Origin of the sequence: Pandoraea sp. ISTKB (assembly GCF_001721285.1) — a bacterium.
In the GTDB taxonomy this organism is placed as follows: Bacteria; Pseudomonadota; Gammaproteobacteria; order Burkholderiales; family Burkholderiaceae; genus Pandoraea; species Pandoraea capi.
This window is the reverse complement of record NZ_MAOS01000039.1, coordinates 1-230,686: the sequence shown is the minus strand read 5'-3', so window position 1 is coordinate 230,686 and position 230,686 is coordinate 1. Positions and strand designations below refer to the sequence as shown.

The following is a 230,686-nucleotide window of genomic DNA, read 5'->3' as shown; positions in this document are numbered from 1 at the left end:
TGGATGCAGATCGAGATGACGAAGATGGCGCGTGTCGCTCAGCAGGCCGGCCGGGATACCTTGCCGGCGCGCTACTGGCAATTCGCGAAGCGATGGGAGCGACTGGGATATCCGGCGTTCGTGGCCATGGTGGTGATTTACTTCCTGATGGTGTTCAAGCCGACGTGATGGTGTGATGGCTTTCGTCGTCAATGCGACGACACGTAAATTGCATCGGCAAACGCGGCAGGAATGGCGAAGCTCTCGCGCATGCGTCGGGTTTCGGCGGCGGGCGTCGCGCCGAAGAGGCGCTTGAACTCCCGGCTGAATTGCGACGCGCTGGTATAGCCCACGGCATGGCTGGCGGCTTCTGCCGTCAGGTCCTGACGCACCATCAGCAAGCGCGCCTGATGCAGCCGCGTCGACTTCACGTACTGCATGGGCGAGACCTGCGTGATGGCCTTGAAATGACTGTGAAAGCTCGGAACGCTCATGCCAGCTTCTTCGGCAAGTTGCGTGACGTCGAGCGGGTCGGCATATCCGGCATGGATCAGACGCAGCGACCGGCCGATGCGGCCGAATTGCCCCCGCATCGCCAGCGCTTCACGCATGGCGCCGCCTTGCGCGCCGGTCAGTACACGGAAGTAGATTTCGCGCAGCAGGCCTTGTCCGAGCACGGCGGCTTCGAGCGGCGAACTCATGGCCTCGAGAAAGCGCAGCACGGAACCCCGCATCGGGGCATCCATCGGTGTGGACATCATGCTCTGCGGCGGCGCTTCATGCCGGGCCGTGCCTTCGCGGTCGATCTGTGCGGCCAATTCGGCGGCCATCGTAAAGTCGAGATGCAGATAGAGCGCCAGCAGTGGCCGGTCGCGTGTCGCGTCCGTCTCCATACTGAAGGGGACCGGGACCGACACGGCCAGATAATGATCCTCGTCGTATTGATAAAGCCGGTCGCCGAAGTAACCGCGCTTTCTGCCCTGACAGACGATCACGATGCCCGGATCGTACAGCACGGGCGTGCGTGAGAGCTTCCGATCGGAACGAAGAATACGAACGCTCGGCAGTGCCGTGAGGTTGTATCCCTCGTCGGGGGCAAGCGCGCGGAGCAGGGCAAGGGTTCGGGCCCGGTCACCTTGGGAGTTCGCCGGGCTGATCTTCTGCTTCATAGTTTTAGGCAAGATAATTAGTGAATTTCGGCTTAATAACCGCTTTTCGTAATACTAGTATGCACTCTCTGATGAATATTTTGGAGAGGCAACAATGGCAACGGGAAAGATTCTGCTCATTACGGGCGTCAGCAGTGGTTTTGGTCGGGCACTGGCGCAAGAGGCGCTGAGGGCCGGGCATACGGTCGTCGGAACGGTGCGAAGCGAGGCGGCGATGCGGGATTTCACGTCGCTATCCGAGACGCATGCGTTTGCTCGCGTGCTCGACGTGACCGATTTCGACGCGATCGACGGCGTGGTGGCCGAGATCGAAGCGAACATCGGTCCCATCGATGTGCTGGTCAACAATGCGGGTTATGGACACGAGGGGATTCTGGAGGAATCGCCGCTATCGGAGATGCGTCGGCAGTTCGATGTGAACGTGTTTGGTGCGGTGGCGATGATCAAGGCGGTGTTGCCGTTCATGCGTGCGCGTCGGCGCGGTCACATTCTGAACATCACCTCGATGGGCGGGCACATCACGATGCCGGGCATTACTTACTACTGCGGCAGCAAGTTCGCGCTGGAAGGGATTTCGGAGAGTCTGGGCAAGGAGGTCGCGCCGCTGGGTATCTCGGTGACGGCGGTAGCGCCCGGGTCGTTCCGCACCGATTGGGCGGGCCGCTCGATGGCCCGGACGCCTCGCTCGATTGCGGATTACGACGCGAGCTTCGATCCGGTGCGTCGTGCGCGGGAGGAGAAGAACGGGAAGCAACTCGGCGATCCCGTCAAAGCCGCGCGCGCGATGCTCACCGCAATCGACTCTGCGCATCCGCCTGCGCACCTGTTGCTCGGCAGCGATGCGCTGAAGCTCGTGAGGGAGCATCTGACGGCGCTGGAATACGAGTTCAGCCAGTGGGAGCCGGTCACGGTGTCGACGGACGGTTGAGTCTGAAAATGCAGCGACCCGCGACTTGCCTTTCAGCGCAAGCGCGGGCCGTATTACCCAATCAGAGCAGACCGGCGACTTGCGGAAGGAACTTGACGGGATTGAAGGTGATGACGCGGTAACTGGCGAGTCCGTGAATGTGGAACGGGTCTTGCGCGATGATCGCGTCGAGTTCCTCGCGCGATACCTTGCCGGAGACGACGATGATGCCGCCCTCGCGCGGATCCTTGGGGCCGGAGGCAATGAAGACCTCGCGTTCGTATTGCGTGGAAAGAAACGCACGATGCGCTTCGAGCTGGACGTCAACGGCGCTTACAGGTTGCAGATATGTCAGTTCGACGATGTACATCAGGCTGCCTTTATCGGGAAAAACGCGGCAAATGCCGCTCGGGAGCCAGTGTAGCAATTCGCCGGGGCTGACGCTGGACAGACGTTGTCCAGCGTTTCATCACGTGTGACAGCCATACCGACGCATACCGCAAGCGCTCGTCAGCCTCAGCGCTCCAGCCCCGCCCGATGCTTCTGATACTGGATCGCGGAGACGATTGCCACCCGCCGGATCGGTTCCGGAGGCAGCCACGTGGGGCGCTCGAAGCCCAGCGCGTCGGCCAGCTCGGGCGAATGGTGGCCACAGGCCATCTCGCCGAGCAGCTTGCCGAACATGCTGCCCTTGAGCACGCCCGCGCCATTGCACCCGAGCGACGTGAACAGCCCTTTGCGCACCTCGCCGAAGTAAAGTGCCCCGTTGCGGGTGAGCGCCGTCACACCGCCCCAGACATGCTCGAACTTGTGCGATGCCATCTGCGGATAGCGCCGCTGATAAGCGTCGGTGAGCATCGCGTCGACGTTGGCCATCGGGCGCTCCTTCTCGTACGAATAAGCGCTGCGCACGATGAAGCGGCCGCCGAGCGTCTTGCGTAGCGTGGTGCCCAGCCGGTTCGCCGGAATCACGCCCCATTCACGCGCCGGACCGAGCTTGGCCAGTTCGTCGGCAGATAGGGCCGGTGTCATCGCGGCGTACGTGTAGATGGTGAAGACGCGATCGCGCGCCAGCCCCAGCTTGCGGGCGAACCCGTTGTTCGCCACGATGACCTGACCGGCACGCAACTGCGCCGATGCCGTCGTCACCGTGAATGGCCCGGTGCCATCGAGCGTCACGACCGGCTCGTTTTCCCACAACCGGACATTCGCCGGCAGACTGTCCGCCAGTCCGCGCACGAGGGCCGCGGGTTGCACGAAGACATTGTTGTCTGAGTGATAGCCGTAGCCGTAATAGTCGGTGCCGATTTCGCTGCGCAAGGCGTCGCGCGTCAGCTCGCGGTAGGTCACCCCCCAGTCACGATATTGCGCCAGCGTGTCGCGCAGCCGTTGTTCGCCATCGGGCGTTGCGGCCGCGTGGTACTTACCGACGGGATTCCATCCGCAATCGATGCGGTGTGTCGTCACCAGCTCGTGAAGCCACTTCAGCCCGATGTCGTACAGACGGATCTGCTTGCGCGCGACTTCGACCGGGCTGCCGTGTCCGCCCATGCCGGTGTTGTGCGGCAGGTTGATGAGGAAGCCCGAATTGCGGCCGGCTGAGCCATTGCCGACAGTGGTGGCGTCGACGACCAGCACCGAAGCGTCCGGCCGAAGCTCCGCGACGCGACGCGCCGCCGCCAGCCCGGTGAAGCCCGCACCAATGACGATGACGTCGAAGCTGTGCCCTGCCGGCGCCTGCGTATGCGGCGCGCGTGCCGGCAGCAGGGCGTTCCAGCCGGCGCCCGCCTGATAAGCGGGGAACGTATCCCGCACGTGGCGGGAGGAAGTGACTTGATTGGACATGACAATAGAAATGCGGGGGCTTGCCGAAGGTGGCTAGGGGAGCGACGTCGCGAGTGGCGCCGGCGTCCGGCGTCTCGCGTTGTTATGCCGCCTGACTCTCGAGACTGCGCATCACTTCGGTTTGCACGGTGTTCCAGATTTGCGATTTGAGTTCGTTGTAGCGCGGCGAAAGCTGCACCTGTGCGTCGCGCGGCATCGGGAGATCGTTGGGCAGATCGCAGGCCACGCGACCCGGCCGTGCGCTCATGATCACCATGCGCGTCGACAGCATCAGTGCCTCGTCGATCGAGTGGGTGATGAACACGATCGTCTTGCCGCTCTTCTGATAGATCTGGAGCAGTTCTTCCTGCAACACCTGACGCGTCATGGCGTCGAGCGCCGCAAACGGTTCGTCGAGCAGAATGACGTCCGGATCGTTGGCGAGCACGCGCGCAATCGACACGCGCTGCCGCATACCGCCGGACAGCGCCTTCGGATAGCGATCTTCGAAGCCCTTCAGGCCGACCATCTCGATATAGCGGCGTGCCGTGGCGTAGCGCGTGGCCTTGTCGATCCCTTTCATCTTCAGACCGAAGGCGACGTTATCGAGCACGCTCAGCCACGGGAACAGCGCGTACTGCTGGAAGACCATGCCGCAGTGCGGGTCGATGCCTTTGACCTCGCGGCCGTTCACACGGATCTGGCCGGTGGTCGGTGCGTCGAAACCGGTGATTAGATTGAGCAGCGTCGACTTGCCGCATCCGGACGCGCCGAGCAGTACCACGAATTCGCCGCGTGCGATGTTCATGTCCACACGCTCAAGGGCCTGGAAGTCGCCGTAACGCTTCGACACGCCATCGATGGCGATCATCGTGTCCGACTCGCCTCTGGACGTAGCGCCCGATGCCGCCTGAGCGGTCTGTGCACCGGCCTGGGAATCGATACGATCGTTCATGCTTGCCACCTCAACACCTTGCGCTCGATGGCGCGAAATACGATATCCGTCACCAGCACCGTGACGCTGATCATCACCATGCCGAGCACGACGACTTCCGTCTGGAAGAACTCCTTGCCGTTCATGATGAGAAAGCCGAGTCCTTCGCGGGCGGCGACCAGTTCGGCCGAGATTACGCACGTCCACGACAGCCCCAGAATGATCTTCAGGCCGGAGAGGATCTGCGGCAGGCTCGCGGGCAGAATCACCTCACGCATCACCTGCCAGTTGCTCGCGCCCAGATTCTTCGCAGCGCGGATCAACAGCGGGTCGACGTTACGCGTGGCTTCGATCACATAGACCAGCGCGGGGGCGAACGTGCCCATGAACACGATGCTGTACTTCTGCGTCTCCGAGATGCCGAACCACAGCAGCGAGAGCGGAATCCAGCTCATCGACGGCAGCGGGCGCAGGAACGACAGGATCGGGTCGAACGCGGCGCGCGCGTAGCTCGACGTACCCAGCACGATGCCAAGCGGAATGGCAACGACAGTGGCCGCGATGAAGCCCGTCATCACCCGCCGGGTGGAGGCGAGCACGTTCGAGAGCAGCGAGCCGTCGGCCATCATGGCGACGATACGTTCCGCGACGGCCGAGGGCGGCGGCAGGAACAGGGGATCGACGATCCCGGTGCGGCAGGCCGCTTCCCATGCCAGCAGGAACACGACCACGGACGCAAACCCCACACCCAGCAACGTGGCGCGGGACGGTTGACGATGATTCACAATCAGACTCCTCAGGCGTGTGCCGGTACGCCATGCCAGCGCACCGGCGCGCGAATGCTTACAGATACGACGTGTTGATCCACTGACGCACCGCAGGCGCCTTGTCGATCTGCTTGTAGGTCACGAGCATTTCGGCCAGTCGTTGCAGGCCGTCAACGTAACTGCCCGGCGACTTGAGCAGTTGCGTCTGCTGCGCGAGGCTGTACCATTCGGCGCCCTTGATCGTCTCGATCTGGTCAAGCGCCGACATGCCGGTCAGGCCGATCAGCGTGCGGGCGGCGTCGTCGGGCTTGTCGCGCAGTGTCTGGCAGGCATCGAAATACACCTTCAGGTACTTGCGCACGGCGTCGCCGTTCTTCTCGGCCCAGGCGTTGCGCACGATCAGCACGTCCGGACCCGGGGTCACGTTGTACTTCTTATAAAGCGAGAACTGCGTGTCGTCGGCCAGCAGCTTCATGCCCGTCATGGCGCGAATGCGGTTGAACTGCGGCGTCCAGGCTGCGGCGGCGTCGATCTGACCCGACTGGATCGCCCCCGGAAGTTCGGGGGCGGGGACGTTGAGCACCGTCACATCGTTCGAGAGCCCGGCGCTACCCAGCAGATCCAGCACCAGCAAATGCGCGCTCGACGCGAACGTCAAACCGAGCTTCTTGCCCTTGAGGTCTTGCAGCGAGTTCACGCCGTCGCGCACGAACAGGCCTTCCACCTTCCCGAAACTCTCGGGCACGGCCACGATGGAGAAGTGCTTCGAGCCGCGAGCCATCAGCGCGAGGGCCGACACGATGCCGGTGCAGGCGATGTCGATGCCACCCGAGAGCACGGCGCTCATGCGGGCCGACGACGTGCCGAACGCCTGCCATTGCTGGTCGATGCCGGCGGCGGCAAGCGCGCCCGACTTCATGGCGAGATAGGCCGGATAGTGGCCGAGCCATGCCGAGCCGCCGTACTGGACGGTGGTGGCGTCTGCCGCGCGGGCCATGCCCGGCAGCGTCATTCCTCCTGCGGCGGCGGCCGCCGACAGGGCGGCGCTAGTATGGAGGAATTTGCGTCGTGAGAGGTTCATGCGTGTCTCCTTTGTAGGCTGTGTTATTCGCGGTGAATACTCGATTTGCACGATGGGTGCGCTTCAGGTGAAGGTCATCTAGCCCGGCGCCCCGGGCGGTGGATCAGCACAACGCCAGGCGCTCGCCCAGCCAGGGCATGACGCGGCGTAGTTCCGGGAAGGCCTCCTGCGCGAGTGCGAGGCGACCGGCCAGAAAGCACTGCGACGCCATCTCGGAGACCTCGCCTTCACGCGAGACCTGGTAGATCGTGCGCGAGAGCGCGGGGCCGGGCAGGGGCAGCGCGGCGACCTGGGGCAGCGATGCGCGGCCCTGCAAGAGGCAGAGCGGCGTAGCGATCGTGAATCCGACTTCGGCGGCGACCATCGACATCACGACGTCCGACGTGTCGATTTCGAGGTGCATGCGTGGCGAATGCCCGGTGCGGCGCAAATGGCGCTCGATCACGGCCCCGAAGTGAGAGCGTCCCGAGAAGCGAATCAGTGGCATCGAGCGGATCAGTTCGCTCAGGTCGGCCTGTGCGAGATCGGCCTCACGCGACTTCGGCACCACGACGATGAACGGCTCCGTGAAAATCGGACGGCGCACCAGACGCTCCATGTCGTGCATGGGATCGCTCGTGACGATCAGGTCCAACTGACGGGCGAGCAGAGCCTGCGCATGGCCGTTGGCGAGGCCTGACCAGAGCAGCAGTTCGCTGGTGCTCCCGGACATCTGCCGGACGATCGAGGGTCCAACCGTCGCCGCGAACGAGTCGATCATGCCGACACGCACGGCGGCGCGGCTGGCGACGTCGGCGTCTTGCACCTGAGCGATGAGCCGGTCCATATCGTCCACGATCTGGCGGGCGTGACGCGAGAGCGCCAGTCCGGCCGGGGTGAGCTTGAGCGGACGGCGCGAGCGGTCGAGCACACGTGTGCCGACCGTTTGTTCGATTTGGGCGATGGCTTGCGAGATGGCGGATTGCGTGACGCCGAGCGTCTCGGCGGCGCCCGAGAGGCTGCCAGCCGAGGCTACAGCTTCGAAGATCCGCAACGATCTGACGTCGAGGTCTGCGCGCTTTTTCATCGCCATGTCTCCAGTTCGGCGCACGCGTATCAGGGGATGAGAACGGCTTTCCTGAGGCGCGGCGGTGAATCGGTATAAGAATTTCTGGCGATTGTAGGGATGGAAGGCGCTAAAACAAAACGAAGTTAAGTAAAACTAATACTTTGTATTAGGCCATGGGAATTACGGAGGCAAAACGCGCACGAGCGAACGAAGCTCGTCTCGACAGATGAAATCGACGCAAAGGAAAGGACGGTGGGGAAAGAGAAACTGAGGGGATCGAGAGGGACGGACCGAGGCCCCGTTCCGAATCGAGTTGGGTCTATGTCTGAGAGGCGGAATGGGGCCTCGGTCCGTCTGACTGTGGGCGTGGGAGGCGGGTCAGGCGAGGGCGGCAGGACAAGGCCGGGAGAAGCCCCGGAAGGCATGACCTCCCTTCCGGGCCAGACGATGTCGTCGGTGTTACAACAACCGATAAGCGAGACGCGCTGCCACACGCGCCCCGGTCCCTTGGGCGTCGAAACGCGGGTTGTACTCGGCGAGATCGGCAACGCGCAGTTTGCCTGAGCGGCGCACGTGCGTGACGATGGCTTCGACGACCGGCATCGGCACGCCGTAAGCCGCCGGTGCCGAGACACCCGGCATGACGGGCGCGGGCAGCACGTCGAGATCGATCGTCAGGTAGACGTGAGAGACGTCAGCCATCAGCGCATCGATCTGTGCAAGGCGCGCCTCGAGATGCCGGTCCTGCATCTCCGTGTCTTCGACGTACGTGACTTTCAACGCATCCGCACGCTCGAACAACGATGCCGTATTGCTCAGACGGCTCACGCCGAGGCAGGCGTAATCGAACGGTAACCCCGCCGCTTCGCACGCGTGGGCGATCTGGTCGAACGGCGTGCCCGAGGTGCCCGGGCGCGCCGTACGCAGATCGAAATGCGCGTCGAGATTCAGGATCAGCACGCGCGAGCGGTCGCCCTGTGCGTCGAGATGCGCCCGCAGTCCTTGCCACGTGCCCCACGCGATCTCATGGCCGCCACCGAGCACTACCGGCGTCGCGCCAGCGTCGAGTTGACGGCGTACGGCATCGGCGAGCGCCTGTTGCGCGGCTTCGAGCGCATCGCCTTCGCACGTGACGTCGCCCGCGTCGTACAAGCACGCGATGTCGTGGGCCGGAAGATTCGCCAGCGCGCGACGAATGGCTTGCGGGCCATCCGACGCGCCGATGCGTCCCTGATTGCGCTTCACGCCTGCATCGCAGGCAAAGCCCAGAAGCACGGGCGCGCCGCTCTCCGGGCGTTCGGCGCGCGCATCGATCTCGCGCACCACGTTGAACAGACGGCGTGTGTCGCCGCGCTCGCCGGTGTCCGTGCGGCCTTGCCAGACCGGCCCGTCCGACGTGCTGCCGACCACCGGTTTCAATGATGTGACCATGAAAAAATCTCCTGTTGACCGGATCAGACGGACGCGAGATCGCGCAACTCGCCGTGGCGCACCGTGCGCGAAGGCAACTCACCACCCAGCCAGTAAGCCAGCTCCGCCGGTCGCTCGATCTCCCAGGCAACAAAATCCGCCGTCTTCCCGGCTTCGATCGTGCCGTGGGTGTCGAGCATGCCGAGCGCCTTGGCGGCGTTGCGTGTGACTCCTGCCAGCGCCTCTTCCGGCGTCAGCCCGAACAGCGTGCAGGCCATGTTGAGCATCAGACGCAGCGACAACGCAGGCGATGTCCCCGGATTCAGATCCGACGCCACGGCGATATCTACGCCATGACGACGCAGCAGATCCACTGGCGGACGCCGTGTCTCCTGCAACATGTGGAACGCCCCGGGCAGCAGCACCGCGACCGTGCCGGCGCGGCCCATCGCGGCGGCATCCTCGGCCGTCATGTACTCGAGATGGTCTGCCGATAACGCCCCCAACTCAGCCGCCATGCTCGACCCGCCCAGCGGCGAGAGTTGCTCGGCGTGCAGCTTCACGGGCAACTTCAGCTTCTGTGCGCGCAGCAGCACGCGCATGACCTGCGCCGGCGAGAACGCGATCGTCTCGCAGAAGGCATCCACGGCGTCGACCAGACGTTCCTCGGCCAGCGTCGGCAGAATCTCCGAGCAGACGTAGTTCACATACTCGTCGGCCTTGCCCGCGAATTCGGACGGCACGGTGTGAGCCGCCAGACACGTCGTCTTCACGGTCACCGGCAGGGCTTCCCCGAGCCGGCGCGCCACGCGCAGCATCTTGCGTTCGCTGTTCAGATCGAGCCCGTAGCCGGACTTGATCTCGACGGTGGTCACCCCGTCGCGCATCAAGGCGAGCAGACGCTTGCGGGCCGAGGCGAAGAGGGCGTCTTCGGTCGCATCGCGGGTGTGCCGCACCGTGTGCTTGATGCCGCCCCCCGCAGCCGAGATTTCGGCATAACTCACGCCCTGCAGACGTTGCTCGAACTCCAGACTACGGTTGCCGCCGAACACCAGGTGCGTATGGCAATCGATCAGGCCGGGTGTGACCCAGGCCCCGTTAAGATCGATGCATTCATCCGCGCCGGAAGCCGGGCGCTCGCCGCGCGGGCCAACCCATTCGATCTGCTTGCCGTGCGTGACGATCACGGCGTCTTCGATGGTGTTGTAGCGGCCGTCGCGCAGGGTCGCAACGTGGCAGTGCTTCCAGTAGGTACGTTTCATGTGGGTCTTATTCCAGACGCATTTGGTTGCGCAGTTGCGCTTCCTTGGGTTTGACGCCGAATTGATACGCCGCCGACATCAGTGCAATCCAGCCGGCGCCGACATAGAGCGCGACGCGCGTGTCTTCCGTATAGCCGAGCACCCCGATCACGAACAGCATGAAGGCGATGGCCAGTGCCGGTGCGACGGGCCACAGCGGCACCTTGAACTTCAGCGCAGCGACTTCCTCGGCCGACAGACGGCGACGCATCGCGACCTGCGAGAGCAGGATCATCAGCCACACCCAGACCGTGGCGAACGTCGCAATCGACGCGATGATGAGGAACACGCCTTCCGGGATCAGGTAGTTGAGCACCACGCCGCCGAGCAGCGCGGCCGTCATCACCAGCACCGTGACCCACGGCACTCCGTGACGCGACGTCGCCGAGAAGATCGCCGGGGCCTGACCATGTTCGGCCATGCCGAACATCATGCGACCCGCGCCGAAGATGTTGCTGTTGATGGCCGAGATGGCCGCCGAAATCACGATCACGTTGAGAATCGCCGCCGCCGACTTGATGCCCAGCCCCGAGAAGATCTGCACGAACGGGCTGCCCTGACTGCCGATCCCGGTCCACGGGAAGATCGCCATGAGCACGCACATCGTCAGCACGTAGAACAGCAGAATGCGTGCCGGCACGGCGTTGATCGCCCGCGGAATCACCGTCTCGGGATTCTTCGCTTCGCCGCCCGTGATGCCGATGATCTCGATGCCGCCATACGCGAACATCACAACCGCGAGCGAGGCCACCAGTCCGCCCCAGCCATTCGGCATGAAGCCGCCATGCGCCCACAGATTGCTCACTGCCGGGGCATGTTCGCTGTGCATCTGCACGCCGGTCAGCAGAATCACGCCGCCACCCACGATCATGGCGACGATGGCGAGAATCTTGACCAGTGCCAGCCAGAACTCCATCTCGCCGTAGACCTTCACGTTGCACAGATTCAGGCCGCAGATCAGCATCACGATGCCGAGCACCCAGATCCATTGGGGAACGTCCGGGAACCAGAACCCCATATAGATGCCGAACGCCGTCACGTCCGCCAGACAGACGATGACCATCTCGAGAATGTAGGTCCAGCCCGTGAGGAATCCCGCCAGCGGCCCGAGGTTGTCGCGGGCGTAGCGCCCGAACGATCCCGTTACCGGCTGACGCACGGCCATCTCTCCGAGGGCGCGCATCACCATGTAGACGGCTGCGCCGCCGAGGATGTACGCCAGAATGACCGCCGGACCGGCGAGCTGGATGGCCGAAGCCGACCCATAGAACAGACCGGTGCCGATGGCAGAGCCCAGCGCCAGAAAGCGGATGTGCCGCGCGCTCAGATTGCGTTGCAGGTTTTTCAAGCTGTCTCCTGAAGACCTAGTAGGCCGGCCCGCAGACACGGGCGGCGAGGGAAATCGGGTGGTACGTCGACCGGCCCCGTCAGCGAACTGAAAGGGCCGGCATACGAGGGGGCAACCCGGTACGCCACAAAGCCGGAGCGCGAATCACTGTTCGTTTCGCCCCGGCAGGGCGGGAATCAAACGACTGGCTCGGTGACTCAGAGGCTCGGCAACGTACCGGCGGGCACGAGTGCGCTCAGTTGTCGCTGTGCGATGAGTTCGCTCGCCCCCTCGATGTCCGGGGCGAAATAGCGATCCTTATCGTAGAACGGAACCGATTGGCGCAGCAGGGCGCGTGCGCGTTCGAGGGCCGGGGTGGACTTCACACCTTCGCGGAAATCCAGGCCCTGAGCGGCGCTCAGCCATTCGATCGCGATGATGCCCTTGACGTTATCGGCCATCTCCCAAAGCCGCTTACCGGCGTTCGGGGCCATCGAGACGTGGTCTTCCTGGTTGGCCGAGGTCGGGAGACTATCAACGCTGGCCGGATGTGCCAAGGCTTTATTGTCGGACGCGAGGGCGGCGGCCGTCACTTGCGCGATCATGAAACCGGAGTTCACGCCGCCATTGGCCACCAGAAACGCGGGCAATTGCGACATGTGCTTGTCCATCATCAGCGAGATGCGACGCTCGCTCAGCGCGCCGATTTCCGCCAGCGCCAGCGCGAGATTGTCGGCCGCCATCGCGACCGGTTCAGCGTGGAAGTTACCGCCGGAGATCACGTCGCCCTGTTCCCAGAAGACGAGCGGATTGTCCGACACGGCATTGGCTTCGACGGCGAGCACTTCGGCAGCCTGACGGATCTGCGTGAGGCACGCGCCCATGACCTGCGGCTGGCAACGCAGCGAATACGGGTCCTGCACCTTCTCGCAGTTCGCATGCGACTGGCCCACTTCACTCGTCTCGCCCAGCAGATGACGGAAGACGGCCGCAGCGTCGATCTGACCGCGCTGACCCCGCGCCGCATGGATGCGCGGGTCGAAAGGCGCGCGCGAACCGAGCATCGCCTCGACCGTCATCGCGCCGCACACGCTGGCGGCGGCATACATGTCTTCCGCTTCGAACAGACCGCGCAGTGCGTAAGCCGTCGAGACTTGCGTGCCGTTCAGCAGTGCCAGCCCTTCCTTGGCGGCGAGGGTCAGCGGTTCGAGACCGGCGACCGCCAGCGCTTCGCGGGCGTTCATCCATTGACCGCGATAGCGCGCCTGACCTTCGCCCAGCAACAGCAGCGACATGTGGGCGAGCGGGGCGAGGTCGCCCGATGCGCCGACCGAGCCCTTCAGGGGAATACGCGGGTAGACCTCGGCGTTGACCAGCGTGACGAGGGCATCGATGACCTTGCGGCGAATGCCCGAGAACCCGCGCGCCAGACTGTTGATCTTGAGCACCATGATCAGACGCACGAGGGCGTCGTCGAGCGGCGCGCCCACGCCGGCGGCGTGCGACAGCACCAGCGAGCGTTGCAGGTTTTCGAGGTCTTCGTGGGCGATGCGCGTCGAGGCGAGCAGACCGAAGCCGGTGTTGATGCCATAGGCGGTGCGGCCTTCGGCCACGATCCCTTCGACGCAGGCCACGCTCTTGTCGATGGCCGCATAGGCCTTCTCGTCGAGCGTGAGGGTGGTCGGGTGCTGATAGACGTCGCGAAGTTGGGCCAGGGTGAGGGCGCCGGGCGTCACGAACAGTTGTGCCATGGACGGAATTCCTTGATTCGACATAGTCGGGGGTGTCTTGTCTTTGTCTTGCTTTTGAATTGGGTGGCGATGCCTGACGGGATCACTTCGCCGTGTTCAGCATCGGCAGGTTCAGGCCGTGCTCACGGGCGCAGTCGACCGCGATGTCGTAACCGGCGTCGGCGTGACGCATCACACCCGTGGCCGGATCGTTGTTCAGCACGCGCGCGATACGCGCCGCAGCGGCATCGGTGCCGTCGCACACGATCACCACGCCGGAGTGCTGCGAGAAGCCCATGCCGACGCCGCCGCCGTGGTGCAGCGACACCCACGTCGCGCCGCTGGCGGTATTGAGCAGCGCATTGAGCAGCGGCCAGTCGGAGACCGCGTCCGAGCCGTCGCGCATGGCTTCCGTTTCGCGATTGGGGCTGGCGACCGAGCCGGAATCCAGATGGTCGCGGCCGATCACGACCGGCGCCGAAAGTTCTCCCGAGCGTACCATTTCGTTGAACGCCAGTCCGAGCTTTGCACGCAGGCCGAGGCCGACCCAGCAAATGCGCGCCGGCAGCCCCTGGAAGCTGATGCGCTCACGTGCCATGTCGAGCCAGCGATGCAGATGCGCGTCGTCCGGGATCAGTTCCTTGACCTTGGCGTCGGTCTTGTAGATGTCTTGCGGATCGCCCGAGAGCGCGGCCCAGCGGAACGGACCCACGCCACGGCAGAACAGCGGGCGAATATACGCGGGCACGAAGCCGGGGAAGTCGAACGCGTTCTGCACGCCTTCTTCCTTGGCCATCTGGCGGATGTTGTTGCCGTAATCGAACGTCGGCACGCCCATCGCCTTGAAGTCCAGCATGGCTTTCACGTGCACGGCCATCGATTGCTTGGCGGCCTTCACGACCTCGGCGGGCTTCGAGCGGGCGCGCTCGCGGTATTCGTCCCACGTCCAGCCGATCGGCAGATAGCCGTTGAGCGGATCGTGCGCGCTGGTTTGGTCCGTGACCATGTCCGGACGCACGCCACGACGCACCAGCTCCGGCAGAATCTCGGCGGCGTTGCCGCACAGCGCGATGGAGACGGCCTGACCGTCGGCGGTGTATTTGGCGATGCGGGCCAGCGCGTCGTCGAGATCCTTGGCCTGCTCGTCGACGTAGCGCGTGCGCAGACGGAAGTCGATGCTCGTCTGCTGGCATTCGATGTTCAGCGAGCAAGCGCCGGCCAGCGTGGCGGCCAACGGCTGCGCGCCGCCCATGCCGCCCAGGCCGGCGGTGAGCACCCAGCGGCCCTTCAGGTTGCCGCCGTAGTGTTGACGGCCGGCTTCCACGAACGTCTCGTAGGTGCCTTGCACGATGCCCTGACTGCCGATGTAGATCCACGAACCGGCGGTCATCTGGCCGTACATGGCCAGACCCTTGGCGTCGAGTTCGTTGAAGTGTTCCCACGTGGCCCAGTGCGGCACGAGGTTCGAATTGGCGATGAGCACGCGCGGGGCGTCGGCGTGGGTCTTGAACACGCCGACCGGCTTGCCCGACTGGACGAGCAGCGTTTCGTCGTCGCCCAGCGTCTTGAGGGTTTCGACGATCTTGTCGAAGCATTCCCAGTTGCGCGCGGCGCGTCCGATGCCGCCGTAGACCACGAGCGCGTTCGGATTCTCGGCGACGTCCGGGTCGAGGTTGTTCATCAGCATGCGCAGCGGCGCTTCGGTCAGCCAGCTTTTGGCGTTGAGCTGCGTGCCGCGCGGGGCGCGGATGGTGACGTCGCGATATCGGGTGAATTGGCTCACAGTGATCCCCTTGGTTCTGAGCGGATGATGGCTTGTACAGTATTGTATATACAACCAACCGTGAACTAGGGTTTTCACGAACCCGATGGCGGACAGCGATGACGGGGAAGGTTTGTGGCGCTAACGGAAGAATGCGCGGCTGGCTCAGCAGTGAGAGCCGCGCGGACAGGCGATCACTCGGCGTCGCCGAAGCGGCCTTCGAGGCGGTGGCGCGAACCGGGATGCAGCAGACGGGCGACCGAGACGACCCGTTTGCCCGACCATGTGCGCCGACGAATCAGCAGGCACGGCTCGGTGCGCTGAATTTGCAGCATCTGCGCTTCGTCCGGTGTGGCCGTCACGGCCTCCACGACGTGTTCGCCCGACGTGAGTGGCGAGGTGCGCTGAAGATAGGCATTGGGCGTGCGCTTGGTGAAGTCCTGTTCGAGGTAGTTCGGCGCGAGTGCCGGATTGACGAAGCGGTCTTCGATCTGCACCGGGATGTTGTCCTGATAATGGACGATCACCGAATGGAACAGCTTCTCGCGCTCCTGCAACCCCATCGAGAGCGCCCGCTCGGGGCCGGCCAGTTCTTCGCGCAGCAGCTTCACTTCGGCGCGATGGCGGTGCCCGTGCTCGGAGATCTCGTCGGCGATATTGTTCACGGCGAGCAGCGGCGAGTGCGACTTCGGCTCGGCCACGAACGTGCCGACGCCCTGCATACGCACGAGCCGGCCTTCGGCCGTGAGTTCGCGCAGCGCACGGTTGACCGTCATGCGACTCACGCCGGACTGCTCGACGAGTTCGTTTTCCGACGGCACGCGGTGGTGCGGCGGCCAGGCGCCGGTGTCGATCTGACGGCAGATGAACTGCTTGAGCTGCAAGTAGCGGGGCGCGGGCCCCTGTTCGGCGAGCGTTTCGACAGTCGGCTGGGCGGTTTGACGTGGCACCTTGCTGGCCTCTCCGGTCACGAGTGTGCGGGTGGAAAGCCTGAAGGATAAGCCAATCGTCTGCCGGAGACGAGAAAAAAAGCGGCACGCCGGCGCACGGCACGGCTTGAGGCAAGGCCGTGCGAGGGGTGTGCGAAAGCGTGCCCAAGGGTGAGCCGGTCCGTCATGCAACGCCACACCATGTCCACAACGATGCGTGCCGATCCGGTTCTCGCGAAGTCCCCGAGGTGAGACTCAAGTCCCCCGCCGTGGGGCGGCGGGGGACAGTCCAACGTGACCCTACCTGTACAACGGTGCTACGACTGCAATCCGTTCAGACGCTTAGAACGTCTGACGGACACCCACGCGCACGAACGTCTGCGTCGCCGTGGCGGAGGAGATGCCGTTGCCCACGTCGCCGACCGAAGCCGTCGCCGAGACAACATTGCCGAACGTGTCGAGCGTGCTGCCCGACGCCTTCTGATAACCGACCAGACCGTACAGCGACGTGCGCTTCGACAGGGCGTAGTACGACGCGAAGTTCACCGTGTGGTACTTCGGACCGCCCGAACCCTTCACGTCGCTGCCTTGCGTGTAGTTGTACGCGCCGGCCAGACGCAGGGCCGGGGTGACCTGATACGCCACGGTCGCGCCGATCGTGTTGAACGTGAAGCTGCTCGCGAACGTCGACAGCGCGCCCGGCGTGTACTGCACGTTGCCGTACTGGATACCGACCTGCGTGGCGCCGAAGGTGTAGCTACCGGCGGCCGAAATGATGCGCTGGCTGGCGGCCGAGGCGAAGCCTTCGTTGATCGACGACGCGAACGTGCCGTCGTACGAACCGGTCCACGTGCCCGAAGCGCTGTACGAGTTCTGGGCTTGCAGGTAACCGACGCCGAAAGCGACCGGGCCGCTGGCGTACGAACCGCCGAAGCCCCAGGTGTTCTGGTTCTTCACGCTACCCGGCTGACCACCGAAGCCGTAGATCGCGCCGAACTGGAAGCCGCCGTACACCGGGCTGGTCCACTTCACCGAGTTGTTCACGCGCGACTGGTTATCCTGCTGGTCGATGTCGCCCGGGTGCGCGCCCATGCCGGTCACGAACGTGCCGGCGCTGATCGGGCCCACGAAGTCGACGATCGGATCGTACTGACGACCCAGCGTGAGCTTGCCGAGCGTAGCGCTTTGCAGACCCACCCACGATTGGCGACCGAACAGACGGCTGCCCTGGCCCATCGTGCCGTTACCGATGTTGAAGCCGTTTTCCACCTGGAAGATGGCCGAGTTGCCGCCGCCCAGATCTTCCGAACCCTTCAGACCCCAGCGATCGCCCGACCAGGTGCCGCTGGCGAAGCCCCAGACCGAACCGTTGGTGTAGTTGATCGGTGCACCCACGCCACCCTTGGAGTTGGCCGTGCGCTGACCGCTGGCATAACCCACGCCGGCATCGACGATACCGTACAGGGTCACGCTGCTTTGGGCGTAGACGGGAGCCATGATGCCGGCCATACCGCCAAGGCCGAGTGCAGCGAGAAGAATACGTTTCATAATATTAGTGGTCCTAAATTTATATTGCAGGAACATCACGAAAACGCACCGGCAGTTCCCCGGTGTGGGTCGGTTGTCTTGAACTGCCGGCGTTACTTACCCGGGGGTGTCACCTCCGGGCAGTCCGGTGACGCTCAACCACGTGGCGACTGCCACGATCAGGGCGTCGATATCGTCGAAGCTCTCGGTGCCCGGCACGGCCGGTGCATCGAGGACGGTGAAAACCGGTTTGCGCCACTGAAGCCCCAGCGCGATCTCCGAGAGCGTGCCGAGCCCGCCGCCCACGGCGACGAGGCAGATCGACGCACGGGCGATCAGGGCGTTGCGCGTGATGCCGAGCCCGGTCGGCAGGGCCACGCTCAGATGCGGGTTGGCGTCGCCGGCGTGATCCTCGGGCAGCAGGCCGATTACGATGCCACCGGCTGCGGATGCGCCGGCGGAGGCGGCTTCCATGACACCCCCCTTGCCGCCGCACACCAATGCGACACCGGCGGCTGCCAGCGCTTCGCCGATGCACTGCGCGGCATAGAGTTGCGCGGGCGTGGCTTCGCGCGGACCGATGAGGCCCACGGGTGTCACGTGACGCGACGGGCCCGCCTGCCGGGCGGCCAGTTGATCGAGGGCGTGGCGGGCCGCAGCCGACCACTCATTGAGGATGACGCCGTACAAGACACTCTCCGAGAGCGAGCACACCGCTGCACACGGCCATCAAGACGAGGGACAGCGCGGCAGCTTGAGGGAAATCCGTTTGCCCGTCCGACATCTTCAGGAACATGAGCAACGGCAGGATGTTGATTTGCGTACCGGCCAGCGCGAGCGCCGTGCCGTAAGTGCCGAGGGCAATCGCGGTGACGAGGCACCACGCGGCGGCGAGCGTCGGCCACAGTTCGCGCAGCGCCACATCGATGATCGCGCGCAGCGGTGTCGCCCCCAGCGTGAGGGCGGCTTCGATGGGGCGACGATCCAGATTGGCGACGGCGGGATAGACCATCAGCGCCACACGCGGGATCAGGTAGTACGCGTACGCGGCGACGAGCCCCGGCGCGGTGTAGATCAGCGCGCCGAAACGCACCGGGTCTGCGCCGAGCGACGCGAGCGTCATCGTGACGAACCCCGAGCGGCCGAACGCCAGAATGAAGCCGTAGGCGATGACCAGACCCGAGAAGGCGAGCGGCACGCCCATCGCCGCGAGCCAGAGGCGTCGACGGCGCGGCGTTTGACGCGCCAGGGTTACCGCGAGCAACGCGCCGACGATCAGCGAGACGGTACCCGCACCGATGGCGAGCCCCATCGAGTTGACGAGGGCGTCGCGCACCAGCGGATCGAGCGCGATGGCCGAGAACGCCGCGCCATGTCCCTCGAAGGCCGCCACGACCAGCGCCGCGAGCGGCAAGCCGAAGCCGAGCACGAGCAGCACGGCGGCGGGCAGGCCGCCGAAGCGGCGCACCCAGCCGCGCGGCGTGTCCTTGCCACGCGGCAGGCCGGTTTGCGGCTGGGGCCGATGAGGCTCGCCGGACGCGAGGGTCCTGGCGATCTCTGCGGTCCCGACGGTGCGCGCTGACGTCATGTTGCGGGAACTCACTTGGCGAGCGCGGCGGCCGACCACAGACGGTCGACTTCCGCCTTCTGCGCGGCAGCGCGGGCGACGTCGAGCGGGTGGACTTGCGGGGCATCCGGCATGCGGGCGCGCATTTCCGCCGTGAACGGCGTGCCCGGCACCGCGGGGCGCACATAGCCTTGCGCGAACAGCGACTGACCGACCGGGCTCATGATGAGGTTGAGCCACAGCTTGGCGGCTTCCGGATTCGGGCCGTTCTTGACCAGACTGATCGCGTACGGCGCCGACACGGTGGCTTCCTTCGGAATCACGACCTGCGCGGCGTCGCCCATGCCGTCGGTGTACTTGGCTTTCAGACCGTCGTTCTCGTAGCCGATGAGAATCGGAATCTCACCCTTGACGAACTTGGCGTACGGCGTCGTGCCTTCGACACGCATCACGTTGCCGGCGTCGCGCAACTTGCCGAAGAAGTCCGCACCCGGCTTCGGGTTGTCGACGTTGCCGCCGAAGGCGTATGCGGCGGCGAACACGGCGACCTGTCCCTGACCGGTCGAGCGCGGGTCCAGATACACCACGGCGTTCTTGTACTCGGGCTTGAGCAGATCGGCCCACGACTGCGGCACGTGCTTGACGAGCTTCGTGTTCACGAGGAACGCGATGTTGAGCGAGTGGATCGTGAACCAGCGGCCGTCGTTGTCGCGGAAGACCTTCGGCAGCGTGTCGAAGTTGATCGGCTTGAACGGGGCGACGACATCCTTTTGCACGGCGTCGAGTGCCGAGCCGGCGAAGTAATAAGCCGTGTCGGCCTGCGGGCGGCGACGCGACTTGTCGAGCGCAGTGACGGTCGCAGCCGAGCCGATGTCGTTATACGTGATTTCGACCTTCGGATAGCGCTTGCGGAACTCGGCGAACAGCGCTTTCCAGTTTGCCCACTCCGGCCCGGTGTCGAACGAGACGACGAGACCTTCTTCGGCAGCCTTGGCGTACAGCTCGGCTTCTCCCGGGTAGAGCGGGGCAGCAGCCGTCGCCTGTGCGCCGCTTTGCGCAAAGGCCGAGGGGGCCGCAGCCGTCAACAGAGCGAACGATGCCGCGAGCGTGGCCAGTGCGGGCAGGGCGCGCGTGCGCAGGGAAGGAACGGGGTGAATCATCGACATGGCTCCGTGTGGGGCATCAGGTAAGGAATTCGTGTTGTGGGGCATTTCTGCGGGTGTCGTGAGCGTCATGTGTGTCGCCTCAGTTGACGACAGGCGGCAGGACACGCAGATGCGCCGGGTCCAGTGCGATGGCGAACGAGGCCGGCGTTCGGCTCTCGCCGAGCAACGGCGTCGTGGCGCCTTCGGGCAGGAAATCGAAGCGGCACGTCGCGCCGAAGAAGCGCACCGCGCCCGGATGTCCGTTCAGGCGGTTCAGGGTGCTCACGGGCGGATCGCACTCGATATGCTCGGGACGAACCAGCAGCGAGACGGCCGCACCCGGACGCCATGCGCCGGTGTCCACGTGCAGTTCGGCAAAGCCGGTGTCGACCATGCCCGGACGCGCCACGCGCCCCGGCAGGACCGTCGACAGGCCGGTAAAGCTTGCGACCGTGGCGCAGGCCGGGGCGTCGTACAGACGCTGCGGCGTATCGATCTGCAACAGGCGGCCGTTATCGATGACGGCGACACGGTCGGCGAGACTCAGGGCTTCGTCGCGATCGTGCGTGACGATGAGCGTCGTTGCGCCGCTGGCTTGCTGCAACGCGCGGATTTCGTCGCGCAATTGCTGACGAATACCGGCGTCGAGCGCGGCGAGCGGTTCGTCAAGCAGCAGCACGCGCGGCGAGACGGCCAGTGCGCGGGCCAGCGCCACCCGTTGCTGCTGCCCGCCGGAAAGCGACGTCGGGCGACGCGCAGCGAACTCGGCCAGCCCGACGCGGCTCAGCATGTCGAGCGCCGCACGCTGGCGTTCGGCCGTCTTCACTCCTTGCATGCGCAGCCCGTAGGCGACGTTATCGATCACGCTCAGGTGCGGGAACAGTGCGTATTGCTGGAACACCATGCCGACGTGACGACGCCAGACCGGCACGCCGCCGACATCGTCTCCACCGATGGCGATGCGACCGCGATAGCCGTCGAGCAAGCCGGCGACGAGGCGCAGCACCGTCGATTTGCCTGAGCCGCTGCGACCCATCACGGCAAGCAATTCGCCCTGACGGGCTTTCAGGCTGACGTCGTCCAGACCGTGGCTTGCGCCGGCGTACCGGAAGCTGACGTTTTCGAGAGTGAGGCTCATGAACTGACCTTCTGACGGGATGCCGCAACGATCGACAGGCCGGTCGCGGCGAGCGCAAGCACGAGCAGCACGACGGTGGCGGCGCAGGCAAAACCGGTCGCGCCGTAGAACGCCTGGAGCAGCACCACCGGATAGTTGCGATAGCGGAAACCCGCGATGAGATTGGAAATCTGGAATTCGCCGATGGACAGCGCCGCGACCATCACGAGCCCCGCCACGAGGCTGTGCGTGAGGTTCGGTACGGCGATGGTCAGGAACTGGCGCAGCGGCGAGGCGCCCAGCGTGGCGGCGCAGTCTTCGAGTTTGGCGATGTCGAGATGACGCAGGTCGGCGAGCAGTGTCTGCGTGAGGTACGGCAGCGTGAGCACGGCGTGGGCCAGCACGAGCAGCCAGAGCGAGCCGAGCCAGGGCAGCGTGTCGCCGCTGAACACGGCGATGTAGCCGAAGCCGAGTGTGAGCGCGGGTACGGCGACCGGCAGCAGCGTGACCAGACGCGCAATGGCGCCGCGCCCGCTGCGCGACCGGTGATGAAGCGTGTAGGCGAGCGGCAGGCCGACGAGTGCGGTCAATACGCAGCAGGCGAGCGCCACGATGAGGCTCGTGGAGAACGCGCGTCGGAACGACGGATCACCGGCCAGATCGACGAACCAGTGTCCGGTGATGCCGGTCGGCAACACGGTGTTCGTCCACGTCTGCCCGAAAGCGCCGACGAGCAGCAGGAGCACGGGCAAGCCCAGATAGATCAGAAACAGGGCGGCAACGGCTCGCACGATCCATACGAGGATGCTCGTCTTCGGCTGCGACTGCGAATGCCCGTCGGCCCCGGTCTCGGCAGGGGCTGGACTGTGCCGGGGTGGCACAGTTTGGGCAAGGCGGTCGGCGTGGACGTCGGACATCGGGGAAACCTGAACGGCATACGGTTACGAATTCGCTTCGGTCGACCGGAACGCTGGCTATCCCTCGCCGTAGAACGGACACCGTGGGATGGCGCAGCAGACAGCCGGATCGACGTTGGGCGAGAGTTTCGTGCGCTGAAATGTCATCGTCATGAAGAAAACACACGAATCGGGCATCGTGCTGTGCGAAAACGGAACAGTTGGCGGATCGCAAAACGCGTCTGCCATCGGACGAAAACTCACGCACACCCACGCCAGCCACGGCTTTCGAGCCTTTACTCATGCGCCATTGCTATCCGAACGTCGCCGAATTGCTTGCCTTCACCAGTGCGGCAAGACACTTGAATTTTTCTCGTGCCGCCCGTGAGTTGGGTCTGACGCCGAGCGCGGTGAGCCGCCAGATCGCGTCTCTGGAGGAATTGGTGGGTACCGCGTTGTTTGTGCGCGAGGGGCGTCATCTGGTGTTGACCGAGGCCGGACGCCGCTATCATGATCGGGTGGCCGAGCCGCTGCGCGAGATCGGGAATGCTTCGCTTGAGCTCATGACATCGCGAGGCGAGAGCGACTTGCTGACGATTGCCAGCGTGCCGACGTTCACGACCAAGTGGCTGATTCCCCGGTTACCGGATTTTCTGGCGAGCACGCCGGGTGTGACGTTGAGTTTCAGCCGTCACCTGGCGCATGGCGACGCGTTCCCGTTCACGCTGGACGCCGCCGTACGCTATGGCGATGGCGCGTGGGAAGGTGTCGTGAGCGAGTATCTGGACGGTCGTCGCTTCGTGCCGGTGTGTGCGCCGTCGTTTCTCGCGCGGCATCCGTTGACGAGCGTGGAGGACATTGCACGTGCGCCTAGGCTGGTGCACAACCAGGCGGAGGAAGTCTGGGGCACATGGGCGGCGTGTTATGACGTGGCGCCGCATGCACAGCGCCCCGGGCCGCGCTTCGAGCAGTATTCGGTATTGCTACAGGCGGCCGAGGCGGGCATGGGCGTGGGGCTGGTCCCGGCGTTTCTCACGCGCGACGCGATGGAGGCCGGGCGTCTCGTGGTCCCCGTGGAGGCCGGCGTCGATGTGCCGCGCCACGGCCATTACCTGTGTTACCCGCGAGAGCGGCTGCAACAGCGGTCTGCCTTGCGACAATTTCGCGAATGGATGCTGAGTCAGGCATCCCAAGGATAAATGAGCGACATGCCAACCCTGCGTCATCGATTTCAGTTCCCTTTCCTCACGGGTTTCGTCGCCCGGACGTTTCTCACCGTCACGTTGCTCACCATGATCCACCCCGATGCCGTCGCGGCGCAGAGCGAATGTCCGGCACCGCCGCCGGGCAGCCCGGACATTCGCGCGATGGGGTATTACTCGGACGCCGCCAGTTCAGTCATCGACCCGAAGCTCAAGGCGCAGAACGCTGCGGCGGTGAAACCGCTCAACGACTTTTCGGCGCATGTTGCCCGGATGGCCGATGTCTACGCGAAAGAGGGCGATGAGACCGCCGCCCGCTGCGCGCTGACGTGGCTCGACGCATGGGCCGCCAGCGGGGCGATGCTCGGACGCATGGAGCACGTGAACAACGACCAGTCGGACTATATGCGCCAGTGGACACACGGCGCGGTGGCGCTCGCGTACCTGCGCACGCAGGCGGTGGCAACGCCGCAGCAGCGCGCCGCCATCGAAGCGTGGTTGCGCCGACTGTCTGCGGCCAATCTCGCGTATTGGGACAACCCGAAGCACAAACGCAACAATCACTACTACTGGACGGGGATCGGCATCATGGCGACGGCCGTCGCCACACGTGACGACGCGTTGCTGAAAACGGCGCAAGGCATCTATCGCACCGGCATCGACGCCATCGAACCCGACGGCAGTCTGCCCATGGAGATGGCGCGCAAGCGTCGGGCGCTGCATTACCACGACTACGCCACGGCGCCACTGGTGCTGATGGCCGAGTTGGCGCGTCTTCGCGGAGAGGACTGGTATGCCTATCGCCCGGGCGCGCTGGAACGTCTCGCGGCACGCGTGGCAGACGGCTACCGCGATCCGGCGTGGTTCAACGCGCAAGCGGGCGTCGTGCAGGAGACGGCAACGCCCAAGGCGTCAAGCGGCTGGGTCGAGTTCTACCGCCGGCGCTCCCCCGATCCGGGGCGTTTCGATGCGATGCACGCCGACGGACCCTACAAGGATCCGCGCATGGGCGGCAATCTGACATGGATGGCGACGAACGGCATCGTGCCGTCGCCGCAGTAAGCACGTCGCGCCTATCTCCCCGTCAGGCGACGCTCGTCGCCCGCGACGCGATCAGATCGTAGAGCGCTTGCGCGGCGGGCGAGAGTTGCGCGCCGCGCCGTGTGACGAGCACCAGCGTGCGCGCCACGACCGGCTCCACCAGATCGACGACACGGATCTCCGGATACGCGCCGCGCTGTAGCGCGAGGCGCGGTACCACGGCCGCCGCGACGCCTTCGGCCACCATTCCCACGGCCGTCGAACTGCGCTGCACTTCGAAGTGCGGTTGCAGATCGACATCGCCCAAGGCGCCATCCAGTAACGCGCGGTTGGCATTGACCTGTCCGGCGAAGATCAGCGGATAAGGCGAGAGGCTGCGCCACGGCACGCGCCGACGTCGGGCGAGCGGATGCGATGCGTGACAGATCAGCACGAACTGATCCTGTGCGACAGGCAACCCGATGAGATCCGCGTGACGCGAACCGGCGATGTGAATGCCGAACTCGGCTTCGCGGTGCAGCACGGCGTGCGTCACGGCTGACGACGAGTGATCGAGCACGCGCACGCGGTTATGCGGGAATTGCTGGGCATACGTCTGCAAGATGCTGGGCAGAAACTGCACGCCTGCCGTGGGCACGCAGGCGATCGACACGTCGCCGCGCGCGGCCTGACCGCTCTCACGAATCTCGGTGAGCGCGTCGGACAACTCGTCGAGCAAGCGCCGCGCCTGCGGCAGGAAGTCACGTCCAATCTGCGTGAGCGAGACCGATCGTGTCGTGCGCTCGAACAGCACGACCCCCAGATAATCTTCGAGCTTGCGCAGGCGCTGTGTGATTGCCGTCTGCGTCACGGCGAGCGCGTCTGCGGCGCTCTGGAAGCCGCCGCGATCCGCGATGGCGACGAAAGCCTGCACGCCAAGGATGTCGATTTTCATAAGAAAAATTGAGTAATCGGACAGATAAATTCATTTTACCGGGAATGAGACCGACGCCAGAATGCGTCCTGCGATCGCACCCATCCACCCCACAAATGCCTTAAATAAGGAGTGATCGATGTCTCAATTCCTCTCCCCCGAGGCGCTCGCGCGCCGTTATGCGACCATGGCCGACACGCTCGCCATCGTGCGTCGCCGTCTTGGGCATCCGCTGACCCTTTCCGAGTCGGTACTGCTCGGGCACCTGCGCGATCCGCACACGCAATCGCTGGTGCCGGGCACGAGCTATCTCGCGCTCGATGTCGACCGTGTCATGTTTCAGGATGTCCTCGGTCAGACCGGCATGCTCCAGTTCATGCAGACCGGACGTGATCGGGTCGCGGTTCCTGCGAGCATTCATTGCGACCATCTGATTCAGGCGCGCGTCGAAGGGCGTACGGATCTTCAGGCCTCTGTCGACGAGAACCGCGAAGTCTACGCCTTCCTGCGCAGTGCGGCGGCGAAGTACGGCCTCGGTTTCTGGGAGCCGGGCGCCGGCATCATCCATCAGGTCGTGCTGGAGAACTACGCGTATCCCGGCGCGCTGCTCATCGGGACGGACTCGCATACGCCCAACGCTGGTGGTCTCGGGGCCTGTGCGGTCGGTGTTGGCGGTGCCGATGCCGTCGAGGCATTGGCGGGGCTGCCGTGGGAAGTGCTCTATCCGAAGCGCATCGCCGTCTACCTGACGGGCTCGCTCAGTGGCTGGACGGCGCCCAAGGACGTGATTCTGCGCGTCGCCGGTGAGTTGACGGTGTCCGGCGGCACCAACGCCATCGTCGAATACATTGGCCCGGGCGCCCGGACGATCAGCGCGACGGGCAAGGCGACCATTACCAATATGGGCGCCGAACTGGGGGCGACGACGTCGATGTTTCCGGCCGACGCACGCATGCTCGACTACCTGCGTGCGACTGGTCGTGGCGATCTCGTGCCTGTGATCGAGGCGAACCTGAGTCTGCTGGCGCCGGACCCCGAAGTGGAGGCCGACCCGGAAGCGTATTACGACCGGGTGATTCGCATCGATCTGTCTACGTTGACGCCGCATGTCGTTGGCCCGCATTCGCCGGATCGGGCGCGCACGGTGGTGCAGTTGGCCGCGCAACTCAAGGCGATGGACGAATCGCGCGCAGACGATGCCGGTGACGTTCAGTCGGACACGATTTCGGCCGCGCTCATCGGCAGTTGCACCAATTCGTCGTACGAGGACATGAGCCGGGCGGCTGACATCGCCCGACAGGCGCAGGCCTACGGACTGAAGGCGTCGGTGCCGTTCATGGTCACGCCGGGCTCGGAGCAGGTCCGCGCCACGATCGAGCGCGACGGTCAGCTTGCGGCCTTGTCGTCCATCGGCGGCACTGTGCTCGCCAATGCCTGTGGGCCGTGCATCGGGCAATGGCGTCGCGACGCGACGGCCACCGGCGTGCCCAACACCATCGTGACGTCTTACAACCGGAACTTCCCCCGTCGCAACGATGGCTCGCCCAACACGATGAACCTGATCGCCAGCCCGGAGATCGTGACGGCGTGGGCGCTTGCCGGACGTCTCTCTTTCGATCCGCAGCACGACGTGCTCACTGCACCTGACGGGAGAACGTTCCGGCTCGCGCCGCCTGCGGTCGCGCCCGAAGTCCCGCCAGAGGGCTTCACGCGTGGCGCGACACACTACATCGCACCGCCTGACGATGGTCGTGCGGTGAGCGTCAGCGTAGATCCGAAGAGTGAACGAATTCAGGTGTTGCGACCGTGGCCGGCATGGAATGGCAACGACCCGAAGGGCATGCCGCTGTTGATCAAGACGCGGGGCAAAACGACGACGGATCACATCTCACCGGCCGGGCCGTGGCTTAAGCTGCGCGGGCATCTGGAGCGCTTCAGCGACAACCTGCTCTCGGGCGGCACTAACGCATTCACCGGCGCGACGGGACGCACCACGGACTGGCTTCATGGCGAGGACGACGTGACACCGGCGCAAGCGGCTCGCGCGTATCGTGCAGCGGGCGTGCCGTGGGTCATCGTCGGCGACTTCAACTACGGCGAGGGCAGCAGTCGGGAGCACGCGGCGCTGTCACCGCGTTTGCTCGGGGGCATGGCGGTCATCGCCCGGAGCTTCGCACGCATCCATGAGACCAACCTGAAAAAGCAGGGGTTGTTGGCGCTGACCTTCGCGAATCCCGACGACTATGAACGCGTGCGGGCTGACGACCGGATCGATCTCATCGACCTGGCGGCGTTGGCGCCCGGGAAGGAAGTGCCGTGCGTGCTGCATCACGCCGACGGGACTCAGGAGACGATATCGCTGCGGCACAGCTACAGCGATGTGCAACTGGCTTGGTTCAGGGCCGGCTCGGCGTTGAACGTGGTGCCAAAACCGGCAAGCTGATGCGACGACCGGACGGAAGACGCCAGAGCGACTCACGAATGATTCGAATCTGGTTTTTCCGTCCGGTTGCCAGGACATTGCGGATCAACGTGATGCGCTTTGCCGCGTCGGCTGTCCCTTGGCTTCCAGCACTTGCGTGAACGACGTGTCGACGATCTTGCTGACGTCGAACCGGTTCGGAAGCGCGCCGGTCTGCGTCAGGAAGTCGCTCGTGCCCTGATAGTCGGCCACGGCCTGCTTGTCGACGGCGTCGATGGTCATGCCTGCCTGACCGATCCAGTGACGCGCGACGTCACGGTCCAGACCGGCCTTCTTCGCCCACTGATCGGCGTAGACGTCTTTGTGGCTCTCCACCCAGGCGCGTGCCTTTTGCAGACGCACGAGGAAGTCGGCGATGGCCTCACGTTTCGCACTCACCGACGGCGCATACGCGGCAACGCTGCTCAGCCCCGGCATCAGATTGCGCGCCGTGATGATCGGACGCGCGCCGTTGTGCACGACCTGCTGCGAGATGTACGGCTCCCACACCGGGAACGCGTCGATGGCGCCGTTGGGCAACGCCACGGCAGCATCGATCGGCATGAGCTTGACGAACTGCACATAATCCGTGGGCAGGCCTGCCTTTTCCAGCGCGCGCAGCGTCAGTTGCTGACTCCAGGCGCCGGGCCAGTAGGCGACCTTCTTGCCCTTGAGGTCCTGAATCGACTTCACCGGCGAATCCTTCGGCACGAGCAGCGCAATCGTGTCCGGGTTCTGACGCGAGACGGCGATCAGCTTGACCGGTGCTCCTTTCGCCGCGAGGAACAGGAAGCCCGAATCGCCGAGGAAGCCGAGGTCGAGCGCGCCGGCGTTGAGGCCTTCGGCAACCGGGGCGGCCGACTGGAAGTGCTTCCATTCGACCTGATAGTTCGCACCTTCAAGGGCGCCCGAGGCCTCCATCGAGGCACGGACGTTGTAGTAATTCTGATCCCCGACACGCAGCGTGACGCCTTGCGCGCTGGCGACCCCGGCGTGCATGACGCCGAGTGCCGTGAAGGCGCTAAGGGAGAGGGCAGGAACGGCAAAACGGGCGCGACGAATCCAGCGCAGCAACATCATGACACCTATCTGAGAAGCGATTGAAGAAACGGTAGTAAGCAACGAACAGCGGCGAAGGACGTAACTCACACGTCACGCACACGTCACGCACACGTAACTCACACGTAACTCACGCCGCTTGCGGCGTGCGTTGACGATCCAGCTCGGCGGCGTGACGACGGATGGCCGGAATCAGCGATTCGCCGTATCGGATCGTGTCGCCCAGCGGATCGAAGCCGCGAATGAGGAACGTGTCGACGCCAAGCTGGTAATAGCGCCCCAGCGCGTGCGCGACCTGCTCGGCGGTACCGACGAGCGCCGTCGAATTCCAGCGCGCACCGGTGGCCTTGGCCACGCCCATCCACAAACGTTCGTCCACGACATCGCCGCGTTGCGCCGCTGCGAGCAACCGTTGAGAGCCGACGTTCTCCGGTGCTTCGGTGCGCAGACCGAGCCGTTCGCGCGTGGCTTTGACCTGACGCAGCACCTCGTCGGCGCGCTCCCATGCCTGGGCTTCGGTGTCCGCCACGACGGGACGGAACGAGATCGAGAAGCGCGGCTTGCGGCCATGCCGTTGTGCGGCCGCCCGTACGCGGGTGACGAGCGCCTCGACGGCGTCGAGCGGTTCGCCCCACAGCATGTAGGTGTCGGCGTGGCGCGCGGCGACGTCGATGGCGGCGTCGGAGGCGCCGCTGAAATAGATCGGGATATGCGGCTTCTGCCACGTCGGTACGGCGGGCGACGCCTGCTCGAAGCGGTAGTGATCGCCCGCGAAATCGACGGGAGCGTCGGCGGTCCAGATGCGCTTGAGCGCTTCGAGATATTCGTCCGTGCGCGTGTAGCGGGCGTCGTGATCGAGGAAATCGCCGTCGCGACGCAGGTCGGCGTCGTTACCGCCAGAGACGACGTTCAACGCGACGCGTCCGCGTGAGAACTGGTCCAGCGTGGCGAGTTGACGGGCGGCGAGCGGCGCTGCAATCACGCCGGGACGATAGGCGAGCAGGATACCCAGCCGTTGCGTTGCCGCAGCGACGTGACTGCTGACGAGGCTGCCTTCGGGGCCGTTGGAGAAGTAGCCGATCAGCGCGCGGTCGAAACCGGCTGTCTCGTGGGCTTGCGCCATGCGCGTGATGAACGCGGGATCGACGGCCGCGCCCGTGGGTTGATCGACTTCGGACCCCGGCGCCGCCGTGATCATCCCGATGATTTCTACGCTCATGAATGCACTCCAGTACAGGCAAAGCGCGAGCGTAGCGGGCGCATGGCCCGCCGTGAACGAAGGAAATCGGGATACGTTATGCCGCTTGAAGGCATAAGCATCCGTGGTGCGGATTGGCATCTGTTGCGATGCCGATCCGCGTCACGGGCTTAAACCGATTTGTCGGCTCGCCGATGCCGCCCCTTGGGGCTTACCAGCCGTGCAGTCGTGGCCATGTCGCGAGATCGTGCACCGGATCGATAGCGTGGTACTCAGGGAATTGCGCGCCCGTCGCGCAGGCGTGATTCGGCAGGATGCGCAACAGCGTGCCGATGGGAAAGCGCGCGACGATATCAGGATCAGGTTCGCCTTCGCGCGAGAGGATGCCATGTTCCTGATTGGCGCCGCTCAGCACATAGCCCGGCACGACACTGCCGTCGATGCGGCATACCTGACCGTAGCCGAAATCGCGTTTCTGCTTTTGCGTGCCACGGTCGCGACTCATGGCCATCCAGCCGGCGTCGACGATGGCCCAGCCCTTGTCGGCCTGATGTCCGATGACGGTGGTCAGCACGCTCAGTGCCAGTTCGTCCGTCGTGCAAACGCCCACGTTGTGCATGACGAGATCGAAGAACACGTACACCCCGGCACGGACCTCGGTCACGCCTTCGAGATGGCGGGCCGCGAGTGCCGTCGGCGTCGAGCCGACGCTCACGACCGGACAGGGCAGACCAGCCTCGCGCAAACGCGTCGCTGCCAGCACGCAACCGGCACGCTCCTGTTCCGCGATGGCGGCGAGCGCCTCCGGCGTGTCGAAGTCGTAGCTGGAACCCGCGTGGGTCATGACGCCGCCGAGCGTGGCACCGCCCTCTTGCAGGACACGGGCAACGTTGAGCAGCGCGTCTTCGTCGGGACGGATCCCCGAGCGGTGCCCGTCGGTATCGATCTCGATCCACACCTCGAACGTCTCACCGAACTCCGCGCCGAACGCGACGATGGCCTGGGCCGACGCCACACTGTCGGTGATGATCTTCAGGTCGCAGCCGCGCCGCCGCAATGCCAGCGCAGCGGGCAGTTTGCTGGCGACCATACCGACCGCGTAGAGGATGTCCGTCACGCCGTCGTCGAAGAAGCGCGCGGCTTCCTTGAGCGTGGATACGGTGATGCCCGCCGCGCCTGCGGCGATTTGCGCGTGGGCCACTTCCACGCACTTGCTCGTCTTGACGTGAGGCCGGAAGCGCACGCCCAGCGTGTCCATGCGCGACTGCATGCGCTGGATGTTGTGCTGCATGCGCGGCACGTCGATGATGGCGGCGGGGGTGTCGAGCGCCTGCAATGCGGCGAGCGGAACAGGCGTGGCGGGCGTGAAGTCAGGCGTCGAAGTCATGGTGCTGGATCTCGTGAGTAAGTCTGACGTGGGCATCACGCGTGGGAGTGAAAATGACGCAGCCAGTCGAGCGCCGGTGCAAGTGTGGGCGCTTCGCTGTCCGGTGCGGGCGCGCCATCGGGACGAGACAGGCCGACACGGTTGTGCCAGAACGTGCGCAGACCGACTGCCGACGTACCGAACAGGTCATAACCGGAGCCTGCGACGAACGCAGCGTCGCTGGGATCGACACCCAGCTTGTCGAGCGCCATGCGGTAGGGACGCGGGTCCGGCTTGTAGAACCCGGCTTCTTCAGACGTCACCACGACATCCCACTCGAAACCGTCGGTCGCGAGCAGCGACGCCGCCTGATGGCCGAGCGTCTTCGAACAGTTCGTGACGACGGCCAGCTTGCAGTGCGGACGCAGCGCCTGAAGCAACTCGCGTGCGCCGTCCCAGGCGGGCAGCGTGAGCCACTCGGTTTCCAGCGCTTCTGGAGCCGACGGCGGCAGGCCGACGTGCTCGGCCGCTTCGCGCACGAGCTGCTCATAACTGACGTAGGCACCACAGCCGTAAGTGCGGCGCAGGTACTCGGCGCGCCAGGTGCGGCCAGCGGTCTCGCTACCGGCGGCGCGATTCCACACCGTCCACGAGTCGAGTAGCGCGGTCAGCAGATCGAAGAGCACGGCGCGTGGCCAGTTGGCGTCGTTCTTGGGGGAGGTGTCGGACATGTCGGTCTCTGTCTTGATGGGCGGGATGGTGGATATGGTGCAGTGACATGACGCAGTGTAGGAAGGATAGGGTGTGCCGTGGTTAAATGACGGCACATCCAACATTAATCTCAGGTTAATGATCCAGCTCGAAGACCTGCGCCTGATCGAGGCGCTGTCGCAGTCGGCGTCGCTCAGTGCGGCGGCGCGCATGCTCAATGTGACACCGCCGGCGCTTTCGACGCGTTTGCGCAAGCTCGAAGCGATGCTGGGGCTTGCGCTCGCCACGCGCACGTCACGTCAACTGAGCCTGACGGCCGAAGGGGAGCGGCTCGCCCGTGAAGGCTCGGCGCTGCTCGCGCAACTGGAAGCGCTTCCCGAATCGTTTCGACGTGAAGACAAGCGATTGACCGGGACGTTGCGCGTTTCAGCGCCGTTCGGCTACGGGCGTCATCATGTGGCGCCGGTGCTGGCGCGCTTCGGCCTGCTGCATCCGGAGCTGACCCTGCAACTCGACCTGCGCGAGACGCCGTGGCCTGACAAGCACGATTCGGATGCCGTCATCCATGTGGGAACCGTCAGAGACTCGTCGTGGATCGCACGGCCGCTGGCGCCTAATGACCGCTGGCTGTGCGCCAGTCCGGCGTATCTGCAACGCCATGGGGTGCCGTCGGACCCGCAAGCGCTATTGCAGCATCGGTGCATATGCATTCGGGAGAACGATGAAGATGTGACGTTATGGCGATTCCGGCGACGAGCGCAGGTGTCGACGAAGTCGTCAGCGAAGTCGACGGCAACGCCCAGACGTCAAACCACTCGCGACAGCGTGCGCGTGGTGCCTGCCTGCACGACCAACGACGGCAGCGTCGCGCGCGAATGGGCCGAGCAGGGACTGGGGCTGGTGTTGCGCTCGGAGTGGGACACCCGGGAAGCCGTCGCGGCCGGACGCCTCGTGCGCGTGCTCGCCGATTGGGACTTCGAGAGTGCCCCCGTCACGTTGCTGGTGCCCACGCGTCGTGGGCGGACCGCACGACTGCAAGCGCTGATGGCCTTTCTCGAGGACGCATTGGCCGCCACGGCCCCCGCGCGTCGCGCCGCCGGTTCGCACGCGCCTAACCCAAGCCGCCCGAGCCGATGAGTGTCGTCAGGCCGGTTGCTGCGCCAGACGCGCGCTGACCGAGCGCGCCCGGTTCGCGAGCACGCTGCAAAGCAGCAACAGGATGGCCGTCATGAAGAACACCGCAGGCAGTCCGAAGAGCACCGCGATCTGGCCACCGAGGATGGGGCCGATCACCTGACCGCTGAACTGCGCCGACTGAAGGTAGCCGAGCAACTTGCCGGTGCTGCGTTCGTCGACCGCATGACGCGCCAGCTTGCCGATGGCGGGCAGCAGGCCTGCCAGCGTCATCCCCATCAATACCCGCAGTGCCGCCAGTTGCCACCATTCGGTCACGAACGCCTGCGGCACCATCACCAGCGCCGTCGCGATCAGACAGCCAACGATCACACGCCAACTGCCGATCCGGTCGGCCAACGCACCGAGCTTTGCCGCCGTGAGCATGCTGCCGAGTGCCGAGCTGGCCATCACCACACCGGCCACGCGCGTGAGATGCGCCCCGTCGACGCCCAGTTGACCGATGTAGACGGTGATGATCGGCTCGATGGACATATTCGCGAGCAACACCATCATCCCGGTGAACAGAATGGCGGCGATGATGCCCACACGCGCGCGCGGCATACGCGTTTGCGTCGTCGCTTCGGTGCGACGCTTGCTGTCGCGCGTGCGGTCGAAGTCTTCGCGTACGCCGAAGATCGTGAGCAGCGCGGTGATCGAGATCATGCCCGCGCAAGCGAAGAACGTGCCGCGAATGCCCAGCAATGGCGGCAGCAGGCCGCCGATCAGCGGGCCGGTCAGATTCCCGGCGAGCGCACCGGTGGACAGCACGCCCAGCGCCCAGCCGGCGCGATCGCGGGGCGCCTGCGTGCCGATCATGACTGTCGATGCGGAAGCGTAGCCGCCGATCAGACCCGTCAGCAATCGCAGGGCGACGAGTTGGTAGACGTTGTGCGCAATGCCGATCAGCGACGTCACGATCACCATGCCGACAGCCGCACGAATGAGCATCGGTCGACGGCCGAAGCGGTCGGCGAGATGCCCCCAGATCGGCGCGGTGACAGCGGTGCCGAGAAACGTCGCACTGAACGCGACGCCGGACCACTGGATCACGGCCGATTCCGGCGCGACGCCGAGTTGTTTGACGTACAGCGGCAGGAACGGCAGCAGCATGCTCAGACCGGCGAGCGTCGTGAACGAGCCAAAGACGCAGATCGCCAGATTGCGCTGCCAGTAGCGATGATTCCGCTCGGTGTAACCGGCGCTGGGGGAAACGGATGAAGACGGGGGAGTCACAAAAGCCTCTGTATTTCGCGGATCACGAACGCGGCAGCCAGTCGCGATGCGTGGCGCTGGTCATCGGGCACATTGCGCATGTCGATGATTGCCAGCGGGTACTGCGAGTCTAGTCGTGTCGTGGCGCGGCGGGTATGGCTGCGGCGCGTACGTCACTCTTACGCGACGCGGATGAATGTGCAAGCGCCGTCATCAGAAAATCGATGAAAACGCGCGCACGCGAGGGCAATGTCTTGCCGTGCGGGAACATCAGACTCACCGGACGGGAACGTCCCGAGTAGGCAGACAGTACCTCTACGAGCCTTCCCGCCGCCAGGTCTTCCTCGACGACGAAACGGTACGTCTGGAAGATGCCGCCACCGGCCTTGGCGAGCGCCACACCGCCGAGCACGTCGTCGGCACACCGGAAGTTGCCGTGCGCGTGATATTCGACGTCGGCGCCCGCGTCGCGGAACAGCCACGGGATCGGTCGACCGGTACTCGGGAGGTCGAACTCGATGCATTCGTGGTCCTTGAGATCGTCCAGCGTTCGGGGCGTGCCCGCCTGCTTCAGATAGTCGGGATGGGCGATGACGACCAGCGCGGCGTCTTCGAGATGACGGGCCACCATGCGCGATTCGGGTTGCGCACGAAAGCGCACGGCGAAGTCGAAGCGGGCTTCATGCAGATCGACGTTCTGATTGCTGATCTGAATCTCCAGCTTGATGAGCGGATATTGCGCCCGAAAAGCAGGCAGGAGCGGCAGCAGACGGTAATGGCCATAGGTCGTCGGCACGCTGATGCGCAAGGTGCCCGAAGGCTGCGATTGCGCACCGGAGACGCGGCGCTCCGCCTCGGCCAGCAGGCTCAGCGCCGTGCGGCATTCGTCGAAATAGGCGCTGCCGCCTTCCGTCAGGCGAATGCTACGCGTGGAGCGCACGAACAGCCGCACGCCCAGGCGCTGCTCCAGTCGCGCGACCGATCGGCTCACGGCCGCCGGGGTGACCCCGGCCTGATTGGCCGCCGCCGTAAAACTGCCGGCTTCGGCCGCCAGACAGAAGAGTTCGATGCTGCCAAGCAGCACGTCGTCGAATTGGCGTTGCATGCGCAGGTCTACCCCGATTGATTACACGATGTAAAAAGACAAGTGTAATCGCATGTATTTTTCGCGTCTCGAATCATCAATAGAGTGGTGTCCAAGCAGCGGGGCTTCCGGATACGCCGATGCCCCGGCGGGCGAAATCACCTGAATCTCTCAGGTCACCTCGGTGGTTCGTGCACTCGTGCATCGATACATCGATCAAATCAAGGACACACATCATGAGCAAGTCGAATCGTACGGTCATCATCACGGGCGCCACGAGCGGTATCGGACTGGGTCTGGCGCAAGCGTTCCTGCGCGACGGGTACAACGTCGTGGGGACGGGGCGCAGCGGCGCACGTCTCGAGCAAACGGCCGCGTTGCTGGCCGCTGGCGAACGGTTCCTGCCGGTCGCAGGGGATGTCGCCGATCCGGCCGCCGCTGAAGCCGCCTTCAAGAAGGCGATCGAAGTCTATGGGCACGTCGATGTGCTGATCAACAATGCGGGCATCTTCGCGGCCAAACCGTTCGTGGACTTCACGCCCGAGGAAATCGAGACGCAGATCGCAACCAACCTGAAGGGCACGCTGTACTTCTCGCAGGCGGCCGCGCGTCATATGACCGCGCGCCGCAGCGGCCGGATCGTGAACGTGACGGCATCGATCGCGATCCAGGCCAGTTCGGGCGTGCCGGCGCTGCTGGCCGCTGTCCTCAAGGGCGGAATGAATCAGGCGACAAAGGCGCTGGCGCTGGAGCTGGCGCCGTTCGGCGTGACGGTGAACGCCGTCGCGCCGGGCGTCGTCAATACGCCGATGCATGCCCCGGAGACGCACGACGCACTCGGCCAGATGCACCCGCTGGGCCGCATCGCCGAGGTGGAAGACGTGGCACAGGCCGTGCGCTATCTCGTGGACAACGACTACGTGACCGGCACGATTCTGCCGGTGGACGGTGGCTACGCCGCCGGTCGTTGATGGACGCGGCGCGGCCGGTGCCCGCAATCGCCGGACTGGCCGCGTCGACAAGAATGTCCCCCTCACAGGAGTCAGTCATGCCATTCGTCAGTATCCGAATCACGCGGGAAGGCAACACCGTCGAGCAAAAGGCGCAGGTCATTCGGGAAGTGACCGAGACGCTGGAGCGCGTGCTGAACAAGCCGCCGCATCTCACGCATATCGTGATCGAGGAAGTCGATACCGATAACTGGGGTTACGCGGGCCAAACGACCACGGCGTTCCGCCGTCTGGCTGCCGAAGGCAAAACCTGACGGCGTCGGACGATGTCGACGTGATGTCGATGTGCACCGCCGCCTGTACCTCGGGCGGCGGTGCGTGCTTCGTCAGAACGGTTTGGACATCGCGAGATAGAACGTGCGTCGCGGACCGAACTGCGGCGCACCGACGCCGATGCCGGTGCCGTCACGCAATTCGTAGACGCGGTCGAACAGGTTGATGACGGACAGCTTCGCATCGAAGCGCCCCAGCCCTGGCACGTTGATTTGCTGGCCAATGCCGAGGTTGACCTGGAAGTACGCCGGCAAATGCTCGCTGTTGACGAAGCCGCTGCGCAAGCCCGAGCCGAAGAGGGCATCGGTCGAGAAGAGCGTCTTGCCCCATTGGTACGAGACACCTGCGGACGCCGTGACTTGCTGGTCGTGATCCAGATGCACCCAGTGATTGGCGATGTAGGCGAGTTCGTCGTCCCCGAAGTTGAACTGGCCGGTCTCGATGCCCTGACCCATCGCGCGCGATACTGCGACGTTCAGATACGCGCCGACGTTACCTTGACGATAGTTGACGGTGCCTTCGACGCCGTAAATCCGGCCCTTCTCATAGTTGAACGTCGAGTAGATCAGCGCATTGCCGAACTGACCTTCGTCCTGAAGGTGATTCACGCGACGATAGTAGGCGTTCAGTCCCACCGTAATGGCAGACGTCAACTGATGCGAGACACCCAGATCGAAGTAGTCCGAGCGCTCGGCGCGCACGGCGGTGTTGGCGTCGGACGGCAACGCATTGGTCGTGCCCAGGAATTTCGTGACCGAGGTCGTATCGATCTTCTCTGTCGCGGGCGGTGTGAAGTAGCGCGAGTACCCGGCGTGCAGACGGGTGCGGCTCGTCAGGTCATACGTCAGGCCCAGTCGCGGGGAGAGTTGTCCCTCGTCCGTGACGGTGTTCACGTGGTCGTAGCGTGCGCCGTAGTTGATCGTCAGGCGATCGGTCGCTTTCCACTCGTCCTGTAAATACAGCCCGTAGGTCGTGCCACGGTCCTTGGCGTTGTCGACGATGGTGAGCGGCGTTCCGCTCAGTTGATTGCCGTCGGCGTCGGCAGGGAAAACGTTGGAGGTGTTGTCGACGCTGAAATTCTCCTGCTGCACGAACAGACCGAAACGCAATGTGTGGCGGTCCGTGAGCTTGTAGCTGCTGTCCGACTGAACGCCGTAGGCTTCGTTGCGTCGCGTGATGTTGGCCGCCACCCCGTTGTACGCGAGATCGCCCAGCGGGTCGGGCGTGTAGTCGACACGGCTCGTGCGGTGGAACAGCGAAATTTGCGTGTCCAGCTTCGATGACACATGGCTCTGCCAGGACAGCACCTGAAAGTCGGTGAGCTCGCGCTGGTTGGCGTTCAGGCTCGACGAATCGGGAACGACGCCACTGTCCAGCGTGAATTGCGGGGCGACGCCCGGCGAGTTCGGAATCTGGAAGCGGTTGTTGGCCGTGCCGAACATGAACGACACGCGGTTGTCCGGGTTCAGCAGGTACGAGAACATGCCGAACGCGTTTGTCTGATTCGTGTGATCGTGAATGGCGTTGCGGTCGCCCGTCGGATTCTCGATACCCATGTTGTTCGCAGACACGCGGGCGCTGAAGTAGTAGCTGAGCGCGCCCTTGGTGCCGTAAAGCTGCGTGTTGACCTCACGGTCCGCATGGCTGCCGAAGACGACACCGACTTCCCCGCCAAAGGCTTTCGGCGGTTCGCCGGTATCGTCGGCGAGGCCGGGCGAGCCCTTGGTGTGGATGTCGACGATGCCGGCGGTGCGATAACCGAACTGAGCCGGCAGCGCGCCGGTGATCAGATTGATCTGCGATGCGATGCGCGCGTCAATGGCCTGACCGAAGCCGCTGATCGACTCGGGAATGATCACGCCGTCGATCCGGTATTGCAGATTGGCGTGGTCGCCGCGCACGTGCAGTTGGCCATAAGAGTCCTGCACGACGCCGGGGGCTTGCAGCAGCACCTGATTGAGCGGTGTGTTGCTCCCGAGCGGCAGTGTCTGGATGTCGGTCTGGTCGAAGTTGTAGACCGAGCTGCCGGTGTCGGGCGACAACGCGTTGCGGGCGGCGTCGAGACGCTTGGCGGACACGGTTGTGCCGGAGAGCGAGGCGTTGACGTCGCTACCGGGCGCTGTGTTCGCGCTTTGCGCATGCGCATTGACGACGAAGACGGATGCGGCCGCCGCAGCCAGGGCGTGACGGGAGAACTGAGCGCGGGTGCCTGCGCGGGAAGTCCGCGACGGGCGTGACGAGGAGAAAATGCCGAAAGCGCCGAAAGATCGGAGCGAGCGGAATCGTGTGGAGCGGGCAATCATGCCGGACCTCAATGTGCTTGACGTGTGGACGCCGCGCGGCCGGGGGCGCACTCGCCAACGCTGGCGAGCCGCACCGGGCGGCGGCGAATGTTCTGGTTCGGGGGTGCCTGGGCGAGCTAATGCGAGCTCAGACAAGCTCAGGCAAGCGACATCGAGGTGCGGGGTGGATCGCGGTTGCGCGTCGGTCCCCGTGAGACCGAACGGACATGCAGTGGCGCGGCAGGCGGGTAGTGCCAGTCGCGCGAGGAGGGCGGTGCGGCGAAGACCGGTAGCGCCGGGAGTGCAACGTCGACCGCGATGAAGGCGAGGCATTGCTCGCAGATACCGTCCTCGTCCGACGCATGTTGATCGGAAGCATCCGTCAGACCATGCTGACGTTCCGACTGTGCTGATTGCGCCGATGCAGCCGCCAGCGCAGCCGCCGTGTGAAACACGACGTGCCGTGCAAGTGCCATCTGCGACACCAGCACGCAGACGACCAGCCATAAAGGAAACCAGCGGCGACGCATGGGCCGAAGGAAAACGGAATACAAGACGAGAACGCGCGAACGCGACGGAACGCTGCATGACAGCGTCGGCGATTAAATGCAACCAAGTTGCAATGCAACTGAGTTGCGAATTCTGTCACATTCGGGGTGACTTTGCCAAGTCGGAAAGCGTAAGGCGGGCGTTCGGGGAGGTACCGGGAGGAAGGCGGACGGAAAGCGGGGCGCGCAAGGGCGAAGGCGCAACGCGCGCAGGCATGGCGCTATCGTCAGCGCCATGCCTGGAGAATTTACGCACCGCAGGCGCGTACCCGGCAGAGCGCCGGGCACGTGGGCTCAGGCAATCGGTTGCCGCAATGTGGCGTCGGCCACGCGAATGGGCTTCGGAATCAGCCGGAGCTGGAGGAACGTATCGGCAATGCGCTGTTGGGCGGCCAGTACGGGCTCCGATACCGGCTTGTAGACGTGCGCGTAATGCCGCAGTCCCTTCTCGATGATCTTCGCGTCGAGCCCCTGGATCGGCGCGAGCTGCGTCGCGGCTGCCGCGTAATCGGCGCGGATTTGCTGCCCCGTCTGACCGAGCGATTCGAGCGTCGCCTTGATCACGTCGCCACGTTTTTCCGCAAACGCACGCTGACTCAGGAAGAACTGATGATGATCGGCGGCGCCTTCGGCATTGGCGAGCAGACGCACGGGGCTCTGATCGAGGACCGCGGTGAGGAACGGATCCCAGATGGCCCAGGCATCGACCGATCCGCGTTCGAGGGCGGCACGGGCGTCGGCGGGCGCGAGGAACACCGGGCTGACGTCGCCATAGTCCAGACCATGTTTGCGCAGCAGCGCGACGAGGAACCAGTGGACGTCCGATCCCTTGTTGAACGCGACACGCTTGCCACGCAGGTCGGCAACGGTCTTGATCGGCGAGTTGTTGCCGACGACAACGCCCTCGGCAAGCGGTGTCGGCACCTCATAAGCGCTGTAGACGAAGTCGGCACCCGCCGCTTGCGCGAAGACCGGCGGCGCTTCGCCGACGTACCCGAAGTCGATGGCGCCGACGTTCAGCGCTTCGAGCAGTTGCGGGCCGGCGGCGAATTCCGCCCACGTGAGTTCGACACCGAGCGGACGCAGACGCGCCTCCAGCGATCCGTTCGCCTTGGCGAGCACGAGCGTGCTGGCAGCCTTCTGGTAACCGATGCGGAACTTGCCCGGCTCGTAAGCCGCATGAGCGGACAACGACGGCAGCGCCACGGCGGCGGCTCCGGCCCCGAGCGCACCGAGGAATTGGCGGCGTGAGAGTGCCGTGCGTGGTTTCAGCGGTTTCATGAGCGTTGCCCCGTTTGAATGTTGGAATAGGCCGGATGGGACCGATTGACGAGAAATTGAAGGGAAATTATCCGGACCGGTTCCGCGTGGGGGCAACGAAGCGATTCTGCTTTCGATATTCAGGGATGCGGTGCGATGTAAGCGACGCAAAGTGGAATAGGTGACGCGCCGCCGTGATAGGCGAACGGCAGGGTCTCCCGAAACTCGATGCTCAGCGAGGGCCATAGCGACAGCGTTCGCGCGAAACTCGCCCGTCGACATGACCGTCCGGGATGCCCGAGCAGAATCGCCCCGCGTGCGCGGACCTCGGCCTCATCCAGATCCCGCGTGTAGATGTTCGGACGCGAGGTCGACGACCATGCCGTCATCAGACGCGGCTGGCTCGGCGCATAGAACGTCAACCACGTGGCGAGATGGTCGTTGCCGACGAACGACAGTGGCGCGTCGTAGCGCTGGTTCCAGCGCTGCTCGACGGCGAGGCTCACCGTCTTGACCCCGGCGAACTTTTGCCCCGCGTTGCGAAGATTCAGTCCGAGCACGGTGACGTATCCGATCAGCACCGTGAGGCCGACGACAGGCAGCCATCGCGAGATTCGCCATGCGCGCTTGCCGGTGGCGGGGGCCACGCATCCGACGAGCAGCGCAGGCAACGGCACGGTAAACGGTTGCAGCCATTCCGAAATGCGTCCGCCGTCATGCAGTGTGAAGTACACGAGGATCGGCACCAGCGGCGGCAACACGGCACAGGCGGCTAACTGCACGGATCGGTTCGCTCGCGTGAAGCGCATACCCGCCAGATGCATGACGACGGCGAGCGTGACGACGGGATAGAAAGCCGTGAGCGCACCGCGCAACCCACGCAGGTTCAGACGTTGCCGGATCTGGTCGTCGACCCATCGAAACGCCGCGAAGTCGTGGTTCGCGAGCCAGAGGATATTCGGCGCAATCAGTGCGGTGAAGAGTAGCAGCCCGAGCGCGAAGGCCGGGTGCCGGTAGTGCCGACGGTTCGCCGGCGTCCAGAGGGTGATGACGAACATGGCGCCCAGTAGCGCAAACGTCGAATACTTGGTCATGGCCGCGAGACCGGCGACGACACCGAACCCGATCCAGTACCGGGGCGAGTCGCACATCGCGCGCACGAACAGCCAGAGCATCCACGGCCAGAACATGACCAGCAGGTAGTTGTCGTTGTACGGGAGGATGTCGATGTTGGTCGCGCCGGTCAGGTGCAGGCTGAGCATGGCCAGCCACGCGAGGCGTGTGTCTGCGGTCAGTCGTCTGGCGAGATGCCATACGCCCAGCATGCCGATGGCAATCGCTGCGAAGTGCGAGGCATACCAGTAGAACGCCAGTGCCTCGCCCGTCAGCCCAAGCGCCGGCCACATCGAAAAGCCGACCAGCCAGGGGTTCTTCGGCGTTCCCCATTCGGCGTTACGTGCCCAGTTGAGGGCTTCGACGGCGTCGAACGGGACGGTCGGATCCAGATTCGCACTCACGAGCGTCCAGACGATGGCGTAGATCGCGACGTAAAGCGAAGGGGAGTATTGCATCGCCGTCGCGACACGCCGCGCGAGCGCGCGCACGGACGTTGCGCGCCGAATGGGCGCGAAGACAGGCGTCGTTGAGGAGGCGTCGTGTTTTTGCATGCGCGCTTCGACCGGGCGAGTGCGCGCGTGTTCTTGGAGTTATTTTGCAATCCAAAGCAAATGTGGTGCATTTGGATTGCGATGTAATGCCTTGTTTTGGTTGGGGATTTGCTGCGCCATCGCGTGGCGGCGAGGCGCGTATCGACAACATTCGTTCACAGACGTCAACAAATGAAAACGAATGAAAAAGGAAGGCAACAATCTTTCTGACGGCCGGCACGGCACCGGCCGTGCTTGCCGTTACGCGCGCTCGGCAGGCGCGTCGACGATCCGCGCCGGATCGACGTGCCGGATGCGCTGGTCGACAAAGTAGCCACCACCTTCCTGATAACGAAGATAGAGACGGCCGCATTCGCGGCAGCGGCACACGTTGGCACGGTTGTAGGGGAAGTAACGCGGTGCGATGGGGGCATCAGGCGCCCAGTACGACGTGCCGTCCGGGTGGTATTCGGCGAAGGTCGGTTCCTGCGTGGCCTGTTGATTCCACAACGTACCCACGACTTCCAACTGCGTATCGGGTAACGAGTTAGGCAGACTGGCCCAGCCGTCGAGCGGCGTTTTCGTGCACTGGCAATCGATGGCGACGTTGCTGGCGGATTCGGCGAGGGTAAGGAATGCGGCGTGATCGAGGAAGGAAAGATCGCTCATGGGGGCTGTCGAGTGGGCTTCGCACCGTCGTCGCGGCGAGTGATTCGCGCTGACGCGGCATCAAGGGAATAGCGTCCGACATGGTAGCGCGATGGCGCGCGCAGAGCACATGAAGCGTTGCAAACCATCGAATCTTGTAGGGTTGTCACAAACGCGCGCTGCGCCTGATATATGATATTCGCTATATATCCATCTATATAACGGAGTTCAGGCTGTGAAGACTTTGCAGTTCGGTTCGCGCGTTGCCGCGACGATGAAAGTGGTGGCGTTCGTGACTGCGGCGATGGTGGGGACGATGCAGGCGCATGCCGATGACACGTTCCGCGTGGCATACGCCGGTTCGATGGGCGTGGTGATGGACAAGGCGCTGGGGCCGGCCTTCGCGCAGCGCGAGCATGTGACCTATCAGGGTCAGGGCGAAGGGGCCTACGGGCTGGCTCGTCTGCTGGCTTCGGGACGGTCGACGGCCGACGTATTCGTCTCGATCACCCCGGGGCCGATGGCCATTCTCAAGGACGCGGGACTGATCGACGACGCTATTCCGGTGGCCAGCACGCGCATGGTCATCGCCTATAACCCGAAGGGCCGCTTCGGCGAAGCGTTCCGTCTCGCAGGCACCGATGCGACGCATCCGGCCTGGTGGAAGGTGCTGCAAACGCCGGGCCTGCGCTTCGGCCGCACCGACCCGGCGACGGATCCGCAGGGCCAGAACATTGTCTTCACGCTGATGCTCGCGCAGAAGTACTACGATCAGGCGGGCCTTGCGCAATCCGTGCTGGGCGACATTCGCAATCCGCAGCAAGTGTTCGGCGAGGGCGGCTTGCTGACGCGTCTCGAAGCCGGACAGGTCGACGCCGCCTCGGGCTACGAAAGCGCCACCCGTTCGGCCAAACTGCCGTATGTGGCATTGCCCGATGAAATCAATCTGAGCAATCCCGCGTTTTCCAAAAACTGGTACGACACCGTGTCGTTCGCGCTGCCTGCGGCGGATGGCAAGGAAAAGACCGTTCGTCCGCAGCCGCTGGTGTTCTACGCTGCGAAGCTGAAGAACGCCGCGCATCCGAAGGCGGCAGACGACTTCCTCTCCTTCATGACCTCGACGCAGGGGCAGCAGTTGTTCGACGAGAACGGCTACGGCAAACCCAAGGGCGACGCGCTCTATCACTGATCCGGCGATCGATGAAAGCTCAGGAACACTGAAGGAAGCGTTCGTGCAGAAATGGAGCGACGGCCCGCCGTTCACGGCAGGCCAGAGATGGGGCGGCGTGGGTCATGGCCTTGGCCGGTTGGGTGAAATCGTCACCTGGACGCTGTTGGCCGTACCGTTTGCCGCATTGGCGCTTGAGACGCCATGGCGGCATTTCCGGCTCGCTTACGGCGACTGGGATGCCGTGGCCGTATCGCTCGGACTGTCCTGTGTCTCGATGACGATCATCGTCGTGCTGGGCACCCGGGTCGCACACTGGCTGGCGTCGACACGGTCTCGGGTCGCACGCATCGGCGAGGCGCTCGTGCTGGTGGCGCTCATGACACCGCCGCTGGCGATGGGGATCTTGCTGGCGACGGCGTACGGACCTGTCGGGACGTTGGGCGCATTGCTCGCGCGCGGCGGCGTGATGCTCGGCAACAATCCGCCAGCGTTCGTGCTCTCACAGGTCTATGGCGGGCTGCCTTATTTCATCCTTGCAGCGCGTGCCGCCTTCGAAGCGGTACCGCCTGTCTTGCCGATGGCGGCCCGCAGTCTTGGCGCCACGCCGTGGCAGGTGTTCCGCCGCGTGACGTTACCGCTGGCGCGCGGGGGTCTTGCCGCAGGGCTCGTGGTGGCATGGGTGCGCGTGATCGGCGAGTTCGGCATCGTCATGATCTTCGCTTACTTCCCGCAAGGCATCCCGGTAAAGCTCTACGTCAACTTGCAGAACGATGGTCTCGGTGCTGTCTATGCACTACTGTGGCTGCTGCTTGTCGTGGCATTGCCGTTGCCGATCCTCGTGTTGATGGCGACGCGACGCCGCCATCGTGAAGTGCAGGGCAACGACACCGTGTTTTGACGTGATGCGCTAACGGGTGAATCGTGCGTGCAGCGGCCCCGCAACTGCCTGTCCGGGTGGTCGCGGGGCCACTTGTTTTTACAGCGAACGTTCGATGGCCTGACCGAGCAGCGACAGACCCAGATCGATTTCCGCCTCGCTCACGGTCAGTGGCGGGGCGATGCGAAACACGCCACCCATGCCCGGCAGTTGCACGATGTTCATGCTCAGGCCGAGGTTCATGCACTCGCGGGTGATCTTTGCGCCGAGGCCGTCTGCCGGGGCCTTGGTGCGGCGATCCTTGACGATCTCCATGCCGAGCAACAGGCCTCGGCCACGCACATCGCCCACGCACTCGAAGCGCTCCATCAATCCCAGCAGGCCGTTGCGCAGCCGCTCACCCATGACGTTGGCGCGCTCGACAAGTCCGTCGCGGGCCACCACGTCGAGCACGCGCAGGCCGACCGCAGCGGGCAGCGGGTCGGAGACATGCGTGGTGTAGAACAGATAGCCGCGCTCGTGCGCCCGTTCTTCGATCTCGGCGGACGTCACGATGGCAGCGAGCGGCAAGCCCGCACCGAGCGTCTTCGACAGCGTGAGGATGTCCGGTGTCACGCCATCGCGCTCGAACGCGAACATCGTGCCGGTGCGTCCGATGCCGGTCTGGGCTTCGTCGAGGATCAGCAGCATGCCGCGCTCCTCGCACTTGCGCTTGAGCGCGGCGAGATAGCCGGGTGGCAACTCGATGATGCCGCCTGAGCTCAGAATCGGCTCGGCGATGAAGGCGGCCAGATTACCGCTCGACTGCCGGTCGATCAGATCGAAGGCGTAGTCCAGCTCTGCGAGATAGTCGTACTGACCCGCCGGGCCGAAGCGCGGGCGGTAAGTAAACGGCGCAGGAATCGCGAAGGACCCCACGGCGGCGGGGCCGACGCCTTTGCGTCCCGCGCTGTAGGTCGCCGAGGCCGCCGCGCCCGTCATGCCGTGCCACGACTGTGCGAATCCGACGATCTCGTACTTGCCGGTCACCAGTTTCGCCATGCGAATGGCGGCTTCGTTTGATTCCGCACCGGTGCTCAGCAACATCACCCGGTCGAGCCCTTGCGGCGTGATGTCGGCCAGACGCGTCGCCAGATCCACTACGGGGCGCGAGAGCATGCCGCTGAACAGATGGTCGAGCTTGCCGATGGACTCGGAGACGACCGCCACGATGTCCGGATGGCTGTGGCCGAGCACCGCACTCATCTGCCCTGACGTGAAATCGAGAATCGCGCGCCCGTCGGCGTCATAGACGAAGCTGCCCTCGGCACGCTCGATGATCGCCGGTTCAAACGTGCCGCCATAGCGGATGAGGTGCTGGCGGGCGTTGCGCCAGAAATCGGCATCTTGGTTCTTGGACACGAGGAAATCTCCGAGGGGCGGCTTGAAGTTCGCGACGTTGAGGGAATCGGCAGTGAATCGTTACCGCTTGCAGTCTAAGCAGCGCTCTGCTTTCATAGAAGCGAATAGTGCTAATGAAAGATAGAAGCGAGGCTAATACCTTGAGTGCGATGCTGGAAATCGATTTGCTGCGTTCGTTCGTCGCCATCGCGCAGGCCGGTTCGCTCAGTCGGGCCGCACAGCGCATTGCCCGCACACAGTCCGCGCTGAGTCAGCAAATGAAGCGGCTGGAAGCGATCGTGGACCAGCCGTTGCTACAGCGTACGGGGCGGGGTGTGGTGCTCACGGGTTCAGGCGAACGCTTGCTGGCCCACGCGCAGCGCATCTTGCGGGCTCACGACGAAGCGATGGCCGACATGTCGGGGCGCGGCCTGACCGGCACGATCCGGTTCGGTTGCCCGGACGACTACGCGGCGGCGTTCCTGCCCCATCTTCTGCGCGAATTCGCGGTGGCCCATCCCCACGCGCAGGTGGAGGTCATCTGCGAGCCGACGCCACGCCTGCTGGAGCAACTGTCCCGTCACGCGCTCGATCTGGCGTTGATTTCGTTGCCCGACGGTGTCGACGAGCGCAACGTGATTCGCCGCGAGCCATTGGTGTGGATCGGTAACCCGGGACTCGACGCGGTGTTGTCCGACGTGAATGAACCGCTGCCGCTAGCGCTTTCCGATCCCGACACGCTGGACCACATCGCGGCGTGTGAAGCGCTGATGCGCGCGGGACGTGCGTATCGGATTGCGTACGCGAGCAGCAATCTGGCAGGGCTCACGGCATTGGCACGCTCGGGACAGGCGTTCGCTGTCATGACACAGACGGCCGTGCCTGCGGATTTACGCATTGTTACAGCTGATACCTTGCCGGCGTTGCCGTCCGTGGGGATTACGGTAAAGTTCGATCGCGCGCGTCCCACGCATCTAAGCGTGGCGTTCGCCGAGCACATTCGGCAGACGCTGGCGGTGCTGTAACGCGGGCACGATGTGGGCGACGCTGGCGTTCGTTCCCGTCCGGGCGAATTTCAAGCACAATTGCGCGTTGCTTCACGGCGTACGGCACGGCTCGGCGCGTCGTGAGGTGTCAATCAAAAGCATTCGGGACCCGGCACTGGGGGCATCAACGGCCGGAAGCCCGAGGATCATCACTTTTTGCAGCATTTTTGTATCGAGGTCGATATGTTGGCGCGTTTCGTGGCGTTTTTCCTGGTGGTCGGTTCGTTGTTTGCCCTCGCGGGCTGCAATACTGTCGACGGCGTCGGGCAGGACATTTCGGGGGCCGCACGCACCGTCAAGCGAGCCCTGTAAGGCGCGGTAAGTCAGCGCTCGTGCCATACGCCAATAGGTCCATCACGCACCAACTTGGCGTATGTCCCTCATATATCTCCCGTATATCTCGTGAACTGGCGCGCAATGCGCTGAGTAAGCGCCAGTCTCCGGATCGTCGCTCAAGTTTTTCGCATTCGCGCCGTTGGAGCCGCTAACGCTGTCACGGGCACAGGGGTATCGTGCCGGGTGGCGTACGGTGGCCGTCGCTCTCGGCGGCCACGAACAGAAAGAAAGGCGGAAGCGCAAATGTTGAAAAATTGGACGATTCGTTGGCGGTTGCGGACGGCCGTGGCCGGTCTGGCCACACTGGTGTTGATCATCGGAGCGTTGGCGCTCCTCGGGTTGCGCGACACCGTCGGCAGTTTGCGCGAGGTGTACGACAAGGAGCTTGCCAGTACGCGATTGCTCGGCGAGTCGGAAATCCAGATCGGCCGTGCACGTGCCGTCGTGCTGCGCGCACCGCAGGCGCCGAGCGAGGAAGTCAAGGCGGCGGACGTCAAGAAGGGAACTGAGTACTGGGGCGAATCGGAAAAGGCGTGGCAAGCCTATCTGGCGCTGCCGTCCGACACTGAAGAGCAACGCCTTGCCAAAGACGTGACGAGTGCCCGTCAGGCGCTCAAGGATGCCTTCACCCTGGTGCAGAACAGCATCGCCGCCGGCCAGACCGACGTCTACTACGCGCAGGCGGCCGTGCTGGGCAAGCGCTACACGTCTTACGTAAACGCCAACGAGGCGCTCAAGACACTCTACGACACCCGCGCCAAATCGAGCTTCGATTCGGCGGTGACGACCTACGACCGGCTGTTCGTCCTCACGCTTTGTGCCATCGCATTCGCCATCATCGCCGCGCTGCTCACGGCGCGGTCGCTGAACCGGGCGATTACGCGTCCGCTGGATGACGTGCTCGAGCATTTCCAGGAAATCGCAGCAGGCGATTTGCAACGCCCGGTGCATGTGACGTCGAGCGATGAAATGGGGCGTCTGCTGACGGCGCTCGGCAACATGAAGACGCAACTCAACGACACGGTGGCCAAGGTGCGCAAGAGCGGTGAAGCGATTGCCGCGAGCGCGCGTGAAATTGCTGCGGGCAATCTGGATCTGTCGGCCCGTACCGAGCAGCAAGCCGCGTCGCTGGAGGAAACGGCGGCGAGTATGGAGCAGTTGACGAGCACGGTGCGGCAGAACATGGAGCACGCCCGTCAGGCCAATCAACTGGCGCGTCAGGCGAGCGAACAGACCGGGGCGGGTGACACGGCGATGGTCGAAGTTACGCAGACGATGCAGGCCATCGATGCCGGTTCGGCCAAGATTCGCGACATCATCGCGCTGATCGACGGCATTGCATTCCAGACGAACATTCTGGCGCTGAACGCGGCGGTTGAAGCGGCCCGGGCGGGAGAGCAGGGGCGCGGTTTCGCCGTCGTTGCCGGTGAGGTGCGCACGCTGGCGCAACGCTCCGCGAGCGCAGCACGCGACATCAAGACACTGATCGAGACGTCGGCCGAGCGTTCGGCGGCGGGCAGCCGGATCGTCGGTGAGGCAGGCACGGCGATGCACAGCATCGCCAGCAGCGTGCAACGCGTCACGGACATCATGGCCGAAATTTCGGCGGCATCGGAAGAGCAGACAGCAGGGATCGATCAGGTCGCGCGTGCCGTCACGCAGATGGACGAAGTCACGCAGCAGAACGCCGCGCTGGTGGAGCAAGCCTCGGCGGCCGCGCAATCGCTGGCCGAGCAGGCGGAAGCGTTGAAAGCCGCCGTGGCCGTGTTTCGTCTGACCCAGCAGAGCGACGATTTGGCGTTGATGTCTGGCACGGCTGGCATGGCGCGCACCCGGCTGCATGCGGTGACGTCTTAAGTCAGCAAGCCTGACGACGTTCGTCGGCGGATCGTGCGATCCGCCGAATTCTAATCGACGAACGTCCCCCAATTTGGGGACGCAGTGACTACGCGCCGGACGCCGCCTCGAAGATCGGGCGCGGCTCCACGCCTCAATGAGCACACGGCTGCGCACGAAAGCTTGTAACCTACGCTTTCACTTCCACGACCGCCTGTCCGGCGCCGCCACCCATGAGCCAGCAAAAGCCTGTCGAGTACGCCACCGCCTCGCCCGAAGTCAAAGCCGTTTTCGACGACATCAAGGACACGCGTGGCGTGCCTGACGTCAACAACTTCTGGAAGTACATCGCTCAACATCCGCCGACACTGGAGCGCACGTGGGGCAGCCTCAAGGACATCATGTCGGCAGGCGCCCTCGATCCGCTCGTCAAGGAACTGATCTACGTGGCCGTAAGCGTGACCAACAATTGCGGCTACTGCGTCGCCAGTCACACCGCAGGCGCCCGTCGTGCGGGAATGACGGACGAGATGTTCGGCGAGTTGCTGGCCGTCGTCGGCATGGCCAACGAAACCAATCGACTGGCCGTGGGGTACCGCGTGCCGATTGATCCCGCCTTCGAGTAAGTCATCCGGCGGCGACGGTGTGCTTATGCCCCACCGTCGCCATTGCCCCGTTGTCCTGTCCCGTTACTGCGGTATCGCCGCGCCGCGCGTCATCCATTGACGGTATCGACGTGTCTGACAGGCCGTGCCGATCTGCTGCGCGATGAGGGCGCGCAGGGGCGAGACGGCCGGGTTCGGCGTACGCCCGGCGCTCAGGCGTTTGAGCTGAAACTTCACGACCGCCATGTTCGCCAGCGAGCCGAGGGCCTTGTTCTTCCACTGGATGGGCTTGAGTTGCGGCGCAGAGGCATCGCCTTGCTGCCATCGGTTCGGTAGTTCCGGATCGATGGACAGCGCCGTGGCAATGCCGACCATCGCCGTGCCGCTTTCGAGCACCTGCTCGGCCACCGCGAGGCGGCGGATTCCCCCCGTCACCATCAGCGGCATCGTGGCGACAGCCACCATGTCACGCGCGAATTCGAGGAAGTAGGCCTCGCGCGCGAGCGTACGCCCATCGCGCGCCTCGCCTTGCATCGCGGGCGCTTCATAGCTGCCGCCGGAGAGTTCGATCAGATCGACGCCGTGCGAGCCGAGCATGTCGATGACGCGACGCGCGTCGGCAGGGCCGAACCCGCCGCGCTGAAAGTCGGCCGAGTTGAGCTTGACCGCAACGGCGAACCCGGGCGAGACGGCGTTGCGCACCGATGTCACGACATCGAGCAATAACCTCGCGCGATTCTCGAGACTGCCGCCCCATCGATCTTCCCGCCGGTTCGTCAGCGGCGACAGGAACTGGCTCAACAGATAGCCGTGCGCCGCATGAATCTCCACGCCGGTGAAGCCGCTTTGCTCGGCGAGTACGGCGCTGCGGGTGAAGCGCGCGATGACCTCGGCAATGTCGGTCTCGGTGAGCGCCCGGGGCATGGCAAAGCGTTTCGAGAAGGTGCCCAGTTCGAGTGCAATCGCAGAGGGTGCGACCGTCGGCTGGCCCAGCGCCGAGAGCATCTGCCTGCCCGGGTGGTTCAGTTGCATCCAGACTTGTGCGCCTCGTTGCCGCGCGGTGTCGGCCCAGTGTCGAAAGCGTGCGAGATGCTGGTCATCCTCTAACACCACGCCGCCGGGCCCTGTCATGGCACGCGCGTCGATCATGACGTTGCCGGTGATGATCAGCCCCGCGCCGCCACGTGCCCAGGCGTCGTACAGGCGGATGATGTCGTCGGACGGTGCGTGATTGGCGTCGGCCATGTTTTCCTCCATGGCAGCCTTGGCAATGCGGTTAGGGATCGATGTGCCGTTCGGCAGCATGAGGGAAGTGAAGAGAGTCATGGTCGCGCCTCGAATCTTCAGTTGACGATGGCACGACCATAACCTTAAAGTTCACTTTAATGTCAAGCGGTGGGAGCGAGACCATGAAGATCGGTGAACTGGCGCAGGCGAGCGGTGTGGCGGCGTCGCGTATTCGCTTTTACGAGGCGGAGGGCTTGCTGCCGAATGCCCAGCGTCAGGCGAACGGCTATCGGGAATACGACGACGATGCGCTCACACGTCTGAGCCTGATTCGGCGCGCGCAGAACGCGGGATTCACGCTGGACGAGATCCGCGCGATCCTGCCGCCGGATCTCAAGGCGTGGCCGCATGACACGCTGCTGGAAATGCTCCGTCGCAAGGTCGCGGAGATCGATGCACTGGCGCAGAAGCTGGCGGTATCCAAGCGCAATCTGACGTCGCTGATCGACGCCATCGAGCATCGGGAAGCTGGAGAGGATTGCGTGGCGGCATCGCAACGCGTGCTTGCTTCCGTTCGAGAAGGGGATATCGGCGGTGACAACGGCACGGAGATCGTGCCCCGGCGCGCGCCTGTCGGCAAGCGCGCCTGAGGCGTCATCGACCGCCGTCGATCAGCGGCTGGCGAGAATCTCGTTGGCCTTGGCGATGACCGGCGCGTCGATCATCTTGCCGTCCAGCGCCACGGCGGCGCCGCCGCTGGCATTGGCTGCGGCGACCACACGTTCGGCCCACGCGATCTCGTCATCACGCCATGCGAAGGCGGCATGCACGGGCGCCACCTGACGCGGATGGATGCACAGCTTGCCGCGAAATCCGAGCGCACGTGCGCGACGCGCCGAGGCTTCGATGAGCGCGGCATCGTCCAGCGCGGTCGTCACGCCGTCGACCGGCGCGGCAATGCCCGCTATGCGGGAGGCGAGCGTCAGTTGCGAGCGGAAGTACAACAGCTCGTCGCCATCGCCTTCGATCCCGATGTCCAGCTGGAAATCGATGGTGCCGAACATCAAGCGCTCGACGCGCGGCGCTTTGGCGATGTCTCCGAGCGCGGCAAATGCCTGAGCGGTTTCGATCAACGGGACCAGGCGCAACGACGACGTAGCACCTTGCGCTGCGCGGGCGAGCGTGGCGACGTCTTCCGTCTTCGGAACGACGAGACCGCTGAGTTGCGACACCCCGGCGAGCGCGGCGACATCGGCCTCGAACCACGGCGTCGATGCCGCGTTGATGCGCACGTAGATGGGCACATGAGCGGGCACGGCGGCGTCGGTCTGTCGTGCCATCAACCAGCGGAAGACCTGTTCGCGGGCCGCGAGCTTGTCGGCGGGCGGCACGGCATCTTCGAGGTCGAGGATGACGGCGTCGGCCCCGGACGCACATGCCTTGTCGAAGCGTTCCGGGCGGTTGCCGGGCACGAACAGCCAGCTACGAATGACGGGAGCGCTCGACATGGCTTACACCGCCTGCGCTGCGTGCAGCGCTTCGATCTGGTCGGCACTGCGACCGAGTTCCGCGAGGATGGCGTCGGTATGCTGCCCCAGCGCGGGAATCGGGTCCATGCGCGGCGTGAACTCGGAACCGGCACTTGGCATGCCTGGCGGGATTGGCGCACGAATCGGGCCATTGGGCGTGGCGACTTCGGCCCAGCGCTGACGCGCAGCGAGTTGCGCGTGCTCCCAGACGTCATGCATGTCGTTGAGGTTCGCGTTGGCGATGCCGACGGCGTCGAGCCGGCTCACCAGTTGGGGCGCGTCGAGCTGCATGAAGACCGCGTGGATGATCGCGCGCAGCGCGTCGCGATTCTCCAGGCGCTTCGGGTTCGACGCGAAGCGCGCGTCCTCGGCCAGTCGTGGCTGTTCAAGCACTTTTTCGCAGAACGTCTTCCACTCGCGTTCGTTTTGCAGCCCGAGCATGACCGTCTTGCCGTCACCGGTTTCGAACGGACCGTACGGGAAGATCGTGGCGTGCGCAGCACCGGCGCGCGGCGGCGGTGTCTGATCGTCCACCGAGTAATACAGCGGGAACCCCATCCACTCGACCATGCATTCGAGCATGGAGATGTCGATGCGCGAGCCCTTGCCGGTCTTGCCACGCTGAATCAGCGCCGAAAGAATGTTCGTGTAGGCGTACATGCCGGCGGCGATGTCGGCGATGGAGCAGCCCGCCTTGGCTGAGGCTTCGGGGGAGCCCGTCACCGAGAGAAAGCCCGACTCGCTCTGGATGAGGAGGTCGTAGGCCTTCTTATCACGGTAAGGGCCGTCGGGCCCGTAGCCCGAAATGCCGCAGACGATGATGCGCGGATAGCGTGCGGACAGTGCCTCGTAGCTCAGGCCGAGGCGATCGGCCGCGCCGGGGGCGAGGTTCTGGACGAGCACGTCGGCGTCGCGGAGCAGATCGTGGAGTACGGCTTGGGCGGCGTCCTGCTTGAGATCGAGCGTGAGGCTTTCCTTGGAGCGGTTCGTCCACACGAAATGCGACGACATGCCGTTCGCGCGCGCGTCGTAGGCGCGGGCGAAGTCACCGGCGCCGGGACGCTCGATCTTGATGACGCGTGCGCCCAGATCGGCCAGTTGACGGGTGCAGAACGGGGCCGCAATGGCGTGTTCGAGCGCGATGACCTTGATGCCGTCCAAGGGCCTCATGACAGAAATCTCCGAAGAATCAAAACAGGTTGAGCAGGGGCGGGGGGCTCGATCAGACGATCCTGGCGAGCACGATGAGGCTCAGCGTGATCGTGATGGCGCCGCCGATGCGGGTGGCGATCTGCGCGAACGGCATGAGACGCATGCGGTTCGCGGCGGTGAGGATGGCGACATCGCCCGTGCCGCCCATGCCGCTGTGCGTGCCGACGACGATGGCCGCGTCGATGGGGTGCATGTTCATGCGGCGGGCCACGATGAAGGCCGTTGCCATCAGCGTCAGGACAGTGGCAATGATCGTCACCAGCGTCGGCACGTTGAACGACGCGACGACCTTCTGCCACGGCGTGATCACGACACCGATGGCGAACAGCAGCGGATAGGTCACGGCGGTCGCGAAGAACTTGTAGACGACCCCGGCACCGGCTTCGAGCTTCGGCGAGAAGATGAAGCCGATCTTCGCAGCGACGGCGAGCACCAGCATCATCACGGGGCCGGGCAGGCCGAGCGTGCTCTGGGCGAGCATGCCGACGAAATACAGGCAGACGGCAATCATGCCGGCGGCGGCGATGTCGGTGGCGTCGACGCCTTTCGTGGGTTGCCCGTGAGTGTCGTGGGCATCGTGCGCGCCGAGGTCGTCGCTGCCGGTGCGCATGAGCTGGCCGTTACCGGTCAGCGCCGGATAGCGCTTGCCGATGGCATTGAGCACCCCCGAGAAGACGATGGCGCAGACGTTGCCGAGCATGACCGCGGGCAGCGCCTGAGCGAGCAGATCGCCGGCCGCCTGATGCATCACTTCGGAGTAGCCGATGGTGAGCGGAATCACGCCTTCCCCGAGGCCGCCGGACATCACCGGGATCACGACAAAGAACACCGTATGGAACAGGCCCATACCGAGCATCGTGCCAACGGCAGTGCCGACAAGGCCCGCGAGGACGGAGCCGATGGCGAGCGGCACGAAAATTCGCACGAAGCCGCCGATCAGGACCTTGCGATCCATGCTCAGAATGCTGCCGACGATAATGCCGGGGATGAACAGATACAGGAAATTGCTCTGCTTCCAGAAGGCGACGATGGGCGTGACGACCGACGGCGGCAGCACGTTGGAGAACACGAGCCACGACGGCAGGAACGTCACCAGAATGACCGGCCCGCCGATGCTGCGGAAGATCGGGATGCGCTGACCGATTTCCATGCAGGTGAAGCTGCACACGGCGAGCAGGGCGATGATCGGGGACAGCTCGGCGGAGAGTTTGCCGGTCGTGAGTACCGTCGTCACGATGGCGGCGATCAGCACCAGATGCACGGGTAGCGGCACGATACCGACACGAAAATCCATGATGCGCCACCACAGGTCGCGCAGCGGGTGATGTTGCACCGGGGAAGTCGCGCCTTGACCACCTTGACCGCCTTGCGCGGCAGTGGCAGAGAGTCCGTCTCGCATCCTGCTGTCTCCGTATTGGAATTGGTTTGTTGACGGGACTATAGGCGCGCGTGCCTTTCGGGAGGAAATACCGATTTTGGATGTGGGTATAGGGTCAGGCTATGGCTTGGTGTTCTCGAAAGACGAGAATCGGGTATTAACCCGGTCGATTGGCCGAAAAGCTGAGTTTCATCCGTTCTCGTATAGCAGTACGCTATGGCTTTTCGAGACTACCCACTGATGCGATGGTGTCGGTGGCCCGAGGTCATGGACGTCAGACAACTCCGAAATTTCGTGGCAATCGTCGACAGCGGCAGCGTCTCCAAGGCGGCCGAGCGGTTGCATATCGCCCAGCCGTCTTTGAGCGCGCAGTTGCGCGGACTGGAGGACGAACTGCAAGCGCAACTGCTCGTTCGCAGCGCGCAGGGGGTGACACCGACCGACGCGGGAAAGGCGTTATACCGGCATGCGCGGGTGGTGCTGCGTCAGATGGAGCAGATTCGTCAGGAAGTGCGGGAGGGCGGCGGCAGTGAAGCGGGGCCGGTGGCAGTGGGCTTCCCGACGACGATCGCGTCGATTCTCGCGGTGCCGCTGTTCACGCGAGTGCGTGAGCAGTACCCGGGCATCCGCCTGCAAATCTTCGAAAGCATGAGCGGATACATCGGCGAGTTGCTGGCGAACGGACGCCTCGATCTGGCGATGCTGTTTCGGGATTCGGAGACACGCGGGATCTCGGTGATGCCGCTGTTCGACGAGGCACTGTACGTGCTGGGTGGACATCGGGTGTGCCCTGCGATCTACGAGGACGATGTGCACGACACCTGCGCGCTGGCGTTGCTGGCGAACGTGCCGATCGTGGTGCCCAGCGCGTCGAACGGCTTACGTCTGCTGATCGAGCGGAGCTTCGCGCAGGCGAATGCGGAGTTGAACATCGTGGCGGACATCGACTCGTTGCCGACGCTGATCGACATTGCGCGCCTGGGCGATGCGTGCTCGATTCTGCCGGTTTCGGCGCTGGCATCGCGTGATCCGGCCTTGCGTCCGCGCTCGCGCCGCATCGTCTCGCCACAATTGCAGCGCCCGGCGAGCATTTGCTGGTCCAACTCGCTGCCCGTCGGGTCGGCCACGATTGCAGTGCGGGAATGCATCGCCGACCTCGTCCGTGAGTTACAGGCGGACGGGCATTGGAAAGGGATTACGTTGCGATCAGTGGATAGCGGCGCCGTGAACATCTGAGCGACGTAGTCACGGCGCAGGGCTACGACTTGCTTGGCACGCGCGGCGAATGCCACCTGTTCCAAGGATTGCCGAGATCGCACCGTCGGCGTCTTACTAATGCATTTGGTGTCTCTCGGAGATTTGCCACCCTAATGCAACTGAATGGCATTCGCGAACGTTTCAACGGACACGTTGCCTCCTGAAACTACGGCTACCACGTTCAGACCGTGAAACCTCTGGGATTTCGAGAGTGCTGCGGCGACGGTGATTGCGCCGGCAGGTTCTGTTACCAGCTTAAAGTGCTCAAAGAGCAGCCTCATGGCGGCTTCTACACTTTCGTCATCAACTAACAGGATGTCTTGAACGGCATCTTTCATCAGTTCGAAAGTCATAGTGCCGGGGTGGGGGTTTCGTAGAGCATCGCATATCGTTGCGCTTGCGTCGGGATCCTTGCAGATTCTATTTTCGATAAGAGAAATCTTGGTGTCGGCTGCATTTTGAGGTTCCACGCCGAACAGTCGAGTCTTGTGTTGATCCACTGCTAAACGTGCTCCGGCGAGGAGACTTCCCCCACCGCACGGGCATAAAAGTGCGTCGGGAGATGTTCCCTCGCTGTATTCGGCAAATTGCGAGAGCACCTCCAAAGTCACAGTAGCTTGCCCTTCGATCACGGAGACATCGTCGTAAGCAGGTATCACCATAGCTTTGAGGTCGTGAGCCAGCGCGCGTCCCAACGCTGGAATATCGTCGTCGGGTTTCGAGAAAACTACGTCTCCTCCCCGGATGCGGATGTTGTCGACTTTTGCTCGTGGAATCCAGGGAGGAACGACAACGGTTGCGGGCACATTCAACATTCGAGCCACCTCAGCCAACGCCGCGCCGTGGTTCCCTGACGACCAAGTAAGAAGATGGCCGGGCTTTGAGTCGCGATAGCACTGCAATACCTTGTTTAGTGCCCCTCGAATCTTGAATGATCCCGTACGTTGAAGACACTCGGCTTTTACATGTAAGTTGAATCCAAGTTGCTTGTTGAGATGGTCCGACCTCAATATTGGAGTGGCAACCACGAAGGGTGATATTCTTTTTGATGCCTCATCGAGAATTTTTGATAATTCTTGTGATCGAAATCGCCATGTTGAATTATCTTTCATTGAGTAAAATCTCCTCGTCATTGATTAAATTAAATCAGTTTCTTGGAATTTCTATGATGATGCCCCTGCGTGCGTGAAATCGTTCCATGTGCTCAACTGAAAGATGCGCATCTTGTTGAAATGGAGGAATGCCGGATGGGTTGTGGAAGTAGATGTCATTTCCCTCAATGCCATGTAGCAAAATCAAATGGCCACCCCTTCTAAAGTTGGGGAGGTGCGGCGTTCTGATTTCCGTGCTGACAGATGAAATTATCATGTGGGATTCTGATATTTTATCGATGATTTCGAGAAGATCATTGTTTTTGTAAATTTCTGATTTGATGTCGAATTCATTGGAAATCCATCGGCAAAATGGTTCATAAATTAACCCATTTACAACTCCTTTCCTTGGAACTTCGTATGCCCCCCAATTAATGGCTCTAAGAATCAATTTTCTTCTGTTGTCGAATCGGATGTTTGCGTATGAGAGAATTGACTCGAGGCAAGCTATTCCGCAAATTCTTCTGCTCCAGAATTTATAATCACATTTTTCATTAAATCCTGAATTCTTCCAGGTAACGTCGTCGCAGGGGTCGATTGAATTGTTGATTATGTCTTCATTTAATTCTTTTCTCCCCCACTGGGAGGTGTATGGAACATTTTTGTGGCGAAAATTCCTTGTCATGGGATTTTTCTCCGAATGTTGAATAGCAGAGGTAACGCAAAAATCTGTAGTGTGGAAGTGAACGCCGCAACTGCAAAGATCATGCGAGGACTATGCTCAGGGGCTGCGATGGCTCCGAGGAAGGCGCCAGCAGGCATAGCGCCCCAGGAAATGGTCCGGTAAATTCCGGTAATTCTTCCAAGCACGTGAACGGATACCCTTCGCTGCCTATAGCTAACGGCAACCATGTTCCACGTGCTTAGCGACACCCCGTAAATCAAAAGAAATAAAAAAACTGTGATGCTTGATCTTGAAATGATGCATGCAACGGGAAGCAGGAATATTGCGAATGAAGAGAAGCATATCAGTGAGTGCTCGGTAGCATTTTTCAACAGTTTTTCTGAAGAGATTGTACCCATTAATGCCCCAAGTGCAATTGATGACATCATGAATCCATATTCATATTTCTCAATTCCTAGTCCGTTGACATTGTCGAGCGCATAGAGTGCAAAAGCGGAGCTCCATAGACCGTAAGAGAACATCATGATTGTTCCAATGAAGAATAATGCGAGGAGAGTTGGGTCTCTGAGTTCCGCAAGAAAGGATTTTGCGATCAATGATGTCTGGTGAGGTGATTGATTTCTTGATGTGATGGGCGATGATGAAAGAATAATGGAAATTAAGTTAATTGAAATAATGAAAATAATTAGAATTTTTGTGCTATTTGATAAAATAAATCCGGCCAATGATGGCGCCAAGAGCTGCGCAAAAATCATCTGAGTGCCATGAAGTCTTGCGTTGGCTATGGCTACATGTTCACTTCGGAATATCCGAGGTATTGAGGCTTGTGCTGACATTTCAATGGCAATGTCGCCGATGGTGATTATTGATGAGAATGCAAGGAACTCAAAAAATGTCAGAGTTTCTAAGAAAGTTAAAGTGGCGAGACAACTTAACGCGACAAATCTGATAAGAAGGCCTGCGCGAATTAATGGTAGAGGGGTGAACCGATCAATGGTCGCGCCTATGGCGATGGAGGCTAGTAACCAAGGGGATTTTGAGACGGCGATCGATATGCCGACGGCTGATGGAGCATCGTTGAGTGTTATCGCGATGATTGGAATTGAGGTTCGGTAAAGTCCCTCGGCAAGGAAACTCGAAGCCGTGGCCCCAAAAAATCGTAGATGATTTTCCATTACGGTCGATATTTACATGAAACATCGATCGTTGAAATTAGTTTTGATATGAGATTCTCGTAGTCCCAATCCAGAGCGTAGCCCATTTGAGCCAGATTTCCATTTCTGGATAGACCAGGAAGCGTGTTAACTTCGAGAAACCACGGGCCATCTTCTGCAAGAACAAAGTCGACGCGCGAGAAGCCTCGACAACCCAGAGCTCTGTGTATGCTTAGGGCTTGCTCCTTAAGAAGATACTCAGTTGATTTCGATATGCTGGCGGGGCATAGATGGGTGCGCGGTAATTTTCCGCTTTTGACTTTAAAACTGTAGAACTGATCGTTATGCCTTGTTTCCAGGGGCGGCAATGCTACAGGTTCCCGGTCAATCTCTACGATTCCAACACTAATATCCCTTCCCTGGATGAATTGAGACGCCAGGAAAATTGGAAATTCTTCTTTTTCGGCGGAATTGATCCAATCTCGGAGATCGTTGGTATGACGCAAAATTTTCGCGCCTTGACTACATCCATTTGACGTAGGTTTAACGAAGACTTGAGGTCCGCAGTCTTGGAATATTTCAGGCGGACGGATGGATTTTGGAGACTTTAGGTCGAGTACATGTGACTTAGGAACTCTCAGGCCAACGCTGGACGCGATTGCGTTAGCAAAGGGTTTGAAGTACGCCGCACCGCTTGCTGCTACGCCAGATCCCGAATAGGGGATCCGTAACGTGTCCAGCGCTCCCTGCAGCTTTCCATCTTCGCCATACCATCCATGTGTCGTCAGGAATACACGATCAACTTGCTTCAAATCGTGCAAATCGAGCTTTGCAGTATCGAAGGTACGTGCCTCGATTCCTAATGAAGCACACGCCTCATACACATGCTGTCCGGATAAAAGTGCTCCCGCTCGCTCGGGGCCGAAGCCCCCAGTCACAATGCCTAATCGCATAGCTCTCCCTGCTGCCGGAAAATGTATCTCCGGCCAAAAGGCGTGGGGGGCACTTTGTGGCTATTAAAGCAGAGAATGGTGAAAAGATTACCGTTTCAGCGATGGGAATTTACTGAGATTTAAAGAATCACGTAGCGTGCGGTACTTTAGATGCGTGGGTTTGGGTGCCCATCGAGACGTAGTTTGAGCAGGGTAAAGACCTCAGTTCTTCCTCCAAAACATCTGCGTTAGATTACCGAACGGCGAAAAAGGTGATCGTGAGGTCGCGATTCAACTTTTCCGCCATCGTCAATCGTTACTGACGCATCCCGATCGCCAGACGGTTGAATGCGCTCATCAGGGCGATGGCGAACGTCAGGTCGGCGATTTCGGTGTCGCTGAAGTGCTCGCGCAGCGGATCGAACGCTTCGTCAGGTGCATGCGTCTGGTCGATGGCGACGACCGATTCCGTCCACTCCAGCGCTGCGCGCTCACGGGCGGTGTAATGCGAACTCACGCGCCAGCCGGCGAGGCTGTCGATCTTGTGATCGGGCATGCCGTCCTTGCGGAGCGCCTTCGCATGCATCTCGAGGCAGAACGAGCAACCGTTGATTTGCGACGTGCGCAGATACACCAGCTCGATCAGCGCCTTGCCAAGCGTGCTCTTCTCCAGTGCCTTCTTCGTGGCAGCAAATCCCTGATAGGCCTCGGACGACAACGTGTAATAGGACAAACGAAGCGTGCTCATCAAAATTCTCCAAAAAAGTGGGGGCGCGGGGTGCGCATCAAGTGCAATCAAGAACGAATGGCGGGGGCTTGTCGCAACGTCACCAATTTACGAGAATCATGTCCTAGTGTTCAGATGCAAGAATTGACGAAATCAATAGGACATTCCGGATGGACTATCCCTATCTGAAGCCCGGACCCGGCGACGACGCGCCGCTCTACCTCCAGCTTTACCGCCGCTACCGCGACGCCATCGCGAGTGGAAAGCTTCGTGCGGGCGACCGGGTGCCGTCGGTGCGCAGCCTCGCCAGCGAACTCAATCTGGCGCGCGGCACCGTCGAGCTGGCCTATCAGATGCTCACCAGCGAAGGCTACTTCATTCCCCGGGGCGCGGCGGGAACGTTTGTGTCCCCGCGTCTGGAGCATCTCGGCGAGACGGCGCCGCCGGTCGCGACGCCCTCGCCGCAACCTTCCGTGCCGAGAGATGCGCTGGCGGCGGTCGGCGCGCCGCGTCCGTTTCAGTTGGGACTGCCCGCACTCGACGCCTTCCCGCGCAAGACCTGGGTGCGTCTCGCCGGCAGGAGCTTGCGGGTCATGGATCTTGCGTCGATGTCCTATCCCGAGTCGGCGGGCTATGCGCCATTGCGCCACGCGATCGCAACGTATCTCGGGATCTCGCGCGGTATCGCCTGCACCGCCGAACAGGTCTTCGTCACGCCCGGCTACCGCGCCGCGCTCGATCTTGTGTGCCGAACCCTGATCGAACCCGGCGCGCAAGGCTGGTTCGAAGACCCCGGCTATCCATACGCCCGGCATTTCCTCGAGAGCATCGGTATGCAACTCGCGTCGATTCCCGTCGATGACGAGGGGCTCGATGTCAATGAAGGCGTCAAACGCGCGCCGAATGCCCGCTTCGCTGTCGTCACGCCTACGCATCAGAGCCCCACGGGCACGACACTGTCGTTACCCCGCCGGCTAGCACTGCTCGAATGGGCGGGGCAACAGCAGTCCTGGATCGTGGAGGACGACTACGACAGCGAGTTCCGCTATCACGGACGTCCGTTGCCCGCGCTCAAGAGTCTCGATCACGACGGCCGGGTGCTTTACACGGGAACGTTCAGCAAGGTGCTGTTCCCCGGCCTGAGGCTTGCCTATCTCGTGGTGCCACAGGCGCATATCGAGCGCTTTGCTGCGTCGGCCAGTCAACTGGGTGGCCCCGGCTCGGTGCACGTGCAGGCCACCGTTGCGGACTTCATGGAGCAGGGGCATTTCGCCCGGCATTTGCGCAAGATGCGCTCGCTCTACGCCGAGCGACGCCAGTACCTCGGCGATGCGCTCACCGACGTCTTCGGCGACGATCTGTATGTGCAACCGCAAGCGGGCGGCATCCAGACGTTGGCGTATCTGCGCAATGCCCTCGCCAGACGCGGCGACGTGCCGCTCTCCGAAGCCGCGCACGTGCAGGGACTCGCTGTGCATGCGCTCAGCCGCTGGTATGGCGGCAAGGCGTCGCGCTCGGGCTTGCTCATGGGGTTCACGAATCTCCCCGATATGGCCACGGCGATGGCGTTGAGCCGACGCCTCAAGGCGGCTATCGAATCGCCGTAAGCCACAACGCCCGGCGCGCATTCGGGCGATCCGCGACGATTCAGGGCGAAGGGCGATAAGACCACGTCAGGACAGGTGCCTTCGAAACCCGCTATGCTTCTCGGATTGGCGCTCGCGCGTCCCCCGATTTCGTGCAACGGCAGCGCATGCGCCGTCTGCACCTCATGCTTCTCAGGAGTTTCCCCCGTGGCAGCGTTCGACATCGACGGTATCGTTTCCTCATTGCATGACGCCCGCTTGCGCTGGCGCGATGGTCAGCGCCGGCTGCTCGAATCCGGCGGTCGCGATCTGCCGTCGCGGGAGCGTCTGGCGGACATCGTCGTGCAACTCAAGGGCGCGCTGTTCCCGATGCGGCTCGGGCCGCTCGATCTGCATCATCAAGGCGAGAACTACTACGTCGGCCACACGCTCACGAGCGCCCTGAACGGTCTTGCCGAACAGGCCCGGCTCGAATGGCGCTACAAGGCGCGTCACGACGCCGATATCACGGCAGCGCTGATCGAGGAACGCGCGCACTCGGCCATCCAGCAATTCGCGAGCCGGCTTCCGGAGATTCGCGGGCTGCTCGATCAGGATGTGCTGGCGGCCTATCAGGGCGACCCGGCGGCGGGCAGCGTGGACGAAGTCCTCATCTGCTATCCGGGCATTCACGCGATGATCCATCACCGGATCGCGCATGAGTTGTATCGTCTGGAATTGCCGCTGCTCGCGCGCATCATCGCCGAACAGGCGCACTCCGAAACGGGCATCGACATTCACCCCGGTGCGCAGATCGGCGCGGGCTTCTTCATCGACCACGGCACCGGTGTGGTGATCGGCGAGACGGCGATTCTCGGCCAGCGAGTGCGCGTCTATCAGGCCGTCACACTTGGCGCAAAGCGCTTCCCCGCAGACGACGACGGCAATCCGCGCAAGGGGTTGCCGCGTCACCCGATCGTGGAAGACAACGTCGTCATCTATGCGGGCGCGACGATCCTCGGACGCGTCACGATCGGGGAAGGCTCGGTCATCGGCGGTAACGTCTGGCTCACGCAGGACGTGCCCCCGTTCAGCAACATCACGCAAGCCCGCTCGCGCACCGAAGCCGGTTCGCCGCCGGTCTCCGGTTGCGATAACGACCGCGCCTGATCGCGACCCGCATTCTCCCGGCGCGGCGTGCCGTCAAACCATCAACGGGGGCGCTGCGACGCGAGCACGAACGTCGGGCGATGCGAGACACGTCGCTACGGCCTCGAATCCCGGCGCGCCCGCGTAAGGCGCGACGCGTACGGGAGGGCTGTGGTTCGCGGGACACAGAATGATGGCTTCATGTGGACCGACGGCGCTTAGGTCGAGAATCGAGGACGAGCGGGTCATCAGGAAGCAGGGTGGCTTGCGAGGTCCGACCGCATGGCGCAGATAGCGAATCAACGCCTCCTGCGTGGGTTGCGTCAGTTCCTGTTCGACCATGTCAATCACAAGTGCGCCTGCACGTTCGGCTTCCAGTGCGACCAGCAGGACCGTCAACGCCTGTGACGACTCGGCGCCGTCGTCCAGCAGCCACCCTTCGGCGCGGGTAACCGCGGATCGCAATGCCGCGTTGTGTTCCAACGACTGAAGGGCATGCGCGACAGACGTCTCCTGCAAACGGTCCAGCCCAAGAAACGTCCCACCGGGCATCGCCTGCGCCAACTGCATCGCCAACCGTGTCTTACCGCTGCCCAGCGAGCCGATGATGTAGTTCAGCGGCCGGATGTCCCGCATCTCGAACCGCTCGCGACCCCACGGCCATGGCAGATCGAACGCAACGCTCGGCGCTGCCTGCTCGATAAGACCCGGTAATTCGCCCTCGGCGGGCATCCGTCCCGCGTCCAATCCCGCCCGCAAACTCCGGACCGTGTCCATACGATGCAGGCGCTCGCGGATCTCGCCATCCAGCGTCGCTTCGTGGATGGCCAATGCGTCCGCGAGGGTCTGGCGGTCGCCTTTGAGCACGCTGGCCACCTGTGCAAGGTTCAAACCCAATGCGCGAAGGGCGACGACTTCCGCGGCGCGCGCCATCTCGGCGGCGTCGTAGACACGATATCCCGCCGTCGTTCTGGCCGGACTGAGCAACCCATGCTGCTCGTAGAGTCGTAACGCCTTGTTCGAGACGCCAAGCCGGCGGGCGGCATCCGACGCGTTAAGTCGCACAGCAAAATCGTTCATCGTTCACCTCTGAGTGTTGACCGGGTGACGCCATGCTCGGGCCGTCCCCAAGGGACAGGTCAACGACATTCGACCGGTTTTCTGACCGGTATCCGACACTACGCAACGGAGCCATTGCTGTCGAACTATTTTCGGAATAATTAACCGACCGGTCGGTTTTACTATGTTAGGCTTCAAGGCGCTGGCTCATAACAATTACGGAGACATGAATGACCTTGATTTCTCGCCCGACCGTTTCCTCACCTTCATCGATTGCCGCGCTCGGGCACGCCCGAACGCAAGGTGTGCGCCTTAACCGTCATCGCCTCTCGGCAAGTGTCGCGGCGTCGCTGTTGAGTCTGGCACTGACGGTGCCGCTGGTGGCAACCGCCGCCCCGGGTGCAACGGTCGCGGCGGCATCCGCCGATAAAGTCCCCGGCCGCACTGACGTGACGATCAAGCGTGACGAGTTCGGCGTGCCGCACATCTATGCCTCGACGACCTATGCGCTGTTCTACGGTTATGGCTACGCCATTGCGCAGGATCGTCTGTTCCAGATGGAGATGGCGCGGCGCAGCACGCAGGGCACCGTCGCAGAAGTGCTGGGCGAGAAATTCGTCGATTTCGACAAGTCGATTCGCGGCAATTACTGGCCCGCGTCGATCCGCCGCCAATTGGCCGATCTGCCCCAACGCGAGCGGGATATTCTCGACGGCTACGCCGCAGGCATGAACGCATGGATTGCACAGATCCGCGCGCAACCGTCTACGCGCATGCCGAAGCAATTCAATGACCTCGGCTTCCAGCCCGCGAACTGGGACGCGTTCGATGTCGCGATGGTTTTCGTCGGCACCATGGCCAACCGATTCTCGGATGCGACCAGCGAGATCGACAATCTGGCGCTGGTGACAGCCCTCAAGGACAAATACGGCCCGCAGAAGGGCATGGCATTGTTCGATGAGCTGAAGTGGATCACGAACCCGGATGCGCCATCGACCGTGCCTGCCGCCGAAGGCGTTTATCCGGTCAAGGTCGGCCCGTCGACGGGTGCGCCGATGCAGCCGCTTGCCCGCTACGACGGTCCCGCGCCGACCTTCGCACGTCTGGCTCGCGGTAGTGACGGCGCGTTGCTGCATCAGGACGCCGAGACCAACGCAGCCACGATGCTCGCGCAGTTCGCGGAGTCCGGACAGCCCGGTCCGGCAGGCTTCCCGACGACGAGCAACATGTGGATCGTCGGCAAACAAAAGGCGCGCGACGCCCGCGCCATCATGCTCAACGGCCCGCAATTCGGCTGGTTCGCGCCGGCTTACACCTATGGCATCGGGCTGCACGGCGCTGGCTTCGATCTTGTGGGCAACACCCCGTTCGGCTATCCCTGCATTCTGTTCGGCCACAACGGCAAGATTTCATGGGGCTCGACGGCAGGCTTTGGCGACGACATCGACATCTATGCCGAGAAGCTCGACCCGGCGAACCCGAACCGGTATTTCCACAAGGGCCAATGGCACGACATGGAAAAGCGTGTCGAGATCATTCGGGTGAACGGCGCCGAGCCGGTCGTGCAGGAGGTCTATCGCACGGTGCACGGTATCGTCATGCAGCGCGACGCGAAACAACACATTGCGTACGCCAAGGCGCGCGCGTGGGATGGCCTCGAAGTCCAGTCCCTGCTCGCCTGGACGCATCAGGCACAGGCGCAGGACTGGAAGTCGTGGACGGCACAGGCTGCGCGCCATGCGCTCACGATCAATTGGTACTACGCCGACGTGTCCGGCAATATCGGTTACGTGCATACGGGGGCGTATCCGGCGCGTCAGCCGGGGCATGATCCGCGTCTGCCGGTGCCGGGCACCGGCGAGTGGGACTGGAAGGGTCTGCTGCCGTTCTCGACCAACCCGAAGGTCTACAACCCGAAGCAAGGCTGGATCGCCAACTGGAACAACTCGCCGCAGAAGGGCTATCCGGCGAGCGATCTGTTCGCGTTCGTGTGGGGCGGGGCAGACCGCGTCGTCGAGATCGACAATCGCATTGAAGCGCATGACAAGCTGGGCGTCGACGAGATGTGGCAAATCCTGAAGGACACGAGCGCCGTGGACGTCAACCGTACGCACTTCCTGCCGTTCATCGAAGGCGCCACCGCGAATCTGCCCGCCACCGACGCACGCCGTCAGCTCGCGATGCAGCTTGCCGCGTGGAACGGTCTGGCTCGCGACGCGGGGCACACCGGTCACTACGACACCGCAGGCCCGGCCATCATGGACGCATGGCTGAGCGCGATGCTCAAGCGGACGCTGGGCCAAGTGGTGCCCGCGCCGTACGACAAGTGGTTCCTGGCCAGCGGTTATGCGGCGCCGCAGGACGGCCCGACGGGTTCGCTCAACATCGGCAACGGCAGCAAGGTCCTGTACGAAGCCTTGCGCGGCGACAAGTCGGGCGTGCCGCAGACCTTCGACATCTTTGGCGGTCAACCCCGCAACGACGTGATTCTGGCGGCGCTGGACGACACGATGGCATCGCTCAAGACGAAGCTCGGGCCGGACATGTCGGCGTGGCGTGCACCGACTGTGCCGCTGACGTTCCGCGCGAACAACTTCTTCGGCATCCCGCAGGCCAACGCTGCTGAAGCGGTGCGTACGCCCGTCTACATGAACCGGGGGACGGAGAACGACCTGATCGTGTTCGGTCCGACGGGTAGCCGGGCGAAGGTCGCGGCTTACGACGTCGTCGCGCCGGGGCAAAGCGGCTTCATCGCCCCGGACGGCACGCGTTCGCCGCATTACGCGGATCAGTTGGAGATGTACACGTCGTTCGGCCGCAAGCCGTTGTGGCATGACCCGGCGGACGTGAACCGCGCGGCGAAGTCGGTGGAACGTCTGCACATCGAACGTCTGTCCGACGCGCAGTAATCGGCAATAGCGAACGTCGCTCTCAGACGATCCCCGCCGCCCCGGCGATGGCGCATAACGCGACCACCGCCAGCGGCGGGGCTTTCCAGCGCACCAGCAGAACAAACGCGATGACGGCCACCGCGAAGTCGGCCGGCGCATGCACGGCGCTCGTCCACACGGGCGAATACAGCGCCGACGCGAGAATGCCGACGACAGCCGCGTTGACGCCGGCCAGCATGGCTGCCGTGATGGGGTGTGAACGCAATGCCTGCCAATGCGGCAATGCAGCGACGACCAGCAGCAGCCCCGGCAGGAAGATGCCTACCGTGGCGAGTACCGCGCCTGACCACGCGTGCGACGGCCCGCTGGACAATCCGCCGAGAAATGTCGCGAATGTGAACAACGGCCCGGGCACGGCCTGCGCAGCGCCGTAGCCTGCCAGAAAGTCGTTCGCGGACACCCATCCCGATGCCACGGTCTGCTCCTGAAGCAGGGGCAGCACGACGTGTCCGCCACCGAAGACCAGTGCGCCCGAGCGATAGAAACCGTCGAAGATGGCGATCGCCCGGCTTTCGGTCAGAGGGTGCAAGGCAGGGAGTCCGAACAGCAGGACGCAAAACACGATCAGCGCGAGGACGCTCGCGGTTCGGGAGACAGGAAAGCGCAGCGACGCAGCTGCGTCCGTCGGCGCGAGTCCTTCCGTGCGCAGCAGCGCAAAGCCGAGCAGTGCGCCGAGCGCAATCACGATGAGTTGTGCGTAGACGCTCGTCGTCAAGGCAAGGGTGGCCACGGCGGCCAGTGCAATGCCGGCACGCCGCGTGTCGGGACAAAGCCGTCTTGCCATGTCCCACACGGCTTGCGCCACCACGGCGACCGCGACCAGCTTCAGGCCATGCAATACACCGCTACCGATCGATCCACCCAGTTGCGGCGCGACGAGGGCGAATCCCAGAAGCAGTAGCGCCGAGGGCAGAGTAAAGCCGCACCACGCCGCAAGACCACCCAGCCACCCGGCCCTTAGCAGGCCGAGCGAGAACCCGACCTGGCTGCTCGCCGGTCCGGGCAGAAACTGACATAACCCCACCAGATCGGCGAAGCTCGCATCGTCGAGCCAGCGGCGCCTCTGCACGAACTCACGACGGAAATAGCCGATGTGCGCCACCGGCCCGCCGAAACTCGTCAGGCCGAGGATGAGAAAGGCGCAGAGCACGTCGAATGCCTCGCGCGACCGAGGGCGTGCCTCGGTGTTCGGGGAGAGGTCGTTCTTCAAAGGACAGGCGTACGAAAGCCGGAAGCCGAAGTCTCGCGAGCATAGCAGCGAAGCCGTGACCTTGGGGTGACGTTGGCGTACGGCATCGTTTTGCCGCGAAACGCGCGTGATGCCGATGGCGGAGCTTCCGCATTTCATGAGGTGTGGCGACATCCGTTGCTTGATCGGTTCACCGTTAACTAATATGATTAGGAAATTGGCTTATTTAAGTAGGTTTGATGTGAGAGTGCGAGGGATACGATGGTCAGAGCGGGATTGACGCTGGAACGTCTGGTAGAAGGGGGCGCAGAACTGGCCGACGAGATTGGTTTCGAGCAACTCAGCGGGGCAGCGCTCGCGCGGAAGTTCGATGTGCGTCTGCCGAGTCTGTACTCGCATGTGAAGAATCTGAACACGCTCAAGGCCGAGATCGCCATGCTCGCGCTCGCACAGCTTGCCGACGCGGCCATGCAAGCGATGGCGGGTCTCTCCGGGCGCGAGGCGCTGCAAGCGCTGGCGGATGCCCATCGCGACTACGCACGTCGGCATCCGGGACGCTTCACCGCGGCACGTCACCCGCTGACGTCGGCACAGGCGGCGGCGAGCGCCGGTCCGAAACTGACGCAATTGATCCGCGCCGTGCTGCGTGGCTATGGCGTGCCGGAGGACGAGCAAGTCCATGCCGTTCGCTTCCTCGGTGGTTTCCTGATGGGTTACATCACGCTCGAACTGGCGACAGGTTTCTCGCACAGTGCACCCGGGCCCGACATCTCATGGCAACGCAGCCTCGACGCGCTCGACGCGTCCCTCCGGCACTGGCCGTCGACGCCCGGCGCTAATTGACGCGTCGCATCTTTCTTCTACCGAATCGAAAGTCATGAATTCACCTGTGGACGGCGTGCGAGTTCCCGCACGCGTTATCCCTTTTCCCGAGAGTGTCAGCGCCGAGGCCCAGGCGGCATTACGTCGTCTGGTCAATGCGGACGGCGTGCCGTTCAATGCCTTGCACACGACACCGTTACCGGATGACATCGACGGCTGGACGCGCTTCAAGGCCGCCGCCGACGCGCAATACCGTGCCGCGATGGCGCAGTACGCGGGCCAGTTGCGTTCGTCCGTGCAGACGCTGACGCTCGGGAACGCGACGGCCCATGTCGCCACACCGCCCGGTCTCGTCACGGACGATGTCGTCTACGTGGACCTTCACGGCGGAGGCCTGGTCCTCGGCGAGGGCGATGTTTGCCGGATCGGTGCGCAGATGCAGGCCGACCAACTCGGCGTGCGCTGTTGGGGCATCGATTACCGGATGCCACCGGCGCATCCGTATCCCGCCGGACTCGACGACTGTCTGACGGTGTATCGCCATCTGCTGCGCGAATACTCGCCGGAGAAGATCGTGATCGGTGGCCGTTCGGCGGGGGCGAATCTTGCTGCGGCCATGGTGCTGCGCGCACGCGACGAAGACTTGCCGCTGCCCGGCGCGCTGGTGCTGTTGTCGCCGGAACTCGATCTGACGGAGTCCGGCGACAGCTTCGAACTCAATCAACGGGTGGACGTGCTATTGCCCAGGTCGTTGATGTCGAACAATCTGCTGTATGCCGCAGGCGCCGATTTGTCCGATCCGTACCTGTCGCCGTTGTTCGGGGATTTCAGCAAGGGTTTTGTGCCGACGTTCATCCAGAGCGGGACACGCGATCTATTCCTGTCGAACGCCGTGCGCATGCACCGGGCGTTGCGTCGCGCGCGTGTGCCGTGTGAGCTGCATATCTTCGAAGCGATGCCACACGGGGGATTCATGGGCGCACCGGAGGATCGGGAGTTACGTGCCGAGGTGACGCGCTTCGTGCACGAGCATCTATCCATTGCCGACGTGGTGCACGCGGATTGACACGGTCGACGACGGCGGACGTCATCGGCCAATGCCCAATGTGATGGCGTTGCACGGTGCGATCGTCAACTCTGGCACAACTGACGGTTCGTTTCAGCAATCACGCGGCGTCTTGCCGCGTTAGCGTTCTCTCCCGGCTGCGTAATGCGATCCGGCGTGCATTTGCACGATGGCCATTCGCAGCACGATTCACGGAGGAATGCTGAATGACTCGAATGCATCAGGCGGCGCCGCACCACGCGCATCGTCGTACCACGCGTTGCCGCGCAGCCCACGGCCCGCGTTTGCCGATGACTGGCATGCGGGCCGAGCGTCGCGCCATACGAGTGCGCGCCATGGCCTCCGGCAGCGCACGAGCCGTGTGCTAGCGACGCCCGCCACACCCGCGATGGCCGTCACGCCGGATCGGACGACAGCGCGAGAGGCTTCATACGCCGTTTTTGCATTGGCATTGCTGACCGTCGGCGGGCTCGCTTCTGCGGCCACAGTGTCCGGCGCGCGCGTACCGACCCGCCGGGATCTCGTCGAGGCAACGCACGCCGTCGCCGCGCCGACGGTCTTGCCGCAGGCGAGCATCACGTCCGGCATCTTCGGGCTGCTGGACATGGGGACGACCTCGGACGTGCGTGCCATTGCGCCGGCCTGTCTTCCGTCTGCCGACGTCAGGCCGTTGGGCAGGGCGCCGTCGCTGGTGGCGGGCGTCGATGCGTCGAGCGCCGGACACTTCGCGTATCGACAGGACGTGCAGCGCGCAGTGGTGATGCTGATCCGCGAGGCCGTGGCCGCCGCCGACCCCGAAACGCGCGAGGTATTCGCCAACGCCGAAATGCTGATGCCTTTTCGCATGCATCTGAACCTGGAGCGCGCCGCGGGACCGCAAACGCCGGAGACACCCGGAACGCCAGCGCGCCGCACGACGTTCGAGGCCACTCATGCGATCTTGCTGATGCTACGCAGCCCGGACGGCGCATGGCGCGAGTACGCGCTGTCGCTCTCCGACAAGGCGCCCGGGCTCATCTCCGAGCTGTTAAATTGCGTGCCGCGTCACACCTTCTGGCCCCGATGCTATGCCAGCACGCACGGCCCGACACTCTGGGGGCGTGACTGGCCGTCCATCGAGTCCAGGATTCACGAAGACGACCAGTTGCGCTTCTGGACGCAACGGGCCGGGGCGCCCATTACGCCGGGGTGGCCGTCGCCGAACGCGTCGGTGCTCGATTCTCCAGACATGGAGGAGATTGCGGAGTTGCTGATCGACACCGTCACACAGCATTTGCCTCGTGATCGTCGGCACGCACCGGCGGAATCGGCGGCGCCGTCAGATTCGCTCAGTTCGCCTGCCGCGCGACCGCGACGGCACGCTGCGTCGGGCGACCCTCGGGCGCTCGATCGGGCGAAGGGGCTGGCCGCACGAATGACGCTCGCGGGGTTTGAGTGTCTGGCGGCGGTGGTGCGTCCGGAATCGCTGCGCAAGGACGCACTGGCCTTACTCGCGCACTTGTGGCCGGAGACGCCTGCGCCATTGCCCCACGAGGGACATCCGACTTATGAACGCGAATCGTTCGAAAGTGAACTGGGACGGGGCGTGCAGTGGACGTTGCCGCCCGATGTGTACGTCGAATACCGCCCCGAGTTGACGCAGAACGGTGTACAAGTCTTCGAAGTCGACGGGGTGCTCTACGGCGCGACCGTCGCTCACACGCGCAAGCATGCGTCCAATCTGCGTCCCCTCGATGACATACGGGCCGAGGCAGGACCTTACACGTTGTGCCGTATCTCGAGGGGGTTGGGGACGGACGTCGACGGCATGTGTCTCGAATGTCATTCCGAACGGCAAGGCGAGGTCACGGTGACGGAGCAGGGCGCGACGGTGACGCAGCATCAGGTCATCGAGGCGTCGCCCGTACTGCGCTTGCGTGTGGCGGTCTATGCGCAGCAATTCGAGGCGCCGGACGGCCATCGACGATTCTTCGCGTTCGGGCGGCTCGGGACGTTCGACGAAGACGATGTCCCCCACGTCGGGCCGGATTCCCCGGTGGTCGATGCATCGGTCTACGTGCGAACGCTGGACGGCGAGATGACCTTCTTCGAGCAGGCAACCTCGGACGGCCCGGTCGGCGGCCGACGTGTGCATATCACCCTCGGCGGCATGGAGATCGCCGTACCCTTCGGCACGTATCGGGATCGTCACGGCAAGCTCTATGGCGTGGTTCAACTCTCGCATGACGTCTACTACCGCTTCTTCCTGCCCGACATGGAGGCGCATGAAGCGCCGCGTCACGTCCGGCTGCGACGGCGCGATGCAGAGCATCAGGATATTCGGGAGTACCGCATTGCGCAGCGCCATCGCGCGGCTGCGGAAAACGCGATTGTGCTGCCGACGATTTCCTACGGGGAGACACGCACGTTGTTGCAGTTGTATTTGCGCATGTGGGCGCAGGCGCCATCACCGTCGCAAGTCTGGCGCGGGCTGGAGGATGTCCCATTGTCTGTGAGCGAGGCGCGGCAAGCCGTGCAGCAGCTCACGCATGCGATCGAACGTCGGGTGGCGGCAGCCAGAGGTGAGGCTGCCGGTGCCGATGAAGTGGACGGCGCGCGTGCTCCCGCGTTGCCGGAGGTTGATCCCGCCCTGTTGCCGACGTTTCAACAGCTCTGGACACGCTGGCAGCGATATCCCTCGCAAGCGGATGCCTTCGTCAACGCCGTCGCGCGAGACTTCGTGTCGCGCCCGTCGCCGCTGGCGGTCTGGTCGCAGCTGCCGTTCACTGGCGACGTGCAAACCGCGCGGGAAGTATTGGCGCTCTTCGATGAGGTCTTTCCAGGGATGTCGGGGCTTCAGGCACTGGTCACCGGCGCGGCACGGGCGTCGCGCGACGTGCAGAACCGACTGCGCATGCTGGCCGGCAACGCGAACATCGCGTTGGCCGAGGTGACCCTGGCCGACGGCACACGCGTGATCTACTACTGCATGTCCGGGCTGCAACGCACCCAGTTGCCGACCAACGCCCCGACGGTACGTTTCGTGGATGCAGGTCAGGCATATGCACAACGGCAACACAGCGTTGTTCATCAGAAAAACGCACGGCGTCGGGGCGAACCGACGGAGCCGCCGGCGTTGCGTCTGGCCATCGCCGACGCCAACATGCCGACTTATCAATCGGCAACGGGCGAAACGAAGTCGCGCACACTGGACACCGAGCGGCTGATTCTGGCGCAGATTTATGCCGATCACCCGGCGGGCGAAGGCGTTGTGCGCTCCATTGTGATGTGCTCACGGCTGCCGTTCTGCGATTCGTGTGCCGTGAATCTCGCCATGGCGCCGTATCACTATCCGGATGCGGAACTTCGGTTCTACTACATCGCCCCGTCGCCGCGTGAGCGTACGCCGACAACGGCGACACCGTCGTTGCTCTCCACGACAGCGGGGCCGAAGCCGACACCGAGACGTCGTCCGGGCGGGGATGGTGCACACGTGCATTCGACGCTGTAACCGCGACGTCAGCGCGTTTTTCCCCTATATTGACCCGTCTTGACGTCAATCGTGTCGAGTGACCGGTTGACGTGAGCGCCAGGCCGCCAGCCGTCCGGCGGCCTGGCGAACAGATGGCCGCAGTCCCGTGCATTTCCGCGGGTTTCCCGAATTCATCCCTGCATTCTTCAGCGAAAAGGAGCGACGAACGCATGACGGCGCCCGATGTTTCCCAGCGCAAACCCGCCATCGGCCTCGGCAGCGCCGCTCGCGATCTTTACCGGGCGCTTTGGCGCCACGCGCAAGGCGTTCGCGCGCATCTGCTGGGGGCGGCCGGGTTGCTGTCGGCGGCACAATTGCTACGACTGACCATGCCGTGGCTCGCGGCGCAGGCCATCAACGCACTTCAGCAGGGCGACATGACGGCGGCGGGGCGTTGGATCGTCTGTCTCGTGGGCATCTATCTGCTGTCCTGGCTCCTGCATGGCCCGGGGCGCATTCTCGAGCGCAATGTCGGTGTGCGCGTGCGTGTCCGTCTGGCGGATCTACTTTATGCGCGCATTGCTGCCGCACCGCTCGCATGGCGCGACGGCAGGCACTCTGGCGAGCTGCAACATCGTGTGGTGCAGTCGAGCCGCGCGCTTTCCGATTTCGCGCAGAACCAGTTCGGTTATCTGCAAAGCGCGTTCAATTTCGTCGGTCCGATCGTGGCGCTTGCCTTGCTTTCGCGTACGAGCGGCACCATTGCCGTGACCGGCTACGTCGTCATCGCCGTCATCATTCTGCGTTTCGATCGCGTGTTGATGCAGCTCGCCCGCGCCGAGAACGATGCCGAGCGACGTTATGCGGCCGCGTTGCTCGATTTCGTCGGGAATGCCGGAACGGTCATCGGTCTGCGATTGCAGGCCGCCTCGCGCAAACTGCTGGGGCACCGCATGGATGCGGTGATGGTGCCATTGCGGCGAACGGTGACGGTCAACGAAGGCAAATGGTTCGCCGTCGACATTCTCGGCATGGGGCTGACCTGGATCCTCGTCGTGGTCTACGTATTGCAGTCGCGCGAGCCGGGACAGGCGGTGATGCTGGGCACCGTGTTCATGATTTACCAATACGCACAGCAGGCGGCGACGGTCGTGGGCGCGATGGCGTCCAACTTCCAAAGTTTCGCCCGCATGCATACCGACTACGGCAGCGCCGAGCCGATCTGGGCGGCCCCGGGTGACCCCGATGGTGCGGTGCCGGCCGTGATCGCCGATACCCCCTGGGAAACGCTGGCCTTGCGTCACGTGTCGTGGCAGTACGCGGACGACGCGCGTGGTGGTCTGCGCGGTGTGGATCTCGTGCTGCGTCGCGGGTCACGCGTGGCGCTGATCGGCCCGAGCGGTGGTGGCAAGAGCACGTTGCTGAGAACGCTCGCGGGCCTCTATCTTCCGCAAAGCGGCGAACTGCTTTGCGACGGCAAGGCAACGGACTGGTCGGCATTACGAACGCTCGCCACGCTGATTCCGCAGGAAGCCGAGGTATTCGAGGCGAGTGTGGAAGAGAACCTGACGTTCGGCGAGCCGGCAGATGCACAAGCGTTGACGGCGGCCGTTCACGCGGGGGTTTTCGACGATGTTCTGCAACACCTTCCGGATGGCTTGTCCAGTACTCTGAACGAGCGCGGCAGCAATCTCTCTGGTGGACAGCGACAACGGTTGGCGTTGTCGCGCGGCGCACTGGCTGCGCAGGGCAGTTCGTTGCTGCTGCTTGATGAACCGACGAGTGCCCTCGATCCGCTCGCCGAGGGCCGCGTTTTCGACCGCATGTACGCGGCCTTTCCGACGGCATGCATCGTGGCGTCGGTTCACCGTCCGAGTCTGCTCGAACGTTTCGACACCATTGTGGTGATGGAGGGCGGGCGTGTCGTGGATGCCGGGCCGAGAGACGAAGTGCTGGCCAGACGGACCTGAACGTTGTCAGGCCTGCACAGGCGGCATATAGATTTTGCGGTAGACGCAGACGCCGTCTGATCCCGCTGTCAGCATGATGGCGTCACCTGCGGGTAGCCGAATCCAGCTTCCTGCGGGAAGCGTCGCGCCATCGAGCAGGAGGGTTCCCGCGGTGACGAGTACCTCGACGATGTGCGATGTCTCGCCGCACCGGATCGTCTCGTTCGCATGAAGGCGCCGTAGCTCGACGTGCTCCTGCGCGTCGACGAACAGCACGCAGACTTCGCCACCTGCCACAGGTTTCCAGTGCGAAGCCTCGCGGGTATCCAGGCTGACCGGCTGGTCTTGCGTCGCTGACATCTGCCGCAGTTTGACGAAGATCGTCGCCCCATCGCGACTGGACGGTCGATGCGACGAGCCAGGCGGATTGCGCAGATACCCGCCTGGCGGGTAATCCTGTCCGTCGGCAGAGAACGTACCGGAGAGCACGAAGATTTCCTCGCCGCCCGGGTGATGATGTGCCGGAAACGTACTGTTCGGGGCGTACCTCACGAGACTCGTCGCGCGGGCCTGTTCCGCGCCGATCCGGTCGAGCATGACGCGCTCGACACCGGCTTGCGGCGACGGCACCCAGGTGTATTGCGACGGCGTCACCACGATACGCCGGGAGAAATCGGCATTCACTCGCATGAGGTAACCGCCCGTTGCTTGCGCGCACGGCTCCATTGCAGCCAGACGACGCCCATGACACCGATGACCAGTGGCGGCAACATGAGTTCGGCAATGACGGTCCATCCGAGCGAAGTGAGCAGGCTACCGGAGGCGAAGGAGCCGACGACCATCGCGCCGAATACCACGAAGTCGTTGACCGACTGGACACGCGGCCCTTCCTCGGGGGTATGACACGTGAGCACCATGGCCGACGCGCCGAGGAAGCCGAAATTCCATCCCAACCCCAGCAAGACCAGCGCCAACCAGAAGTGACCGACGCTCAGTCCCGCCATGCCTGCGAACGCCGCGCAGGCGGTGAGTGCGAGACCCAGCAAGACGATACGGTGCGCACCGAAGCGGGTAATCAGGCGGCCGGTAAAGAAGCTCGGCGCGTACATGGCAATCACATGGAGTTCGATGCCGAAGTTCGCGTGTTGACGCGCAATCCCGCACAACTCCATCGCCAGCGGCGCGGACGTCATCATGAAATTCATGAGCGTGTAAGTCACGACACCGCAGAGCATGGCGACGAGCAACCTGGGGTCGCGCAGGAATTCAGATACCGGACGACCTTCATTGCGTGCCCCGCCATGCGCCGGCTGACGATGCGCATCGAATTTGCCACCGGCGAGCACGATGGCAGAACCGAGCGCCACCACGGCGGCCATGAGATAGGTGACGACGTAGGCGTGTGGCGGCCATGCGTTCATGGTGCCGGTGACAAGCTGAGGCCCGAGCACGCCAGCCGCCACCCCGCCGGCGAGGACGGTCGACAGCGCCTTCGGACGCTCATGTGCCGCGACGCACTCGGCGGCTGCGAATCGGAACGTCAGTACGACAGCGGCATAGGCCCCGCCGAAGATCATGGCAAGCGTGAACAACGCAAATGAGTGAACGATGAGCGCGATGGCAGCCAACAGTCCCATGCCGACGCCACAGGCGTTGCCGACGAGAAAGGCGGCGACACGTCCGTGGCGCTTCGTGATGGCCCCCACGGGCAGCGTCGACATTGCCATGCCGAGCACGAATACGGAAATCGGCAACGTGGCGAGTGCCGGGTCGGGCGACAGCATGTGGCCGATGATCGCCGCCGTTGCGTAGACCACCGTCGAGTTGGCGCCGGCAAGCGCCTGGGCGAAAGACAGTCGCAAGACGTTGCGATTTGCGGTCAGGCCTGACATCGTAAGTGGTATTCCTTATACGGCTAGTGAGCGATAGACAAAGTCTGACCTTACGATCGCGCGTTGGCAAACGAGATATTTTGCGTCGGCGACGAAGTTTTTCTTTGCATTAGCGACAAACACCGAATACGTCACGGGGGGCCGATCAACGCGCGACGTTGGTGAATCGGCTCGGGGATGTACCGAAGAGCTGCTTGAACGCGTAGATGAAGGCGGACGGCGTGGCATAGCCGATGGTCAGCGCCACATCGGTCACCGACGCGCTGCTGCGCAGCATCTCAATCGACGCCAGTAGCCGCATACGCTGCCGCCACGCGTGATAGGGCATACCGGTCGCCTTGACGAAGTGGCGCGAAAACGAGCGTGACGACATGAGCGCTAACGCACAGGCGTCTGCCAGTGTATGCGGCAGGTGCGGGTCGGCCTGAATGGCGAGGCAGACTTGCAGCAAACGGGGTTCCGTCGGGAACGGCAACTGGAAGGGGGCGTCCGGAAGCGCTTGCACCAGGTCCAGCAACACGGCGACTTTGCGTGCGTCGGGGCCGCCCGGGTCGTACCGCGTCGGGATGGCCGTGCAGCCATGATGCAGAAACGCGCGAACGAATTCGTCGACCATCACGACGCGCACGCCGGTGTCGGGGAGCAGGGCGATGGCGTCGCGTTCGATGTACAGACTCTCCAGCGCGACGTCCTCGCCAACCCACAACGTATGCGCGCACCGAGGCGGAATCCACATCCCGTAGTCCGGCGGCAGCGTGAAGTTGATGTCACCGGCCTGGACCTGCATCAGCCCGTCGCGCGCGAACAGGAATTGCCACCAAGCGTGTTTGTGCGCGCGCACGCAAGTGCCTGCCGCGATGTGATACGCGCGAAAGTAGACCGGCCGGGGCAGTCTGCGCAACGGCGACGTGTCGATCAGCGTCCACTGTTGGCGGCTGGATCCTGATGGCATGGCAGATAAAGGGGTGGCAGTGATTCGCGAGATGCGTACATTCTATCGAATCCGCGTATGTCACGAACCGAGGGTGTCAGCCGCCAACCGCAGCGGGCTTCATGCGTCGATAGCTCGCGCGAATCGGGATCACCACAGCGATCAACGTCGCGACCGTCAGCAGGCTCATCGTCGCAATACCGTCGACCGCCCCGGTGTGATCGACGGCAACGCCCGCGATCCATGGCGTGACACCGCCGAGCAGGTAGCCGCCCGATTGCGTCACGCCGCTCAGGCGTGTGGCATCGCTGCGTGACGACGAAAATTCCAGCGGTAACAGCAGCGCAATCGGGAACAGGCCACCGGTTGCCACGCCGAGCAGGACCGCCGCCACCCAGGCGGTCTGCGGGAGCACCCATAGCGTGGCCGCACCCACAAGCGCCATCGTGGCGAACAACGTCATTGCGCCCGCCACGCCGAGCCGCAAACCGCGCAGCACGATGGGAAAGCACAGGCTCGTGGCCGTCTGAAGTATCAGAAAAAGCGCGACGAGCGCACCGCCGGTCTGCGGCGAGAACCCCGACGCCTGATAAAGACTCGGCAGCCACGCAACCACGGTGTAGTTCAAGCCCGCTTGCATGCCGAAGAACAGTGTCAGGGCTGCGACTTCGACGCGACGAAGACCGTGCGTGGACGTTGCGGTACCTGTTGCCGTCTCGTTGGCCGAGCCCGGCCACATCGCCCAAAGGACACCGGCAACGACTGCGGGGATGGCCCAGAACGCCAGTCCGCCTTGCCATCCCCCGAGTCCTGTCGACAGCAACGGTGTCGTATAGGCGGCAGCGGCGGAGCCTGCCCCCATGGCGGTGGCGTAAAGCCCCATCGCGGCATGCGTCTTGTCGTGAAACGTCTCCTTGATGAAGCCGCTGAGCAAGGGGCGGATGATGGCGTCGCCGATCCCGACGAGCGCGGCTGTCGCGAGGAGTAACGCATAAGCATCCGCTTTCAGACGCGCCGCCAAACCGATCGCAAGCACGATAAGCGCCACGAGCATCGAGCGTTTCAGGCCGAGCCGACGGTCTAGCGCGTGGCCCAACGGCGATAACACGCCCATGCACACGACCGGAATGGCCGTGAGCAGGCCGAGCGCGCCGCTGCTGAGGTGTAGCGCCGCTTGGATGGTGTCGAGCAGCGGGGATAGCGAGGAGATGCCCGTGCGAAGGCAAAGCCCTGCGCCGAACACCATCAGCCAGGGCAGTAAGGTCTTGCGTTTCATGACGTCGTTCCGAAGGTCTTGCAAGCGTCATGCAACGTCTTGCAAAAGACCTTGAGCGTATCGACGTCGGCAACGACGCGCTTTCGACAGATTGCCGAACGATGTCGAATGCCCGCCAAATGCTGCGCGGGGCCCTATCCGGGCATCAAAGCAGGGCCGCTGCCGTCGCTTCGTCGGTAATGAGCGTGTGCACGAGCCCTGCACGGATGGCGGATTCAATGACCGGGACCTTCTGCATACCGCCGGCGGCGAGAATCAGTTCGGGGATCGCGCGCAGGTCGGCGAGCGTCGGGTTGATCGTGCGCTCGACCAATGGGTGGGCGACCGCGTTCCCGCTGGCGTCGAGGTAATGACCGCAGATATCGCCCGTTGCGCCCGCATCACGCAGCGATTGCCAGGTCTCCCGCGAGATCACTTCGTACTCCAGTAACTTGGAGCCTTCCGACAGATCCGTGGCGCTCAACAGCGCCATATCCACATGCCGTGCCATCTCGAGCACGCTGCGCACCGGTTCGCTGGCGACGAGGGCTTCGCGCAATTCGACGGTCTCGGCGAACATCGGCGCGGTCATGTAGTAGCAAGTCGCGTCGAGCGTGCGGGCAAAGATGGCGGCGTTGTCGTAGGGATTGATGCGCGTGCTGCGCGCCAGTCCACCGCACATCAGCACAACAGTGTTGTTGCGGTCCTGACGATGCAGGATGTTCTGCGCCGCCGCGTTGATGGTGCCGCCCCACGTGATGCCGAGCGATGCTCCGTCGGCGAGATGTTCCGAGAGATATTGACCGGCCGCCGCACCGATGACGACGCGCACATCGACGTCGTTGTCAGGCGTGGGCACCACGATGGCGTTGCGCAAACCGCGCGGGCCATGCGTGGCGACAAGGCCGACTTCCAGTTCCACGTAGGCGCTCACGGGACTGTTGATGGTCGTCTGCACGAAGCCGCTTGCGCGGGCATCGTTGAGCACGCGGTTCACGCGCTTGCGGGTGATCCCCATGCGCTGCGCGATGGCCTCCTGCGTCTGCCCCTCCTTGAAGTAGGCCCAACAGATACGCGCCATCAACTGTGCTTCGGCCGGAGGCATGTCTTGGTGCTGGGCAGCCTGGTTCTGCAATTTCATCTGGATTCCTGGGATCGGTTCGGAGGCCGTCGCACCTGACGGCGGCCACGCGAAAGGTATCACTATCTCGCCCAAAAGCACAAATGGGTCATTACCGTCACAAAAGAGTCAAATCCCAAATGTACTATCGGCGACTCAAATGAGTCAGGGGTAGTCATGAGCATTCAGACGGCAGGGGAATCGAGATGGCCGGCGTAGTCCTGGAAAACGTTTGCCGCAGGTTTGGCGCGCACGCGGCCATCGAAAACATCGACCTGACAGTCGGCGAAGGGGAGTTCGTTGCACTGGTCGGCCCGAGCGGCTGCGGGAAGTCGACATTGCTGCGCATGATCGCCGGGCTCGATTGGCCGGACGAAGGGGCGATCCACATCGGCGGACGTGAGGTCACCGGCGTTGCTGCCGCCGAGCGCAATGTCGCGATGGTGTTTCAGAACTACGCGCTGTATCCGCACTTGAGCGTGCGTCAGAACATTGCCACGCCGCTCACGATGCGTCAGTTGACGGCCTGGGAGCGCTTGCCATTGCTGTGGCGCGGATCGGCAGCGAGTCGCGCACGTCGCTCGCAGATCGATGCCGAGGTGCACGAGGTCGCGCAGGCGCTGGGGCTCGGCCACGTGCTCGATCTCAAGCCCGGCGCGTTGTCGGGCGGCCAGCGGCAGCGTGTGGCGCTGGGTCGCGCCATCGTGCGCCAGCCCGCCGCGTTTCTTTACGACGAACCGCTGTCCAATCTCGATGCCGAGTTGCGCACCACCATGCGCACGGAAATCGCCGATCTGCATCGCCGCATCGGTGTGGCATCGGTGTACGTGACGCACGATCAGGTCGAAGCGATGACGATGGCGGACCGCATCGCCGTGATGCGCGCCGGGCGCATCCTCCAGTTCGACAGCCCGGCGCAGTTGTACGCCCAGCCGTCCTGCATCGAAGTGGCGCGCACCATCGGCACGCCGTGCATCGGATTGCTGCCGGCGAAGGTGCTTGCCGGAGACGGCGGGCTGTCCATCGGCCTGCATTCGGTGTTGCCGCTGCACGTCGGGCAGAGCGCTGGCGCCGACGTCACGGTCGGCTTTCGTGCCGAACACTTGCAGTTGGCCACTACCGACGCAGCAGGCACGCTTCCCGCTCGCGTGCTGAACGTCGAATATCTCGGCGCGGATGTGCTGGTTCACGTCGCTGTGGCCACCGCGCAACCTGGCCATAGTGAAGCCCGCCTGGTCGTTCGCGTCGCCGGTATCGATTGCCGGGGACGCACGCCGGTGAAGGGCGAGTGGCTGGGCGTGGGCGTCGATCTCGGTCGCGCGCTGGTGTTCGATGCCGATGGACAACGCATCGATGCCATGCCGCACGACACGGCATTGCGACAGCAGGTGGCGCATGGCTGAGCGGACTCGTCAGATGACCGATCAGATGCCAAGTCGCATGCGTCGCCCGGATGCCGCTCCGGCAATGGGACGCATTGTCGTCGGGTTTGCAGGGCCTGCCGCGCTCGTCGGCCTGATCACACTCGTGTTGCCGCTGATCGCCGTCGTCGCGCTCGCGTTCACCGACTACCGGCTCGGGGCGAAGACCCTGTCATTCATCGGTCTCGATAACTTCGCCGATCTCGCGGGCGACGACGTGTTCCGCAAGTCGTTCGCACACACGCTGATGTACTCGGCCATCGTCGTGCCGGTCTCGACGGTAGCCGGCCTCGGCCTCGCGTTGCTGATCAATGCGCAGTCGAGCTGGCGTTCGTTCTACCGTACGCTGCATTTCCTGCCGGTCATGGCCGCGACGATTGCGATCGCGATCGTCTGGGAATTCATGCTCCATCCGAGCTTCGGCCTGGTGAATCTGCTGCTCGCAAAAGTCGGCATCGTCGGGCCTCGCTGGCTCGAAGATCCGGCGACTGCGCTGCTGTCGCTCGCGATCATCGGTGTCTGGCAGATGACCGGCTTCAATATGGTGCTGTTCCTCACTGGCCTCACGGGTATCTCGCCGCAGTATCACGAAGCGGCGTCTATCGATGGCGCGGGTCGGGCCTGGGATCGCTTCTGGCTTGTGACATGGCCGATGCTGCGGCCGATCACGGCGTTCGTGCTCGTCATCTCGGTCATCCGGTCGTTCCAGCTATTCGAAACCGTCTACGTGATCACCGGCGGCGGCCCCCAGAAGTCGACGGAAGTGTTGCTCTTCACCATGTTCAGCGAAGCGTTCGTGTTCTTCCGTGCCGGTCGTGGTGCGGCCGTCGCTGTTGTATTTCTCATGCTCGTCGGCGTGCTGACGTGGCTCAAATTCCGCTTTGTGAACCGACGAGGTGTCGCATGAGCCGCATCGCCCACATGAAGCGGCAAGGCCGCGCGACGCGGGTCGTGCGTCATGCGTTGCTCTGGGTGACGGGGCTGATCTCGCTCGCACCGTTCGTCTGGATGCTCCTGACGGCATGCAAACCGGCGAACGAGGTGTTCGGTCGCGAGTTGCACATCCTGCCGACGCATTACGCCTGCGCCGAGAACTTCGCCACGGTCTTCTCAATGGTGCCGATGCTGCGTTATCTGGCGAATGGCGCGTTCGTGGTCGTGGTGATTCTCGCGCTGCAACTGCTGCTGGCGTTGCCGTGTGCCTATGTACTGGCCAAGATCCCGCATCGCGGACGCGGCGTGCTGTTTGGCGCCGTGGTGTTCTGTCTGATGTTGCCGACGCAGGTCGTGGCGATCCCGCAGTTCCTGCTGGCGCAACAGCTCGGACTCGTCGACAGCATCTGGGCGGTGGCGCTGCCTCATGCGTTCTCCGCCTTCGGCATCTATCTGCTTCGGCAGTACTTCCAGACGATTCCAGACGAATTGCTCGACGCCGCACGTCTCGATGGCTTCAGCGAATTCGCCATCGTGTTCCGGCTCATGTTGCCGGTGGCGCTACCCGCCGTGATCGCCTTCGGCATCTTCTCTGTGACGGCGCACTGGAACGAGTTCTTCTGGCCGCAGATCGTCTTGTCTTCGCCGGAGAAATTGCTCCCGCCGCTGGGTATCGCGTTCTTCCGCAACGAAGAGGCGGGCACCGATTACGGCGCGCTGATGGCGGCGGCGTCCATCGTCATCGCGCCGCTGGTGATCGCGTTCCTGCTGGCCCAGCGCCGTTTCATCGAAGGCATTGCGCTCTCCGGACTGAAAGGCTGACGGCAGCATTGCGACAGTCGCAACCCCACAACCATTCCCACAATCCCCCCCACAACCGCATGACCCACGGGACGATCCCACGACTCGTCCTCTTTCCGATTGGAGTATCGACGTGAACGCACGCAGAACCTGGATCAAACAACTCTCCGGACTGGCTGTCATGGCCGCAGTGTCGGCCGGCGGCTTCGGTGTCGCCACACCGGCCTTCGCGGCACAGACGGAATTGACCGTCCTTTACGCCTTCCCGGACCTGTTCCGCCCGGCGATGGAGGAACTGGCCAAACGCTTCATGGCGGCAAACCCGGACATCAAGATCGTCTACCGTGCGCCCGCTGCCGAATACGAGCAGGCCATCCAGACGGTATTGCGCGAGTCCGTCGCCGGCACCCAACCCGACGTCACCATGCAGGGCCTGAGCAGCATCCGCGCGACGGCCGACGCCGGCGTTGCGGTGGAACTCGACGCGATGATCGCCGCCGACAAGTCGCTCGACGCGCAGGGCATCACGTCGTCGATGCTGGACGCCGGCAAGATCAAGGGGCACAGCTACGCCATGCCGTTCGCGATCTCGCTGCCGGTGCTGTATTACAACGGCGAGCTCGTCAAACGGGCGGGTGGCGATACGGCTAACCTGCCGAAGACGTGGGACGAAGTCATTGCGCTGTCACGCAAGATCAATGCGCTGGGTTCGGGCAATAACGGGCTGTTCTACGCGTGGGACGAGACGGGCAACTGGATGTGGCAGGCGCTGGTCTTTAGCCGGGGCGGCACGATGCTTGACGCGGCTGAGCGTCGCGTCGCCTTCGGTGGTCCCGAAGGCAAGTGGGCGATCAATCAGCTTGCCCGCTTCGTCAAGGAGGGCGGGATGCCCTATCTGAATCACATCAGTGCGCGTCAGCAATTCGCGGCAGGTGCGCTCGGGATTTTCGCCACATCGTCGTCGCAATTGAACGCGATTCAGAAGCTGGCAGCCGGTCGGTTCCCGGTCGTGGTCGGCACGTATCCCGATCTAAAGCCCGGCGTGTCGAAGCTGCCGTCCGGCGGTAACGGTCTCGTCATCACGACACGCGATCCGGCCAAACAACAGGCTGCATGGCGCTTCATCCGCTTTGCAGCACAGCCAGAGCAAGCTGCCGATGTGGCGCGTCGCACGGGCTACTTCCCGCCGAACCGGAAAGCTGGCGATTTGCTGACCGACTTCTACAAGGCGAACCCGAACTATGCGGTCGCCGTGAGCGAGCAACCGTATGCGTCTGGCTGGTATGCGTTCCCGGGCAAAAACGGCTTGAAGACCATCGACGTCATCAAGGACAAACTCGAATCGGTCGCGAGCGGCAAGCGTGCCGGCGAGCCGGAGAAGGTGCTGTCCGAAATGGCGGCTGACGTGGGGGCGTTGTTGCCGCAATGAGTGTGATGTCCTCGCAGAAGCAAAACCCGATGGTCGTGCTGGTCTGTTGCGACGCGCTGAATCGGGACTGGATCGACCCGGTGCACACCCCGGTCCTGAGCCGCTTGGCGGCACGGGGCCGGTGGTTTGCGCAGCATGAGGCGGTGTTCCCGTCGGTGACGCGCGTCTCGGCGGCGTCGATTGCCACGGGGTGTGTGCCGTCGCGACATGGTTTGCATGGCAACCGTATGGGGCTGTTCGAGCACGGCAAGGTGCGGGTGTACGACGTAGGGCATCCCGACTTCCGACACCACATGCGCCGGGCGACCGGGCGCACCCTCAAGGTGCCGACGCTCGCCGAACGCGTGGCCGGCATGCGTGGCTTCGTCGCCATGTCGAACGTCTCGCCCGGCGCTGCGTACTTTCTCGATCCGGATCACTTCGGCACGATATATCACCGCGCGGGATCGTTTCTGCCCGGCGGTGATCCGGTGCCGGAGGCCGATGCGCTCGACATCGGGCAGGATTTCGACGGTGACCGGCAGATGACGTCGCGCTTCTGCGAGGAAGTCCTGCGCGCGCGCAAACCCTCGGTCGCGGTACTGTGGCTCGCGCATCCCGACGCAACGCTGCACGGCGCACCTCTGGGCTCGCCCGCGCACCTCGCGTCGTTGCGTCATGCGGACGCCTGCGTGAGCGAGGTCGTCACGACGGTCGATGCGCTTCGGGACGCGGGCGATGACGTGCTGCTGATCGTCGGCTCGGATCACGGGCAGGAGACGATTGGCGACAGCGTCGATATCGAAGCGTGGCTGGGTACGCAAGGGCTGGCGGCGTTCGTCGACCGTGGCGATATCGCGGTCGCGGCGCAGGGTACCTCTGCCCTGATCTATGCGACAGAGACGGGACGTCCGGCGTTTCTGGGGATACTCGATCGGTTGCGCGAACAGACGTGGGTGGGGGCGGTCGAGACGGGCGAATTGTTGATGCGCCGAGGCGTATCGACCGAGGAGGGCGTCGTCGCGGCCATCGATATGGGATATCTGGCGGGCGGAAACGATTTCGGCGTCCGGGGCAAACGCTGGGCGGCGGCGGAGCCCGGCAAGGTCAAGACACCGGGTTTCGGCGAGCATGGCGGATGGGGGCCGGACGAGACACGCCCGTTTCTGATCGTCCAGTGCGGCGATGGCGCTGCCGCTAGCGTTATCACACGCGCAACGAGCCTCATCGACATCGCCCCCACGGTGCTGGACTTCCTCGGTGTGCCAGCGCCGGACATGCAAGGGCAGTCCGTCCTGAAATTTCAGTAGCTTTCCAAAAGTCTTTCACGTTTTTGCACAAGCGCGCTATTCACAACGCGCTTGTGCTACAGTTCCGCAGCAAAAAATCAAAAGCAGATTGACCGGGCGGAAACATAACGCTCAGGAATCCAGATCGTCGCGTTTCGTCATGCGAGACGATGTAGGAAAATTTGCGACAGGCCAGTTCCAGTAGTCGAAAGTGTCGTACCGAATCAGATTTTGCAACCGCATTGCGAAAGGGTATCGGGGAACCATGATTAACGCTGCTGTGGGCCACCTTGCGGGGCGGCTCAACGAACATCTGAAGCAAGCCTACACACTGACCGACGACATCGTGACGATGTCCGGTCTGGTGGACCTCAACGGACAGGCTGTCGCGAATACGAACAACCGTCTGGTTGTCATCCTCACACACATCGAGCGCGATACCGGGCCGGTGCGCAAGGGCATTCCCGGCGACGCGGGCGCTTCGCATCTGTCGGTCGGCGTGGCGCCGCTCTATCTGAATCTCTACGTGATGGTCGCCGCGAATTTCACCGGCGGCAATTACGAAGATGCCCTGAAGCTCATCTCCGGCGCCATCGCCTTCTTCCAGCGCAATCCGGTATTCGACCGTCGCTCGTCGCCGTCGCTCGATCCGCGCATCGACAGGCTCGTGCTGGAAATCGAGAACCTCAATATCCGGGAGCTCAGCAACCTCTGGACGATGCTCGGCGGTAAATACCTGCCGTCCGTGTTGTACAAGGTGCGGCTGATGGCGCCCGACACCGACGACATCACCGGTACCGTGCCGACCGTGCGCGCGCCGGTGCCTGTACTTAACCACTGAGCGGAACCGCGGGCATGGTTACGTCTGCTTGCGCGCCAGGAGTGCCGGGTTACACGCGGCTATTCACTGTCGACGTCACTCACGCGTACTGGCCTTCGCCAGGCGAGTGGCTGCGTTACGTCGCCACGCCCGCGACGGCCGACTGGGTGCGGCGGCGCGATTTGCTGGTGCGCCCGCACCGGCAGGGCGTGGCCGTGTTTTGCGCGTCGGATCGTCGTGCGGTGCTGCTCGACGGGCTTCGCGCCGGCGACGCCGTCGCCACCTTCAAGTGGTACGCGCAAGACACCGATTTCTCCAGCTATACGCTGCCGGCCATGCCCGGCAGGTCGTCGGTCTATGTCGTGCAAAGCCGCTCCAGCGTTCCGTTAGACGGACAGACATCGTCGCGTCGCCTGCATGCCGAGGCGTGCATCGAAGCGGCCGATGCCGTTGCCGTGGATACGCCGGCACTCGCTGCGCATCTCGAACGTGCCGATCGTGTGAATCCGCCCTTGCTGGTCGCGCAGATCGATCTGTCGGATCAGGTCGCCCTCGATGACAGCGACAGGCAGCGCGGCATCGATTACGTGGTCAATTTCGCCGCGCGCACGAGTTGCTGGCGCTACTACTACGTGTGCCCGCAGGACAGCGGTGCGCTAAGCGTCGTCGATCTCGACGAGACGGTGAGTTTCGTCACCACCGGCACCGAGGACCGCTCGGGCGGGCGTCGTGCGGTGATCTTCGAGAGTGAGCAAGAGATTGCAATGCAGCAGCAATACCCGCAGCGCTTTCAGTTGCGGGAACGGGGCCGGTCGGGTGAACGCGTGTTGATCCGGAGACTGCCCAATGCCGACATCGGCAGCCTGACGCAGAAGACGCCGAAGGTGCAGAAACCGCAGGAAGCTGAACAATCGGCGCAAAGCCGGGCAGTACTGGTATCCGAGATCTACATCAATTGACATCGATGACCGAGGTGAACTCATGGCGCAATACAAAACACCAGGTGTATACGTAGTCGAACAAAACGCGTTTCCCAATTCCGTGGTCGAAGTCGCCACGGCAGTGCCAGCGTTCATCGGCTACACGCAGTTCGCCGATAACAAGGGCACGCCGCTGGGCGGCACGCCCTGGCGCATCAGTTCGATGGCCGAGTTCGTCATGTACTTCGGCGGGCCGCCGCCGACGACGTATTCGCTCGACGCCATCACGACCGACAAAGCGGCTGATAAGCCCGCTGACAAGCCCGCCGCCGATGCCCCGGCCGACGGCGCGGGCGATCCGCCCAAGCGTCCTGTCGTCACCGATCTCTTCATCGGGGCCGTGGGTGCGCGCAAGCCGTTCAAGTTCACCCCGCAGACGAAGGAATACCTGCTGTACTACAGCATGCTGTTCTTCTTCCAGAATGGCGGCGGGCCGTGCTACATCGTGTCGGTCGGGACCTATGCGGACGGCGACATCGACTCGGGCAAGCTGACCGACGGCATCGATACCCTGGTCAAAGAGCAGGAGCCGACGATGGTGCTCGTGCCAGACGCGGTACGGCTCGCCCGGCAGGACTGCGCGAAGGTACAGACGCACGCGCTTCAGCACTGCGGCTATACGATGCGCAACCGCTTCGCGATTCTCGACCTGTTCGACGGCATGTGGGATCGTCAGGCGCCCGGCGGCGACTGCATCACGAATTTCCGTGACGATGTGGGCTCGTCGTTCCTCGACTTCGGCGCGGCGTACTACCCGTGGGTCAACACGTCGATCGTGACGGACAAGGACCTCGACTTCACGAAGATTTCCAACCCCGCGCAACTCCAGACGCTGATCACCACGGAACTCGGCGCCGTGATCAATCCGCCCGACACGGCGTCGCCCGCCGACAAGGCGAAGGCGAAACAGGTCAAGGATGTGATCGCCAAGCTGACGGGCGGCGCACCTGCCGCGACGGCTGACGGCGCCGCCGCAGCGCCTGCCGCTCCGGCGGCCAATGGCGACGCGGACGCCGCGAAGGCCGCCGACGCTGGTGCCGCGCCCGCAGCCGACGCCAAGCCCGCCGCGCCGATGTCGAAAGACGACATTGCCACGCTGCACAAGACGTTGAGCGTCATCAGCAACGTCTACGTGCAAGTGCTTCAGGCGCTCCAGAAGAAGGTCAATCTGATGCCGCCGGCCGCCGGCATGGCGGGGCTCTACACGCTGGTCGACAACACGCGCGGCGTGTGGAAGGCCCCGGCGAACATCAGCCTGAACGGTGTGGTCTCGCCGAGCGTGAACATCTCCAACGCGGATCAGGAAGACCTGAACGTGCCGACCACGGGCAAGTCCGTCAATGCGATTCGCAGTTTCATCGGCGAAGGCGTGATGGTGTGGGGCGCGCGCACGCTCGACGGCAACAGCCTCGACTGGCGCTACCTGAGCGTGCGCCGCACGATGATCATGATCGAAGAATCGCTGCGTCTGGCGTGCAAGGCCTACGTGTTCGAGCCGAACACCGCCAATACGTGGGTGACGATCAAGAGCATGGTGCGCAACTTCCTCACCAGCGTGTGGAAGCGCGGCGGACTGGCCGGCGCGAGCCCGGACGACGCCTTCCAGGTCTTCGTGGGGCTCGGTGAGACGATGACCGGCGACGACATTCTCGAAGGCATGCTCAAGGTGACGGTGCTGGTGGCGGTGAGCCGCCCGGCCGAGTTCATCGAACTCACGTTCCAGCAACAGATGCAGAAATCCTGAGGCCGCTAGGTCACGATCCGTTTGACCGGTCGAGTCACGCGTGCGCGACGTGAATCGCGAATGGCGCCAGTACCGACCGGCATTTTCCGCATGCAATCCATAGACGAGGTGTGTGATGGCAGACGATGGTTCGAAACAATCCACCACGGTTTGGCCCCTTCCCAAGTTCTACTTTCAGGTGAAGTGGGACTCGCAGGTCATGTCGTTTCAGGAAGTGAGCGGGCTGGATGTCCAGTCCGAGGAAATCAAGTACCGGCATGGCGACAGCCCGGAGTTCTCCGTCATCAAGATGCCGGGCATGAAGAAGTACGGCAACGTCACCATGAAGAAGGGCGTGTTCAAGTCGGATAACAAGTTCTGGGACTGGTTCAACCAGATCAAGATGAACACGATCAAGCGGGTGCCGGTCACGATCAGCCTGCTCGACGAGGCCGGCAAGCCGACGATGGTCTGGACGCTCGCCAACGCCTGGCCGACGAAGATCACCGGCACCGATCTGAAGTCCGAAGGCAACGAAGTCGCCATCGAGACCATCGAGATCGTGCACGAAGGTCTGACGATCGCCAACAGTTGAGTCTCGTTCGCCGCACTGGTGCGCCCGCTGCGCGGGCCACCGGCGCCGGCTTGCGGTTCGCCTTGCTGGCGGCTTCTGCTTATCGAGCTTTCCGAGTTTTCCAAGCGTTCCCCGTTTGCCCGACATGCCGTCATCGCCTTTCGATCCCTATCCGCCGTCGGCTTTCCATTTCCGCGTGATGTTTTCGTCCACGGCGGGCGCTGTCGACGCCTCGTTTCAGGAGGTCTCCGGTATCACGACGGAGATCGATACCGAGTCGGTGCCCGAGGGCGGCGAGAACCGTTTCGTCCACACGCTTCCCAAGGGCGTGAAGCATCCGCATCTGGAGCTAAAGCGCGGGATTGCGGGCATGACGTCGCCGTTAGTGATGTGGTGCCGCTCCGTGTTCGAAGGCGAGTTCATCGTGCCGATCCGGCCGCAAACGCTGATGGTGCAGTTGCTCGACGAGCTGCACGTGCCGATCCGGATCTGGACCTTCGCGAACGCGTATCCGGTGAAGTGGGAAATCGAGAGCTTCGGCGCTATGAAGAACGAAGTCGCCATTGAGAAGATCGTGCTGAGCTACACGTTTTCGTCGCGCATGGCGTAGCGCGACGCCAGCACGAGACGTTACGAGACATACGAAGAATCGGGGGATTCACCGATGCCTATCGAAATCGGTCATCTGAGCATCAAATCGACGGTGGTGCAGCGCGCGGCACAGAGCGACGGACAGCCGGCACTGGTCGAGGGTCTGCCTGTCGCAGCGAGCACGTTTGACGATCAGGCGCGTGCGGAACTGCTGGCGGAATGCCGGGCGCTGGTGCGCGAAATGCTCGAACGCGCCCGGGAGCGTTAAGTCATGGCGACCAGTCTCACGCGGCGCAAGTTCAGTATCGCCCCGTGCACCGTTTCCCGCGGGCAGATCTCCGTGGACAGCAGCCGCACGCCGTTCGAAGCGCTGATCAATCCGATCGGTTACAAGCGCAAGCTGAGCATCGAATACAACAAGAAGCAGACGCTGGGGCAGCCCAGCGCCATACCGCGTTTCAGCGCGGTGCGGCCCGAGACCATCACCATCGACAACCTCGTGCTCGACGGCACCGGTGTCGTCGACGGTACCGGCTCGCGCAGCGTGAAAGACATGATCGACGCCATGCTGGCGGTGATCTACAAGTACGACGGCAAGAAGCATGAACCCAACTATGTGCGTCTGCTCTGGGGAACGTTCATCTTCTTCGGCCGGGTCGAGTCGATCGGACTCGATTACACGATGTTCAAACCGACCGGCGAGCCGTTGCGCGCGCGGGTCACACTGGGCATCGTCGGCTGGGTCAGTGCGACGGAAAGCTCGTTGCGGGCGAATCTCAGTTCGCCGGACCTGAGCCATCTTGTGGAGGTGACGGCCGGCGACACGCTGCCACTGCTGTGCAATCGCATCTACAACGATCCGTCGTATTACCGCGAGGTCGCGCGCATCAACAACCTGACCGGCTTTCGCAAGCTGGAGCCGGGCATGATGCTGCGCTTCCCGCCGCTCGTCTGAATATTTTCCCGATTTTCCGTCTGACCCTATGGCCGATTCTCCCGCCCTGAATACCAGCGCTGTCCTGAAGCTCACGATCACGAGCGGGGGCAGCGCCATTGCCGACACGATTCGCGTGATCTCGGTCGACATCGAGCGCGCGGTCGGCCGCATTTGTCAGGCGCGCATCGAAATCCTCGACGGCGACATGCCCGATAACGACTTCCCGGTGAGCGATCTGGAGACATTCGCACCGGGCACGGCCATCGTCATCAGCGCGGGATACGGCGCGAACGCTACACAGATCTTCGACGGCGTGGTGATCCGTCACAGCATCCGCATCACGGGAAACAACGAGGCGCGTCTGGTGATCGAGTGCCGTCACAAGGCGGTGAAGATGACGATTGGCTGCAACAACGCCAACTACATCGACAGCAAGGACAGCGACATCATCAGTCAGTTGATCGAGAAGGTCGGCGCTGACGCAGAGGTGACCGCAACGACCACCCAGCACAAGGAGATCGTGCAGTTCTACAGCACCGATTGGGACTTCGTGCTGCTGCGCGCCGAAGCCAACGGGGCGTTGGTGATTGCAGACGACGACGGCAAAGTGACCGTCAAGGCGCCGCAGACATCCGCTGCCGCCGTGCTCAAGGTGACTTACGGCATCGATCTGATGTCGTTCTCGGCAGATATCGATGCGCGCACCCAGTTGCAGAGCGTGGTGGCGGCCGCCTGGGATCCGAGCACACAGGCGATGGTGCAGCAGACGTCGCCGTCGACCTCGCTGTATGAGCAGGGCAATCTGAGCGCATCGACGCTGGCCGCCGTGGCAAGCCCGTCGACCTTTCGCCTGCAATCGACGGTCCCCGTGCCTTCGGACGACCTCAAGTCATGGAGCGACGCCACGCAAATGCGCGCCGCCCTTGCGCGAATTCGCGGACGCATGTCGTTTCAGGGCAGCGCGGCGGCCAAACCCGGCACCATGATCGAACTCGTGGGCGTAGGAAAGCGCTTCAGCGGGAGCGTGTTTGTCAGCGGCGTGCAGCATCGCATTGCCGACGGCAACTGGATCACCGAAGTGGATTTCGGCATGTCGCCGGAACCGTTCGCCGAACGGCGAGGCTCGGGCGACGTGATGGCGTCCGGCTTGCTGCCGGGCGTTGGCGGCTTGCAGATCGGGAAGGTCATGAAGCTCGACGCCGACCCCGAGAGTCAATACCGGATTCAGGTGGCCGTGCAGGTGCTTCAGGCGGAGACTGTCGGTGTCTGGGCGCGGCTTGCCAGCTTCTACGGATCGTCGGGCGTCGGGGCGTTCTTCATTCCGGAGATCGGCGACGAAGTGATCCTCGGTTATCTCAACGGCGATCCGTCTTACCCGGTGGTCCTCGGCAGTGTCTACAGCAGTCAGCGCAAGATGCCGTATGAGCTGACGGCCGAAAACTATACGAAGGCGTTGTGGACGAAAGGGCTGCTCAAGGTCATCTTCGACGACGACAAGAAGGTGATCACGCTCATTACGCCGCAGAACAACACCATCCAGATGAGCGACGACGCCAAGTCGATCTGTCTGACGGATCAGAACGACAACAAGATCCAGATGACGCCCAGCGGTATCACGCTCGACAGCCCGAAGGACATCGTCATCAACGCCCAGGGGAAGGTGAGCATCAGCGCCGTGGCGAATATCGAGCATTCGGCGCAGGCCGACATCACCAGCGAAGCGCTCAACATCAGCAGCACCGCGAAGGTCGGCTTCACTGCCAAAGGCTCGGCCACGGCCGAACTCTCGGCCAGCGGACAGACGACCGTCAAGGGCGCGCTGGTGATGATCAACTGACGACGCCAGCGCGTCAGACACGTAAATAAGACGACTCAGCCCCAGGAGACCACGAGATGCCGATGGCTGCCCGACTCACCGACATGCACACCTGTCCGATGCAGACGCCCGCCGTGCCGGCCCCGATTCCGCACGTCGGCGGCCCGATCATCGGCCCGTGCGTGCCGACCGTACTTGTGGGCAAGCTGCCTGCGGCCGTGGTGACGGACAACTGCATTTGCGTCGGCCCGCCGGATAGCATCGTCATGGGCTCGACGACCGTGATGATCGGCGGCAAACCGGCCGCCCGCGTCGGCGATACGTGCGCGCACGGCGGCGCCATCGTCATGGGTTGCCCGACGGTAATGATCGGTGGGTGAATCGGTGACTGAATCGGGGGAGCGCGCATGAGCGCAGACAAATCGTTTCTCGGCACTGGCTGGGCGTTCCCGCCGCGTTTCGGCGACAACGCCGCGAACGGCCGCACGCAGATGGTCGAAGCCGAGACCGATATTCGGGAAAGCCTCGGGATCATTCTGTCGACCGTGCCCGGCGAGCGGATCATGCAGCCGACGTTCGGCTGCGGCATCAAGGCCTATGTCTTCGAGGAAATCAGCGAAAGCGTGATGACCGAGATGCGCGACGCCATCGACCGGGCGATCCTGTTCTTCGAACCGCGCGTGACGGTCGAGCGTATCGAGATCGATGCCTCGAGTGCAATCAACGGGCGTGTGGACGTGCTGATCGACTACACCGTACGCGGTACGAACACCCGTACCAACATGGTCTATCCGTTCTACTTCCTCGAAGGCACGAACGTGCCGGCGGCGCAGATCGAGTCGCCGACTCAGGGATAGCGCCAGCCGATGCACAACCTCATCATTCGGGACGGAACCAGTCAGGCAATGCGGGCGCTGCCTCCATTGCAGGACGGGTATTTCCGTCTCGACGAGATGACGTTTCACGAACTGCTCGACATCGTCGTCGAATTCGCATCGCTGGTGCGTTTCCATAACGGCAACGACGAGCCGCAAGGGGATTGGTCGCCGTTCTTCCGGGCGGACGAAACGGTGGTCATGAGCCGCATCCTCGCCTTCGACCTCGCGCGCGAGACGGAGCGCTTCGCCCAATGGTGGCGGGACACGCCGGAATACGACGGCGTGGGTGGCGCGAGCGGCGAGGGGACCGGTTTGCGGTCGATGTTGCGGGCGTCTCCCGTTCCTGAACTGATCGTCACGCTCAACGACTGGTTCGAAGCGCTGTCGCAAGCGCAAAGCGATAACGGCCTCGGGCTGCGCACGGTGCTGCGCGCGGTCATCATGCAACTGAGCCGACGTCAGTCGGGCGTGCTCGGCGCGCTGACCTCGGCGCACCTGCAAACGCCGCTCGATCCGGTCTGGACGGAAGCGCAGACATCGGTCGTCGCGCAAGCCGCCGAGGGTGAGGCACACGCGCCGACGTCATCGTCCGAATCGATGGCAACGCCGCCCGCATCGACATTGACGAAGGCGGACGTGCGCGCCGATTTCCACGCTTACATGAAGGCGATCGAAATGGTCCGCAAGGAGGCGTTGTCGCGATTGCCCGCGTCGTTGCACAGCGGCAATCACGACCCGGCCGTGGGCATGCTGATCGCTTTCGTGAGGCAGTTCGAGAAGCTTCAGAGCAAGCTCAACGGCTACACCCAGAAGTTCATCGACTTCTATTACGAGCGCATGCTCGGCAGCACGCCACGCGGTGTCGTACCCGATCGCACGTGGCTGGTGCTGCGCCGCAACCCGGACGCGCGTGATGTGCTGGTGCCCGCCGGCACGGCATTTCCCGCCGGCATCGATGCCCACGGTCGCGACATCCTTTATCTGTCCGAAGACGCGCTGCGCGTGAGCGGCGCGCGCGTGAGCCGGGTGCAGACCCTCTTCCTCGATCACAACGGCTACAGCATGCCGGAGAATCTGCTGCCGGAAGATCCGGGTGCGGGTGCCAATGGACGGAAATGGCCGACGGCCGCGTGGTTCGACGAAGTGCCTTGCGCGCCGCCCGGCACCGAACACCCGCAGGCGTGGCCGATTCTCGGTGCGCCCAAGCCCGGCGCCGGTATTCGTCCCCACGGACAGGCGCGCATCGGATTCGCACTGGCCAGCAAGGTCCTGCTGCTCAAGGAGGGCGAGCGGATCGTGACGCTGACGATCACGTTCGCCGACGACAAACTCGTCACGCAACTAGGACAAGTGGCCGATGCGGTGTTCGGCAAGAGCGATGAGATCGATGAGGCCGCTGAGGTCGACGCGACCGGGGAACGGTCGGACGAGGCATCCGAAGCGATGCATCTGCGACGTCAGGACCTCTATCTCAAGATCCTTCGCAGCCTGTTTTCCGTCGCGCTCACGGGGGAGACGGGCTGGATCGACATCGCAGGTTACGTGCCGAGACTCGAAGACCGCGAATTGCGATTGAGCTTCGTGCTTCCCCCGCAATCGCCATCGGTCGTGCGTTACTCGCCCGCGTTGCACGGCGAGCAGTTCGACGTCGAAACGCCGCTCCTCAGATGCATCGTCAACCCCGGCGCGTATCTGTTTCCGTACGGCCTGTTGCGCAATCTGCCCGTGACGGGGGCGCGCATCGACGTCGAGGCACGCGGCTGCCGCGATCTAGTCCTGTACAACAACATCGGCCAATTGAGTGCCGCGACCCCGTTCGCCCCGTTCGGACCGCTGCCGCGTCTTGGCAGCTATCTGGTGGCTGGGAGTACGGAGATGGCCGTCAAGCGCATCACGCGCTTTCGTCTGCGCATCGAGTGGGCGGACTTGCCGCGCGTAACGGGCGGGTTCGGTACGTGGTACGACGGTTATGACGTACGGCTGGCTAACGAAGACTATCTGGCGTCGGTCGAAGTGCTGGCGAAAGGCGGGTGGCTGCCGGCAGGCGAGGCCGCACGTCCCGTGGTGCCGCTCTTTCACACGCGCGTGACACCGGGCAAGGGCGAACGGATCGACAACACCATTGTCTGGGACGCCGGTCACCTTGCGTCGCTGTTCGAACCCGATGCCGGCGTGAGCCCCACGCATCCATTGACCTGGGGCCCGGGCGCGAAGAACGGCTTCTTCAAGTTCACCTTTGCGGCACCGGCCTTTGCCTTCGGTCACGAAGCGTATGCGCAGACGTTGTCCACGACCATGCTCGCGAATGCACGCAAGCGCATGTGGCGCAGGGCGCGTCCGATGCCGCGTGCGCCGTACACCCCGATCGTCAACACGATTTCGTTCGATTACGCGGCAACGGGCGCGATCAGTGTGGACCGCATCGCCAATCGCGACGAAGACGGGCGTTTCCTCCATCTGTTTCCGTCGGGCTGGGAGTCGCTGGACATGACGAGTTACCCCGCGCCGGAGTTGCTACCGCGCTTCGACGACGCCGGGAATCTCTATGTCGGTATCGACGCCAGCGCACTGGGTGAACCCGGCGAGACGCAAACGCTACTGTTCCAGTTGCGCGCAGACTCCCGGCCCGTCGCTGCACCGGTCGTGCACGATGCTGATGCCACGGATGTCACTGACCCAGGGCGTCCGGCCGGTCTGCACTGGAGCTATCTCTCGGGCAATGTGTGGAAGCCGTTGTCACGGCGAGACATTCTGACCGATGGCACTCACCAGTTGATGACGTCCGGCATCGTCACCTTGCGGGTGCCTGCCGACATCGGCAAACGCAACACGGTCATGCCGGACGGGCTTTACTGGTTGCGCGTGAGCGCCGATCGCGACATGGAGAAGTATTGCAGCCTGTACGCCGTGCATGCGCAGGCCGTACAGGTACGCCGTGGGCCTGACGTGCCGCAGGAAGTACCGATGGTGCTACCCGCCGGGACGATTACGCGCAGTCGGCGACCGCTGCCCGGGATCGTCTCGCTCGTCCAGCCGCTGCCGTCCTGCGGCGGGCGTCCGCAGGAGACTCGCGAGCAGATGCGTACGCGCGTGAGCGAGCGGCTTCGTCACAAGCAACGGGCCGTGACACCGGCAGATTTCGAGTCGCTGATTCTGGAAGCCTTCCCCGAAGTTTACAAAGTGAAGTGCTTCGCCAATCTGTCCACGAAGCACGGGCCGCATGATTGCGTCCGCCCCGGTCAGGCGCTCATCGTGCCCTTGCCGTACTGGCCTGCCGTGAAGGATGCCGAGCAGATGCCGATGCTCGACGGCAACGTGATCCGGCAGATCGCGGAGTTCGCCAATGCGTTGTCGTCGCCGTGGGCGGATGTCTCCGTCGAGAACCCCGTCTATGAGCGCATTCAGGTGCGATGCAAGGTGCGCTTTACCGACCGGGCGGGCAACGGCTTTTATCTGGCACAGCTCAATGCCGCGATCTCACGCTACCTCACGCCGTGGCAGGACGACGTGGGTTATCGCACGCATTTCGGATGGTGTATTCGCCAGCACGACATCGAGGCCTACATCGGGTCGTTGCCGTATGTGCAGTACGTCTCCGGGTTCTCGATGCTTCGGATCGCGACGGTGGCGAGCGGCGCCGAGGCTGCCGAGCTGGCCGCGACCGACATGCAGACGTTCACGCTGTCCGACACCGCACGCCGGACCGGCGACGCCACCGGGCCGCAGACCGACATCGTCCCGCTGTACCCGTGGAGCATCGCGATTCCCGTGGCCCATCACGCCATCGACGCGGTGGACGACGACAAGGATTACGAGGGCGTGCCGACCACGCTGAGCCAACTCGAAATCGGCACCACCTTCATCATTTCGGATGACGACCATGAATGGAAAACCGATCGCCCGGCGTAACCGGGACACCCTGCGACGCAAGTTCGGCAATGGCGAAATGCCGTCGGCGACGGCGTTCTCCGAGCTGATCGACTCCATGCTGAACATCGTGGACGAAGGCTTCGACAAAACGCCCGTCGACGGCCTCAAGGTGTCGCAGCTCAATCAGGGCAAGCTCCTGAGCTTCTACCAGAACATCGATCTGAAAAGCCCCATCTGGACAATTCAGCTCGACGGGGAAGCCGGGGGGCTGGCGTTCGGTAACGGCGACAACCCCACGGCGCTGACACTGCGTCAGCTTGGCAAAGTCGACGTCACGGCCACGGCCGCCGCAGACAAGTCCGCGCCAGCCGTCGGATTCGAACTTGACGTGGCCGGCCGTGTCGTTGCCGACGGGCGACGTGGACGTCCCGGTGCACGCGCGGTGCAGGCGGACGGGAAATGGCACGACATTACGGACCCGCTCACCGGTTGTCAGGCCTTCGAGATCACGGCTGGCGTGGGCAAGCGGGGCAGCGGGAAATTCGCGGTGATGCACGCCTACGCCGTCATGGCCTACAACGGCAAGGGGGACATCGACTATCGCCAGTCTCATTTCGGCAGCAAGTGCAACCGTCTCCAGCTTCAGTGGGCAGACGCACCGGATGGCGCGAAGCATAGCTACGTGCTGCAAATGCGCGTGGGGTGTCCGTACGACTCGGCGCGCGATGCTGCCGGCGCGCCCAAAACCTGGGTGACGTACTACCTGACCACGCTCTGGTTCGATCCGGAGATGACCGGTAGCGCGACGGACCCCGAACCCAAGGGGGCGCAATGACCATGACCGCCACGTCGGGTACAACGGGCAGCAGCGCAGCGCCCGCTACCGTCGACATCGTCCTCACCGCGCCCGACGCGCAGTTGCTCATGAGCGCGCTGAGCGAACTTCCGTTCAAGCGGGTCTTCGAGCTGATCGGCATGCTGAACCGGCAGGCAAATGCCGCTACACCGGGCGCGCCGCTGGTGTGTGCGCTCGATCCGGGCGCATTCGCGCTGATCGTGGAGGCCCTCGGGCAACTGCCGTATCACCGGGTGCACGTGTTGATCGACGACCTGAAGGCACAACTGCACGCCGCCCGCGACGCTGGCGAACGCGCATCGGGCAGCCCCATGCGCGCCCCACGTCATGCCGCTCGGGTGCCCGGCGTGAGGATGCCATGAACGCCCCCGAGTCCATCGCCCGTCACGACGGCGCCGGGTCCGATCCTCACGGACTCGACTTCGATGCATTGCGTCGCGCAGGCATTGCGACGTTGCAGGCGTTGTGCGGCGAGCGCTGGACCGATTACAACCTGCACGATCCGGGCGTCACGATTCTTGAGCAGTTGTGTTACGCCATCACGGAGTTGGGGTACCGCTCCGACTTCCCGCCGGAAGACTATCTGGTCGGCGACGACGGACGGATCGACTACCAGCGTCACGCGCTGCATCCGGCAGACGACATCCTGCCAAGCGAGGTGCTCACGTTCGAGGACTATCGCAAGCGCTTCTACGACACGATTCCCGAGCTTGAGGACGTCTGGCTCACGCGAGACGAACGCCCGCTCGACAACGTTCACGCCGCGCACGGTTTGTGCCGCGTCGCCATCAAGCTCAACGACGCCCTTCAGGACAACGCAGACGACGCCACCCGCGCGAAGCATGAAGCCGCCGTATGTCTGCGCGTCAGGGAAGTGTTCCATGCGCATCGGAATCTGGGCGAGGACCTGTCCGACGTCGTCGTCGTGCCGGTCCAACCCGTGTATCTGAGCGGCGAGATCCAGATTCATAGCGAGCGCGATCCGGCGTCGATCTTCGCCGACATCTTCTTTCAGTGCGCGCGCGCGGTGCATTCGGGCTTCCGGATCGAGCGATACGTGAAGGCATTCGATGCCGGCATTCCGCTCGAGACCCTGTTTGCCGGGCCGCGTACGGAGCATGGCTACGTAGCGAGCACCGGCGCGCAGGCGCAGGGGGCGCCGATCGCGCTGGCCCGCCTCGTCGGGCTGGTGCAGGCGGTCGATGGCGTGGCCCACGTGCAGCGTCTTGCATTGTGCGACGCCGACGGCAAACCGGTGAACAGCGACAGCATGAACGGCACATCGGGCGCGGTGTTGCGGTTGCGGTTTCCGGGCGACGCGCAGGGCAGCTTCCTGCGGCTGCACTTCGCGAGCGGCGCGGTCGGTGGCGGTACGAGGGCGCAGGCGTCGAATGGCGGCAACGAGCATCGCCGGGAGGAGAAGTCGCGGGTCGTGCTCGACGACGCTCGCGTAGCGCTGGCCAAAGCGCGCTTCGAATTCGATACGCTGCGTAACACGAAGCAGTCGGTGGCGGGTATCGTGCCGGCGCCGCAGGGTGAGCAGCGCGCCCTGCGCGATTACTACTCGATCCAGCATCAGTTTCCGGCGATCTACGGGATCAACCGATTCGGTGTACCGGCTACGGCACCGCTTGCGAATCGGGTCAGTGCGCATCAACTGAAAGCCTATCTCTATCTGGCCGAGCAGTTGATGGCCAATTATCTGGAAAACCTGCAATCCGTCGGCCGGATGTTCTCCGTCGACACGTTGTATGAGACCTATTTCTCGCAAACCATCGACAACGACGCCTTGCCCGATATCGAGGCGTTCTATACAGACGCCCCGGCAGCGGTGCGCAGCCGCCTTGAGCGGATCGTGTCGAGAAAGGATCGGGCCGAGGATCGCCGCAGCCGGTTGCTCGACGTGTTGCTCGCCATGTACGGCGAGACGTATTCGCAAAAGTCCCTGCGACGCTTCGACGACTATCAGGACGCGCACGGCGCGCGTTGGCTGATCGACAACAAGCTCGATTTCCTTCGTCACATCGCGACGCTGTCGCGGGACCGGGCGTCGGCGTTCGATATCACCGCGATGGATGTGCGTGCCGACGGTCGGCCCAACGTGGCCGGGGTCCACGCGAAGATTTCGATCCTGCTGGGCTTGCCGGCCGAACCGCCGCGTGCGCCCCTGAGCGACGCGTTGCTGCGTTGGCACCTGCGGTTGCAATCCGACGCTACGGCGACGAAGACGAGCTACGAGCATGCGGCGGCACGTCTCATCGTGCTCAAGTCGCAGGGCGAGCCGCCGTCGGCGGCGCACCGGAGCGAAGCGCATACCGCACCGGGAGACACCTTGCCCGGCGGGCTGCTCGTGCATGGCGTGCGTCTGGAGAACTATGTGCTCAGGCAGCATGGCGACGCGCTGCACGTTCATTTCCGCACGCACGATCCCCGCATTGGCGAAGCCACGAACGGGAAAACGGCCGACGAGGTGCAACTGGCGCGGTTTCATGGGGATGAGGCGGTGGCCTACGCCGACCGGTACGTCGAGATATTGCGCGAGTTCCTGTGTGAGTTGAATCAGGCGTCGGAGGGCTTCTATCTGGTGGAGCACGTGTTGCTGCGTCCGCATCGTCCTTCCACGCAAACCGAAGGGGAGACGGAAGCGCAGGCGCACGAAGCCGCGTCGTTCTTCAACGCGCGCGTGAGTGTGGTCTTTCCGGCGTGGACGGCGCGATTCAGCGATCCCGATTTCCGGCTGCTCGCGCAGGAGACGGTCTGCCGCAACCTGCCGGCGCACCTGCTGCCGGAATTCCACTGGCTGGACTATGTCGCCATGCGCGACTTCGAGCACCGCTACGGGCTGTGGCGTGCACGACTTCGGGAGCGGGAGACATCGTCGTCGCTGGACCGGCTCGACGCCGCGAGCGCCAGCCTGCGCGCGTTGCTGATGCGCCGCCGTCGGGCGCATCACCTCACGCTTTGGGTGTAGCGGTGCAGGCGCGCCATCGGATCCGCAAGCTCGACTTCGACCTGACGTTCGCGTCGGGCGAGATGGGCATGTCGCAGGGTGAACCGCTTCGTACGCTGGTCGTCGAGCGTTTGCTGCCGGTGATGGCGTCGGTGCTCGACGATGCGGCCCGCGACCTCGGGATCCATCGCATCGACCGGCTCGACGTCGATCTCGGCGAAGTCGAGGCCGAAGCGTTGCCCGATGCGCTGGCGGAGCAGCTAGCGTTGGCGCTGGCTGAGGTGCTGGGTGACGGGCGTGACGGAGAGGGCGCGGGGAGTCCCGAGCGATATGAGCGACATGAGGGATATGGGCGCCATGAGGAACGTGAAGACGTTTCGATCGCGCCCGTGCCGTTGAACGCCAACTACGGGGCAGATGATCCGACGGATAAGCCTGACGTACCGAAGGCCCGCCGATTCGCGACGCAGACGGACGCCGACGTCGCAGATCTCATGGCATTTCTGACGCACGGTCTGGCAGTGGGCGACGTAGCGAGCGACTCGCGCGATGGCTATCCCGGCAGGCACACGGACACTGAGCGGCCTGCTCGCGTGTCCGATGTCGCGGCTTCCGGTGCTTCCGATGTTGTGGCGTTGGGGGCTTCGACGATGACCGGGCGTTCGGTCGCCTCGGTCACGCCTGTTGGCGCGGTCGCCTCGGTTGAGTCCAGTGAATCGACCTCTGCGACCTCGGGCGTTAGTTCGGCTCGCTCCACGGAATCGACGGTATCGGAGGTATCGGACGATCCACTAGGCCGTCTGCTCGCTCGGGTACTTGTAGGCGGCGTCGAGAGCGTTCGTCGGCAAATTCAGGCAAGCGCCTCGCCAGAAGTCTTGATCGAACGCCTGACGAAGCAGTTTTCGGCGAGCAACGTCGCCGCGATGATCAGGGCGCTGCATCCGAATGCCGCGTCCGAATGGCTGCGCGAACTCGACGCGCTTGAGTCGCTGCTGGCCACTGCCGGTTGGCGTCCAACGTTGCGCGCCGACGCACAACGGGTCGCGAGAGCGAGATTGATGGTGGCAGGCCTGGGGCTGTCAGGGACCGGCGCGCAATCGATGCCCTGGCATGACGTTTGGCACGCCGTGCTTTCCCGCGCTCGCGTCAATGTCTGGCCCGGCACGAACGAGGAAGCAACGGCGAGCATCCGGGCGGTGTTGCGTGCCGCGACTTCAGGGCGATCGGGCGCACTGCCGTCGCCAATGATCGACGCGTTACACCGGGTGAGTCAGACGCTCGGCACGCCCGGCAGCATAGCGCCAGAAGCGACGCTTCACCATTCTGACCGTGGCGCCCATCACGTGGCGGGAGACCCGTGGACACCTCCATCCGACGCGTCGACGGACGAGGCGAGGGCGACGACGCACCGTCCGTCGAGCGGCGCACGGGCTGCCCGATGGAAAGCGCTATTGGCAGCAGCTTTTACGCGCGGGCAAGCCGAACCGCTCTATAGCGTCTGGCCGCAACTGATGGAAAACCATCCCGAGCTGCTAAGCGAGGCGCTGCATCACTACCTTTCGGTCCCGGACTTGCGTGAGCGAGTCGCCTCGACATTCCCGTTGTCGATGCTGGAGGACATGCTTCGACTGCTCTTGTCTCGTTGGCTGACGATGCCGACTGACGACCTCACGACGCCGCCGGGCACATTGACGTCACGCATTCCAACGCGCTCGGGTACTGAGGACGTGGCGGGACGCGACGCGACGGCAGCCCTGCAAGCGGCCGTGCATCTGTCGACGACCGGGGGCGAATTTACCGGCACAGATGCGCTTAGGCCCGAGACACGCGTCGAAATGGAGATGATTGGCGGGAGTGGTGCGGACAGCGAGAAAGGCGGGGCATACCGGGAAAACATAACCACAAATCCGATGGCGAGTGCACCGGTTGAAGTCACGACGGACACGGAAGCGGATACAAGCGTAGTTGGCGTTGGCCAGAGCAGCAAGGCAGACGACGAGACCGCGAGCATGAATCTGACGGCGCGTGCGCATGTTGATGTCACGACGGACACGGAGACGGATACAAGCGTAGCTAGCCACAGCAGGAAGGCAGACGAAGAAAACGCGAGCGTAAATCCGACGGCGCGTGCGCATGTTGAGGTCACGACGGACAAGAAGGCGGATACGAGCGTAGTTAGCCACAACGGCAAGGCAGACGCAGAACGCGTCACCGGTTATGCGGCCACGAGCATGCATTCGGAAGACGCAACGGACCCGGTTGCTGGGGCGGATTCTGACGAGAGCGCGCTCGTAGAGACCGATACGAGTGATGCCGGGATCACGGCCATTTCTGAGTCAATCACGAGCGAGGCGATGACCACCGCATCGGGATGGCGTCGTGTATGGTCTGGCGACGTGGCGTCCTTGGTGCATCGGGCGACGTTCGCTGAGCATGTTTCCCACGCCAGGACGGTGCAGACGCAACGCGTGTCGGGTGATGGACTTGACGCGTCAGGCACGCCGAAGATCGCATTGGAAGCTGCCGCCTCCGCGACCTCGCCGGATATGGCGATCAGTGAGGCGCAGCGCCCACGCGCTATGGATCGTCCTCGATCCCTGTTTGAACCGGAGCGTTTGCCCGGCGTTCAGCGAACGACGGCGCCAAGTCCGGTGCAAGTCGCTGCGAGCGCTCCCGAAAGTGCCACTCTGTCGAGTTCGAACGACACGACAGACGCATTGCCGCTTGCCATCGATAACGCCGACGCCACGTCAGCCCCGGAGACGCTACCGGCGCATGAGCGTCTCATTCGCGCGCTGCTGAGCGGCTCCCCGGAGGCGCTGTTCGAGGACTGGCAACGATGGCTGGCCAACGAAAGTGATGCGCTGTCCGGCGTCTGGCGCCATTACGCGGGGTACGACACGGTGTTGATCCGCGTCGTGCAAGGTTTCCCGGAAAACATGCTGGCCGATCTCGCGACGCTTCTTGACCCTGCGGCCTCGTCGCTCTGGCGTTCGCTTTCGGCGTTGTCGTGGGACGTGTTCAATGAGGGTAATTCGCTCAATCCGCTGCCCGGCAACGTCTCGTCGGAGCACCTGATCGGCAGCGACCACCAACACCTGAGGACAGCGAGCTACGATGTCGAGAGCCTGCCGATAGCGACGGCGGTCAGCACCCCTGACGTGAGCGGTGCACGGGCGAGCCATCGGTCCTCATCGACGCCTTCATCGACGTCCCCACCCATACCCCCGTCGTCATGGAGTTTCGCGACGTGGAAACGAATCGTCTGGCACGCTGTATTTACGCATCTGCGAGGCGGGGGTGCTAACGCTTCCATCACCCAACTGAGTGCGCTCGTCCATCGCTCGGCAGCAGCGCCGTGGCAGCATCGCCTGATCGATCAGTGGCTTTCGATGCCGGTCACGGCAACGCCTTCGCTGCGACTCGAAAGCCAGACAGATCGCGCGATGGAAAGCGCAAGCTCGGAAGTATCGTCTACGAACTCGAAGACAAGGGATGTTGCCATCCCCGGTCATGATGACGAACGAGCGGACGCCTCTCGGAATGACGCGCGTGCTTCGACAGATGACGCGTTGAAGGACGCACTCAGCCCATCGGCAAGCCAGGGCGAAACAAGGCTTCACGCCATCGAAGCCGACAGCACGCTGGACGCCGGCAACGTCTCGGTTGTCCCGGATGCACCAGAGACACCAGAGATGTCGGAGATGTCGAATTCTCAGGGCGCACTGGACGGCAGTCAGGTACCGGTCGTCAGCGGGACACAGCGGGTGAGCCGGAACCGCGCGTCGTCCATCGCTGATCGCAGCGACGCGCCAACAGCATCGTCCACCGAGGCGCTGCAACGCCTGCTGCGTCTCCGACACGAAGTGCTGCCGCGAGGCGGCGATCTGACGGGTGAGATGGCGCGACTGACAGACGCACAACGAGCAACGCTGCAACGTGAGCTTGCGACCGCCCATCCTGCGCTGACCGCCGGGGCGGGAGACCTCACTGCCACCGACTGGCAAGCCATCATCGACACGATGATCGCGACGAGCGACGTGATTCCCGACGAGCATCGTGACGTTCTCTACCGTTCGATTGCCGCGCATGCGCCAGACGATGCCTCGACGCCGCCGAGCGCAGTCGCCCGGTACTTCGCCAGTGTCGCGGCCGCACTCGCCAGCGATAGCGTGCTGGAACTGGAAGCGTTAAGCGAAGCCGCGTCCGACGATGCGCCAGCATTTCCCGACGATGCGACTGACACTGAGCCGCAGATCCGGGCGCACGACGCGGCGACGACACCTCAGTTGCCGGGTGCTTTCCCCACATCCCCAAAAACCTCAGATCAAGATGGGCCTCCGGCATCGGCACAGTTGGCATCTGCCGCCGCGCAATCCAAAGCCCAAACCCGTCGCACCGCCATGCCAGATGACTTCATCGACTACCTGACTTCCTCGGCATTTCGTTCCGCGCAACTGCCGCCGTCCGGGTTCGATATCTGGATACGGCAGTCTGTCTATTCCGGTGCGCACGTGTTGCGTCCGGTCATTGCGCTGGCCGCAGACGATGAGGTGCTTGCCGGACGCTGGCTGGATCTCATCCCGCAGCCGTTGTGGCCCGGCCTCGCACGGCTGTCGCCTCGCGACACGCCGCAGGTCGCAACGATGCTGCGACTCGCGACGGATATCGCTGAGATGTGCGCGACGTCCATGCAGGCCATCGCGGCGGCGGATTTACCTCGCATGCGCTGGCTAAGCCTGTTCCCGTGGTTATTCGCCCCGCAGCGTCCGTTCGATTCGGCAGTGTTCGCCGGATCGATGGTGACGCGACTGGCGCGTCATGCCGGTGTCGAGGCGCCGCCCGCGCTGATCGCTCAAGTCCAACAGCAAACAGGAATCGACATGCGTTCATCCCCTTCGAACACGAACGAGGCGGCCGCCCAAACGCCTTTCGATGTGCCCCACGCCGGTACTGTCCTGATGAGTGGGTTCCTGCCCATGCTGTGGAAATTCGTCGAACTCACTCACGACGGACGCTTTGTCAGCGAAGCCGCTGCCGAGCGTGCGGTGCTCTTGCTGTATTACGCCGGTACGGGGCAGACCGAAGCGCCGGAACACGAGTTGACGATGCACAAGCTGCTGTGCGGTGTGCCGTTCGCCACGCCGGTGGCGCGTCATCTGGATATCACGGAGAAGGAAGCCGCGACTTGCGATCAGATGATCGACGCCATGCTCCAGCACTGGACTGCGCTCGGCAATACCTCACGCGCCGGGCTGCGCGAAGCGTTCCTGCAACGTGACGGTCGGTTGTCGCTGGCCGAAGACGGCTGGCATTTGGACGTGCGCCGCCTCACCATCGATGTGCTGATGCGCCAGATGCCGTGGAGTATCTCCACGATTCAACTGTCGTGGATGGAGCAACCGCTATGGGTGAACTGGGCATGACGTCTGCACCGACCGCCGCCAACGCGCTGGCTGCCAACGCCGAAAGCCTGTCGCGAGAAATCGCGTGGTTCGGCGCCGTGCTCGAAACCCGGCTGCACGCCTATTTCATGCACGAAGGCGTGCCGCACGATATCCACGGACATACGCCGCCGACGCTAACCGACGATCCCTCGCCGTTTGCCCAGGCGCTGGTCGAGTACGGTCTGGCGGACGACTTCGACGCACGCGTCGTGCTCATGCTGGCCATGCTGCCGCACGTCAGGCCACAAGCGCTGGATCTGCTGTTTACGCAGAACAAGAACACCGAGCGCCAGTTCACGGAGTTCGGCGGATGGCGTGCGCAACATCACAGCGGGTTGCTGCCGACCGGTGAGACGGCGGCGTTCGTGCTCGCTGGCGACGACTTGTCGCGCCGCTTCGAAGTGCTCGACCTGTTCGACACGGATCACGTGTTTGCACGGGCGGGCATCCTCCGGCTGGAACGCCGGGCAGACGGCGAGCCCGCGCTGGCCGCAGCGTTGCACGTCGAGCGAGATTTTCTGGAACGCAGCACGTCCGGGCGCGAGCACAAGCCGGATTACAGCGCGGGCTTCCCCGCCAAACGTATCACCACGCAGCATGATTGGCACGATCTCGTGCTGACGCCGGACGTCATCGACGAAATTGACCAGATTCGCCAGTGGCTCGACGGCGGGGAAGCGGTCATGCGCCGCTGGCAGCTCGACCGGATGATGAAGCCCGGCTTTCGTGCGCTGTTCTACGGGCCGCCGGGTACGGGCAAGACGCTCACAGCCACGTTGCTCGGCAAGGCAGCCGGTGTCGACGTCTACCGGATCGACCTGTCGAAAATCGTCTCGAAGTACATCGGCGAGACCGAGAAGAACATGGCGAACGTGTTCGATCAGGCGCAGAACAAGCGCTGGATCCTGTTCTTCGATGAGGCGGACGCGCTCTTCGGCAAACGCACCGAAGGAAGTAGCGCCAACGACCGTCATGCGAATCAGGAGGTCGCGTATTTGCTTCAACGCATCGAAGACTATCCGGGCGTGGTGCTGCTCGCCAGCAACCTGAAAGGCAATATCGACGAAGCGTTTGCACGACGCTTCCAGAGCGCTATCCACTTCCCCATGCCCGACGACGCCCAGCGGCTTCAGCTCTGGCGCAATCTCTTCCCCGAGCGTCGGGGGCTGGCGGCCGACGTGGACCTCCCCGGGCTGGCGAGCGCTCATGTGCTCTCCGGCGGCGCGCTGCTCAACGTGGCGCGACATGCCGTGATGTGGGCCGATCGCGACGGTCGCGATACCGTCTCGCAGGCCGACTTGCAGCGTGCCATCCGACGCGAACACCTCAAAGAAGGACGCACGATCTGATATGAGCCACGTCGACTTCATGGGGCGCTGCGGCAGACGCAGACGAATTTCGTTGCTGACCGCCGGGATGGCGGGGCTGACCCTGTCGCTTGGGGCGCTCGTAACGCTCATTTCGTTACCCGCCGTCGCAGCGGTGCCGGTGGCGGCGAGTGCCGCGACGTCGTTGCCTACAGCACACCCGGCGTCGCTGCCTGCCGCCGCGCCGGTGGCCGCGTCTGCGCCGGGCGCGGTCGCGCCGGCTTCCTCGGTCAGTAGCGCTTCCGCTGCGTCTCCGACGGCCGCTGCCGCATCAACGCCTGCGGCTGCGCCGGTGACACCGCCTGCGCCACAAGCACCTGCTGCACCGGCAACTGCGCCGGCAACGAGTCCCGCGACGTCCGCATCGCCGCCGTCAACCGTCAAGGGTGCCCCGACGCAAGCCGTCGCCGCGCCTGCCGACACGCCGTCGGTCAAGGTCTCGCGCATGGCGCCGCCCATTGGCAGCGACGGCAAGCCGATGACACCCGAGCAGGCGTGGCGCATCGTCAATACCGTGCAGGTCACGCCGGAGCCGACCTCCGGCCCGTCTACCGTGCTGATTTCTGCTGATGTGGTGCGCCATCTGGCACCGGCCACACGACGCGCCATTCAGCAGGCGCTCCTCGTCATCTATTCGGAAGACCCGGCCTACCTTCAGGCTTATCGTGAAAGCACGCGACCGCTGTCGGACAATCTCGTCGGTCCGATCACCTTGTCGTGGCTCAATCGTTTCTGGCTCGACTTCAAGATGCAGCCGGTCGGCAACCTGACCAGTGCGTCGGTGCAGGCGTTGCTGAAGTTCGCGTCGATCGTGCGGGCGCATCCGCAATGGAAGGCCGATCTGGTCGGCGCAGATCTCGGTCGCTGGATCGACGGGTTCGAGCCAAAGGAGCAGGCGCGGTACTACCAGATTCGTCTTGCGGGCACGGACGACGAGATCGCCGCCATGCTCTGGCTCTATCACCTGGATACCGACGGGAATCGCAACGCGGGCCCCGATCCGGATCGAGCCCTGCTGACGATCTACAACTACACGCTCGACGCCGCCGACTTCAGCCTGCTGGCGTCGAAATCCAAGGTCATCGACCATCTTTCGGCCTTGCAGGACAAGGTCTATCTGAATCAGCCACTGTTCGATGCCGCCGTGCTCGACGCCCTCAAGGATCTCGGCAAACGTGCCGAAGCCTATCTGCCGGAAGCCCGGGCCGTGGCCGTCACCACGACGTACCAGCTCACGGACGCCTCGCTTGCGCAACTCCGTAACGACAACCGTGTGCCGACGGAAATCGTCGACGCCGTCTCGGGGCTTACCGAGGAGTACGCCAGTCAGGCCGACTTCAACGAAGCGATTCTCGATGCCACCTCGGAGATCAAGACGCCGGTCGATCCGTACGTGCCGGACATCGTGCGCGCCGCGCAGTCGCAGACCACCTACGTGCTCACGGCGCAGGCGCTCGCAGAGCTGGCGTCGAGCCGCCGCAACGAGTCGGTGCCGCCGGTCGTGCTCGACATGCTCAAGGGATTGCAGGGGTTGCAGTATCCGCAGTTGTGGCTGTTCGACCGGGCGGTGATGGCGCGCTTGCGCGAAGGTGTGGGCGCTTGTCCCACGGGCATTCCGGGGAGCGTGGCCGATGCGCGCAAGATTTCGTCCGATCAGATGCAGCAGTTGTCAGCCGTGCTGCGCGACCCGGCACTGTTTGCGCAGCTCGAAGCGCTCTGGCGCAAAGGCACGTGCAGCAACGTTGAGACCTTGTCGCTGCCGCAACTGATGCAAGCGCTGTACGATCGTTTCCGGCCGTCGCTGGTCGCAACCGCCCGCAAGCGGCCGGTGTTCGACCCGACCCGGCAGGTGAGCTGGAGCGGTGACGGCTGCGGGTGCCTGTTAGACCATCTGCAAGGCACCGTCTATGGCTTCTTCCCGTTCTGGATGGCCGGGCCGAAGCAGAACGTCGACTTCAGCACGCTCACGCGCATCGGCTACTACGGTGCGACGTTCGACGATACCGGCTCGCTGGTGCAAGCCAATTACGGCAGCAATTTCGTGGAGTTGTCGCAGACGTCCGCCTCGTTGCCCGGTGACTTCGTCTCGGTGGCGCAACGACATCAGAGCGATGTGCAATGGGTGATCCAGCGCAACGACTGGCGGACCTGGACGCGTCTGGACAAGGATCGCAAGGTGGCCGTGCTGAACCGGCTCGGCGCGGACATCGTGAAGCTGCTCTCGACCGGCTTGCGTAACTGGACGGCGTCGGTGTCGAACCATCTGCCCTTCGGCGCGCGCTTTGCGCCGACCAACGGCAGCGGGGTCGTGCTGTTCTTCGACGGCTACCCGGAAGATCCCGTGTCGGTCGTGGTGTTCAACCAGTTTGTCGACCAGCTTCGCACGCAGTTGCGCCGGGCGAGGGCAGGGGATCGCATCGACATTCTCGTGCGCCACGATCGCGTGGGGCATGGCATCTACACCTACTCGAACCTGCTGCAACTCGTGACGGACACCGACAAGAACGTTTCGACCGACCTGCTGGCGCGTGTCGACCGGGACCGGAACCGGCGTCCGAATTTCCTCGTGCTGCTCGATGAACCGACGACCGACTCGAAGAAGGCGCTGCGCGAGTCGGTCGAAGCCGGACTGCATGGCGAGGATCGTCGCACGGTGCTGCGCCAGATCATTCCCGTCATCACGTTCGATAACGACAACTGGCAGCAGCTTCAGGACGATATCGTCTACGCGCAGGACAACTTTGGCGGTATCGGCTTCTGGCCGATGCCACTCAGCAATGCGGCGGCGGAGGCGTCGAAAACCGATCCCGCCGTGCCGTCGGCAGCGTCGCTCATCCCCAAACCGACGGAAGGGGTGCAGGCCTGCACGATGACGCGCAGCATCAGCGAATGTCTGGCGGATCACTACCAGATTCCCGCCGGCGCGCAGTCCTCGGCCGTTTGCAAGACGGTGTGCGAGAACCTGTTCGCGTTCCGGCTGGCGACGAAGATCGCCTTGCTGTTGCTGATCGGGTGTGGCGTGGCCTACTACGTGTCGTGCCGCTGGCGCGAGTGGATGACGCGTTACTATCACGCGCCTTCGCTTGCGATTGCGGGGATCTGGATCCTGCTCAGCCTGGCATTGCTGTTCTGCGACCCGTTCTTGCGATGGCTGGCGCGCGGCTACATGATCCCGATATTCCTCGTGCTGTTCATCGTGGCGTTGATCGCGTGGTACCAGTACCAGCTCAAGGCGCGCGATGATCAGCCCTGAGTACGGAGACGATCGCCGCGTCACGGAATTCGGCTATGCTGGCGGCTAAAACAAAAATCTCGCGGCGCGTACATGTCTATCCCGGCGGTTTTCATCAGCATTGCCATTCTCTCGTGTGTGATGAGCGTTGCCGTGCTCGGCTCACTGTTTCAGGCGCATGTCCCGGGGGTACGACTGTGGAGTGTGGCGAGCGGCCTGCTGGCGCTGACGTCCGCATTGCTGTTGATGGGAACCTCAGACGTCATCGTCGCGACATCGAGCAGCCTGCTGATGATCGCGTCGCTGCTCGGCGTGCAGGGGTTTCGCCAGTTTCTGAGCACGCGAGCGAGCTACGCATGGGAATACGTCGCACTCGCCGTGATCCTCATGCTGCTGATTCACTGGACGTTCGTATCGCCCCATGTCGATGCACGCAGCGCGATGATTTCCGGCGTCATCGCGTACGTACGATTTAACATCGGTTGGATGGTGTTGAAGTATCGGCCGCCGGGTCGTCCCAAGTACGCCTATTACTTCGTTTCTGTGGCGGCAACGCTGGGGGCAGTGGTGCATGCCGTGCGCTCCTTCGCTTATGCCGTGGGGCTGGCGCATGAGACCGTGTTTCTCCAGCCGACACCGCTAAATGTCCTGTTCCTCGGCATGGCGACGCTCACGCTGCCCTGTCTGTCCGTCGGCATGGTCCTGCTGGCGCATGACCGGCTCGCCGACCGGATGGAGCGTCTGGCAACGTTCGACGATCTGACGGGGGTGCTCGCCCGGCGGGCGTTCATCGCGCGTGCAGAGGCGGTCGTCGCTCGCACGGCGGCACGTTCGCCGCTGTCCATCGCAATTCTGGATATCGACAATTTCAAGAGCGTCAACGATCGGTACGGCCACGCGTCGGGCGATTTTGCGCTGGCGCATGTTGCGTCGCTGATCTCACGCGCCGTACGGGCGGACGATGTGGTCGGGCGTATCGGGGGCGAAGAGTTTGCCGTGCTGCTGCCGGCGGCGACCCGCGAGGAAGCTGGCCGACTGGTCGACCGTCTGCGCCTCGTCGTTGCCAGCTCCGGCTCCTGCGTTTCCGGCCGCGACGTCACGCCCACGTTGAGCGCCGGTGTGGACGCGTTCGGTGAGAACGACACCCTGGCGACCGTCATGGCAAGAGCCGACGCGGCACTCTATGCCGCCAAGGCACGTGGCAGAAACTGCGTGGTTGTCGCGACCGATGGCGGGACGATCCCGGAGGACGCCCGATATCCGCAGGTGGTCGGTGGGCAGGCCGCCGCCGGGTGAGTGTCATCCGCATGGCAGCAGCCGTTTCAACGACTAATACCATCATCTGATGTTCCGGCGAGGGGCGGTCGACTAGTCTTTCGTGGGGTTGCACAGTGCACCTCAGCTAAAGGACTCCGACCATGTCTAATCCCAAACTCGAAGTTTTGACCCCTCAGAACAGCCAGCTCATCATCATCGACCATCAGCCGCAGATGGCATTCGGCGTGCAATCGATGGATCGGCAGGCACTGAAGAACAATGTAGTGGGTCTGGCCAAGGCCGCGAAGATTTTCAATATCCCGACGACGATCACCACGGTCGAGAGCGAATCGTTCTCGGGTTACACGTATCCCGAAGTGCTCGACGTGTTCCCCAACGCGAAGACGCTCGAACGCACGTCGATGAATTCGTGGGACGACCAGAAGGTGCGCGACGCCCTGAAGGCCAATGGTCGTAACAAAGTGATCGTCGCAGGTCTTTGGACGGAAGTGTGCAACACGACCTTCGCCCTGTGCGCCATGCTCGAAGGCGGCTACGAGATCTACATGGTGGCCGACGCCTCGGGAGGCACCAGCAAGGAAGCGCACGATTACGCCATGCAGCGCATGGTGCAGGCCGGCGCCGTGCCGGTGACGTGGCAGCAGGTGCTGCTCGAATGGCAACGTGACTGGGCGCATCGCGACACTTACGATGCCGTGATGAAGCTCGTGAAGGAGCATTCGGGCGCTTACGGCATGGGCGTCGACTATGCCTACACGATGGTGCACAAGGCAGCGCAACGCACGGCAACCACCCACGAATCGATCGCCCCGGTTCCGGCGCGCTGATCGGTCGTTGCCTGATCAAGCGGTTTGCCCCTGTCTTCGGCGATCCGGCCGACGACAGGGCGAGCCGCGTGCTTGCAGGCTTGTCTTTCTCCCAACCGGGATGAATCATGCGGCTCCCGAATCCGTCATTACCGTCCACTGAAGGCAACGATTACCGGCTAGCGGGCTGGATCGCGTGGCTCGCCATGCTCTTGCTATGCGCAGCGTACCTTCAGGGCGGATTGGTCAAACTCTTCGATTTTCCCGGCGCGGTGGCCGAAATGCGGCACTTCGGTCTGGCACCTGCCGCACCATTGGCAGCGGCGACGATTGCGCTCGAATTGGTGGCGTCGCTCATGATTCTGACGGGACGAGGGCGCTGGCTGGGCGCGATCGCGCTGGCGGTCTTCACGCTGATGGCCTCATTCCTGGCTAACGCGTTCTGGCGCGCGCCGCCCGACGCGCGTTTCATGATGGCAAACGGCTTCTTCGAACACCTCGGTCTGGTCGGTGGCTTCCTGCTCGTCGCCCGGCTGGATTTGCGCAAGAGGCGAGATCGTCTGGTTTAGTGGGTAGCCCGTGCGTCGCTCAGTCTCAACATCGGCGTAGGAGGGTGACGAGCGATTCGCCTTGAAATCGTCAAAAATTTGTATAAACTCAAAATAAATCGTCATTTATTTGAGTTTATTGTGAAAAAATCCCTGCATGCCGACCTGCTGCCTTTCGAGGCGGAGGAGGTCGTCACAGCGCTGGGCGAGACGGTGGCCCTCGCGCGACGTGCACGTGAATGGACGCAAGCCGATCTCGCCGCCAAGATGGGGACCAGCGTGAACACCGTGGTCAACATCGAGAAGGGACGGCCCTCAGTCAGCTTCGGTCAGGTGCTGAACGCCTTATGGGTGCTGGACCTATTGGGGCCCCTGCGCGACGCTATTCGCCCGGAGGACGATCCCGTCATCCAGCAAGCCGCCATGATGCGCCTGAAGCGTGGCAGGAGAGTGCCACATGGCTGAAGCACGTCCCGTCTGGGTTTGGCTTCCGGGTGCGGTCTCGCCTGTCGAATGCGGCACTTTTACGTGGTCACCGGGGCACGGAAGCTTCTCCTATTCCGAAGCCTATCGTGCTCGGCAAGATGCGATTGCCATTGACCCGATCAATCTGCCATTTTCACGTTCCACCAAGCCCGCCTCGACGACGTCGATGAACGGCGTCTTCGGCGTATTGCGCGACGCTGCACCGGAAGGTTTCGGCCTCGATTTGTTGAACGCCAAGTATGGCAACAGAACACTCGATGAAATCGAGCGGATGGACCTTGCCGTCGGCGACGGTGTTGGGGCCATCGAAGTCTGTTTGCCCGAGCAAATCGAACGCAAGGTCGATTTTGAGCCGCCGAGCGAGGACGAGCTTCTCCAACGATTGGAAAACACGGACGTCGGCGAATCCATCACCGGACTGGTTCGTCAACTGACGGGTGACGAAGACGGTACCAGTCTCGGCGGGGAAAAGCCGAAGCTGACGATCACCCGAACCATCGATGGAAGCACCGAATGGTGGATCGCAAAGTTGCAGCCACGTAACGGTGCTCGCCTTTTACCCGCGCGTGAATACGTCGCCATGAAGCTGGCGAAACGATGCGATATCGATGTCGCCGACGTGAGCTTTGCGCGGATCGGTGCACACGAGGTTGTACTGGTGAAGCGATTTGACCGTAACGTCGTTGAAACCGGTGTCGAGCGTTTCCTGTTTGCCAGTGCCGCAACAGTGCTCCGTCTGGGAAGTGACGCGGCGACGGGAGACCAGGATCGCTCCTATCCCAAACTCGCTCACGAATTGAGTCGATGGTGCGGGGATCGGCATCAAGGCGCGGCCGACCAGCAACGCGAGCTATGGCGCCGGATGGCGTACAACGCTCTGGTCGGCAACTACGACGATCATCCACGCAACCACGGGCTGCTCAACAAGCAGGGATCGTGGGCGCTGTCGCCCGCTTATGACATCGTCGCCATGCCGCAGACGCGTCTCGTGCAGGCCATGGCCGTGAATCGGAACACACGGGTTGCATCACCGGACAACCTGATTCTCGATGCGCCACGCTTTGCCTACGACCCCGCCGAAGCATGGGAGACACTGCGCAGCATGGCAGCAACTGTCAACGCATCGTGGCGTGAACTGTATGCCGACGAGTGTGGTCTCGGTGAAGAAGATCTTGAGCGACAACGGCCGGCGTTCCAGCTCGCTGAGGGGATCGTGTCAGGCACAATGACGATTGACCCTGCAATGTTGACAGGGCGTCGAAGACACATCGGCCGCCCTGCGTGACTTCGACAAACCAAACAAAAAAGCCGCCGGACATCGTGCCCGCGGCTTTTTTGCATGACAACGTTGACAACGGAATCAGTCGTCCAGCGGCAAACCGCTGCGATCCTTGACCAGCGCGACCGCCACGAGGGAGACGAGGGCGCAGGCGATCATGAAGAACACCACCGGCACGTAGCTGCCACCGAAGTAGGCCACAAGCGCCGTTGCGATCAGCGGCATCGGGCCGCCCACGAGCGCCGCGCCGATCTGATAACCCAGCGACATGCCCGTGTAACGGATCGACGGCGGGAACGCCTCGGCGAGCAGCGTGCCGATCATCGAACCGTATGTCGTCCAGATCACGCTCAACCCCACGCCCACAGCCACTGACGCCAACAGAATCGACTTCTGATTGAGCAGCCAGAAGTACGGCCCGATCCACACGATGAACGCCACCGTCCCCCAGAGAAACACTTTCTTACGGCCAATCTTGTCCGACAGATGGCCGAAGTAGAGCATGAACGGGAACGCAATCAGCGCGCAGACCAACACGATGTTCAGAATGTCAGACCGTTGGAAGCCGTGACCGATCATGTACGAAATCGTGAACGTCGCATAAAGGAAGAACGTCGACGTTTCCACTACCTTGGCGCCGATCGCGATCAGCACTGCCCGCCAGTGGTCCTGCAACGTTTCCTTCAGCGGAATCCGCGTCTCGGTGCGCGTGGCCAGAATCCGCTTGAACGACGGTGTCTCACCCACGGCGTTACGAATCCACATGCCGATCAGCACCAGCACGATCGAGCCAACGAACGGAATGCGCCAGCCCCAGCTCTGAAAATCGGCGTCGCTGATCGAGTTGCTCAGCAGTGACGTGATGATGTTGCCCAACGCCAGACCGAGCACCGCGCCCGTCTGCGGCACAGCGCCGTAGAAGCCGCGACGATGACGCGGCGAATACTCGACCGCCAGCAATACGCCGCCACCCCATTCGCCTCCGAGCGCCAGTCCCTGCATCAGCCGCAGCAGCGAGAGCAGGATCGGCGCCCACACGCCAATCTGGTCGTAATTGGGCAGCAGCCCCATGAGCACCGTCGACATCCCCATCATCGTCAACGTGATGGCCAGCGTTTTCTTGCGGCCGACGCGATCCCCGATGTGCGCAAAGATCACGCCGCCGAGCGGACGAATGACGAAGGCCAGCGCGAATGTCGCAAGCGCCAGCAGATTGCTGACCAATGGGTCCGTGCTGGGGAAGAACTGCTTTGCGAAGATGATGGACGCCATCGTTCCGTAGAGGAAGTAGTCGTACCACTCGATCGTGCTGCCGACGGCACTGCCGAGCAGCGCACGACGGCGCTCGGCGTCGGGCACCATCGTTTCTTTCATCGCAGACGTCAGGCTGGGGGTGCCTGCGCTGTTGGGCGCGATTCCGCTCATTGTCTCCACCTTGTTTTTTAATGACCGGACGAAGTCTACAAAGGCGGCGCGCGTCAGTACACTGAAGGTTGGCGTTAGCGCTATAACTTTCTCTCAAGGCTGGCGATGCCTGCGCGTCCCAGCATCATGCGAGAGACGCATACCGAACGACTTTTGTTCGACGGATGATTTACTTTCGACCGCTCGCCGACGCTTGCGCTGCGCGAAGCTCGGACGCCTCGAGAAAGTAGTCCCGATTGCCCGCCATATGCTCGATCATGAAATCGATGAACGTCTTCACCCGCAAGGGCTGCTCCGTCCTGTGGCGGTAGTAGATATAGATCATGCCGTACTCGGTGACATGGTCCGTCAGCAGGGGAACGAGACGACCGCTTCGGATATGTGTCGCGGCATTGAAGCTGCCCAGTTGCCCGATGCCCAGTCCTGAGAGGACCGCCTGCGTCTCCATCTCCGTATCGTTCACGCAGATGGCGGCAGGCACATCGCGATAGACGGTCTCGTCGCCGATCAGGAACTGCCACTGCGCGAGCTTGCCCGTGTTGGCGCGTCGGTAGCCCGTGCAGCGATGCTGCGCAAGCTCGTCGATGCTCTGTGGCGCACCGTGACGTGAAAGATATTCCGGCGACGCACATACGATCAGTTGAATCGGCACCAGTCGCCGTGCGATCGATCCACCCGCCGGCGGTGGTCCGCCACGAAAACCGACGTCCGCCCGGTCGGTCACGAGATCCGTGAAGTGGTCGTCGAACTGCACGTCGAGCTGAACGTTCGGATATCGCTGCTGGAACGTCTCGAAGTAACGCCACAGGACCGGCAACCCGAAGGCGCGCGGCGCGCTCACACGTAACGCGCCGCTCACTTCCTCTTTCGAACGCCGAACGTCGTCGAGGGCAGACGACAGCATTGCCAGCGCTGGCTGCGCACTTTCCAGGAGCTGCTGACCTTCTTCCGTGAGGCTGAGCTTACGTGTGGTCCGGTGAAATAGCCGCACCCCCAGCTCCTTTTCCAGTTGCATCACGGCGTGACTCGCGGCTTGAGGCGAAATGCCCTGATCGACCGCCGCCGCCCGGAAGCTGCCGAGTGTCGCGGCCCGCACAAAGACGGTAATCCCTCGAATGCCATTCATGTCACGGCCCCTATCGACAAATAATTGACAAATAAAAGTTGATTATCCATCAAGTATTGAACGGCTAGTTCGTGTCAATCGCTGCGCCTACCATGGCATCACCTCACCACACACATGAAGGAGAAGCACCATGGCAAGCGCTCAACACACGGATTTCAAGCGGGTTTGGTTCGTCACGGGTGCCTCGCGCGGCATCGGGGCACTGATCGCGGAGGCGGCGCTCGCCGACGGTAACGCGGTCGTGTCCGCCGGACGTAACGTGACGGCCATCGTCGAGCGTCTGGGCGATGCAGCGGGTCTGCTGCCGGTCACGCTCGACGTTACCAACGAAGCGCAGGCGAAGGCAGCCGTTCAGGCGGCGCTCGACAAGTTCGGACGCATCGACGTGCTGGTCAACAATGCCGGCTTCGGCCTGCTGGGTGCGGTGGAAGAGTCTTCGGACGAGGACATCCGCCGGATGTACGACACAAACGTGTTCGGCCTGTTGAACGTGACGCGCGCGGTGCTGCCGGTCATGCGGGCGAACCGGGCCGGCCACGTCATCAATATTTCCTCGATCGGCGGGTATCGTGCCGCTGCCGGATTCGGTGTCTATTCTTCGACCAAGTTTGCCGTCGAGGGCATCACGGAAGCGCTGCACGCGGAGCTCAAGCCGCTGGGGGTACACGTCAGCGTGGTCGAGCCCGGCTATTTCCGTACGGACTTCCTCGACACTTCGTCGCTGGTCGTCGCGCCCCACATCATTGACGACTATGACGCGACCTCGGGCGCTGTACGTCGCCGCGCGGTGGAGATGAATCACAACCAGCCCGGCGATCCGGTGAAACTGGCCAGTGCGGTGGTGACGCTGGTCGACGCCGCCGAACCGCCGCTGCGCCTGCCGCTCGGTACCGATACGCTGGCTGCCATTGCGGCGAAGAACGCCTACGTGACGCAGGAGATGCAAACGTGGGAAGCCCTCTCGGCATCGACGGACTTCGCGACCTGATGTCGGTCGCGCGCAGATGACGGATCGCCTGCGGCGGCGCAATGTCCGTCGAGCCGCCGCAGGCCTGCGTCGATACGCTTTACCGGGTGGCGCCGTTGGCGACGATGGCGTCCATCAGCATGCGGGCCCCATGGGAGGTGGGGGCGCCACGGCGCGTCACCAGCTCGTACGGCTCGCTGAGCGATGAGAGTTGCAGCGGGAGCGTACAGGCCACGCCATGCTCGGTATAGAAACGGGCCACGTCGATCGATACCAGTGCGACCAACGCAGGATTCTTCTGTAACAGTGAGACGGTGGCGAAGGCCGATGTCGTTTCCAGTAAATGTGCCGGGAATCGCAAGCCGACGTCGTGGAATTCCCGCTCCAGCAGTCGACGCATCGGCATGTTCGCCCGGTAGACCACCCAGCGGTAGTCGGCAAGTGCCTCCAGGGAGACGCTCGCCGCATTGGCTAGCGGGTGGGCCGTATTGGCGATCACTGCCAGCGTTTCGTCCTGCACAAACACGCTGTCGTAGAGGTAGGGCGTCTGACTGACGCTCGTACGACACACGGCAAGGTCGAGCCGGCCGGCGTCGATCTGGCTGAGCAACGTGGCGCTCGTGTCCTCCACGATCTCGATGGACATTTCCGGCTGCGCCTCGCTCACGGACGTAATGGCATCGGTCAGCAACGGCACGGCCCCCATGATGACGCCGACCGAAACGCGTCCACCGTGGCCGCGCATGATGCCGACCATCTCTTCACGCAGATGCGCGAGATCTGACTGGATCAGACGCGCATAGCGAATCACGCAATGCCCGACGGCATTGGGCTCGAGCCCGCGGTTCGAGCGCTCGAACAACGCCGTGCCGAACGTCGTCTCGATCTCATGCAGCGCTTTGCTGGCCCCTGGCTGCGTCATGGCAAGTTGCTTCGCCGCCCCTAGCAACGACCCGTGCTCCTCGATGGCGATAAGCAGACGAAGCTGTTTGACGTGCAGCCGGGAGATGATCGAGTTAAGGGAAGGGGGCGTCATTGTCTTGATGAAAAGTTATATCGCTATCAAATGCTGTCAATATCGCCGCGACGTGATGGGCCATACACTGCGAAATCGCTGCGTGAGCATAGCGCTCCTATAACTTTTCGTCATCCACTATGTCCCTCATCAACTACATCACCCAGATCCAGTTCGGCTACGACGCGATTCGTCTGCTCGGCGGCGAGTGCGAGCGCATCGGTATGCGCCGCCCGCTGATCGTGACGGACGCCGGCATTCGCGCGGCCGGGCTGCTCGATACCGTTCTGGACGCATTGGGCACATTGGGCGCGGATCAGCCGATACCTGTCTTCGACCAGACGCCGCCGAACCCGAACGAATCGGTCGTGCGCGACGCCGTCGCCATGTACCACGCCAACGCCTGCGATGGCGTCATTGCGCTGGGCGGTGGTTCGTCGATCGATCTGGCCAAGGGGGTGGCGGTGTGCGCCACGCACGAGGGGCCGCTTCAGCAATTCGCGGTCATCGAGGGCGGCGTCGCGCGCATTACCTCGGCAACCGCACCCGTCATTGCCATTCCGACGACAGCCGGCACCGGTAGTGAAGTCGGTCGTGGCGCCATTCTGATCCTCGACGACGGTCGCAAGGTCGGCGTGATCTCGCCGTACGTCGTGCCGCGCGTCGCGATCTGCGATCCGGCATTGACGCTGGGCCTGCCCGCCGGATTGACGGCCGCCACCGGCATGGACGCCATCGCGCACTGCATGGAGACGTTCATGGCCCCCGCATTCAATCCGCCCGCCGACGGCATTGCGCTCGACGGCCTTTGGCGCGCGTGGCGTCACATCGAGCGGGCGACGCGCGAGCCGTCCGATCGTGAGGCGCGCCTGAACATGATGAGTGCGTCGATGCAAGGGGCACTGGCGTTCCAGAAAGGGCTGGGATGCGTGCACAGCCTGAGCCATTCGCTGGGGGGCATCAATCCTCGTCTGCATCACGGCACGCTCAACGCTATCCTGTTGCCTGCCGTGATCGCGTTCAACCGTGCAGCGCCGTCAATGCAGCAAGACGCGAAACTCAACCGTCTGGCGCAGGCGATGGGCCTAACATCGGGCGACGACGTCGGTCCGGCGGTTGCCGACATGACGGCGAAGCTCGGTCTTCCCTCGGGGCTTGCGGAACTGGGGGTGACTCGAGAGCTATTCCCGCGCATCATCGAGGGTGCGCTGAAAGATCACAGCCACAAGACCAACCCGCGAGAGGCCTCCCCCGAGGATTACCGCGAGATGCTGGAAGCGTCGATGTAAAACGCGGCGAGGCGCGCGGATGTCCGGTGCGCCTCACCCCATTGCCCAATTGTTCTCAGGAAATTCATATGGTTACGTCAGGATATACAGACACCCGGCTGCTGATTAACGGCGAGTGGTGCGATGCCGCCAGCGGCAAGACGCTCGACGTCGTCAACCCGGCAACGGGCAATGTCATCGGCAAAGTCGCGCATGCGGGCATCGCCGATCTGGATCGTGCCCTCGATGCGGCACAACGCGGTTTCGCCGTCTGGCGCAAGGTGCCGGCTGCCGAGCGTGCCGTCACGATGCGCAAGGCTGCCGTGCTGCTGCGCGAGCGTGCCGATTCGATTGCCCGTCTGATGACGCAGGAACAAGGCAAGCCGTTCGCCGAGGCACGCATCGAAGTGCTGTCCGGCGCCGGCATCATCGAATGGTTTGCCGACGAAGGGATGCGTGTATACGGCCGCGTCGTGCCGTCGCGTAATCTGAGCGCCCAGCAAACCGTGCTCAAGGAACCGATCGGCCCGGTCGCCGCGTTCACGCCGTGGAACTTCCCGGTCAATCAGGTCGTGCGCAAGCTGAGCGCCGCGCTGGCCTGCGGTTGTTCGTTCCTGGTCAAGGCGCCGGAAGAAACCCCGGCGTCGCCGGCGGCGCTGCTGCAAGCGTTCGTCGACGCGGGCGTGCCGGCCGGTGTGGTCGGTCTCGTCTTCGGCGATCCGGCAGAAATCTCCAGCTACCTGATTCCGCATCCGATCATTCGCAAGGTCACCTTCACCGGCTCGACGCCGGTCGGCAAGCAACTGGCCTCGTTGGCCGGCCTGCACATGAAGCGCGCTACGATGGAACTGGGCGGACACGCACCGGTGATCGTCGCCGAAGACGCCGACCTCGCGCTGGCCGTCAAGGCTGCCGGTGGCGCCAAGTTCCGCAACGCCGGTCAGGTCTGCATCTCGCCGACGCGTTTCCTCGTGCACAACAGCGTGAAGGACGAATTCGCGAAGGCGCTCGTCAAGCACGCCGAAAGCCTGAAGCTGGGCGACGGTCTGGCCGAAGGCACCACGCTCGGCCCGCTCGCCAACGCACGTCGCCTGACGGCCATGAGCCACGTGATCGAGAACGCCCGCAAGACCGGCGCGACGGTCGCGACGGGTGGCGAGCGTGTCGGCTCGTCCGGCAACTTCTTCGCGCCGACGGTGCTGACCGATGTGTCGCTCGAAGCCGACGTGTTCAATAACGAGCCGTTCGGCCCGGTCGCTGCGATTCGCGGCTTCGACAAGCTGGAAGACGCGATTGCCGAAGCCAACCGTCTGCCGTACGGGCTGGCCGGCTATGCCTTCACCCAGTCGTTCCGCAACGTGCACCTGCTCTCGCAGCAAATGGAAGTCGGCATGCTGTGGATCAACCAACCGGCGGCCCCGTCGCCCGAAATGCCGTTCGGCGGTGTGAAGGACTCGGGCTACGGTTCGGAAGGTGGACCGGAAGCCATGGAAGCCTACCTGGTGACGAAGGCTGTTTCGGTCATGGCGAACTAACGTCTCACTGTTCTGGCATGACTTGACGACGCGGCGTCCTAACATCGGACGCCGCGTTTTTTATTTTGCTGCGCCACCGCATAAGCAAATGCGTATGCAGACATCCGGAGATCGGATCGTCCTGCCAGTGAAACTCACCACAATCTTCCTGAGTGTCAGGATGCCGAAATCTCCTGACGACGTATCCGTGTTAGCTGACTCGGGAAGACGCGATGTTCGAGATCTATTTGTTGACAGCCGTCGGGGCTGTCGTCGCCGGATTTGTTCAGGGCATTTCCGGCTTCGCTTTCGGTTTGGTCGCCATGTCTTTCTGGGCGTGGTCGCTAGACCCGAAGCTTGCCGCCTGCCTCGCCGTGTTTGGCGCATTGACGGGACAGCTCTTGGTCGCAGTGACCATGCGACGCGGATTCAACCTCAAACTGTTGCTGCCGTTCGTACTCGGCGGACTGGCAGGCGTGCCGATCGGCGTGGCGATTCTCCCGCATCTGGAAATGAACTGGTTCAAGGCTGCGCTGGGTGCATTGCTCGTAGTCTGGTGCCCCTCGATGCTGCTCGCCAGAAATCTGCCGAAGATCACCTTCGGTGGAAGGCTCGGCGACGCGATAGCCGGACTGACCGGAGGCGTGCTGAGTGGCGTCGGCGGATTTGCCGGCACACTGCCAACGCTGTGGTGCACGCTCAGAGGCTTCGAGAAGGACACCCAACGTGCCGTCATCCAGAATTTCAATCTCGCGATGCTGGTCGTGACGATGGGGGCGTATCTCGCGACGGGCGTCGTCACCCGGGCTGCGATCCCGTTGTTCGCCATCGTTGGCCCCGCGATGCTGATCCCGACGTTCCTCGGGGCCAGGCTCTATATCGGCCTGAGCGAAGCGCGCTTCCGACAGATCGTCCTGTCCCTGCTCACGGCGTCGGGCATCGCGTTGCTCGCCTCATCGGTGCCGAAGCTGCTGTGAGACTACGCCCACTCCTGGGTGCCGTTATCGGGCTCGGCCAACGTCAGGCCGGCCGTCGGTAACGGCAGGGCCGTCTTGTAGCGCACCTGCTTGAGCGCAAAGCTCGAACGAATGTTGGAGATGCCCGGAATCTTGGTGAGATGCTCGACGATGAAGCGCTCCAGCGTCTTCATGTCGGGCATGACCACGCGCAGCAGGTAATCGGCATCGCCAGTCATCAGATAGCACTCCATGACCTCCGGACGCTCGGCGATCGCATGCTCGAAGTTCATCAACGCTTCTTCGCCCTGTTTTTCCAGCCGGACCTGAATGAATACGTTGATGTGCAACCCCAGCGGTTCGGGGTTGAGCAGCGTGACGCGCTCCTTGAAAAGCCCCAGTTTCTCCAGCGCACGTACGCGGTTGAAACAAGGCGTCGGGGAAAGATGAACCGCGCGGGCCAATTCCGCGTTGGTGATCCTCGAATCCTTCTGCAATTCGGCGAGGATCGCGATGTCGGTCCGGTCCAGATGCTTGGGCAAAGTCGTCACAGTAGAAATATTCCTGAAATTGGCAAGAAATCGGAATAACTAGCCTATCTCAGCGCGCGAATCGCCGCAATTCAGAGGCCTATTCTTCGTCCGCCCGCGTACCATGATCTTCAGTCAGCGATGCCGATAAATGCTGTAGATCGAGGAGAAGTGCCATGACGGACATGTCGGGCGAAAGCCGAATTTCGGGCCTTGGCGGATGGCAGCGGGTCGATCCGAACGACACCGATGCGCAGGAAACCATGGAATGGCTGGACGCGCTCGATGGCGTCGTACGTCACCTCGGCAAGCCGCGCGCACAGTATCTGCTCGATCGTTTGTCGGAGCATGCGTTGTCGATGGGCGTGACGTCGAACCGACCGCAGATCACGCCTTACCGCAACTCGATCCCCGCTGCCGACGAGCCCCACTATCCGGGCAATCTCGAACTCGAAGAAAAACTCGCCGGTGCCTTGCGCTGGAATGCGCTGGCGATGGTCGTGCGCGCCAACCGGGCTTACGGCGAACTCGGCGGACACATCGCCAGCTACGCCTCGGCCGCAGATCTGTTCGAGGTCGGTTTCAATCACTTTTTCCGGGCGAGTCAGCCGGACGGCGCACACGGGTCAGGCGACCTCGTATATTTCCAGCCGCACTCGTCCCCGGGGGTTTATGCGCGCGCTTATCTGGAAGGGTTCCTGAGCGAGACGCATCTCGAACATTACCGTCGCGAAATCGATGGCCCGGGCCTCTGCTCGTATCCGCATCCGTGGCTGATGCCGGAATTCTGGCAATTCCCGACGGGCTCGATGGGCATCGGTCCGATCAACGCCATCTATCAGGCGCGCTTCATGCGCTATCTGGCGGCACGCAAGCTCGCCAACACCGAGGGCCGTAAGGTCTGGGGTTTCTTCGGTGATGGCGAGATGGACGAGCCGGAATCGATGGGCGCGCTCTCGCTCGCCGCCCGGGAGCATCTCGACAATCTGGTGTTCGTCATCAACTGCAACCTGCAACGGCTGGACGGTCCGGTCCGAAGCAACGGTCGCATCATCGACGAACTCGAAGCGCACTTCGTCGGCGCGGGATGGAACGTCATCAAAGTGGTGTGGGGTTCCGACTGGGATCCGCTGTTTGCACGCGACAAGCACGGCGCCTTGCTGCGCGCGTTTGCCAATACCGTCGACGGACAGTTCCAGACGTTCTCCGCGAACGACGGTGCCTACAATCGCGAGCGATTCTTCGGACAGAATCCAGAGCTTGCTGCGCTCGCCGCGCAACTCTCGGACGCCGATATCGACCGCCTGCGCCGTGGGGGACACGATGTCCGCAAGCTTTATGCGGCTTACGCACAGGCTGCGGCGCATCGCGGGCAACCGACGGTGATTCTCGCCAAGACGATGAAGGGCTTCGGTATGGGCACCGCCGGGCAGGGACGCATGACGACCCACCAGCAGAAGAAGCTCGACGCGGACGATCTCAAGGCGTTTCGCGACCGCTTCCGCGTGCCGCTGTCGGATGACGATGTCGAAGCGCTGCGGTTCTATAAACCCGCTGCCGACAGCCCCGAGATGCGATATCTGCTTGAGAAGCGCGCCGCGTTGGGCGGATTCCTGCCACGCCGGCGTCGAATGGCCGACACCTCGCTGCCGGTGCCGGATATCCGCAAGTGGGCGGGTTTCGCGCTCGACGATACCCGGCGAGAAATGTCGACGACGATGGCGCTGGTGCGAATGATGACGTCGCTGCTCAAGGACGACGCCCTCGGCCCGCGCGTCGTGCCCATCGTCGCGGACGAAGCCCGTACCTTCGGCATGGCCAACATGTTCCGTCAGGTCGGCATCTACTCGCCGGCGGGCCAGTTGTATGAGCCGGAAGACATGGGTTCGATGCTGTACTACCGCGAAGACATCGACGGTCAGATTCTGGAGGAGGGCATCTCGGAGGCGGGCGCGGTTTCGTCGTGGATTGCCGCTGCTACGTCGTACAGCGTGCACAACCTCCCGATGCTGCCGTTCTACATCTACTACTCGATGTTCGGTTTCCAGCGCATCGGCGATCTGATCTGGGCTGCCGCCGATCAGCGTGCACGGGGCTTCCTGATCGGTGCGACGTCAGGAAAGACGACGCTGGGCGGGGAAGGGCTTCAGCATCAGGACGGCACCAGCCATCTCAACGCGTCCACCATTCCGAATTGCCGTGCGTACGACCCCGCGTTCGCTCACGAGATGGCCGTCATCGTCGACGAAGGCATGCGCGAGATGATCCAGCAGCAGCGTGACGTTTTCTATTACATCACCGCGATGAACGAGAACTACACGCAACCCGGCATCCCCGGCGGCGATCTGGAGGCGATCCGGGAAGGCATCGTGAAAGGCATCTATCGGATGGATGCCGACGAGGCAGTTAAGGGCGACGAGCACAGCGCTCAGGTGCAACTGCTTGGCTCAGGCGCCATTCTTCCCGAAGTGATCGCCGCGCAAAAGATGTTGCAGGACGACTGGTCGATCCGTGCCGGGGTCTGGAGCGTGACGAGTTTCACGGAACTGCATCGTGACGGCATTGCTGCCGAGCGGCTCGAACGGCATGGCGACGCCACGCGCAAGCCTTACGTGCAGCGCATGCTGGAACAAAGCGACGGCCCCGTCGTGGCGGCCACCGATTACGTGCGGGCGCTGCCGGAGTCGATTCGCGCCTTCGTGCCGCGTCGCTACGTCACCCTCGGTACCGACGGCTTCGGGCGCAGCGATACGCGTCAGGCGCTGCGGGCGTTCTTCGAAGTGGACCGCGTCTCCATCGTGCTCGCCGCCCTCAAGGCACTTGAGGACGACGGTGCCATCGGCGCCGATATCGTTGCACAGGCGCGTGAGCGCTATGGGAAGCAGGGCATTCGCCGGGCGGCGTCCTGGCAATGCTGACGCCTCACGTCGACGTATCGACCATCAACTGCACGCGGTCCGCAGCGAAATGCGTAATGCCGTACTTGATCGGCACGCCGTCCAGGTCGACGTCGACATTCTCGACCCACAACACCGGCTGCTGGCGATTGACGCCCAGTCGCCAGGCGATCTCGGCATCGGGCAGCACACTGCCGATACGGCTCCACTTGCGCAAATAATCCGGCACGCCCATCGAGGCGAGTGCATGCGTGATGCTGCTGTCCTCTTCGAGCAGGCTCGGCAGGTCGGGGAAGCGGGCTGCCGGATACCAGTTGCAGGCGTAAGTGAGCGGCACGCCATCGGCAGCATGCAGCGACTCGATCCGCCATACCGGCGCGCGGGCGCGCAACGCCAGTTCTTTCGCGACGGTCGCATCGGCCTGAAGCCGCGCGGCCGATAGCATCTCCCCCTCAGCCGCATGATGCTGCTGGCGCAGGTTTTCGGTGAAGCGCGTGCGTCGCCCGATCAGGTAGTCGATCGCGCCGCGCTGCACGAAGGTGCCGCGCCCCTGTTCGATGCTCACGAGCCCATTCGCGGCCAGTCCCATCACGGCGCGCCGCACCGTATGGCGGTTCACATCGAAGCGTTTGGCCAGTTCACCTTCGCTGGGCAAACGGCCGTCGTCACCGAAACCGTTCGCCGCAATTTCTTTGGCCAGAATCTGCTCGATCTGGCGCCAGACGGCCACACCCGCACCGCGCTCCACGCGCTCCGGACTGCCACCGTTGCCCGCATTACTCATCGACACTGCGCTCCCGCTCGCTGTCATAGCGACGTCATCCCCCGGACTTCAAATGTTCATTGTTCCGGGCGCATTGTAGTGCGCAAGCCGTGATGGATGTGTGACTTTGCCGTGTCGGCACACAGAATTGTCATGTTTCCTCTATGTAATTTTCCGTAACAGATTCGTCTAGACGTTCAGATAAATACATCACGGTTCTGTCATATCCGATTTCTAGAATCCGCAGCAATGTTTTCGCAGGCCCGTAGTACAACCCAGAGGGAATTCATGAAAGCCATCAAACGCTTCGCCGCTGTCGCCTTCTTCGCTGCCGTCGCCAGCGGCGCAGCCCACGCCGCAGGCGAGTGCCCGAACAACGGTGTCGTGCGCTTCGGCGTCGAGCCGTACGAATCGTCGGCGCGCATGCTGCCGGTCTACACGGATCTCGCCAAGCTGATCGGCGACAAGCTCGGCTGCAAGGTCGAGCTGTACATCGCCACGAGCTACAACGCCGAGATCGAAGCGATGCGCAACAACAAGCTCGAATTCGCGCAGTTCGGCCCGCTCGGCTATGTGCTTGCCCACCAGGTCGCCCACGCCGAAGCCGTTGCCACGTTCGCCAACGAAAACGGCTCGCCGCAGAACTACTACGCGTCGATCGTGACGTGGCCGGGATCGAGCGTCAAAACGCTCGCCGACACCGCAGGCAAGTCGTTCGCATACGCCGATCCGGCCTCGACCTCCGGCCACCTGTTCCCGGCCTACGGCCTGCGCAAGAACGGCATCGATCCGGACAAGGGCGTCAAGGCGATCTACGCGGGCAGCCACACGGCCTCGTTCGAAGCGCTGCGTAACCACAAGGTGGAAGCCGGCGAGCTGAACAGCGAAGAGATTTCGAGCGCGCGTCTGCATGGCGAGTACGACGACAAGGCTTACGTGACGCTGTGGAAGTCGGACCCGATTCCGGTCGACCCGATGGCCGTGCGCGGCGATCTGCCGGCCGAGTTCAAGACGCGTCTGGCGAAGATTCTCTCGAATCTCGACCTGAAGGAACTGCCGGAAGCCGATCAGAAGTTCATGGCCGCCAACGCCACGCCGGCACTCAAGACCGTGCCGCAGACCGACGCTGCCTACAACCAGATTCGCGACCTCGTCTCCACCCTTCATATCGATCTGTCCAAACTGTGAACACCTTGTCCAACGTGACGGACGGTTTGGCATTGACCCCGGCTGACGCATTCGCGGCCGCCTGGGCCACCACGGCAGGGGCCTTCCGTCGTACGAAGCTTGCCCCTGGCGTGAAGCTCGCCGTCCAGGATCTGACGATGTGCTACGCGAACGGTCATACCGCGTTGCGCAATTTCAATCTGTCGGTCGAAGCCGGCGAGATGGTCGTGGTGCTCGGCAGCAACGGCTCCGGCAAATCGACCTTCATGAAGTGCGTGGTGGGCATCAACCGCCCGACCACCGGCAGCGTCAATCTGGCCGGGCGCGATCTCGTCAAGCTCTCGGGCGAGCCGTTGCGCGAAGCCCGTCTGCCGCTCGCCCTCATTTCGCAGAATGCCAATCTGGTCAAACGACGCAGCGTGATTGCCAACGTGTGCTGTGGTGCACTCGGGCGTCATCGGACGCTGGCAACGGCCTTCGGGCGTGTGCCGCGTGAAGCCGTGGAACCCGCACGTGCCTATCTCGACGAAGTGGGCCTGTTGCATCTACAGCACCAGCGAGCCGGCACGCTCTCGGGTGGTCAGGCGCAACGTGTTGCCGTGGCACGCGCGCTCGCGCAGGAGCCGCACGTGTTGCTGGCCGACGAGCCGGTCGCAAGCCTCGATCCGGAAGCCGCCGACGAAGTCATGCGCCTGTTGCGGCGTCTGGCGACCGAAGACGGGCTGGCCGTCATCGTCGTGCTGCACCAGCCGGATCTCGCCATGCGCTATGCCGATCGCATGGTCGGTCTGCGTCGCGGCGTGATGGAATTCGATCAGCCCGCGAGCGAAGTCTCCGCGCGGCAGATCTCCAATCTTTATGTCACCGAGGCGTCATGAGCACTGTGCTTGAAATGCGGGGCGGTCGCGGCCCCGGGGATATGCCGTCGGGAATGCGGCAGGTGCTGACCGTCGTTGGCTTGCTGATTGCCGTGGCGGTGTTCGTGCAGGCCTGGATCGTGGTGCAGGCGCGCCCGCAGGACCTGATTACCGGCGCGCATGGCATGGCCGATATCATCTCGCGCGCCATGCCGCCGGACTTCGCGCAGTTCATTCCGAACCTGCGTCCGGTGCTCGAAACCATCGATCTGGCGATTTTCGGCACGATCTTCGGCATCGTGCTGGCGTTCCCGCTGGCGATTCTGGCGGCGAAGAACGTGACGCCGGCACTGCCGCTGTACTACGGCGCCCGTGCCGTCATCGGTGTGACGCGCGCCGTGCCGGATCTGGTGTGGGCGCTGCTGTTCGTCACCGCCGTCGGTCTGGGACCGTTCCCCGGCGCGCTGGCGCTGGCCGTGCACTCCATCGGGATGCTCGGACGCCTGTTCGCCGAAGTGATCGAAGACATGGACATGGGCCCGGTCGAAGCGCTGACGCTTACCGGCGCGGGACGTCTGGCCGTGCTCACGCATGCCGTCATCCCGGGGGTGCTGCCGTCGCTGCTTGGTATCGGTCTGTTCCGCTTCGACGAGAACCTGCGTTCATCGCTGGTGCTCGGGTTCGTCGGCGCGGGTGGCATCGGCTTCCAGTTGCTCACGGCCATGAATCTCTTCGATTATCAGACGGTGTCGTACCTGCTGATCGTCACGTTCGTTCTGGTGGCCTGTGCGGAACGCGCTTCGGCGTATCTGCGCAGTCTGGTGCATTAAGGGTAGGGCAGTATGCAGCGTATCAATTGTGGGGAAGGGGTCGATCCGTGGACGCGCGCTCGCGTGCTGAGCGAGACGCCAGAGATCGATCCGACGTCGCTCGTGCGCGATAGCGACTTCGGGCGTTTCACGTATCTGGGACCGAATTCGTCGGTACGTGCGTCGTCCATCGGTGACTACGGTTACGCGATGGGGACGAACCAGATTGCGCACGCGCAGATCGGCAAGTTCGTCAACATTGCGACGGGCGTTCGCATCAACCCGTCGAATCACCCGATGTGGCGCGCCACGCTGCATCACTTCACGTATCGCTCCCGGTCGTACGGCATGTCGCTCGACGACGATGCGGAGATTTTCGACTGGCGCGCGCAGGATGCCATCACCATAGGCCCCGATGTATGGATCGGGCACAACGCGATCATCATGCCGGGCGTGAGCATCGGCACGGGCGCGGCGATCGGCTCCGGTGCGGTTGTCACGAAGGATGTACCGCCGTACGCCGTCGTGGTCGGCGTGCCGGGCCGCGTTCTGCGATTCCGCATGGGAGAGCGCACCGCCGAGCGCATGCAGGCCATTGCGTGGTGGGACTGGAATCCGGTACAACTGGATGCCGCGCTGGCCGATTTCCGCGCACTGAGCGCGGAAGCGTTTGTGGAGAAGTACGAACGGTACTGAGAGTGAGGTCTGCAACCAGGCAGAAGTTCGGCGGCGAGCGTTGCGCATAGGCGTGCGCCGCCGCAACTCACGAGTATCGGCTACGAACCTCAAGCAGGGCTTTCTGGCACTCGTCGTAGAGCGCTTCGGACGCACCCAGACTGACCGTGGCGCGCATGAGCGCGGAGAAGTGCATGAAGATCTCGGCCTGTTCCTTGGCGAACTGATTACGTATCTGTGGAAACGGTCGATTTGCCGCCAGGACCAGAGAGGCACTTTCCTGCATCGTTTTCTCAAGCATGTTCAGTCGGAAGCCGATCGCCCATTCCTCGTACCGATCCTCCATTTCGTCAATATCTTCATTGATGTCGTCGGTCAGTGAAAACCACTGCTTGAACGTCGGCAACTGATCCGGCAAGCCCCCTCTCTTTGATGCGATCGTTTCATTCTTCTTGATCAGATTCTGCTTGAGCAGGTGGCTCGCGGCGCTGTCATATCTCTGCTCATCCGACGAGGATACCGTGTCGCTCAGAGGGGACACCGGCGCTTTCGTGTACTTGGTGGTCTCCTTGTCACCTTCCTTGGTGAACGCGTCCCCACGTTGATGAGAGGGCACTTCAAGTTGACCTTCCAGCGTGAAATTCAGAAGCTCGGCTTCCCTGAGATGCTGGATGATTTCATCGACTTCCTCGTCAGTAAGTTGGAACGCCCCGTCCGTCAAGCCCTCTCTGACCTGACGCTGTTGAATTCTGCGAACCACGTCATCGGCCAAGTGCGCATACACCCGGCTTCGCGGGGTCAATGCACCGCTGGTGTCCGTCATCAAGTCAAGGTATTCGCGCCCTGTGCCGCTTTCGCCGCTGTTGTTCATCGGATCGTCGGTGCGACGATCCGACTTGGCTGCACGTTTAGACCCCTGATAGTGAGGTGCAATCAGATTTGACCCGAGTCGTGTCAGCGCAAGAGCTCGTGCGTCCCGATCCAGATGTAACGCCTTCTTGACTTTCATCTGCTGCTGCGGCGTCATGCGCTCGTACAGCCACGTCAACACGTTCTTTCCGATCTTGTGGTGTGCGTCTTTCAATGTGTCATGCCCACCGTTCCAGCGGCTCGTATCTTGCTTGGGCTTGAGTGTATTCAGGAACTTGGTGGATGTTTGGGGGGCTGTGAATTCACCAAGCTTCAGCCGTGGAATCTCCGGGCGGCTGCTGGAGGCGACCGGTTTGCTTGTGCTTTCCTCTTCATTGTCGCTTTGGTCTTCGCCGCCCGGATCCTCATGACCTGGCAACGGGGCCTGCTGCATCGCCATCTGGTCATTGGTGAGCCCCTGGAGGATCAATCGCATGACCTCGCTGGTTCGGGAGAAGCGGAAAAGCCTGGGATCTGCCGCGACCTCGTCCATACGCGTGAAGATGTGCTGCCAGACATCGGGCCTGATGTCGACGAACCCGGCTTCCGCAAGTGGCCCAGAACACCAGTGGATGAAATCTTGCTGATGACCTGCAATGAGCGCCCGGCTGACGGGTTGCCCATTCACGTTCAGGACCCGCTGGATGGGTTCCCCGGTGTGCGCCTCTGGATCGGCTTCACGGGTCGGCTTGACCCGCGACTGCATTTGCTGAACGACATGCCAGGCTTCATGAGGCAGATGGTGCTCCTGGCCCGGTGCAAGATAAATATCGGTTCCCTGCGCATAAGCATGCGCCTGTAATTGCGCGGGACGATCCGAGTTGTAATGCACGTTGACACCGTCGACCGAGAGGCCCGACAACGCCTCGACACCCGACCTCAGGCGCGGTGGCAACCCCGTGGTGCCGCCGCCGGCGTCTATAACCTTATGCTGGAGCGGTGCGTCGGGGTGTTCGTGCTGCATGGCCCGCTCGCCCATCCGGTCGGCCTCTTGCTCCAGTTGGGGGTCGTCGTTGATCGGTACCGCCTCGCGTTGAGCAGGTTGACCTGAGCCGATGGCTTTTCGCATCACATAGGCATCCGCCAACGTCTTGAGCTGGGCCGCGGAGGCTAGCTTCGCACTGGAATGAATCTGCGATTGCATCGACCGGAACTGCGTGGCCCGGGGGCCTTCGGTGAGTGCCGTGTTGCCCGGCGAGGTCGATGCCTTCGCACGCCTGACGTGCGCCGTAGATCCGCTAACCCTTCTAGTCTGCGCGTGTTCTTTCATGACCGGTCTCGTGAAGGCATGCACGACAAAAATTGCTAACCGAGCTTGATGGCGGCTCGAACTCAGGCATCCTACCAGTTCGCAGCCAACGCTTCGAGAAGATCGATTCACCCGTCAGGATTTGCGCCCCCGTTATGCCCCCGTTCCGTCACCCTTGCGCGGCATGGCGACGGGTCGACTCGCCCCGTGGCCAGCCGATCTCACGCCGCCAACGGATGAAGATCCAGCCGGCATCCCGCCTTGACGATCTGGCTCGGCGTATCGTGCCCGATCAAAGCCGGCAATCGATTCGACGCATCGATCAGACGGGCCAGATCGACGCCCGTGTCGTAGCCCATCAGCGCGAGCGCGTGCACGACTTCCTCGGTGCACACGTTGCCGGTCGCGCCGGGCGCATAAGGGCAGCCGCCGATGCCGCCCAGCGACGCATCGAAGTTGTCTGCACCGGCGTCGATGGCCGCCAGCACGTTCGCCAGCCCCATGCCTCGCGTGTTGTGAAAGTGCAGCGTCAGGCGGATGTCCGGCCAACGCTCACGGAAACCATGCACCAGCGCAACGACCTGGCTCGGATACGCCATGCCGGTCGTGTCGCACAGCGTGATGCCATCCGCGCCCATTCGTGCAGCGAAACGCTCGCACAGATCGAATACCTCACGCGCCGGCACATCGCCCTCGATGGGGCAGCCGAAGGTGCACGACAGCGACACGTTGACCGACTTCCCCTCCTGACGCGCCGCGCTCGCCACATCGCAAAGCGCGTCGAACGATTGCTCGCGGCCCATACGGAGATTGGCGCGGTTGTGACTCTCGCTGGCGGACATCACCAGATTCAGTTCGTCGGCACCGCACGCGATGGCACGCTCGGCCCCGCGCAGATTGGGCACTAACGCGCTGTAGACGACGCCCGGCACGCGCTCGATGCCTTGCATCACGGCCTCGGCGTCGCGCAACGACGGAATCATCTTCGGCGACACGAACGCGGTCACTTCGATCTTCGCGACGCCGGAATGCGACAACGCATTCACCATGGCGATCTTCTCTTGCGTGGGGACGAACACCGCCTCCGCCTGAAAGCCGTCGCGCGTTCCCACTTCGTTGATGCGGATGCGGCGTCCGCCGCCATGCCATACGTTCGTCATGCAATCACTCCTTTGTCGCGCAAGGCGTCGACGTCCTGCGCCGAGAGGCCCAGTTGCCGCAATACGCTGTCAGTGTCTTCGCCAAGACGCGGTGCCGAGGTGCGCACCGTCCCCGGTGTCCCCATCAACTTGGGCACGACGCCGGGCACCTCGACTTCGAAGCCATCACGCGTCGTTTGCGAAAGAATCATGTCCCGGGCGCGGAAGTGCGGGTCCTCGACAATGTCCTTCACCGTATAGACCTTGCCTGCGGGCACCCGGGCATCGCCCAGCAGGGCCAGCACCTCGGTCACCGTTTTCAACGCGGTCCACGCGCCGATGGCGTCGTCCAGTTCGAGAACGCGTGCGGTGCGCCCGGTGTTGTTGGCCAACGCCGGGTCGGCAGCAAGATCGTCGCGACCGATGACCGACATGAGGCGCTTGAAAATGCTGTCGCCGTTGCCGGCGATCAGCACGTAACCATCGCTGCATCGGTAGGCGTTGGACGGAGAAATGCCGGGCAGGGCGCTGCCCGCGGCCTCGCGCACCGCACCGAACGCGCTGTATTCCGGGATCAGGCTCTCCATGACGTTCAGTACCGCCTCGTTCAGGGCGACGTCGATCACCTGTCCCTTGCCGCCGTTCACCTTGCGGTGATAAAGCGCGGTGAGAATGCCGATGGTGCCGTGCAGGGCTGCCAGCGTGTCGCCGATCGAGATGCCGCAGCGCACCGGCACGCGACCCGGTTCCCCCGTCAGATGACGCAGGCCGCCCATGGCTTCCCCGATCGCGCCGAAGCCCGGCAGATCGCGATACGGTCCCGTCTGCCCATAGCCCGAGATGCGCAACATCACCAGTCCCGGGTTGAGTTCTGACAGGACGTCCCAGCCCATGCCCCAGCTTTCCAGCGTGCCGGGACGAAAGTTCTCGATCAGCACGTCGGCGCTCGCGATCAGTTGACGCGCGATGTCTTGCCCCTCGGGGCTGCGCAGGTCGAGCGCGACCGAACGCTTGTTGCGCGACTGCACCTGCCACCAGACGGACGTGCCGTCCTTGAGCAGGCGCCAGTTACGCAGCGGATCGCCCACGCCCGGCGGCTCGATCTTGATGACGTCGGCTCCGAATTCGCCGAGGGTCTTGCCCGCGAACGGCCCGGCGATGAGCTGGCCCATTTCGATCACGCGGATGCCGCGCAACGCGATGTCAGGCGTTTCCTGTGCGTTGGTGTTCATGCTTGTGTTCCTGCTTAATCTCTTGGAAATCCATGCGGGGCGGCCCCGCATTCGGTCGGCCCAATCGGCCTGATCCGCCCGCCTAATCGCGCGCCTTGAGCTTTGCCGGCATCGCGAAACTCAGAATCGCCGCGCAAATCAGCCCGAGGCACCCGATCAGGTACAGCGCAGGCGTCGTGCTGCCGGTCGTATCCTTGATCCACCCGACAGCGACCGGGCTCACGATGCCGCCCAGTTGCCCAAGCGTATTGATCAGCGCGATCCCGGCGGCGGCACCCGCGCCTGTCACGAGCTTGGGCGGTAGCGCCCAGAACGCCGGGATGGCCGCCACGACACCCGCGCCGATCAGCGCCAGCGCCGCGACGAGAATATGCGTCTGCTTGTCGAAAATGCCGGCGCTGAAGAAGCCGAGCGAGGCGAGCAGCATGAGACCGACGACGAACCAGCGACGCTCGCCGGAACGGTCCGACACCTGACCGACGACGACCATGGCGATGGCACCGCACAAGTAAGGCACGGCGGTCAGAAAGCCGATGGTCGTGGCATTGCTGATGCCTGAGGCACGAATGATGTGCGGCGCCCAGAAGTTGAGCCCGTACGAGCAGACCTGAATCAGAAAATAGATCAGACCGAGCATGAGAAAGCCGGGCGTCTTGATGGCATCGAGCAACGAGTGCCCGCCGATGTCGCGGTTCTGGCGCGTGATGTTGGCCAGCAGAACGGTCCGCTCCTCGGGTTTGAGCCAGCGGGCGTCCTCGATCCGGTCGCTGAGCGACTTGAAGACGACGAAACCCAGCAGCACGCACGGCACGCCGCCCACGAGGAAGAGCCAGTGCCAGCCGGGCATTCCGAGTACGCCGTCCAGATGCGAGAGCACCAGCCCGGAGGCCGGTGCGCCCAGCAGACCGGCAAACGCGGACGCCAGAAAGAGCAGCGACGTCATGCGGCCCCGATAGGCGGCAGGGAACCAGAGCGTCAGGTAATACAGCACACCCGGGGCAAAACCCGCTTCCATCGCACCGATCAAAAACCGCAGGAAATAGAACTGCCATTCCGTCTGCACGCACGCCATCAACGCCGTCGCAATACCCCATGACACCATGATGCGGGCGATCCAGCGTCTCGCGCCGACCTTGTAGAGCATGAGGTTGCTCGGCACCTCGAAGAGCACGTAGCCGACCACGAACAGCCCGGCACCGAGGCCGTAAGCGGTGTCGCTCAGGCCGAGACTGGCCTGTAGCGAGAACTTCGCGAAACTGATGTTGATGCGGTCGAAGAAGGCAAACAGGTAGCACACCATGATCAGCGGCATGATGCGCCACGCGATCTTTCGCACGATGTGCGATATCTCGGTGTCGACCGACGGATGTGACGATGGAACGGGGATCGACTCGGTATGAGCCATGACTGTCTCCTGATATTGAGGATGGCAGCGGGTGGCCCGGCCCGGATGGTCGGCAAACCCGTGCAGCATCGCTGTAGCGGCGCTCTGTGTGACGCGTACGGGTATTCTGGTTGCAGGCCGGTGGCCGCAGAAGCGCAAAGACGAGAACCGAGCTTTCGCGAATCGCGAAAGCAGCGGCCGGAGGAGGGGGCGTGGTTCGGACGCCGTTCAGGCGTTCTGAGTCGTGCGAAGGTGCTCGATGAGCGTCCGGACGTGCCGCGGCACGGCGTTCACGTCACGCAGGCCGATCAGCAAACGCCGCTGCGCCCAGTCGTCGGCAAGTGCGATCTGGCGCAGGTTCAGCGAGCGCGCCAGTGCGCGTACGGCGTCGGAGGGCAGCACGGCAATCCCCATGTCTGCCGCCACCATCTGGCACATGGCGTCGAAGCTGCGCACGCGGATGCGGAGTTTCAGGCGCCGCCCGAGCGCCTCGGTTTCCGTCTGAAGCCGATCGGCCAGCGATGTCCCTTCCGAAAGACTGACGAAGTCGTAGTCCAGCACCTCGGCCAGGTGCACGCTGCGTCGCCCGGCCAACGGATGCCCCTTGGGCACGACGAGGCTCAGATGGTCCTTGCAGTAGTCGAGACATTGCAAGCCCAGCGCGGGCGTGCGGTCGGCGAAGATACCGACATCGGCGCGGCCGTCGAGTACGGCCAGCACGATCTCGTTGCTGTTCTTCTCTTCGAGTTCGATGCGGATGCCGGGATTGGCTTTGGTGAATGCGGCAAGCTGATGCGGCAGGAACTGTGTCACGGCCGAGGTGTTGGCCCACAGGCGCACGACGCCGACGATGCCCGCCGTGAAATCCGACATCTCGGCGGCGAGCACGTCGACGTCGGCCAGAATGCGCTGCGCATGGCGGTAAAGTGCCTGACCGGCCACCGTCAGCGTGACGCCTCGGGAATGCCGTTCGAGCAACGGCGTGCCGACAGCGAGCTCCAGATCCGATATCCGCTTGCTGGCGGCGCCGACCGCAAGATGTGCGAGGGCGGCTCCTTTGCTGATGCTGCCGGTGCGTGCGATCAAACTGAACAGGGACAGCGACGCGAAGTCGATACGATGCGGATTCATCCTGAATGAGCGACGTTGCGGGTGGAAGTGGCGGCGGAAGTCGCGGGGCGGTTCGCCATGGCGGACACGTTTCGCGCGAGGCGCAGGCGAGGCATAGTGTATCGCCTCGCTGTCAGTCCAGCGCCGGCTCCGCCGCGACTTTGCGATCGCGCAACTGGCGGAAGAATCTCGCGTTGTGATGGTCGGCGACGCGGAACACGTCGTCCGAGGCCCGGGAGAGCGCAGCGAACAGCAATTCGAGCTCGTCGTGCTCCCGGGCCGTCGAACCGCAGCGCGTGATCAGCGCGCGGCGAATTTCGTCCATGGCCGCCTGCCGGAACCGGTCGAAGGCCGCATCGGGCCTGCCGTCGAGATGGTTGATGTGAGCGAGCAGCATACCCAGCACCTGCGCGTGCACGAGCGCCGTCGCCCGCTGTTCAATGGCCAGCACGTCGGTTTCCGTCATGATGCCCTCCATCAGACGTGAAGTGATGCGAACGAACTCGCTTCCAGCATAGCACCGCCGCGCAAGGACGGTGATTTCAAACGCCACGCTCAGTGCCCGTCGTCATGGATCATGGCGCTTTCCTCCCGACGCCAAATTCGTCAATATGTCGGGCATCGCGCTTGCCGTCTGCGCGATGTTCGACAAACTACAAAATTGGAGCGAACTATGACGACGTCGAAGAGCCCTCGGGCAGTCCTGATGCATACGATGGCACTCGCCGCGCTCACGCTGAGCGCCGGCGGTTATACCCTTGCGGCCACGGCCGCCGATACCAACGCACCCAAACCCCGCATTCTCGTTCTCGCCACCGGCGGCACCATCGCCAGCACGGGCGACGCACGCTCGGCCATCGGCTACAACGCCGGCGGCGTGACCGGCGAGCAACTGACCGCCAGCGTGCCCGGGCTGGACAAGCTCGCAAGCATCAAGGCAGAGCAGATCTCGAACATCGGCTCGCAGGACATGAACAGCAAGGTCTGGTACCAGTTGGCAGCCCGAATCAAGCAGGCATTCGATCGCAATGAGGCTGACGGCATCGTGATCACGCATGGCACCGATACGATGGAGGAGACGGCCTTTTTCCTCGACAACGTGCTGGCCACCCGTCAACCCGTCGTACTCGTCGGCTCGATGCGTCCGAGCACGGCGGTCAGCGCCGACGGCCCCGGCAACCTCTATGAAGCTGTTGAAGTCGCGGCCAGCCCGCAGTCCGGCAATCGCGGCGTGCTCGTCGTCATGAACGACACGATTCACGGCCCGCGCTGGGTGACGAAGATGAACACCACCTCGGTCCAGACCTTCGGCAATCCCAACAGCGGCCCGCTGGGCTACGTCGATCCCGCCTCGGTCCGGTACCTCTCACCGATGCCGGCCTCGCGTAAAGCCCCGCTGGCCGTGCCGGGCGGCGGTCTGCCGCGCGTCGATATCGTCTATGCCCATGCCGACATGGACGCCACGCAGATCGAAGACGCTGTGCGACACAATGCGAAGGGCATCGTGCTGGCGGGCGTCGGCGACGGCAACGCCTCGAAAGCCGCACTCGACGCGCTGGAGGCGGCAGCGAAGCAGGGCGTGGTCGTGGTGCGGTCGTCGCGGGTGGGGAGTGGCTTCGTCAACCGCAACGTCGAGGTCTCCGACGACAAGACCGGGTTTGTCGTCTCCTACGATCTGAACCCGCAAAAGGCACGGGTGCTCACGCAACTGCTGATCGGCAACGGCGTCAGCACATCGGACAAGGTGCAGAAGGCGTTCGACGCGACGTATTGATCGGATGACCGACTGATCTGCTGATAAGGGGATCGCGCGAGCGATCCCCCGTTGCTGCGGGTAACGGAATACGCGCATTCCCGGCGCCCCGGACGGGAGCACACCTCCTGACGCCGTTTATTCCCGCCCACCTCTCATATTTCCGAAAGACGTGAAGACTTCCGCGCAAACGGAATAGAACCCCCTTTGGCTGTGTATACCCCTTTGCACCCCGCATGTGCGGGAGATATCGAGAGGGCGGCCATGCTATCCGTTTCACGTTTTCGCGACACATCCTTGCGTCACCCCTTGGGTCACCGATTGACATTGACGTCGGTGTCCGTGTCTTTGGCGTTCTCAGTCTTGTTGGCGCTAGCGCCGCAGGCGCATGCCGCACCGGCGGTGAAACCGTCGCCGGACGAAGCCGCGTTCCTTCATGAAAACGACGTCGCCATGGATCGCATGATGCGCGATATGACCGTCAAACCCGGCGGCGACATCGACCACGACTTCGTTGCGATGATGATTCCGCATCATCAGGGCGCCATCGACATGGCGCAGGCCGAACTGCGCTACGGCAAGAACGAACAACTGCGCCGGATTGCGCAGGAAATCATCGTCGAACAGCAACAGGAAATCATCGCCATGCGCATCGCGCTCGGGCAACCGCTGCCGCCGTCGGCCCCCGCGCCGACCGGCGCCGTGCCGCCCGCGCAAGGAGCGGCGCAGGACACACCGCCGCCTGCCGGGGCGATGTCTGCGATGCATCACCACCACGGCGAATGATCGTCGCGATCCGTCGCTGCGCCTCGATTGGATAACCCACGCATTGGACGACGCACTTCAGCGTCTTCCCAACCCTTCGCATTCCCACGTGAATCGTCTTCAGGAGACCCCATGATTCGCAAACCCTTGTCCGCCATGGCGCGCGCCACGTTGCTGGCCGTGCAGTTGACCACGCCGGTCATCGCGCTGGTCACACCTTTCGCGGCGGCGCCCGCGCACGCCGGTCAGGCCCCGGGCGCGCTTGCCGCTCCGGATATCCCCATCAGCCACAAGGACCGCCTGTACGCCGCCGAGCAATTCTCGAACACGGTGTCCGTGACCGATCCGGTCGACAACAAGCTGCTGGGCGTAATCCGTCTGGGCGATCCGTCGCCGGGCAACTTCAGCCCGCTCTATCGCGGTCAGGTGCTCGTGCACGGCATGGGCTTCTCGCCCGATCACCGCACGCTGGCGGTCGTGTCCATCGGCTCGAACTCCGTCACCTTCATCGACACGCAGACCAATACCGTCAAGCACACGACCTATGTCGGCCGCTCGCCGCATGAGGCGTTCTACACGCCCGACGGCAAGGAAATCTGGGTGACCGTTCGCGGAGAAAACTATGTCGCCGTGCTCGACGCCAAGACCTTCGAGGAGAAGACCCGCATCGTCACGCCGGCCGGCCCGGGCATGCAGATTTTCTCGCCTGACGGCAAATACGGTTACATCTGCTCGTCGTTCAATCCGGAGACGAAAGTCGTGTCGGTAGCGGATCACCGCATCGTGGGCACGGTCAAGCAGGAGAGCCCGTTCTGCCCGAACATCGCGGCCACGCCTGACGGCAAGCAAGTGTGGTTCACGCTCAAGGATGTGGGTCGCACGCAGGTGTTCGATGCGCGGCCGCCGTTCGCCCTCATCAAGACGCTCGACACCGGCCCGATCACCAATCACGTGAACTTCGCCCATACGTCCGCCGGCACGCTGGCTTACGTGAGCGTCGGTGGCCTCAATCAGGTGAAGGTATTCCGCACCGACGACTTCTCGCAGATCGCCACGGTGGACGTGGGCAATCTGCCGCACGGCGTCTGGCCGTCCGCCGATGGCTCGCGTGTGTACGTCGGGCTCGAGAACGCCGATGCGCTCGCCGCCATCGACACGTCGTCGCAGCGTGTCGTCGCGACGATCCCCATTGGGCAGGCGCCGCAAGCCATTGCGTACGTGCCTAACGCCGTGCCGGAGGGGGATGGGCTTCAGAATCTGCAACCGCTCGGTGTCTCGGGACAAGCCGCGCATCTGACGCTCGCACCGGCTGGCGGCAACGCGGGTGCTGCGCCGACCAGCGTGACGTTGTTCGATCAGGGGCTCGTGCAAGTGCTGCAAGCGTCCGTTACGGGCCTGACGCCCAAGTCGCCTTACGTGCTGGCGCTTTCGGACAATCCGGACGGCAGCGGAAACTTGCAGGCACTCGCGTCGTTCATGACGAACCCGGCAGGTTCGGCCATCGTGAACTCCATCGGCGCCATCCGTCAGGTCGTGTCGCCGGCAGCAGGAGACGCGAAGAACGCGACCGGCAAGCGTCGCTATCTGGTCGTGGCGCCACAGGTTGACGGCAAGCCGGGCGCGCCGGTGCAGGTTCAGCGTCTGTAAGAAGACGCAGGTCCCGATGCGGCTCTCGGACGGCTAGGGACAAGGGTGACGGCGACCGTACGTACGGTTGCCGTCTTCCATCACTCCGGTGCCGCGATCTCGAGATCCATCAAGGCGGAACTGATCGATTTTCCGTGGGCGTCGAGTGCGAGAGAGCGCGTCACACCGCCCCCCAGCGCGTTGCCCAATACGAAGTTGAACGCGGCCAGATTCGGCAGTTCGTAGCGCACGACATCGCCGCGTACGACGTCGCTCAGAAACGCCTTGACGCGCTCGGGCGTCACCTCGGCATGCAAATGCGCGTAATGCAGGGCGTCGAAGCAGATGAGCGAGACGTTGAGCGTATTGCCCTTGTCGCCGGTGCGCGAATGCGCCAGTTCACGCAGCTTCATCTTGCATCTCCACAAAAGTGAACGTCGGAGAGGTGTGCTCACGGGCCAGCAGCACCGACTGTACGGCGAGCACTTCGCGTACCGACTTGGTCACGCCGCCGCCGCCCGCGGGGCCGTTGGTGTACAACGTCTCGACTTCGTTGCCGATACGCTGCGCCTCTTGTGCCGACGCAGTGCGTCCCGCGACGCGCACGCGTACCTCATAGGGCTCGGCATGGCGTGTGCCTGCCGTCTCGCCGTGCAGCGCGTTCATGCCGATCAGATCGCAGCGCAGCTCACTCGTGGCCACACCGGTCAACGCAATGCGTTCACGCACGATGTCGACGGCGAGTCGGGCGCGTGCCACTGCGCCGGGGCCGCCGTAGGATATCTGTCCCTCACCGATGAACCCGTCGACGTATCCGACCGACACCTTGAGCGTGTCCGTTCTCGGTTCGCCACGTCCGCCGCAGACCTTGACGCGATCGGGCGCTTCCTCGCTGACACTGACGTGTGAGAAGTCGGCAACGACGTCCGGCTGGAAATAGCGCTGCGGATCGTGAATCTCGTACAGCAACTGCTCCTTGCACGTCGCCACCGTCACCTGTCCTCCGGCCTGCGGGACTTTCGTGATGACCACCGAGCCGTCGGACGAGACTTCGCCGATGGGAAAGCCGAGTCGGGCCAGGCCCGCTATGTCCTTGTAGCCCGGATCGGCAAAGTAGCCGCCAGTGACTTGTCCCGCGCACTCCAGCAGGTGACCGACGACGGTCGCCTGACCGAGTGTGTTCCAGTCGTCCATTTGCCAGCCGAACTCATGAATCAACGGGGCCGCGAAAAGAGACGGATCTGCCACGCGGCCCGTCAGGACGATCTGTGCGCCGGCGGCCAGCGCATCGACGATGGCGCTTGCGCCCAGATAAGCATTCGCCGAGACGATACGATCGCGATACGACGCCACGCTATCGCCAGTCTCTTCGAACTTCGCATCGGTGGCGAGCACGACATCGAGAACATCGTCGCCAGTCACGGCGGCAATCCTGACATCGCCCAGCCCCAGCAGACGGGCAATCTCTGCGGTCTTGCGCGCTGCGGCGAGCGGATTGGCCGCGCCCATGTTGGAAATGATGCGCACGCCGTTGCGCATCGCGGCGGGCAATACCGCGGTCATACGGGCTTCGAGCAGCGGGTCGTAGCCGTGTTCCGGCGATTGACGACGCGCCTGTTGCGCGATGGCAATGGTGCGCTCGGCGAGGCATTCGAAAACGAGATAGTCGAGTGCACCGTGCTCGGCGAGTTCGACGGCCGGCTCGATGCGGTCGCCGGAGTAGCCGGCGCCGGCACCGATCCGGACGGTGCGTCGCGATGACGTATGTGGCTTGCCTGTCATGCGTTCAGGTCCATGAAATAAAGCGAGGAGGGCGGAGCGTGCAAGTCGTGCAAAGCCGACTCAGAGCGGAAACACGCCAAGCACGACGCAGGCGATCGTCATCACGATGGACGCGCCGAACAACAGCGGGAACGTGAATTTCTGATGGTCCGCGAGATCGATGCGGCACAGCCCGACCACGAGGAACGTCGCGGGGGTGAGCGGGCTGACCGGGAAGCCGGTCGTCATCTGGCCGAGCAACGCGGCCTGACCGACGTGCACCGCCGGCACCCCGAGCTGGCCGGCAACTTCCGCAATGACGGGCAGCACGCCGAAATAGAACGAATCCGGATCGAACAACATGCTCAACGGCATCGACGCCAGACCGAGCGCCACCGGAATGTGGCCGGCCATACCCGGGGGCACAAAGCCCACGGCCGCTTGCGCCATCGCCTTGAGCATGCCGCTGCCCTGCATCACCCCGGTGAAAACCCCGGCAGCAAGCAGAATCCCGGCCATCATCAGCGCGGCGCGGGCGTGCGCATCGATGCGCTTTCGCTGCATGTCGACATCCGGATAATTCACCAGCAATGCGACGCACAGCCCGACCATGAACATGATCGCGGGCGGAATCTTCTCGCCCATCACAACCATCGTACCGAGCACGATCAGCGTGAGCACGATGTTGAACCAGAAGAGCCCGGGGCGGCGCAGCGCCTGCTCCTCCGGCGAGAGTTCGCGTTTCGGCATCGGAATCGCGCCGCTTGCGGCCGTCAACCCCAGCCGCTTTTCTTCGCGCCGGCCGAGCCAGTAAGCCATGCCGAAGACGAAGACCAGCCCGACGGCCTGCACCGGAATCAACGGATTGAAAAGGCTGGAGACCGGCAGATGCAGCGAGGCCGAGGCACGAATCATCGGTCCGGTCCACGGCAGGAAGTTGATGCCGGCGGCCATCGAGACCGCCGCAGCGAGCACGCGACGATCCATGCCCAGACGGTCATAGAGCGGGAGCATCGCCGGAATCGTCACGAGAAAGCAGACTGCGCCGGAGCCATCGAGGTGAATCAGCAGCGCGAGCAGCGTCGTGCCCATCACGATGCGCGTCGGGCGCGTGCCCACCGCCTTGAGAATCCGGTCGATGATCGGGTCGAGCGTGCCGGCGTCGGTAATCGTGCCGAAGTACAGAATGGCGAAGACGAACATGCCGACGACGGGCGCAAGACTCTTGAGACCGTCGAGCACGAACTTGCTCGTCTGAAAGCCGAAGCCGCCGACGAGCGACGCCACAATCGGCACGATGATGAGCGCCACGAGCGGCGACATGCGTTTTGACAGAATCGCGCCGAGCAGCACGACGATGGTAGCCAGCCCCAGTAACGGCAGCATGTGCTTGTCTCCAATGTTGTTTTTTGATGCGATGGAGCGTAAGTTGATGACGTCTATAAGACAATTGAAATGATTTGATCGCAGCAATCACAAACGATAATGGATCTGAACCTGCGGGACATTCGGGCGTTCATCGCCGTGGCACAGAACGGCAGCTTCACGCGTGCCGCCACGCAATTGCATCTGTCGCAGCCGGCATTGACCGTGCAGATTCGGCGGCTGGAGGAGACCGTCGGCGTGCGCTTGTTCGATCGCAACAGCCGAAACGTGGCGCTCACCCCGACGGGGCGTGAACTGTTGCCCGTGCTGGCGAAGTCGCTTCACGACATGGAGCACGTGCTGATCGATGCTCGCGCGTTGGGCGACGGTTCGAGCGGGGTGGTCCGCATGGCCTGTTTGCCGACGTTTGCCGCCAGTGAATTGCCCGAATTGATTCAGCAGATGAACGCGGCGGTCCCGCGCGCGGGCTTTCACATCCGCGACGCCGTGGCCGGTGTCGTCGAAGCACTCGTGCGCAACGAAGACGTCGATATCGGTTTGACCGGCGGGGAAGTGAACGACGCGGATTTCGACGTGCTCCACGCCGGAGCGGACCGTTTGGTTGCCGTTTTACCGCCGGGCCATGCGCTGGCGCGCCGCAAGCAGGTGTCGCTGGCGGATCTGGCAGCGGTACCGCTGGTTCTGACGGCACCGGGCACGAGCGTGCGGGCGGTGGTCGATGCCGCGTTGGCAGGCGCCGGATGCATGCCGCGCATTGCTTGCGAGCCGACCTACATGATGACGGCCGTCGCCATGGTCCGCGCAGGCCTCGGTGTGACGATCCTGCCCGCATCGGCCCGGGAAGTCAGGGCGGAACCGCAATTACGGGTGCGCCCGATTGCCGACGACGCGTTCCTGCGCCCCATCGCGCTCATCAAGAAGCGGGGACGGACGCTGCCGCCAGTGACGCAAACGTTCGTCGGGATGCTTTTGGACCGATTGGCCTCATCCGATACGGCAAACTCGGCGGGGTAGGTAACGCAAACGCACAGGCGCGCCACACGAACATCAACCCGGCGAGACGCGCAAAAGACGTTTGCGATTGAGCAGCAATGGAATGGCCCCCACGGCGATGCCGCCCATGCCGACGACGTTGGTGACCCAGTCGAACGTGGGAATGCTGGAGAGCGCGATGAAGAAAAGAAAGAGGGCGCTGGCGACCGGCCAGATCACGTGCGTCGCGGCACGCCACGGGCCCCGGACGAGCTCTGCGCGATAAAACCAGCCACACGCCAGCCCCGTCAACCCCAGATAGAAGCAGATTTGAAAGCCGATAGCGGTGATCGAATCCTGGAGAATCACGTTGATGGTGGGCAGATACGACGACACCAGCAGGAGCACCAGGCCGGTGGCCCAAATCAGAAAGATGGCGATGTGCGGCGTGTTCCAGCGCGGATGCAGGCGTGCGTAGCGTTGGTGGAGGGCGCCGTCACGGCTTTTTGCAAACAGGGTCCGCGTAAATTGGAGCATCTGCGTTTCCACAGTGCCCACGGTGCTCAGCAGAACCGCAATGATGGCGACATAACCCCAGAGCGGTCCGAAGAGCTTTTCCGCCATCGCAAAAATGATGTTGGTGTTGAAATGCTGAATGTCGTCATCGGACAGGCCGAGCAGTGCCAACGTGATGAACACGAGGAAGAACGCCATCAGAAACACCATCGACCAGAACGCCGCGCGTCCCGGCGTGCGATTCGCGTCGCGTGTCTCTTCGCTCAGGTTCAGGGTGACGTCCCAGCCGTAGAAGAAGAAAATCGCGACCAGCGCGCTGCTCGCAAAGACCTTCGGCGTGAATCCGAACGGCGAGAACCATTCCCAGGAAAATGCGTGCTGCGGGGCATGCGGAAAGACGACAAAACCCGCCACGATGATCGCCAGCAGGATGATGCCTTCGACAACCGTCATCAGTACCTGCACGTAGCTGGTGAGCTTGATTCCCTTGACCACGACCAGACTCACGAGCGTGAGCCATCCCGCAGCGATCAGCGTCACGTAATGGACGTTGTTCATCAACGGACGGTCGAAGATCAGCAACGTGGCATTGGCTGCGGGAATCATGGCCGAGACCATGAAGACGCAGCACAACACCAGCAGCGCCCAACCGGCAAAGAAGCCCAGGGTCCGGCCAAACACCATGCTGACCCACGCGTAGGACGTGCCGGCGCTGGCCAGCGCGCGGTTCATGTTGATGAACGCGTACGCGATGCCGAACATGACGAGGCCGCACACGAGTATGCTCGCCGGCGAGAGCGTGCCCGCCGTGCCGACGATGGTCGAGGTCGTGATCTCGACACTATAGGCGGGCGCAGTGCCCGCAACGCCCATGATGATCGATTCGACGATGCCCAGTGAATCTGCCTTCAATTCGGAGGGAGGAGTCATGGGCGTGTCCGGTTAAGAACCATCGATGGCGCGACTTTTACATCCTAGTCGACAGATGGACAACTGGGGGACGCCATTGCAGCGCCCACTGGCAACGCAAGCGGCAAGCATGGGTTACCGCCGACCGCCTGCCTTGCGCGAGTCTCACCGAATCGGGCACCGGGCCTGCCCCGGTGCGCCTTTGTGACCGTATTACCCGCGGTAGGTCGCCGTCGGATCGAACTCCGCGACCTGATCGCCGCGATCGCGGCTCAGCGGGTAAGCCCTGCGGGGCGGCTCGCCGTGTTCGGCACGAATCCCGTTCTCACTGATGGGCTCATCGGCCCACTTGTCCAGGCCCGTGGCTCGCAACTCCTCTTCGGCCGCACGCGTTCCCGGCTGAAAGCCTTCGGTCCCACTGCCGCCCGTGTAGGTGCCCTTGGTGATGCGATAGGCGTGCACGAGTTCATGCGCGAGGGACAGATAGGCCTTGCTGGTGTCTTGCGTGTGACCGACCGGCTCGCCCGCGGCATTGAGCGCAAGGCTCTTGCTCGGATTCCACTCGACGATGGCGCTGGCTCCTTTGCCCTTGAATCCCAGCGACGACTTGCTCGCGTTCTTCATCGCGTTTCGGTTGTCTTCTCCCGGGGAGTCGATGTCGTCGACCGGCATCGTCGCGTTGCGCATGTTGCCGCCGCGAGGCGCCACGAAGATCTTGACCCGCTTGCCGCTCTGGCTGAAGTTGTTCAGCCCGCTGAGCAACGCGTTGCCATTTGGCTGGCTGGCAATCTTGGCAAGGGCGTGTTCGGCGTCGCCAATTGCCGTCTTCGAATTGGATTCGATCGTGATCGAAGGGACTGTACTGCTCTGAACTTTCATCATGTGACTCCGTAATGGGTGCCAACAACGGCACGCACAGTGCGCCCGACGTTTCCGACGGGTGACGCACCGCGCTTCACACAACGTTGTAACCGATCGATCTGCGGGGATGCTCCACGGCCGCGAAGGGATGTCATGCCCGGCGAAGACTTCGCCGCGCCGCTCACCGGTGCGCACGAGAGCGGGTTGGCGTTCCGCCTGGGACAACACCCGGGCGTCGGGTTTCGACATCCGATAATCCGCACGTGTGACCCCGACCCCATTTCTACCTCAGGGTTTTCACTTAGGTTTTTTCGGGTTTGCGTTACAATCCGCGTTTTCGCAACGCTCGGCCTCTGGTATCGCTCCCGACTCGCCGACGCACAGCCACGATTGCGTCGAGCAGTCCGAATCGATGCCGGCAAGCGCCGGGCGTGTTCGGGCTATCGACGCCAGACGTTATTTTTGAGGGTGACTCTCATGACGCAAACGGACAACAAGACGGCGCCTGGTCGCAGCGGCAAGCCTTTCACCCGTCGCAAGTTCCTCGCCGCAGCCGTCGGCGCCGCCGCCGTATGGGGCGGATATTCGTACTTCTTCGGCAGCCAGTATCGCGCCGCGAAGGCTGACCGCACGGTCGATGTTCTGCTCATTGGCGGCGGCATCATGAGCGCCACGCTCGGCGTCTATCTGAAGGAACTGGAACCCAATTGGACGTGCGAAGTCTTCGAGCGTCTGGACAAGGTCGCGGAAGAAAGCTCGAACGGCTGGAACAACGCCGGCACCGGTCACTCGGCGCTTTGTGAGCTGAACTACACGCCGATGGACGACAAGGGCAATGTCCATATCACCCAGGCCATCAACATCAACGAAAATTTCCAGATTTCGCGTCAGTTCTGGTCGCATCAGGTGCGCCAGGGCGTGCTGGGCAATCCGCGCGAGTTCATCAATTCGACGCCGCACATGAATCTGGTATTCGGCGAAGAAAACCGTGAGTTCATTCGCAAGCGTGTCGAAGCCTTGAAGGCGTCGCCGCTATTTGCCGGTATGGAGATGACGACCGATCGGGCGAAGATCGCCGAATGGATTCCGATCATGATGGAAGGGCGCAAGGCCGACGAAGTCGTGACCGCCACGCGCTCGCCGCTCGGCACCGACGTGAACCTCGGTGAAATCACGCGTCAGTTCTACTCGCATCTGACCAGCAAGGCGGGCGTCAAGGTGACGACCGGCTACGAAGTGCGTTCCATCACGCGCAATGAAGACGGCTCCTGGCGCGTGTCCGCGTTCGATATGAACGACAGCTCCAAGATCCAGACGGTGGACGCGCGCAACCTGTTCATCGGTGCGGGCGGTGCCGCGCTGCCGCTGCTGCAACTGTCCGGCATTCCTGAAGCGAAGCAGTACGGCGGCTTCCCCGTGGGCGGTGAATTCCTCGTCACGGAAAAGCCCGAGATCGCGTCGCGCCATCTGGCGAAGGTCTACGGTCTCGCAGACACCGGTTCGCCGCCGATGTCGGTTCCTCACCTCGATACGCGCGTGCTCGACGGCAAGCGCGTCATCCTCTTTGGGCCGTTCGCCACGTGGTCCAGCAAGTTCCTGAAGAACGGCTCGTATTTCGATCTGGCCAAAGCGGCCACGCCGTCCAACATCGTTCCCCAGTTGCAGGTCGGCGTTCACGAATTCGCGCTGGTGAAGTACCTGGCACAACAGCTCGCGCTGTCGCGCGAAGAAAAGATGGCGGCATTGCGCCACTACATGCCGGAAGCGAAGGACGAAGACTGGCGCCTGTGGGAAGCCGGCCAGCGCGTGCAGATCATCAAGAACGATCCGGAGAAGGGCGGCGTGCTCAAGCTCGGCACCGAAGTCGTGGTGTCGGGCGACCGTTCCGTGTCCGCGCTGCTCGGCGCCTCGCCGGGCGGTTCGACGTCGCCGGCAATCATGCTGTCGTTGCTCGAGCGCGTGTTCCCTGAGCAAATGAAAACGCCGGCATGGCAGCAGAAGATTCGCGAGATCGTGCCGAGCTACGGCAAGAAGCTCAACGAGCACCCCGATCTGCTGGCGCAGGAATGGGCCAACACGGCTGAGACCCTGCAACTGGCGATCGCGCCGCCGAGCCTCGACGGTGTCGTCCCGGCCGCCCCGATGGCGAACCCGGGCGTCGTGAAGAAGGTGCCGGACATCGCGCTGTAAGGGGTTTCACGGCGCACGGCCGGAGCTTCCGGCTGGCGCCGTGCCGCTCAAATGCGCATTCCCGCTGCGATGCGCGTCGGGCCGGAGTTGGCTCCGACTCGTCACAGTGGCGATCTGACGTCGACCGGAGTATGGTTAGCGCCTGCACAGAAAATGCCGGCGCCGATCCCCCTTCGGACGCCTCGACGATCAGGAGACACGCAGTGCGCAAGAAAAGAATTGCCGGGTTGGGACTCTGCCTCACCACGATGCTTGCCGCGCCGGCCATGGCGCAAACCGCGACCGCTACGGCAACGAACGCCGCGCCCCAGCGAGACGCGTTCTACTGGCTAGGTGAGATCAACAAAGCGTCGCTGGTGATCAACACCCGTCAAGGCTTGCTGGACGCGAAGCTTGCGCCGCACATCGCCAAGGGACTCGACACGGTACTGAGCGCGGGGGACCAGCCCGGCGGCGCCCGTCCCGATCTGGTCATCACGTTCGAGCCGTTGCTGATCAAGGCAGCGGGCGTCGAGGCCACGCTGCTGCATGCCGGTCGCTCCAGTCAGGACATGCTGGCCACGGTGCGGGCCGCGATGTACCGCGATCGCCTGCTCGTGCTCGCTGCGCAGTTGCGCACCACCACGGCCACGTTGCGGCGGCTCGCGCAACAGTACGAAGCGACAATCGTCCCCAATTACACCAATGGCGTGGCCGCCCAGCCGAACAGCTACGGTCACTACCTGCTCGGTCATGTGGCGGGGCTTCAGCGCGACGCGCAGCGTCTGCACGAGTTGTACGCCCGTGTGGATCTGTCTCCGATGGGAACGACCGTGCTCAACGGCACGAGCTGGCCGCTGGATCGCGACAAGATGGCCCATGCGCTCGGCTTTGCCGACAAGGTCGATAACGCCTACGACGCCGCGCAGATTGCTGCGACGGACCTGCCTGTGGAGATCGGCGCGCTGGCGACGAGCATCGCGCTGCACACATCGGCGTTCGTGCAGGATGTGATGGTGCAGTATGCGCAGCCGCGTCCGTGGATTCTGCTGCGCGAAGGCGGCGGCAACACCTATGTGTCGAGCGCAATGCCGCAAAAGCGCAACCCCGGGCTGCTCAACGACACCCGCACGGCAGCGTCGATGGTCGTGACCCTCGGCGTGGGTCGCGCCATCACGGCGCACAACATTCCGCCGGGCATGAGCGATGCGAAGCACATCGACGAGAATATGGCGGTCATGGATCGCACCACGGCGTTGCTCAAGCGCTGGGACCGCGTGCTCAACGCTCTGGTGATCGATCCGCAACGCGCGCTCGACGAACTCGACAGCGACTGGACTGCATCGCAGGAAATCGCCGATGTGCTGATGCGTGAGCACGGGCTGCCGTTCCGGGTGGGGCACCACTTTGCGTCGGAGATCGTCGATTACGCGAAGGCCCACGATCTTCGTCCCAGCCAGTTCCCGTATGCAGAGGCCCAGCGCATCTTCAAGCAGACGCTGACGGAGATGAACGTTAGCGGGGGCGAGTTGCCGATGAGCGAGGCCCAATTCCGGGCGACGCTCGACCCGGTGGCCATCGTCAAGCATCGTGCGACGTCCGGCGGTCCGCAACCGGCCGAGATGAAGCGCATGCTGGCGCGCACCGATCGGGAGCTCGACGCCGACGGCAAGTGGATTGACACCCACCGCCAGACGATCGATCAGTCACTGGCCTCGCTCGACAAAGATTTCAGCAAGTATCTGCCGACGAACTAGCGCGGGAAGGCGCCGGGCATCCGCGCCATGATCGCTAGGATCGCGTTGCTTCGCGCACAGGAATCAGGCAAAGCAACGCGAGCGCGGGCCCGGCGGCGAGTGTGAGGAAAGCGAAGAAGAATGAGTGGGTCGACTGGAACACCATCCCCACAACGACCGGCACAACGACGCTGCCGAGTTGCCAGAACGCGTTGGTGAATCCTGTTGCCGAGCCGGCCGCAGAAGGCCCCGCAGTTTCCGCGATCATGACGGCCAGCAAAGGGCTGTAAGCGAAGCCTGCGATGCCAAGCAGTGGCGCAATCAGCCGAAACTGCTCGATGGAGTGAAGCTGGCCGAAGACCAGAAGCGCCGCGCAAAAACCGAAAAAACAGATCATCACCAGCAGTTTGCGCTTCCCGCCGAGCCAGTCCGACAAGAGACCGATCAGAGGTTTTGAGACGATGGCGCCAACCCCGAACAACACGGTGATGCTTCCCGCAGCAGCGACCGACAGCCCGTAGCCCTTGATCATCAGCGCGTTCGCCCAGAACGTGAATCCCCACGTGCCCCACATCGAACCGAAGCCGGCGAGCGCCAGCAGGAGAATGTCCCTGTGCTTGAGCAGATGGCGAAGATTGCGCGTCGTTGGAACGTTCTGTCCCTCCAGCGGGCCGTCACGCACGACGGCGTAGCAAACCAGACCGAATACGACGGTCAAGACACCGAGTTGTTCGTAGATTCGGCTCCACGACTGAATTTCCAGCAGTTTGGGCACGACAGCATTGGTCACCACCACGGCGAGCGACGTTGCTGTCATCAAAAGGCCGATGGCACGACCGCGATGCCGACGATCGAACCACGTCGCAGCGAGCTTTACGCACGCCGCATAGTCGCACCCGGCGGCAAGCCCCATCAGCGCCTGAAGCAGAATACCGAGCGACACCGACTGGATATGCCCGAACAGGAATGTGCAGATGCCGAGCGGCAGGAGGGAGAGAGCAAGCGCCCGGCGCGGTCCCATCCAGTCGCTCGCGACGCCGCCGGCGACATTGGACAATACGTAACCGACATAGAAGGCGGTCACGAAGATGCCCAGCGAGCCCAACGACATGCCGAGTGCCTGACCGACGGGAACCGACAAGCTTCCCCACACCAGACGATCGACGAACGTCAGGAGTAAAGCCCCCCACGCGAAGGCCAGAATGACCCAGCGATAAATGCCCGTATGCTGAACCTGCGAATCCATGGCGGACTCGTTCGGTCCGCTCGTCTTGATGGCCTGCATTGTTGTCTCCTGCGGCGGGCACGGCATTATCCGTATTGCCCGCTATGGCTTGGGTGCCTTCGCGACACCATTCTTTTGCCTGGATGTAGAAGCCCGATCAGAGATCGCGGCCCAGATATGCGCCGTCGCGCTCAAGCTCGGCCTGAAGCCGTGTCACGTCGATGTTGCGAGGGGAGCATCCGGACGCGATGGCCAGCGACGCAGCCGTGCCCGCCGCTTGCCCCATGACGAAGCAGGCGCCGGAGACGCGCGCCGCCGACTGGCCCTCATGCGTCATCGATGCGCAACGACCGGCAACCAGCAGGTTGTCGATGCGATGCGGCACCAGCATGCGATAAGGAAGCTGATTAAAGCCGCGAGAGTCGGGAATCGGCTGCCAGCGAAACGTCACATCGCCGGCTTCGTGCAGTTCCAGCGGCCAACCGTTCACGCCGATCGTGTCCGAAAAGCTTGCGCAGCCGATGACATCTTCCTCCGTCAACTGATATTCGCCAACGATCCGTCGAGTTTCGCGAATGCCGACCTGCGGAGGAATATCCACGATATAAGACTGTTCGAATCCCGGTACCGTCTTCAGGAAACGGAACACGTCTGCAATCTGCCGACGCCCCTCGATCTCGCTGGCGCTCAGTTGTATGGCATTGACGCCATTGATCGCCGTACCGTCTTCGTTGGCAATCTGTGTCACGTTGGCGCGCCACTCGATGCTGTTTTTCTGCGGCTTGACGATCGGCGTCTTTCGGGGGAAGCGGAACCCGTGCTTTTCGGCTTCGGCCATCCGGGCATCCATCTCCTTTGACGCGGCGATGGCGCGATCGCTGTCGACACTGTTCAGGCGGAACATCGTCGAGGGATAGAGGGTATTGCCAGTCGAGTCCCCGGTTTCGTAATCGACGCCAGCCCATGCGGCAAGGTCGCCATCGCCCGAGCAGTCGATGAACATGCTGGCCAGCGCGATGCCACGCCCCGATTTGGTTTCCAGTGCGAGGCCGCGAATCGTTTCGCTGTCGCTCATGATGACCCCGACCGCCAGCGCGTGAAACAGTATCTCCACGCCGGCGTCGAGCAGGAGCTCGTCTGCGGCCATCTTGAATGCCGAAGTGTCGTAGGCCAGTCCGTACGTCTTCTGGAAAATCAGGTGAGGGGCGTTCAGCCCCCCGAGCTTATCGATGCCGGCAAGGAAATCGTCCGCCACGCCATGCACTACCTGACGAATCTCACCGAAGACGTTGGCATAGAGGCCGCAGAAATTGGTGACGCCGGCGGCCGTGCCCATCCCCCCGAGAAAGCCGTAACGCTCCACCAGCAAGACGGTGTGACCGGCGCGTGCAGCGGCGACCGCCGCGGTAATGCCAGCGGGGCCGCCGCCCAGAACGATCACATCGAACTTACCGACCACGGGGGTAGCGATTGCCGGCTCGAGAATTGTCTCGGCGGTTTTGAACGACAGCATGGCGTGTCTCGCGAAATGTAGGAATTGAAGCGATGGTAGCTTCGCAACGAATCCACTACAATCGCCTAAATTGACGCAAGACTTATTCCGTATCGAGAATAATCATGGATCTTCTCGAAAGCCTTCGTTCACTGGTCCTGGTGGCGAACTGCGAGAGCTTTTCTCTAGCGGCTCGGCGAGCCGGTACGTCACCGTCGGTGATGATCAAGCGCGTCAACGCGGCGGAGTGGCACCTCAAGCTTGAGGTGCTCAAGCGCACCACACGTAGCGTGACGTTGACGGAAGGTGGTCGGCGAATCCTTCCGAGTCTTCAGACGCTGGTCCATAACTTCGACGATCTGATGGCGTCGTTACGTCAGGAGAGCCCCGGTGCGGCGGGGCTGATCCGGATCAAGATATCGCCGGAGCTCGCCGAGGGCGGACTGGCGGCCGTACTCAGTTCGTTCCTGAAAGCCCATGTCGGGCTACGCATGGAAGTGGTCCTGCTGGAACGCTCTGTGAATCCGGATGAGGAGGGGTTCGACATCTGCATCGATTTCCAGTCGCGTGCCTATCCGCGCGTGACGGAGATCCCGCTGTTCGTCTGCCGCTTTGTGCTTTGCGCGGCTCCTGACTATCTGGCGCGGCATGGACAGCCGTCGCATCCGCGCGAGCTGCAACGACATTGGACACTCGCGCCGGATTCGGTAGGAAAGAAATGGATGTTTCGTGCGCATCGACGGGCCGTGACTGTCGACGTGACACCGCGCCTCATGAGTGCCGACGGTCAAGGTATTCTGAATGCGGCAACACGCGGGCAGGGGATTGCACTCTTGCCGACGTACCTTTGCGGACCGGCGCTTGCAGCAGGGACGCTGATACCGCTGATGGGCGACTATGCCCCTGTGGAGACATGGGTCACGGCGTCGGTCCCCGACACCAAAGTCGACTTACCGCGAATCCGCGGCCTGATCGAGTGGCTGAGCAGAATGCCCGCCTAGGGCTTCCCGTATGACGTCGACCAGGGCACGCAAGGCGTGATCGGCAGCGCGATGTTTCGGAATGATGGCTAGGATCTCACCCGGCGGCACAGTCCAGTCCGTCAGCACCTGAACAAGCGTTCCCGCCTTTAGCGCTTGCTCAGCGACATAATCGGGCATGAGGGTCAGGCCGTTTCCCTCCACTGCGGCGCTCAGCAGCAAGAGCAGGTCATTCGAGGTGAACTTGGGCTGTGGGGCAATCCTGACCACGGCACCGTCTTTTTCAAACACCCATTCCGTCTGCGTTGGAAAGAACGTCATGCAATCGTGGCCTGTCAGCTCACGCGGATGCGTCGGTGTTCCTCGGCGCGCCAGATAGTCGGGTGAAGCACACATCAGACGTTGCAGCGGACGGAGGACCTCTTCGACCACACCGCCCGGATGATGCTGAACCACGCCGATCGCCAGATCGAAACCGTCCTCCACGGGGCTGATATGCCGGTCGAGCAAGGCGATCTCGAGATCGATCTTCGGATAGCGGCGTTGGAACGTGTCGAACGCCTCTCGAAGTCGAAGGGTCCCGAGTGCAGACGGGACCTTCAATTTCAAACGGCCCTCGATATCTTCGGCGTTGACAGACGGTTCGCCGATGAGCGCGTCCAGCTCGTCGAGCAGTTGCCTCGCGCGTTCGAGATGATCGGCACCCAGCGGCGTTGTGGTGACGGATCGCGTAGTTCTGAGGAACAACGGCGCACCGATCGACGCTTCAAGTTCATTGATGCGCTTCGTGACGACAGACGGTACGACGTTCAATATGCGCGCTGCGGCGGAGAACGAACCCTGGTCGGCCACCGCAACGAACGCGCGCAAGCTAAGTATTTGTTCCATTTCTGTTTCAGTCGATACCTGCGTCTGCCACGGAAAGCGGGGAAACGCGCGCCATCAGCCCCGTACGATCGGATCGGTTCTCCAGAACCAGCCGGGCGCCATGCCGCTCTGCGACCCGGCTCGCGATCGACAACCCCAAACCACTGCCTTGTCCAACCGCGTCGGCACCGCGATAGAAACGCGTTGTGACCTTCTCCAACTCTTCCGACGCAATGCCCGGCCCGGTGTCGATCACCGCAAGCGTCACCGCTTGCCGATCCCTCGACACGCGCACATCGACGGCGCCGCCTTCGGGGGTATAGCGCAGCGCATTGTCGACGAGATTCGCCAGCAGCATCGTCAGACCGGTCGGGTCCCCGTGGACAGATATCGGACCATCGCTCGCCACCAACCCCAAATCGACGCCCCGGCTTTCCGCTGTGAAGGAATAGTCCGCCACCACATGTTCCGCGATCGTCCGAATGTCCACAACATTCTCGATGTCCACCCGTTCCGCATCGGCCCGGGCAAGGTCCAGCAATTGCTGAACGAGATGGATCAGACGATTGAGCCGGCCTTCCAGCTTCGCGACGACCGCAGGGTCAGCGCCCAACGCGCCGTGAAGATTCGCGTGCTGCAATTGCAGCTTCAGCGCCGCCAGCGGGGAGCGCAATTCATGAGCGGCGTTAGCGATGAAAACGCGCTGTGCGGACGCCGCCTGATCCAGACGGGAGAGCAGATCGTTGAGGGAATTCACCAGCGAGGCGATCTCGCTGGGAATCGGCTGATCGAAGCGCAACGGCGAGAGCGACTCATACGAACGTTGTGCAACGGAGCGGGAAATCGCGGAGATCGGTTGAAGCCCCTTCGACACAACCCATAAGACGAACAGGATAATGAGCGGCACAAGCATCCACAGAGGCGCGATGATGCGCAGCGCCATATCGATGGCCAGCGTGTCGCGAACGGTCATCGGCTGCGCGACCTGCACATATCGATTCGGGAGCTGGATGCCGTAAACGCGCCAGTGAGTCTCGTCCCACTCCTTGTCATGGAAGCCCGGAGGCAGGCGAGGCATCGAGAGTGCCGCCTCGTTGTGATACTGCGGCACATTCTCCCGCTCCCACCGCTGTATCAGCAAGCGATCCTCGGCAAGGCCGCCCCAGTCGGCGGGGTCAGGTGTCCTTGCCGTCGTGCCGTCCTCCTGCGTGACTGGCAACGACAAGGCCACGGTGCGCAATTCGTAGTCGAACAACTCGGCTGCTTCGTGGCGCGCAGCCCGGTACAGCGCGTACCCGGCGATGAGCGCGAGCAGAACCAGCCCGGCCACCAGCCAGATGATCAGGCGCCAACGAATCGATTTCATTGGACGAGCGCCATGCGATATCCCACACCACGAACGGTAGCGATGCGGTGTGCGCCGATCTTGCGCCGCAAGCCATGAACGTGAACCTCGATCGTGTTGCTTCCCACCTCGTCCCCCCAACCGTAGAGCTTATCTTCGAGTTCCCTGCGCGTGAACACGTGTGCCGGTGCTTCCATCAACGCTGCCAGCAACGCGAATTCCCGTGGGAGCAGTTCGACGGCCTGCCCATCGAGCAAGACCGTGTGAGCCGCAGGGTCGAGCGTGAGCGCGCCATGCTCATAGCGCGGAGAGGCTTGCCCGACGCGCCGGCGCGCCAGCGCTCTGACGCGGGCTGCCAGTTCGTCGAGTTCGAAGGGCTTGACGAGATAATCATCCGCCCCGGCGTCGAGTCCCTGCACCCGGTCCGTCAGGGCGTCGCGTGCCGTTAGAATCAGCACGGGCGCGGTCCCGCCCGACTTGCGATATCGCTTGAGTACTTCAATGCCGTCTTGCCGGGGCAAGCCGAGATCGAGGAGCACAAGCTCATAGACGGCATTGCCCAGCGACAACTCGGCCGCCCGCCCATCCGCCGCCCAATCGACTGCGTGGCCTTCGCTGCGCATCGCGTCCTGCACTGTCTCGGCGATCATCGGATCGTCTTCGACCAGCAGTAGCCTCATTGCCTCCTCCCCAATATCTCTGCCTCCGCCCGCGTCGATCGACCTGAGTCGCCAGCGAGCAAGCTTGGCAAAGGCTCATTCTGCCACTGCTTCCCTTAAGAATCGCTTAGCCAGTCGAGGAAGGGCGATGGCCTCTCAGGCGCATCGGCCTGACATTGCGGCCGCCCGAGCTTAAGCAGTTCTTAAGGCAGCACTTTCTAGAATCGCCCCAACGTCACCACTCTTTGCCGTTGGAGGCCCGGATTGCCCTCAAGATCATGCGCTTACCGTCACATCGCCGGCGCGATGCTACTGGGCGTCGCCCTGCTCGGCGGCTGCACGATGTATCGTGCGGCGCCTCTGCCGACGCAACCTGCCGCGCCGTCAAACGTCAGTCGCATCCCCATCGATCGCGCGACACTGCGTTTCCCCGCGCTGGCAAGTCATCCGTTCGACCCATCGGACGGATTGGACAGCATCGAGATCGCCATGCTGGCCGTCTCGAACAATCCCGACCTGAAACTCGCACGCGACGATCTCGGCATCGCGCACGCGCAATCGTATGCGGCGGGTCTGCTCCCGGACCCGCAGTTAGGCATTTCCAGCGACTATGTGACGCCGGGCCCCGGAGATTCGACCCGTGCATTCAATTACGGCGTCAGCATGGATCTCATGGCGATCGCTTCGATACCGGGAGCGAAAGCCGCCGCGACGCATAACGTCGAGAAACTCGACCTCGGGCTGCTCTGGCAGGAACAACAGGTCATCGCACAGGCGCGTCGTCTGTTCGTGAAGGTTCGCACGCAAGACGAACTCCTGCCGCTGGCACGGCAAGCCGACACATTGGCGCAGACTCGATACGACACGTACCGGTCGGCGGTCGCCTCCGGCAACATGACGTCTGACAGTGTGAGTGCCGCACTGACCGCTGCGCAAGACGCCCACAAGCAATACACCGACCTCCAGCATGCCGCGCTCCAGGCGCACGCCGACCTCAATGCGCTGCTCGGTCTGGCGCCCGATACCGAACTCACGCTCATCGGCGGCGAACGCGAAGCCGCAGCCCCCGATATTGCATTAGACGACGCCGTCGGGCATCTGGCAGGGCGTCGTGCGGATCTGCTGGCGCTGGCACAAGGGTACGCCGCGCAGGACGTGCAATACCGACAGGCCATCCTGAAGCAGTTCCCCAGTCTTTCCGTCGGGTTTGTGAGAGCGCGAGATACGTCGAATGTCTATACCTCGGGCTTTCAGATCAATCTGAGTCTTCCGATTTTCAATCGCAATCAGGGCAATGTCGCGATCGAATCCGCGACGCGTCAGCGTTTGCGCGACGAATACCAGATCCGGCTGGACCAGGCCTACGCCGACATCGCGCGACTACGCGCCGATCGCGCCATTTCGCAAGGTCAGCTTCGCGCGGTGGAGCAGGTGCTCCCGAGCCTGTCGCAAGCCAGTGACGACGCAGCGCACGCCTATCAGGCACGCAATCTGACCCTTGGCGCCTATACCGACACGCGTCTGGCGTGGCTCGCCAAATCCATTGAAGCCTTGTCGCTTCGTGAAGCCGTCGAGGCGCAGGACATCACTATCGAAACGCTTGCGGGAATTGCCATGGTGCCCGCAAGCGCTGCACCCAAGGAACCGAATCATGAACAATAATCGCCGCCCGACATCGGGCCGACGGGCCAACGCATGCCCTCGACTGCTTGCCGTGGGGCAAACCATTCTGCTGGGGATCGGTTGTCTGCTCGCCAGCTTCGGCAGTAGCGCTGCGGCAGACGCGTCAACGGTCTCGGTAACGACATCACCGGTCCGGCAGGCCGTCATCGCACAACCAGTCAGCGCGTACGGGGCGGTGGCCGCTTCCGGCGCCGCAGTTCAGTCCCTGACGCTGCCTTATACGGTTCGGATCGCCACCTTGCGCGTCGCACCGGGGCAACGGGTCAGCAAAGGGGCGCCGCTGATGGATGTGGTGGCGGATGCCACCGCCACGCTCGCACACGATCAGGCAAGCACCGCACTCGCCGCAGCCCGACGGGATCTCGCGCATACCCGCGCCTTGTACGACGCCCATCTGGCCACCCAATCTCAGCTCGACGCTTCACAAAAGTCGCTGGACGACGCCGTACAGGCCGAGGCTGTCCAGCAACGTGTCGGCGCAACGAACGGTACGCAAACGCTTCGTGCGCCTTTCGACGCGGTCATCATGCAACTCAGTGCCGGGCAGGGCGATCAGGTCGCGAGCGGATCGCCCCTCGGATTGCTGGCGCATGACTCGCAGCGCGCGCAGATCCCGAATATCGTGCTGAACGTCGAGCCCTCGCTGGCCGACCGTATTCGTCCCGGCGACCAGATCGACGTTCGCCCCGTCGCCGCCAATCTTGCGAGCCGCGCAATCACCGCCCGCGTCGCCACGATCGGCGCTGCCATCGATCCGGTCACACAAGCGGTCGTCGTGACGGCGATCGCGCCGGACAGCCAGGGATTGATTCCGGGTACCCGTGTGAGCGCAACGATCGAGACCGGCCCGGCGCAGCATTGGGTCGTGCCTCGAAGCGCGGTGCTACGCGACGCCAACGGCGCGTATCTCTTCCAGATCGATGGCTTGCACCGGGCTCACCGCATTGCCGTTCGCCCGGCGGTCGACGCGGGAGACAAGTACGGTGTCGACGGCGATCTGCTGAGTGGAGCGCCCGTCGTCATTGCCGGCAACTACGAGTTGACCGAAGGCATGACCGTATCCGTTGCGGGAGGACAGTGATGCATTTCGTGCAATGGATGCAGGCGCACCGGCGCTCGCTGCTGTTCGTCGTTTCGATGATCGCGATGGCGGGAGCGTTGATGTCGACGCAGCTCCCGATCTCGCTCTTCCCGGATGTCGCATTTCCGAGAGTGGTCGTCTCCCTCGATGCCGGTGATCGCCCGGCGGAGCAAATGGCTGCGCTCGTCACCATGCCAGTGGAGGAAGCCCTTCACCGTGCGCCCAATGTTCGGGGCGTCGAGTCCCGAACGAGTCGGGGAAGTGCGGAAATCGCCGTGAACTTCGACTGGGGCACTGACATGGCGCTCGCCACACTCCAGATTCAGTCGGCCATCGCAGAAACGCTGCCGTCGTTACCTGCGGGGACCGCGACACGTGTGCGCCGCATGGATCCGACGGTGTTTCCGATCATCGCCTACAGCCTGACAAGCACCAGTCGCTCGCCGTCAGCCCTTTACAACCTGGCGCAGTACCAGTTGCGTCCATTGCTCTCGGCGGTGGGGGGTGTGGCGCGAGTCGAGACCATTGGCGGTGCGCAAGACGAGCTGGAGGTCACCGTCGACCCGCTGCAGCTTGCGGCCTACAAGCTGGCGATTGGCGACGTCGTCAAGGCTGTTGGCGCGAGCAACGTGCTGCTCGCCAGCGGCAGGCTGGAAGACCACGACAAGCTGTATCTGGCCATCGCACGCGCGTCGCTGACATCGCCGGAGACACTCGCCGGGGTAGTCGTCGCCAACACGCCCGGCGGCCCGGTCCATTTGTCGGACGTCGCGACCGTCTCGCAGGGGACCGTGCCGCAATGGCTTCGTGTGACGGCCAACGGGCGCGACGCCGTGCTGCTCAACATCTACCAGCAACCGGGCGCAAACAGCGTTGCGATTGCACGTGACGTGCAGGCCAAACTGGCGACCTTCCAATCGCAGTTACCGGCAGACGTCAAACTCTCCAACTGGTACGACCAAAGTGAACTGGTCATCGCCTCGGCCGCCAGCGTCCGGGATGCGATGCTCATCGGCGTCGTGCTCGCCGCTTTCACGTTGCTGCTCTTTCTTCGGAACTGGAAAATTACGGCGATTGCCGTCGCACAGGTCCCCGTCGTGATGGCAGCGACGTTGCTCGTGCTGCATCTGTTCGGGATGGGACTTAACATCATGACCCTGGGAGGCATGGCCGCAGCCGTCGGGTTGATCATCGACGACGCCATTGTGATGATCGAGCACATCGTGCGTCGCATGCACGAGCATGGGGCGGAAAAGTTTCATGGCCGCATCATGTCCGCAGCCCTTGAATTCACGCGCCCGCTTGCCGGCTCGTCAGCGGCGACGTTAATCATTTTTGTTCCCCTCGCTTTCCTGACGGGGGTGACCGGGGCGTTTTTCAAAGCGCTGTCGATCACGATGGCAAGCGCGCTTTTCGTCTCGTTCTGCGTGACCTGGCTGGCGATACCGCTGCTCTGCGATCGCTGGTTGAGCGCAAAGGATGCCGACGCCGAGCATGGCGGGAAGATTTCGCAATGGATGGACGCCCGGTACACCCGCGTGATCAAGGGACTGACGCTGCGTCCGTGGCGCATGCTGCTCGGCATCGTGCCACTCCTCGCCGCCGCAGCATTCGCCTTCACGCAGGTGGGAAGCGGTTTCATGCCCAGCATGGACGAGGGCGGGTTTGTGCTGGACTATCACACGGCGCCCGGCACGTCGGTCACCGAGAGCGACCGGCTCGTGCGACAGATTGAGCAGATCGTGCAATCCAACCCGAATGTGCAGACATACTCGAGGCGCACGGGGACCGGACTCGGTGGCGGTCTGGGCGAGCCAAATCGGGGGGATTTCTTTGTCCGACTTAAATCGACCGGCCGGCAGCCCATCGATACGGTCATGAACGACATCCGGACGCAAGTGGAAGCCAAGGTACCGGGGGTAAGCGTCGAATTTGCGCAACTGATGGAAGATTTGATCGGCGATCTGACGGCGGTTCCCCAACCGGTGCAGATCAAGATCTATGGCGACGATCAGGCCGTGCTGGAGGCGTCCGCACGCAAGGTCGCCGGGGCGCTCGCACACGTCTCCGGCGTCGTCGACGTCAACGATGGCATCAATCCTGCCGGCGATGCCCTCGACATTCAAATTCATCCTGACGCAGCGGCGGGGCAGGGTGTCGATCCGCAATGGGTCGCGCAACAAGTCTCGGACCTGCTGGCGGGCAATGTCGCGACCAACTATCAGGTCGGCGTCAAATCCATCGGTATCCGAGTCCAACTGGCGGGTGCACAGGCCCTGACCGACACGGGGCTCGCCCAATTGCTGCTGCGTGCGCCGGACGGACGCCTGTTTCCCCTGGATCGGGTGGCGACTATCGTTCCGGTGACCGGTCAGCCGGAAATCGGGCGCGATAATCTGAAGCCGATGGTCGCCGTAACCGCACGTATCAGCGGGCGAGATCTCGGGTCAGTGATCGGCGACGTGAAACAAATGCTCGACACACAACGACTGCTGCCGCCCGGTACCTATTACGCGCTCGGCGGACTCTATGAACAGCAACAAATTGCGTTTCACGGTTTGATGGTCGTCTTCGGCGCCGCCGTGGCGCTGATATTTGCGCTCTTGCTGTTCCTGTACGAGCGTTTCCGGGTCGCCGCCGCCGTGCTGGCGATGCCGATGCTGGCGGCCGGCGCCGTCTTCATTGGCCTCTGGATGACTGGTATCGAATTGAACATCACCGCAATGATGGGGATGACGATGATCATCGGCATCGTGACGGAGGTGGCGATCTTCTATGTCTCGGAGCTTCAGAGTCTGCTGCGGGACGGCATGCCACTCGAAGACGCGTTGATTGTGGCCGGACAGAACCGACTGCGGCCGATCGCCATGACGACGTTGGCCGCCATCCTCGCGTTGCTGCCCCTCGCATTTGCCATCGGTCAAGGCTCGGCGATGCAGCAGCCGCTCGCGATCGCCATTATCGCGGGGCTCATCGTGCAAATGCCACTCGTACTCCTGGCGTTGCCCGCGTTGCTCAAGATGGTGCTCCGGCCACCACGGGATTGAACGGCTATCCGATGTGGGAAACATCGGAAGCGTCTGGCGGTATCAGGCGGTGTCAGGCCCAATCATCGGGAGTGGAGATGTTTGAAGGCGTTCGGCGGGGCGTATCCGTACTTCTTGAAAAGCCGTGCCAGATAGGACGGAGAGTCGAGCCCCACCGCTGCCGCCACGCTCAGCACGGTCATGCCCGGAGCGCTCAGCAACGCCACTGCGACTTCGACCCGACGGCGCGATTGGTAATCGACCACGGTCTCGCCGGTGAGATCGCGAAAGAGTCGCGTCAATGTGCGGCGCGACAAGCCGAATTCGTATGCGATGCGATCCAGCGAAACGGGTTGATCGAGCGTGCTGTCGAGAAACATTCGGATGTCGCGCACGATTTCCCCTTGCGCATCCCCTCGGTCGGCAGGCAGCGGGGCCGACGTCAGTCCGGCCTCGACACAGCTTGCCGCCAGTGTCTGCGCAGCGAGATCCGCGCGAAAAATGGCGAGCTCCGAGGAAAAGGCAGCATCGGGTGAGGGTTGCGTCGTGGCGACGCGCACAGCGTCGAGCAGCAGTAGTGGCGCTGACCAGATCGTCACACGTGAACACGAGAGCTTACGACTTGCCTTGCGCTCGCAAAACGACACGAAGTCGCTCGCAACGTAGACCGCGACATGCGCCTGACCCACGCGATAACCCCGTGTGTCGTGCATACGACGCGGCGGCACGACGACAAAGGATTTGGGCGAGACACGAACCGGCGACGCATTCGTTTCGACGTTGAGCACTAGTTGCCCGGTGCGCGGCAACAGAAACATGAACTCGTCGTCATGCGTGTGCGGTTGCGTCCGGTATTCACCGACCGACACATGCCGGACGTCGGCGATACGATCTCCGCAGAGATGACGTTGGGCGGTCGGATAGGGCTTCACGCTACGTTCCCCTGATGGTGCGGGCCTGCCAAGGATGAGCGAAGGCAACGACAGATTTCTGCGCCCATTCCAGCACGATTTTGCTGGCAGCGCCACATCTGCGAGGCGATCGAATTGTCAGTATAGCCGTTCAAGGCAGATCGGGAGGCGTCGCGCCGTGCGGCCGCGAGACATCCTGCCTGCGGCGCCATGCTCGGGAAAATACCAGTCCCGGCGCGGATCGGCATAGCGGGCCTGGCTGGCATTTGGCCCGATCGGACGTGCCGACTGGCCCAATCGGAGGCGACGGTCTTTTTCGGCCCCGTCATCCTGAGGCCACTTGCAATCTCGAGTGTTTCCCACATGCCATCTCTCCCGAATTCGCCCATGGGCGGCCCCGACAGTGCGGGCACTTCGCCGGACCTGCGTTTCGTCAACGTCTTCTCGGCCGGCCCGAACGGCGGCAACCCGGCACCTGTCGTGTTCGACGCCGACGACTTGTCTTCCGACGAGATGAAGGCCATCGCCGCACGCTATGGGCATGAAAGCGCTTTTGTCTGCCGGGCGGTCGACCCGCGACATACCTGGCGCTTGCGATTTTTCGTGCCGGCGCACGAAATGGAAATGTGCGGTCACGCCACGCTCGGCGCAATGTGGCTGCTGCGCGAGGCCGGACGCTGGACGTCTGCCACGGCAACGGTCGAGACGCTCAGCGGTATCGTCGACGTTCGGTTTGACGAGGAGACCCAGCGCATCGACGTAGGGCAACCGCGCGGCATCGTCGAACCGATCGACGACCCGCAACTGATCGAATCCATCTGCGACGTATTGCGAATCTCGCCCGACGATCTGTCCCCGCTCGGCATCGTCAACGCGCGAACGAGCCGTACCAAGACACTGATCCCGCTCAGGTCGGTCGAAGCGCTTAACGCGCTCAGCCCTGCGCTCAGCGGTGTCGCCGCCTTGTGCGATGCCCTCGACTCAACGGGCCTGTACCCCATCGCGGTGGAGCGAACCCAGCCGCTGGAACTGCATGCGAGGCAATTCCCGCGCGCTTCCGGCTATCCGGAAGACGCCGCCACGGGCATTGCCGCCGCCGCCACGCTTTACGGCGCAATCCATTACCGCTTGCTCACCGGCAACGATTCGACCATGCGGGTCTATCAGGGCTTTGCGATGGGACGTCCGTCGTGCATCCGTGTCGCACTGCGCAAGCCCGGCGAGGGCAGCGCCGGATGCTGGATCAGCGGTGCCGTCGAATTCGCGATGCTGGAGCCGCACGCATGAAGATTTTCGACAGCGCGCAGGGCGTTCTTACACCCCTATGCCGTCGAGGCGGAAAGCCATGCGCAATCCGCATAAGGCAACTATTTTGACACCTCTATATTCGGATTCAACGCCAAGCGCACAGCCCGATTGCGCGATGCGGACCGCTTGAGGTTTTCACAAATCATTGCTGACCAACACATTAAGGTAACTGTCTCATGGGATCGATTAAACGGCTCGTCTCCTGCGCGATGTTGGGGACTCTCATCTTGACGTCTCACCAGGCGTTTTCCGAAGATCTCGGCCCCTCGCTCACCAAAATCAATACTAGCGGCGTGATTGCCGTTGGCCATCGCGAAGCCTCCATCCCATTCTCGTATTACGACAGTCAGCAGAATGTCGTGGGGTTTTCGCAGGATCTTTGCCAGAAGGTGATTCAAGCCGTAAAGACGAAACTGGGCAAGCCGAATCTGATGGTCCGCATGGTTCCCGTCAATTCGCAGAACCGAATTGCGCTGCTGCAAAACGGCACGATCGACATTGAGTGCGGCGTGACCACCAACACCAAGGCCCGTCATTCTCAGGTCGCATTTTCGGATACTGTTTTCCTTGCGTTGACCCGGTTGCTCGTCAACAAGGATTCGGGCATCAAGGACTTCGGCGATCTGAGTAACAAGACGGTGGTGACCAATGCCGGGACGACGGCCGAGACGATCATTCGCCATATGAACGTCGAGAAGAAACTGGGGATGAACATCATCTCGGCGAAGGATTACGGCGAATCATTCCTCACGCTCGAATCAGGGCGAGCGAGGGCGTTCATGCTGGATGACGTGCTGTTGTCGGGAGCGCGCACGCTATCGAGAAAGCCCGATGACTGGATTGTCACGGGCACCGCGCAATCGAGAGAGCCTTACGCGTTCATGGTGCGCAAGGACGACCCCATCTTCAAAGCGCTCGTCGACCAAACCTTGTCCGGCGTCATGACTTCCGGGGAAATCAACGCCATATACGCCAAGTGGTTTCTGAAGCCTGTGCCGCCGAAGGGCATCAACTTCAATTTTGCGATGACGCCCCAGTTGCGCGAGATTTACGCGAATCCCAACGATCAGGCTGACTATTGATCCGCTACGACGGCTGTCACGGGTTTCGCGTGACGGGCGCCTTTTTGCACGATTTCTTGCACGAACTTCAAACTCGGAAGGTAAAACATCATGGCTCATGGTCTGAGCGCTATCGAAGGAGCCGCGCGCACAACGATTGCACCGGGCGAACTGGACACCCCTGCGATCCGGGCGGCGCGTATCGATCTCGCCGCGTGCTTCCGAATGGCGGCGAAGCTGGGCATGCACGAAGGCGTGTGCAACCATCTCTCTGCGGTGCTTCCCGGTCGGGAAGACCTGTTCCTCGTGAATCCCTACGGATACGCCTTCGAAGAGATCACGGCGTCGAATCTGCTGGTCTGTGACATGCACGGAAATGTCGTGCTAGGCGATGGCGTTCCGGAGATCACGGCCTTCTACATCCACGCCCGCGTGCATCTCAAACAGCCGCGAATCAAGGTGGCGTTCCACACGCACATGCCCAACGCCACAGCTTTGGCGATGCTCGAGGGCGAGCCGTTGCAGTGGGCAGGCCAAACCGCATTGAAATTCTACGGACGCACCTCGGTCGATGAGCAATTCAACGGGCTCGCCATGAATGCGGCGGAGGGTGACCGCATTGCAGACGCCATCGGAAATGCCGACGTCGTATTTCTCAAGAATCACGGCATCATGGTGTTGGGCGCGACCATTGCCGAAGCGTGGGACGATCTCTATTACCTGGAGCGTGCCTGCGAGGTTCAGCGTCTCGCACTATCGACCGGACGGCCGCTCAAGCGTATTGATCCTGCGATCGCGGAGAAAACGTACCGTCAGATGCGTGCGGGAGAACGAGACAGCGCCCGTCAACATCTGGCGAGCGTGCGGCGGCAACTGGATGCAGAAAACTCCGACTATGCCGCTTGATGCCAGCGTCATGGGCAGACGCATGCATGTCCGGCGAGCCAAACGCTGACGAATGCCATGGAAGTCAAGTGGATTGAAGACTTTGTGGCATTGGCTCGGCACCGCACCTTTTCGCGGACAGCGGAAGTGCGTCACGTCACGCAATCCGGATTGAGTCGTCGCATCAAGTCGCTCGAGCAATGGGTGGGCGTGGAGCTGATCGATCGGAGTGCGTTTCCTCCGGAGCTCACGCCTGCCGGCGCGCAGTTCCTCGAAACGGCGCAAGGCTTTTTACGTCGCCTGCTGGCGGCCCGTGAACTCATTCGAGCCGAACACCGCATCGGACTTGAAGGGTTGAACGTGGCCGCCGGACACGCGATCGCCGTTGGACTCTTGCCCCGACTCATTCGGCGTATCCAGACGCACTTTCGCGCCGTCAATTTCCGCATCATTCCGACGAATGTGCATGACTCGATTGCCATGCTGCTTAACGGATCGTGCCAATTGATGCTCGCGTATGAGCGCGCCGAACTGCCTTTGCACATCGACGCCTCCCGTTTCATTTCGATATGCGCAGGCAACGATGCGCTGGTTCCCGTTTGCGCGCCGACGGCAACCGGTTCGCCTCGGTATGCGCTGCCGGGCAGTGCGGCAAATCCGTTACCGCTCATTGCTTACGGCCCCGGCACCTACTTCAGTGCGTGCCTCGCCTTGTTGCTGCGCGATGTCGAGACGCCTCCCGTGCTATCGACATGTTTCGAGTGCGACATGGCGGACGTGCTCAAACAACTTGCGCTTAACGGGGAGGGCGTGGCCTGGCTTCCCCGCAGTCTCATCGAAACCGAGTTAGCCGAGGGCACGTTGGTGCCGGCGGGGGATAAACGCTGGACGTTCGAGCTCGAACTGCGGCTCTATCACGATAGCCACAACACGTCGGGCTCGTTACGTGAACTGTGGGCCGCGTTGGCGGCAAGTGAAACGCAGATACTCGATATTTGAGGCAAGTTACAACCGAATTGGGGCGCACTTCGGTATCTGAGACATGGGGCCGAGTCGATGGCATCAAGCGGGTTCCGCGCACTTCGGACAGCAGTAGAGGATGTCCAGCGAATCGTTCGCGGAACCCAGCGGGTCTTTCCCGAGAGACTGGGTGATGCTTGCCTTCAGATCACGGCTGAAAAACTGAAGTTCGGACCTGCAAAGACGGCAAATCAGCCGATGCGGTGCGACATGCGCCGGATTGGCGCGCGCGAGGTAGATGGCTCGGGGACCCGCTACACCGTCGATCCATTGCCGAATCAATAACCCCGCATTCGCCAGATCGCTTAACACCCGGTATACGGTGCCGAGGCTGAACGATTGGCCGGACGTCATGAGATGACGCATCAGATCCTCGACCGTCATCGGCGCCGTCTGCCGCTCCATTGCCAACAGCATCTGAACCCGGCTATCCGTCACCCGCAGGCCACACGCTGCGATGCGATCGGCCGCACTCGGCGCTTCGTCCGTTGGGCAGGCAAGAGTAGGGCGAGAGTTCATCGCGGAATCATTTGAGTGTCGGACATGCCGACGCCGTGAGGGCGAGTCGCACAAAAACGACCTGCGCGACTCGCCCCACGGCATTCGGCCTCGTCAGACATTACGCCGACAGGATTAGCTGGACATTAGCCGTCACGCAGACGAGTTGCGCCCGCATGCCGTCATCGAAGCCGTCGCAACCCTCGCCGTTTACCACCGGTGTTGATACGTCGCCGTAAGCGTGATCCCCGGCGCGGGCAGGTGACTTGTGTTGTTACTGTTGCGCAGGAGCTGGCTGTAGAGCGGGTAGTAGTAGCGGTTGAACAGATTCTGGATTCCCACCGTTGCCGTGTCGTTCTTTGTGAGTTCATACCGGCTCATGACGTCTACGGTCGTGTAACTCGTTGCGTCCATTCGGCCAAAGCTGTTCACGCCGTTCAACCGATAGTCGCGCCCGGAGAAATAGGTGACTTGTAGCCGATTGCTCCACCTGGGCGTTGGTTTGAACTGAACGTAGCCCGTCAGTTTGAGTGGCGGGATTCGGTAACCGCTCATGTTCTGGGCATTGGCGTTCTGAGGGGTCTCCCGGCCTTGCATCCAGGAAAACGTTCCCCCCGCGCCCCAGCGCTCATCCTCGGAGAGGTAGTCGGCCGTGCCTTCCAGACCGATGATCTTCTCTGCCGTACGCGTCAGAATCAAACCGTTGTTGAAGCTCTGAACGTCCCCGAGATCCGAGGTGGTGTAAAAGACCGCCAGCGAGGTGAGGGTGTTGCCGAAAGCCCCTCGCCATCCCAGTTCGTAATTGTTCGTCTTGACCGGACGCAGGTCGGACGAGTTGATATCGAACCCGGGACGGGCATTGCGAACCTGTACGCCAATGTCAGGCAGGTTGAACCCCTGGCTGAAAGCGACGTAGAACTCATGACCTTTGACGGGTGAGTAGGTCAGACCGATATTGCCCAGCAGTGCGTTGTAATTGACCGTACCGCCATTTACGCCAACCGGGTTGGCGACTTTCGACTGTGACAGCGGCACGAAGTCATTGAAGCTGGCGGTCGCGTATTGATAACGCAATCCGCCTTCCGTCGACCAATGCTCGTTGAACTTGTGCTGCAATTGTGCAAAGCCACCAAGGCTGCGTGTCGTCAACGGTGGCAGATATGTCGCCTCGCCGATCTTGCGGAAAACACGCCCACCGCTGGCGTCGTACAACTTCGGGTCGAAAATATCGAGCGGCATATCGCTCTTTTCCTGTTCGAAGTCCATCCCCCAGATGACGCGGGTGCGTTTCTCAGCGCCAATAGGCGTCTTGATCGTCAGCCGGCTGCCAAAGACGGAGGAGTCCTGCATTGTCTGGTCGACGTTGGCGCCACGCGTCGCCACAGCGCGGGCATCGAACGGCGTGAAACGCGTGAAGTAATCGCGATAGTAGAACTGGGCGGACAGTTGACTTCCCAGCAGATCCCGATGCTCATACTCCAGATTGACCAGGGTGTTGCGAATCTGGTTCTGCTCGTCGAGTTGCAGACCGTCGATACCCCGCGCCGGCACGCTACCGGCAGGCAACCGGGAGACGGAAGGGTCAGACGCGTAGCTCGTATCCTGAGACGCGTTGATATGACTCACCGAAAGCTGAATGCGCTGGTCGGGAGCGAAGCGTAATCCGAGCTTGCCACCGACGTTGTAGTTGTTCGACGAAAACAGGTCGCCCTGACTGGGCTCCGGTGCGATGCGCTGGCTGCGCGCATCGTATGTGTTACCGATGCGGCGTCCGCCAACGTCGAACGCATAATCCAGCATACCCGCGCTTCCGGAGAAATGCTGCTGGACGTCGGCGCTGAGTCCATCCGCGCGCAAACGCGACAAGGGCGTGCCCAGCGAGATCGTGGTATCCGCTTTCGGTTCTCCGCCGGCCGGTCGCGTCGTGATGGAGACGATCCCGCCGGTGGCGCCGCCGCCATAAATGGAGCTACTTCCGCGCAGGACTTCGACGCGCTCGACGAGTGCCGGATCGACGTTCGCGAGATTGCGCGCAGAGTCCCGATTGGTGTTCAGCGGCACGCCATCGAGGAGTACGAGCATGCCCCGACCCCGTAGCGTCTGACCGAAATCGGTGATCGTATGACTCGAATCCGCCATGCCCGGCACGACTTTCGCCAGCACGGTCGCCAGACTGTCCGAGCCTGTCTTGAGCTCATCTAGCTCCGCGCGTTCGATGACAGTCACCTGACGCGTCGGACGAACAAGGTCACTGGTGGTACGCGACGCGCTGACCTCAACGGCGGCCAGCGCCAGTGGGCTACTGCCGGCGGCGGCCGGGGCAGGGGCTGCGGCGTTGGGCGCATCGGCGCTGACAAGTACATAGCCCTGATTCCCGCTGCGGCGGTACGTGATGCCGCTTCCCTGAAGCAAGGCATTGAGTGCGGCGTCCGCCGACATGGTGCCGCGCAATGCCGGCGCAGTCTTGCCTTGCAACAGACCTGGGGAGAAGAACAGTTGCAGATTCGCCTGACGGCCAAACGCGACAAGCGCGTCGGCCAGTGGCTGAGCGGCAAGATTGACGTCGATCATGCCGGCGCTCGCACGTGCCCCTTGGCCGGATGCTTGTGCATTGGCCCGCTCGGGCGCGATGCTGAGTGTGGCGACGGCAGCGAGAAAGAGAAGCGACACGGCCGTGTGCGGACGGCGCGATCGGGAACTGCGGGCGTGTGTAGTACCTTTCACAGCGGTTGGTCTCGTTTCGAATTGTGATGGGTTCGCGGATCAACTTGCAAAGCGAACTATCAGAAGACGTAACGCAGACCAAAAACCTGAATCATTTCGAAGAAATTTTTACGCTTCCATCCGGCAGGGACCGGACCGTGACGGGAAGAAACTCAGGCAGGGCGGCCAGCAACCCGTCGGTGTTATCGGTACTGAACACACTGCTCACACGCAATTGCCCTGTGGCGTTGTCCGCAACAGTCACGGGAGACTCACGGTACCGCGACACCTCAGCCACCACGTCGGCAAGTGGCACATTCTGGAAAACCAGCTTGCCCTCGCGCCAGGCCAGTGAACTCGTCAAGTCGATGGGATGTGCGGGCATGACCGAGCCGTCTGGACGGATCGTCGTACCAGCGCCGCGCGTCAACAACACGGTCGGCGATTGAGCGTTGCCGGGGGATGCTGCCGGACGGCCATCGACCTTCACGGAGCCGGACTCGACGCTGACGACGACCCCGGGCGACACGCGACGGACATCGAAGCGCGTACCCGTCACCGTGATCTTTCCATTGCCTGCGTCGACCACGAAGGGCCGCGACGGATTGTGCGTGACGGAAAACATCGCTTCGCCCTCGACGAGGGTTACGTCACGTCGCTCAGATCCATAGTGGACACGGATCGAAGTCCGCGTGCTCAGTTCGACAGACGTGCCGTCGGCCAGTACGACCGTGCGCCGCTCTCCCGCTCGGGTTGCGAACGCTTGTGTGCCATCGCCGTCAGCGGGGGCGGACGGTCGACTCGCCTGTGTCGCGTCGCCGGGGGACAGTGCCGGTGTGCGCAGCAGCACCGTACCGACAGCCACGCCGAGTACCAGCGTCAACGCCGCCGCCACCCACTTGCGTGAGCGGCGCGGCACAGCGTCGAGCGCTGGCGTGCCGACGGTCGGTTGTGATTCCGGCGATGCAGTCAACTGCCGCAGACGCTCGACCGGAACTGCCGCTGCCGCCTGCCAGACTCGCTGCAGGGCCGCATATTCCGCACGGTGTAGCGGGTCGGCGGCAAGCCATGCGTCACGAGCCGCAGCCTCCCGTGGCGAAAGTGCCGCACCGTGTGACTTCGCGAACCACTGCGCGGCTTCGTGACGAATTCGTTCAGCAGCGTCGTGCATCGGTTCGCGTAAAAAGGGGGAGGAAAAGTGGGAGAAAAAGGGCCGCGCGCATCATTGGGGAGCCAGCGCGCCCAGACGCTCTCGCAAGTGTTTCATCGCCCGAATCATATACTTCTCGACCATATTTTTCGATATATCGAGGCGATCCGCGATTTCCTGCTGGCTGTATCCGTCAATGCGCTGCCAGACAAATACCTGACGGCACTTCAGCGGAAGCTCTGCCAATGCACGCTCGATGGCCAATGCGAGCTGCATGGCGTGAACCTCATCCTCGGGATTGCCGGTCGTCGCTTCGTGATTCGCCAGCGCATCGAGTTCCGTTTGCTCTTTGGCGCCGTCTCGACGATAAGCGTCTATCGCAATGTTTCTCGCTGTCTGGTGCAGATAGGCACGAGGCTGCTCAGGCTGGCTTTCCATCTCCAGCACCCGTAAAAGCGAGTCCTGGGCAATGTCTTCCGCCTGATGCCGATTGCTGAGTTTGCGCGTCCAGGTGCGGAGGAGTTCGTCGTAATAGGCAAACAACCCTCCGGAGCGCGTAGATGCCGACATCAACCCACCACCGCCGGGCGCTCAGGCGAGTCGGTCCGGGTACCAATACAACCGTGGGAAAAGAGGTGAGCTGGCACGTAGCGAAAACAAAAAGGATAACGACCGAAATGTCATTCGGCGTTAAATGGCAGTGCCGATAGATGCGAGTGATTATCATTTCATGAGAGATCTTCGTCAATAGCCCGATCTCGTCATGCGCGATCCGCAGGGATTACCGTGAGATCGCGCACCTGACGCCGAATCAGAGGTCGAACTGCGCAGTCAGCCAGAAGGTTCTTGGCTTGCCGGGCCAGGCGCCATTGATGTCCGGGTCACCGGCAGCCCAGTATCGACGGTCCGTAAGATTCTGCACCGAGAGCGCAAACGTCGTCGGTACGCCGGTGAGCGTCGTACGGTATTTGGCGCCGGCATCGAAGCGGACATAGCCGGGCATCCAGCTCGTGTTCTGAGCGTTCAGCGCACGACGGCCCACCAGATAAGCACCGGCATTCAGACTAAGTCCCTGGACGACCGGCACACGATAATCCAGGAAAAGATTGGCCTGGAACTTCGGCACATCGGCAATCTGTTTCCCCGAGACACTGGGGTCAGCGGGATTGTCGGCGTCAGTGTGCAGATAGGCAGCCCCTGCGATCAGTGACAAATCGCGCGTAAGGCGGCCGTTCGCCGTGACCTCGACCCCGGTGTGACGTTGCTTGCCGCCTTGCACCGTGAAGTTGTCGCTATTACGGTATTGAAGCGTCTTCTCCAGTCGAAATGCCGCAGCGGTCAGCAGCAGATCCGGTGTGAGAGCACTCTTGAGGCCGATCTCATATTGTTTCGTTTTGAGCGGCGGGAGATTTTCGCCGGCATTGTTGGTGTCGTAACCCGCCGGTCCCGGCTGCTCGAAGCCTTCGGCATAGCTCGCGTAGGTCGACACAGCCGGCGTCAGTTTAAAGGTGACGCCGAATGACGGCGCATTGATGCTCGCCTCCTGCGACGTACCGGCGCCCTTCGCCGGATAGCTGTCGTTGCGGTAATTGACGTGACGCAGACCGAGCATGACGTCCCAACGCGGGGTCAGTGAAACGATATCGCTCACGAACACGCTTGGCTGGTAATTTTTCGAGAAGTTCTTTTTCGGAAATGCCAGATTGTCAGGTGCAGGCGAGTAGACCGGATTGTAAATATTGCCTACCGTCGTGGGCAGCACCGTGAAGCCCGACTCGACGGCCTGGAAGTTTCGGGTCGACACACCAGCCACCATTTGATGCTTGATCGGGCCCGTATCGAAGCTGCCGCTGACGTATGTGTCTGTCGACAGCACCCGGAAATTCTGATCCGGGTTCAGGTAAATGTCGCCGGAGAGGATGTTGCCGCTCGGTGCAACGTTATAGATGTCGGGGAAGGCAGCTACGCGCGCGTTATACGACTGTGCAACACGTGCGGTGACCTTCCAACGGTCGTTGAACTTGTAATTGAAATCCGCGCCGATGTTGTACGTTTTCGTTTCGTACTGCAGCCACGGCTGACCGAGCAACACGCGAGGATCGAGCGGCGCCGGCAGTTGGCCGTTCAGGTACGGCCCGACGGCAGGCTGCGCCGCTTGCTTGCGTTGCTGATAGTCAAAGTTCAGCTGGAGCAGCGCATCCGGCGTGATGCCGAAATCCAATGCACCACTGATGAATTTTCTCGAGACATCGAGGTTGTGACCAAAATCGCCGGTTTTCTCACCCGCGACCGTGAATCGATAACCTATCTTGCCATCGACCAGCGGGCCGCCGGTGTCGACGCTCGCGTAATAGCCATCATGGTCGCGCACACCGGTTTTGATCGTGGTGAAGCGATCTCGCGTCGGGCGCTTGATGACGTAGTTGATCGTGCCGCCCGGCGAATTGATCCCGTACAGAAAGCCGGACGGCCCCTTCATGATGTCGACCTGTTCGACATTCTCCAGCGGAATCTCGTAGTAAGGCGCGACAGACATACCGTCTCGACGCACCGTATTCGTCCAATCCACGAAGAAACCGCGAATGCGCACGGTTTCGTAGGCGCCCGCCTGTGTGGCGTCCTGAATGGAGGGGTCGTTCTTGACGACATCCATCAACGTGCGAGCATCTTGCGTGTTCATCAACTCGCTGTTGTAGGACTGGATGGAAAAGGGCAGGTCTTCTGGCCGTTTGGTACCCAGCGCCCCGACGCTCACGCCATCCGACGCATAGAGAGACGGACGCGATGCGAAAACATTGGACTCGGCTAACCGAATAGGTGAAGCCTCCGCGCCGGTCGACGTGCCCGGCTGCCGAACCACGAAACTGCGCTCCCCCGAGGACTCGACGACGAGCCCTGAACCTTCGGTCAGCGCCCTGAGGGCTTCGCCAACCGAATAATTACCTTTGATTGCTGGTGCGGTGCGCGCCTGCGTCATGTCCGTGGAGAAAAGGATCTGCGCCCCGGACTGTCGAGCCACCGCGTTCAGTGCGCGATCGAGCCGTTGCGCAGGCATGTCGAACGCCACACTGGCCGACTGCGCGTGCGCCATGGCAAAAAACACGCTGGATGCCGCGAAGGCGCACAAGCGAAGCCGGAATGCCCGGCGACGGCTCCAATTTCCGTATTCCACAATTTCCCCCTGGATTCTTCTTGATGTGACCCGACGACATCAGGTCTTCACTAGGGATGGCGAATCGGAGATCGGGAATGTAGACGTTCAGTAACAATTTGTTACATTTATCGCCGGGTAGCGATAACGTAGCTGCCGTCCATTTGGCGCGTCACAGAGACAGGGAGCACTGAAGGTAAGGCACGCAGCATGTCGTCCAGCCCATCGATGTTGTACTGACCGGACAATCGCAGCCGAGCAGCGGCCGAATCCTTGATGACGATGCGATGGGACTGGTAACGCTGCATCTGGGCAATCGCTTCGGCGAGCGACACGCCGTCGAACACGAGACGCCCGTCCTTCCATGCCATCTGGGCAGACGCGTCAACAGGCTCAACGGGTCCCAGCCGATCGTCTTGCACGACGAGTCCCTGATTGGCGAGCAACGACGCCGATTGAGACGCCACGACGACTTTGACTTCCCCATGCTGGACGACGATTTGCGTGCCGCCATCGGTGCGACGCACGCTGAATAGCGTGCCAATGTCGTGAATCCGAACGTCACCCACGGCAACCGAAAATGGACGCCACGTTTGTCCCACATCCATCGCCGCCGCCCCGCGTTCAAGCCGCAGTTCTCTGGAACGCACATGCCACTGGACTGTGACTTGCGACGACGCGTCGAGCGACAAATGCGTGCCGTCCGCCAACGTCCATGTCTTGGGGGAGACCGACTGTGTCGCCATCACCTCGGTCTTGTAGGCCGGGTTGAGATACACGACGGCACATGCGGCGACAGCCGCAATCACTGCGGCTGTCACCCGCTTCGTCCTGGTCCGCCTTCTGGACTGGGCTGCCTGACGCAACAAGGTATCGCGATCGGGAAACCGTGCGATCAATTGCGCTCGAAAGGGATCCAGATCGGGTTGCGCACGCTGATGCGGTTCGCTCGCCCGGGACTCGCCAATGTCTTCATTGGATGAAGTGGGGCGCCGATGATCGGGGTTAGCCATGGGCACGAAGGAGAGAGGCGAGTATCAAGTCAGGCAAAGCCCGGGCGTTTGTTCAGGCGGCTCGGCATGCGAGACCGAATGGGCGCTGTCATGTACGAGGGCAGGGCAAGTCGGCTCGACAAAAACAAGCGCGATCTCTTGCATGGCCCGACTCATATGCTTGGCCACCATGCTCCGTGAGATACCCATATGGATCGCGACTTCCGCCTGAGGCAGTTCGTGCAGGCCATGCAGCAGAAAAACGAGACGGCACCGTTCAGGCAAAGCGCTGATAGTCTGCTCCAGACGGTACAGCAACTCCATGAACTCAAGATGGGCGAGTCCGTCAACGTTATCGGCTCGGGTATCCGGCATTTCCGCCGTACTCGTTTGCCACGTCTGCAACCGGTCGGACGCACGCGCGAGATCGATAGCCCGGTGGGTCGATGCCGTACGCAAAAACGCCAGTGGCGTGACGATCGTGTCCTGCGGCGGATTCTCGATCAGGCCCAGGCACACGTCATGAACGACGTCGTTTGCAAAGCCCCTACCGCCAAAGCGACGACGCACATGATCGACAAGCTCATCGTAATGACGAACCAGAGCGGCAATAAGCGGCGAAACGCGTGAGTCCGGCAGGGAGCGCACGATAACCTGAGGATCTGGACAAAAGATCGCGCAATTATAAATGCGAATCGTTTGCAAATGAGAGTGATTTCTAAAAAACCTCCGAACGAGCGTAACCGCGAGACAACCCCATCCCCCTACTTGTCGAGGCCGCTCATCAGAATGTATTTGACCTCGACATATTCTTCGATGCCGTAATGGCTGCCTTCTCGTCCGTAGCCCGAATGCTTCACGCCGCCGAAGGGCACGGACGCCGTGCCGACCGAGCCAGTATTGAGAATCACCATGCCCGCGTCGATGCCCTTTGACATGCGGAAAGCGCGGGCGAGGTCGCGGGTGAAGACGTAAGCGACCAGCCCGTATTCGGTGCTGTTGGCGCGCGCAACGACCTCGTCTTCCGATGAGAAGCGATAGATCGGGAAGACCGGGCCGAAAATTTCCGTGCCGGCAATCTGCATGCGGTCATTGAGCTCGGTGAGGATCGTCGGCTCATAGAACAGGCCCCCTCTGGCATGCGGTTTTCCACCGAGCACGACGTGCGCCCCCTCCGTCCGAGACTGCTCGACGAGCGCAGCCACCTTGTCCAGTCCGGCCTGATTGATCATGGGGCCAACCACAGATTCGTCCTGCATGCCCTGGTCCACGCGGATGTTTGCAACGCGTCGGGCGACTTCGCTGACGAAGCGGTCGTGGATGCTGTCGTGAACGAAAATCCGGTTCGGCGAAATACAGACCTGGCCCGAGTTGCGCAGCTTCGCGCCGACGAGACTCGCAACGGCGTTGTCGAAACTCGCGTCGTCGAAGACGATGAAAGGCGCGTTGCCGCCGAGTTCCAGCGTCATCTTCTTGAGATCCTGACCGCACGCGCTGGCGAGCAACTTGCCCACGGCCGTCGAGCCGGTGAAGGAGATCTTCCGAATACGCGTGTCGCCCGTGAAGACTTCGCCGATCTCCTTCGGGTTGCCCGTGACCATCTCGAAGACGCCCTCGGGAATGCCCGCTTTGCGCGCGTACTCCAGCAACTTGTAGGCGGTCAGGGGCGTGAGCTCCGAGGGCTTGATGATCATGGTGCAACCGGCCGCCAGCGCAGTGGCGATCTTCCGGGTGATCATCATGAACGGGAAGTTCCACGGCGTAATCGCGGCTGTCGGCCCGGCCGGTTCCTTCGTGACGATGACCTGTGCGTTGGCGGCGTGGGTCGGAATCGTATCGCCATAAACGCGCTTGGCCTCCTCCGCATACCACTCGATAAAGCCGAGACCGTAGTCGATCTCGCCCATGGCATCGGAGAGACACTTGCCGTTTTCTCTCACCATGATTTCGGCGAAAGCACGTTTGTCGTCGCGCACGAGTTCGAACCACTTGCGCAGCAGTTCGCTGCGCTCCCTGGCGAGCTTGCGCGACCACGCGGGGAAAGCATTGCAGGTACGATCGACGGCGGCTTTGACTTCGTCGAGTGAGAGTTCCGGGGCTTCACCAACGAGCGAACCGTCAGCAGGATTGTGAACTTGAATCATGGCGAGTCTTCCTTGGTAGCAGGGCAGGGGTGCGAGATGAATACTAGGGACGGCCACATGTGACGACAATGAGAGAACGTCTATGGTTATTGCCTAATCCTATAAATCCGTCGAACACGGATTCAGAGACCGAGTGAGGTTGTGGAGAGTTTTGGCAGGGACGTAAACGCCGTCTGCCGATGAGATCGTGGAATGGCACGGCGGTGTGAGCGACGAATATTGCCCATTTGTTCGATGTGGCAGAGAATCTCGTCAACCCTTCTCAAGCCTGGACCTTGCCAATGGACCATCGAGAGTCGCTTCCCCCGTTAAACCCCGCACGTGCTTTCGAGGCGACGGGCCGCCTGCTGAGCATTTCAAAAGCGGCCAATGAGCTGGCGGTCACGCCGGCGGCCGTCAGCCGACAAGTCCGAACGCTTGAGCAGTACCTCGGGGTCGAGTTGTTCGAGCGGGTGAAAGGGCGGCTGGAACTGACCGCCGCCGGGGCGAGTTATCTGGCGGAGTTGATGCCGGTCTTCGCTGCGCTTCGGGACGCGACCACCAGCCTGCGCTCCTCCGGACGCCGCGCAAGCGTACTGAAGATCCGCTCCCCGGCAACGTTCGCCGTGAGATGGCTGATTCCCCGACTGGCTAATTTCCACCGGCAGCACGCCGATATCGAAGTGCAACTCACGACTTCGCCGGCACCGCTCAACTTTGCTCGCGAAGATATCGACGGCGGCATTCAACTTGGCGACGGTGACTGGCCGGGCGTCGAAGTGCAACGACTCATGCGCAATGTCCTCGTTCCGGTCACCGCGCCGTCGCACCCGGTCAAGCGTGGCGCGCAACTTCAGGGAGAAACGCTATTGCACTCGCTGGCGCGTCCCGAGGACTGGCAACTTTGGCTCAAGGCGGCAGGCATGCCACTGAACGCGCGACGACGGGAAATGCGCTACGAGACATCCTTGCTCGCCTATCAGGCGGCGATTGAAGGGCACGGCGTCGCCATTGCGCAAGAGGCACTCGTACGCCCGGAGTTGAGCCAGGGCACGCTCGTCGCCCCGTTCGCTTTTCAACTGGACCGCGGCGCACACACCTACTACTTCGCGTGGCCGGCAAAGCGCCGGTCGTCGGCAGCGCTCGAAATCTTTCGGGACTGGCTGGTAACGCTCGTAGCTGAGTAGTACGCCGCGGCACACCCTTTAACAAAAAGTCAAAGCATCGCTTCGAAAAAGTCGATTGTTGCTCGCGAGCACGCTCCCTATGCTCGTCTCATGGCTTGGCATTCCGGCAAGTCAAGGAGACAGGACAATCGAAAATGTTAAGAGACAGCCTAAGTGGCGTGCGCGTACTCGACTTCTCGCACGTCCTTGCCGGTCCGGTGTGTTCGATGACACTCGCGGATCTGGGTGCGCACGTCGTCAAGATCGAGCCCCCTGAAGGCGAGCTTGGCCGCAAGATCGGGCCGCCCTGGGTGAACGGAGAAAGCCCCGTATTCATCAGCGTCAACCGCAACAAGTTGAGCGCTTCCATCGATCTGAAAACCGATGCGGGCCGACGCGTGATCCGCAGAATGCTCGGCGACGCCGACGTGCTCGTCGAGAACTTCCGACCGGGTGTCATGGCGTCGATGGGACTGTCCTTCGAGGCGGTACGCGAGATCAACCCGCAACTCGTTTATTGCTCCGTCTCCGCCTTCGGTCAGAACGGTGCCAATCGCACGCGTCCCGGTGTCGACGGCATCATTCAGGCGGCGAGCGGCCTGATGAGCACACTGGGTTCAACCAACGCCGATCCCCTGAAAGTGCCAGTGCCGATTGCCGATATGCTCGGCGGCTATCTGGCAGCGCTCGCCATCCTCGCCGCACTCCATCGTGTGCGCGACGGCAAAGGCGGCGCATACCTCGACGTCAGTCTCTACAACGCGACGGTGATGTTGCAGCAAATCGGCTTCGCGTCGTTCTTCGCCTCCGGTCGAAACCCGGACAAGGTCGGAAGCGCCGCGCCCTATGCGGCGCCGAACGAGGCCTATCCGACCCAAGACGGCTGGATGGTCGTCGTCGCCTATCACCCGGCGCGATGGACGGCGCTGTGCGAAGAACTGGATATGTCGTGGTTAGCGTCGGATCCGAGATTTTCGACCAATGACGAGCGCGTGCGCCACCGGGCAGCCCTGCACGAGTTGCTCGCATCAAAGTTCACCGGGCACACCACGGCCGACTGGATGGCACGACTCTGCGCTCGCGACATTATTTGCGCGCCCGTTGCGACATACAGCGACGTCATGGCGTCGGAAGAGTATTCGCAGAGCGGGCTCGCGTCGACGATGGACCACCCCATTGCCGGGCGCATTCGAACCCATCGATTTGCCTTGAGTGCGGCCGACGATGCGACCGGGCATGTCGATCTTGCGGCGCCGATAAACGGCGAACACACGCGGCAAGTCCTCCAGAGCTACGGCATCAGCGATGCCGAAATCGCGGAGCTGCTTGACATCGGCGCGATTCGGGCGAGCGCGATGCCTCCGACACGCCCCAACGATCATGGGGCCGGAAGGCTTGCCGTTTGAACGTCGATGGTTTCAGGCGGGGTTTGTGCTGATCGACCAGAGGGAGCGGATGTCCGCGTTTCCCGAACGTCGCCCCGCGAGATTTCTGAATCGCTGAACGTGCGGGAAAAACGTCATCCCGGCGTAATCGCAGGTTTTTGGAGGAGGTGCAGGTCGTGTCAACACAAGTTGCTGAGAAGGAGTTCCTGGTTCTGACGTCATTTGATGCCGGGGTTTTGACGATAACGCTCAACGCTGCCCAGAACGGCAATGCGCTCACGGTGGCGATGACCGAAGCGCTTTCGACCGAGCTCGAAGCGATTGCGCATCGTCGCGATGTGCGTTGCGTGCTGTTGCGTTCGTCGGCGAAGCATTTCTGCACCGGCGGAAACGTGAAAGACATGCAAAGCGGGCGCGATCTGATGGACGGCGGCATCGAAGCCGTACGCGATCGTCTGCTGGGGAGTTTGCATCGCATCACCCGAGCACTCAACGACATGGAGGTTCCGTCGGTTTGCGCGGTCAACGGAGCGGCGATTGGCGCTGGTTTCGATCTGGCGTTGATGTGCGATATCCGGGTGGCAGGGCAGAGCGCCGTGTTCGCCGAGAGTTTTCTGCGTCTTGGGCTCGTGTCGGGAATCGGGGGCGCCTGGTTTCTCAATCGCGTGGTCGGGCCTGCCAAGGCGCTGGAAATGACGCTCACCAGCGAATTCATCGATGCCGCGCAAGCCGAACGCCTGGGCATCGTGACCAGGGTGGCGCCCGACGATCGTCTGGACGCCGAGACGCTGGCGTTGGCGCAGCGAATCGCCGCACATCCGCCCGGAGCCGCACGCATGGCTAAACGGTTGGTGCGGGAATCGGCGTCCGCTTCGCTGCCCGTCGCGCTCGAAATGGCCGCGAGCATGCAGGCCATTCTGCTTTGTGGAAGCGAACACAAGGAGGCGGTGACGCGATTTATCGAAACCAGAGCGGCAGGAAAGCAGACCTGAGAAGCGCCGTTGCAAGCGCCGTACGGAATGTAGCCATCAAAGAGCCGAGGTCGCGAATGCGCGACGCAACGGCCAATGAATCAGTATCCAGGAGACACCTATGTTCTACGATCAACGGCCCGGGCATGCCGGGCCCGGCATGCTTCGTCTCATTGCGAGCGCGAGTGTCGGCACCATGCTCGAGTACTACGATTTCTTCATCTATGTCGCACTGACGTCAACATTGACCGGGTTGTTCCTGCCATCGGCAGACCGCGTCGTGGCCGCGCTGGCAGGCGTTGCGACATTCGGCATTGCCTACGTCGCCCGACCGGTCGGAACGCTGATTTTCAGCCCCATGTCCGACAGGGTCGGACGAAAGAAGACGTTTGTCGTCACCCTCCTGATGATGGGCGCAGCAACTGTCGGCATCGGATGTCTGCCGACGTATGCGGCCATCGGTGCGGCGGCGCCCATCGCGCTGCTGACGCTGCGGATCATCCAGGGTGTCGCACTTGGCGGAGAGTACGGCTCGGCGGTCGTCTACGTCATGGAGCATGCGCAAGCCGGGCGCAAGGGCATGGCGACAAGCGTGCTTCAAAGCACCGCAAGCGTCGGGCTGTTACTTGCCTTGCTGATCGTCTCCGCGCTCAAGTGGCTGCTCGATCCTGCAAGCTTCCTGTCCTGGGGATGGCGCGTTCCGTTCCTCGTTTCCGCCCCGATTGTCGGCGTCGCAACATGGATTCGCCTGGGGATGAAGGAAACGCCGATCTTCTCCGAGCTCAAGAACGCCGGCTTGCTTTCGGCGACGCCACTTCAGGACACGCTCAAGAGCAAGACTTCGTGGAAGGCGATCTTTGTCGCGATGTTCGGTGCGCAGGGCGCGACGTCGGTGTCGCTGTACACGTCGATCGTCTACATGCTTTATTTCCTCGAGAACGTTCTGAAAGTCGAGCCGACGAGGGCGAGTCTTTGCCTCGGCATTGCGATTGTGATCGCGGCGCCCACGTACCCGTTGTTCGGGCGACTGTCCGACGCCATCGGGCGAGCCAAAGTTATCTTGATCGGCATCGTGCTCTGGGCCATCGCGGCTTACCCGTGCTTTGCCGGTATCCGGACCTACGTGCTCGCGGCGCAGTGGTCTTATGTGACGGCGCTCATTACGGTGCTTGCGCTCCTCACCGCCATGATCATGGCGCCGCTGCCCGCTTTCATTGCCGAATCGTTCCCGCCGCAGAGCCGGACCACCGGATTCGGGCTGTCGCAGCAATTCGGAAACGTGCTGTTCGGCGGGTTTCTTCCGCTGTTCAGTCTGACGCTGGTCAATCTCACGGGGAATCAACTGGCGGGTGTGGCGTATTCGATAGCGTCGATGCTGCCTTGCCTGCTGGTGACTTACTTCTGGGGCCTCAAACAAGACGCTATCGGCCAGCGGGAATCGACAAGCGGCCATCCGCTGAGAACGAAAGCCGAATCGCAACTGCCAGTGCAACAGTAAAGGTGCTGATGTCCTTTACCTCCTGCCTGCGGCTGTCGAACGACGGCACAGGCAGGAGGTGCCAACGAGATGCGGCCGACGATTCAATGGGGTTGACTCAAAACCAACCAACTAGTAGATTGGCAGGCATTGTGATCCTGAGGAAGCGCGTAACGCGCTCATTTTTTGGATTTCGCCGTCAACCAACTAGTTGGTTGATTTATGATTTTCTTTGCTGTCGGAAGGTCACTGGCGCAGCTTTCGATGGCGTTTCTTGCGTGTGTCGCATCGGTGCGGCACACGCCTATAGCGCTCAGGAGATTCAGTATGTCGATTTCAAGTCTTCAGAAATTTCTGGTGGGTAGTTTGGCGGGCGCTGTGCTCAGCGTCAGCGCCATGAGCGTCGCCGTGGCGGCGGATCAGGGCGTGCGTGTGCGCGGTGTGGTGGTCGCGCTGGCGGGCGACAAGCTCGAAGTGAAATCGCGCGAAGGGCAGCAGGTGAGTGTGAAGCTGACGACCGGCTGGATGGTGTCGGCCGTCAAGAAGGCCAGTATCAGCGACATCAAACCGGGCGACTTCGTCGGCATTGCCTCGCTGCCCAAGTCCGAGGGCGGTGACGGCGCGCTGGAAGTCCTGATCTTCCCGCCCGCCATGAAGGGCCGTGGGGAAGGTAGCTTCGGCTGGGATTTGAAGCCGAACAGCTCCATGACCAATGCCACGGTAGGCGACGCCGTGCAGTCCGTGGACGGCAGCGTTGTCACCGTCAAATATCACGGTCAGGAAAAGAAGATCTCGATTCCTAACGGCACACCGGTTGTCACGCTGGCACCCGCGACGGTGAGCGATGTGAAGCCCGGAACGGCGGTGTTTATCCCGACGCAGAAGGATGCCAGCGGTACGCTGTCCGCCGGCCAGTTGATCGTCGGCAAGGACGGTGTTGTACCGCCGATGTAATCGCGCAGGCTGGCGGGCGGTGTCCGTCAGCCTCCCATGCGAGGCTTTTCATGAATTCCCGCAATGCAATGCATGTCAGCGAGGGGGCAACGTCGAAGCCCCCTCGACAGTTCATTCGACGGCACTCCGTCATCGTGCGAATCACGCACTGGCTCAATGTGATCTGTTTGTCCGTGTTGCTGCTTAGCGGACTGCAAATTTTCAATGCCCATCCCAGACTCTACTGGGGGAAGTTCGGCGCGGACGCGGACCACGCGTTACTCGATATTGGATCGCAACAGCGCGCCGACGGGTTGCATGGCTACGTGGCGATCGGTTCGCTTCGCGTCGAGACGACGGGCGTGCTCGGTGTTTCCCGAGAGGCCGGTCAACTCGCTCCCCGAGCGTTCCCCGAGTGGCTGACGATTCCTTCCTACCATGACCTGGGCGCCGGTAGAAACTGGCATTTCACCTTCGCATGGCTGCTGGTCGTCAATGGCGCGATCTACCTTTTGCATGGCCTGTTGCGCGGTCACATTCGCCGCGATCTGCTGCCCGGCGCCGATCAGTTGACGCCGAAACATCTGCGGCAGGAACTCGTCGACCATGCGCGCCTGCGATTCGCCAAAGGCGATGAAGCGCGACGCTATAACGCCTTGCAAAAGCTGACCTATCTCGCCGTAGCGTTAGGTCTGTTGCCGTTGATGGTCCTGACTGGCCTGACGATGTCGCCGGGCATGGACGCTGTCTTTCCGTTCCTGCCCGACTTGTTCGGCGGGCGTCCCTCCGCGCGCACCTTGCACTTCATCACGGCGACGCTGCTGGTGTTGTTCGTTGTCGTTCATGTGCTGATGGTCGTGCTGTCGGGGTTCTGGAACAACATGCGCTCGATGGTCAACGGACGCTACGCCATCGATCGTTCAGGAGAAGTGCAATGAAAACCGGGTTCTCGCGACGTCAATGGCTTACCACGCTGGTCTCCGGCGTGGGGGGCGCGTTGCTTTCCGGGTGTGATCGAATCACGCAGAGCGCTGCGGGCGGTTCCGTGCTGCGCAGCACGGAAAAGCTCACGATGGCGAGCCAGCGAGGGTTGCTTGGACGCCAAGCGATGGCGCCTGAATTCAGCGTTGCCGACCTGTCGCCGGTGTTTCGCGCCAATGGCACCCAAGCGCCGGATTCCGACGAGTACAACCGCTTACTGGCCAACCAATTTGCGGACTGGCGATTGCAGATTCGTGGACTGGTGGAGCAGCCACTGGACTTGACGCTTGCCGATCTGAAGCGCCTGCCGTCACGCACCCAGATTACCCGGCACGACTGTGTCGAGGGCTGGAGCGCCATTGGTCAATGGACAGGGGTGGCGCTCGGGCGGGTGTTGGATGCCGCCCGAGTGAAGCCCGGTGCGCGTTATGTGGTGTTCTATTGCGCAGACGAGCTGGAAGCATCGCTCGATGGCAGCGGACGCTATTACGAGAGTATCGATCTGCTCGACGCCTATCATCCGCAAACGATCCTCGCGTACGGCATGAACGGGCAGGATCTCCCCGTGGCGCACGGCGCGCCGCTGCGCCTGAGAGTCGAGCGGCAGTTAGGTTACAAGCAAGCCAAGTACCTCATGCGAATCGAGGTCGTGACGTCGTTCGACAAGGTCTGGGGCGGCCGGGGCGGGTATTGGGAAGATCGGGGCTACGAGTGGTACGCGGGTATTTGACGTCGATCCGTATCTCCGCATCTCCGTATTGTGCGGTCAGCCTTCGTTCTGAAGCAGTCCGTTCGCCAGATGCCGATACGCCTCGACCGCCTTGGCGAAAACCGCTTTCGGATGTTCGGATGACGCAATCCACATAGCGGCGTTGAGCGCGGCGCCATTGAGCAATCGCGCAGTCGCCTCGGCATCCACCGGCTTGACGACGCCTTCGTCGATCAACGTCTGGATCCCTCGCATCGTCCGCGCCAGACACGCGTTCTGGCTCGGCCATTGCGAGGGATCCCCCAGCACGGCCGGGCCATCGCGCAGCATGATGCGTTGGACCTCCGGCTCCAGCGCCATCCGGATGTAAGCCATGGCCTCAGCCATCAGCTGATTCCACAGCCCCTTTTCCTTGATGCTCAGCGCGTGCGCCTTGTCCGCCATTTCCGTGTCGATCTGGTCCACGACGGCTTGCAGCAGGCCCTTCTTGTCGCCGAAGTTGTGATACAGCGCCCCTCGGGTCAGACCGACCTCGGCGGTGAGTTCGTCCATCGACGCATTCGCATATCCATGCAAGGCAAAGGCACGGCGGGCCGCCTGAATGAGCTTGGCCCGGGTCGCTTCGACCATCTCCGAACGAGTCTTCGCCACAGCAATTTCCTTAATTCAACGAGATAAACAGACGCCCGACATTTTATTTGACATACGTCGCGTATGTTTGCTTAAATTAACATACGCGGCGTATGCAAACCGTTTTGCGGGGAGACACGCTCGTGCGAACGCAATCGCCACCGTCATGACAACGCTGTCAGCGGCGGCGATCCTCGAAGACCTATTGTTTAGAAGACAAGACCATGTCCCAACAACGTCACGCCGTTTTCCCGGCTGGCCGTCAGGCGCTCTATGAAATCAACCGTTACTCCGCCGCCATTCGTTCCGGCGATCTGCTCTTCGTATCGGGGCAGGTAGGCAGTCGCGAAGACGGCTCGCCGGAGCCCGATTTTGCGAAGCAGGTGCAGTTGGCGTTCGACAACCTGAACGCCGTACTCGACGCAGCCGGATGCCGCTTTGACGATGTTGTCGATGTCACGACGTTCCACACCGACCCGCAGGCCCAATGGGACACGCTCAAAGCCATCCGGGAAAAAGAAATTGGCGATGCGCCTTATCCGAACTGGACGGCCGTGGGCGTGAACTGGCTGGCCGGATTCGATTTCGAGATCAAGGTGATCGCGCGCATTCCCAGCGCTTGACGCGGATGTGAGATCAAGCGATTCGACACGAGCGCTTTATCGCGCTCGATGTGTTTTCGATCCGTTCGGCGCAGCCGTCCTCACGGAGATCAGCAACGGATGGCTCAGCGGTAATGCACGACTGTCTTGTTGACGGCAGTCGTGGCTCCACCGGCACCGTCTGTCCTGGCATCGCCGCGCGATGCATTCGCTGACGTCGAACTCGTGGTGGCCGTGGCCTTACGTGCCTGGATGCTCGCAAGACGGGCACGATTGATGACTTCCCAGTCCGGGCCGGCGAACGCCGATGCGGTCATGCCGGCGGCTGCGACGGTGGCGATGATGCGAATAAAGCGGGCGACGTAAATCGATTTCATGATGTATTTCCCGGAGACGCGACATTGTTGGCGTCTTCGTGGGATCGGGCATACCGATGTGCGTCGTCATGGAGAAAAAAGCGATGTCCGCTGTCCTGAGAATTTTTCACCCACCCATCAAGCATTGAGCCGCGCGACGTTTTCGCCAATCCACGTCATGGGCATATCAAGCGCGCACGCTTGCATCAAGGGAAAACCCTAATCCACGAACATCAAAATTCATATAAAGATATATATGAATTTTTGACTTCGGCCTTCGGGCCAGATCCGATCGTGGACAACCGTATTCCCCGGTATCACCAGTTGCGCGACGAGCTTGCCGCGCGCATCGCCGCCATCGAATGGCAGCCGCACGATCCGCTGCCGACCGAACAGGAACTGGCGCTCGCCTATGGGCTGGCGGTTGGCACCGTGAGAAAGGCGATCGATCTGCTCGAACGTGAGGGGCTTGTCGAACGCTTTCAGGGACGCGGAACATTCGTTCGCCGCGCCACGTTCGACCGCTCTCTGTTTCGCTTTTTCCGTTTCCAGTCGCCGACAGGCGAGCGCCGTATTCCCGAGAGCCGCATTCTCGAACGTGTCGTTTCCCGAGCGCCCAAGGCGGTCGTCGAAAAGTTCGGCCTGAAGACGGGCGCCAAAGCCATCCGCCTCGCCCGTCTGCGTCTGATCGACAACGCACCGATCGTCTCCGAGCAGATCTGGCTGCCGTACGAACCCTTCGCCGCGTTGGCCGATTGCCCGCTGGAAGACTTCGGCACGCTGCTTTACCCGTTCTACGAACAACGCTGCGCCCGGGTGATTGCCCGCGCGGAAGAGCGACTAACCGTCGAGACCGCCAGTGATGCGGATGTCGCAGCCCTCCAGATACCGGCACATAGCCCGATCGTGATCGTCGAACGACTGGCGTATGGCTATGACGACAAGCCGCTCGAATGGCGTCAGTCGCGTGGCGCCGCCCAACACTTCGCCTACGAGATCGAGATTCGCTGACGGGCGAAGCGACTGTTCGTGCCGCACGCAACAGCGCCTCGTCCGTTCGCGCATTGGCTCAGCCCGACATGGGCCGAGCGCCGTGCGCATCAGGCATTTTTGTGATTCAACCACTATCGCTATTAGCGTCGGCAAAGACGCGTGGAGTCGGGATGTTTTCTTGGTATAGCAAGGTATCCGCAGGGGAGCGGCGCACGTTCTGGGCCTGTTTTGGCGGTTGGGCGCTCGATGCGCTCGACGTACAGATGTTCAGCCTCGTCATTCCGGCGATCATCGCCGAATGGGGCATCAGCAAAACCGAAGCGGGTCTCGTGAGCGGCGTAACGCTCGTGGCCTCGGCGCTCGGTGGCTGGATCTGCGGCGCGGCGGCGGATCGCTTCGGTCGCGTACGCACGCTACAAATCACGGTGGCCTGGTTCTCCATCTTCACACTACTGTCGGCCTTCGCGCAGAACTTCCCGCAGTTCATCGTGCTCAAGGCGTTGCAGGGCTTCGGCTTCGGTGGCGAATGGGCTGCCGGCGCGGTGCTGATGGCCGAGACCATCCGCAACGAGCATCGCGGCAAGGCAATGGGCGCCGTGCAGAGCGCGTGGGCTGTAGGGTGGGGCGCCGCAGTGCTGCTCTATGCGGGCGTGTTTTCCTTCCTGCCGGCAACGCTCGGCTGGCGTGTGATGTTCGGCGTCGGCATTCTGCCCGCACTGCTCATCATCTACGTCCGCCGCAACGTCAAGGAACCGGAGGTCCCGGCAGCGAAGGCGTCCACGAAGCAGGCCGCCGCGTCTGCCAAGCGGATACCGCTGCTGTCGATCTTCGCCCCCGACGTGTTGCGCATGACGCTGATCGGCGGCCTGCTCGGCGTCGGTGCTCACGGCGGCTACGCGGCACTCACGACCTGGCTGCCCACGTTCCTGAAAACGGAACGACACCTCTCGGTACTCGGTACGGGTGGCTACCTCGCCGTCATCATCGTCGCGTTCTTCTGCGGCTGTATCGCTGCGTCGTATCTGCTCGATGCCATCGGTCGACGTCAGACGATTCTGCTGTTCTCGGTCTGCTGCGTGGCGACGGTGATTCTGTACGTGTTCCTGCCGATGTCGAATCACGCCATGCTTGCGCTGGGCTTCCCGCTCGGTTTCTTCGCTGCGGGCATCCCGGCCAGCATGGGGGCGCTGTTCAACGAGCTTTATCCGCGTGGCACGCGTGGCACCGGCGTCGGCTTCTGCTACAACTTCGGACGCGTCGTCTCCGCCGGCTTCCCGGTCATGGTCGGGCATCTCGCCACCCAGTACTCGCTGGGATTCGCCATCGGCATCGACGCCGCCATCGCCTATGCGATCGTCGCGATCTCTGTGCTGATGCTGCCGGAGACGCGCGGTCGTACACTGACGGAAGACCCCGTCGTCTGAGCTTGACGAATGACGCAGCACATTACTCAGTCCATCACCCGATGCGCAATGCCGATTACCGGCATCGACAGCCATGCGCATGTGTTCGCGCATGGCCTGCCGCTGGCATCCGGCAGGCGTTACGCGCCAACCTATGAAGCCACGCCCGAGCAATATCTCGCGATGCTCTCGAGCCTCGGCCTGTCTCATGGGGTTCTGGTGCAACCGAGCTTTCTCGGCACGGACAACAGCTTCCTGTTGGGCTGTCTCGACGCACACCCAGAACGCCTGCGCGGCATTGTGGTCGTGGACCCGATGCGCGATCTCGGGCAGATCGACGCATGGCATGCGCGGGGCGTGGTCGGCGTGCGGGCAAATCTGATTGGCACAACGCTTCCGGATTTCGGCGACGCCGCGTGGGCGCCGTTTCTCGAGCGTATGGCCGCGCTCGACTGGCACCTGGAAGTGCAGGTCGAGGCCGCGAGGCTGTCCGGTGTTATGCCCACCTTGCTCGCAAGCGGCGTGCGCGTCGTCGTCGATCACTTCGGCCGCTTTGAGCCGTCACTCGGCACCGCCGACCCGGGCTTCGAGGACCTGCTTTCGCTGGGCGCGACACGACAGGTATGGGTGAAGGTTTCCGGCGCCTATCGCGTCAGCGCGAATCCCGGCGATCCCGCTGCTGCGCTGGCCGCTGCCCGGGCGGCGTGGCCCGCGCTGGCACGAGAGTTCGGCGTCGACCGGCTCGTATGGGGCACCGACTGGCCTCACACCCAGTTCGAAACCACGCAGAACCCGCAACGCACCCGGGAACTCCTCGACGCGCTGGTGACTGATCACGACCAGTTGCGCGCCGTGCTCATCGATACACCGGCATCGCTGTTTCAGTTTCGTTAATCAAACCAACTGACGGCTAACGGCCAACGCCATACCCATTACATAAAGCCTCAATAGGCTACACGCGCGCATCGTCATGCAGCCCGATCCCGGCTGCGCGACGGACGCCGCCACTCGCTCAACGCACAATCCAAGAGACCCTCCGTGCTCAAGAATCTCTCGATCAAAACCGGCCTGACGCTCGCGACCGGCATCTTCGTGGTGCTGGTACTCGTCATCGGCGCCTGCGCCTTTACGTCGCTCGCCTCGACCAATGAATCGCTCAGCCGGATGTATCAGCACGACATGGCAGCGACGAACGCGCTCACCCGCAGTTCCGAACTGCTGCTGCGGTGCCGATCGGCGAAGAACCGTTACGAGTCGTTGATCGGTCAGCAGAAGGACAGTGACGCGGCGCGACAGTTGCAACTCGCCGAGCAGTATTGCAATGAGTCGCAAAAGCAGTGGGACGTCTTCGCCGCCGTGCCGGTTTCCGACGAGGCCAGTACGCTGGTCAAGGAAGCGGGCGACAAGCACGCGGACATGATGAGCAAGGGCATCATGCCGGAATTCGATGCGCTGAGGGCTCGCGACTTCGACGCGTATCGCCGCATCCAACTGCAATACAGCAGCCCGCTGTACAACCAGTTCGACAAGTTGACGCAGCCGCTGATGGACTATGCGACGTCGCGCGCGGCACACCGCTTTGCCGAGGCGCAATCTCGCGCACACACGATGAGCGCTGTCCTGATCGTCTGTGCCTTGCTCGCCGTGACGATCGCGTTCGTCGTGCGCCGTGTGCTCACGCGCGTCGTCGTCGAGCCCATCGGGGAGATGGCGCAGCACTTCGAGTCGATCTCGAAGGGTGATTTGCAGCAGGACATCGTGGCACTCGGCACCAACGAGATCGGCACGTTGCAACGGGCGCTGGACAAGATGCAGGCTGAGCTTGCCGGCACCGTGCGTCACATCCGGGCGTCCACCGAGTCGATTACCGTAGCGGCGAGCGAGATCGCGTCGGGCAACGTCGACTTGTCTGCTCGCACGGAGCAGCAGGCGTCGTCGCTCCAGGAAACGGCGTCGAGCATGGAGCAGATCACCAGCACGGTGAAACAGAACGCGGACAACGCGCGTCAGGCCAGTTCGCTGGCCCGTAACGCCTCGGAGATCGCAGGGCAGGGGAGTGCCGTCGTCAGCCGGGTCATCGGCACGATGGATGAGATCAACCAGAGCTCCGCACGGATTGCAGACATCATCGCCATCATCGAAGGCATTGCGTTCCAGACCAACATTCTTGCCCTCAATGCCGCCGTCGAGGCCGCCCGTGCGGGTGAGGAGGGGCGCGGTTTTGCCGTGGTCGCAGGGGAAGTGCGCAGCCTTGCGCAGCGCTCGTCCGCTGCCGCCAAGGAAATCAAGACGTTGATCGACGCCTCGGTGGACCGGGTGCAGGCCGGCGCGAGTCTCGTCGATCAGGCAGGCAAGACGATGCAAGAGATCACGAACGCGGTGCAACGCGTGACCGACATCATGGGCGAGATCTCCGCCGCGTCGGAAGCCCAGAGCGGTGGCATCGATCAGATCGCGCGGGCCGTCACGCAGATGGACGAGGTGACGCAGCAAAATGCGGCCCTCGTCGAAGAGGCGGCCGCCGCATCGCAGTCATTGGAGGATCAGGTGCAGTCGCTCAAGCGTGCGGTGGCCATTTTCCGGGTGGATGCCCATCCTGCATTGCTGCAACTGGCTTGACTCTGTGATGTGGCGCCGACGGCGGGTCCCCGACGTCGGCACACCCGACTCAGGATGACGGTTCAACGACTTGCGTAACCGTCTCGTGTTGCCGCAACGACTGAATTCGGTCGACGACGTACTCGACCCACTGGCGGTATTGCCCCGCGCCTGGATGGTATTTGTCGCGCGCCATGTCGCGGGGATTCGCTGCCCATGCCAGCGATACGTAGCGGGCGGCGGGGTCTCGCTCGACCCAGTTGAATAGCAGGTTATCCAGTCGCTTCGCGTAACGACCGAGATACCAGCGCAGCGGGTGTGGCGCGGCGGGAAGAATATGCAACGGGGGCAGGCCGGTCACCACAAGGCCACAGGCACCGGTACGCGTGCGTAGCGTGTCCACCAGCGCAATGTAGTCCGCGAGGAATTGCGACGGTTTGCGCTGTGAGGTCACATCGTTGGTGCCGAGTGCTGTAATCAGATAGTCGGCGCGCGGCAACGCGCTGTTGTTCACCAGCGTCAGTGCCTCGTGGGTGTTCATCCCGGATTTGGCGACGAGTTGCCACGCTACCCGACGGCCTGTGCGAGCGGCGAGCAGCCTGGCGACGGGTTGAGCCAGGGCCTCGGCCTGCACTTCGACGCCAACGCCGGCGGCTGACGAATCCCCCACGACCAGGATACGCAACGGGGTTCCGGGGCGACGGGCGTCACCCTCAAGCCCTCGGATTCCGGCGGTTTCCTCAATCCGCTCCATCCCCTCAATCCCTTCACGTGGCCCCGCCGCTTCCGGAAGACGCAGGGCGGTTCGTCGCAGCCATCGCGCCTGCGCCAGCAGAATCGGCCCGAGTGCGATCTTGTAGAGGTTCAGCATTTAGCAGTGTTTGAGCATCGAGGAGGCGCATCTTACCGCTTTCCGGCAGACCTTCGCCGACCACGATCTGACTTCGCACGCGGGGCACGTGGACACCATCGTCGCCCTGACGTCTGTGCCATTATTCGGCGGCTTCCGATTTCATGGACACCAAGTTAAGGTGGACAATGTAACCGGCAGCAGCCCACTATGGATGGCGCTTCAATGATCGGGACATGCAGAGGTCCGGAGGCTCAGCGTGAGGAGAACTACCGTGGGAAAAGCAAACCTGGATGAAAATCGTTCGGGACAACTGTCACGGTCATTTGCGGTAATCCGGGCACTTGCTCAAGGCAAAGACAATGCGCAGAGAGTCATTGACGTCGCCAGGAGCGTAGGCCTGCCGGAGTCGACTACGCATCGAATTTTAGGTGGACTGATCGCGGAAGGGGTTGTGGAGCAGTGCCGGAAAACTCGATGTTACCGACTGAGCGTTGAGTTCTTTTCACTCGGGGCCATGGCCCGTGAGCCTTACACGCATGATGGCTTTATCGGAGATATTCTGGAATCGCTCTGCGCCGACCTCGGGGATTCCACTTTTTTTCTAGTCAGACGAGGTTTCGACGCGATCTGCATGGACATGTGCGAGGGCCCGATTCCAGTGCGCTCATATACCGGCAGGATTGGTGGGCGTATGCCGCTCGGAACCGGCGAGGGCGGACTGGCCATCCTCGCATTTCTTCCTGAGGCAGAACGCGAGGAGATTATTCGCGCCAATTGGGCGATAAGGCAGGAACACCCCGAGATCAGCGATGACGAGCAGGCTTTGCGAGCTCGCATTCATCTTGCCCACAAGCTTGGATACGTAACGCGCGACCGAGGCATCATAGACGCAATGACGGGCGTCTCCGTCCCGATTCTTGACTCACTCGGATCAGCCGTAGCGGCCCTTAGCGTCGGCGCTCTTGCGCAAAGATTTCGAGCTGGCCGATTGGAGCTAGTTGTCCAGCGCCTGAAACTAGCAGCGGATGCGATCGCACCAGTTGTCGACAGGTACCGCATGCGTATCCACAACCCTTATTGAGTTTCTGTCGCCGTACATTTCCGGCAGCATTTGCCGGACGGTAGTAACTTTGACCATAAAGAACCAAGGGGAAAAGCATGGGAACTTACGAGAACAAGGCAAAGCGTGATGCAAAAACGTCTCGCACGATCGACGCTTCAGAATCTCAACGTTCCCGGAATGACGCCCCGCAATGGCTCGATAATCGGGCGCAAGCCGCGACCCAGCAGAAGCTGTCGGACATCGCGACCCGCAGTCCGCAGGTCAGGCAGCTCAACGCGTTCCAGTCGTTGGCCGACAACAGCCCGAAGTCCCGACGAATCGCGCAGCTTCAAGCCGTTGCGCAATCGCCATCACCCGCTAGCCAATCGATCAACGGCACCGGTTTGCCCGACACGCTCAAGCACGGCATCGAAAGTCTGTCCGGCATGTCAATGAGCGACGTCAAGGTCCATTACAACTCAGAAAAACCGGCGCAGTTGCAAGCGTTTGCGTACGCTCAGGGGGCAGACATCCATGTCGGTCCGGGACAGGAGCGTCATCTGCCGCACGAAGCCTGGCATGTCGTCCAGCAACGGCAAGGCCGGGTGCGTGCAACCATGCAGGCCAAAGGCGTCGGCATCAACGACGACAGCGACCTGGAACGTGAAGCCGATGTCATGGGCGCCCGGGCATTGGCACATGGAGACTCAGGCCCGGATGAGCCGCTTGCCCAGCGCGTCTCCAGCGGCGGCAGCGGTAGTCATGCGCCGGTACAAAGGGTGGCGTACTACCATGGTGGCGGCAAAACTTTCGTGAACTCGGCAATTGCCAGCGCGCACACATCCAAGGCCTCTGAAGGTGAACTCGGCAGCACGGGCATGTACTACTGGAAGGACGACGAGAACGCAGCGCTGGTATCCGCTGTTATCTACAACCCATTAACAGACTGGGCTGTGATGAAGATCGATATTGATCCGGAGATGATGAAGAGCCACAGTGATACGACTCGTTTTCTGAACTTTCCAAGCACGGACGTAGCGCCGAAGGCAGTCAATGGCGGCAAGACGACGACTGTGTATGGCGTTCATTATCGATTCGTCCAGAACAATCTCGGCACCAAGCTTGGAGAGGCACCCAAGGATGACTCGATCGAAGGCGAATTGGCACCTGAGTATGCTTCCATGACGGGGCGACAGTTTCTGGACAGCTTCGATGTCGTGCAAGCGCCCACCAAAGCCAACAATTACGGATACGCCTCACTGCGCCAGGTGCGGACGAACGACAGGGGCCTGACCAACATCATCTATGGGACGGCGACCAACGGCAACAGAAACACCTTCAGCAAAACCTGGGAAGGAAAGATTGCCGACGCAGGCCAACAAACGACCGTCGCCAACATGGGGCTGGACAAGAAGGATGACGTCCCAGGCGTACTGCGCGGGATGAACGGTCAGAAGGGAACCGTCATCACGGAAACGTAGAAGCGTCGATATACCGACTGAAATCGAACTGCTAACGCCCCACCAAACAAACGGATGGCCATGATTGAGATCACCCCGCACACCTACAATTCCAACGAGATTTGGACTCTAGGGATTGCTGCCTATGCAGCGATTGTTTCCACATTTGTGCTAGGTTGGGACGCATATAAGTGGATCCGATCGGGGCCGCGGATCGAACTGTCAGCTTCGACCGGAATGAAGCTGGTCGGTAATGGTTTTGACGATCCGCGTTCTTACGTATCTGTGATCGCACTCAACGTGGGTGACAAGCCGACAACTATCACGAACTTGGGGGGAATGTATTTCGAATCTTGGTGGCGAGCTTACGTTCTGCGTCGCAAGCCAACCAAAGCGTTCATTGTCACAGACCCTTCCCAAGCGCAACGAATCCCTTATCGATTCGATGTTGGAACTCAATGGATTGGACTCGGAGAGCAGACCGACGAGATCGTAACTATGGCACGGAATGGTTATTTGTTCATGATCCTCTATACGGCTACAGGCGGACGTGGAAAGCGTGTGCGTGTGAATGTAAGAGCGAAAAGCGAGGCCCCGCATTGATCTCGCCGTTTCGGCCTATTCGAGCGGTTGTCGGAACAGGTTCAGGATGCACTCAATGAATGGTCTGCTCGGGGCGGGGAAGGGGAGCCTGTTGGTTGGCATCGCCATCCAACGACAGGGCGACGCCAAAGGTGAATACGTTCAGCGATAGACCGGAAGAAGCACGAGCACGATATGGCGACCTACAAGGATATCCAGATCTACGTAAAGCGGCGGCACGGCATCGTCGCGCAGAGTTGCTGGATCGCGCACGTGAAGGAATTGAACGGTCTGCCATTGCGACGCAAAAGGACTACGGAACGGGTGAAGCCGTGCCCACCGCAGTGGCGCGCAGCAATCGAGGATGCAATGCGGCACTACGGCTGGCTCCGCTGAATCGAAAAGAGGAAATCAAGATGCTGATTCAACTACCACCGGTCGTGCGTGGCATATGGGATGCTCAGCAAGCCCTTGCCGAGCACTATGCCGATACCGGTTTAATGTTCACGCTGGACGGGCGACTTGTGGGCGACATCGCGGAAGCCGTTGCGTTGCGCCATTTTGACTTGCGAGTTCCGCAAACTCGGACGAAGGGCGTGGACGCTCTGACGCGGTCTGGTAAATCGGTTCAAGTAAAGGCGACTGGACGAAGCAATGCTGGACCAGCGTTCACCACGGGGACGGGGGTTGCAGATTACCTGCTGTTCTTTCAAATCAATTTTGAGGCGGGAACAGCGCGTGTTGTCTACAACGGTCCCGAGTCACCGGTTCGTGCCCTGTTGCCCGAGAACTTGAACGGTACTCACGTTGTGAAGTTGCGCGATATCCAAGCGTTGGCGAGCGGAGTTGCAAGCCACGAGCTGCTGCCTATTGGTTAAACGGAAAAATGCAATGAGACATGACGATATGTTTCCGCAGTTGCCGCTTTCGCCAGATTTGGCGTACGGCTTTTTGGGCACCTTTGCGCGTTGCGAATACGCTCTAAAGACTTCGGGTTTCGCAAAGAGAGGTGTCTGATGACCAGACAACGTCGTTCGTTTTCCCCGGAGTTCAAACGCAATGCTGCGGCACTAATCCTCGATCAGAGCTATAGCCACATGGACGCATGCCGCTCGGTCGGCGTTTTTGCCAACTAAACCAATCAGATCAATGACTTATTTCGAAAGAGGAACATCCTCGTATCTTTTATTTAACATAATGTACATTATGCGAATATTAGATGTGCCCCCGGAGCCTCAAAAATTACCCTTCACGCTGCACATCCAGCGGCGGCGTGCCGTCGTGGAACAGTGTCTTCAGTTGTGAGCGCAGTTCTGGCGAGTCGGTGTGCTTGTGCACTGTCACTGCGTGCTGCACAGCCGCCTCCAGCAACTCGTTTTCGGAATCTGCGCACAGCGCCACGGAGCAATTCGTTTCGCTGGGAAATTCCCGGCAGTCGATGTACTTGCGGGCCATGATGTTCTCCTCATAGAAAAGAAACAAAGGCGGTGAATGACCGCGCGGGGATTATCATCCGCGACGTCCGTTGAGCGCGATCGCGTCGACCTGACGCCGCCGAGCCCACTCAAAAAGTATAGGTGACGGCCCTGCAAGTTCCCTGCCCGATCCGGTGTCCAAAGATCCCTGACACCGGGTCGGAATACCAACCACCAATCAGTCGTCATCGCCTCGAAGCGCAATCACTTCGTTAAAGGAATTGGCTCCGCAGCCCGACGACGCCCCCATGGACGGCTTACTTCATCGTCCAGGACGTCGCTTTGACGACATCCGCATCGCAATTCTTGAGGCTGGAAAGCCCCTCAATCATCAACGTGCTCCATTGCTTGACGCGGTTGGTTCCATTCGGCGACTTGTTGAAATGCTGCGTATTCACAACCTTCGCCCGTTCCGCATGGAAACTCGCCATGAATGCTTTCTCATCCGTAGACGTCGGAACGCGCGACAGCAAGCCCATCAGCGAATTCTTGCCACCGTCCGCCCCTTGATTCAAGGCCGTATCCAGAAACGAACCAAGCGTCAAAGCGCTGCTGAACCCGCGGCTTTGCGCTTCGCGCTGGCTGAGCTGAATGTAGACGTCATAAAACGTGCGCCACATCGCCTCGCGCCAGGCTTCGTTACCTTGCAGCGCGCTAACGCTCGCGCAAAACGCCGGGGTGCCGCCGGCAATCTTCAGAATCGGTCCGACCATCGTTCCCGACACCCCGATCCGCGCGAGCCCACCCTCGACCGATGGCACCTCGGCACCGCTGGCCTCGTCGAAATTCTTGAACAGCAACGGTGCATCCGGATCACCGTCGTTCGGGCCGCCGGTCGTCGCTCCGAAGAACCCGATCGTCACACCACGATCGTCCTGAATGTCTTCGCAATAGCCATACACCTGGGTCCATTGCAGCGAGTCCTGCTCCGGCTTGTTGATCAACTTCATGATGTTGTCCCACTGCTCACCGTCCAGGCCAGTCTTGTCCTTCAGGAATTGCAGCGTCGCAGGGGAAAAATGGCCATCGTGATCGAGGTCGTCGGCCGTCAGTTTCGGCGGCTTGCATGCCGCCCCGGCCAGCCAGGGCTGCCCGCCGTTTCCAACGCCGCTGCTCATCGCCGGCACACTCCCCTGGCTTCTGACAACCGCCGTGTAATTGCGCCCGTTATAGCTGATGGCATTGTCGACGTCGTAAGTCGTCGTGGCAGCCCACGGTGAATTACAAACCTCGGTTTTTGCCGCCGCCGGCGTTTGCGCCGACGCATTGGCCGACATGCACAGCACTGACCCAGCACACAACGCCGTGACAGTCATACAACGTGAAAACACTCGCTTCACAAAAGGTCTCCTTGGAAAAATAAAAATCGACTACCTGGGAAAAAATAATTTTTTCCCGGAAGACGGTAAAAGTTCCCTAGGAGTACGAATTCATACCTCGTAAAACGAAGTCAATGAGGCGTTGCGCGTTGCGTTAAACTTTTCCTACAATCATTCATCTTGTATGTCGCGCACGGCCTTCCCGATTTATCTTCGTGTGGCATGCCGACAGATTATGATTCTTGCTGACGTTCCACCCAACTGCGGGGGTTCCGCATGACGCTTCCGAGGATTTGAAGATCAATATGCCAATGCAAATGACGAGATTGATTCTTTACGTTCGTGACGTCGAATTGCTCAAGTCGTTCTATCAGAAGCATTTCGATCTGCCCGTCGTCGAAGAAATCACAGCCGAATGGGTTGTTCTCGACGCAGGCGGGATCCAACTCGCGCTGCATCTCGTCGGTCAGGCATATCGGCATCAACCCCCGTCGACGAGTACGCAGTCAAACGCCAAGATCGTCTTCTCGGTCGCCTCCGGCCTGCCTGAACTGCGTGAACGAATGATCAACGCCGGAGTACGCATGCGCGAACTCAAACGATTCGACGGATTCCCGCTCCTCATGTGCGATGGCGAAGACCCCGAAGGCAATGTTTTTCAACTGGCCCAAGCCGACTGATGGCGCACACTCGCGTGACGTGAGTTGTCAGAACTGGAAATGCCCGGCGAGACCGGGCATCCTGCGCAAAGCTGCATGAGGAGCGAGCAGGCTAATCAGCCAACCGTGCAAGACAAGACCGGATTATCGGATATTCACGACATTGATCTGGTGCAGACATTCCTCCAAGGCGGCGTGATCGACCGGGTCAAAGCACCTGAAATAGGTCGGGGACCATTCTCGTTGCACGACCTCCTGACCGTGGATCGGATCCGTGATGATCCGCTCCACCGCCCGCAGTTTCTTTTCCGACGGCAAATCGCAAAGCACGACAAGCATGTGCGCCAAACCGACCTGATAGGCATCGTCTGTCCCAACAAACGCAGGTTTGCCTCTCATTACCACGAGGTCGTCGCCCATGCGCTGCGCAATATTGGATTTTCCGCCAGATTGCCCCTCCAGTTCTTGTGACCAGTCAGCAAGCGAAGCAGTACTCAAATGCTTGGTCGTGCCTAAAGCCCAAAGCTCCATGACGTCTGATGCTTTTGGCGGCCAGATGGCGCCAATTGATCCGTCGGCCAAAATTTGGTGCATTTCGGCGAGATCCGATGCCAACTGGTTCGGTGGCAATCCCTCCGCTCCGCGTGCCGACGGATTTACGAACATTGGCGTTGAGGTGGTGCTGGAAATGTTTGTGAATTCCATGATGACTCTCCGTTGAGATCGATGTCCAAAGGTTGTCCTTCCACCTCGCGATTGCTTCAATTCAATATAGGTGCGATTTTCAGCAGTCCGGACGCGTAACACCGGTTTGGTCTGTTTCACACGCCCCATATGCCCTTTCGATATGACGAGACAGATCCGCCTGCGACTGTCTCGTCACCCGTACGCCTCGGCCGGGCACGTGGCGTACGGAGCACTTCCTCGCTTTTAGGTAAACTAGCGGTTTCCGGGAGGCGCGCCCTCCCGCTGCTTACCTCGTTTTCCCATGTCGAATACCCACGAAATCCGCCCCGGCCAGTCCGTCGAACTGCTCAAGGAACTCCATATCCTGACGCGCGACGGCAAAATGAATCAGGACAGTCGGCGCAAATTGAAGCAGGTCTATCACCTGTTTCAATTCATCGAACCGCTGCTCCAGGAAGTCAAAACCGAGAAAGGCCGACTGACGCTGGTCGACCACGGGGCGGGCAAATCCTATCTGGGCTTCATTCTCTACGACCTGTTCGTCAAGGCGCTGGCCGACGATTCGCACATCTTCGGCATCGAAACCCGTGAAGAACTGGTCAAGACGTCGCGCGCTCTGGCAGAACGCCTCGGCTTTCCCGGCATGTCGTTCCTGAACCTGTCCGTCGCCGATTCGATCACGTCCCCGGCGTTGCCCGAAACGGTCGATGTCGTCACCGCCCTGCACGCCTGTAACACCGCCACGGACGACGCCATTCGCTTCGCCCTCGCGAAACAGGCGCGGCACATCGTGCTCGTGCCGTGCTGTCAGGCGGAAGTGGCCGCCGTGCTACGCAAGCACAAAGGCCAGCAGCTGGGCGGTAATCCATTGACGGAGATCTGGCGCCATCCGCTGCACACGCGCGAATTCGGCAGTCAGGTCACCAACGTGCTGCGCTGTCTGCAACTCGAAGCGCATGGTTATCAAGTCAGCGTGACGGAACTCGTGGGCTGGGAACATTCGATGAAGAACGAACTGATCATCGCCCAATACAAAAATCTGCCACGCCGTCGCCCGGCGGAACGTCTGGAAAGCGTGCTCGCATCGCTGGGGCTGGAAGAAATGCGCGAACGCTTCTTTACAGCCCCCACCGCCGAAGCTTAAAGCGACACGGCCCTGAACCCCGGTTGCCGCATCGGATGCGCCTCCGCAAATTCCGGCATGTCGAAGCAACGCTTCGTTAGCTCGGCCACCCGGGGATATTCGTTCACGTCGACCTTATATAGATCCGCAATGATCTTCTGACCGGCGATGCAGATGTCTGCCAGCGTCGGTGCAGATCCCAGAGCGAACGGCGTCGCCGGACGCTCTGTCAGCATCCGCTCGTAAGTCGCCAGCCCTTCCCTGCCCCAATGCGCACACCATGCCTCGATCGCGGCAAGATCCGCGTGGTAGGCCTGCGCGAGATGCTTGCGCACGCGCGGTGTGACGAATGGATGCGAATCCGCCACCGACACCAGGGCGACGGCCCGCGCGTACGCACGATCTTTGGCACTCTCCGGCATCAATCGCGGCGTCGGATGGATTTCGTCGAGGTACTCCATGATCGCCAGCGACTGAAAGACACGATGGCCATCGTGAACCAGCGTCGGCACGACACGCTCGGCGTTCACTTCGGCATAGCCGGCGTCGAACTGGTGCCCCGCCAGAATGTCCACCTCGATCTCCTCGTACGGGAGTTTCTTCAACGCCAGCGCCACTTTGACGCGGAATGCGGCATTCGACCGCCAGAAGCCATAAAGCTGAATTGTCATGGGGAAAGTCCAATCGTTGGATCGTTACGGAAGGCCCCGATAGCGGTTTGCCAACCCAAGTCCGGGCGCAAATCCACCATCGATTGCATTTGCAATTCAATCGCATCGATGATGCCACCCGACAATTGCATTTGCAACCAACATGAAATCACAGGGATACGTCGTGCCTTGCCCCCGCGCCACGGCCATCGGGTAAGCCATTGATTCCGCGATGGATGATGACCGTGATCCAGAGGATGCAAGCCCGATTCCCGAGTGCATCCGAATGACGTTCTCATCCGTATTGGTCAGCATACCCCCCGTCCGGATGCCGCCACATGACGACCGCCAGCCCGTTTCCATCACTCCCCTTGCGCCATTGCGCATCGGGGGTGTTATATTGCGCGGAACGCCAACGCTACGGCCCTCACCGGGGCCTCGCCCGCATGAGCGACATGCCCGAAAGCGAACGCCGCGAACGTCCTGCGAGCCCTGCCGGCCTAACAGACGACGCCCATACCCCCCGTTCAGGCGCACCGGACGGCACACTCAATGCCTTATTGGCTGCCGTCGGTCAGGCGGATCGCGAGGCGTTCGCCGAGCTTTACCGGGCAACGTCCTCCCGGCTGTTCGGCGTGATTCTGCGCATGGTTCGCGATCGCGCCGAAGCGGAGGATCTGCTCCAGGAAGTTTTTGTCAACATATGGCGACGAGCGGAGGCCTTCGATCCCGCACGCGGCAACGCGATGACGTGGCTTATCGCGACGGCGCGCAACCGCACCATCGACCGCCTGCGGGAGCATCGCGAAGGCGCGCTCGACGACTCGGACGCCCTCGCCATCCCTTCCGAAGACCCCACGCCCGCAGCACTTGCCGAAGCCAGCGAGGAACGCCGGCGACTCGAGCAATGCATGCAGGGACTTGAGCCGCAACAGCGCGGTGTCGTGCGCGAAGCGTTCTTCAGCGGGGCGTCGTACAGCGAACTGGCGAACCGCCTGAGCGTTCCCCTGGGAACCTTGAAAAGCTGGATCCGGCGCAGCCTGATGCAGTTGAAGGTGTGCCTCGACCGATGAATACACCCGCCAACCAAGACGACGATCTGCGCTGCGCGGAATATGCGCTCGGCGTACTGGATGCTGCCGAGCGTCGTGAGCTGGAACAGGCTGCCAGCACTTCCCCGCAAATCCGGACGAGCCTCGACCAGTGGCAGCAACGCGTCGCCCCGCTCGTCGACGACGTACCGCCCGTCACCCCTGCGCCACGCGTATGGCTCCGGATTCAGCGCGACCTCGGTTTCCCCGCAAACGCAGGGGCCAAGCCGACCACCCCGGCGTCGCTCTGGGACAACCTGAATCTGTGGCGCTGGCTGGGCATCGGTGCGAGCGTGGCAACGCTCGTGCTGGTCGCCGTCAACGTCAATACGCTGACCGAACGTACGAAGCCGGGCGGCCCGGCACCGGCCGCGACCAGCGCTTATCTGGTAGCAACGCTCGCCCGGCAGGATGGCGTCGCCCACTGGACAGCCACGGTCGACACGCGCCGGTCCAGCATGGTCGTCGTGCCCGCCGTCAAACCGACGATCGATGCCGGCAAGGCGACGGAACTCTGGCTGATTCCCAAGGATGCCAAGCCGATCCCGCTCGGCGTCTTTGCCGCCGATCAGCCCGCGTCGATGACGCTGCCGCCGGAGATCCTCGCACAGATCAACAGCAATGCCGTGCTCGCCGTGTCCATCGAACCGCCGGGGGGATCGCCTACCGGCCAGCCGACAGGGCCGGTGGTCGCCACAGGGGCCGTCCGCCCGGCCTGACGGCCGCTATCGTCTGATCGCATGGCCGACTGATCGTCTGGCAGACGCCACACAACCCACCTCGACAGGGCTGTCCACTCCCAGGACAGCCCTTTTTTCATCCCGCCGCGAAAAACTTCACCGGATCGTGCATCCGATAGCGTGTGCCGTCCGTATAGCGCGATATCACCTCCCGAACGCTCCCCGAATCCGCCTACGGAGTCCGCATGAGCATCGCCGTCGTTACCGCTATCGCGTTTGTCGGAATGAGTCTCGCGCTGAGTGCCGCCTGGGTCTATCAATGGCGCACGCAAAACGCCGGGATGGTCGACCCGGTCTGGGCGGGTGCGCTGGGCGGCGTCGCAGTCCTGGCAGCCTGCGCGAGTACCGGCGCCCCGCTCAACCGGATGTTCGTGGGCGTGGCGGGCGGCCTTTGGGGGCTACGGCTCGCCGTGCATCTCTGGCGCCGCAACTACGGTAAGCCGGAAGACGCCCGCTACCGCAAGTTTCGCGAGCAATGGGCCGAAGCCGCCGGGCGCAACCTCTTCTGGTTCTTCCAGTTGCAGGGCGTGATCGCGATGTTGCTTGCCATTGCCTTCTTCGTACCGGCATTCAGTCCGAAGCCGCCGTCGCTTGTCGCGATCGCCATTGCCGCGCTCATCTGGCTGGCGGCGGTCGCCGGCGAAGCGTCGGCCGACCGGCAATTAAGGCGATTTGCCGCTGACAGCCAACACCGCGGACAGGTCTGTCAGACCGGCTGGTGGCGATATTCGCGTCATCCCAACTATTTCTTCGAGTGTCTGCACTGGTGCGCCTACTCGGCTCTGGTGATCGGCACACCCGGCACCCCCGGTGCATGGCTGACGCTGTTTCCCCCGCTGCTCATGGCATGGCTGCTCCTCAAGGTCTCGGGCATTCCCCTGCTCGAAGCCCATCTGATGCAGTCGCGTCCCGCTTACCGGACTTACCGACAAACCACCAGCGTCCTCATCCCGTGGCCGCCGAAGAAGGTGGCCTCCTCGTCGTCAGCGTCCTCATCTTCCTCCTCGTCCTGATGCCGAATATCCCACCACGAGTCCGCCCCATGACCACCTCGCTCTCGCCACCGCCGTCCACTGGCCTGCCCGTTCCGCACGAGACGGGCCTGATTCGTCTGTGCGAGTTGGGCCTCGTGCCGGACATCGTGCTGCGTGCAGGCATGCGGGCCCTGATGCGACAACGCCTGCGCGAAGCCCATGCGCACGACGCCCGCCGTGCCGCGGCATCACTCGCCACTTTGGTCGAGGAGTTGCGCGCCAGCCCGATCGCCGTCGAAACGCAGGCCGCCAACACGCAGCACTACGAGGTGCCGAGCGAATTCTTCGCGGAACACCTCGGCCCGGCAATGAAGTACTCCTGCTGCTATTACCCCACCGGCAACGAGTCGTTGGCGCAAGCCGAGCAAGCCATGCTCGCGCTCTACGCCGAGCGTGCCGACATTCGGGACGGCCAGCGCATTCTCGATCTCGGCTGCGGCTGGGGATCGCTATCGCTTTGGCTGGCCGCGCGCTTTCCGTCCGCCCAGATCGTCGGGCTCTCGAACTCGCACGGCCAACGCCGCTTTATCGAAGCCGCAGCGGCGCGGCGTGGTATCCGGAATCTGCGCGTGGTGACGGGCAACGTCGCCGACTTCGAATTCGATGGCGACGTGGCTGCCGGTTTCGACCGGGTGCTGTCCATCGAAATGTTCGAGCACATGAAGAACTACGGCGCGCTGCTTGCCAAGATCGCCCGCTGGCTCCATGACGACGGCAAGCTGTTCGTGCACATCTTCGCTCACCACCACGTCGCCTATCACTTCCGGAACGACGATGGCAGCGACTGGATGTCGCGGCACTTCTTCACCGGCGGCACCATGCCGAGCGCCGATCTGCTGTTGCACTTTCAGGACGATCTGCGCATCGCCAACCTATGGTGGCTCGACGGCCGGCATTACGTCCGCACCGCCAACGACTGGCTGCAATCGCTCGATGCGTCACGTCCGCAAACCCTGCCGATGCTTCAGGACGGCTACGGCGCGAAAGCGCGCATCCAGTTCCAGCGCTGGCGCATGTTCTACATGGCCGTCGCCGAACTGTTCGGCTATGCAAACGGTCGCGAATGGGGCGTCGGTCATTACCTGTTCGAAAAGCACCTCGCCCGTAGCCTGTCCCGTGGTCCGGACGCCATCGACATCCCCCTTTCCGACGCGAGGCCGCGATGATCACCACTGACATGCCGATGGCCCCCGGGCAGCGCGTCGCGGTCGTCGGCGCGGGCATTGCAGGACTCGCCACCGCCTATTTTCTTGCCCGCAAGCATCGCGTGACGGTGTTCGAGTCGAGCGGTTACGCGGGCGGGCACACGAATACCGTCGACGTCACGCTCGACGGTGTCACCGCCCCGGTCGACACCGGCTTTCTGGTGTTCAACGATCGGACCTATCCCAATCTGATCGCCCTGTTCGACGAACTCGGCGTACGCGCCAACGCGAGCGACATGTCGTTCTCGGTGTCGGTCGACGGGGGGCTGCTGGAATGGGCCGGTACCAATCTGAACACGGTTTTCGCGCAGCGCAGCAATCTCTACTCACCAAGCTTTCTGGGCATGCTGCGTGACGTGCTGCGCTTCAATGCGAGCGCCGAGCAACATCTGCAAAGCGCCATGCGCGAGCGTCAGTCCGTGGGCGACCTGCTGATGGCCAACGGTTACGGTCAGCCCTTTCAGCATCACTATCTGCTGCCGATGGCCGCCGCCATCTGGTCGAGCCGCGCGGCGGACATCCTGCAATTTCCCGCCGCCACGTTCCTCCGGTTCTGTCTGAACCACGCGCTGCTTCAGATTCGCCATCGCCCCCAGTGGAAGACGGTCGAGGGCGGCGGGCGGGAATATGTGCGACGTATCACGGCAACGCTCGACGACGTTCGCCTGCGCACACCGGTGCGTCAGGTGCGCCGTGAACGTGACGGCGTGATCCTGGTGTACGGGAATGGCTTACAGGAACGCTTCGACGCGGTCGTGCTCGCCGGCCATGCCCCCGACAACCTGCGACTGCTCGACGATGCGTCGCCGGACGAGCGCAAGGTGCTTGGCGCAATCCGCTGCCAGCCCAACATGGCGGTGCTTCACACGGACCCGAAGCTGCTGCCTGTGCGACGCCGCGTCTGGTCGGCATGGAATTACGTCAGCCAGACGAGCCACGCCCTGCATGCCGAGCAGCCTGTGTGCGTCAGCTATCTGATCAACCAGCTTCAGGCACTACCGTTCCGCTCGCCGGTCATCGTCACGCTCAACCCGGTCAACGAACCTGCACCGCACACCGTATTGGGACGCTACGCCTACGATCACCCGCTGCTCGATCTGGCCGCCGTGGACGCGCAATCGCATCTGCCCGCACTGCAAGGTCGTCGTCGCACCTGGTTCGCCGGGGCCTGGACAGGCTACGGGTTTCATGAAGACGGCCTCAAGTCGGCGCTGCGTGTCGCCGATGACTTCGGCGTGTTGCCACCGTGGGCAAAGCTATGACCGCAGACGTCGACGCCCGCACACCCACCGTCTGGCTGCTACGCGGCCACGTGATGCACGAGCGGTTGCATCCGGTCGGTCATGCCTTCGTCTATCCGATGTTTCAGGTCGCGTGTGATCTAGGCCGGACCGAAACGTCGCGTACGGCCTGGTTCGCCTGGGACCGATGGCGTGCCCTGAGCCTGAGATCGTCAGATTACGGCCCGCATGACGGCAGTGCGTTGCTGCCTTGGATCCGGGCACGTCTTGCTGAAGCCGACATTCCCGCAGACGGCACGATCTGGTTGCAGACCGTACCGCGCATGGCGGGGTACGCCTTCAATCCGGTGAGTTTCTGGTACTGCCATGACCGCGAAGGCCAGTTGCGCGCGCTGTATGCCGACGTGCGCAATACCTTCGGCCAGCATCACGGGTATCTGCTCGGGACCGACGATCACGGACCGATTCGGGGCGAAACCCGGCTCGTGTGCCGCAAGGCATTTCATGTGTCGCCGTTCTGCGATGTCGAGGGACAGTACGAGTTTCGTATCCGGCGTGAGGGCACGTCGTGGTCGGTCGCCATCGATTACCGCGTCGGCGACGCGATCCGCCTGCGCACCGCCATCGCCATGCAGGCCGAACCCTTTACCGGCAAACGCGTGATGCGCGCGGTCATCGCCCAGCCGTTCAACGCGATCAACGTCGTGCTGCGGATTCACTGGCAAGCCCTGCGCCTCTGGTGCAAAGGCGTGCCGTTCTTCGGCAAGACCCCGCCCGCCTTGTCCACGCCGTCGCCGAACCCCTCTGCCCCCTCCGACCGGGAGATTCGCTCATGATTCCGCTTCGTCTGCTCTCGCCCCACGCCATCGTGCCGCTCAGCGCAAGAGGATTTCTCGCGCTCCTGCGTCGCATTCGTGTGGGGCATCTGACGCTCGTCGCGCCCGATGGTACCCGTCATCTATTCGGCGATCCGCATGCGCAACCGGGCGCCACGTTACAGGTGAACGACTGGCGCGCCTGTCGTCGCATCTTGCAGTCCGGCGACATCGGCTTTGCCGAGGCCTTCCGCATGGGATGGGTCGACTCGCCCGATCTCGTGACGCTGCTTCGTCTGGCGGTGCGCAACCTGTCATGGGTCTCCGATACGGTCACCGGCTCGCCACTCGCGCGCGTCTGGTACCACGTGCGGCATCGTCTGCGCCGCAACACCCGCACCGGCAGCCGACGCAACATTCACGCGCACTACGACATCGGCAACGACTTTTACGGCCTGTGGCTGGACTCGACGTGGACGTATTCGAGCGGACTGTTCGAAGGCGATGCCAACCGCTCGCTGGCGGCCGCCCAGCATGCCAAGTACCAGCGCATCATCGACACGCTGGCGTTGCGTCCCGGCGACCGCGTGCTGGAGATCGGCTGCGGCTGGGGTGGTTTCGCACTGCACGCCGCGCGCCTCGGCATCAGCGTTCATGGCGTGACCATCTCACGTGCGCAATACACGCTGGCCAAGGCGCGTATCGATGCGGCGGGCCTCGCGGATCTGGCGCAGGTGTCGCTGACAGACTACCGAGACGTGCACGGGCAATTCACCGCCATCGTCTCCATCGAAATGTTCGAAGCCGTTGGGGAGGCGTACTGGCCAACGTTTTTCGACACGCTCAAATATCGCCTGATGCCCGGAGGCCGCGCGCTCATCCAGTCGATCACCATCGACGACAACGCTTTCGCCGCGTACCGCCTGTCGAGCGACTTCATCCGCGAGTTCATCTTTCCGGGCGGCATGCTGCCAAGTGCGGAGCGATTCATCAGCGCTGCGCAGGCGTGCGGCCTGAACGTGACCGAGACGCTGAGCTTCGGGTTGGATTACGCCAGAACGCTGCAACACTGGAATGCCGCCTTCGAAGCCCAGCTCGATGCTGTGCGCGCGCAAGGTTTCGACGACACCTTTATCCGCACGTGGCAGCTATACCTTCAGTACTGTGAAGCGGCGTTTGCCGAGCAGCGTATCGGCGTGAAGCATTTCGTCGTCACGCACGCCATTTGACGCACAGCAACATGACCGATATGCACCACATCGGGGAAAGGATGACAAATATGCGTATTTAAGACAGAATTTCCCCGGCTCGCCCGGTTGGGTCTTAAACGTTTTGGCGTGCCAAATCCTGATGCACCGACCAACTCAGCTGAAGGCTCAAGAAATGTCACATCCTGTCTTTCTCGAGAGTCCGCCGTGGCCGCGCATGCCGGAGGGCCGCAAGGGCGAACTGAAGACGTATTTTTCCGCCGATGGCCCGTCGCTGGAAGCGAACGCCTATCTCCCGCTGTTCTGGCGGGTGTTGTTTTCCGCTGAAGACATTCACTTCGCCTACGTCATCGACGACTTCGATCCTGACGACGATGCCGTCGAAATCGAGGAGTTTCTGGAATCGTCCTCTCCTGAGGAAAAGGACGCTCGTTACCCCTATCTGGTCACCACCCGGTCGCTCGCCCTCGAACGCGCCGCCCGACGGCGCGACAACGTCATTCAAGTGCTCGGCGAACGCTATCGTCCGATCTTCGATGCCTTCGTCGATTACATTTCAAGCGCTTATGGCGGCTTCGTCCTCGTTCGCACGAGCGGCCTGCCCGATGTGACCGACGCCACCGGATGGCTGACGACCGAGCTTGAGCAGGTGACCACGTTCGATCACGGAACCCATCTGCCGGACGCCCTCGCCAAGGAAGTCGACGACCTGAAGCGCGCGGCCGATAGCGACGCCGTCTGGCGAGCGACCGGCACCGGCAATCCTCGCGCGGACGTCAACCCATGGCCGAGTCAGGCACTCGTCGCGGCGTTTCCTGCATGCGCGCCACGCGCTCGTGCCGCAACGTCGAGTCGTCAGCCGACAACGGATAAGCCTCAGTACCGAACGCCCAACACGCTGGACAAAGCGCTCGAATGGGTCGCGATCTTAGTCTTTGCCGGTGTGGCCGTGGGCACCTGGGCGGCGACACGTTCCGTTTGGAAAGCCGTAGTCGCCACGGCGGTCGTCACTGCGGTCATGGCGTGGCTGCTGGTACGCGTGCGGCGAAGCGACTAAGCGTTTGTGGCGGAGCGCCGATCCCGGCGCTCACGTCATCTCCGGCACGGCGGTCATTGCGCGCCGATCAACCCATCCAGCCCTTTGAGCAGCGCCAGACGCGCGGCGGGTTCGCTGTTCGCCTGCGCTTTTCGGCATGCTTTACCGGCCGCCGATTTTCCTGACGGACAAACCGCCGCAATCAGTCCCTGTTCCGCGCTCACGAATGCCCGCCATCTTTCGTTCGACGTCCGCACGATATTTCGGGACGACGTCGGCAGACGACGCTTGACGCGGCGAGCGGCGGAATCAATCTCAGACGACTTCACCGCTTTGGCCGCGAGCGGCGGGACCTCTCCCGAGGCCGCATACCCAAGATCCGCGGCATAGCGCGTGAGCGTTTGTGCCCGGCGTTTGGTCAACATCATCACGTCGTTGGCGTTCATGGGGGCATACATCGTGCCTCGCGTGGTCGCGTAGACCGCGCCGATGAGCGCCAGATCCGCATCCCGGCTGGCCAGCCATGCGCGCTGAGCGGCCAGCAAGGCCGGTCTCGACGACGCCGGCAATTCGTCTTGCAGCGTCCGGTAACTCGCATTGAGGCGAGCGTCCCACGCGTGCGTGGCGTCGACGATGCATTCGTCCTGCCCACCGGTAGACTGCTTGTCGGGCGCGTCAAGGCAGCGCGTGAGTGTCTGATCGATATCGGCGGCCACTGCGGCGGCGGGCGGCTCGGCAGCGGCGACCGGCAGCGTCACGCACAACATCAACGTCGCCAAGCATTGCATGAGGGGGCGATTCACCATAGCTGTCGTCCATGCAGGGAATATGGGAGTCAAACAGTTGCCGCGACAAAAATCAAGGGCGCCTGCCTATCCCCCAAATGAATGATGCCGCGCGACGGCATCGTCGTTTATCTTTCGATCCAAACAGATTCAAACAATGAACAGGGGGAAATCATGGCACACGGACACGCGGCCTGTCGCCGCACGCGCTCTTTCATCGGCAAGGCCAGTCTCATCGGCATGCTATTTGCCACGGGAGGCGCATACGCCGCCGATGGCGCATGGGTCGTCACCAACACCGGATGCAAGGTCTGGTCGAACGACCCCGCCAATCCCGAGGTCACCTGGACGGCAACGTGGACGGGGCCGTGCAAGAACGGCATTGCCAACGGTCAGGGCACAGAGGAGTGGTTCCGGAACGGCGTGTTCGATCAGCGGCTGGAAGGCACGCTGACGAACGGCGTGCGAACCGGGACCGGCACCTACACGTGGGCCAGCGGCAATCGCTACGAGGGGCCCTTCGTCGACGATGCCCGCACCGGAAAAGGCAAATTCTTCTGGACGAACGGCGACACCTACGAGGGCGACTTCATCGCCGGCAAACGCACGGGCAAAGGCGTCTACGTCTGGGCGGACGGCAAACGGTATGAAGGCGATATGGTCGATGGCCAGATCACCGGCCAGGGATTCCAGCTTGAGCCCAACGGCAACACGTATCGCGGTGAATGGCAGAACAACACCTTCCACGGCACGGGCATCATCACCTTCGCGTCGGACGGCTCCGTGCGGGCGGGTCAATTCGTCAACGGCAAGATTTTCGAAGGCACGGACAGCAAGGCGGACGGCACGCTGGTGGCGACCTACAGCAACGGCGTGCGTAGCCGTGCCAGCACCGCAAGCGACAGCTCCGGCGTGGTCTCCTTCGTCGCCGGGCTGCTTGGGGCAGCCGCACAGGGCGTCGCGAGCGGCGGCGGGCGCAACGCCGCGCAGTATCAGGCCGTCGCCACGGCGCTTCAGGCGGCGTCAGGGTCGCCGGGCGGCTCTCCGTCGGGTGCAGCAATGCCTTCGGCGCAACCGTCCAGCGGATATAACGCGGCGGCGAGCGCGGGCAATGCCGGCGGCGGCACCCCCAGCGGCCTCGCCGGACGCAAGACGATACCGCCCATCAGCGGTTGTGTCGATCAAGTTCGCATTCCGCGTGGCGCCAAAGGTTACGTCGGCTGGTATGCCGTCGAAACCGGGCTGACCAACAAGTGCGGCTATACGATCAACGTGGCATGGTGCGTCACCGGCCTGACGAACAAGGATGGCAACGACGCCGCCCGCTGCGAGAATCAGTACTCCGGCTTGTTCGGCATTTCCCCCGGCGAACAGATATCCATGCACGTCGACCGGTTCGGTACTTTGGTGACACTCGTGTGCAAGGACCCCGCCATGCCGCTGAACATTCAATGGAATGGCACCCGGTTCTCCGGTCAATGCTATCTCCCGCCGGGTCAGTCCTGATCTCTCCTTCACTTCGCTGCCTGTGATCGCCGAACGTCAGGCGCTTCACGAGCGGCGGACTCCCGGTTCGGAGTCCGCCTCCCCCGCGCCCCGTCAACTGAATCGCAACGACTGTTCGCTGACGCGGTTTTCCACGTTGTGGGTCATGCCCAGCAGCCCGTTGAGCCCCTTCGTATCGCTCGTCGACTGGACGTTCGAGTTGATGATGAAGCGCCCTTCGCGATAAGCGGGGTCGTGGTGAATGCGGTGCATGTCGCGCTCGGCTTCGGCAACGCGCGGCGTGTCTTTCAACTGCCGCGACAGGCCGACGTCTGCCGACAGCAGATTCACCGTGTCGACGTGGGCACCCCACTCCCAATACAGTTGCGGCGCGGCGGTGAGGTCGCGTTGCGCGAGGACTTCCCCGGCGAACTCGCCGAGCACCTGCTTTTCGGTCGCCACGGAGGCGTCCGGCGCCTTGGCGTGGCGCGCCCCGAAGAACTTCTTCGACTTGTCATCCGCGAACCCCTGAAAGTCGGCGGACAGCGCCCCCACGAACGATGCCGGATCGTTGTACGTCGTCACCGCGCAGCTCGTGGGCAATTGCTTGCCGTCGACCAGAATGCGATTGGTCGCACGCGTCTCGCCACACTTGAAGAAGTCCGCCGAACCGGCGCCGACGCGGCCTGCCACCAATTGTGAGAACGCCGATACATGCTCGCCGATCGCGTGAGTCGCCGCCCCGGCGGTGGCCTGCGCCAGATGGTCGGTGACGAGACCGCTGAAGGTTGCTACCGTGCCGTCGACACTCGCTTTGAACGTGTGCGCATCGGCCGTCTTCACTGTTTGCAATGTGCCGGAGAGATCCCGATAGTTCGTCGCGCCGATCTTCATCTGCCCGGACAGCCGCAGATTGGGACCGACGCTGAACTGACCGGCCGTCAGCCCGACGCCGCCGTTCACGCTGCCGGTCGTGGTGTGTGTCGGGCCAGTGATCTCGAAGCGTCCGACCGAGATCCGGTCGCCGAAGGCCTGATACGCCGCCTTGACCAGCGAGCCCTGATCTTCCTTGTTACCCGGGCGCGGTAGTGCCCCGCTGCCGTCATTGCCGGCATTGCTGCCACCTGCCACGTCCAGCAACAACGCCACGAGCTTCGCCTTCTGCTCCGCCAGATCACGGTCGCCGCCCACACCGCCCGAGAGATGACGCGGGAAGCCGAAGACCGCACCTTCGTAATGCACGTCTTCATAAGACTGCTGAAGATCCGCACCTGCCGAAGCCGACACCTTGAATTCCTCAGTGGCCGCGAGGCGCGGACCAATCGAGCCGCCTGCGCCACCTTGCCCCTGCTTTACCGTCGCGACGCCCATGCGGAGGTAGCTGCGGTCCGTGCCAACGCCCGACTCGAACGTCACGTAGCGCTTGCGCCCGCCGCCCAGATCGATGCGCACCGAGCCGGTACCGGCGGTGAGAATGCCGGAGATGATTTCGGAGACGCCGCGCGTGGTGCCTTGCGTGAACCCTCCGTTGGTCATCGAGAAGCCTGAGCCAAGCTCCTCGCCGCGCACCATATCGGCCAGCACCTTGGCGACGTCTTCTCGTGTCGCGCCCTTCATCGACGGCGTATCGACGCTCGGCAACGCGTTGTGCGCAGCAAGGCCGTAGCCCTGCGCGAACATCGCCCAGTCGGGTTGTCCTTTCTGTGCAGTTCCGGAGGGCTTGCCCGCATGGGCCGCCATGGCGGCCTCGTCCGCCGGACCGCCGGCATCCCCCGCCCATTGCAACAAGGCCGCGGGCGTCATGCGTCCGCCTTCCTCGTCGAGCATCGTGGCAACGCGCTGTGCCAGCGTGTCGCCGGTCACCGTGCTGCCGCTCGCCTCCTGACGAACCATGCCCAGTGCGCCGGCGAGTGCGGCGTCCCGCATCTGGGGCGTCGGTTCGTCGCCACGCGCGTATCGCGGCAGGAGCACCGTGTTCGCCTTGACGGCCTGCAACAGCGCGAGCCTGACGACACCGCGCAGCGTCGCGTCGTCCGGCGACGACGTTGCCGTCTTGCCGTCCGCGTCGAGCAACGGGCGACGCTCCGGACCACCGCTTTGCTTCAGTGCGTCCTCAAGCACGTCGATCATGTCCTTGACGGCTCGTCCCTCATGGATGCCACCCTTATGCGACAGGCCGAAGCCGACGTTACGTCCGTCCGGCGAGATGACGGCGTTGTAGGCGTGATAAGGACTCTTGCCCTGATGCAGTCCAAAGCGCTTGAGCAACGACGTCAGCATGTTGCTTGCCCCGCTGCCGCCACTGCGTAATGCGCGGTCGACGTGCTTGCCGCAACTCTTGGCGGCACGCGACTCCACGCGATGGAATTCGCTGGGCGTGCCGTCGGCATTGCGACGCGCGTCGGTCACCATGCCCCCGCGCACCATCTGAACGGCAAACGCACAGCCGTGCTGCTGGGCAACGGCGGGATCGAGTTCGTCATGCAACGCGAGCAACGCCTTTTCGGCCAGCGTCAGGGTGACGCCTGCCGGTGTCGCCGTCCCGGCGCGCCCGGGCCATGCCTCGGCATCGCCAGCGCCACGCGCGGCGCGCACCGCCGTGGCGATCGCGCCTTGTCCATAGATCGCCGCCGGGTCCACGCGATCGCTGCCGCTGGCACGCGCCACCTCGGAAGCCGCACGCAGATAGGCCAGCACCCGACCGCCCTGAGCTTCGGTCAGTGCCGCAGGTCGGCCATCGCCACCCTCACCGTGAGACGTCACCTTATGCAGCAGCGACAGCCCGAGACCACCCTCGACGCTCGCCAGCTTCGCCGCAAACTGCCACCCCATCTTGTTGCCCGGCGACGCACGCTGGAAGTCGGGCGACGGGTGAAGAATGTCGTCGACCACGTGCAAATCCCGCAGACCACTCACGGCATCGACAGCCTTGTCAGCCGACGGGAACGTGAGCGCCAGCGACTTGGCCAGCACGGCCGTTTCCGCATGGCTCAGTTGTGCCGTCTCACGAATCTCGCCGAGCGTAGCGCTCAGACGCTGCTTCTCGGCGGGCGTCCCCTGAAAATGCCGGTCGAGCACGCGCGACAACTCTGCCGGGGAATCCAGCTTCGCGAGCGCGCCGCTCGGTTTCGCTTCAGGGCGTGCGCCTGCCAGCGCGGCATCGGCCATCTGAGCAGCAAGCGTTCGGGGCACGGGGGGCGCGTCCTGCCCCTCATTGCGCACCACACTCTGCATCTTCGGTCGTGCCGACGAGGTGATCGTGTGAAACGGGGTAATCGACTTGCTGGTTTGCGAGATGCCGAAACCGTGCTTGTAAGCCCCCGTCTGCATCTGTGACTTGATGCGACTCAACTGCGCGCGCATGCCGCCTTTGCCCTTGCCGGGCGCCGCCGCATCGTCTGGCGCGGCTCGCGTCGCTTGCCGTCGTTCGTTCAGGCCGTTCAGCCCCGACAGCGACGGCGAGTTCTCGCGGGTATTCCCCTCCACGGCAGGCGCCGACTGGGATGCAGACTTGCTGTCGCTGGGCGCAGCGGTATGGCCGGTCAGAAAGCTGCTGCCCGGCTTCCTCAGTTCGAAACTCACGATTGCCTCCGTATGAGGGCTTGCGCCGCGACGCCCGACAGGCGTCGCGGAGACTTCAGGGGAAAAACAACGTCAGAGATACCAACGACCCGACACGACTACGCGACACGCGCGGCTTCCGCCTCGGCGCGCACGGTGGCGGCGCTCAGCGGTTGCTCGGCGTTCGGATTGATGAGGTGCTTCTCGTAGAAGGCAGGCGTGAGCACCTTCTCTTCGAAGTCGCGCACCTTGGCCCGCGCGCCCGAGATGACGTTCTCGTACGTGTGGTTCAGGATGTTTTCGCGCGCCGGCTGCGACAACTGTCCCAGCACCTCGGTGTACATCTTCTTCGTCTCGTTCCACTTTTCGGTGCTGGCCGGTGCGAGCGTGTCCGAGCCGAAGCAGATACGCGTGCTGTTCTTCTCCAGAAACTCGACCCATGCCGCTTTCGTCTCGGGATTGTTGATCTGCTTCGCGACTTCGCTCCACGAGATGTCGATGAACACGTTCGGACACTTAGCCAGCAAGTCCGTGAGCAAGTCCAGATGCTGTTTGCCTTGCTGCACGAACCGGCCAAGACCGCCGCCGTGCGCCCAGATGATGTTGGTGTCCTTGAGACGCGGATCCGAGAACAACTGACGCAGACCTTCGAAGTTCGCCGGCGCACGGTCCGGTGCATGCTCGTGCTGTGCGTCGGCAATCTGTGCGTGCAGATTGTCGATGTCGCAGTGCAGGACGACCGGCATGCCGACCACCCCGGCCATCTCCAGCAGATTCGTCAGACCCTTGAGCCCGTTACCGCGATTCTGCGTGTTGGACTGCCCGCGCTGCCCGGCGTACATGTCCTCGACGAGTTCCTTGTGGACCGTGATTTCGCCAATGCCGGTGAACGTGCCCTTGTTGTGATACAGCTCCGTGAGCAGCTTGGTGCCGCCACGCAGATCGCCGAGATTCATCCCGGTAATCATCGGATCGAGTCGACTGCGTTCGGCATCGGTCAGGCCCGCCTTGGCGATCTCGCTGGCCAGATGGCTGTTCACCGCCGTATCGAGATACAGCTCGCCGCGCTGGACGATTTCGTCGATCAGCCCCGGATTCTTCTTGAAATCGTCGATGGACAGCGGCTTGCCGCCGTTACGCGCCATCTCGCGCGCCTGAATGTCCTTCGGCACGTAGTAAGACTCCAGGCCGCAATCGTGCAGCGCATCGCTGCCATGGTCGTGACCGTCCACCGCGCTCGTACCGCCTTCACGCACGAACGCCGACGGATTGATGGCCTGCCGGTTGTCTTCCAGAATTTGCAGCGACGTCGGAATCTTCATCATCGTCGTCGACCGAATCCCGATCTCGTCCATCATCGTCAGCATCTGGCGGGGCATGAGCCCTTGCTGAACGTAGTTGGTCGGATGCATATGGCTATCGGTATGCGGCTCGTTCCCCATGGCGTTCGGCATCACGAACTGCGGCGGGCCGAAGTGATTCCCCTTCACTGCGGTGCCGTCCGGCAACGTCATGCCGGATGTGGGCAATGCCGTCGCCACGAGACGATCGGGACGCACGCTGCCGTCACCGAACTTCTTTTGCGGCAGCACGATCTGACGCGGCCCCGCGCTTTTCGCCGAGGAAGATAGCCCGCTCGTCAGGCGCTTCTTCAGGCCAGCCAGACGGCCGTCCTTCGATGGCGCAGTGGGCGTTGAGCGTGGCGTGGGCTGCGAGGTCGATGCGCCAGCCGACGTGGATCCTGCGTCGGGGCTATGTGTGGCAAGGCTGGTATCGCGAGGGCTCAGTGCTGTCTTTTTCATGGAATGTCTCGGTCACAGAATCTTCTGGTTTTTCATGCCTGCGAAACCAATGTATCGATTCTCAACTCGCTCGCTGCACAGCAATCCGAAGCTTTTGCGCACGACACGAACGGCGACCGGTATTGGGGCGAGATGCACCGATTGCGCCGCCTCACGAAGCGCTCCCGGGCACCGGGGCGGTGCCTTATAGCTGATCCCGCGCTTTAGGTAGAAGAAATCACGCGAAACACTGTCGGGTAGACGACAGATCGCGCTCCCCGCCTGCTTCCACAATGACCCTGTCGCGTCGGTCAGGCCCCGGCCTCGCTGCCCTCGCTGATCGCCCGCAGCGCCTCCATGTCCAGCAACGTAATCCGGCCGTAATGGACCCGGACGAGTTGCCGGTCGAGAAACCAGCGGAACTCCCGGTTCAGGTACTGCCGTGAGGCCATCAGCAAGGCCGCCAGGTCTTCCTGCGACAGCCGCAGGTTCAGGGTGATGCCCTGTGTGCCCTGCGTGTCTTGTGTGTCCTGCACGCCGTAACGCCGTGCCAACGCGAGCAACTGGAACGCGAGCCGGGCACGGAAGGACATGAGGCTGTGCCGGCCGAGGCGGTCGTGCAGACCGCGCGCCCGGGCGGCGATCAGGCGCAGCAACGACGCGGTAAGCGTCGGATCACGTGCGAACTGGGCGTTGAGCGCCTGAGCGGGAATATGAAACAGACGAGTCAGTCCGCGAGCGCGCTGATGGTGAACCGATGTCTCGCCGGTAAGGACCGCGATGAAGTTCGCGACTTCGCCGGGGGGAATGAAGTCTTCGACGGCGCGCCCGCCGTCGGGGCTGGTCCACTCCCATTCGAGCACGCCCGAGAGGATGACGTGAATGTCCGGGCATGGCTCGCCCGCTGCGTAGATGAGCGTGCCGTCGGGATACGTCTGCAAGTAGCCCGCCTCGATCAACGCGCCGAGGACATCGTCGGACCAGGTTTGCAAGGCGGCGTTATTGCGAAAGGCTGTCCAGACGATCTCGCGCTGGCGCACGGAGAGATCGCGTCCATGGGATCGCAACGGCAGATGAGACGCCGCCTGAGCGGCAATGTCCTGCCCGGTATTGGCATAGCCCGCAGCGGGTGCGGGAGAAGGCGCGGTAGATGACTGCATGGCCTGCATAGCACCGTAGGTTTTGTTTTGGGGGAAGAAACAACGGGATCGGACGGAATCGTCCACCGTACCGTGTTTCGTCCACCGTCCTAGCAATGAATCGGCATATGGAAATTCGACTCGGGAGCGAATGGAAATGACGCAGGAAACGACACGACGCAAGGCAACCGACGCCTTCGCGGGAAAACGTCACGACGTGGACGTGCTCATCATCGGCGGCGGCCCCGCCGGCACGTGGGCTGCGATCAGCGCGGCCGCGAAAGGCGCCAGGGTGCTCCTGGCCGACAAGGGCTATTGCGGCACGTCCGGGGCGACGGCGCCTTCGGGGACCGCCGTCTGGTATGTGCCCGACGACGGCCAGACGCGCGAGCGCGCCAAGGCAAGCCGCTTCGAGATGGGCGGACGCCTTGCCGAACACGAATGGATGGACCGTGTGCTCGACCAGACATGGGACAACGTGCAGCAACTGGCCGACTGGGGGTATCCGTTCCCCGTCGACGAGTTCGGTGCGTCGCAACGCACTTCTGTGCAAGGGCCGGAGTACATGCGGCTGATGCGCAAACGCGTGAAGGAAAGCGGCGCGCGCATTCTCGATCACAGCCCGGTGCTCGAACTGCTGGTCGACGACGAGGGCGCCGTCGCCGGCGCGACCGGCGTCAATCGTCAGACTGGCGAGACGTGGCAGGTACGTGCCGGTGCAGTGGTCATCGCCACGGGCGGCTGCGCGTTTCTGAGCCGCGCGCTCGGCTGCAACGTGCTCACCGGCGACGGTCAACTGATGGCCGCCGAAGCCGGTGCCGAACTGTCGGGCATGGAGTTCTCGAACGCCTACGGACTGGGACCGGCGTTCGCGTCGGTCACCAAGTCGATGTTCTACAAATGGGCGACGTTCTACGACGAAGACGGCCAGAAGATCGAAGGCGCGGGTTCGGCGCGTGGGCGCGGCGTCATCGCGCGTGAGTTGTCCACCGGCAAGGTGTTCGGCTGTCTGGATCAGGCCGACGAACAGGTGCGCGCATGGATGCGCACCGCCCAGCCGAACTTCTTCCTGCCGTTCGACCGGCTCGGCATCGATCCCTTCACGCAACATTTTCCCGTGACGCTGCGCCTGGAAGGCACCGTGCGCGGCACCGGGGGACTGAACGTCACCGGCGACGACTGCGCCACGTCGGTCCCCGGTCTCTACGCAGCGGGCGACGCCGCCACGCGCGAACTGATCTGCGGCGGCTTCACCGGCGGTGGCAGCCATAACGCAGCGTGGGCGATGTCGTCCGGTTTCTGGGCCGGCGCCGGCGCTGCGACGTTTGCGAAACACCACCGCCGCGCGACCTCCGCGTCGCTGTACCACACGGGGGGCGTCGCGCTGCAAGAGACTGCCAGGCATGCGGACATCGACAGCGCGCAGGTCATTCGCGCCGTGCAGGACGAAGTGTTCCCGTTCGAGCGCAACTGGTGGCGCAGCGCCGAGCTGCTGGACGATTCGCTGGGACGACTGGACGCCCTGTGGGCCCGCCTGCGGGCCAGTGCCCCGGCGCGCAACGCGCAGGAAGCCGTGCGGGCGCGCGAAGCGGCCGCCATGCTCGCCACGGCACGCTGGATGTACCGCAGCGCGCAGCAACGCACCGAGACGCGCGGCATGCACCGTCGCGTGGAGTACACCGCCACGGACGACACGCAGCACCACCGGCTGCTGAGCGGTGGGCTCGACGAGGTATGGGTGCGCAAGCATCCGGTTGCCGTCCGCGCTTCGCAGAAGCTGGTATTGCAAGGAGTTGCCGCATGATCGAAATCGTCAACGACGCCCGCTGCACCGGTTGCAACATCTGCGTTCGCGCCTGCCCGACCAACGTCTTCGAGGCGGTAGCGGGCGGCATTCCGCGCATCGCCCGGCAGGACGACTGCCAGACCTGCTTCATGTGCGAACTCTACTGCCCCGAAGACGCCCTCTTCGTGGCCCCGCAAGCGGACCGCCCGGCCAACGCAGAAGACGCACAAGTGCTGCGTGATGCCACCTGGGGCAGCTATCGCGACGCCGTCGGCTGGGGACCGGGCCGGCACTCCACCGCGTCGCTCGACGCCAGTTATGTACTGTTGACGAAGGCACATTGATGACGAAAGACACACGACTCGACATATCCCGCACCGGCCGCACCCGCCGCGCGTTCCTCAAGGGCGCCGCGGCAGGTGGTCTGCTGCTCGCGGGCAGCGGCGTTCGCGCCGCGACGGGCAACGGCAAGACATTGCGCTTCGGTGTGATCGGCCCGGCGCGGGCGCCTGCCGCCCCGACGGGCTACGCCCTCGATCGTGGCTATCTGCTGCGAGAGCTGGCGCCGCTGGGCTTCACCAACGTCCGCTTCGACATGTTCTCGAACGGTCCCGACCTGAACGAAGCGTTCTTCTCCGGCACGCTCGACGTCGGCATATACGGCGACACACCTGCGGTCGTCGCGCGCTCGCAGGGGCTCAAGGCGCGACTGATCGGTTTCGAGGAGATCGGGCTGGCCGCCTGGCTGCTGACGCCGCGCGGCGGCGTGGCGAATGTGAAAGCACTGGAAGGAAAGACCGTCGGTGTGCCGCTGGGCTCGTACATCCACCGCTATCTGCTCGGTGTCCTCGACGGCGCGGGGCTCAACGGCCGTGTGCGTGTCGTTCATATGTTAGGACGCGACGCAGGCGCCGCCCTCGAACACGGTGCCATCGGTGCCTATGCCGCGCAATCGGACCTCGGGCCGACGCTCGCCGCACAAGGCTATCCCGTCATCGACAAAGCGACGCAGCATCCTGAACTGCTCGGATCGTCCGTCATCGTGGCGTCGAACGATCTGCTGAGTCGCGCGCCGGATCTGCCTGCCGCATGGAACCGCGCGCGACGCTCGGCGCTCGCCGACATCACGCGCGACCCGGCGGCCTATTTCGATTTTCACCAGCGCACGAGCGGGATTCCCATCGAGACGATCAGGATTTCGCATCCCATCGCCAACTATCCGGTCGACGCGATCCCGCCATCGGGGATTCAGCTCCTCGATGGCGTCAAACGCTTCCTGCTCGGCGGCCGGCTCATTCGCAACGACTTCGCGCTGCAACAGTGGCGCACCTGAGCATGGCGGCCCGACCGCCGCGTCCATCGCGGACGATGCGGTCGGCACCCCCAAGGCATCTCTTACAGTGAGACGACTTCCAGGATCGCGTCGGCGAACGCCTTCGGCGCTTCCTGGGGCAAGTTGTGACCGGTGCCGCCGCCAACGTCGATGTGCCGGTACTTGCCCGTGAACTTCTTCGCATAAGCCGCCGGGGCCGGATGCGGTGCACCGTTCGCATCGCCTTCCATCGTGATCGTCGGCACAGCAATCGTCGGCGCGGTGGCCAGACGTTGCTCCAGTGCGTCGAAGCGCGCCTCGCCCTGCACCAATCCCAGACGCCAGCGATAGTTGTGAATCACGATGTCCACGTGGTCGGGGTTATGGAACGCCGCGGCCGAGCGGGCATACGTCGCGTCGTCGAACTGCCATTTCGGCGAGGCCAGTTGCCAGATCAGCTTGTTGAACGCGTCGGTGTTGGCGGCGTAGCCCTTCGCGCCACGCTCGGTGGCGAAGTAGAACTGATACCACCATTGCAATTCGGCCTGCGGCGGCAGCGGCACGGCATTGCCCGCCTGACTGCCGATGAGATACCCGCTCACGGAGACCATCGCCTTGACACGTTCGGGCCACAAGGCAGCGACGATGTTCGCCGTGCGCGCGCCCCAGTCATAACCGCCGAGAATGGCCTGATCGATCTTCAGCGCGTCCATCAACGCGATGACGTCGGCGGCGACCACTGCCTGCTGACCGTTGCGCGGCGCGGTGGCCGAGCGCAGGCGGGTCGTGCCGTAGCCGCGCAGATACGGCACGATGACGCGATACCCCGCGGCGGCCAGCAACGGCGCCACGTCCACATAGCTGTAGATGTCGTACGGCCAGCCATGCAGAAGGATCACGACCTTGCCGTCACGGGGACCGGCTTCGGCATAGCCGACATTCAGGTCGCCTGCGTCGATCTGACGAATCGCCTCGAACGACGTATGTCCGCCGACCGAGCCGGACGCAGCGTTTGACGTGGCGGCATTGGCCAGTTGCGATAACCCGAGTTCCGCGAGGGTAACGCCCGCGAGCGTGGTGCCAAGAAGACGACGACGGCGAAGATTGACCGGATCCGACATGACGATTGACCTCTCTGAGTGATATTTCGGCGTGTGCGCCGGGGGTGGCGCCGTACACATTTCCGAGATCGGTTCGATCTTTGCCGGAGAGTGCCGGAGCGCGTACCCGTAGTTATATCGGTGAGTTCAACGTCATTTATGTCCGAATGTATCTGCCCGGACAGGTGACACAGAGCGATTCAAAAATCCCGGGATTGGCTGACAGGACGGCCGCTTTACGTCGTGCGGCCGTCCTGTCATCCACGTCTGGCCGTGATTAGATCGTCTTACTTGACGCTGGCTACGGCATCCAGAATGACCTTGGCGACGTCGGCCGGACGCGACTGCTGCGGCACGTGGCTCGTCGGCAGCTCGGTCACCTTCGCGCCGATCTGGCGAGCCATGATGCGCTGTGCTTCCGGGTTGATCATGCGGTCGTTCTGGCTGATGACGAACCACGACGGCTTCTGGTGCCACGACGCCACGCTCAGCTTGTCGCCGAACGCCGCGCCCTTGATCGGGCCCTGCGTCGCTGCCATCACGCGGGCCTGTTTGGCCGGCACGTCCTGCGCGAAATACTTGGCGACATCGGCCGGCGGCAGGCTCAGCCAGCCGCTGGCGTCGGCCACGATATGGTCAATGCCCGGGGCCTTCGGCAGGTCCTTCGAGAGCGTTTCGACGGATTGACCGGCGTCCGGCGCGAAGGCGGAGACGTACACGAGGCTTGCCACCTTGTCGTCTTTACCCGCCTCGGTAATGACGGCACCGCCCCACGAATGGCCCACCAGTACGACCTTGCCCGGTTGGTTGTCGATGGCGCGCGTGGCAGCGGCAACGTCTCCCGCGAGCGAGTCGAGCGGATTCTGCACCGCCGTGACCTTGACGCCCTTGTCCTGAAGGATGCCGACGACCTTTGCCCAGTCGGAGCCGTCGGCGAAAGCGCCGTGCACGATCACGACGGAAGGGGCGGCGTCGGACGCTGCGGCGGGTGCGGCCTGCGCGGCGGCGGCGCCCAGAAGTCCAGCGCTCAACAGCACGGCGGCGAGAGTAGAATGGCGGTTCATC

The 230,686-nt window shown here is 62.8% G+C and carries 195 protein-coding genes and 1 pseudogene (1 of these 196 cut by a window edge); 104 read left to right on the top strand and 92 right to left on the bottom strand.

The window, feature by feature from the left end; translation table 11 throughout:
- Window positions 1-168 carry the 3' portion of a DUF2269 domain-containing protein gene (locus tag A9762_RS15865; protein ID WP_069342956.1) on the top strand. The gene continues 303 nt to the left of window position 1, outside the view, so the window shows 168 of its 471 coding nt (coding positions 304-471); its start codon lies off the left edge, out of view; it ends in the stop codon at window positions 166-168.
- Window positions 169-188: 20 nt separating this feature from the next.
- On the opposite strand, the gene A9762_RS15860 is transcribed toward A9762_RS15865, so the two are convergent.
- Window positions 189-1,148, bottom strand: a complete 960-nt coding sequence (locus A9762_RS15860; RefSeq protein WP_069342955.1) for an AraC family transcriptional regulator — start codon at window positions 1,146-1,148, stop codon at window positions 189-191.
- 94 nt (window positions 1,149-1,242) lie between these two features.
- Between A9762_RS15860 and A9762_RS15855 the strand changes: the two genes are divergently transcribed.
- Window positions 1,243-2,076, top strand: a complete 834-nt coding sequence (locus A9762_RS15855) for an oxidoreductase (RefSeq protein WP_069342954.1) — start codon at window positions 1,243-1,245, stop codon at window positions 2,074-2,076.
- Between the two features lie 61 nt (window positions 2,077-2,137).
- On the opposite strand, the gene A9762_RS15850 is transcribed toward A9762_RS15855, so the two are convergent.
- The 18 genes from A9762_RS15850 to A9762_RS15765 form a co-directional block, all read right to left on the bottom strand.
- Complete coding sequence (locus A9762_RS15850) at window positions 2,138-2,425, bottom strand: YciI family protein (protein WP_069342953.1); 288 nt, start codon at window positions 2,423-2,425, stop codon at window positions 2,138-2,140.
- A gap of 146 nt (window positions 2,426-2,571) precedes the next feature.
- Window positions 2,572-3,900, bottom strand: a complete 1,329-nt coding sequence (locus A9762_RS15845; RefSeq protein WP_069342952.1) for an FAD-binding oxidoreductase — start codon at window positions 3,898-3,900, stop codon at window positions 2,572-2,574.
- Window positions 3,901-3,982: 82 nt separating this feature from the next.
- Window positions 3,983-4,750, bottom strand: a complete 768-nt coding sequence (locus A9762_RS15840; RefSeq protein ID WP_069342996.1) for an ABC transporter ATP-binding protein — start codon at window positions 4,748-4,750, stop codon at window positions 3,983-3,985.
- A gap of 80 nt (window positions 4,751-4,830) precedes the next feature.
- Window positions 4,831-5,598 (bottom strand): ABC transporter permease, encoded by a 768-nt coding sequence (locus A9762_RS15835; RefSeq protein ID WP_069342951.1) that lies wholly within the window; start codon window positions 5,596-5,598, stop codon window positions 4,831-4,833.
- A 58-nt stretch (window positions 5,599-5,656) separates the two neighbouring features.
- Entirely contained in the window at window positions 5,657-6,661 is a 1,005-nt protein-coding gene (locus A9762_RS15830) for an ABC transporter substrate-binding protein (RefSeq protein ID WP_069342950.1), read from the bottom strand.
- 103 nt (window positions 6,662-6,764) lie between these two features.
- Window positions 6,765-7,727, bottom strand: coding sequence for a LysR family transcriptional regulator (locus A9762_RS15825; protein ID WP_083253977.1), 963 nt, complete (start codon window positions 7,725-7,727; stop codon window positions 6,765-6,767).
- Window positions 7,728-8,168: 441 nt separating this feature from the next.
- On the bottom strand, window positions 8,169-9,140 hold the full coding sequence (gene hutG / locus A9762_RS15820) for a formimidoylglutamase (RefSeq protein WP_069342948.1): 972 nt from the start codon (window positions 9,138-9,140) through the stop codon (window positions 8,169-8,171).
- A 23-nt stretch (window positions 9,141-9,163) separates the two neighbouring features.
- Entirely contained in the window at window positions 9,164-10,381 is a 1,218-nt protein-coding gene (gene hutI, locus A9762_RS15815) for an imidazolonepropionase (RefSeq protein WP_069342947.1), read from the bottom strand.
- Between the two features lie 7 nt (window positions 10,382-10,388).
- Window positions 10,389-11,768, bottom strand: a complete 1,380-nt coding sequence (locus A9762_RS15810; protein ID WP_069342946.1) for an amino acid permease — start codon at window positions 11,766-11,768, stop codon at window positions 10,389-10,391.
- A gap of 197 nt (window positions 11,769-11,965) precedes the next feature.
- Window positions 11,966-13,498, bottom strand: a complete 1,533-nt coding sequence (hutH, locus tag A9762_RS15805) for a histidine ammonia-lyase (RefSeq protein ID WP_069342945.1) — start codon at window positions 13,496-13,498, stop codon at window positions 11,966-11,968.
- 82 nt (window positions 13,499-13,580) lie between these two features.
- On the bottom strand, window positions 13,581-15,260 hold the full coding sequence (hutU, locus tag A9762_RS15800; RefSeq protein WP_069342944.1) for a urocanate hydratase: 1,680 nt from the start codon (window positions 15,258-15,260) through the stop codon (window positions 13,581-13,583).
- Window positions 15,261-15,433: 173 nt separating this feature from the next.
- Window positions 15,434-16,189 (bottom strand): histidine utilization repressor, encoded by a 756-nt coding sequence (gene hutC, locus A9762_RS15795; RefSeq protein WP_069342995.1) that lies wholly within the window; start codon window positions 16,187-16,189, stop codon window positions 15,434-15,436.
- Between the two features lie 321 nt (window positions 16,190-16,510).
- Window positions 16,511-17,716, bottom strand: a complete 1,206-nt coding sequence (locus A9762_RS15790) for a porin (RefSeq protein ID WP_069342943.1) — start codon at window positions 17,714-17,716, stop codon at window positions 16,511-16,513.
- Between the two features lie 96 nt (window positions 17,717-17,812).
- Complete coding sequence (locus tag A9762_RS15785; RefSeq protein ID WP_069342942.1) at window positions 17,813-18,385, bottom strand: LOG family protein; 573 nt, start codon at window positions 18,383-18,385, stop codon at window positions 17,813-17,815.
- Window positions 18,363-19,283, bottom strand: a complete 921-nt coding sequence (locus A9762_RS15780; RefSeq protein WP_083253967.1) for an ABC transporter permease — start codon at window positions 19,281-19,283, stop codon at window positions 18,363-18,365. The genes A9762_RS15785 and A9762_RS15780 overlap by 23 nt, the downstream gene beginning before the upstream one ends.
- Before the next feature lie 11 nt (window positions 19,284-19,294).
- A complete protein-coding gene (locus tag A9762_RS15775; RefSeq protein WP_083253976.1) occupies window positions 19,295-20,422 on the bottom strand; it encodes an extracellular solute-binding protein in 1,128 nt (375 codons plus the stop codon).
- 85 nt (window positions 20,423-20,507) lie between these two features.
- On the bottom strand, window positions 20,508-21,545 hold the full coding sequence (locus A9762_RS15770) for an ABC transporter ATP-binding protein (RefSeq protein WP_069342941.1): 1,038 nt from the start codon (window positions 21,543-21,545) through the stop codon (window positions 20,508-20,510).
- Window positions 21,542-22,441, bottom strand: coding sequence for an ABC transporter permease (locus A9762_RS15765; RefSeq protein WP_083253966.1), 900 nt, complete (start codon window positions 22,439-22,441; stop codon window positions 21,542-21,544). Before A9762_RS15765 ends, A9762_RS15770 begins: the two co-directional genes overlap by 4 nt.
- Window positions 22,442-22,722: 281 nt before the next feature.
- Here A9762_RS15765 and A9762_RS15760 point away from each other — a divergent pair, with 281 nt between their 5' ends.
- Both A9762_RS15760 and A9762_RS15755 read left to right on the top strand, forming a co-directional pair.
- Window positions 22,723-23,619 (top strand): LysR substrate-binding domain-containing protein, encoded by an 897-nt coding sequence (locus tag A9762_RS15760; RefSeq protein ID WP_069342940.1) that lies wholly within the window; start codon window positions 22,723-22,725, stop codon window positions 23,617-23,619.
- On the top strand, window positions 23,620-24,684 hold the full coding sequence (locus tag A9762_RS15755; RefSeq protein WP_240493585.1) for a polysaccharide lyase: 1,065 nt from the start codon (window positions 23,620-23,622) through the stop codon (window positions 24,682-24,684).
- A 22-nt stretch (window positions 24,685-24,706) separates the two neighbouring features.
- On the opposite strand, the gene A9762_RS15750 is transcribed toward A9762_RS15755, so the two are convergent.
- Window positions 24,707-25,597, bottom strand: coding sequence for a LysR family transcriptional regulator (locus A9762_RS15750; protein WP_069342939.1), 891 nt, complete (start codon window positions 25,595-25,597; stop codon window positions 24,707-24,709).
- Window positions 25,598-25,715: 118 nt separating this feature from the next.
- Between A9762_RS15750 and A9762_RS15745 the strand changes: the two genes are divergently transcribed.
- Window positions 25,716-28,019 carry an aconitate hydratase gene (locus A9762_RS15745; RefSeq protein ID WP_069342938.1) on the top strand — a complete coding sequence of 768 codons (2,304 nt, stop codon included), beginning with the start codon at window positions 25,716-25,718 and terminating at the stop codon, window positions 28,017-28,019.
- A gap of 84 nt (window positions 28,020-28,103) precedes the next feature.
- Here the strand turns inward: A9762_RS15745 and A9762_RS15740 are convergent, their stop codons facing one another.
- The 4 genes from A9762_RS15740 to A9762_RS15725 all read right to left on the bottom strand — a co-directional run bounded on the left by A9762_RS15740 (window position 28,104) and on the right by A9762_RS15725 (window position 32,391).
- Window positions 28,104-29,117 carry an ABC transporter substrate-binding protein gene (locus tag A9762_RS15740; protein ID WP_083253965.1) on the bottom strand — a complete coding sequence of 338 codons (1,014 nt, stop codon included), beginning with the start codon at window positions 29,115-29,117 and terminating at the stop codon, window positions 28,104-28,106.
- Window positions 29,118-29,226: 109 nt separating this feature from the next.
- A complete protein-coding gene (locus A9762_RS15735; protein ID WP_069342937.1) occupies window positions 29,227-30,315 on the bottom strand; it encodes an LLM class flavin-dependent oxidoreductase in 1,089 nt (362 codons plus the stop codon).
- Window positions 30,316-30,505: 190 nt separating this feature from the next.
- A complete protein-coding gene (locus A9762_RS15730) occupies window positions 30,506-31,681 on the bottom strand; it encodes a DSD1 family PLP-dependent enzyme (RefSeq protein WP_069342936.1) in 1,176 nt (391 codons plus the stop codon).
- A 35-nt stretch (window positions 31,682-31,716) separates the two neighbouring features.
- A complete protein-coding gene (locus A9762_RS15725) occupies window positions 31,717-32,391 on the bottom strand; it encodes an HAD family hydrolase (protein ID WP_069342935.1) in 675 nt (224 codons plus the stop codon).
- Window positions 32,392-32,509: 118 nt separating this feature from the next.
- On the opposite strand from A9762_RS15725, the gene A9762_RS15720 reads away from it, so the two are divergent.
- On the top strand, window positions 32,510-33,508 hold the full coding sequence (locus tag A9762_RS15720) for a LysR family transcriptional regulator (protein WP_083253964.1): 999 nt from the start codon (window positions 32,510-32,512) through the stop codon (window positions 33,506-33,508).
- A gap of 6 nt (window positions 33,509-33,514) precedes the next feature.
- On the opposite strand, the gene A9762_RS15715 is transcribed toward A9762_RS15720, so the two are convergent.
- A complete protein-coding gene (locus tag A9762_RS15715; RefSeq protein ID WP_069342934.1) occupies window positions 33,515-34,780 on the bottom strand; it encodes an MFS transporter in 1,266 nt (421 codons plus the stop codon).
- Between the two features lie 109 nt (window positions 34,781-34,889).
- On the bottom strand, window positions 34,890-35,864 hold the full coding sequence (locus A9762_RS15710; protein ID WP_069342933.1) for a LysR family transcriptional regulator: 975 nt from the start codon (window positions 35,862-35,864) through the stop codon (window positions 34,890-34,892).
- A gap of 215 nt (window positions 35,865-36,079) precedes the next feature.
- Between A9762_RS15710 and A9762_RS15705 the strand changes: the two genes are divergently transcribed.
- Window positions 36,080-36,814, top strand: coding sequence for an SDR family NAD(P)-dependent oxidoreductase (locus tag A9762_RS15705; protein WP_069342932.1), 735 nt, complete (start codon window positions 36,080-36,082; stop codon window positions 36,812-36,814).
- A gap of 77 nt (window positions 36,815-36,891) precedes the next feature.
- Window positions 36,892-37,107, top strand: a complete 216-nt coding sequence (locus A9762_RS15700; RefSeq protein WP_069342931.1) for a 4-oxalocrotonate tautomerase family protein — start codon at window positions 36,892-36,894, stop codon at window positions 37,105-37,107.
- A 72-nt stretch (window positions 37,108-37,179) separates the two neighbouring features.
- On the opposite strand, the gene A9762_RS15695 is transcribed toward A9762_RS15700, so the two are convergent.
- From A9762_RS15695 to A9762_RS15675, 5 genes are all read right to left on the bottom strand, one after another.
- Entirely contained in the window at window positions 37,180-39,429 is a 2,250-nt protein-coding gene (locus tag A9762_RS15695) for a TonB-dependent receptor (RefSeq protein WP_240493584.1), read from the bottom strand.
- Window positions 39,430-39,566: 137 nt separating this feature from the next.
- On the bottom strand, window positions 39,567-39,884 hold the full coding sequence (locus A9762_RS15690; RefSeq protein WP_139133246.1) for a hypothetical protein: 318 nt from the start codon (window positions 39,882-39,884) through the stop codon (window positions 39,567-39,569).
- A 366-nt stretch (window positions 39,885-40,250) separates the two neighbouring features.
- Window positions 40,251-41,237: an aliphatic sulfonate ABC transporter substrate-binding protein gene (locus A9762_RS15685; protein ID WP_069342929.1), complete on the bottom strand. Its 987-nt coding sequence runs from the start codon at window positions 41,235-41,237 to the stop codon at window positions 40,251-40,253.
- Between the two features lie 119 nt (window positions 41,238-41,356).
- The gene (locus A9762_RS15680; protein WP_069342988.1) at window positions 41,357-42,787 is read right to left on the bottom strand and encodes a glycosyltransferase family 39 protein; all 1,431 of its coding nucleotides are present in this window, start codon (window positions 42,785-42,787) and stop codon (window positions 41,357-41,359) included.
- Between the two features lie 336 nt (window positions 42,788-43,123).
- Entirely contained in the window at window positions 43,124-43,531 is a 408-nt protein-coding gene (locus A9762_RS15675) for a hypothetical protein (protein ID WP_069342928.1), read from the bottom strand.
- Between the two features lie 214 nt (window positions 43,532-43,745).
- Between A9762_RS15675 and A9762_RS15670 the strand changes: the two genes are divergently transcribed.
- Both A9762_RS15670 and A9762_RS15665 read left to right on the top strand, forming a co-directional pair.
- Window positions 43,746-44,699 (top strand): extracellular solute-binding protein, encoded by a 954-nt coding sequence (locus A9762_RS15670; RefSeq protein WP_240493583.1) that lies wholly within the window; start codon window positions 43,746-43,748, stop codon window positions 44,697-44,699.
- 43 nt (window positions 44,700-44,742) lie between these two features.
- Window positions 44,743-45,579: a molybdenum ABC transporter permease gene (locus A9762_RS15665; RefSeq protein WP_240493582.1), complete on the top strand. Its 837-nt coding sequence runs from the start codon at window positions 44,743-44,745 to the stop codon at window positions 45,577-45,579.
- Between the two features lie 78 nt (window positions 45,580-45,657).
- On the opposite strand, the gene A9762_RS15660 is transcribed toward A9762_RS15665, so the two are convergent.
- Window positions 45,658-46,959 carry an aspartate aminotransferase family protein gene (locus tag A9762_RS15660; protein WP_069342926.1) on the bottom strand — a complete coding sequence of 434 codons (1,302 nt, stop codon included), beginning with the start codon at window positions 46,957-46,959 and terminating at the stop codon, window positions 45,658-45,660.
- 113 nt (window positions 46,960-47,072) lie between these two features.
- Between A9762_RS15660 and A9762_RS15655 the strand changes: the two genes are divergently transcribed.
- Window positions 47,073-47,963 (top strand): LysR substrate-binding domain-containing protein, encoded by an 891-nt coding sequence (locus A9762_RS15655; protein WP_083253962.1) that lies wholly within the window; start codon window positions 47,073-47,075, stop codon window positions 47,961-47,963.
- Window positions 47,964-48,035: 72 nt separating this feature from the next.
- Here the strand turns inward: A9762_RS15655 and A9762_RS28920 are convergent, their stop codons facing one another.
- A complete protein-coding gene (locus A9762_RS28920; RefSeq protein ID WP_170836252.1) occupies window positions 48,036-48,323 on the bottom strand; it encodes a hypothetical protein in 288 nt (95 codons plus the stop codon).
- A gap of 240 nt (window positions 48,324-48,563) precedes the next feature.
- Here A9762_RS28920 and A9762_RS29335 point away from each other — a divergent pair, with 240 nt between their 5' ends.
- Both A9762_RS29335 and A9762_RS15645 read left to right on the top strand, forming a co-directional pair.
- Window positions 48,564-50,177, top strand: coding sequence for a methyl-accepting chemotaxis protein (locus A9762_RS29335; RefSeq protein WP_069342924.1), 1,614 nt, complete (start codon window positions 48,564-48,566; stop codon window positions 50,175-50,177).
- A gap of 212 nt (window positions 50,178-50,389) precedes the next feature.
- Window positions 50,390-50,782 carry a carboxymuconolactone decarboxylase family protein gene (locus A9762_RS15645; RefSeq protein ID WP_069342923.1) on the top strand — a complete coding sequence of 131 codons (393 nt, stop codon included), beginning with the start codon at window positions 50,390-50,392 and terminating at the stop codon, window positions 50,780-50,782.
- Between the two features lie 63 nt (window positions 50,783-50,845).
- Here A9762_RS15645 and A9762_RS15640 read toward each other — a convergent pair whose 3' ends face one another.
- A complete protein-coding gene (locus A9762_RS15640; protein ID WP_069342922.1) occupies window positions 50,846-52,087 on the bottom strand; it encodes an NADH:flavin oxidoreductase/NADH oxidase family protein in 1,242 nt (413 codons plus the stop codon).
- An 83-nt stretch (window positions 52,088-52,170) separates the two neighbouring features.
- Here A9762_RS15640 and A9762_RS15635 point away from each other — a divergent pair, with 83 nt between their 5' ends.
- Window positions 52,171-52,638, top strand: a complete 468-nt coding sequence (locus tag A9762_RS15635; RefSeq protein WP_069342921.1) for a MerR family transcriptional regulator — start codon at window positions 52,171-52,173, stop codon at window positions 52,636-52,638.
- A gap of 21 nt (window positions 52,639-52,659) precedes the next feature.
- Here the strand turns inward: A9762_RS15635 and A9762_RS15630 are convergent, their stop codons facing one another.
- The 3 genes from A9762_RS15630 to A9762_RS15620 are packed head-to-tail and all read right to left on the bottom strand — an operon-like array spanning window position 52,660 to window position 56,128.
- Complete coding sequence (locus tag A9762_RS15630; RefSeq protein WP_069342920.1) at window positions 52,660-53,496, bottom strand: CoA ester lyase; 837 nt, start codon at window positions 53,494-53,496, stop codon at window positions 52,660-52,662.
- Between the two features lie 3 nt (window positions 53,497-53,499).
- Window positions 53,500-54,687, bottom strand: a complete 1,188-nt coding sequence (locus tag A9762_RS15625; protein WP_069342919.1) for a CaiB/BaiF CoA-transferase family protein — start codon at window positions 54,685-54,687, stop codon at window positions 53,500-53,502.
- A 52-nt stretch (window positions 54,688-54,739) separates the two neighbouring features.
- The gene (locus A9762_RS15620; RefSeq protein WP_069342918.1) at window positions 54,740-56,128 is read right to left on the bottom strand and encodes a 2-hydroxycarboxylate transporter family protein; all 1,389 of its coding nucleotides are present in this window, start codon (window positions 56,126-56,128) and stop codon (window positions 54,740-54,742) included.
- Between the two features lie 246 nt (window positions 56,129-56,374).
- Between A9762_RS15620 and A9762_RS15615 the strand changes: the two genes are divergently transcribed.
- Window positions 56,375-57,343: a LysR substrate-binding domain-containing protein gene (locus A9762_RS15615; protein ID WP_069342917.1), complete on the top strand. Its 969-nt coding sequence runs from the start codon at window positions 56,375-56,377 to the stop codon at window positions 57,341-57,343.
- Window positions 57,344-57,474: 131 nt separating this feature from the next.
- On the opposite strand, the gene A9762_RS15610 is transcribed toward A9762_RS15615, so the two are convergent.
- From A9762_RS15610 to A9762_RS15605, 5 genes are all read right to left on the bottom strand, one after another.
- Entirely contained in the window at window positions 57,475-58,476 is a 1,002-nt protein-coding gene (locus A9762_RS15610; RefSeq protein WP_069342916.1) for a threonine/serine dehydratase, read from the bottom strand.
- A 34-nt stretch (window positions 58,477-58,510) separates the two neighbouring features.
- Window positions 58,511-59,140 carry a C39 family peptidase gene (locus tag A9762_RS28175; protein ID WP_083253960.1) on the bottom strand — a complete coding sequence of 210 codons (630 nt, stop codon included), beginning with the start codon at window positions 59,138-59,140 and terminating at the stop codon, window positions 58,511-58,513.
- Entirely contained in the window at window positions 59,137-60,315 is a 1,179-nt protein-coding gene (locus A9762_RS28170) for an MFS transporter (RefSeq protein ID WP_083253959.1), read from the bottom strand. Before A9762_RS28170 ends, A9762_RS28175 begins: the two co-directional genes overlap by 4 nt.
- The gene (locus A9762_RS28165) at window positions 60,315-61,247 is read right to left on the bottom strand and encodes an ATP-grasp domain-containing protein (protein ID WP_083253958.1); all 933 of its coding nucleotides are present in this window, start codon (window positions 61,245-61,247) and stop codon (window positions 60,315-60,317) included. Before A9762_RS28165 ends, A9762_RS28170 begins: the two co-directional genes overlap by 1 nt.
- A 295-nt stretch (window positions 61,248-61,542) precedes the next feature.
- Window positions 61,543-61,974 (bottom strand): carboxymuconolactone decarboxylase family protein, encoded by a 432-nt coding sequence (locus tag A9762_RS15605; protein WP_069342915.1) that lies wholly within the window; start codon window positions 61,972-61,974, stop codon window positions 61,543-61,545.
- 149 nt (window positions 61,975-62,123) lie between these two features.
- On the opposite strand from A9762_RS15605, the gene A9762_RS15600 reads away from it, so the two are divergent.
- The gene (locus A9762_RS15600) at window positions 62,124-63,560 is read left to right on the top strand and encodes a PLP-dependent aminotransferase family protein (RefSeq protein WP_069342914.1); all 1,437 of its coding nucleotides are present in this window, start codon (window positions 62,124-62,126) and stop codon (window positions 63,558-63,560) included.
- Between the two features lie 186 nt (window positions 63,561-63,746).
- Window positions 63,747-64,688 (top strand): serine O-acetyltransferase EpsC, encoded by a 942-nt coding sequence (epsC, locus tag A9762_RS15595; protein WP_069342913.1) that lies wholly within the window; start codon window positions 63,747-63,749, stop codon window positions 64,686-64,688.
- Between the two features lie 33 nt (window positions 64,689-64,721).
- Here epsC and A9762_RS15590 read toward each other — a convergent pair whose 3' ends face one another.
- The gene (locus A9762_RS15590; protein WP_069342912.1) at window positions 64,722-65,747 is read right to left on the bottom strand and encodes a MerR family transcriptional regulator; all 1,026 of its coding nucleotides are present in this window, start codon (window positions 65,745-65,747) and stop codon (window positions 64,722-64,724) included.
- A 209-nt stretch (window positions 65,748-65,956) separates the two neighbouring features.
- On the opposite strand from A9762_RS15590, the gene A9762_RS15585 reads away from it, so the two are divergent.
- The gene (locus A9762_RS15585; RefSeq protein ID WP_083253957.1) at window positions 65,957-68,635 is read left to right on the top strand and encodes a penicillin acylase family protein; all 2,679 of its coding nucleotides are present in this window, start codon (window positions 65,957-65,959) and stop codon (window positions 68,633-68,635) included.
- Between the two features lie 22 nt (window positions 68,636-68,657).
- Here A9762_RS15585 and chrA read toward each other — a convergent pair whose 3' ends face one another.
- Window positions 68,658-70,025: a chromate efflux transporter gene (gene chrA, locus A9762_RS15580; protein WP_083253956.1), complete on the bottom strand. Its 1,368-nt coding sequence runs from the start codon at window positions 70,023-70,025 to the stop codon at window positions 68,658-68,660.
- A gap of 102 nt (window positions 70,026-70,127) precedes the next feature.
- Between chrA and A9762_RS15575 the strand changes: the two genes are divergently transcribed.
- From A9762_RS15575 to A9762_RS15560, 4 genes are all read left to right on the top strand, one after another.
- On the top strand, window positions 70,128-70,709 hold the full coding sequence (locus A9762_RS15575; RefSeq protein WP_069342911.1) for a TetR/AcrR family transcriptional regulator: 582 nt from the start codon (window positions 70,128-70,130) through the stop codon (window positions 70,707-70,709).
- 34 nt (window positions 70,710-70,743) lie between these two features.
- The gene (locus A9762_RS15570; protein WP_069342910.1) at window positions 70,744-71,754 is read left to right on the top strand and encodes an alpha/beta hydrolase; all 1,011 of its coding nucleotides are present in this window, start codon (window positions 70,744-70,746) and stop codon (window positions 71,752-71,754) included.
- Between the two features lie 361 nt (window positions 71,755-72,115).
- Window positions 72,116-75,244 carry a deaminase domain-containing protein gene (locus A9762_RS15565; RefSeq protein ID WP_139133245.1) on the top strand — a complete coding sequence of 1,043 codons (3,129 nt, stop codon included), beginning with the start codon at window positions 72,116-72,118 and terminating at the stop codon, window positions 75,242-75,244.
- 191 nt (window positions 75,245-75,435) lie between these two features.
- A complete protein-coding gene (locus A9762_RS15560; protein WP_083253955.1) occupies window positions 75,436-77,175 on the top strand; it encodes an ABC transporter ATP-binding protein in 1,740 nt (579 codons plus the stop codon).
- Window positions 77,176-77,181: 6 nt separating this feature from the next.
- Here the strand turns inward: A9762_RS15560 and A9762_RS15555 are convergent, their stop codons facing one another.
- The 5 genes from A9762_RS15555 to A9762_RS15535 all read right to left on the bottom strand — a co-directional run bounded on the left by A9762_RS15555 (window position 77,182) and on the right by A9762_RS15535 (window position 82,373).
- A complete protein-coding gene (locus A9762_RS15555; protein WP_069342908.1) occupies window positions 77,182-77,844 on the bottom strand; it encodes a cupin domain-containing protein in 663 nt (220 codons plus the stop codon).
- Window positions 77,835-79,046, bottom strand: a complete 1,212-nt coding sequence (locus A9762_RS15550; protein WP_069342907.1) for an MFS transporter — start codon at window positions 79,044-79,046, stop codon at window positions 77,835-77,837. The genes A9762_RS15555 and A9762_RS15550 overlap by 10 nt, the downstream gene beginning before the upstream one ends.
- Before the next feature lie 145 nt (window positions 79,047-79,191).
- The gene (locus A9762_RS15545) at window positions 79,192-79,998 is read right to left on the bottom strand and encodes a helix-turn-helix domain-containing protein (protein ID WP_069342906.1); all 807 of its coding nucleotides are present in this window, start codon (window positions 79,996-79,998) and stop codon (window positions 79,192-79,194) included.
- A 76-nt stretch (window positions 79,999-80,074) separates the two neighbouring features.
- Entirely contained in the window at window positions 80,075-81,253 is a 1,179-nt protein-coding gene (locus A9762_RS15540) for a CynX/NimT family MFS transporter (protein WP_069342905.1), read from the bottom strand.
- 145 nt (window positions 81,254-81,398) lie between these two features.
- The gene (locus A9762_RS15535) at window positions 81,399-82,373 is read right to left on the bottom strand and encodes a sugar-binding transcriptional regulator (RefSeq protein ID WP_083253954.1); all 975 of its coding nucleotides are present in this window, start codon (window positions 82,371-82,373) and stop codon (window positions 81,399-81,401) included.
- A 185-nt stretch (window positions 82,374-82,558) separates the two neighbouring features.
- Between A9762_RS15535 and A9762_RS15530 the strand changes: the two genes are divergently transcribed.
- The 27 genes from A9762_RS15530 (at window position 82,559) to A9762_RS15400 (ending at window position 118,648) form a co-directional block, all read left to right on the top strand.
- Complete coding sequence (locus tag A9762_RS15530) at window positions 82,559-83,755, top strand: ABC transporter ATP-binding protein (RefSeq protein ID WP_069342904.1); 1,197 nt, start codon at window positions 82,559-82,561, stop codon at window positions 83,753-83,755.
- Entirely contained in the window at window positions 83,748-84,680 is a 933-nt protein-coding gene (locus tag A9762_RS15525; RefSeq protein ID WP_170836251.1) for a carbohydrate ABC transporter permease, read from the top strand. Before A9762_RS15530 ends, A9762_RS15525 begins: the two co-directional genes overlap by 8 nt.
- The gene (locus tag A9762_RS15520; protein ID WP_083253953.1) at window positions 84,677-85,528 is read left to right on the top strand and encodes a carbohydrate ABC transporter permease; all 852 of its coding nucleotides are present in this window, start codon (window positions 84,677-84,679) and stop codon (window positions 85,526-85,528) included. The genes A9762_RS15525 and A9762_RS15520 overlap by 4 nt, the downstream gene beginning before the upstream one ends.
- 112 nt (window positions 85,529-85,640) lie before the next feature.
- Window positions 85,641-86,936 carry an ABC transporter substrate-binding protein gene (locus A9762_RS15515; protein WP_206093587.1) on the top strand — a complete coding sequence of 432 codons (1,296 nt, stop codon included), beginning with the start codon at window positions 85,641-85,643 and terminating at the stop codon, window positions 86,934-86,936.
- Window positions 86,933-88,225: an alkaline phosphatase family protein gene (locus A9762_RS15510; protein ID WP_083253951.1), complete on the top strand. Its 1,293-nt coding sequence runs from the start codon at window positions 86,933-86,935 to the stop codon at window positions 88,223-88,225. The genes A9762_RS15515 and A9762_RS15510 overlap by 4 nt, the downstream gene beginning before the upstream one ends.
- 244 nt (window positions 88,226-88,469) lie before the next feature.
- Window positions 88,470-89,045: a DUF4255 domain-containing protein gene (locus A9762_RS15505; RefSeq protein WP_069342902.1), complete on the top strand. Its 576-nt coding sequence runs from the start codon at window positions 88,470-88,472 to the stop codon at window positions 89,043-89,045.
- Between the two features lie 14 nt (window positions 89,046-89,059).
- Entirely contained in the window at window positions 89,060-89,983 is a 924-nt protein-coding gene (locus A9762_RS15500) for a hypothetical protein (protein WP_139133243.1), read from the top strand.
- Between the two features lie 22 nt (window positions 89,984-90,005).
- Window positions 90,006-91,748, top strand: a complete 1,743-nt coding sequence (locus A9762_RS29210; protein ID WP_069342900.1) for a phage tail sheath C-terminal domain-containing protein — start codon at window positions 90,006-90,008, stop codon at window positions 91,746-91,748.
- A gap of 115 nt (window positions 91,749-91,863) precedes the next feature.
- Entirely contained in the window at window positions 91,864-92,322 is a 459-nt protein-coding gene (locus A9762_RS15490; RefSeq protein WP_039398341.1) for a phage tail protein, read from the top strand.
- Between the two features lie 124 nt (window positions 92,323-92,446).
- Window positions 92,447-92,911 (top strand): phage tail protein, encoded by a 465-nt coding sequence (locus tag A9762_RS15485; protein WP_069342899.1) that lies wholly within the window; start codon window positions 92,447-92,449, stop codon window positions 92,909-92,911.
- Window positions 92,912-92,965: 54 nt separating this feature from the next.
- Window positions 92,966-93,160 carry a DUF5908 family protein gene (locus A9762_RS15480; protein WP_069342898.1) on the top strand — a complete coding sequence of 65 codons (195 nt, stop codon included), beginning with the start codon at window positions 92,966-92,968 and terminating at the stop codon, window positions 93,158-93,160.
- 3 nt (window positions 93,161-93,163) lie between these two features.
- A complete protein-coding gene (locus A9762_RS15475; protein WP_069342897.1) occupies window positions 93,164-93,847 on the top strand; it encodes a peptidoglycan-binding protein in 684 nt (227 codons plus the stop codon).
- 28 nt (window positions 93,848-93,875) lie between these two features.
- Complete coding sequence (vgrG, locus tag A9762_RS15470) at window positions 93,876-95,666, top strand: type VI secretion system tip protein VgrG (RefSeq protein WP_069342896.1); 1,791 nt, start codon at window positions 93,876-93,878, stop codon at window positions 95,664-95,666.
- A gap of 62 nt (window positions 95,667-95,728) precedes the next feature.
- Complete coding sequence (locus A9762_RS15465) at window positions 95,729-96,025, top strand: PAAR domain-containing protein (protein WP_240493581.1); 297 nt, start codon at window positions 95,729-95,731, stop codon at window positions 96,023-96,025.
- Window positions 96,026-96,052: 27 nt separating this feature from the next.
- The gene (locus A9762_RS15460; protein ID WP_069342895.1) at window positions 96,053-96,502 is read left to right on the top strand and encodes a GPW/gp25 family protein; all 450 of its coding nucleotides are present in this window, start codon (window positions 96,053-96,055) and stop codon (window positions 96,500-96,502) included.
- 9 nt (window positions 96,503-96,511) lie between these two features.
- The gene (locus A9762_RS15455; protein ID WP_069342894.1) at window positions 96,512-100,432 is read left to right on the top strand and encodes a baseplate J/gp47 family protein; all 3,921 of its coding nucleotides are present in this window, start codon (window positions 96,512-96,514) and stop codon (window positions 100,430-100,432) included.
- Window positions 100,404-101,228 carry a hypothetical protein gene (locus A9762_RS15450; RefSeq protein WP_139133242.1) on the top strand — a complete coding sequence of 275 codons (825 nt, stop codon included), beginning with the start codon at window positions 100,404-100,406 and terminating at the stop codon, window positions 101,226-101,228. Before A9762_RS15455 ends, A9762_RS15450 begins: the two co-directional genes overlap by 29 nt.
- On the top strand, window positions 101,225-101,611 hold the full coding sequence (locus A9762_RS15445; protein WP_139133241.1) for a hypothetical protein: 387 nt from the start codon (window positions 101,225-101,227) through the stop codon (window positions 101,609-101,611). The genes A9762_RS15450 and A9762_RS15445 overlap by 4 nt, the downstream gene beginning before the upstream one ends.
- Window positions 101,608-104,220: a hypothetical protein gene (locus tag A9762_RS15440; protein ID WP_069342891.1), complete on the top strand. Its 2,613-nt coding sequence runs from the start codon at window positions 101,608-101,610 to the stop codon at window positions 104,218-104,220. The genes A9762_RS15445 and A9762_RS15440 overlap by 4 nt, the downstream gene beginning before the upstream one ends.
- A gap of 2 nt (window positions 104,221-104,222) precedes the next feature.
- On the top strand, window positions 104,223-109,625 hold the full coding sequence (locus A9762_RS15435; protein ID WP_069342890.1) for a contractile injection system tape measure protein: 5,403 nt from the start codon (window positions 104,223-104,225) through the stop codon (window positions 109,623-109,625).
- Window positions 109,607-110,995 carry an ATP-binding protein gene (locus A9762_RS15430; protein ID WP_240493580.1) on the top strand — a complete coding sequence of 463 codons (1,389 nt, stop codon included), beginning with the start codon at window positions 109,607-109,609 and terminating at the stop codon, window positions 110,993-110,995. Before A9762_RS15435 ends, A9762_RS15430 begins: the two co-directional genes overlap by 19 nt.
- A gap of 1 nt (window position 110,996) precedes the next feature.
- Entirely contained in the window at window positions 110,997-114,266 is a 3,270-nt protein-coding gene (locus A9762_RS15425) for a hypothetical protein (RefSeq protein ID WP_069342889.1), read from the top strand.
- A 72-nt stretch (window positions 114,267-114,338) separates the two neighbouring features.
- Window positions 114,339-115,541 carry a sensor domain-containing diguanylate cyclase gene (locus tag A9762_RS15420; protein WP_069342888.1) on the top strand — a complete coding sequence of 401 codons (1,203 nt, stop codon included), beginning with the start codon at window positions 114,339-114,341 and terminating at the stop codon, window positions 115,539-115,541.
- A gap of 122 nt (window positions 115,542-115,663) precedes the next feature.
- Entirely contained in the window at window positions 115,664-116,350 is a 687-nt protein-coding gene (locus tag A9762_RS15415) for a hydrolase (RefSeq protein WP_069342887.1), read from the top strand.
- Between the two features lie 107 nt (window positions 116,351-116,457).
- Window positions 116,458-116,898 (top strand): DoxX family protein, encoded by a 441-nt coding sequence (locus A9762_RS15410; RefSeq protein ID WP_069342886.1) that lies wholly within the window; start codon window positions 116,458-116,460, stop codon window positions 116,896-116,898.
- A gap of 78 nt (window positions 116,899-116,976) precedes the next feature.
- Window positions 116,977-117,342: a helix-turn-helix domain-containing protein gene (locus A9762_RS15405; RefSeq protein WP_240493579.1), complete on the top strand. Its 366-nt coding sequence runs from the start codon at window positions 116,977-116,979 to the stop codon at window positions 117,340-117,342.
- The gene (locus tag A9762_RS15400; protein WP_069342885.1) at window positions 117,335-118,648 is read left to right on the top strand and encodes a type II toxin-antitoxin system HipA family toxin; all 1,314 of its coding nucleotides are present in this window, start codon (window positions 117,335-117,337) and stop codon (window positions 118,646-118,648) included. Before A9762_RS15405 ends, A9762_RS15400 begins: the two co-directional genes overlap by 8 nt.
- Before the next feature lie 75 nt (window positions 118,649-118,723).
- Here A9762_RS15400 and A9762_RS15395 read toward each other — a convergent pair whose 3' ends face one another.
- Window positions 118,724-120,067 carry an MFS transporter gene (locus A9762_RS15395; protein ID WP_069342884.1) on the bottom strand — a complete coding sequence of 448 codons (1,344 nt, stop codon included), beginning with the start codon at window positions 120,065-120,067 and terminating at the stop codon, window positions 118,724-118,726.
- Window positions 120,068-120,236: 169 nt separating this feature from the next.
- Window positions 120,237-121,193 carry a LysR family transcriptional regulator gene (locus A9762_RS15390; RefSeq protein WP_069342883.1) on the bottom strand — a complete coding sequence of 319 codons (957 nt, stop codon included), beginning with the start codon at window positions 121,191-121,193 and terminating at the stop codon, window positions 120,237-120,239.
- A 130-nt stretch (window positions 121,194-121,323) separates the two neighbouring features.
- On the opposite strand from A9762_RS15390, the gene A9762_RS15385 reads away from it, so the two are divergent.
- The gene (locus A9762_RS15385) at window positions 121,324-122,181 is read left to right on the top strand and encodes an oxidoreductase (RefSeq protein WP_069342882.1); all 858 of its coding nucleotides are present in this window, start codon (window positions 121,324-121,326) and stop codon (window positions 122,179-122,181) included.
- A 79-nt stretch (window positions 122,182-122,260) separates the two neighbouring features.
- Here A9762_RS15385 and A9762_RS15380 read toward each other — a convergent pair whose 3' ends face one another.
- On the bottom strand, window positions 122,261-123,196 hold the full coding sequence (locus tag A9762_RS15380; RefSeq protein WP_069342881.1) for a LysR family transcriptional regulator: 936 nt from the start codon (window positions 123,194-123,196) through the stop codon (window positions 122,261-122,263).
- A 119-nt stretch (window positions 123,197-123,315) separates the two neighbouring features.
- Between A9762_RS15380 and A9762_RS15375 the strand changes: the two genes are divergently transcribed.
- The 3 genes from A9762_RS15375 to A9762_RS15365 all read left to right on the top strand — a co-directional run bounded on the left by A9762_RS15375 (window position 123,316) and on the right by A9762_RS15365 (window position 126,934).
- Window positions 123,316-124,464: an iron-containing alcohol dehydrogenase gene (locus A9762_RS15375; protein WP_069342880.1), complete on the top strand. Its 1,149-nt coding sequence runs from the start codon at window positions 123,316-123,318 to the stop codon at window positions 124,462-124,464.
- Window positions 124,465-124,532: 68 nt separating this feature from the next.
- Entirely contained in the window at window positions 124,533-125,978 is a 1,446-nt protein-coding gene (locus A9762_RS15370) for an NAD-dependent succinate-semialdehyde dehydrogenase (protein WP_069342879.1), read from the top strand.
- Between the two features lie 212 nt (window positions 125,979-126,190).
- A complete protein-coding gene (locus tag A9762_RS15365) occupies window positions 126,191-126,934 on the top strand; it encodes a sulfite exporter TauE/SafE family protein (protein WP_069342878.1) in 744 nt (247 codons plus the stop codon).
- A gap of 2 nt (window positions 126,935-126,936) precedes the next feature.
- Here A9762_RS15365 and A9762_RS15360 read toward each other — a convergent pair whose 3' ends face one another.
- Window positions 126,937-127,464, bottom strand: coding sequence for an Lrp/AsnC family transcriptional regulator (locus A9762_RS15360; protein WP_069342877.1), 528 nt, complete (start codon window positions 127,462-127,464; stop codon window positions 126,937-126,939).
- Window positions 127,465-127,619: 155 nt separating this feature from the next.
- Here A9762_RS15360 and mdeB point away from each other — a divergent pair, with 155 nt between their 5' ends.
- Window positions 127,620-130,361: an alpha-ketoglutarate dehydrogenase gene (mdeB, locus tag A9762_RS15355; protein ID WP_069342876.1), complete on the top strand. Its 2,742-nt coding sequence runs from the start codon at window positions 127,620-127,622 to the stop codon at window positions 130,359-130,361.
- 4 nt (window positions 130,362-130,365) lie between these two features.
- On the opposite strand, the gene phnF is transcribed toward mdeB, so the two are convergent.
- Entirely contained in the window at window positions 130,366-131,124 is a 759-nt protein-coding gene (gene phnF, locus A9762_RS15350; RefSeq protein WP_069342875.1) for a phosphonate metabolism transcriptional regulator PhnF, read from the bottom strand.
- 267 nt (window positions 131,125-131,391) lie between these two features.
- On the opposite strand from phnF, the gene A9762_RS15345 reads away from it, so the two are divergent.
- The 4 genes from A9762_RS15345 to A9762_RS15330 are packed head-to-tail and all read left to right on the top strand — an operon-like array spanning window position 131,392 to window position 134,632.
- Window positions 131,392-132,291, top strand: a complete 900-nt coding sequence (locus A9762_RS15345; RefSeq protein WP_069342874.1) for a phosphate/phosphite/phosphonate ABC transporter substrate-binding protein — start codon at window positions 131,392-131,394, stop codon at window positions 132,289-132,291.
- Window positions 132,288-133,148 (top strand): phosphonate ABC transporter ATP-binding protein, encoded by an 861-nt coding sequence (locus A9762_RS15340; RefSeq protein WP_240493578.1) that lies wholly within the window; start codon window positions 132,288-132,290, stop codon window positions 133,146-133,148. Before A9762_RS15345 ends, A9762_RS15340 begins: the two co-directional genes overlap by 4 nt.
- Complete coding sequence (gene phnE, locus A9762_RS15335; RefSeq protein WP_069342873.1) at window positions 133,145-133,957, top strand: phosphonate ABC transporter, permease protein PhnE; 813 nt, start codon at window positions 133,145-133,147, stop codon at window positions 133,955-133,957. Before A9762_RS15340 ends, phnE begins: the two co-directional genes overlap by 4 nt.
- 12 nt (window positions 133,958-133,969) lie before the next feature.
- Window positions 133,970-134,632 carry a DapH/DapD/GlmU-related protein gene (locus tag A9762_RS15330; RefSeq protein WP_069342872.1) on the top strand — a complete coding sequence of 221 codons (663 nt, stop codon included), beginning with the start codon at window positions 133,970-133,972 and terminating at the stop codon, window positions 134,630-134,632.
- A 67-nt stretch (window positions 134,633-134,699) separates the two neighbouring features.
- Here the strand turns inward: A9762_RS15330 and A9762_RS15325 are convergent, their stop codons facing one another.
- The 6 genes from A9762_RS15325 to A9762_RS15300 form a co-directional block, all read right to left on the bottom strand.
- The gene (locus A9762_RS15325; protein WP_069342871.1) at window positions 134,700-136,790 is read right to left on the bottom strand and encodes a DUF4157 domain-containing protein; all 2,091 of its coding nucleotides are present in this window, start codon (window positions 136,788-136,790) and stop codon (window positions 134,700-134,702) included.
- 200 nt (window positions 136,791-136,990) lie between these two features.
- Entirely contained in the window at window positions 136,991-137,929 is a 939-nt protein-coding gene (locus A9762_RS15320) for a hydroxymethylglutaryl-CoA lyase (RefSeq protein WP_069342870.1), read from the bottom strand.
- Window positions 137,926-139,140, bottom strand: a complete 1,215-nt coding sequence (locus A9762_RS15315; RefSeq protein WP_069342869.1) for a CaiB/BaiF CoA-transferase family protein — start codon at window positions 139,138-139,140, stop codon at window positions 137,926-137,928. The genes A9762_RS15320 and A9762_RS15315 overlap by 4 nt, the downstream gene beginning before the upstream one ends.
- Before the next feature lie 82 nt (window positions 139,141-139,222).
- Window positions 139,223-140,545: an MFS transporter gene (locus A9762_RS15310; protein WP_069342868.1), complete on the bottom strand. Its 1,323-nt coding sequence runs from the start codon at window positions 140,543-140,545 to the stop codon at window positions 139,223-139,225.
- A 207-nt stretch (window positions 140,546-140,752) separates the two neighbouring features.
- Complete coding sequence (locus tag A9762_RS15305; protein WP_069342867.1) at window positions 140,753-141,655, bottom strand: LysR substrate-binding domain-containing protein; 903 nt, start codon at window positions 141,653-141,655, stop codon at window positions 140,753-140,755.
- A gap of 112 nt (window positions 141,656-141,767) precedes the next feature.
- The gene (locus tag A9762_RS15300) at window positions 141,768-142,100 is read right to left on the bottom strand and encodes a hypothetical protein (protein ID WP_139133240.1); all 333 of its coding nucleotides are present in this window, start codon (window positions 142,098-142,100) and stop codon (window positions 141,768-141,770) included.
- A gap of 207 nt (window positions 142,101-142,307) precedes the next feature.
- Between A9762_RS15300 and A9762_RS15295 the strand changes: the two genes are divergently transcribed.
- From A9762_RS15295 to A9762_RS15285, 3 genes are all read left to right on the top strand, one after another.
- A complete protein-coding gene (locus A9762_RS15295; protein ID WP_371443015.1) occupies window positions 142,308-143,408 on the top strand; it encodes an asparaginase in 1,101 nt (366 codons plus the stop codon).
- 243 nt (window positions 143,409-143,651) lie between these two features.
- The gene (locus tag A9762_RS15290) at window positions 143,652-144,173 is read left to right on the top strand and encodes a DUF305 domain-containing protein (protein WP_083253950.1); all 522 of its coding nucleotides are present in this window, start codon (window positions 143,652-143,654) and stop codon (window positions 144,171-144,173) included.
- 135 nt (window positions 144,174-144,308) lie between these two features.
- Window positions 144,309-145,799: a YncE family protein gene (locus tag A9762_RS15285; protein ID WP_069342974.1), complete on the top strand. Its 1,491-nt coding sequence runs from the start codon at window positions 144,309-144,311 to the stop codon at window positions 145,797-145,799.
- 80 nt (window positions 145,800-145,879) lie between these two features.
- On the opposite strand, the gene A9762_RS15280 is transcribed toward A9762_RS15285, so the two are convergent.
- From A9762_RS15280 to A9762_RS15270, 3 genes are read right to left on the bottom strand one after another with little or no spacing between them, the layout of a single operon-like run.
- Complete coding sequence (locus A9762_RS15280) at window positions 145,880-146,191, bottom strand: hypothetical protein (RefSeq protein ID WP_069342865.1); 312 nt, start codon at window positions 146,189-146,191, stop codon at window positions 145,880-145,882.
- Window positions 146,178-147,560: an acyclic terpene utilization AtuA family protein gene (locus tag A9762_RS15275; RefSeq protein WP_069342864.1), complete on the bottom strand. Its 1,383-nt coding sequence runs from the start codon at window positions 147,558-147,560 to the stop codon at window positions 146,178-146,180. The genes A9762_RS15280 and A9762_RS15275 overlap by 14 nt, the downstream gene beginning before the upstream one ends.
- 60 nt (window positions 147,561-147,620) lie before the next feature.
- Entirely contained in the window at window positions 147,621-148,925 is a 1,305-nt protein-coding gene (locus A9762_RS15270) for a CitMHS family transporter (protein WP_069342863.1), read from the bottom strand.
- A 99-nt stretch (window positions 148,926-149,024) separates the two neighbouring features.
- Here A9762_RS15270 and A9762_RS15265 point away from each other — a divergent pair, with 99 nt between their 5' ends.
- Window positions 149,025-149,939, top strand: coding sequence for a LysR family transcriptional regulator (locus A9762_RS15265; RefSeq protein ID WP_069342862.1), 915 nt, complete (start codon window positions 149,025-149,027; stop codon window positions 149,937-149,939).
- A gap of 33 nt (window positions 149,940-149,972) precedes the next feature.
- On the opposite strand, the gene A9762_RS15260 is transcribed toward A9762_RS15265, so the two are convergent.
- Together A9762_RS15260 and xopG are read right to left on the bottom strand one after the other, a co-directional pair.
- Window positions 149,973-151,343, bottom strand: a complete 1,371-nt coding sequence (locus A9762_RS15260) for an APC family permease (protein WP_069342861.1) — start codon at window positions 151,341-151,343, stop codon at window positions 149,973-149,975.
- 192 nt (window positions 151,344-151,535) lie between these two features.
- Window positions 151,536-152,201 carry a XopG/HopH/AvrPtoH family type III secretion system effector gene (xopG, locus tag A9762_RS15255; RefSeq protein ID WP_170836250.1) on the bottom strand — a complete coding sequence of 222 codons (666 nt, stop codon included), beginning with the start codon at window positions 152,199-152,201 and terminating at the stop codon, window positions 151,536-151,538.
- A 459-nt stretch (window positions 152,202-152,660) separates the two neighbouring features.
- Here xopG and mqo point away from each other — a divergent pair, with 459 nt between their 5' ends.
- Together mqo and A9762_RS15245 are read left to right on the top strand one after the other, a co-directional pair.
- Window positions 152,661-154,373 carry a malate dehydrogenase (quinone) gene (gene mqo, locus A9762_RS15250; RefSeq protein ID WP_069342859.1) on the top strand — a complete coding sequence of 571 codons (1,713 nt, stop codon included), beginning with the start codon at window positions 152,661-152,663 and terminating at the stop codon, window positions 154,371-154,373.
- Window positions 154,374-154,621: 248 nt separating this feature from the next.
- A complete protein-coding gene (locus tag A9762_RS15245) occupies window positions 154,622-156,109 on the top strand; it encodes a lyase family protein (protein ID WP_069342973.1) in 1,488 nt (495 codons plus the stop codon).
- A 34-nt stretch (window positions 156,110-156,143) separates the two neighbouring features.
- Here the strand turns inward: A9762_RS15245 and A9762_RS15240 are convergent, their stop codons facing one another.
- Together A9762_RS15240 and A9762_RS15235 are read right to left on the bottom strand one after the other, a co-directional pair.
- The gene (locus A9762_RS15240) at window positions 156,144-157,373 is read right to left on the bottom strand and encodes an MFS transporter (RefSeq protein WP_206093586.1); all 1,230 of its coding nucleotides are present in this window, start codon (window positions 157,371-157,373) and stop codon (window positions 156,144-156,146) included.
- A 97-nt stretch (window positions 157,374-157,470) separates the two neighbouring features.
- A complete protein-coding gene (locus A9762_RS15235; protein WP_069342858.1) occupies window positions 157,471-158,826 on the bottom strand; it encodes an FAD-dependent oxidoreductase in 1,356 nt (451 codons plus the stop codon).
- A 104-nt stretch (window positions 158,827-158,930) separates the two neighbouring features.
- On the opposite strand from A9762_RS15235, the gene A9762_RS15230 reads away from it, so the two are divergent.
- Entirely contained in the window at window positions 158,931-159,806 is an 876-nt protein-coding gene (locus tag A9762_RS15230) for a LysR family transcriptional regulator (protein WP_069342857.1), read from the top strand.
- Here A9762_RS15230 and A9762_RS15225 read toward each other — a convergent pair.
- The 3 genes from A9762_RS15225 to A9762_RS15215 are packed head-to-tail and all read right to left on the bottom strand — an operon-like array spanning window position 159,756 to window position 162,677.
- Entirely contained in the window at window positions 159,756-160,673 is a 918-nt protein-coding gene (locus tag A9762_RS15225; protein ID WP_069342856.1) for a LysR family transcriptional regulator, read from the bottom strand. The two genes, A9762_RS15230 and A9762_RS15225, sit on opposite strands and share 51 nt — an antisense overlap.
- Window positions 160,674-160,680: 7 nt before the next feature.
- A complete protein-coding gene (locus A9762_RS15220) occupies window positions 160,681-162,018 on the bottom strand; it encodes an ATP-binding protein (protein ID WP_069342855.1) in 1,338 nt (445 codons plus the stop codon).
- Window positions 162,015-162,677 (bottom strand): response regulator, encoded by a 663-nt coding sequence (locus tag A9762_RS15215; protein ID WP_069342854.1) that lies wholly within the window; start codon window positions 162,675-162,677, stop codon window positions 162,015-162,017. The genes A9762_RS15220 and A9762_RS15215 overlap by 4 nt, the downstream gene beginning before the upstream one ends.
- Window positions 162,678-162,920: 243 nt before the next feature.
- Between A9762_RS15215 and A9762_RS15210 the strand changes: the two genes are divergently transcribed.
- Genes A9762_RS15210 through A9762_RS15200 form a run of 3 tightly spaced genes read left to right on the top strand, consistent with a single transcriptional unit; the run spans window position 162,921 to window position 168,467 of the window.
- Window positions 162,921-164,318, top strand: coding sequence for a TolC family protein (locus tag A9762_RS15210; protein WP_371443009.1), 1,398 nt, complete (start codon window positions 162,921-162,923; stop codon window positions 164,316-164,318).
- Entirely contained in the window at window positions 164,308-165,420 is a 1,113-nt protein-coding gene (locus A9762_RS15205) for an efflux RND transporter periplasmic adaptor subunit (protein WP_069342852.1), read from the top strand. The genes A9762_RS15210 and A9762_RS15205 overlap by 11 nt, the downstream gene beginning before the upstream one ends.
- Window positions 165,420-168,467 (top strand): efflux RND transporter permease subunit, encoded by a 3,048-nt coding sequence (locus A9762_RS15200; RefSeq protein WP_069342851.1) that lies wholly within the window; start codon window positions 165,420-165,422, stop codon window positions 168,465-168,467. The genes A9762_RS15205 and A9762_RS15200 overlap by 1 nt, the downstream gene beginning before the upstream one ends.
- A gap of 62 nt (window positions 168,468-168,529) precedes the next feature.
- Here the strand turns inward: A9762_RS15200 and A9762_RS15195 are convergent, their stop codons facing one another.
- Window positions 168,530-169,378, bottom strand: a complete 849-nt coding sequence (locus A9762_RS15195; RefSeq protein ID WP_069342850.1) for an AraC family transcriptional regulator — start codon at window positions 169,376-169,378, stop codon at window positions 168,530-168,532.
- 342 nt (window positions 169,379-169,720) lie between these two features.
- Here A9762_RS15195 and A9762_RS15190 point away from each other — a divergent pair, with 342 nt between their 5' ends.
- The 4 genes from A9762_RS15190 to A9762_RS15175 all read left to right on the top strand — a co-directional run bounded on the left by A9762_RS15190 (window position 169,721) and on the right by A9762_RS15175 (window position 173,610).
- Entirely contained in the window at window positions 169,721-170,644 is a 924-nt protein-coding gene (locus A9762_RS15190) for a PhzF family phenazine biosynthesis protein (protein ID WP_069342849.1), read from the top strand.
- Between the two features lie 230 nt (window positions 170,645-170,874).
- Entirely contained in the window at window positions 170,875-171,747 is an 873-nt protein-coding gene (locus A9762_RS15185) for a glutamate/aspartate ABC transporter substrate-binding protein (RefSeq protein ID WP_240493587.1), read from the top strand.
- 90 nt (window positions 171,748-171,837) lie between these two features.
- Window positions 171,838-172,632: an aldolase gene (locus A9762_RS15180; RefSeq protein ID WP_069342847.1), complete on the top strand. Its 795-nt coding sequence runs from the start codon at window positions 171,838-171,840 to the stop codon at window positions 172,630-172,632.
- A gap of 57 nt (window positions 172,633-172,689) precedes the next feature.
- Window positions 172,690-173,610 (top strand): LysR substrate-binding domain-containing protein, encoded by a 921-nt coding sequence (locus A9762_RS15175; protein WP_069342846.1) that lies wholly within the window; start codon window positions 172,690-172,692, stop codon window positions 173,608-173,610.
- Between the two features lie 63 nt (window positions 173,611-173,673).
- On the opposite strand, the gene A9762_RS15170 is transcribed toward A9762_RS15175, so the two are convergent.
- From A9762_RS15170 to A9762_RS15135, 8 genes are all read right to left on the bottom strand, one after another.
- A complete protein-coding gene (locus A9762_RS15170) occupies window positions 173,674-174,150 on the bottom strand; it encodes a Fur family transcriptional regulator (protein ID WP_069342845.1) in 477 nt (158 codons plus the stop codon).
- 189 nt (window positions 174,151-174,339) lie between these two features.
- Entirely contained in the window at window positions 174,340-176,799 is a 2,460-nt protein-coding gene (locus tag A9762_RS15165; protein WP_069342844.1) for a TonB-dependent receptor, read from the bottom strand.
- 145 nt (window positions 176,800-176,944) lie between these two features.
- Window positions 176,945-178,003, bottom strand: coding sequence for a FecR family protein (locus A9762_RS15160; RefSeq protein ID WP_069342843.1), 1,059 nt, complete (start codon window positions 178,001-178,003; stop codon window positions 176,945-176,947).
- Between the two features lie 51 nt (window positions 178,004-178,054).
- On the bottom strand, window positions 178,055-178,552 hold the full coding sequence (locus A9762_RS15155; protein WP_069342842.1) for a sigma-70 family RNA polymerase sigma factor: 498 nt from the start codon (window positions 178,550-178,552) through the stop codon (window positions 178,055-178,057).
- A 241-nt stretch (window positions 178,553-178,793) separates the two neighbouring features.
- Window positions 178,794-181,073, bottom strand: a complete 2,280-nt coding sequence (locus A9762_RS15150) for a TonB-dependent receptor (RefSeq protein WP_083253970.1) — start codon at window positions 181,071-181,073, stop codon at window positions 178,794-178,796.
- 188 nt (window positions 181,074-181,261) lie between these two features.
- On the bottom strand, window positions 181,262-181,954 hold the full coding sequence (locus A9762_RS15145; RefSeq protein ID WP_069342840.1) for a FecR family protein: 693 nt from the start codon (window positions 181,952-181,954) through the stop codon (window positions 181,262-181,264).
- A gap of 216 nt (window positions 181,955-182,170) precedes the next feature.
- On the bottom strand, window positions 182,171-182,830 hold the full coding sequence (locus tag A9762_RS28160; RefSeq protein WP_240493577.1) for a sigma-70 family RNA polymerase sigma factor: 660 nt from the start codon (window positions 182,828-182,830) through the stop codon (window positions 182,171-182,173).
- A gap of 59 nt (window positions 182,831-182,889) precedes the next feature.
- A complete protein-coding gene (locus tag A9762_RS15135; protein ID WP_069342838.1) occupies window positions 182,890-184,269 on the bottom strand; it encodes an NAD-dependent succinate-semialdehyde dehydrogenase in 1,380 nt (459 codons plus the stop codon).
- Between the two features lie 281 nt (window positions 184,270-184,550).
- Here A9762_RS15135 and A9762_RS15130 point away from each other — a divergent pair, with 281 nt between their 5' ends.
- The 7 genes from A9762_RS15130 (at window position 184,551) to A9762_RS15100 (ending at window position 191,891) form a co-directional block, all read left to right on the top strand.
- Window positions 184,551-185,435 (top strand): LysR substrate-binding domain-containing protein, encoded by an 885-nt coding sequence (locus A9762_RS15130; protein WP_069342837.1) that lies wholly within the window; start codon window positions 184,551-184,553, stop codon window positions 185,433-185,435.
- A 134-nt stretch (window positions 185,436-185,569) separates the two neighbouring features.
- On the top strand, window positions 185,570-186,820 hold the full coding sequence (locus tag A9762_RS15125) for a CaiB/BaiF CoA-transferase family protein (protein WP_069342836.1): 1,251 nt from the start codon (window positions 185,570-185,572) through the stop codon (window positions 186,818-186,820).
- 155 nt (window positions 186,821-186,975) lie between these two features.
- The gene (locus A9762_RS15120; protein WP_139133249.1) at window positions 186,976-187,791 is read left to right on the top strand and encodes an enoyl-CoA hydratase-related protein; all 816 of its coding nucleotides are present in this window, start codon (window positions 186,976-186,978) and stop codon (window positions 187,789-187,791) included.
- A gap of 100 nt (window positions 187,792-187,891) precedes the next feature.
- Window positions 187,892-189,268 carry an MFS transporter gene (locus A9762_RS15115; protein WP_069342835.1) on the top strand — a complete coding sequence of 459 codons (1,377 nt, stop codon included), beginning with the start codon at window positions 187,892-187,894 and terminating at the stop codon, window positions 189,266-189,268.
- Window positions 189,269-189,574: 306 nt separating this feature from the next.
- Window positions 189,575-190,201: a hypothetical protein gene (locus A9762_RS15110; protein WP_069342834.1), complete on the top strand. Its 627-nt coding sequence runs from the start codon at window positions 189,575-189,577 to the stop codon at window positions 190,199-190,201.
- Window positions 190,202-190,251: 50 nt separating this feature from the next.
- On the top strand, window positions 190,252-191,118 hold the full coding sequence (locus tag A9762_RS15105) for a cytochrome b/b6 domain-containing protein (protein WP_240493576.1): 867 nt from the start codon (window positions 190,252-190,254) through the stop codon (window positions 191,116-191,118).
- Window positions 191,115-191,891, top strand: a complete 777-nt coding sequence (locus A9762_RS15100; protein WP_069342832.1) for a molybdopterin-binding protein — start codon at window positions 191,115-191,117, stop codon at window positions 191,889-191,891. Before A9762_RS15105 ends, A9762_RS15100 begins: the two co-directional genes overlap by 4 nt.
- A 36-nt stretch (window positions 191,892-191,927) precedes the next feature.
- Here the strand turns inward: A9762_RS15100 and A9762_RS15095 are convergent, their stop codons facing one another.
- On the bottom strand, window positions 191,928-192,521 hold the full coding sequence (locus A9762_RS15095) for a TetR/AcrR family transcriptional regulator (RefSeq protein WP_206093585.1): 594 nt from the start codon (window positions 192,519-192,521) through the stop codon (window positions 191,928-191,930).
- 203 nt (window positions 192,522-192,724) lie between these two features.
- Here A9762_RS15095 and A9762_RS15090 point away from each other — a divergent pair, with 203 nt between their 5' ends.
- On the top strand, window positions 192,725-193,123 hold the full coding sequence (locus A9762_RS15090) for a RidA family protein (RefSeq protein WP_069342830.1): 399 nt from the start codon (window positions 192,725-192,727) through the stop codon (window positions 193,121-193,123).
- A 104-nt stretch (window positions 193,124-193,227) separates the two neighbouring features.
- On the opposite strand, the gene A9762_RS15085 is transcribed toward A9762_RS15090, so the two are convergent.
- Window positions 193,228-193,479 (bottom strand): hypothetical protein, encoded by a 252-nt coding sequence (locus A9762_RS15085; RefSeq protein WP_069342829.1) that lies wholly within the window; start codon window positions 193,477-193,479, stop codon window positions 193,228-193,230.
- Window positions 193,480-193,749: 270 nt separating this feature from the next.
- Here A9762_RS15085 and A9762_RS15080 point away from each other — a divergent pair, with 270 nt between their 5' ends.
- The 4 genes from A9762_RS15080 to A9762_RS29330 all read left to right on the top strand — a co-directional run bounded on the left by A9762_RS15080 (window position 193,750) and on the right by A9762_RS29330 (window position 198,473).
- Entirely contained in the window at window positions 193,750-194,469 is a 720-nt protein-coding gene (locus A9762_RS15080) for a GntR family transcriptional regulator (RefSeq protein WP_069342970.1), read from the top strand.
- A gap of 152 nt (window positions 194,470-194,621) precedes the next feature.
- Window positions 194,622-195,875, top strand: coding sequence for an MFS transporter (locus A9762_RS15075; RefSeq protein WP_069342828.1), 1,254 nt, complete (start codon window positions 194,622-194,624; stop codon window positions 195,873-195,875).
- Window positions 195,876-195,884: 9 nt separating this feature from the next.
- Window positions 195,885-196,748 carry an amidohydrolase gene (locus A9762_RS15070; protein ID WP_069342827.1) on the top strand — a complete coding sequence of 288 codons (864 nt, stop codon included), beginning with the start codon at window positions 195,885-195,887 and terminating at the stop codon, window positions 196,746-196,748.
- Between the two features lie 144 nt (window positions 196,749-196,892).
- Window positions 196,893-198,473, top strand: coding sequence for a methyl-accepting chemotaxis protein (locus tag A9762_RS29330; protein WP_069342826.1), 1,581 nt, complete (start codon window positions 196,893-196,895; stop codon window positions 198,471-198,473).
- 49 nt (window positions 198,474-198,522) lie between these two features.
- Here A9762_RS29330 and A9762_RS15060 read toward each other — a convergent pair whose 3' ends face one another.
- On the bottom strand, window positions 198,523-199,323 hold the full coding sequence (locus A9762_RS15060; RefSeq protein WP_069342825.1) for an SGNH/GDSL hydrolase family protein: 801 nt from the start codon (window positions 199,321-199,323) through the stop codon (window positions 198,523-198,525).
- Window positions 199,324-199,576: 253 nt separating this feature from the next.
- Here A9762_RS15060 and A9762_RS15050 point away from each other — a divergent pair, with 253 nt between their 5' ends.
- The 5 genes and pseudogenes from A9762_RS15050 to A9762_RS28555 all read left to right on the top strand — a co-directional run.
- A complete protein-coding gene (locus A9762_RS15050) occupies window positions 199,577-200,386 on the top strand; it encodes an IclR family transcriptional regulator (protein WP_170836249.1) in 810 nt (269 codons plus the stop codon).
- 77 nt (window positions 200,387-200,463) lie between these two features.
- A complete protein-coding gene (locus A9762_RS28155; RefSeq protein ID WP_083253943.1) occupies window positions 200,464-201,828 on the top strand; it encodes a DUF4157 domain-containing protein in 1,365 nt (454 codons plus the stop codon).
- A 60-nt stretch (window positions 201,829-201,888) separates the two neighbouring features.
- Window positions 201,889-202,410: a hypothetical protein gene (locus tag A9762_RS15040; RefSeq protein WP_206093584.1), complete on the top strand. Its 522-nt coding sequence runs from the start codon at window positions 201,889-201,891 to the stop codon at window positions 202,408-202,410.
- 131 nt (window positions 202,411-202,541) lie between these two features.
- Complete coding sequence (locus A9762_RS28915; RefSeq protein ID WP_170836248.1) at window positions 202,542-203,267, top strand: hypothetical protein; 726 nt, start codon at window positions 202,542-202,544, stop codon at window positions 203,265-203,267.
- 138 nt (window positions 203,268-203,405) lie between these two features.
- Window positions 203,406-203,513 (top strand): annotated as a pseudogene (locus A9762_RS28555) (transposase); the annotation flags it as partial.
- A 118-nt stretch (window positions 203,514-203,631) separates the two neighbouring features.
- Here the strand turns inward: A9762_RS28555 and A9762_RS15025 are convergent.
- A complete protein-coding gene (locus A9762_RS15025; RefSeq protein ID WP_069342819.1) occupies window positions 203,632-203,844 on the bottom strand; it encodes a DUF1059 domain-containing protein in 213 nt (70 codons plus the stop codon).
- A 277-nt stretch (window positions 203,845-204,121) separates the two neighbouring features.
- Window positions 204,122-204,982, bottom strand: coding sequence for a chitosanase (locus tag A9762_RS15020; protein WP_240493575.1), 861 nt, complete (start codon window positions 204,980-204,982; stop codon window positions 204,122-204,124).
- An 85-nt stretch (window positions 204,983-205,067) separates the two neighbouring features.
- On the opposite strand from A9762_RS15020, the gene A9762_RS28910 reads away from it, so the two are divergent.
- A complete protein-coding gene (locus tag A9762_RS28910) occupies window positions 205,068-205,307 on the top strand; it encodes a hypothetical protein (RefSeq protein ID WP_170836245.1) in 240 nt (79 codons plus the stop codon).
- Window positions 205,308-205,488: 181 nt separating this feature from the next.
- Complete coding sequence (locus A9762_RS15015; RefSeq protein WP_069342817.1) at window positions 205,489-205,863, top strand: VOC family protein; 375 nt, start codon at window positions 205,489-205,491, stop codon at window positions 205,861-205,863.
- Between the two features lie 123 nt (window positions 205,864-205,986).
- Here the strand turns inward: A9762_RS15015 and A9762_RS15010 are convergent, their stop codons facing one another.
- Window positions 205,987-206,547 (bottom strand): hypothetical protein, encoded by a 561-nt coding sequence (locus A9762_RS15010; protein WP_139133239.1) that lies wholly within the window; start codon window positions 206,545-206,547, stop codon window positions 205,987-205,989.
- Window positions 206,548-206,830: 283 nt separating this feature from the next.
- On the opposite strand from A9762_RS15010, the gene A9762_RS15005 reads away from it, so the two are divergent.
- Entirely contained in the window at window positions 206,831-207,673 is an 843-nt protein-coding gene (locus A9762_RS15005) for an SAM-dependent methyltransferase (protein ID WP_069342815.1), read from the top strand.
- Here the strand turns inward: A9762_RS15005 and maiA are convergent.
- Window positions 207,670-208,323 carry a maleylacetoacetate isomerase gene (gene maiA, locus A9762_RS15000; protein WP_083253941.1) on the bottom strand — a complete coding sequence of 218 codons (654 nt, stop codon included), beginning with the start codon at window positions 208,321-208,323 and terminating at the stop codon, window positions 207,670-207,672. The two genes, A9762_RS15005 and maiA, sit on opposite strands and share 4 nt — an antisense overlap.
- A 425-nt stretch (window positions 208,324-208,748) precedes the next feature.
- Between maiA and A9762_RS14995 the strand changes: the two genes are divergently transcribed.
- From A9762_RS14995 to A9762_RS14960, 8 genes are all read left to right on the top strand, one after another.
- Window positions 208,749-209,375, top strand: coding sequence for a sigma-70 family RNA polymerase sigma factor (locus tag A9762_RS14995; RefSeq protein WP_069342814.1), 627 nt, complete (start codon window positions 208,749-208,751; stop codon window positions 209,373-209,375).
- Window positions 209,372-210,112 (top strand): anti-sigma factor domain-containing protein, encoded by a 741-nt coding sequence (locus tag A9762_RS14990; RefSeq protein ID WP_069342813.1) that lies wholly within the window; start codon window positions 209,372-209,374, stop codon window positions 210,110-210,112. Before A9762_RS14995 ends, A9762_RS14990 begins: the two co-directional genes overlap by 4 nt.
- 206 nt (window positions 210,113-210,318) lie before the next feature.
- Window positions 210,319-211,146, top strand: coding sequence for a DUF1295 domain-containing protein (locus A9762_RS14985; RefSeq protein ID WP_069342812.1), 828 nt, complete (start codon window positions 210,319-210,321; stop codon window positions 211,144-211,146).
- 29 nt (window positions 211,147-211,175) lie between these two features.
- Window positions 211,176-212,333 carry a cyclopropane-fatty-acyl-phospholipid synthase family protein gene (locus tag A9762_RS14980; protein WP_069342811.1) on the top strand — a complete coding sequence of 386 codons (1,158 nt, stop codon included), beginning with the start codon at window positions 211,176-211,178 and terminating at the stop codon, window positions 212,331-212,333.
- Window positions 212,330-213,634 (top strand): NAD(P)/FAD-dependent oxidoreductase, encoded by a 1,305-nt coding sequence (locus A9762_RS14975; protein WP_069342810.1) that lies wholly within the window; start codon window positions 212,330-212,332, stop codon window positions 213,632-213,634. Before A9762_RS14980 ends, A9762_RS14975 begins: the two co-directional genes overlap by 4 nt.
- Window positions 213,631-214,449, top strand: a complete 819-nt coding sequence (locus A9762_RS14970; protein ID WP_069342809.1) for a DUF1365 domain-containing protein — start codon at window positions 213,631-213,633, stop codon at window positions 214,447-214,449. Before A9762_RS14975 ends, A9762_RS14970 begins: the two co-directional genes overlap by 4 nt.
- A complete protein-coding gene (locus A9762_RS14965; RefSeq protein ID WP_069342808.1) occupies window positions 214,446-215,657 on the top strand; it encodes a cyclopropane-fatty-acyl-phospholipid synthase family protein in 1,212 nt (403 codons plus the stop codon). Before A9762_RS14970 ends, A9762_RS14965 begins: the two co-directional genes overlap by 4 nt.
- 154 nt (window positions 215,658-215,811) lie before the next feature.
- On the top strand, window positions 215,812-216,693 hold the full coding sequence (locus A9762_RS14960) for a hypothetical protein (RefSeq protein WP_069342807.1): 882 nt from the start codon (window positions 215,812-215,814) through the stop codon (window positions 216,691-216,693).
- 53 nt (window positions 216,694-216,746) lie between these two features.
- Here the strand turns inward: A9762_RS14960 and A9762_RS14955 are convergent, their stop codons facing one another.
- A complete protein-coding gene (locus tag A9762_RS14955; RefSeq protein ID WP_206093583.1) occupies window positions 216,747-217,460 on the bottom strand; it encodes a lysozyme inhibitor LprI family protein in 714 nt (237 codons plus the stop codon).
- Between the two features lie 171 nt (window positions 217,461-217,631).
- Between A9762_RS14955 and A9762_RS14950 the strand changes: the two genes are divergently transcribed.
- Complete coding sequence (locus tag A9762_RS14950) at window positions 217,632-218,963, top strand: MORN repeat-containing protein (RefSeq protein ID WP_170836247.1); 1,332 nt, start codon at window positions 217,632-217,634, stop codon at window positions 218,961-218,963.
- A gap of 93 nt (window positions 218,964-219,056) precedes the next feature.
- Here A9762_RS14950 and A9762_RS14945 read toward each other — a convergent pair whose 3' ends face one another.
- From A9762_RS14945 to A9762_RS14935, 3 genes are all read right to left on the bottom strand, one after another.
- Entirely contained in the window at window positions 219,057-222,524 is a 3,468-nt protein-coding gene (locus tag A9762_RS14945) for a hypothetical protein (RefSeq protein WP_069342804.1), read from the bottom strand.
- Between the two features lie 98 nt (window positions 222,525-222,622).
- Entirely contained in the window at window positions 222,623-224,305 is a 1,683-nt protein-coding gene (locus A9762_RS14940) for an amidohydrolase family protein (protein WP_069342803.1), read from the bottom strand.
- 290 nt (window positions 224,306-224,595) lie between these two features.
- A complete protein-coding gene (locus A9762_RS14935) occupies window positions 224,596-225,444 on the bottom strand; it encodes a Crp/Fnr family transcriptional regulator (protein WP_170836246.1) in 849 nt (282 codons plus the stop codon).
- Window positions 225,445-225,580: 136 nt separating this feature from the next.
- Between A9762_RS14935 and A9762_RS14930 the strand changes: the two genes are divergently transcribed.
- From A9762_RS14930 to A9762_RS14920, 3 genes are read left to right on the top strand one after another with little or no spacing between them, the layout of a single operon-like run.
- Window positions 225,581-227,227 carry an FAD-binding protein gene (locus tag A9762_RS14930; protein ID WP_069342968.1) on the top strand — a complete coding sequence of 549 codons (1,647 nt, stop codon included), beginning with the start codon at window positions 225,581-225,583 and terminating at the stop codon, window positions 227,225-227,227.
- The gene (locus tag A9762_RS14925; RefSeq protein WP_069342801.1) at window positions 227,224-227,553 is read left to right on the top strand and encodes a 4Fe-4S binding protein; all 330 of its coding nucleotides are present in this window, start codon (window positions 227,224-227,226) and stop codon (window positions 227,551-227,553) included. The genes A9762_RS14930 and A9762_RS14925 overlap by 4 nt, the downstream gene beginning before the upstream one ends.
- Window positions 227,553-228,542 (top strand): ABC transporter substrate-binding protein, encoded by a 990-nt coding sequence (locus A9762_RS14920; RefSeq protein ID WP_069342800.1) that lies wholly within the window; start codon window positions 227,553-227,555, stop codon window positions 228,540-228,542. Before A9762_RS14925 ends, A9762_RS14920 begins: the two co-directional genes overlap by 1 nt.
- A 62-nt stretch (window positions 228,543-228,604) precedes the next feature.
- Here the strand turns inward: A9762_RS14920 and A9762_RS14915 are convergent, their stop codons facing one another.
- Together A9762_RS14915 and A9762_RS14910 are read right to left on the bottom strand one after the other, a co-directional pair.
- Complete coding sequence (locus A9762_RS14915; RefSeq protein ID WP_069342799.1) at window positions 228,605-229,642, bottom strand: alpha/beta fold hydrolase; 1,038 nt, start codon at window positions 229,640-229,642, stop codon at window positions 228,605-228,607.
- A gap of 266 nt (window positions 229,643-229,908) precedes the next feature.
- Complete coding sequence (locus A9762_RS14910; protein WP_069342798.1) at window positions 229,909-230,685, bottom strand: alpha/beta fold hydrolase; 777 nt, start codon at window positions 230,683-230,685, stop codon at window positions 229,909-229,911.
- Between the last annotated feature and the right edge of the window lies 1 nt (window position 230,686).

Coding starts and splice junctions, on each gene's coding strand:
- A9762_RS15265 (WP_069342862.1), top strand. CDS start 149,025: ATGGATCTGAACCTGCGGGACATTCGGGCGTTCATCGCCGTGGCACAG.
- A9762_RS14920 (WP_069342800.1), top strand. CDS start 227,553: ATGACGAAAGACACACGACTCGACATATCCCGCACCGGCCGCACCCGC.
- A9762_RS15625 (WP_069342919.1), bottom strand. CDS start 54,687: ATGAGGCCCTTGGACGGCATCAAGGTCATCGCGCTCGAACACGCCATT.
- A9762_RS15415 (WP_069342887.1), top strand. CDS start 115,664: ATGTCTAATCCCAAACTCGAAGTTTTGACCCCTCAGAACAGCCAGCTC.
- A9762_RS15450 (WP_139133242.1), top strand. CDS start 100,404: ATGAATGGAAAACCGATCGCCCGGCGTAACCGGGACACCCTGCGACGC.
- A9762_RS15310 (WP_069342868.1), bottom strand. CDS start 140,545: ATGGCTCATACCGAGTCGATCCCCGTTCCATCGTCACATCCGTCGGTC.
- A9762_RS15750 (WP_069342939.1), bottom strand. CDS start 25,597: ATGAAAATCGACATCCTTGGCGTGCAGGCTTTCGTCGCCATCGCGGAT.
- A9762_RS15765 (WP_083253966.1), bottom strand. CDS start 22,441: ATGTCCGACGTCCACGCCGACCGCCTTGCCCAAACTGTGCCACCCCGG.
- A9762_RS15235 (WP_069342858.1), bottom strand. CDS start 158,826: ATGCTGTCGTTCAAAACCGCCGAGACAATTCTCGAGCCGGCAATCGCT.
- A9762_RS15410 (WP_069342886.1), top strand. CDS start 116,458: ATGCGGCTCCCGAATCCGTCATTACCGTCCACTGAAGGCAACGATTAC.
- A9762_RS15125 (WP_069342836.1), top strand. CDS start 185,570: ATGTTAAGAGACAGCCTAAGTGGCGTGCGCGTACTCGACTTCTCGCAC.
- A9762_RS15365 (WP_069342878.1), top strand. CDS start 126,191: ATGTTCGAGATCTATTTGTTGACAGCCGTCGGGGCTGTCGTCGCCGGA.
- A9762_RS15590 (WP_069342912.1), bottom strand. CDS start 65,747: ATGAACGATTTTGCTGTGCGACTTAACGCGTCGGATGCCGCCCGCCGG.
- A9762_RS15105 (WP_240493576.1), top strand. CDS start 190,252: ATGAATTCCCGCAATGCAATGCATGTCAGCGAGGGGGCAACGTCGAAG.
- A9762_RS15745 (WP_069342938.1), top strand. CDS start 25,716: ATGTCTCAATTCCTCTCCCCCGAGGCGCTCGCGCGCCGTTATGCGACC.
- A9762_RS15420 (WP_069342888.1), top strand. CDS start 114,339: ATGTCTATCCCGGCGGTTTTCATCAGCATTGCCATTCTCTCGTGTGTG.
- A9762_RS15010 (WP_139133239.1), bottom strand. CDS start 206,547: ATGGAATTCACAAACATTTCCAGCACCACCTCAACGCCAATGTTCGTA.
- A9762_RS15240 (WP_206093586.1), bottom strand. CDS start 157,373: ATGCAGGCCATCAAGACGAGCGGACCGAACGAGTCCGCCATGGATTCG.
- phnF (WP_069342875.1), bottom strand. CDS start 131,124: ATGAGTAATGCGGGCAACGGTGGCAGTCCGGAGCGCGTGGAGCGCGGT.
- A9762_RS15630 (WP_069342920.1), bottom strand. CDS start 53,496: ATGTCGAGCGCTCCCGTCATTCGTAGCTGGCTGTTCGTGCCCGGCAAC.
- hutG (WP_069342948.1), bottom strand. CDS start 9,140: ATGGTCACATCATTGAAACCGGTGGTCGGCAGCACGTCGGACGGGCCG.
- A9762_RS15850 (WP_069342953.1), bottom strand. CDS start 2,425: ATGTACATCGTCGAACTGACATATCTGCAACCTGTAAGCGCCGTTGAC.
- A9762_RS15655 (WP_083253962.1), top strand. CDS start 47,073: ATGAAAGATAGAAGCGAGGCTAATACCTTGAGTGCGATGCTGGAAATC.
- mqo (WP_069342859.1), top strand. CDS start 152,661: ATGACGCAAACGGACAACAAGACGGCGCCTGGTCGCAGCGGCAAGCCT.
- A9762_RS15015 (WP_069342817.1), top strand. CDS start 205,489: ATGCCAATGCAAATGACGAGATTGATTCTTTACGTTCGTGACGTCGAA.
- A9762_RS14975 (WP_069342810.1), top strand. CDS start 212,330: ATGATCACCACTGACATGCCGATGGCCCCCGGGCAGCGCGTCGCGGTC.
- A9762_RS15465 (WP_240493581.1), top strand. CDS start 95,729: ATGGCTGCCCGACTCACCGACATGCACACCTGTCCGATGCAGACGCCC.
- hutI (WP_069342947.1), bottom strand. CDS start 10,381: ATGAAACGTACCTACTGGAAGCACTGCCACGTTGCGACCCTGCGCGAC.
- A9762_RS15535 (WP_083253954.1), bottom strand. CDS start 82,373: ATGAAATTGCAGAACCAGGCTGCCCAGCACCAAGACATGCCTCCGGCC.
- vgrG (WP_069342896.1), top strand. CDS start 93,876: ATGGCCGATTCTCCCGCCCTGAATACCAGCGCTGTCCTGAAGCTCACG.
- A9762_RS15390 (WP_069342883.1), bottom strand. CDS start 121,193: ATGAATGGCATTCGAGGGATTACCGTCTTTGTGCGGGCCGCGACACTC.
- A9762_RS15315 (WP_069342869.1), bottom strand. CDS start 139,140: ATGAACACCAACGCACAGGAAACGCCTGACATCGCGTTGCGCGGCATC.
- A9762_RS15220 (WP_069342855.1), bottom strand. CDS start 162,018: ATGAAATCGATTCGTTGGCGCCTGATCATCTGGCTGGTGGCCGGGCTG.
- A9762_RS15300 (WP_139133240.1), bottom strand. CDS start 142,100: ATGACGGAAACCGACGTGCTGGCCATTGAACAGCGGGCGACGGCGCTC.
- A9762_RS15725 (WP_069342935.1), bottom strand. CDS start 32,391: ATGTCCGACACCTCCCCCAAGAACGACGCCAACTGGCCACGCGCCGTG.
- A9762_RS15840 (WP_069342996.1), bottom strand. CDS start 4,750: ATGATCGCCATCGATGGCGTGTCGAAGCGTTACGGCGACTTCCAGGCC.
- A9762_RS15740 (WP_083253965.1), bottom strand. CDS start 29,117: ATGATGTTGCTGCGCTGGATTCGTCGCGCCCGTTTTGCCGTTCCTGCC.
- A9762_RS15180 (WP_069342847.1), top strand. CDS start 171,838: ATGGCTCATGGTCTGAGCGCTATCGAAGGAGCCGCGCGCACAACGATT.
- A9762_RS15525 (WP_170836251.1), top strand. CDS start 83,748: ATGGCTGAGCGGACTCGTCAGATGACCGATCAGATGCCAAGTCGCATG.
- A9762_RS15485 (WP_069342899.1), top strand. CDS start 92,447: ATGCCGTCATCGCCTTTCGATCCCTATCCGCCGTCGGCTTTCCATTTC.
- A9762_RS15160 (WP_069342843.1), bottom strand. CDS start 178,003: ATGCACGACGCTGCTGAACGAATTCGTCACGAAGCCGCGCAGTGGTTC.
- A9762_RS15325 (WP_069342871.1), bottom strand. CDS start 136,790: ATGAAAGAACACGCGCAGACTAGAAGGGTTAGCGGATCTACGGCGCAC.
- A9762_RS15225 (WP_069342856.1), bottom strand. CDS start 160,673: ATGGAACAAATACTTAGCTTGCGCGCGTTCGTTGCGGTGGCCGACCAG.
- A9762_RS15345 (WP_069342874.1), top strand. CDS start 131,392: ATGAAAGCCATCAAACGCTTCGCCGCTGTCGCCTTCTTCGCTGCCGTC.
- A9762_RS14970 (WP_069342809.1), top strand. CDS start 213,631: ATGACCGCAGACGTCGACGCCCGCACACCCACCGTCTGGCTGCTACGC.
- A9762_RS15530 (WP_069342904.1), top strand. CDS start 82,559: ATGGCCGGCGTAGTCCTGGAAAACGTTTGCCGCAGGTTTGGCGCGCAC.
- A9762_RS15480 (WP_069342898.1), top strand. CDS start 92,966: ATGCCTATCGAAATCGGTCATCTGAGCATCAAATCGACGGTGGTGCAG.
- A9762_RS15690 (WP_139133246.1), bottom strand. CDS start 39,884: ATGGCACTTGCACGGCACGTCGTGTTTCACACGGCGGCTGCGCTGGCG.
- A9762_RS15100 (WP_069342832.1), top strand. CDS start 191,115: ATGAAAACCGGGTTCTCGCGACGTCAATGGCTTACCACGCTGGTCTCC.
- A9762_RS15380 (WP_069342881.1), bottom strand. CDS start 123,196: ATGACGCCCCCTTCCCTTAACTCGATCATCTCCCGGCTGCACGTCAAA.
- A9762_RS15600 (WP_069342914.1), top strand. CDS start 62,124: ATGGACTATCCCTATCTGAAGCCCGGACCCGGCGACGACGCGCCGCTC.
- A9762_RS15490 (WP_039398341.1), top strand. CDS start 91,864: ATGGCAGACGATGGTTCGAAACAATCCACCACGGTTTGGCCCCTTCCC.
- A9762_RS15605 (WP_069342915.1), bottom strand. CDS start 61,974: ATGAGCACGCTTCGTTTGTCCTATTACACGTTGTCGTCCGAGGCCTAT.
- A9762_RS15705 (WP_069342932.1), top strand. CDS start 36,080: ATGAGCAAGTCGAATCGTACGGTCATCATCACGGGCGCCACGAGCGGT.
- A9762_RS15615 (WP_069342917.1), top strand. CDS start 56,375: ATGGACGTCAGACAACTCCGAAATTTCGTGGCAATCGTCGACAGCGGC.
- A9762_RS14980 (WP_069342811.1), top strand. CDS start 211,176: ATGACCACCTCGCTCTCGCCACCGCCGTCCACTGGCCTGCCCGTTCCG.
- A9762_RS15090 (WP_069342830.1), top strand. CDS start 192,725: ATGTCCCAACAACGTCACGCCGTTTTCCCGGCTGGCCGTCAGGCGCTC.
- A9762_RS14960 (WP_069342807.1), top strand. CDS start 215,812: ATGTCACATCCTGTCTTTCTCGAGAGTCCGCCGTGGCCGCGCATGCCG.
- A9762_RS15445 (WP_139133241.1), top strand. CDS start 101,225: ATGACCATGACCGCCACGTCGGGTACAACGGGCAGCAGCGCAGCGCCC.
- A9762_RS15385 (WP_069342882.1), top strand. CDS start 121,324: ATGGCAAGCGCTCAACACACGGATTTCAAGCGGGTTTGGTTCGTCACG.
- A9762_RS15780 (WP_083253967.1), bottom strand. CDS start 19,283: ATGACGTCAGCGCGCACCGTCGGGACCGCAGAGATCGCCAGGACCCTC.
- A9762_RS15330 (WP_069342872.1), top strand. CDS start 133,970: ATGCAGCGTATCAATTGTGGGGAAGGGGTCGATCCGTGGACGCGCGCT.
- A9762_RS14995 (WP_069342814.1), top strand. CDS start 208,749: ATGAGCGACATGCCCGAAAGCGAACGCCGCGAACGTCCTGCGAGCCCT.
- A9762_RS14935 (WP_170836246.1), bottom strand. CDS start 225,444: ATGCAGTCATCTACCGCGCCTTCTCCCGCACCCGCTGCGGGCTATGCC.
- A9762_RS15460 (WP_069342895.1), top strand. CDS start 96,053: ATGAGCGCAGACAAATCGTTTCTCGGCACTGGCTGGGCGTTCCCGCCG.
- A9762_RS15135 (WP_069342838.1), bottom strand. CDS start 184,269: ATGATTCAAGTTCACAATCCTGCTGACGGTTCGCTCGTTGGTGAAGCC.
- A9762_RS15560 (WP_083253955.1), top strand. CDS start 75,436: ATGACGGCGCCCGATGTTTCCCAGCGCAAACCCGCCATCGGCCTCGGC.
- A9762_RS15290 (WP_083253950.1), top strand. CDS start 143,652: ATGCTATCCGTTTCACGTTTTCGCGACACATCCTTGCGTCACCCCTTG.
- A9762_RS15775 (WP_083253976.1), bottom strand. CDS start 20,422: ATGATTCACCCCGTTCCTTCCCTGCGCACGCGCGCCCTGCCCGCACTG.
- A9762_RS15230 (WP_069342857.1), top strand. CDS start 158,931: ATGGATCTTCTCGAAAGCCTTCGTTCACTGGTCCTGGTGGCGAACTGC.
- A9762_RS15720 (WP_083253964.1), top strand. CDS start 32,510: ATGATCCAGCTCGAAGACCTGCGCCTGATCGAGGCGCTGTCGCAGTCG.
- A9762_RS15735 (WP_069342937.1), bottom strand. CDS start 30,315: ATGAGCGTAGAAATCATCGGGATGATCACGGCGGCGCCGGGGTCCGAA.
- A9762_RS15440 (WP_069342891.1), top strand. CDS start 101,608: ATGAACGCCCCCGAGTCCATCGCCCGTCACGACGGCGCCGGGTCCGAT.
- mdeB (WP_069342876.1), top strand. CDS start 127,620: ATGACGGACATGTCGGGCGAAAGCCGAATTTCGGGCCTTGGCGGATGG.
- A9762_RS28175 (WP_083253960.1), bottom strand. CDS start 59,140: ATGACAAGGAATTTTCGCCACAAAAATGTTCCATACACCTCCCAGTGG.
- A9762_RS14950 (WP_170836247.1), top strand. CDS start 217,632: ATGGCACACGGACACGCGGCCTGTCGCCGCACGCGCTCTTTCATCGGC.
- A9762_RS15075 (WP_069342828.1), top strand. CDS start 194,622: ATGTTTTCTTGGTATAGCAAGGTATCCGCAGGGGAGCGGCGCACGTTC.
- A9762_RS15260 (WP_069342861.1), bottom strand. CDS start 151,343: ATGACTCCTCCCTCCGAATTGAAGGCAGATTCACTGGGCATCGTCGAA.
- A9762_RS15430 (WP_240493580.1), top strand. CDS start 109,607: ATGGGTGAACTGGGCATGACGTCTGCACCGACCGCCGCCAACGCGCTG.
- A9762_RS15860 (WP_069342955.1), bottom strand. CDS start 1,148: ATGAAGCAGAAGATCAGCCCGGCGAACTCCCAAGGTGACCGGGCCCGA.
- A9762_RS15640 (WP_069342922.1), bottom strand. CDS start 52,087: ATGACTCTCTTCACTTCCCTCATGCTGCCGAACGGCACATCGATCCCT.
- A9762_RS15040 (WP_206093584.1), top strand. CDS start 201,889: ATGATTGAGATCACCCCGCACACCTACAATTCCAACGAGATTTGGACT.
- A9762_RS15635 (WP_069342921.1), top strand. CDS start 52,171: ATGAAGATCGGTGAACTGGCGCAGGCGAGCGGTGTGGCGGCGTCGCGT.
- A9762_RS15505 (WP_069342902.1), top strand. CDS start 88,470: ATGATTAACGCTGCTGTGGGCCACCTTGCGGGGCGGCTCAACGAACAT.
- A9762_RS15760 (WP_069342940.1), top strand. CDS start 22,723: ATGCGCCATTGCTATCCGAACGTCGCCGAATTGCTTGCCTTCACCAGT.
- hutH (WP_069342945.1), bottom strand. CDS start 13,498: ATGGCACAACTGTTCGTGACGCCCGGCGCCCTCACCCTGGCCCAACTT.
- A9762_RS15610 (WP_069342916.1), bottom strand. CDS start 58,476: ATGAAAGATAATTCAACATGGCGATTTCGATCACAAGAATTATCAAAA.
- A9762_RS15205 (WP_069342852.1), top strand. CDS start 164,308: ATGAACAATAATCGCCGCCCGACATCGGGCCGACGGGCCAACGCATGC.
- A9762_RS15425 (WP_069342889.1), top strand. CDS start 110,997: ATGAGCCACGTCGACTTCATGGGGCGCTGCGGCAGACGCAGACGAATT.
- A9762_RS15555 (WP_069342908.1), bottom strand. CDS start 77,844: ATGCGAGTGAATGCCGATTTCTCCCGGCGTATCGTGGTGACGCCGTCG.
- A9762_RS14965 (WP_069342808.1), top strand. CDS start 214,446: ATGATTCCGCTTCGTCTGCTCTCGCCCCACGCCATCGTGCCGCTCAGC.
- A9762_RS15245 (WP_069342973.1), top strand. CDS start 154,622: ATGCTTGCCGCGCCGGCCATGGCGCAAACCGCGACCGCTACGGCAACG.
- A9762_RS15755 (WP_240493585.1), top strand. CDS start 23,620: ATGAGCGACATGCCAACCCTGCGTCATCGATTTCAGTTCCCTTTCCTC.
- A9762_RS15620 (WP_069342918.1), bottom strand. CDS start 56,128: ATGCGAGACGGACTCTCTGCCACTGCCGCGCAAGGCGGTCAAGGTGGT.
- A9762_RS15170 (WP_069342845.1), bottom strand. CDS start 174,150: ATGAACTCTCGCCCTACTCTTGCCTGCCCAACGGACGAAGCGCCGAGT.
- A9762_RS15155 (WP_069342842.1), bottom strand. CDS start 178,552: ATGTCGGCATCTACGCGCTCCGGAGGGTTGTTTGCCTATTACGACGAA.
- A9762_RS15575 (WP_069342911.1), top strand. CDS start 70,128: ATGGTCAGAGCGGGATTGACGCTGGAACGTCTGGTAGAAGGGGGCGCA.
- A9762_RS15150 (WP_083253970.1), bottom strand. CDS start 181,073: ATGGCGCACGCGCAGTCGGCCAGTGTGGCGTTCGACATGCCTGCGCAA.
- A9762_RS15790 (WP_069342943.1), bottom strand. CDS start 17,716: ATGAAACGTATTCTTCTCGCTGCACTCGGCCTTGGCGGTATGGCCGGC.
- A9762_RS28920 (WP_170836252.1), bottom strand. CDS start 48,323: ATGGCACGAGCGCTGACTTACCGCGCCTTACAGGGCTCGCTTGACGGT.
- A9762_RS15825 (WP_083253977.1), bottom strand. CDS start 7,727: ATGAAAAAGCGCGCAGACCTCGACGTCAGATCGTTGCGGATCTTCGAA.
- A9762_RS15200 (WP_069342851.1), top strand. CDS start 165,420: ATGCATTTCGTGCAATGGATGCAGGCGCACCGGCGCTCGCTGCTGTTC.
- A9762_RS15400 (WP_069342885.1), top strand. CDS start 117,335: ATGGCTGAAGCACGTCCCGTCTGGGTTTGGCTTCCGGGTGCGGTCTCG.
- A9762_RS15005 (WP_069342815.1), top strand. CDS start 206,831: ATGTCGAATACCCACGAAATCCGCCCCGGCCAGTCCGTCGAACTGCTC.
- A9762_RS15520 (WP_083253953.1), top strand. CDS start 84,677: ATGAGCCGCATCGCCCACATGAAGCGGCAAGGCCGCGCGACGCGGGTC.
- A9762_RS14910 (WP_069342798.1), bottom strand. CDS start 230,685: ATGAACCGCCATTCTACTCTCGCCGCCGTGCTGTTGAGCGCTGGACTT.
- A9762_RS15285 (WP_069342974.1), top strand. CDS start 144,309: ATGGCGCGCGCCACGTTGCTGGCCGTGCAGTTGACCACGCCGGTCATC.
- A9762_RS29335 (WP_069342924.1), top strand. CDS start 48,564: ATGTTGAAAAATTGGACGATTCGTTGGCGGTTGCGGACGGCCGTGGCC.
- A9762_RS15190 (WP_069342849.1), top strand. CDS start 169,721: ATGCCATCTCTCCCGAATTCGCCCATGGGCGGCCCCGACAGTGCGGGC.
- A9762_RS14955 (WP_206093583.1), bottom strand. CDS start 217,460: ATGCAATGCTTGGCGACGTTGATGTTGTGCGTGACGCTGCCGGTCGCC.
- A9762_RS15395 (WP_069342884.1), bottom strand. CDS start 120,067: ATGAGCGGAATCGCGCCCAACAGCGCAGGCACCCCCAGCCTGACGTCT.
- A9762_RS15570 (WP_069342910.1), top strand. CDS start 70,744: ATGAATTCACCTGTGGACGGCGTGCGAGTTCCCGCACGCGTTATCCCT.
- A9762_RS15305 (WP_069342867.1), bottom strand. CDS start 141,655: ATGAATCCGCATCGTATCGACTTCGCGTCGCTGTCCCTGTTCAGTTTG.
- A9762_RS15700 (WP_069342931.1), top strand. CDS start 36,892: ATGCCATTCGTCAGTATCCGAATCACGCGGGAAGGCAACACCGTCGAG.
- A9762_RS28170 (WP_083253959.1), bottom strand. CDS start 60,315: ATGGAAAATCATCTACGATTTTTTGGGGCCACGGCTTCGAGTTTCCTT.
- A9762_RS15215 (WP_069342854.1), bottom strand. CDS start 162,677: ATGAGGCTACTGCTGGTCGAAGACGATCCGATGATCGCCGAGACAGTG.
- A9762_RS15685 (WP_069342929.1), bottom strand. CDS start 41,237: ATGAAACCGCTGAAACCACGCACGGCACTCTCACGCCGCCAATTCCTC.
- A9762_RS15130 (WP_069342837.1), top strand. CDS start 184,551: ATGGACCATCGAGAGTCGCTTCCCCCGTTAAACCCCGCACGTGCTTTC.
- A9762_RS14940 (WP_069342803.1), bottom strand. CDS start 224,305: ATGAAAAAGACAGCACTGAGCCCTCGCGATACCAGCCTTGCCACACAT.
- A9762_RS14990 (WP_069342813.1), top strand. CDS start 209,372: ATGAATACACCCGCCAACCAAGACGACGATCTGCGCTGCGCGGAATAT.
- A9762_RS15270 (WP_069342863.1), bottom strand. CDS start 148,925: ATGCTGCCGTTACTGGGGCTGGCTACCATCGTCGTGCTGCTCGGCGCG.
- A9762_RS15070 (WP_069342827.1), top strand. CDS start 195,885: ATGACGCAGCACATTACTCAGTCCATCACCCGATGCGCAATGCCGATT.
- A9762_RS15855 (WP_069342954.1), top strand. CDS start 1,243: ATGGCAACGGGAAAGATTCTGCTCATTACGGGCGTCAGCAGTGGTTTT.
- maiA (WP_083253941.1), bottom strand. CDS start 208,323: ATGACAATTCAGCTTTATGGCTTCTGGCGGTCGAATGCCGCATTCCGC.
- A9762_RS15320 (WP_069342870.1), bottom strand. CDS start 137,929: ATGACGAACGTATGGCATGGCGGCGGACGCCGCATCCGCATCAACGAA.
- A9762_RS15375 (WP_069342880.1), top strand. CDS start 123,316: ATGTCCCTCATCAACTACATCACCCAGATCCAGTTCGGCTACGACGCG.
- A9762_RS15060 (WP_069342825.1), bottom strand. CDS start 199,323: ATGCTGAACCTCTACAAGATCGCACTCGGGCCGATTCTGCTGGCGCAG.
- chrA (WP_083253956.1), bottom strand. CDS start 70,025: ATGAAATGCGGAAGCTCCGCCATCGGCATCACGCGCGTTTCGCGGCAA.
- A9762_RS15675 (WP_069342928.1), bottom strand. CDS start 43,531: ATGAGCGATCTTTCCTTCCTCGATCACGCCGCATTCCTTACCCTCGCC.
- A9762_RS14930 (WP_069342968.1), top strand. CDS start 225,581: ATGACGCAGGAAACGACACGACGCAAGGCAACCGACGCCTTCGCGGGA.
- A9762_RS15770 (WP_069342941.1), bottom strand. CDS start 21,545: ATGAGCCTCACTCTCGAAAACGTCAGCTTCCGGTACGCCGGCGCAAGC.
- phnE (WP_069342873.1), top strand. CDS start 133,145: ATGAGCACTGTGCTTGAAATGCGGGGCGGTCGCGGCCCCGGGGATATG.
- A9762_RS15830 (WP_069342950.1), bottom strand. CDS start 6,661: ATGAACCTCTCACGACGCAAATTCCTCCATACTAGCGCCGCCCTGTCG.
- A9762_RS15280 (WP_069342865.1), bottom strand. CDS start 146,191: ATGAAGCTGCGTGAACTGGCGCATTCGCGCACCGGCGACAAGGGCAAT.
- A9762_RS15475 (WP_069342897.1), top strand. CDS start 93,164: ATGGCGACCAGTCTCACGCGGCGCAAGTTCAGTATCGCCCCGTGCACC.
- A9762_RS15115 (WP_069342835.1), top strand. CDS start 187,892: ATGTTCTACGATCAACGGCCCGGGCATGCCGGGCCCGGCATGCTTCGT.
- A9762_RS15845 (WP_069342952.1), bottom strand. CDS start 3,900: ATGTCCAATCAAGTCACTTCCTCCCGCCACGTGCGGGATACGTTCCCC.
- A9762_RS14985 (WP_069342812.1), top strand. CDS start 210,319: ATGAGCATCGCCGTCGTTACCGCTATCGCGTTTGTCGGAATGAGTCTC.
- A9762_RS15710 (WP_069342933.1), bottom strand. CDS start 35,864: ATGCAACGCCAATTCGACGACGTGCTGCTTGGCAGCATCGAACTCTTC.
- A9762_RS14915 (WP_069342799.1), bottom strand. CDS start 229,642: ATGTCGGATCCGGTCAATCTTCGCCGTCGTCGTCTTCTTGGCACCACG.
- A9762_RS15695 (WP_240493584.1), bottom strand. CDS start 39,429: ATGATTGCCCGCTCCACACGATTCCGCTCGCTCCGATCTTTCGGCGCT.
- A9762_RS15025 (WP_069342819.1), bottom strand. CDS start 203,844: ATGGCCCGCAAGTACATCGACTGCCGGGAATTTCCCAGCGAAACGAAT.
- A9762_RS15645 (WP_069342923.1), top strand. CDS start 50,390: ATGAGCCAGCAAAAGCCTGTCGAGTACGCCACCGCCTCGCCCGAAGTC.
- A9762_RS15585 (WP_083253957.1), top strand. CDS start 65,957: ATGACCTTGATTTCTCGCCCGACCGTTTCCTCACCTTCATCGATTGCC.
- A9762_RS15295 (WP_371443015.1), top strand. CDS start 142,308: ATGACGACGTCGAAGAGCCCTCGGGCAGTCCTGATGCATACGATGGCA.
- A9762_RS15550 (WP_069342907.1), bottom strand. CDS start 79,046: ATGTCAGGCCTGACCGCAAATCGCAACGTCTTGCGACTGTCTTTCGCC.
- xopG (WP_170836250.1), bottom strand. CDS start 152,201: ATGAAAGTTCAGAGCAGTACAGTCCCTTCGATCACGATCGAATCCAAT.
- A9762_RS28165 (WP_083253958.1), bottom strand. CDS start 61,247: ATGCGATTAGGCATTGTGACTGGGGGCTTCGGCCCCGAGCGAGCGGGA.
- A9762_RS15175 (WP_069342846.1), top strand. CDS start 172,690: ATGGAAGTCAAGTGGATTGAAGACTTTGTGGCATTGGCTCGGCACCGC.
- A9762_RS14925 (WP_069342801.1), top strand. CDS start 227,224: ATGATCGAAATCGTCAACGACGCCCGCTGCACCGGTTGCAACATCTGC.
- A9762_RS15110 (WP_069342834.1), top strand. CDS start 189,575: ATGTCGATTTCAAGTCTTCAGAAATTTCTGGTGGGTAGTTTGGCGGGC.
- A9762_RS15510 (WP_083253951.1), top strand. CDS start 86,933: ATGAGTGTGATGTCCTCGCAGAAGCAAAACCCGATGGTCGTGCTGGTC.
- A9762_RS15275 (WP_069342864.1), bottom strand. CDS start 147,560: ATGACAGGCAAGCCACATACGTCATCGCGACGCACCGTCCGGATCGGT.
- A9762_RS15500 (WP_139133243.1), top strand. CDS start 89,060: ATGGTTACGTCTGCTTGCGCGCCAGGAGTGCCGGGTTACACGCGGCTA.
- A9762_RS15545 (WP_069342906.1), bottom strand. CDS start 79,998: ATGCCATCAGGATCCAGCCGCCAACAGTGGACGCTGATCGACACGTCG.
- A9762_RS29210 (WP_069342900.1), top strand. CDS start 90,006: ATGGCGCAATACAAAACACCAGGTGTATACGTAGTCGAACAAAACGCG.
- A9762_RS28155 (WP_083253943.1), top strand. CDS start 200,464: ATGGGAACTTACGAGAACAAGGCAAAGCGTGATGCAAAAACGTCTCGC.
- A9762_RS15730 (WP_069342936.1), bottom strand. CDS start 31,681: ATGACTTCGACGCCTGACTTCACGCCCGCCACGCCTGTTCCGCTCGCC.
- A9762_RS15680 (WP_069342988.1), bottom strand. CDS start 42,787: ATGCAATACTCCCCTTCGCTTTACGTCGCGATCTACGCCATCGTCTGG.
- A9762_RS15185 (WP_240493587.1), top strand. CDS start 170,875: ATGTTGGGGACTCTCATCTTGACGTCTCACCAGGCGTTTTCCGAAGAT.
- A9762_RS15085 (WP_069342829.1), bottom strand. CDS start 193,479: ATGAAATCGATTTACGTCGCCCGCTTTATTCGCATCATCGCCACCGTC.
- A9762_RS15455 (WP_069342894.1), top strand. CDS start 96,512: ATGCACAACCTCATCATTCGGGACGGAACCAGTCAGGCAATGCGGGCG.
- A9762_RS15370 (WP_069342879.1), top strand. CDS start 124,533: ATGGTTACGTCAGGATATACAGACACCCGGCTGCTGATTAACGGCGAG.
- A9762_RS15020 (WP_240493575.1), bottom strand. CDS start 204,982: ATGAGCAGCGGCGTTGGAAACGGCGGGCAGCCCTGGCTGGCCGGGGCG.
- A9762_RS15540 (WP_069342905.1), bottom strand. CDS start 81,253: ATGAAACGCAAGACCTTACTGCCCTGGCTGATGGTGTTCGGCGCAGGG.